Raw genomic sequence first — 228,501 nt, 5'->3', positions numbered from 1 at the left:
CGGACGAGGGCACCATCGCCGTCGACGGCGACCAGGCCGTGTTCGCCAGCCCCGCCGACGCCATCGCCCGCGGCATCGGCATGGTGCACCAGCACTTCATGCTCGCCGACAACCTCACGGTCCTGGAGAACGTGGTCCTCGGCGGCGAGAAGCTGTACGGGATCGGCACCAGGGCCCGTAACAAGATCAGGGAGATCTCGGACGCGTACGGCCTCGGCGTCCGCCCCGACGCCCTCGTGGAGAACCTCGGCGTCGCCGACCGCCAGCGTGTGGAGATCCTCAAGGTCCTCTACCGCGGCGCCCGCACGCTCATTCTCGACGAGCCGACCGCGGTTCTGGTCCCGCAGGAGGTCGACGCGCTCTTCGACAACCTCCGCGAGCTCAAGTCCGAGGGCCTGACGGTCATCTTCATCTCGCACAAGCTCGGTGAGGTGCTCTCCGTCGCCGACGAGATCACCGTCATCCGGCGCGGTACGACCGTGGGCACCGCCGACCCGGCGACCACCACGTCCAAGCAGCTCGCCGAGCTGATGGTGGGCAGCGAGCTGCCCTCGCCCGAGACGCGCGAGTCGACGGTCACCGACGCGCCGATGCTCACCCTCGACGATCTGCGGCTCACCGCGGTCGACGCCGACGGCGACGTACGGGAAGTGCTCTCCGGGATCTCCTTCACCATCCACCGGGGCGAAGTCCTGGGCATCGCGGGCGTGGAGGGCAACGGCCAGGCGGAACTCGTCGAGGCGATCATGGGGATGCGCGACCCCGACGGCGGTGTCATCACGCTGGACACCACCGACATCTCGCATGTGCCCACCCGAAGGCGCCGGGAGAGCGGCGTCGGTTACATCCCCGAGGACCGCCACCGGCACGGCCTGCTCCTGGAGGCTCCGCTCTGGGAGAACCGGATACTCGGCCATGTCACCGAGCGGCCCAACTCCCGTCGCGGGCTGATCGACGCGAAGGCGGCGCGCGCGGACACCGAGCGGATCGTCGCCGACTACGACGTGCGTACGCCCGGTATCGACGTCACCGCGGCCTCACTCTCCGGCGGCAACCAGCAGAAGCTGATCGTCGGGCGCGAGATGAGCCACCGGCCCAAGCTGCTGATCGCCGCGCATCCCACCCGGGGCGTGGACGTCGGCGCGCAGGCGCAGATCTGGGACCAGATCAAGGAGGCCCGTCGTGAAGGGCTGGCGGTCCTGCTGATCTCCGCGGACCTGGACGAGCTGATCGGCCTGTCCGACACCCTGCGGGTGATGTACCGCGGCCGGCTCGTCGCCGACGCGGACCCCGCCACGATCACCCCCGAGGAACTCGGCTCCGCGATGACGGGAGCCGCGACCGGCCACCTGGAACACGACGAGAGCGCTGCGGTGGACGGGGCTGCCGCTTCGGGTGGCGCCGCTGCTGATGGGACCGCCGAGACGGCTGGGACCACCGCTGTGGATGGAACCGCGGACACGGACGGGACCGCGGACACGGACGGGACCACCGCTGTGGCGGGGACCGCTGCTACGGACGGCACCACCGCCGCCCACGACACCACCCTCCCGAAGACCTCGGGCAGCAGCAGGAAGCCGGGGGTCCCGAAGCCCCGCAAGACCCCGGACACCCCGGAGGCCCCGAAGACTTCGGACACCCCGGACACCGCCGGCGGCGAAGCCGGGGGAGAGGACCGATGAAGAAGTACACCGCACGCATCGACCGGGAGCGGCTGCTCCTCGGCATAGCGGCCCCCCTGCTCGCCGTGGTGGCGGCCCTCGTCGTCACCATGCTGGTCATCCTCGCCACCGGCAAGGACCCCTTCTCCGCGTTCAGCGACATGCTGACGTACGGATCGGCCAGCGACAGCCAGATCTACATCCTCAACAAGGCGACGACGTACTACCTCGCGGGTATCGCGGTGGCCGTCGGCTTCCGGATGAACCTGTTCAACATCGGGGTCGACGGCCAGTACCGCATGGCCGCCTTCTTCGCCGCCGTCGTCGGCGGCGCGCTGACGCTGCCGGGCGCCGTCCAGATCCCGCTGATGATCGTCACCGCCATGCTGGTCGGCGCGATGTGGGCCGGGATCGCCGGTGTGCTGAAGGTGACCCGGGGCGTCAGCGAGGTCATCTCGACGATCATGCTGAACTCGATCGCCACCGCTGTCATCGCCTATCTGATGCAGCCGGGCCGGCTCGGCCAGCTCGACGACGCGGGCACGCTGGTCTCCACCAAGCCGCTCCCGCAGTCCTCCTGGTTCTTCTCCATCAACACCGGCCCGGCCGGAGAGCTCTGGGGCTTCATCTTCATCGCGGCGCTGGCCGGTGTGGCGTACTGGTTCGTACTCGGCCGCACCCGCTTCGGGTTCGACCTGCGGGCCGTCGGCCAGTCCGAGTCCGCGGCCTCCGCGAGCGGGGTCAGCGTCAAGAAAATGGTCGCGACCAGCATGATCATCTCGGGTGCGATGGCCGGTCTGATCGGGATGCCGACGCTGCTCAACGACAGCCACATGTACAGCAACGACTTCCCGCTGGGCGTCGGCTTCACCGGTATCGCCATCGCGCTGCTCGGCCGCAACCACCCGGTGGGTATCGCCCTCGGCGCACTCCTCTGGGGCTTCCTGGAGCGCACCACCAACCACCTTGAGTTCAAGGGGTACGACAAGGAGATCCTCGGCGTCATCCAGGGCGTCATCGTCCTGTGCGTGGTCATCGCCTACGAAGTCGTACGCCGTTACGGACTCAAGCGCCAGCAGCGAAAGGTCGGCGCCGAACTCGCCGCGCAGGCCGCCGCCCACTCGAACCAGCAGGAGGTGACGGCATGACCGCGACCATGACCAAGACCCCGCCGCCAGCGGCTCCCAAGGCGGCGAACGCCAGGTCCGGCCGTGCCGGGCTCTCGCTCCCCAAGATCCTGCTGATCGTCGCCGTCGGCCTGGTCCTGCTCTCGCTGGTCCGGATCGTGACCGGCGCCGAGCAGCTGACATCCGAAGGGCAGATCAGCGCCTCGCTCGGTCTTGCCGTGCCGATCGGGCTCGCCGGTCTCGGCGGGCTCTGGTCCGAGCGGGCCGGTGTGGTCAACATCGGCCTCGAAGGCATGATGATCCTCGGCACCTTCGGGGCCGGCTGGATCGGCTGGCAGTCCAGCCCCTGGCTCGGGCTGCTCGCCGGTATCACCTTCGGCATGCTCGGCGGGCTGATCCACGGGATCGTCACCATCGCCTTCGGCGTCGACCACATCGTCTCCGGTGTGGCGGTCAACCTGCTCGCCCTGGGCGCCACCCAGTACCTCGCGAAGATCTTCTTCAACCACGGCGCTGCCGAGACCGCGGGCGGCAACCCGAAGCAGTCGCCGCCCATCGACTCGATGCCCGACTTCACCGTGCCTGGTCTCTCGGACGGGCTGGCGTCCGTCGAGAAGCACCACTGGTTCTTCGTCTCCGACCTGGCCGGGGTACTCGGCGGTCTGGTCACCGATGTGTCGGTGCTGACGATCATCGCCGTGCTGCTCTTCATCGGCACCTGGTGGGTGCTGTGGAAGACCGCGTTCGGTCTGCGGCTGCGCTCCTGCGGCGAGAACCCGATCGCCGCCGAGTCGCTGGGCGTCAACGTCTACACGTACAAGTACGCGGCGGTCGCCGTCTCCGGCGGTCTGGCCGGGCTCGGCGGGGCCTTCCTCGCGATGGTCCCCACACACATCTATCTGGAGAACCAGACCGGCGGGCGCGGCTACATCGGTCTCGCCGCGATGATCTTCGGTAACTGGCGGCCCGGCGGACTCGCCATGGGCGCGGGCCTGTTCGGCTTCTCCGACGCGCTCCAGCTGCGCAACGGCGGCGAGACCGTCCATGCGCTGCTGCTGCTCATCGTGGTGCTGCTCGTGCTGCTCGCGGTCTGGAAGCTCTACCGCAAGGCGGTGCTCCAGGGCACGATCAGCGCGGTCATGGCCGTACTCATCCTGGTCTGGTACCTGTTGACCGACGATGTCCCGTCCGACTTCGTGGGCGCCACCCCGTATGTGGTCACCCTGCTGGTGCTCTCGCTCTCCGCGCAGCGGCTGCGGATGCCCAAGGCGGACGGTATGCGCTACCGGAAGGGCCAGGGCAAGTGACAGAGGTCGACTGGGACGTGCTGCGGGAGGCCGCGCGCGGCGCGATGGCCCATGCGTACGCGCCGTACTCGAAGTACCCGGTCGGCGTCGCGGCCCTGGTGGACGACGGACGCACAGTCGTCGGGTGCAATGTCGAGAACGCCTCGTACGGCATCGGGCTGTGCGCCGAGTGCGGTCTGGTCTCGCAGCTCCAGGCGACCGGCGGCGGCCGGCTGACCCACTTCACCTGTGTCGACGGCGCGGGCGCGGTGCTCGTCCCGTGCGGGCGCTGCCGGCAGCTGCTGTACGAGTTCGGCGGGCCCGAGCTGCTGCTCGAAACCCCGGACGGGGTGCTGCCGCTCTCCGCGATGCTGCCGCAGGCGTTCGGCCCGCAGCATCTGAACTGAGCCGCGCCGGGGCCCACCCGCACCCGCGGGCGGGCCCCGGCCCTTCTCTCCGATTCCTCTATGCGCGTAGAGTCGCGCGTTACGCATCACCTCACCAACCCCTGCCGGAAGGAACGCCAACTCCATGGACGTCATCTCTGTCATCCGCACCAAGCGGGACCGGGGCGAGCTGAGCCCCGAGCAGATCGACTGGGTGATCGACGCCTACACCCGCGGCGCGGTCGCCGATGAGCAGATGTCGGCGCTGGCGATGGCGATCCTGCTCAACGGCATGAACCGCACCGAGATCGCCCGCTGGACCGCCGCGATGATCAACTCCGGTGAGCGGATGGACTTCTCGGCGCTCTCCCGGCCGACCGCCGACAAGCACTCCACGGGCGGCGTCGGCGACAAGATCACGCTGCCGCTCGCTCCGCTGGTCGCCGCCTGCGGGGCCGTCGTACCGCAGCTCTCCGGCCGGGGCCTCGGCCACACCGGGGGCACGCTCGACAAGCTGGAGTCCGTCCCCGGCTGGCGGGCGCTGCTCTCCAACGCCGAGATGATGGACGTCCTGGAGTCGGTCGGCGCGGTCGTCTGCGCGGCGGGCGACGGTCTCGCCCCCGCGGACAAGAAGCTGTACGCGCTGCGCGATGTCACCGGCACCGTCGAGGCCATTCCGCTGATCGCCTCCTCGATCATGTCCAAGAAGATCGCCGAGGGCACGGGCTCACTCGTCCTGGACGTCAAGGTCGGCTCCGGCGCCTTCATGAAGAACCTGGACGACGCCCGCGAACTCGCCTCCACCATGGTCGGCCTCGGCACCGACCACGGGGTCCGTACGGTCGCGCTGCTCACCAATATGGCCACCCCGCTCGGCCTGACCGCGGGCAACGCACTCGAAGTACGCGAGTCCGTCGAGGTGCTCGCGGGCGGCGGCCCCGCGGACGTCGTCGAGCTGACCCTCGCGCTGGCCCGCGAGATGCTGGACGCGGCCGGTCTGAAGGACGCCGACCCGGCGAAGGCGCTCGCGGACGGCTCCGCGATGGACCACTGGCGCCGGATGATCGCGGCGCAGGGCGGCGACCCGGACGCGGCGCTTCCGGTCGCCCGCGAGCAGCATGTCGTCACCGCCCCGTCGAGCGGGGTGCTGACCCGGCTGGACGCGTACGACATCGGGGTGGCCGCCTGGCGCCTCGGCGCGGGCCGCGCCCGCAAGGAGGACCCGGTGCAGGCGGGCGCGGGTGTCGAGCTGCACGCCAAGCCCGGTGACACGGTGACCGAGGGGCAGCCGCTGCTCACCCTGCACACGGACACCCCGGAGAAGTTCGCGTACGCGCTGGAGTCGCTGCCCGCCGCGTACGACATCGCCCCGGCGGGCACCGCGTTCACCCCGGACCCGATCGTCCTGGACCGCATCGCCTGATCTGCCTGAGCTGCCTCCGCTTGTCCTGCCTGACCTGCCTGACCTGCCTGACCTGCCTGACCCGCCTGACCTGTCTGACCCGCCTGATCTGCCTGGCCCGCTCGGCCGGACGGGCCCGGCGGGCCCGACGGTCCGGCCGGGGAGAACCGGGGCGGGCCGGTGGCGGCGATGAGTTCCGGGTGCCGCGCCGGTCTCCCTGGTGTGGATGTCACCGAGCCGCTCGTCCTGGTGGTCACCGGCCCGGTCGGCCGGGCCGACGTCCCGCGCCTGTGCGAGGAGCTACGGCTGCTGCTGCACGGCGCCGGGGCGGCGGGCCGGGCGGCCCGTGCCGGGGTGCCCGTCGTCGACTGCGACGTGGGCGGTGTCGTCCGCCCCGGCCTGGCCGCGGTGGAGGCGCTCGCGGGGCTCCGGCTCACCGCTCTGCGGTACGGCAGCCGGCTACGGCTCCGCAACGTGGGGCCCGAACTCACCGAGCTGCTCGCCCTGACCGGTCTGACCGGCCTCGCGGAGTCCCCCGAGGAGCCATGAGCCCCCGGCTCCCCGGCGGTGATCCGGCCCTGGTGGCTGCCTTCACATTCACATGCGGAGGAAGTCGTTCACACATGTGAAGGACCCCGTCGGGTACACGACATCGGCGATGACCGGGAGAGACCGGTCTGTCACCGAGCGTCCTTCAGGGGAGACAATGAGCGAGGACACAAGCGGGGGTCGGGAGCGGGGTACGGCGCCCAGAGGTTCCGGCGGGGATGATCCGGTCGACTGGCAGGCCGAGCGACGCTGGAACGACCGGCCATGGGTGCAGGTGACGCTCATACTGGCGATCGCGGTCGGAGCGGTCGTCGTCGTGAATCTCTCGTTGTATGCCGTGTGGGGACATGCCAACCCAGGGGGAGTGGCCGGTGGAATCGGCGGGTTGACTGTCGCGCTGTGGAGGTCCCGGCGTGTCCGGCGGCAGGTTGCCGAGGAGTCGGGGCTGAGCCCCTGGCAGGTGATGGTCGTCGGCCGGTGGCTGCGCAAGGGCCGCGTTCCCGCGGACCCGAAGGCCCGGCGGGCGATGACCGCCCTCGTACGGGAACAGCAGCGGGCGTTGCAGCAGAACCGCTGGGCGATGCCCGTCATGATGACCCTTTTCGCCGTAGGGGGCGCCGTCCTCCTGGTGGTGGGGAACTTCGCGCTCGGTGGGCTGCTGGTGGTGGTCGTCGTGCTGCTGGTGCCCGCACTCGTCCGGCAGCGACGCGACATGAAGCAACTGCCCCGCATCGAGAAGCAGCTCGCGGCGTCCCGGGACGCGGCTTCGCTGCGCCCGGCCGCCGACGCCTGACGCCCGCACCCCGGGGTTCACCGGCCCCGGAGCCCCTGCGTACCCGCATATCCCCCGGCGGGCGGCCAACGCCCTCACCCCTCCAAGGACTTGGGCAGTCCGAAGAGCGGGAACCAGCGCTCGGTGTCCAGGAACGAGGTGATCCCGGCGACCCGGCCGTCCCTGGTCTCGATGACCATCAGCGCCCAGGGAGTGAACCCCTCGCCCGACTCGCTCGGGTGGTAATGCCCGAAGGCCGGGGTGCCGTTGGCCACCGTCGGGACCAGCCGGGAGCCACGGCAGACCGAGCCGACGCCCAGCATCCAGCCGACGATGTCGTCGTGGCCGCGCAGCCACAGGTCGTACGGCGGCATCGAGAGTGTGGCGTCCTCGTGGAGGAGGGCGGTCAGCGCCTCCATGTCGTACCCCTCGAAGGCGGCGACATAGCGGGCCAGCAGCTTCTGCTGCTGCTCGTCCAGGGGATCGGCCGCGTCGGTCGGTGCGGGCGCGCACTCGGCGAGGGTCGAACGGGCCCGCTGCAGCGCGCTGTTGACCGAGGCGACCGTGGTCTCCAGAAGCGTGGCGACCTCGCTCGCCTTCCAGGCGAGCACCTCGCGGAGGATCAGCACGGCCCGCTGCTTGGGCGGCAGATGCTGGAGCGCGGCGACGAAGGCCAGCCGGATCGTGTCCCGCTCGACCGCCTTCTCGGCCGGGTCCGCGAGCGACGGCAGTACCCGGCCGTCCGGCACCGGCTCAAGCCAGACGGCCTCGGGCCGGGCGTGCAGCGCGGCGGCGGCCACCGGGGTGGCCTCGGTCAGATCCATCGGGCGGGCCCGTCTGTTGTCCGCTTTCAGCATGTCCAGGCAGACGTTGGTCGCGATCCGGTAGAGCCACGAGCGCAGGGACGAGCGGCCCTCGAACCGGTCGAAACTCCGCCAGGCCCGGACCATGGTGTCCTGTACGGCGTCCTCCGCCTCGAAGGCCGAACCGAGCATCCGGTAGCAGTAACCGGCCAGCTCCGTCCGGTGTGCCTCCAGACGCACGTCGAGGTCTGTTGTCGCCAGGTCGCTCATAGGGTGCCCCCTGCTTGTTTCCCGGGCTTGATCCCCGGGCTCGTCCCGAACCGCACCAGCGATTCCGAAGCTACAGGGGGGCACTGACAACGGCACTCGGATCAGCCTGCCGACCGCCGTTCCGGGCGTGGGCAAGGCACCGGCCAGGCGCGGATCGTGGCAGGTCAGGCAGGGATCGGGGCGCGGATCGGGAATCTGCCGGGCGGGAATGGGGCACCCGGCCGGGCGCGGACGGGGCGTCGGTCAGGCGCCGGTCACCGGTGTCCGCCCCGCCGCCCGCGCGCTGTGCGACCCGTACAGCGTGATCGACAGGACACCGAGCACCGCGAGCAGTCCCAGCCCCACCGTCCCCGCCCAGCCCCCGGCGTGGAAGGCCGCAGCTCCGAGCACGCCGCCCGCGCTGCTGCCCAGGTAGTACGCGGACTGGTACAGCGCCGACGCCTGCGCGCGGCCCTTCTTCGCCGTGTGGCTCACGGACGAGGAGGCGACGGCGTGCCCGGCGAAGAACCCGGCGGTGATCAGGACGAGGCCCAGGAGGACCGCCGCGATCGCGTCGGCCAGCGAGAGCAGCAGCCCCGCCGCGGTCGTCGACACCGCGAGGTAGAGCGCGCCCCTGCGGCCCAGCCGGCCGACGAGGCGGCCGGCCGTGGCGGAGGAGACCGTACCGACGAGATAGACCAGGAAGACCGAGCCGACCAGACCCTGCGGCAGGCTGAACGGCGCCCCCACCAGCCGGTAGCCGATCACCGTGTAGACCGCCCCGAACACCGTCATGAAGAGCGCGCCGATCGCGTACAGCCTGCGCAGCAGTGGGTCGCCGACGTGGGACGCGACGATACGGCCGAGGGCGCGCGGGTCGAGCGGGACCGCGGTGAAGTTCCGGGCCCGGGGGAGCATCAGCCGGAAGACGACCGCGCAGACGACCGACAGCACACCGATCGCGCCGAGCGCCATGCGCCAGCCCGCGGCCTGGGCTACCCAGCCGGCCAGGATGCGGCCGCTCATACCGCCGATGGAGTTCCCCGCGACGAACAGCCCGATCGCGGCGACCAGCGCCCTCGGCCGCACCTCCTCGGCGAGGAAGGCCATCGCCGACGCCGGAAGCCCGGCGAGCGCCGCGCCCTGCAGCGCCCGCAGCGCGATCAGGGAGCCCACATCCGGTACGAACGGCACCAGCAGGCCGATGGCGACCGCGACCGTGAGGGACGCCGTCATCATCGTGCGCCGCCCGAACCGTTCGGACAGCGCGCTCAGCGGCAGCACGAACACGGCGAGTCCGCCGGTGGCCGCCGAGACCGTCCAGCTGGCCTGTCCGGCCGTGGCGCCGAGGCCGGAGCTGATCGCGGGCAGCAGGGCCTGGGTGGAGTAGAGCAGGGCGAAGGTCGCCATGCCCGCGGAGAAGAGCGCGAAGCTCATGCGGCGGTAGCCGGGGCGCCCTGGTGCGAGCTGCTCGGGCTGGGACGGCGCGGCGGAGGCACCCACGGTGGTGAGTGCCCCGGTACTGGCAGGAGGCATGCTCCGAACGTAGGTCCGGGCCTTTGATGCGTCCAATGCACGGACTGGCCATAATCGTTCCCATGGCGCATCAGCACAGCTCACAGCCGCGGCTGTCATCCAGGAGTTACGAAGAAGACATCCGGCTGCTGCTCGCGCCCCGGCTGGCGTACTTCGAGGCGGTCGCGCGCCACGAGCATGTCACCCGGGCCGCACACGAGTTGGCGGTGCCGCAGTCGACCCTCTCGCGCGCGATGGTCAGGCTCGAAGCGGACCTGGGGGTGGCGCTGTTCGCCCGCAGGGGCCGCTCCGTCTCGCTGACGCCCGCGGGCCGGACGCTCCTGCCGACGGTGGAGCGGGCGCTCACCGAGGTCGAGCGGGCCGCGGAATCCGTACGGGCGGACGCCGATCCCGCGTCGGGCCGGATCACCTTCGGCTTTCTGCACACCCTGGGCCCCGAGACGGTGCCCGGACTGATCCGCGCCTTCCGGGCCGACCACCCGCGGGTGCGGTTCCAGCTCGTGCAGAACTACGGCGAGGCGATGATCAAACGGCTGCGCGCCGGGGAACTCGACCTCTGCCTGACCTCCCCGGTGCCGGACGCGCCCGGTCTGGTCGCCCGGCGCCTGGACGAACAGCGGCTGCGGCTGGTGGTGCCGGACGACCACCGGCTCGCGCGCCGCAGGCGGGTCAGGCTTGCCGAGGCCGCCGACGAGAGCTTTGTGACGCTGGAACCGGGGTTCGGGCTGCGCCGTATCACCGACGACCTGTGCGCGGAGGCCGGTTTCACCCCGCGGATCGCCTTCGAGGGCGAGGAGGCGGAGACGCTGCGCGGGCTGGTCGCGGCGGGGCTCGGGGTGGCGCTGCTGCCGCCGCCCGCGGTGGCCAGGCCGGGGGTGGTGGAGCTGGCGGTGACCGCGCCGCGTGCGGTGCGGGAGATCGGGGTGGCCTGGCTCGACGGCCACCCGGACACGGTCCCGGTGGCCGCGTTCAAACAGTTCCTGCTGGCCCGGCGGGGGCGGCTGCTGCCGGATTAGCGGCACGGACGCGCCCGCCCGTGCCGCCGGTGGATGCCGGTGGATGTCGCTGGATGCGGTTGGCCGTCTGACACCGGCTGACCGCGGGACCCCCGTAGCTGTCTGGCACCGGATCGCCGCAGAGCACCGGCCACCGTCCGGCACCGGATCGCCGCAGAGCACCGGCCACCGTCCGACACCGTCCGCGACCGCCCGGTCGGCCTGATCCGGACGGAAGACAGCCCTTAGTCGAACGCGGCCCGGTGATCGGCGGCCCAGGCCGCGTAGGTGCGGGCCCGGCGGCCCAGGACCGCCGTCACCTCGTCGGTCAGCCGGGCGTTGCCGCCCGAGGCGATGAACTGCTGGCCGAGTATCGCGCCTTCGGCGAATTCAGGGTCCCGCCCGGCGGCGATCATCTGCTCCTTCGCCACGTCCAGCGGTACGTCGACGGTCTCGACCGGGCGGCCGAGCGCCGTCCGCAGGATCTCCGCCTGGTCGGGTGTGCTCAGCAGCTCCGGTCCGGTCAGTGTGTAGGTCCTGCCCGAGTGGCCGGACGTGGTCAGCGCGGCGACCGCCACCTCGGCCACGTCCCGGGGGTCGATCACCCCCTGGGCGCCCTTCCCGGTCAGATTGGCGATGGGCTGTCCCGCCCTGATGGTCGCGGCCCAGTGCAGGCTGTTGGTGGCGAAGCTGCTCGGCCTGAGGATGGTCCAGGCCGCGTCGCCCGCCCGGAGCGCGTGTTCGCCGGGGCCGTGCCAGACGCTCGTCCTGAGTGCGGTGTGCTCGCCGGTTCCGATGGCCGACAGCTTGACCACTCGCCCGACGCCATGGGCCCGTACGGCGTCGAGTACCGCCAGGTCGTGCCGCTCGATCCACGGCCCCGGCGCGTCGAGGAGGAAGACGGCGTCGGCCCCGGCCACCGCGCTGTCGAGGGAGTCACGGTCGTCGAAGTCCCCCCGTACGACCTCGGCCGGCAGCTTCGCGCCTTCCGGCTTCCGTGTCATGGCCCGTACCCGCTCGCCGCGCTCGGCCAGCAGCCGGACCACTTCGGTACCTATGGTGCCCGTCGCACCCGTAACAAGGATCATGACGAGCACTCTGCCGCCGTACCGCCGGGCGGATATAGGAAAAACCGGCGGTCGTAGAGTGGCCGGTGTGGACACGATGATCCCGGCACCCGCGCTCCGCCCCTGGATCGCGGACGTGACGCTGCCGCGGCCCGACCGGGCTCTGCCGCTGGTGCATCTGCCCGACGCCGCCACCGCGCTGGTCTACCGCCGTACCGGCCCCGGGACCGGCGAGCTGCGTGTGGTCGGCCCGCGCAGCCGCGCTTCGTACCATCCGGGCAAGGAGCTGCCGATGTGCGTGCGCGCCCGGCTGCGGGCCGGCGCCGCCAGGTCGCTCTTCGGGGTCCCGGTCAGCGAACTGCGGGACAGGGCCGTGCCGCTCACCGATCTGTGGGGCGGCCGAGCCGCCGTACTCGAACGCCGGCTCGGCGAACTGACCGGTGCCGAACCGGTCCTGCGGTGCATCGAGGCCGCGCTGCTCGAAAGCCTGCACGGCGGTACGGACCCACGCGCCCCACTCATCAGGGAAGCCGTCGATGCGCTGTCGGGTACCGGCGAACGGGTCGCCGCGCTGGCCCGGCGGCTGTCGGTCAGCGAACGCCATCTGCGCGAACTGTTCACCGACCGGATCGGCCTGGCGCCCAAGCGGTTCGCCCGTATCCAGCGGGTCCGTACCGTGCTGGCCGGGGCGGGCTCGGCGCAGTGGGCCGGCCTCGCCTCCGACACCGGGTACTACGACCAGTCCCACATGGCGGGCGACTTCCGGACCCTGATGGGAGTGTCACCGGCCGCCTTCCGCTCGGGCCGGCTTCCCGAAGCGACGCCCTGCGCCACCTGACGCGGGGCCCGGCGGCCGGGTCCCCACGTCAGGTGACGCGCACTCAGAAGTGCCTGCGATACGCCTTGTTGGCGATCCGCCAGCCGCTGTCGGCGTGGACCAGCAGGAAGACGTCGGTGAATGTGTCCGGGCCGTGCGAGAGCGTCATGGTCGCGGTCGCGACGGTGCCGTGGACGTCGACGGCATCGATCCGGCGCCGGCGGGCCGCCTCGTCCGGGGCGGGCCGGCCGTGGAAGAGGCCGCAGTACTCGTCCAGGCGCCACGACACGAACGCGCCGTCCCTGAGCCCCTCGATATGGGCGGTGGGAAGGAACGCGGCACGGAAGTGCGCCGGGTCGCCGGTCGCGTGGCCGCGGATGTAGGCGCGCAGCGGTTCGAGTACCGCCTCCTCCACCGCGGGGGCCGTGGCGGCGACGGCGATGTCGGCTTCGGGGGCGGCGGGAGTGCCTTCCAGGCCGGCCGCGCCGCGCAGCGGGGTGTCCGACGCGGCGGCCAGCAGCGCCATGTCCTTGGCCAGCGCGCCGATCGTGAAGTCGGCCGTCCCGGTGGCGGGAGGGGCGGTGAGGAAGGTGCGCTTACGGGCCACGAGCCCGCCGAGCTGGCCGAGTTCGAGTACGTCCAGCACCCGGGTGCGGGGCAGCGCGAGAGCATCGGCCTGCCGCAGTGAGTCGCGCAGCGCGAGGACGGCGCCGGCCAGGCTGTTGTTGGCGACCAGCTTGAGCGCGGCGGCAGTCGGGGCGTCATCGACGTGCAGTACGGTGCCCAGCGCTTCCAGGACCGGCCGGGCCCGGTCGAGTGTGTCCTGGTCGGCGGCGGCGAGTATCCGCAGGGTGCCGGAGGCGACGGCCGGCACCGAGCCGAGCACGGGCGCGTGGACGTAGGGCCGGCCGATCCGCCGGGCCAGCGCCGACGCTTCGGCGGGGGCGATGGTGCTGGTGTTCAGCACGACCGCGTCCGGTCGCAGCGAGTCATGGACGGCGTCGAGGACCTCCAGACAGGCCGGGCCGTCGAACAGCGCCAGGAGTACGAGATCGGCCTTCGCCACGGCTTCGTCCGGATCACGGGTCGTCCTGACCGCGTCGGAGGCACGCCCGGAGCGGGTCCAGCCGACGACGTCCAGGCCCTGGGCCGCCAGTCGTGTCGCGATCGTGTCGCCCATGCGCCCCAGGCCGAGTACAGCAACGGTGTGCGGTGTGGTCATGAGTGCAAGACTCGTGCACCGCCACAGCTGCGACAAGCGCATATTCGGCAGGGAAGCCCTGCGGAGACCGCATACCTCTCCGCCATACTGGAGTGATGGAACTGACCGTCTGGCGGACCTTTGTGACCGTGTGCCGACTCGGGTCGCTCTCGGCGGCGGCCGCCGAGCTCCACCACACCCAGTCGGCCGTCTCCCGGCAGATCGCCGGGCTTGAGCAGCAGCTCGGCGTGGCCCTGCTGGAGCGTCATGCGCGCGGGGTGCGCCCCACACCCGCCGGTGAGGTGTTCCACCGGCACGCCCGGACCGTGCTCGACGAGGCCCGACGCGCCGTCCGCGCCGCACGGGAGACGGGCGACGGCACGTCCGGCCGGCCGCTGGCCGTCGGCGCGACACCCTCGCTCGCCGCGGGGATCGTGCCCGAGGCAGTCCGGGGCCTGCTGGAGCGGGCCGGGTCCGTCCGGTGGAGTCTGCTGCCCGGCCTGAGCGCAGAGCTGCACCACCGGGTGAGCGCCGGCGATCTCGACCTGGCCGTCGTCACCGACGCCCCGCCGGGACTGCCCCAGGACCCGCGGGTCGCCCGCGGGTTCCTCGGGCTGGACGAGATGGTCGTCGTCCTGCCCGCCGGCCATCCGCAGGCCGGGCCGGGCCCGGTGCCCATGCGGGCGCTGGCCGACCAGATCTGGGTCGAGGACAACGACGGCTCGGAGGCCCTGCTGCGCCGGCACGCCGCCCGCGCCGGAGTCAGCCCGCGCATCGACCTCGCCGCGGCCGATCTGCCCGGCAAGCTGGCCCTGGTCGCGACCGGTCACGCCATCGCGCTGATACCCGGGGTGCTGAGGCGCGCGCTGCGGGCCGACGTCACGACGGTGGCCCTGGCCGATCCCCCGACCCGCGGCATCTACACGCTCACCCCGCGCCGGGACCCGCACCCCTGGGCCGCGCCCCTGCTCGACCAGCTCGCGGCGGCCTTCGCACCGGGCGGCCGGGCGGGTCCTCAGAGCACCTGACCCGGGTCGCTACCCCAGCGTCCTGCCGAACCCGGCGGCCAGCGGCATCCGCAGCCCCAGCGGCGGCGGCGCGGCGAACGCGTCCACCACCGGCCGTGCGTACGCGTGCGAGAACAGCGCGCCCCGTACGAAGTCCGATGCCAGCGCCACCACTTCGGACCGGTGCTGGCGCAACGAGTGCCCGTCGGAGTGGACTTCGAAGCGGCAGGTGTCGCGGTTGGTCTTCTTGGCGCGTTCCGCGAGCCGGTAGGAGAGTTCGGGGTCGCAGCGTGCGTCCGTGGTGCCGTGGACGAGGAGGACCTGGCGGCCCACCAGCTGCTTCACCGGTTCGGGTTCGGCGGCCACGGCGTCGTCGGGCAGCCACGGGGCGACCGCCAGGACCGAGGTGACCGCGGAGTGGCCCGCCGCGTGCAGGGCCGCCCGGCCGCCCATCCCGTGGCCCGCCAGACAGACCGGGACGTCGCCGTACCGCCGCAGCGCCTCGTCCACGGCCCAGGACGCGTCCTCGGCGAGGTGCGCGTCCGTGCCGTTCCAGCCGCGGAAGCGGTAGCGGACGACATGGGCCGCGAGCCCGTCGCCGCGGCCCGCGCGGGCCAGTCTGCGGGCGGGCGGGCGCAGGGAGACGTACGGGAGGGGCGAGGAGCGGCGCGTGGAGACCGGGTCGCCGTCGGGGAGCAGCAGGACCACACCGCTGACCGCGGACGGTGTCCCGCCTGCCCCAACTGCCGGTCCCAGCCTGGCCTCCGGCGGGGCGGGTGCTTGCTGTGCCATAACGGAACAGTCTCAGAAGCGGAGGTGTACTCCACCCTTCCGAACGGTCACTGTTACATATCGGCGGGGAGCGTTCTACGCGCGTAGGGGCTAAAGTGCCCAGATGACGAGCCAGACCACACAATCGCCCACCACGGATCAGATCGGCCGAGCCCCGAAGGTGCTCCTCCACGATCACCTCGACGGGGGCCTGCGCCCCGGCACGATCATCGAGCTCGCCCGCGCGACCGGCTACACGGCCCTCCCCGAGACGGACGCCGACAAGCTCGGCATCTGGTTCCGCGAAGCGGCCGACTCCGGTTCCCTGGAGCGCTATCTGGAGACCTTCGCGCACACCTGCGCCGTCATGCAGACCCGCGAGGCGCTGGTGCGGGTCGCCGCCGAGTGCGCCGAGGACCTCGCCAAGGACGGCGTCGTGTACGCCGAGATCAGGTACGCCCCCGAGCAGCACCTGGAAGGCGGTCTCACCCTCGAAGAGGTCGTGGAGGCCGTCAACGAGGGGTTCCGCGAGGGCGAGCGGCTGGCCAGGGAGAACGGCGACCGGATCCGGGTCGGCGCCCTGCTCACCGCGATGCGGCACGCGGCCCGTGCCCTGGAGATCGCCGAACTCGCCAACAGCTACCGGGACCTGGGCGTCGTCGGCTTCGACATCGCGGGCGCGGAGGCGGGCTTCCCGCCCACCCGGCACCTGGACGCCTTCGAGTATCTGAAGCGGGAGAACAACCACTTCACGATCCACGCCGGTGAGGCCTTCGGGCTGCCGTCGATCTGGCAGGCGCTCCAGTGGTGCGGAGCCGACCGGCTCGGGCACGGGGTGCGGATCATCGACGACATCGAGGTCGCCGACGACGGCACCGTGCAGCTGGGGCGGCTGGCCTCCTACGTACGGGACAAGCGGATCCCGCTGGAGATGTGCCCCACGTCGAACCTGCAGACCGGGGCCGCCGACTCGTACGCCGGGCACCCCATCGGGCTGCTGCGGAAGCTGCACTTCCGGGCGACGGTCAACACGGACAACCGGCTGATGTCGGGCACCACCATGAGCCGCGAGTTCGAGCACCTGGTCGACGCGTTCGGCTACACGCTCGACGACATGCAGTGGTTCACAGTCAATGCGATGAAATCCGCATTCATTCCTTTCGATGAACGTCTCGCCATGATCAACGACGTCATCAAGCCGGGATACGCGGAGTTGAAGGCCGAGTGGCTCTTCCGTCAGACCGCTGTGACCAGTGGTTCCGCGGCCGGGGCGCGCTGACCCTCCCCTCGCGGGGCGGCCGGGATGAACCCTTTCCGGCCGCCCCGCCGCGTTTGCGGGCGGCGGTGACGGCTGGCTACCTTGCGTAGCCGCTCAATTCCCCTCCCCCCGCAAGGACGTTTTCCTCATGAAGCAGTCTGCCGCCAAGACCCTCGGTGTCGCCGTTCTCGGTGCCGCCTTCGCCGCGGTCGCCGCAGGTTCCGCCTCCGCCGCCGTCGTCCCGGCCACCCCGGACGTCACGGGCACGCTCGGTACGGTCACCAGCACACTCCCGCTGAACGCCGTCACCTCGAAGATCCCGGCCGGCAAGAACAACTCCGTACAGTCCGGGCGGCACGCGGTCGGCGGTGCGAAGCGCGCGCTCAAGGGCGGCAGCGGGGCCCAGGGCAACAAGGGCCTGCTCGGTGGCCTGCCGACCGGGACCGTGACGGACGCGGTGAGCGGCATCGGCCAGTGATCTCCGGCTGACTTTCCCGGCGCGGCCGGGGACGGTCCGCGCGAAGACGGGGCGCACACCCCTCCCCAGGGTGCGCGCCCCGTCCGTCGTGTGCGGGTGGGCGGTGTGCCGTACTACCAGGCGGCCGACGGCGACTTCTCGCCCGGCACCAGGATCCACAGCGCCAGATAGAGCAGGAACTGCGGCCCCGGCAGCAGACAGGAGACCAGGAAGATCACACGCATCGTGGTCGCAGAGGTACCAAAGCGCCGTGCCAGCGCTGCGCACACTCCGCCGAGGACGCGGCCTTCACGGGGGCGGACAAGTGCGGACATGTGGGGCTCCTTCGCGAAGCGTCGCGGGAGCGGTTCCGTTGCGCTCCCTGTATATCCATCATGACGCGCGGCGGTGGTACAGAGCATCGCTCCACGGGGCGATCCCGACCCTGGGAATCGTCGGGGTAGCCCCCTGGAGGGTGTCATCCCGGAGGACGGCGGTCCGCTCCGCCCGCTCCGCCCCCCTGCGCCGCAGCCGGTACCGCACGGCGGGCACCACGAGCACATGCGCCACCGCGACCCCCACCGTGTTCAGCAGCACCGAGTCCACATCGACCACCTGGCCGGGCACCCCGGTCTGCAACAGCTCGATGGCCAGCGAGATCAGCGCACCCGCCGCGACCGTACGGGCCAGCGAGGCCCAGGGCGAGACCCGCAGCCGCCCGCCGGCCAGCGGCAGCAGCACCCCCAGCGGGGCGAGCAGCAGCAGCGCCTCACCGATCCGGCGGGTGGCCTCCAGGGCGCCCAGGTCCAGATCCGCCCTGATCCCGGCGAACGGGGTGAAGTTCGAAGCGGTCACCCACATCACATCCAGCGGGCGCAGGGTCAGCCAGCCGACAACGAGAAGATGCGCGGCGAGGAGCAGAACCCCCACGACGCGAGAACGGATGACGGAGCGACCGCCCCTACCTTGACCCACGCCCCACAAGACGCGGTGAGCGGTGGCATCGGTTCCGCCGACTTTGTCACCGTGCCGTCACCGAATTTCCACCAGGCCCCCACGACAGCCCGCCCTTCCGGTCATCCGGCTCCAGAGCCGCCGCCCTTCCGGCCATCCGCCCTTCCGGTCGGGGCGGGGCGCACTACCGGCGTACGTCCCCCAGCTCCGGGTCGGCGTCCGGCCGGGTCTTCAGCTGCTGGGTGCAGGAGTACGCGCGCGGCGGGTCGCCCTCCGGGCCGCCGAGCACCACCGAGCCGTCCGTCTCGGCCGCCGCGCTCTCCGCGTACGTACACACGATCTGGGCCAGCGCGTTGGCCGGCAGGTCCGCGGGCTCGCGGCTCAGCCGCAGTGTGCCGGCGGGGTCGCCCTTGCGTCCCGCACCCACCGAGAGGGAGCCCCGCACATCGGTGCTGAACCCGGCCGCCCGCTCGGACGCGCTGGGCTTCGCGCGCAGTTCGTCGAGGAGCTTTCCGGCCACCCGTACCCCGTCCGAGAGCGTGCGTCCCTCGGCTATCTGCACCGTACGGTCGACGGGGACCAGCCGGCTCCCGCAGACCAGGTAGACCCGGACCGGGATGCCCTGGGGCTCCTGGGAGGCGCCGTCGTCCGCGGGGAGGTCGCACGGCACCCGCGACGGCGCGGCCCCTGCGTCCACCGGTACGGAAGTGTTCCGGATGCCGCACCCGGCCGCCAGCGCGCACAGTGCGGCGAGGCCCACCGCTGTCGCCGCGGCTCTCGAAGGCCCGGCCCTCATGAGTCGCCGCCTTCCTGACCGTCCCCGGCCGGGTCCACCGGCTCGCGCGGCAGCCGCAGCGCGAACACCGCGCCGCCGTCCGGTGCGTTCGCCGCGGTGATGTCACCGCCGTGGATGTGCGCGTTCTCCATCGCGATGGAGAGGCCGAGACCGCTGCCCTCGGAGCGGGGCCGGGACGCGCTCGCCTTGTAGAAGCGGTCGAAGACGTGCGGGAGCACCTCTTCGGGGATGCCGGGGCCGTTGTCCCGTACCGCGATGACCAGTTCGCCGCCCTCGATCCGTACCGAGACCCGGACCGGCGAGCCGCCGTGCTTCAGCGCGTTACCGATCAGGTTCGCCAGGATCACGTCGAGGCGGCGCGGGTCGAGCCGCACCATGATGCCGCGGTCCGCGTCCAGCTCCACCGCGTCGAGCCAGGCGCGGGCATCGATGCAGGCGGTGATCTGGTCGGCGATGTCGACATCGTCCAGCACCAGCCGGGCCGTGCCCGCGTCGAAGCGGGTGACCTCCATCAGGTTCTCCACCAGCGTGTTCAGCCTGCGGGTCTCGCTCACCACCAGCTGCACGGCGGGCGCGATCATCGGATCGAGGCTCTCCGCCTCCTCCTCCAGGACCTCCGATACCGCGGTGATCGCGGTCAGCGGGGTCCGCAGCTCGTGCGACATGTCGGCGACGAAGCGGCGGCTCGCCTCCTCCCGCTCGCTCATGTTGCTGACCTTCTTCTCCAGCGCCGCCGCCGTCTTGTTGAAGGTCCTGGACAGCTCGGCCAGCTCATCGGTGCCGGAGACCCTGAGCCGGGTGTCGAGCTTGCCCTCGCCGAGCCGCCGCGCCGCCTCGCCGAGGCGCTGCACGGGCCGCAGCACCGTCGTCGCTGCGGCCTGGGCGAGCAGCGCCGAGCCGATCAGCGCCAGCGCGGTGGCGATCGCCAGCGACCAGGCGAGCGAGCTGAGGTCCTGCCGCTCCTGGTCGAGCGAGGTGAGCATGTAGCCGGTGGGGCCGCCTCCGGTGACCTTCGCGCCACCGACCAGGTACGGCGTCCCGTGCAGCGTGACGCGCTGCCAGAAGAGGTGGTAGGCGGAGTGCTGGTCCGAGCCGACCTTCTGCTGCTTGGCCACCGCCTCCTGGAGCCGGTGCGGTACGTCGGAGAGCGTGAAGGCGTCCAGGTCGGAGTAGCCGATGACGGGTTTGCCCTTGGCCCGCTCGCCGACGAGCAGCACGCTGTAGCCGGGGTTGCTGGACGCGGCCATCCGCGCCGCCGTCGTCTGCAGCTCGTTCTGCGTCGGCTGCACCGGCAGCGAGGCGGCCCGGTTCTGCATCTCCTGCCGGAAGTCCTTGAGCGCCGAGTCCTGCGTACGCGTCAGCACCGCCTCGCGGTTGAGCCAGTACGCGATACCGGAGGCGGAGACGGCGGCCGTGAGGGCCACCAGGGCGAAGACGACGACGAGGCGCAGCCGCAGGCTGGTCAGGCGCAGCCCGTGGAAGGACAGACGGGTCACTGAGGCGTGTCCAGCCGGTAGCCGACACCGCGGACCGTACGGATCAGGGTCGGCGAGGACGGCACGTCCTCCACCTTCGCCCGCAGCCGCTGCACACAGGCGTCGACCAGCCGGGAGTCCCCGAGGTAGTCGTGCTCCCAGACCAGCCGCAGCAGCTGCTGGCGGGAGAGCGCCTGTCCTGGCCTGCGGCTCAGTTCGAGGAGCAGCCGCAGCTCGGTCGGGGTGAGCTGGAGATCCTCGCCGTTCTTCGTCACGGTCATCGCCGAGCGGTCGATGACGAGACTCCCGAACGCGGCGGAGTCGGTGGACTCGCGCTCCCCGCGGCGCAGCACGGCACGGATCCGGGCGTCGAGCACCCGGCCCTGCACCGGTTTGACCACGTAGTCGTCGGCCCCGGACTCAAGCCCGACGACCACGTCGATGTCGTCGTTGCGCGCGGTCAGCAGGATGATCGGCAACTGGTCGGTGCGTCTGATCCGCCGGCACACCTCGAATCCGTCGATTCCGGGCAGCATCACATCCAGCACGATCAGATCGGGCCGCTGGTCACGCAGCAGCTGGAGACCGTCCTCGCCGGTGGCGGCTGTGGCCACCCGGTGCCCCTGGCGTGACAGAGACAGCTCAAGAGCCGTACGGATGGCGTCGTCGTCCTCGATCAGCAACAGGAAAGGCACGGAGGTCATTCTGGCCCATGGGACAGGGGAGTTCGACCTCCGGAGGGGTTGCGGGCGCTCCTGTGACTCTGTGTGGAGGTTCCCGTCACCGGGCGGCAGGCGGTACGGGACCGGCCTTCCGTCGCCTCTGCTGTCACTCGGATCACGTCCTGCCCCACCCCTTGTAACGCGCCTGTGACAGTCGGCAGACACCGCCATGAAACTGCGGAGGCAAGCTCTTCACCAACAGACCGAAGCACGACTCCACGGCGGGGGGCGCGAGATGAACACACTGCACAGCAACAACTCCGGCGCAGTAATCACGCGGCTCCACGACGTGGTGACCGCACGCAACACCGAGAAGTCCGGTGCCGCGGGAGGGCGGGGGTGCTCTCGTGGCACCGGGCGTCAGCATCCGTCGTACATGACGGTCGTTGACGCACCGGCGGCGGTCGCCAAGGCGGCCGTACCGAACCAGGCGGCGGCGCACGGGGAGACAGCGGGGGAGCGGCCCTCCGCGTCGGAGGCGGAGTTCACCGCCTACGTGCAGGAACGCCGCGCCTCCCTGTACGCCACCGCCTATCACCTGACAGGTGACCGCTTCGAGGCCGAGGACCTGCTCCAGAGCGCGCTCTTCTCCACGTACCGCGCCTGGGACCGGATCAGCGACAAGGCGGCGGTCGGCGGGTATCTGCGCCGGACCATGACCAATCTGCACATCAGCGCCTGGCGCCGGCGCAAGCTCAACGAGTACCCGACCGAGCAGCTCCCGGAGACGGTGGGCGACACGGACGCGATGCGCGGCACCGAGCTGCGCGCGGTGCTCTGGCAGGCGCTGGCCGGGCTGCCCGAGACGCAGCGCACGATGCTGGTGCTGCGTTACTACGAGGGCCGTACGGATCCCGAGATCGCGGAGATTCTCGACATCAGTGTCGGCACGGTGAAGTCCAGCATCTGGCGCTCCCTGCGCCGGCTGCGCGAGGACGACGTCCTCAGCTTCGGCCGTGACGAGCAGGAGTCCTTCGGCGAGCTCGTCGCCTGAAGGGCCGGGGGGCCGGGGGAGGGACCGCTGTTCCGGGGGGAGACAGCGGGTACGACGGGGGCGGGGGCCCCGGGGGAGAGCACGGGGGGCAACGGGGGTACGGGGGAAGACACGGGGGAGCACGGGGGAAGCGGAACGGGGCTGGACAGGCCGGGGGGGGCTTGTCCAGCCCCGCTCCCGTGTCCGCGGTGTCCGTGTCCGGTGTCCGTGTCCGCGGAGCTACATCTGATCGAGGAGCTTCTTGATGAATCTGCCGGCGTCCTGCGGCGGGTCCGCCTCGGTGACCAGGCGGTCCATGATGAGCGAGTACTGGTCGATCTCCTCCTGCTTGTCGAGGTAGACCGCGCCCGTCAGCTGTTCCAGATAGACCTTGTCCGGCAGGTCCGGTTCGTTGAACCGCAGGATGGTGATGGGGGTGCCGGCCGCCGCCATCGCGCCCACGCTGAACGGGGCGATCTGCAGCGTGACATTGGGCAGTTCGGCCACCTCCATGAGGTATTCGAGCTGCCCGCGCACCACTTCGGCCCCGCCGAAGGGGCGGCGCAGGACGGCCTCGTCCACGACCGCCCACAGAGTGGGAGCCTCCGGCCGGGTGAGCAGCTTCTGGCGCTCCATGCGCAGTTCGACCAGCCGGTCCACCCTGGATTCCGGCGCGCTCGGGTAGCCGAGGCGGGTGACGACCCGGGCGTACGCGGGTGTCTGGAGCAGGCCGGGCAGGAACTGGACCTCGTAGGTACGGATGAGGGACGCGGCCTCCTCCAGGCCGACGTGCATCTCGAACCAGCTCTCCAGCACGTCGTTGTACCGGTGCCACCAGCCCGGCAGGTTGGCCTGCCGCGTCATCTCCAGGTAGTCGGCCCGCGATTCCTCGTCCAGTACCCGGTAGAGGGTCAGCAGGTCGATGACATCGCGCTGTTTGAAGCCGACCTGACCGCGTTCGAGCCGGGTGATCTTGGCGTCCGACGCCCGGATCGCCCGGCCCGCGTCCACCCGCGAGACATCGCGGTCCTGCCGGAGCCTGCGCAGCCGCGCCCCCAGCAGGATGCGCAGCGCCGTCGGCCCGATGTGCTGGTGGTCCAGGTACCGCCTTATGGAAAGCTGTTCACTGCTCGGCCGCTGTATGGCGGTCATGCCAACTCCCGTGAGGCGACTGGACGGACACGAAGAGTGCCAGTGTTCCATCCGACCCCGGGGTGCGTACAGCAGGACGGTGCCCGGCGCTACCGGGGGCCTCAGGCGGAGAGGCCGTCGAACTCCCCGTCCTTGGCCCCGGCGAGGAACGCGGCGATCTCCGCACGCGTGTAGACCAGCGCCGGACCCTGCGGATGGCGGGAGTTGCGCATCGCGACGCTGCCGTCGGGGAGGGCGGCGACCTCCACGCAGTTGCCTCCGGGGGCGCTGTGCCGACTCTTCCTCCAGTTTGCATTTTTGATCAGGTCGGACCGGGTTCCGTTCTCGATCTGTCGCATTTTGACCACTCCTCGTTACGGTGCGCACGTCTGACCAGGCATCATGCATATGCAATTGCAGCTGCACTTGCCGGAGCAATTGCGTCAGCCGGAACTGTAATTGCAGATGCAGTTGCGGCACCATCCCTCGGGGAGGGATAGTGGGCGGCGATCAACCGCTCGTGACGTCTGGCTGCTCCTCGGAGATCGCGATGACATCCCGCTCGACCGGACCAACAGGTGCCTTACCCGGGCCCACCGTCCACCGACTGCTGGGCCGTGCGTTGCGCGACGCCTTCCGGCACGAGGAGACGGATGCCACATCCGTCCGCTTCACGGCCTGCGCGCTGCCGGCCGGCGGCCAGGCGGTCGGCGAGGGCCGCCGGTTCACCGGATCCCTGCTCCACGACTGGGCGTTGAGCCCGCTCGTCGACAACGCGGCGCTCATCGTCTCCGAACTCCTCAGCAACGCACTGCGGTACGGAATGGGGGCACTCCCGGCCTGGTCCGCACCCGGCCAGGCGGTCTGGCTGGGCATGCTGCGCAGGCGCGGGACGGTGCTGTTCGCGGTCTGCGACCCGAGCACGGCCGTTCCGCGGCTCAAGGAGCCGGACTTCCTGGCCCAGTCGGGCCGTGGTCTGCACATCATCGACTGCCTCAGCGAGACCTGGGGCTGGACCACCCCCGACATCGACGGGAAGGCGGTCTGGGCCGCGGTCTCGTGCCCGGCCGGGTCCAGAGGTCCCGACAGCAGGTCGGCCGACATGTACGCGGCGGCCGACCCGTGGCCGGTACCCGCCGCGGTACCCGTCGCCGTACGGCGAACCGTCTAGGCTCGGGCGGGAGTTGGCTTCGCGGCAGCGGGAGCTTCGCCGTACAAGAGCTTCGCAGTACGAGAGTGGGGAACCCGATGGGTGATGTGCCGGGGTGGATCACGGAGGCGGACGGACGGGCGCCCGTCGACCTGCGGACGGACCGGCCGCACCCCGCGCGCGTCTACGACGTCCTGCTGGGCGGCAAGACCAACTACGCGGCGGACCGTGCCATGGCCGACCAGGTGCTCGTGAACCTGCCGTCCGCGCGGCCGACGGCCCTGGCCAACCGGACCTTCATGCACCGGGCGACGCGGTATCTGGCCGCGGAGGCCGGTGTCCGGCAGTTCCTGGACATCGGCACCGGCATACCCACGTCACCCAATCTGCACGAGGTCGCACAGGGCGTGGCCCCGGACAGCCGGGTGGTGTACGTGGACAACGACCCGATCGTGCTGGCGCATTCACGGGCGCTGCACGTCGGCCACCCCTCTGGGCGCACGGCCTATCTGGACGCCGACGCGGCCGACCCGGAGGCCGTACTCGCCTCCCCCGCGCTGCACGAGACGCTGGACCTCGGCAGGCCGGTGGCGCTGAGCATGTGTCTGCTGCTGCACTGGCTGCCCGCGGACTCCGACCCGTACGCGGTGGTGCGGCGGCTGACCCGGGAGCTGGCGCCGGGCAGTCATGTGGTGATCACCCATCTCGCGCGCGACCTCGACCGGGCCGGATCCGGCGCTCTTGAGGCGGACTTCAGGGCGTCGGGGTCGCATCTGAAGGCCCGTACCAAGGACGAGGTGGCCCGCTTCTTCGACGGCATGACCCTGGTCGAGCCGGGCATTGTCGTGCCGGACCAGTGGCGGCCGGAACCGGAGGAGGAAGGGGAAGGGGGCGGCGGCCCGGGCGCGGAGACCGGCACGGCGGATCGCCTCCTGACCGTGGTCGGCACGTCCGACGGCGGAGGTGCCGGTGGCGGGGCGGCCGGTGGGGTCGACGGTGCCGCGGGCGATTACGGCAAGGTCCCGGTCTGGGTGGGCGTCGCCATCAAGGAGAGCTGACCGCAGGGCTGTTACGGGTCCGGGCGGGCCGGAGGGGGCCGCGCTGGTTCACAGCCGGGCCACGCGGGTCGGCGGGGGAGCGCAGCCCGGACCGCAGCCGGGCCGGACCGGCCGGTGGCAGAACCGGCCGGTGGGGAAACTGGCCGATGTGGGATTCGGCCGGTGGGGGATCCGGTCGGCTGGGAGCGCCGCTCGGACCTGCCGGTCCCCTGCCGCTCAGACCTGCCGGGCGGCAGGGGACGGCCGGGCCGCATCCGCCTGCCGGGCGGCCGGACCCGTGGCCCCGGACGGCGCACCGGCCGCCGCCAGCCGGCCCAACGCCTCCCGCTTGTCGCACGGGTACGCGCCCAGACCCGTCTGCCGTGCCACGATGCCCCGTTCGGCCCGCATCAGCCGCCACCCCCGCCGCAGCAGGAACGGAACGGACTTCCGCCCCTCGCGCAGATCCCGCATCAGCCGCCGCCGGAACGTGGTGGAGGGCCGCCCGCGCAGACAGAGCGCGTCCGCCAGCAGACCCAGCTCCTCGCACCGCCGCACGATGTCGGCGGCGAAGATGCCTTCCGCGATGAAGACGGCCGCCGGGCCGATGTCCAGGGCCTCGTGGCCGGTGCGGGCACTGGCGGCGATGTCGTACACCGGCACGGTCGTACGGCCGGTCCGGCACAGCTCCTGGACCGCGGTGACCGCCGCGTCCGCGTCCCAGGACAGCGGTGAGTCCCAGTCGATGTCGGGGCTGCCGGGGACCTGCGGCAGTGTCGGGTCGCCTGCCTCCTTGTAGAAGTCGTCCAGGCGCAGCACGGGCAGGTCCGCGCGCTCCGCGAGAGACGACTTGCCGGATCCGGAGGGGCCCGCGAGCAGGACGACGCGGGCCGGTATGGGCTGGGAGGAACTCACGGGAGGACATTCTCCCGCATCGGGCGGTCCTGACCACTCCCAGGAGTGAGGTTGTCGCGGTCTTTGGAGCGGACAGCGCTCAGCAACTACTCTTTGTGCGCATCCGCTTACTCTGCGAGTCAGGAATCCCATGGCAACACATGCAGCTCCCTCACCCCGGCGGAACTCCCTGCTCCGTATCGGTCTCACCGTCACCGTGGCCGGGGCGGCGCTCGGTATGGGCGGTGCGGCCGCCCAGGCCGCCACGCCTGCGGCCACCCCTTTGAGCGGCCCCACCGCGGCCCTCGGCAGCCTCGGTCCTTCGCCGGTCCGCGTCCTGACCGGTGCGCTCGGGTACGCCACCGCGCCGGTGACCAGCCTCCAGCTCGACCCGCTGGCCAAGACCGGGGTCGACCCGCTCGACAACGCGGTCGGCACCCAGGTCGCCGACTTCAAGCCGGTCTCCACGGCCCTGCTCACCTCTCCGCTGACCAGCGGCGGTGCGCTCAAGGACCTGCTGCCCGGCCGCTGAAGGGGCGGAGGGGCGGCCCGTGGGCCGCGTACCGGAGGGTTCCGGGTACGGGCAGGGCCCGCGCACCGGAAGGTTCCGCGTACCGGAGAATCCCGCACACCCGGCAGGCCCGCGTACGGGAGAGGCCCCGCCGCCGCAGAACTCGGCGTTCCGCGGCGGCGGGGCCTCCGTACCGCTGCCCCCTACCGGCTCAGTACGACGAGCCCGATACGCCCAGCGCGCCCGTCGGGTGCCAGACCGTCTTCGTCTCCAGGAACGCCGTGAGCCGCTCCGTGCCGGGCGTGGCCGAGAAGTCCACAGCCTGTGGACGCAGCACCCGCTTGAGGTTGTCCGCAGCCGCGATCTCCAGTTCGCGTGCCAGATCGGTGTCCGCACCTGCCAGGTCGATGGCGTTGACGTCCTGGTGCGCGGCGAGCGGTGCGGCGATCTCCGCCGTCCGCCCGGACAGCACATTGACCACCCCGCCCGGCACGTCCGATGTCGCCAGGACCTCGCCGAGCGAGAGCGCGGGCAGCGGGGACTTCTCGGATGCGATGACGACCGCGGTGTTCCCGGTCGCGATGACCGGCGCGACGACCGACACCAGGCCGAGGAACGACGACTCCTGCGGGGCGAGCACCGCCACCACGCCGGTCGGCTCCGGGGTCGACAGATTGAAGAACGGCCCCGCGACCGGGTTCGCCCCGCCCGTGATCTGGCCGATCTTGTCGGTCCACCCCGCGTACCAGACCCAGCGGTCGACCGCCGCGTCCACCACGGCGCCCGCCTTCGACTTCGAGATGCCGTCGGCGTCCGCCACTTCGCGTACGAACTGGTCCCGGCGGCCCTCCAGCATCTCGGCCACCCGGTAGAGGACCTGGCCCCTGTTGTACGCGGTCGCGCCCGACCAGCCGCCGAACGCCTTGCGCGCGGCGACGACCGCGTCCCTGGCGTCCTTGCGGGAGGACTTCGGGGCGTTGGCCAGCCAGTTGCCCTTGGGGTCGGTCACCTCGTACACGCGCCCGCTTTCGGAGCGGGGGAACTTGCCCCCGACGTACAGCTTGTAGGTCTTGAAGACGCTCAGCCGGTTCTGCTGCTCGGTGCTCATCAGCGCTTGCCCTCCGGGCTCGACGGGGCGAGGTACGCCTCCAGGCCGTGCCGGCCGCCCTCGCGGCCGTAGCCCGATTCCTTGTAGCCGCCGAAGGGCGAGGTCGGATCGAACTTGTTGAACGTGTTGGCCCACACCACACCGGCCCGGAGCCTGTTCGCGACCGCGAGGATGCGCGAACCCTTCTCCGTCCAGATACCGGCGGACAGGCCGTACTGCGTGTTGTTGGCCTTGGCGACGGCCTCGTCGGGCGTACGGAACGACAGCACCGACAGGACCGGGCCGAAGATCTCGTCGCGGGCGACGGTGTGCGCCTGCGTGACGCCGGTGAAGAGCGTCGGCGCGAACCAGTAGCCGGACGTGGGGAGTTCGCACGCGGGCGACCAGCGCTCGGCGCCCTCCGCCTCGCCGGTCTCCACGAGCTTCTGGATACGGGCCAGCTGCTCGGCCGAGTTGATCGCACCGATGTCGGTGTTCTTGTCGAGCGGGTCGCCGAGGCGCAGGGTGGCGAGCCGCCGCTTCAGCGCGTCGAGCACCTCCTCCTGCACCGACTCCTGGACCAGCAGCCGCGAGCCCGCGCAGCAGACCTGGCCCTGGTTGAAGAAGATGCCGGTGACGATGCCCTCGACGGCCTGGTCGACGGGCGCGTCGTCGAAGACGATGTTCGCGCCCTTGCCGCCCAGCTCCAGGGTGACCTTCTTGTCGGTCCCCGCGACGGAGCGGGCGATGGCCTTGCCGACGGCGGTGGAGCCGGTGAAGGCCACCTTGTCGACGTCCGGGTGCCCGACGAGTGCGGCGCCCGCGTCCCCGTAACCGGGGAGGATGTTGACGACGCCCTTCGGCAGGCCCGCCTGGCGGCAGATGTCCGCGAAGAACAGCGCGCTCAGCGGGGTCGTCTCGGCCGGCTTGAGCACCACGGTGTTGCCGGTGGCGAGCGCCGGGGCGATCTTCCAGGCGAGCATGAGGAGTGGGAAGTTCCACGGGATGACCTGGCCCGCGACGCCCAGCGGCCGGGGATTCGCACCGAAGCCCGCGTGGTCGAGCTTGTCGGCCCAGCCCGCGTAGTAGAAGAAGTGCGCGGCGACCAGCGGGAGGTCCGCGTCGCGGGTCTCCTTGATCGGCTTGCCGTTGTCCAGGGTCTCCAGGACGGCCAGCTCGCGCGAGCGCTCCTGGATGATCCGGGCGATACGGAAGAGGTACTTGGCGCGCTCGGAGCCGGGCAGCGCCGACCACTTCACGAACGCCTTGCGGGCCGCCTGCACGGCGCGGTCCACATCGGCGGTGCCCGCGCGGGCGACCTCGGAGAGGACCTCCTCGGTGGACGGGCTGACCGTCTTGAAGACCTTGCCGTCCGCCGACTCGGTGAACTCGCCGTCGATGAAGAGCCCGTAGGAGGGGGCGATGTCGACGACGGAACGCGACTCGGGGGCCGGTGCGTACTCGAATGCGGATGACAGAGCCGCGGATGAGAGTGTCATGGTGATTCAGTCCACCGTCACGTAGTCGGGACCGGAGTAGCGGCCGGTGCTGAGCTTCTGACGCTGCATCAGCAGATCGTTCAGCAGGCTGGAGGCGCCGAAGCGGAACCAGTGGCTGTCCAGCCAGTCGGCTCCCGCGGTCTCGTTGACCAGCACCAGGAACTTGATCGCGTCCTTGGTGGAGCGGATCCCGCCCGCGGGCTTCACCCCGACCTGGACGCCGGTCTGCGCGCGGAAGTCGCGGACCGCCTCCAGCATCAGCAGGGTGTTGGCGGGGGTGGCGTTCACCGCGACCTTGCCGGTCGAGGTCTTGATGAAGTCCGCGCCCGCCATCATGCCGATCCAGGAGGCCCGGCGCATGTTGTCGTACGTGGACAGCTCACCGGTCTCGAAGATCACCTTCAGCCGGGCGTCCGTGCCCCCGGGGCGTGCGCACTCGGCCTTGACGGCCTGGATCTCCTCGAACACCGAGAGATAGCGGCCGGAGAGGAACGCGCCCCGGTCGATCACCATATCGATCTCGTCGGCCCCCGACGCGACGGCGTCCCGCACATCGGCGAGCTTGACCGGCAGCGCGGCCCGGCCGGCCGGGAAGGCGGTGGCGACGGACGCGACCTTGACGTCCGCACCGTTCAGCGCGGCCTTCGCGGTGGCGGCCATGTCCGGGTAGACGCAGACGGCGGCCGTCATCGGGGTCGTACGGTCGGTCGGGTCGGGGTGGACGGCCTTGGCGGCGAGCGCCCGGACCTTGCCCGGCGTATCGGCGCCTTCCAGCGTCGTCAAGTCGATCATCGAGATGGCCAGGTCGATGGCGTACGCCTTCGCCGTGGTCTTGATCGAACGGGTGCCGAGGGCTGCGGCGCGCGCTTCGAGGCCGACGGCGTCGACGCCGGGCAGCCCGTGCAGGAAGCGGCGCAGCGCGCTGTCGGATGCGGTCACGTCGGCGAGACCGGCGGCGGATGCGGCGTCTCCCGGGCGGGAGGCAGCTCCTTCGCCGGGGGCGCCGGGGGAGGGGGCGGTGGTGGGCATGGTCACCAGGGGAGCATATCTACGCGCGTAGCGACCTGTACAGGGGGAGGCCGCTGTCGTACTGGACACGGCGTGCGGTGGCGGGGTGGCGGAAGTTCCGGGGTCCGGTTCCGTCGGCCGGGCCCCGGGGTCCCGGAGGCGGTCGGTGTCGGTGCCGGGGCGGCCATGACCGTACGGCGACCGGGCCGCGACCCCAAGGCGACCGGACCGCGACCGTACGGCGTCACGATGCGAGCGAGGCCCGGCCCCGGACGGCCGGGCCGGGCGGACGGTCACACGGTCGGGCTTCCGGGGGTGCGGGCGGTCCGGCGCAGGGTCCGGCGTACGGCCTTGCGGAGCCAGTGGTGGGCCCCGTCGGCTCCGTGCCGGGGATGCCACGCCATGCCCACGGTCAGCGGGGGCAGCGCCAGGGGGATGTCGAGGAGGCGCAGCCCGAGTGCGGTGGCGTGGTCGGTGAGAGGGGAGGGGGCGGCGCCGGGCGGCGCGGCCGGTACGAGACAGACGATGTCGCTGCGGATGGCGAGAGCCATCGCGTCCAGATGGCCGGGGAGGGTGACGCTGACCCGCCGGTGGAGGTTCTGCTCGGCGAGTGCGGTGTCCAGGGGGCCGGTGAACCGGCCACGGCGGCTCACCGCGACATGGTCGGCGGCGGCGAGCCGGGCCGGGGTGAGCGGCCCTTCGGTGAGCGGGTGTCCGGGCCGGACGGCCGCCATCATGCGCAGGCCGGCCAGCTCTTCGACCCGGGTCTCGGGGTCCACATGGTCGATGGATCCGATCTCCAGGTCGACCCGGCCGTCGCGCAGGGCGGTTCCGGCCTCCAGCTCCTCGGCCCGGAACCGGAACGAGACCCCCGGTGCCTCCTCCTTGGCCAGCCGCAGCAGCCCGGGTGCCAGTGCCGCGCCGATCAGGTCGGCGGCCTGGACGGTGAAGGTGGAGCGCAGGCCGGCGGGGTCGACGGCCGCGCCGGGGCTGAGCAGCGCTCTGAGGCTGCCCACCACCGCTGCGGCTTCGTCGCGCAGGGCCTGGGCGCGCGGGGTGGGGACCATGGTCTGCCCGGCCCGGACCAGGAGGGGGTCCTGGAGGATACGGCGCAGCCGGGCGAGGGTGCGGCTCATGGCGGCGGGCGAGGTGTGCAGCCGGGCGGCGGCGCGGGTGACGCTGTGCTCGGCCAGCAGGGCGTCAAGGGCGAGGGCGAGGTTGGCGTCGAGGACCGGATCGGGGCTGCTCACCAGGGTTATTCCATTTCCGTCAATGATTGCGTGCTGAAGTTCCCATTGTGGCAACACCGCTCTCCTTCGCAGGATGGGGGTGTCCCCGCTCCTTCACCGGACGGGGTCCCACTCCCGTACGACCAGCGAGGTTTTCATGATCGTCATTACCGCTCCCACCGGGAACATCGGCCGTTCCCTGCTCTCCCGGCTCCTGGAGTCCGCCCCCGCCGCGGGCGAGGAGCTGCGTGTGATCGTGCGCGACCCCGCCCGGCTGCCGGAGGCGGTGCGCGGACGCGTGGACGTGGTCACCGGCTCCCACGGGGACGCCGCGGTGCTCGACCGGGCCTTCGAGGGTGCGGACGCCGTGTTCTGGCTCGTCCCGCCGGACTCCTCGCTCACCCCGGAGGACGCGTACAGCGGCTTCACCCGCCCTGCCGTGAAGGCGCTCGCCGCCCACGGCGTGGGCCATGTCGTCGGCGTCTCCGCGCTCGGCCGCGGCACCGCGCTCGCCGGCCGCGCCGGGCTGGTCACCGCGTCCCTCGCGATGGACGACCTCATCGCCGGTACGGGCGTCGCCTACCGGGCCCTGGCCAACCCGTCCTTCTTCGAGAACCTCCTGGAGGAGGCCGGATCGATCCGCGACAAGGGCGTCTTCACCGACAACGTCGAGGCCGACCGCAAGGCCCCCCTCGTCGCGGTGGACGATATCGCGGCCGTCGCCGCCGGCCTGCTCCTTGACCGTTCGTGGACCGGCACCGACAGCGTCCCGGTCCTCGGCCCGCAGGACCTGTCGCCCAACGACCTGGCCCGCATCATGACCGCACAGTTCGGCCGCCCCGTCCGCTACGAACGCGAGCCGCTCGACGAGATGCGGAGCACCCTCGTCGGCTACGGCCTCAACGAGGCGTTCGTCCAGGGCATCGTCGACATGAAGCGGGCCAAGGACCAGGGGCTGGACGCCGGTGTCACCCGTACCCCGGAGACCGCGTCGCCCACCGGCTTCGAGCAGTGGTGTGCCCGGACCCTCAAGCCCGCGGTCCTCTCCTGACCGTCACGCACACCCCGCACACCCATCCCGGCCCGACCGTCACGCACACCTTTTCTGGAGACATCCCGATGCCCGCTGCGACAACCGAACCGCCGGTCACGGCGTTCATGCTCGTCAAGACCACACCCGAGTGGCTCGCTCTGACCGTCCAGGAACGTGTGGACGCCTTCACCACCGAGGTCCTGCCCGCGATCGAGGCGCGGACCAGCGGCGTGCGGTCGCGCTTCTACGACACGGAGTTCTACTCCGCGCGCGTCACCGACGTCTGGGTGTGGGAGGCGGAGGACCACCACGCCTACCAGCTCCTCATCGACGCCCTGCGCGAAACCCCGTTCTGGGACCGCTACTTCGAGGTCGTCGACCTCCTCGTCGGCACCGAGAACGGCTACGCGCGCACCTATGGCCTGGAACCCGTCGCCACGGTCACCACCTGACACACCGGCGGCGAGCAGACCGGAAGAGGGGAGGCGCAGTCTCGGCCCGGCCCGGGGCGGGCGTTACGGCGGGGTCCGGTCCAGGCCGAGCGTTACGGCGGGTCCGGTCCAGGCCGAGCGGTACGGCGAGGTTCAGCCCACGGCGAGGAGTACGGCGAGCAGCACCGCGCCCGCCACGCTCGGGGCCATGATCTCGTACGCCCAGCGGACCTCGGGCGAGCCCTGCGCCGTCGGGCGGTCGTTGCCGCGCTCCGAGAGTTCTCGCAGCTCGGCGACCGACTGGTCGGACGGCGCACGGCCCTGGTCCACGTCGGCGCCCTGTGCGAACGGGTTGCGGCTCCGCTGCTGCCCGGCACCGGAGGCCGCCCGCATCTGCTGCACGTTGGCGCGCTTCCGGCGCCGCAGCGAGACCGGCACGGCCCACAGCTGGTACTTGCTGCCGCCGGCGAACGCCTCCGTGGAGTACGTGGCGCGGATGTCGTCGACGCACGCCCAGGGGAGCGTGATCGAACGGAAGGGGTTACGGATCCTGAGCCGGTCGTCGTTGGCGTACACGGCGGGCCGCAGCGTGAAGGCGATCACCAGCGGAAGCACGAGCAGCAGTCCGGCGAGCGCCAGCCAGGGTGCGTTGCCGTGGCCGTTGACGAGGGCGTCGATGCCCAGCCAGAGAGCGAGGGCGATCAGCAGCACACCACCCGCCAGCCCGGCGAGTGACCGGTAGACACGGTCGGCGTAGGCCGCACCGGGGGGCTTCGGCGTGGGGTGCTCAGGGGTCATGCACCGATTCTGCCTGACGGGTCGGGCGGGGGCGGCACGGCGGTCGGTCCCGCGGAGATTCCGCCGAGGTCCCGCTGAGGCCCGGCTGAGGCCCGGCTGAGTCCCGCTGAAGATGACAGCCCGGCCGGGGCTGTCCACGATGGTGGGGGACACCGGTCCGGCCGGCGCCCCGCTCTCCGTACCGGTCACGGTCACGTCTCGGGATGTTTCGGCCTTCGGGAAGGACCCGCCCCATGACCAGCACATCCGGCGCCGACGCCGTCCTCGGCGGACTGGACGGCATCCGTACCGATCTTGAGGACTTCTACCGGGACCTGCACGCCCACCCCGAGCTGGGCCTGGCCGAGCGGCGGACCGCGTCGCGGGTGGCCTCGCGGCTGCGGGAGTGGGGGTACGAGGTCACCGAGGGGATCGGCTCCACCGGGGTGACCGGGGTGCTGGCCAACGGCGACGGCCCCACCGTGCTGCTGCGCGCCGACATGGACGCGCTCCCGGTCAAGGAGGACACCGGGCTGCCGTACGCGTCGACGGAGACCACCACGGACGCCGACGGCGCGGAACAGCCGGTGATGCACGCCTGCGGGCATGACACCCATGTCACCTGCATGCTCGGCTTCGCCCGGCTGATGGCCGCAGCTCCGCACGCGTGGCGGGGCACGCTGACCGTGCTGTTCCAGCCGTCCGAGGAGAAGGGCGACGGCGCTGACGCGATGGTCGACGACGGCCTCACCGACCGGATCCCCCGCCCGGACGTGGCACTCGGCCAGCACGTCCTGCCGTACCCGGCGGGCTATGTGGGGGTGCGCGCGGGCTCGTTCCTGGCGGCGGCGGACAGTCTGCGCATCACGCTGTACGGGCGCGGGGGCCATGGCTCGATGCCGCAGTTCGCGGTCGACCCGGTGGTCCTCGCGGCGCTGTGCGTGGTGCGGCTCCAGACGGTCGTCTCGCGCGAACTGGCCGCCACCACGCCCGCCGTGCTGACGGTCGGCAGCATCCAGGCGGGCGCGAGCCCGAACGTCATCCCGGACAGCGCCGTCATCCTGCTGAACGTGCGGACGTACGACGAGACGACCCGGAGCCAGGTCCTTGACGCGATCGAGCGCTGCGTACGGGCGGAGGCGGTCGCGTCGAACGCGCCGAAGGAGCCGGACATCGAGCACATCACCTCGTTCCCGGCCACCGTGAACGACGCGGACGTCGCGGACCGGCTGGCCAGGGCGTTCGCCACGCACTTCGGGGACGACGCGGGGACGATCGATCTCCAGACGGCCAGCGAGGATTTCAGTCAAATTCCGCGTGCCTTCGGTGTGCCGTTCGCGTACTGGGGCTTCGGGGGCGCGGACCCGGAGAAGTTCGCTGCGGCGGTCCGCAACAACACGGTGGCCCAGGACATCCCGGTCAACCACAGCCCGCACTTCGCCCCGGTGATGCAGCCGACCCTGGATACGGGGGTGGCCGCGCTGACGGTCGCGGCACTGGAGTGGCTGGGAACGGAAACGGGGACGGGAACGGGGACGGGGAGGGGAGCGGGGCCGTCCGGCGAGGGTGGCTGACGCGGTACGGCGGTGCTGATGCCGGGGCCCGGAGGAGCGGCCAGGACGGCACGACGGTCACCAACCGGTGTACAGAACCCGTACACGGAACGAACGCGAGACGAGAAACACCTTCCATGAGGGTCATGGGGCAGTCGATACTGTGGGGAGAGCAAGGCCCCGCCGGATGCCCCGACTTGCCACGCACCCGGTGTCAGCACGAGCACGGAAAGGACACCGGTGGGTAGTAACACTGCTTTCGACGACCGGACGACGCAGCCGGCCGTTCCACGGCCCCGGCCTCTCATACGCGGCGCGGAGAATCTGGCGGGGGCGCCGGACCGCCACAGCATCGGACCGATGATGGGGTCCATACAGGCGCTCGCCGGCAACAAGGCCGCGTCCGCCGTCGTCCAGCGTCTCGCGGGGAACGACGAGACGGCGAAGCCCGCCGATGAGCAGGCCAAGCCGGAGGCGAAGAAGAAGTCCCGTACCGGGCTGCACATCCGGGAGCGGATCGCCAGCGCGCTGGAGAAGGCCAACAAGCACCTCGACGTCCTCGACACCTTCGTCCTGCGCGGCATGGTCCCGGCCAACGCGGAGATGAACTGGAAGTCGTCCGCGAACGCCGACACGCATTTCTCGGAGCAGGCCGGCGCCTCCACCGCCGCGGCCGGTGCCGAGATGGGGCTCACCGACGGGGTCACGGCGGTCAACAACGTCATCGACGCACGCAAGGCGTACAAGGAGTCCAAGGAGAACCCGACGGGTCCCTCCTCCCACGCTCCGCGCAAGAAGTACCCCTCCAAGATGCTCGACGCGATCCAGAACACGGCGACCGACGCCTCCGACTTCATCGGCGTCGCCAAGAACGCTCTGCATGCGGAGGGCCTCGTGACGGCGGCGAGTGTCGCCGAGGCCGGGAGCGGGATGATCGGCGCCGTCGCGGGCGTCAAGAGCGTCCGTGCGGCCCGCCGGTTCGGGCTGACGACGCGCAAGTACCAGAACGTCAAGAAGATCGACGTGCCCGCGCCGGTGCAGGAGCCCGAGATCAACCGGCTCCGTGATGCGGAGGTGGAGAGCCACTGGGCGCTCGCGCAGGCGTATGTCGCGCTGGAGCGTGCCCACGAAGGCGACGACGAGAGCCTCGCGGACCGGCTGGGTGCCGCCCTGGACCAGACCAGTGCGGCCTTCACGAGCATCGAGAAGGCCGCCGACGACGTCAAGAAGGCACAGGACACCAACGCCCTCAACACAGGCCGGGACTACACGCTGGCGAAGCAGCGCAACAAGCTCTGGAAGCAGGGGGTCGGCGCGCTCGGGGACGGCGTACGGTCGGCCGGCGGCGCGGTCGCGATCGCGGCGGCCGCCACGGGAACGCTGGCGAGCAACCCGGTCGGCTGGGGCCTGGCCGCGACAGCGGCGGGTCTGCTGCTCTCGGTCACCGCGTACAAGGCCGGGCGTGCCGGCATGAAGCGCTACGAGGGCGCCCGCCACCCCGAGCGCTGGGCCCCGCCCACGGAGGAGGGCGAGCAGGCGACAGCCGCCGAGCCCGCCTCCCGCGGGGACGCCCTCAAGGAAGCGCTGAAGTTCTGGAAGAAGGCCGAACACAGCAAGCGCGACGCCATGGCGCGCACCATTTACGGCCTCGCCGCGGGCCCCGAGGTCCCGGCAGGCAAGGGCACATCGCCCGAACTGCGCACCTCGGCCCGGGAACTGCTCGTCGCGCTGAAGTCGGGCCCCGGGAACCTGCATATGACGGAGGAGGCGTGGGTTGCGTCCCTGAACGACCCCGCCGACGCCGAGAAATGGCACAAGGAGATCGCCAACCAGCTCGCGTCGAGCTGAGGGTGGCCGGTTGGCCGGTCGCCCGGTGCCCGGTGCCCGGACAGGGACCGCGGGGCGCCCAGCGGGTCCGGTACACGCGGGGGCGCCCTGCGGGACTGGTACACGCAGGGCGTTCAGCGAGGCCGGTACACGCAGGGCGCCCTGCGGAGCTGATACACGCGGGGCGCCCAGCGAGGCCAGTAAACGCGCAACACGCAGGGCGCTCAGCGGGGCTGGTAGCCGACCCTCCCGAGGGGCCAGTCCGATGCCAGCCAGGCCGTGACGGCCGCGTACAGGGGCGCGTCCAGCCCGGCCCGGTCGGCGCGCACCCAGGAGCGGACATCGGTGTCGTGGTCGTCGCCACGGGCGGGATAGATGTAGACGCACCCGATCACCTCACCGCTCGCGGGCTCGATGACGGTGTACGTGAATCCGCGGCGCCGGACGAAGTCGTCCGCGTGCCCCCGCAGATCGGCGAGGTTGGCCTCCAGGGACATCCCGTCCACGGGAGGCCACTCCCGGCCCTGGAAGCCCGGGGTCGCCCGGATGTGCTCGATGCTGCCGGTCCAGGCGGCGTGGTCGGCGGCGTTGTGCTGGGGACCCAGGGGTTCCAGACGGAACTGCGGGGTTGTCAGGTCCGAGGGGACCACGAAGTCATCGGGTACGAACGGGTGTTGGCTCATGGGGCCGAGGCTAGCGCCGCATCGGACAACGTTCGCCCTGCTGATGTCTGCTGATGTCTGCTGGTGTCAGCCCGTGCCGAGTGGTTCGGTTTCCTCGGTTTCGAGCTGGTGGTCGGCCCAGATGTAGCTTTCGGGAAGCAGATCGGTGAGGGAGACGGTCCGGAGCCGCTTGCCTGTCCCGACGATGACCTGCAGGGCCGGGAAGTAGTCGAGAAGGACCTGACGGCACCGTCCGCACGGGGGACGACTCCTCGGTCGCGGTCGCCCACGGAGACGATCGTGTTCAGCTCGTAGGCGCCCTGGGCGGCTGCCGTGCCGAGGAGAACCAGCTCGGCACAGGGGCCGCCGGTGAAGTGGTAGACGTTCACTCCGGTGACGATCCGGCCGTCCGGTACACGGGCCGCGGCTGCCATGGTGTGGTTGTCGCCCCGGCAGCGCGTACGTGCGATGTGGGCCGCGGCCTCGATGAGTTCATGGTCGACGCGATCGGTCTGCGTGGTCATCATCTCCGCCTTCGTGAGGTGTCTGGCCACGTTGACCCGCGTGACGATGGTGCGCAAGCAAATATCGGCTGCCTCCCAGCTCTCCGGGGTTCTCCGGGCTGCGCAACGGCATGGCAGTCACCGCTCGTGGCCTTGCCAGCGATCCTGACCGGCAACATCACGGTCTCCGCTGGAGTACCGGGTCACGCGGGCCACCCGGATTTTTCATCCCGTGGCGGTCAGTCGGCTCCGTGGCCCGTGGGGGACAGGCGGGTGGCGGCGATGTTGAGGTGCATGCCGGACGGGATACGGCCGTCGGCGTCCAGCAGAGCCGGGGCGGCGCTGAGGAATTCGGCGCGCAGGCTCGCGGTCTGCTCCTGGTCGAGCACCACCGTGTTGTAGAAGGTCTCGGTGGCGGAATTCCAGACCTCCTCCGGGGTGCCGCCCATGTCGATGACGACGGTCTCCCAGCTCACCGGCGCGAACCCGGCAGGCCCGAACAGTTCGTCCAGGCCCTCCCGGGTGCGGGCCCTGCGGTCGCCGAGCCGGGGCATGGACCGCTTCGGAGCCGCCGCCTCGAAGTAGGGGCGCGCGAGGTCCAGGAACAGGCTCAGGGCCTGGCCGTCGACGGCCCCGCCGCCGACGGCGACGGCGAGCCGCCCGCCGGGCGCCAGTACCCGGGCCGTCTCGGCGGCGATCCGGTCCACGTCGTGCATCAGCATCAGCGCCATGTGCGACACCACGGCGTCGAAGGAGTCGTCGGCGAAGGGGAGTTCCTGGGCCCGCCCTTGCCGTAGGTCCGCGCGGGCGAGAGCTGGACGTACCCGGGCCAGTGCGAGTTCCTCGTCCGCCAGGTCGATGCCCGTCAGTTCCTCGGCACCGGCCGTGGCCAGCACCTCCAGCAGGGCCCCGTCCGCGCAGCCGAGGTCGAGCACCCGGCTGGCTCCGGCGACCTCGGCGGCCAGCACCTGGTAGCCGGTCCTGCCGTCGGCCAGCGGTGCCCGCTCCGCGTGGACCGACTGGCGCCCGGGGCCGCTGTTGTGGAAGTCGCGCAGGAACGACTCGGCGGCGTCGGCGCCGGAATTCCGGGGTACGGGGGTCGCGGTCATCCTCGGGAGACTACAAGGAGAGCGCCGAAGCCGAACGTGCCTTTCCTGAACGGGCTTTCCCCGCCGGGCGATCGCGGGCGGGCGGCGCTCAGCGTTCTGCACCCCCGGTCAGAGTACGGCCCGCACGATGAGGGTGCCGATGTGTCCGGGCTCGGGAGCGTCGAGCACGTGCGCGGTCGCCTCGCGGAAGCCCGCGCGCAGCAGCAGGTTCTCCCACTTGCGGGGGGTGTAGCTGTAGCGGTAGGTGAACATCGCCTTCCCTGCGAAGCCGCCCTTGTACATGCCCTGCGGTCCGTATGCGCCGGGAATGGCCGGGGGCTGTGAGAAGACCAGGACACCCCCCGGCCTCAGTCGTCGGGCAATCAGCGGAAAGAGCTTCGCCGGATCGGTGAACCAGACAGCGCCGAAGATCGAATAGATGGCGGCGTACGTCTCCGGGCTGTCCCGCAGATGTTCGAGCACTTCGCCGCAGACGATGTCCACGCCGAACGGTCCCCAGCGCTCCATGGTCTTCTCCACCATCACCGGGGACAGATCCAGACCTTTCGCGGTCACCCCACGCTGGGCGAGGTACGCGAGGGCGCGGCCGGTGCCGCAACCGATCTCCAGGACGGTCCCGGCGTCTGCCAACAACTCAGGGCCGGGGCCATGACCTGCGTACTGCGTCCAGTGAAAAACCGGTGGGGCGTCGTCCTTGAACGCCGACTCGGCGAACGTGTTCCACAGCTCGGTCTCCGCTGCGATGTCGTGCTGCGCGGGCAATGAACTCCCTTTTCTACGTGTGGGTTCGTCCCTGCCTCGCCCGGCGGGTGAGGCAGAGGCCTGGCCCGGTACGCCTCAGTGACTGTCCGGGGCCTTGCTGTCACACGGTCAGCATTCTGCACCCGGCCGCAATACCGTGGGGGCCTCCACACCGACCAGGACGGTCACAAGCAGGATGGTGTGAGGCAAGCCACAGGATCCCCCGCGGAACCCCTGATGGCCCGCGGAGAGACAACAGGTGTGAGGGACACAGACGACGGAGACGGCAACGGAGACGGTATGCGTGCGCGCATCCGGGCGGGGGACCGCCAGGCGTTCGCCGAGCTCTACGAGGAACACGCGCGGCCGGTCTACAACCACGCCCTGCGGCTGACCGGCAACTGGTCGACCGCGGAGGAGGTGATGTCCGAGACCTTCCTGGCCGCCTGGTCGCACCGGGAACGGCTGGAGCCCGAGGGCGGTTCGCTCAGGCCCTGGCTGCTGGGGATCGCGACGCACAAGGCGTACAACGCCAACCGCGGACTGCGGCGGCGTCTGGCCTTCCTGGCCAGCCGGCCGGCCCCGCCCCCGGTGCCCGACTTCGCGGAGGAGGCGGCCGGCCGACTCGACGACTCCCGCAGACTGGCCGCGGTCCACGCCGCGCTGAGCGGACTGCGCCGCCAGGAACGCGAGGTGCTCGCCCTCTGTGTGTGGGCGGGGCTGGACTACGCGCAGGCCGCCGAGGCGCTCGGGGTGCCGGTGGGCACCGTACGGTCGCGTCTCTCGCGGGCCCGCGTCCGCCTCGGCAGGCTCAGCGAAGAACATCAGGAACGTCAGGAACGGCGGGAACAGCGGGAACCGCGGAAGGGCCGCGGAGAGGGAAGAAGTGAAGCCGCCTTCGCGGCCCTGCCCCTTCGGGAGGAGAACTCATGAACGCCGCCGAACCGCCCCGTCCCGGCCCCCAGCCGGACGACGTGGAGGAACTGGCCCGACTGCTGCCGCGGTCCGTGGAGTTCGACCTGCCCGCCGGGCGTCACCTCCATCACAAGGACATCCTGATGCAGCACATCGACCACGACCGCGACGCCAACGCCGAGCAGGCCACGGCCCCGCTCGCCCCACCGCTCCGGCGCAGGCTGCTGCGGCCCGCCGTGCTCGTACCGGCCGCCTCGCTGGCCCTGGCCGCGACCCTGACCGTCACCCTGACCGGCGGCGCGGGCGGCGGCGCAGGCAACGCCCCCACCCAGGCGTCGCAGAGCGCCCCGCAGGCCGTCACCGTGCTGCACCGGATCGCCGACGCCTCCCTGAGGACCGACGTCACACCGGTCAAGGACAGCCAGTTCGTCTACGTCCGTACCCTCGTCCAGGAGAACACCGGACTCCTCGGCGACGGCCCCGTGAAGCTGCGCAAGCCTTACAAGAGCGAGCGGTGGATGGCACAGGACCCGGCCCCCGTCACCGTTACCGGCTGGATGCGCAGCACCGGCAAGACCGCCATGATGTCCGGTGAGACCATCCCGATCGAGACATCCGTCCCCGACGGCTCGAAGAGCAGTGGCGCCGAGGCCCCCGGCTTCCAGCGGCCCACCTACCGGTGGCTGGCTTCTCTGCCGACCGACCCCAAGGCGCTTCTGAAGGTGCTGACCTCGCACAGCGGGGCGGGCGAGCACGAGTCCAAGGACCAGGCGGTTTTCGAGCTGATCGGGGACCTGCTGAACGAGAACCTCATGCCTGCCGAGAACGCCGCGGCCTTCTACCGCGCCATGGCCGAGATACCCGGTGTACGGGAGGTCCCCGACGTGACGGACACGGCCGGCCGCCACGGCATCGGCATCACCCGCGACGACGACTCCTCCGCGAGCCGCGACGAGTGGATCTTCGACAAGCACAGCCTGGCCCTCATCGGCTCGCGCTTCTACACCACGGCGGACAAGAAGCCCGGTAAGGCGAACGTCCTGGCCGGCTCCACGGCCATCCTCCAGAGCGGCATCGTCGACCAGCACGGCATGGTGCCGGAGAAGGGCGGCGACGACACCTCGGCCGCAGGCTGACCCACCGGCACGCTCTCGCCCGGCTGTCGCGGCGGGCCGCCCGTGCCCCGACGGGAAATCCCCGCCGGGGCACGGCGCGTCGGCGATCTTCTCAACTGGCATCAGACGGCGCGCTCCCCGTGGGCGGAACCGACCAGATCGCGCAGGTGGTCGACGGCCGTCCGCAGCGCTTCCAACTCCGCCAGACGCTCCGCGTTCCGCTCGGCGACCGCGGCGTTCAGCCCCGCGAAGAAGCGGGTGCGGTACGCGAGGTCCGACTCGATCCGTTGCAGTTCCGCGAACAGGGCGGGCAGGCCGGGTCGTTGCGGGTTCAGTACGCGCATGAGGCGGGGGAGCCGCCGCCGCAGGTGGACCTGTACGACGCCTGCGGCGAACACCAGCCGCACCAGGGAGAGCGTCACGGCTGCCGTCCTCCGTGCCGGGCCTGCCAGTGCCGCCTGCGCAGGACCCGGCAGTCGGTCTCCCTGCTCGGATCGTGCTCGGCCCTGGCGACCGCTTCGGCGAGGTCGAACTCCTCGCATTCCCTGCATGATTCGGCCTCTGGCTCGTCGCCCGGCGGGGTACCCGTGGAGGTCACGATTCCAGCCTCCTGCGGTTCCGGCTGCGCGCGTTGATCCGTGCGTTCTCGGCGGTAAGGCGTTCCGCGCTGGTCGGGGGTCGTACGTGTTCGGGCGCGGCCTCCCACTCCGGCCCGCCGCCGACCGGCCGCAGCGACCAGTACGGCCCGGCCGGCCCGCGGAACTCCCCGGTGCGATTGCCGTGCGCCGTATCCACCATGAGCGCACCGAGATCCGGGACGTGCGGCGGTTCCGCCCCATCCGGGCTGTTCTGTACGGACATTGCCGCTCCTCTCCGTAGTCATTCCACTACCAAGGCGGCTCAGAGTGGCCTAGAGTCGAGGTGTCTTCAACGTTCCGCTGGGGGAGGACACATTGGTAAACCGCAAGGAGTTGAACCCCGAAGCGAGTCCGGCAGAGGCGTTCGGGGCACGGTTACGCAGATTGCGCGAGGCGCGTGGCTGGACCCAGGACGAATTCGCCACGCTGGTCGGCTACTCGGGCAGACACATTTCGGCAGTTGAAACTGGTCGCAAACCGCCAACTCTGCGTTTTACGCGCTGTACCGATGTCGCGTTCGGGACCGTGGACACCGCTGATTCGTTCGAGCGCGAGTGGCGCGAGATGCGGAACGGGTCGCTGCTGGAGGGCTTCCCGCAGTACGTCGGGTACGAGGGGCGCGCGGTGGAAATCCGCATGTTCACCCTGGGAATCGTTCCTGGCCTGCTCCAGACTCCCGAGTACGCGCGGGCAGTGGTGGATGGTGCCACGCAGAGGGGTGCCATTACGCCCGATCAAGCTGACGAGCGGGTCGCATTCCTGGCCGAGCGGCAGGCGGCACTCGCGCGTTCCCGGCCGCCCATGCTGTTTGTGACTCTCGATGAGAGCTGCATTCATCGGCCTGTCGGCGGCACTGCTGTCATGGAGGCCCAGTTGAGGCGTCTGGCCGAGTTCGCGGAGCTGCCGAACACGCTCTTGCAGGTAGCGCCGTACAAGATAGGCGAGCGACGCCCGTTCGACATGCCCGTCATCCTCCTGACGCTGCCGGATCGGTCCGTTGTCAGCTACGCCGAATCCCAGGCCCAGGGATATGTGGACCGAGAGCCCAGCTCGGTGATGCCCCTGTTGACGGCCTACCATCAACTCCAGGCCGTATCGCTGTCTCAGGAGGCGTCCGTGGCCATGATCAACCAGTTGCGAAAGGGCACAACATGACGACCGAATCCCCCCGTTGGTTCACGTCCTCGTACAGCAGCAATGGTGGCGAGTGCATCGAGGTCGCCATCAACCTGGTTGCCTCAAGTGGCATGGTCCCCGTTCGTGACTCGAAGAACCCGGGTGGCCCGGTGGTGGACGTGGCCGCCGGTGCGTTCGCGTCGTTCATCACCGGCGTCAAGGCCGGAGAGTTCAGCGCCATCTGACCGTCAGACTCGGCACAACACGAGAGGGCGCAACATGACGACCGAATCCCCCCGTTGGTTCACGTCCTCCTACAGCAACAACGGCGGCGACTGCATCGAGGTCGCCACCAACCTGGTCGCCTCGCTCGGCGCGGTCCCCGTCCGTGACTCCAAGAACCCGGGCGGCCCGGTCGTGGACCTCACCGCCACCGCGTTCGCGTCCTTCGTGGCCGGTGTCAAAACCGGAGAGTTCAGGGCCGTCTGAGATCCGGCGCCGCCTATCGGTTCGGAGAAGCCCCATCGTGCAGCGGTGCACGGTGGGGCTTCTCGCTGCGGGCTCCGCCCGGTTACGCCCGTCGGCCGCCGTCCACCGACATCGCGGTGCCGGTGACGTACGACGCGGAGTCCGAGCAGAGCCACACCGCGGCAGCGGCGGCCTCCTCCGGGGTGGCCATCCGGCCCAGCGGGATGATCGCCTCCTGCATCGCGATCAGGTCGGTACCGGCCGCCACCCGTTCGAAGCCGGGCGTACGGGTCGGGCCGGGGCAGACCGAGTTGACGCGGATGCCGCGCCGCGCGTAGTCCACCGCTGCGACCTTGGTCAGGCCGACCACGCCGTGCTTGGTGGCGACGTAGGCGGGGGCGGTGGGGATCGCGTACAGGCCGCCGTTGGACGCCACGTTCACGATCGCGCCGCCGCCGCGGCTCTCCAGCGCGGGCAGCTCGTACTTCATGCACAGGAAGGTCCCGCCCATGTTGACGTAGGTGACCCGCTCGAACTCCTCCAGGCTCATCCGGTCCAACTGCCGGTGGTGGGAGTCCAGACCGGCGTTGTTCACGGCGAAGTCGAGTCCGCCGTACGTCCCGGCCGTCCGCTCCACGGCCGTGCGGACCGCGTCCTCGTCCACGATGTCGACGCGCAGCGCCAGCGCCTTCCCGCCGCTCTGCGTGATCGTCCCGGCGGTAGCGGCCGCCGTGTCCCCGTCGATGTCGGTGACGGTGACGGCGGCGCCCCGGCGGGCCAGCTCGATCGCCGCCGCGCGGCCGATTCCGCTGCCCGCACCCGTGACGAGTCCGGCCTTTCCCGCGAAGTCGTGCATGGTGATCCTCCGATGATGGCTGCTTGCTGTGCCGCACCCGGCGGGGCTCCGGCCCGTTCGGGCGCCCTGGCAGGGGGTGTCGTGCCGTGACGGCCGGGGTCATGTGAGGGGCACGACGATGCCGTTTCCGGGCCCGCCCGTCTCCGCCTCGTCCAGCAGCAGCGAGGCCAGCGTGGCCCGGGAGATCCGCGGCGGCAGCAGCGGGCGGCGCAGGTCCGCCAGCGGTACGACGCTGCGGGTGGCGCTGAGCGGGCCGTCCGTCACGTCCGGAGCGTGAAAGACCGTGGCGTCGGCCTTGAGCGCGATCTCGTCGGCCTCGGCCTTCTCGGCCAGCTCCGAGCCGACGAACATCCGCATCGCCCCCGCGTAGATCAGCCCGCCCGACCGGCGGGAGCCGCCCGACCCCAGCGCGCCCAGCCACACCGTGCGGACACCGGCCTCGGCCAGCCGCCGGGCCCCGGCGGTCAGCGCGCCCGGGCCGTCGCCCTTGCTGATGCCGATGGCCGCGACCACCACGTCCACGTCGCCGATGGCGGGAAAACCGCCCGGAACGGTGACATCCGCCTGCCGGACCTCCAGCCGCCGGGGGTCCGGAACGGGCCCGGTCGTCCCGGCCGGTGTGCGGACCAGGGCCACGACCTCATGGCCGCGCTCCAGCGCCTGGCCGACGAGGGTGGAGCCCGTGCGGCCCGATGCTCCGAGTATGGCGATGCGCATGATCTTCCGTTCTCGCTGGACAAGTGTTTACTGAACAAGTGTTGGTAACTTGGGTAAACGACTGTTGGTCAGCGCTGTCAAGGTGCGGATGCCCGGTAAGGTGAACGGGTGTTGTCCAACGGTTCACGCTGGTAGGAGGGGGGGGCGAAGATGCCGTCTGAGGAGCGGCCCGCGCCTCGTCGTCGTAATCCACGAGGGCAGGGGCAGGTGCTCAAGGACCAGCTCGTGGAGGCGGCGGCCGGGCTGCTGGCCACCCTCGACCGGCCCGAGACGCTCACCCTCCGGCAGGTCGCACGCGAGGTCGGCGTGGCACCGGCCAGCATCTACAGCCACTTCACCGACCTGAGCGCGCTGATCCAGCACGTACTGCGGCTGCGCTACCAGGAGTTGGCCCGGCTGATGGACGAAGCCGCGCAGGCCGCCGGGCCCGACCCGCTGGCCGATCTCACCGCACGCTGCGCCGCCTATGTGCGGTGGGGCGTCGGCCAGCCCGGCCACTACCGCACCCTCTTCGGCGGCCGGATGCCCGCCGACCTCGTCCCCGGTTCGGCGCACAGCGAGGGCGCCGAACCGCTCGACGCCGTCGCGGACTCCCTCGCCGCTGCCGCCGCACCCGAGCGCCGAGAGCCCACGGCGGAACGGCAGGCGCAGGCCGGCCTCATGCTCTGGACCGCCCTGCACGGCCTGGTCAGCCTCTACAACGACCACGGCACGATGCCCTGGCCGCCGCTGGACGACCTGATCACCGACGTGGTCGGCCTGCACACCGGCCGCCCGGCGGCCGAGGTCGCGGGCCTCCTGGGCCCGTGGGAGAAGTGATCCGGCCCGCGCACGGGGGGCGACGGGTGGGCGACGCGGCCCGGATGTAACGCTTTCGGGCGCCTCGGACTAGTACCGGGTGTAAGGCATCGCACCCCTGACCTGCCCTGAGGAGCCGTCCATGCCGGCGGAGCGTCCGACAGCACCACCCACGCGGGACCCGGCCGGGTTCGCCGCGTTCTACGAGCAGCATTTCGACGCCGTACTCGGGTTCGTCACCCGGCGCGTCGACAGCGCGCACCTGGCCGCCGACCTGACGGCGGACATCTTCGTGGCCGCCCTGGAGGGTGCGCACACCTACGACGCCCGTCGCGGCGCACCCGTCGCCTGGCTGTACGGGATATCCCGCAACGTCCTCCACGCCCACTTCCACGGCACCGCCCGTGAGCAGCGGGCGGTGGCCAGGATCAGCGGGCGGCGGCTGCTGGACGAGCAGGACGTCGGCGCCATCGAGGCGCGGATCGACGCCGGCCGCGCCGCCCGGCAGCTCGCCTCGGCCCACGCCGGGCTCTCCGAACCACTGCGCCAGGTGCTCGACCTGGTCGTCCTGGACGGGCTCACGGTCCGCGAGGCCGCCCAGGCGCTGGGCATCAGCTCGGCCACCGCCCGCGTACGGCTGCACCGCGCCCGCAAGGTCCTGCGTACCGCCGGCCAGACCCACGCCGCCACCCCCGACGCCCTTCTGGAGGCCGCCCAGTGAACGCCCCCGCGCACTTCAAGCAGCAGCTCGCCGACGAGCTGAACGCCCACGCGACCTCTCTCGCCGCCCCCACCGGGCACCGGACCCTGCTCCGGCCGTCCGCGTCGCGCCGCTGGGTGCCCGCCACTGTGGGCCTCGCCGCCGCGGCAGCCGCCGTGGCTGTGGCCGTCCCGCTGATGTCCGGTTCGCACAGCGCGCAGGTGGCCGAGCCCCTGCGGCACAGCACCGCAAGCACCGGCCCCTCGGCCGCCACGACACCACCGGGCAGCGGCCTGCACATCGTCAACGCCGACTACGCCGTGCGGTCCAAGCCGGGCGGCATGGTCTCCGTACAGCTGTTCAGCGCGAAGGGCGTCCCCGGTCTCCAGGCCGCGCTGGACAAGGCCGGTATCCCCGCGAAGGTGCTGGTCCCGTCCGCCTCCTGCCGGGCCACCGGCCCCACCGACCGGCCGAGCGGCAGCCTGCTGAAGGTGGCGCCGCAGTCGGGCTTCCACAGCAACGGGGTCCGCGACTTCAAGCCCAGTGCCATCGAGCCGGGGGACCATCTGCTGTTCATCGCGGACACGGGGAGCGGCCCGGTCAAGGGGCTGGCCATCAGGCTGGTGGGCCGTGCGCCCGGTTGCGTACCGCTCAACTAGCTTTTCTCATAAGGACCGTTGACGGGTGGCTGGTGGCCGGGCCGCGAAAGGACGCGGCCCGGCCACCGCCCGCCGTCAGGGCAGGGAGCGCTACCAGGGCACGGTCTCGTTCCGGTAGTTGAGGAAGTGCAGGCCCGGTTCGCCCCGGTGGCTCTCGATCGTGTCCACCACACCGGGCACGGACTGATCGATGGTCAGGGGGGCGTCAGGCCCGCCGAGTTCGGTGCGTACATGGCCGGGGCACATGAGCAGCAGCGTGTGGGCGGCGTCGGCGTATCGGACGGCGTAGCTGCGCATCAGCTGGTTCAGCGCGGACTTGCTGGCCCGGTAGACCTCGTGACCGCCCCTGGTGTTCAGGGTGAGGCTGCCCTGGCGCGAGGACATGACACCGATGGTCCCGGCCGGTGCGACCAGTGAGCGCAGGGACTCGACCACGCGCATCGGGCTGAGCGCGTTCGTGACCATGACCTCGGTGAACATCTCCTCCGGGACCTCGCCGACCGGGATGTCGCCCCGGGTGATGGCGGCGTTGACGAACAGCAGGTCGAGCGTGCGTCCGGCCAGGCGCTCGCGCAGCGCGGCCAGTTGTTCGGGCTTCGTCATGTCGAGAGACTCGACCGTGACCCGGCCCCCGGAGGCGTCGGCCAGGTCGTGGAGTCCGGTGCGCTCACTGCCCCGTACGGTGCCGATGACGTCCCAGCCGCGGCGTGCGAACTCGGTGGCGAGGCCGAGACCGAGGGCGCGGGAGGCCCCGATGATGAGTGCGGTCGGGGCGCTCATGCCTGCACCGCCGGCCTGATGAGCTCCTCGCACCGCTGGTGGAAGGTGGTCGGGCCGGCGGCCCCGGGGGTGCGTTCAAAGGTGTCCTCATGCAGGACGCCCAGGAGTTCACTGCCGGTCTTGCCGGCAGGAGTAGTGATCACGATCATGCCCTGAGTCTCGGCGCGGTCACCCGGAACCGTCCAATACCTTTCCGGACCATTGATACCTTCGGGGTATGGATCTGGATCTGCGCAAGCTCCGCTACTTCGTCGCGGTGGCCGAGCACCGGAACTTCGGCCGCGCGGCCGAACAGCTCTACATCGCCCAGCCGGTGCTAAGCCGTCAGATCAGGGCCTTCGAGCAGGAGTTGGAGTGCACGCTGCTTGAGCGGACCACCCGCAGCGTGGAGCTGACAGCTGCCGGGAAGCAGCTTTACGAGGAGGCGCAGGGGATCCTCACGGCCGCCACATCGGCGCTGCGGCGGGTGGTGGACGCCGACCGGGGCATCCAGCGGATCGCCGTCGCCTTCTCTCCGGGGCTCCATGTGTCGGAGGCGATCCGGGCGTTCACCTCGCGCCACCCGGAGGTCGAGACCGATGTCGTACCGACGCGCTGGTGGGAGCAGGACGCGCCGCTGCGGGACGGACGGGCCCAGGCCGGATATCTGCGGCGGCCGTTCGACGACTCGGGGCTGCACACCGTCCCCATCGGCCAGGAGCCCAGGGTCGCCTGCCTGCCCGTGACGCACCCGCTCGCGCACCGTGACCAGCTCACCTCCGCGGAGCTCGATGGCGAGCGAATGCTCGACGCACCGAGGCGGCGTACGTCCTCACTTGAGGAAAAATTCGAGCTCATCGCCTCCGGGCACGGCATCGCGCTCGTCCCGCTGAGCGTCGCGCGCTCCTACCCCCGCCCCGATCTCACCCATCTGCCCGTCACCGACGCCCCCGGGATCGAGACGTGCCTGGTCGCCGTCGCGGACCGGCGGGGGAGGCTGCTGCGCGACTTCCTGGAGATCGCCACCGCGACGCTGCGGCGCGGCTGAGCGGCCGCCGGACCCGCCGGGGCCCGGCCGGTGTCCGCCCCGCCGCGCCGCCGCTCAACGCCTTTTGTGGGGCCGCTACTTGCCCGTACCGACCGCGTAGATGACGATGCCGGGGGAGTCGGAGCCCGCGTCGGGGTTGCCCACGCCGACGTTGATGGAGGTGCTCAGGGTCTTCGAGTGGGTCTCGCCGGGCGGCGTGACCACCATGGTGGTGAACGTGTAGCCGCTGCCGCCGGTCTTGTTCAGCGGGTAGTTCAGGACGAACTGGGTCGACTCGCCGGGGGCCAGCTTGACGAGGGGCCGCTCGTTGGAGCCGCCGCGCTCGGCGCTGATGCCCTTCGAGTCGCCCTTGCCCTTGAGGTCGACGCCCGCGTAGCCGCGCATCGTGCAGGAAATGGAGCCGCTGTTCTTGAAGTCGACGATCTCCTGGCCCTCGCCCGAGATGCCGTGCTGGGTCGAGACCGTGAGGTTGGCCGTCTTGCAGGCGCTGCCGGACGCGGAACCGGAGCCGGAATTCGACGAGCCGGAACCGCCGCTGGTGCTGCTGCCGCCACCTGAACTGCTGGAATTGCTGGAACCGTTGCCGGACGAGCTGTCCTGGCCGGCCGTGGCGCTGGACGAGGACGTCGCGCCGGACGAGCCGGACGCCGAGGCGGAGTCGGAGGCACCGGACGACGATGTCCCGGAGGCGCTGGAGTCGTCGGGTCCACAGGCCGTCAGGGACAGTGCGGCGGCCACGACGACGATGCCGAGAGCCGAGAGCCTCTTGTTGCTGCGCATTGCTTCTCCGTAGGTCGGATGCCGGCCCACTCCTTGCGGACCCTTCTGAGTGAAAGGGAGGCAGGAGAGACCTGCGGCGGTTGCAGACGGCCCGGACCGCAACACTCCCGTGACACACGGGCAACGGGGACACGGGGACACGGGGACACGGGGACACGGGGACACGGGGTCGGGGAACGTGAGGATCAGGGCATACGGGTTTCAGCGGACACGAGGTCCGGTCACCGCCGACGGCCACAGCTCGGCGAGGGCGTGTCTCTTTGGTGGGTTGGTCAGTTGATCGGATAGGTCTGTCCGATTAGTGATCCCTGATGCGATGTGGGACCGGATCGAGCCGCTCATGCCGGCCGATCCGGTCCACGGGCGGCGGTGGGCCGACCATCGCCGTACCCTTGAGGCCATCGCGTGGCAGTACCGCACCAACTCGCCCTGGCGGGACCTGCCCGACGAGCTCGGCCCGTTCCAGACCGCCCACAAACGACTGATCAGATGGGCCGTCGACGGCACCTGGGAGATGATCCTCGCCGCCGTCCTGGCGGCGGCGGACGCTGACGACGACCTCGACTGGACGGTGTCGGTGGACTCCACGGTCGTGCGGGCCCACCAGCACGCTGCCGGGGCACGCAAAACCGGGGCACGCAAAGAGGGGGGAGGCCCGCCCGGGAGAGCCCGCCGATCATGCACTCGGCCGCTCCCGCCGCGACCGTGAACGAGATCCACCGACTGTACGACCGGTTCGTCCCCGCCCCCGCCCGCACCGCCCGGACCTGCCTTGTCATGCACTGGCACCGCTGGCGCACCCGCCGCCAGTCCCGAGCCCGAGTCGGCCACTACCGCACCCGCACCGCACGAGCTCACTCACCGTGAAACCACCGGCTGTATTACTGGATCACGCTTGCTCCGCAGCCGGACCAGAGCGGGGACGCTGCCCGGCATGAGCGACTGATCGCCAAGCCCGGCTGCCCGCACGGACCGGCTTGGCCCGGCCGGGTCCGGCTCAATAGTCGCGGCCGGTGAGACCGCGGTAGACGAAACGCGTCACCACTTCGGTCAGTTCCTCGTCGTCGAGGTCCGGCGAGAGCTGCTGCCCGGTTTGCAGACAGGTGTCGAGGAGCCCGTGCATGAACTGGAGGCTGACCTCGGGTGAGGCGGGCAACCGGAGCCCGGCGTGGGTGATGTGCTCGACGTGATCCATGAGGTCGGCCCTCTCGGTGGCGCCGTACTCGGCCAGCGTCCTCGCGAAGGTTTCGCTGACCAGTGCGGCCTGTTGCATGGCGCGCAAAGTCGCGGCGTTCTCCCGGTAGAAGCCGACGTAGTCCCTGACATGCCAGCGGATCGCGTCGGGGTCGGTGAAGTCCGGCTTGTGGTCGGGAGCGGAGGCTCTCAGGGCGCTGTCCGCCAGCATGTCGGCCAGGAGCGCTTCGAGCAGTTCTTCCTTGCTCGCGAAGTGGTTGTAGAAAGATCCGGCCGCGCGGCCGGCCTCGGCGGTGATGTCGGTGATCTTCGCGTTCAGGTAGCCACGAGCGGCGAACACCCGCTTCGCCGCGGCCTTCAGCGCGGCCTCGGTCTCCGCCGCCATCTCCGTGCGCTTCACGGCACCTCCTTGACACGAACCGTACCAAGGGATCAACCTGAATCCATATTCAGTGAATTGGAGTTCAGTCATGCGGATCCTCATCGCGGGAGCCGGGCCCACCGGTCTGACCCTGGCCATCGACCTCGCCCGGCGCGGAATCGACGTACGCGTCATCGACAAGGCGGCTTGCCACTTCGCCGGCTCGCGCGGCGACACCCTCCAGCCGCGCACGCTGGAAGTGTTCGACGACCTCGGCGTCCTCGACACGGTGCTCGACCAGGGACGATCCGTGCCGACGACGCGTGTGCACCTCGACGGAGAGTTCGTGGGAGAGAGGCGGACAGCCGAACACCTCCAGCCGACGCCCGATGTCCCCTACCCGAACGCCTGGATCCTCGGGCAGTCCCAGACGGAGGCCGTACTCCGCGACCGGCTCGCCGCCTTCGGGGCGAGTGTGGAACTGAACACGGAGCTGATCGGCTTCGAGCAGGACCCGGACGGGGTGACGGCTCACCTGTCCACGGGTGAGACCGTGCGGGTGGCGTACCTGGTGGGCGCCGACGGTGGGCGCAGTACCGTCCGCAAGACACTGGGCATAGCGTTCGAGGGCACAACGGACGAATCGATGCGGGTTCTGCTCGGGGACGTGTCGGCGGACGGACTTGACCACGAGTACGGGTACTGGTTCGCCCGTGCCGCCGATGTGTCCTCCGGGATCCAGCTCAGCCCGCTGCCGAACAGGGGCGGACTGTTCCAGTTCGGCACACCGCTGTCCGAGCAGGACACCGAGCCGTCGCTGGGCACCCTGCAGGAGAAGCTCGACGCGCTTGATGCCGGCGTGCGGTTGGCCGATCTGGCGTGGTCGACAGTGTGGCGGCCGAACATCCGCCTGGCCGAGCGATTTCGTATCGGCCGGGTGTTCATCGCAGGTGACGCCGCGCACGTGCATCCGCCGACCGGAGGCCAGGGGCTGAACACGGGCGTGCAAGACGCCTACAACCTTGGCTGGAAGCTGGCTGACGGTTCGCCGGAACTGCTCGACACCTACGAGAGCGAACGGCGCACGGTCGCGACCAGGACGCTCACCCTCAGCGAGGAACTCCTGGAGCGGCACAAGGACGGCGTCGAGGACGCGTACGAGCGCGGCGAGAACACCCGGCAACTCGATGTCAGCTACCGGACCTCCGAAGGCCGGCTCGTCGCGGGCGACCGTGCCCCTGACGCGCCGTTGAGGGACCCCGATGGCAAGGCGATCCGACTGTTCGACCTCTGCCGAGGTCCACACGCGACCCGCCTTGTGTTCGGGGCACCCGCTCCCGACGAGCCCCACACCTACGCGGTCCTTCGCCCCGGCCAGTCTTCGCCCGGCGCATACGTCATCGACGCTGAAGGACACGCCTTCGCCGCCTACGGCACTGCGGACGGCGACACGGTACACATTCGCCCCGACGGCCACGTCGGCTAAGGGCTGTCCCGCAATCCCTGGCGGGCGCTCGACGACAGTTACGGCGCCTCGCCGCGTTGTCGGAACGCCCGAATACAGCCAGTATGCGGACGCCCCTCCGCCTTGCGATGCACCGCATCTGACGCCGCGCGCTGATCCACCAGGGATTACGGGACAGCCCTTAGCGCCTGCGTACCCAACACCCCGATGAGCGCGAGCTGTTCAGCATCCCGGGTGCCCGGCTCGGTCGTGTAGACCATGATGCGCAGATCGCTGCCGGTGACGCCGAGCAGGTCGCAGTCGAGCGTCACCGCGCCCACCTGCGGGTGGTCGATGGTCTTGTGCGGGGCCTCGTACTCGGCCACCACCCCGGAGTCCCACAGCTCAGCGAACCGCTCACTCCCGGCGCGCAACTCCGCGATCAGGCGCCGCAGCCGCTGGTCCGCGGGGTACCGGGCGGCCGCCGTACGCAAGCCGGTGACCTGTGCCGCCTCCAGCGCGCGCCGGGACTCCGGTGTGTGGCGGGCACGAGTCCCCGAGCCCAGGAAGTTGCGCCACACCGCGTTGCGGTCCTTGCCGTGCCACTCGCCCATCAGGGCGGTGTACAGCGGGTTGGCCAGCAGCAGCGTCCACGCCGCGTCGAAGACCGCGACCGGTGTGCCGGTCAGCCGGTCCAGCATCCGCTGGACGCCGGGCGTGAGGTGGGCGGGCACCGTGCCCCGCCCCGGCGGTACGAGTCCGGCGGCCCGGAACAGATGCTCACGCTCGGCGGCCGAGAGGCGCAGCGCCCGGCCCAGCGCCTCGACGACCTGCACCGACGGGTTGGCGGCCCGGCCCTGTTCGAGGCGGGTGACATAGTCGACCGAGATCCCGGCCAGCAGAGCCAGCTCCTCGCGGCGCAGCCCGGCCGCGCGCCGGTGGCCGCCGACGGGCAGCCCGGCCGCTCCGGGGGAGACCCGGTCGCGCCAGCGCCGTACCGCTTTGCCGAACTCCGTGGCCGTCATGGCACCACTCTGCCCCCGGCGGCGCGGATCTTCCTGGTACTGGCAGTCACAGGAAGACGGGACGCCTGGCTGACCGCACCCGGAAGCCGCATCGTGGAGCCATGACCACCACACTGATCACTGGAGCGAACAAGGGTCTCGGCCACGAGACCGCCCGCCGGCTCATCGCGGCGGGGCACACCGTCTACCTCGGCAGCAGGGACGCCGGACGCGGGCGCCGGGCCGCCGATGAGCTGGGCGCCCGGCTGGTCGTCATCGACACCACCGACGACGCGTCCGTGGCGGCGGCGGCCGAGGCCGTCGCCGCCCGGGGAGGGCTCGACGTCCTGGTCAACAACGCCGGTATCGAGGAGCGCGCCGCGGACAACTCCGTGATCGGGCCGGCCGAGTTGACGGCCGACACGATGCGCGCCACCTTCGAGACGAACGTCTTCGGCACGGTCCGGGTCCTGCACGCCTTCCTCCCCCTGCTGCGCCGCTCGGCCGCCCCCGTCGTGGTCAACGTCAGCAGCGGTCTGGCCTCACTGACCGGGGCCTCCGCCCCTGACTCCCCGGGGTACGCCTACCCGGGCGTCGCCTACCCGGCGTCGAAGACGGCGGTCAACATGGTCACCGTGCAGTACGCGAAGGCGTTCCCGGAGATGCGGATCAACGCGGTGGAGCCCGGCTTCACCAAGACCGATCTGAACGGGAACACCGGCACCCAGAGCGTCGAGCAGGGCGCCGGAATCATCGTGCGCATGGCCCAGGTGTCCCCGGACGGGCCCACCGGGGGCTACTTCGACGCCGAGGGCCCCCTGCCCTGGTGACGACGGTCCCGGCAGGGGGCCCACAGGGCGCTGGGGTGGCGGGTGACGGGCGGCTCTACAGCCCCGCCGCCCGCGACAGGTCCGCCTTGAGCGCCGTCAGGATCCCCTCCGCGCGGCTCCTGGCCGCCGGGACGTCCGCGACGGCCTCCACCGGCAGGACCACCTCCAGGTAGCACTTGAGCTTCGGCTCGGTGCCGCTCGGGCGGACGATCACCCGGGCGCCCTCCAGGTGGTAGCGCAGGCCGTCCGTGGGCGGGAGGTGCTCCGTGCCGGCGGACAGGTCCTCGGCGCTCGTGACCTTGAGACCGGCCAGCTCCGCCGGCGGCTGTTCACGCAGCCGGCGCATCGCGTCCGCGATCACCGACAGGTCCTCGACGCGCACCGACAGCTGGTCCGTCGCGTGCAGCCCGTGCCGTACGGCCAGTTCGTCGAGCAGGTCGAGCAGAGTGCGGCCCTCGGCCTTCAGTACGGAGGCCAGTTCGGCGACGAGCAGGGCCGCCGTGATGCCGTCCTTGTCGCGTACGCCGTCCGGGTCGACGCAGTAGCCGAGCGCCTCCTCGTACCCGTACCGCAGGCCGTCGACGCGGGCGATCCACTTGAAGCCGGTCAGTGTCTCCTCGTACGGCAGCGAGGCCGCGTCCGCGATCCGGCCGAGCAGCGACGACGACACGATCGACTCGGCGAAGGTGCCGGTCACGCCGCGCCGGACCAGATGCGCGGCGAGCAGCGCGCCCAGCTCGTCGCCGCGCAGCATCCGCCAGTCGCCCTCGTACGGGACGGCCACCGCGCAGCGGTCCGCGTCCGGGTCGTTGGCGATGACGAGGTCGGGGGCGGCGCGGCGGGCGGTCGCGAAGGAGAGGTCCATCGCGCCCGGCTCCTCCGGGTTGGGGAAGGCGACCGTCGGGAACGCCGGATCGGGCTCGGCCTGTTCGGCGACGAGCACCGGCTCCGGGAAGCCCGCCCTGGCGAACGCGGCGAGCAGCGTCTCCTTGCCGACCCCGTGCATCGCCGTGTAGACGGTGCGGGCGGTACGGGGGGAGCCGGGGGTCAGTACGGCGTCCGTACGGGCCAGATACGCCGCCAGGACGTCCTCGCCGAGGGTCTCCCAGCCGCTCTCCGGACGCGGTACGTCGTGCAGGCTGCGCACCGCGTCGATCTCGGCCGCGATCCCGGTGTCGGCCGGGGGGACGATCTGCGAGCCTCCCCCAGATTCCATCCGGGGGGACCCCCAGCCCAGATAGACCTTGTAGCCGTTGTCGCGCGGCGGGTTGTGGCTCGCGGTGACCTCGACGCCCGCGACCGCGCCCAGGTGGCGGATGGCGAAGGCCAGGACCGGGGTGGGCAGCGGGCGCGGCAGCACGGCCGCGCGCAGCCCGGCGCCGGTCATCACGGCCGCGGTGTCCCGGGCGAAGTCCGCGGACTTGTAGCGGGCGTCGTAGCCGATGACGACCAGGCCGCCGTCCTGGCCCTGCGCCTTCAGATACGCGGCGAGGCCGGCCGCGGCGCGTATGACGACGGCCCGGTTCATCCGCATCGGCCCCGCGCCCAGCTCGCCGCGGAGCCCTGCGGTGCCGAACTGGAGGGTGCCGCTGAAGCGGTCGGCCAGCTCGGCGACGGCGTCGCCCCCGATGCCGCATCCCCCGGTGTCGGCCGTGGCCGCCTCGATGAGCTGTGCCAGCTCCTCACGGGTGTCGGCGTCGGGGTCCTCCGCCTGCCAGGTCTTGGCGCGGGCGATCAGGTCCTGCTCCACGGTGGTCTGCCTTTCTCGGGCGCGGGGGGTGTGGTGTTGGTCGACGAGGCAGATTCCAGCCCGTCCGGCGATTGAGGACATCGTTCGAGCCCGGCCGGCGTGTGAGACCGTCCTTCAGCCCGTCCGGCGCTTGAGGACGACTCCAACCCCGCCGCCCCCTGCGTGGTCCGGCGCCTCAGATCCGCTCCAGGACCTTCGAGAGCAGCGAACCCATCCGCGCGGCGGAGTCGCGCCCCGCCTGCAGCACCTCTTCATGGTTGAGCGGCTCCCCGGTCAGCCCGGCCGCCAGGTTCGTGACCAGCGAGATGCCGAGCACCTCCGCACCGGCCTCGCGCGCCGCGATGGCCTCCAGCACCGTGGACATGCCGACCAGGTCGCCACCGAGCACCCGGACCATGTTGATCTCGGCGGGCGTCTCGTAGTGCGGGCCGGGGAACTGGACGTACACGCCCTCCTCCAGCGAGCTGTCGACCTCCTTGCAGAGCGCGCGCAGCCGCGGCGAGTACAGGTCGGTGAGGTCCACGAAGTTGGCGCCCATGATCGGCGAGGTGGCCGTCAGGTTGATGTGGTCACTGATGAGGACCGGCTGGCCGGGCCGCATCCCGGGGCGCAGACCGCCGCAGCCGTTGGTCAGCACGACCGTCTTGCAGCCCGCGGCGACCGCGGTACGCACTCCGTGCGAGACGGCGGCGACGCCGCGGCCCTCGTAGTAGTGGGTGCGGCCGAGGAAGACCAGCGCGCGCTTGCCCCCGACGGCGTACGAGCGGATGCGCCCGCCGTGCCCCTCGACGGCGGGCGGCGGGAACCCGGGCAGTTCGGTCACGGCGAGATCGGCCACGGGCGTGCCCAGCGCGTCGACGGCCGGGGCCCAGCCGGAGCCCATGACGAGGGCCACGTCGTGGGTCTCTGCGCCGGTGAGCTCACGCAGGCGGGTGGCGGCGGCGTCGGCGGCGACAGTGGGGTTGTCGGCGGGGCCCTGGATGTCCGGGTTTACAGAAGCGTTCACGCCGAAGAGGGTAACCGGAAACGGCCTACGCGCGTAGATGTTCTGGCCGACGGAGTTGCGATCGTTGTCTTGTCGTTTCCGACGAACGCCGCGGGGGAGCCCCGAGGGGGCCCGGCAGGACGGATCCGCGCGCCTCAGCAGGGGCGCTTGCGCAGCTCCATCACATAGTCGTGCGGGGCGCCCGCGGACTCGGCGGCGTCGGCCAGCTCGCCCAGATACCGCGCGGACGGCAGCCCGCCCTCGTACCCGTTCAGTACGTAGAGCCACGCCGGCTCCTCGCCCTCCAGGGTGTCCACCCGGACCCGCATCCGCCGGTATATGTCGAGGCCGACGCCCTCCCAGCGGTCCATCGAGTCCTGGTCCATGGGGGCGATGTCGTACAGGGCGACGAAGACCTGCGAGCGCGGAGCCTCCACCAGCGTGGCGAGCGCTCCTTCCCAGCCCATCTGCTCCCCGCCGAAGGTCAGCCGCCAGCCGTTGAGCCAGCCGGTGCCGCGCAGGGGGGAGTGGGGGGCGCGGCGACTCATCAGCCGCGCGTCGAGGTTGCCGGCGTACGCGGCGTAGAGCGACATGCTGTCGAGGGTACGACAGTGGCATTTCCGGGCCGGGTCACTGGGCCGACCGAGCCGCCCGGAAGAGGGCCGGGACCGGGCCGTCCGGAAGGGGCCGGGACCGGCCCCGGCGGGCCCGGGGAGCCCCGGGGGTGAAGCATCTTGAAGAGTGCGGGACAATGAAGCACGTACTGCATTCCCCGGGGGCTCCCCCCGGACCCCCGGCCGGGGCGGCAGTGCGGCCGGGGTGACAACGCGAGGCGGATTTTTCGTGACCCGGATCGTGATCATCGGCGGCGGACCTGGCGGATACGAGGCGGCCCTGGTGGGCGCCCAGCTCGGCGCGGAGGTGACCGTCGTCGACTGCGACGGCCTCGGCGGGGCATCGGTGCTCACCGACTGCGTACCGTCCAAGACTCTGATCGCCACGGCCGAGGTGATGACGACCTTCGACTCTTCGTACGAGGAGTTGGGCATCATCGTCGCCGACGACACCCCGCCGCTGGAACAGGCGGCCCGGGTGGTCGGCGTGGACCTCGGCAAGGTGAACCGGCGGGTCAAGCGGCTCGCCCTGGCCCAGTCCCACGACATCACCGCGTCGGTCACCAGGGCCGGGGCCCGGGTGATGCGCGGCCGTGGCCGGCTCGCCGGGCAGCAGGCCATGGACGGCTCCCGCCAGGTGATCGTCACCGCCGCCGACGGCACCGAGGAGACGCTGACGGCCGACGCGGTGCTGCTCGCGACCGGCGGCCACCCCCGGGAGATCCCGGACGCGCAGCCGGACGGCGAGCGCATCCTCAACTGGACCCAGGTGTACGACCTGGACGAGCTGCCCGACGAGCTGATCGTGGTCGGCTCCGGTGTCACGGGCGCCGAGTTCGCGGGCGCCTACCAGGCGCTCGGCTCACGCGTCACGCTCGTTTCCAGCCGGGACCGGGTGCTCCCCGGCGAGGACCCGGACGCCGCCGCCGTCCTGGAGGACGTGTTCCGCCGCCGGGGCATGAACGTGATGGCCCGCTCGCGCGCCGCCTCCGCGAAGAGGGTCGGCGACCGGGTCGAGGTCACCCTGGCCGACGGCCGGGTCATCTCCGGTTCGCACTGTCTGATGGCGGTCGGTGCCATCCCCAACAGCGCCGGTATGGGCCTGGACGAGGCCGGGGTGCGGCTCAAGGAGTCCGGCCACATCTGGACCGACAAGGTCTCCCGTACCAGCGCCCCCGGTGTCTACGCGGCGGGCGACGTCACCGGGGTCTTCGCCCTCGCCTCGGTCGCGGCCATGCAGGGCCGTATCGCGATGTACCACTTCCTCGGTGACGCGGTGCAGCCGCTGAACCTCAAGACGGTCTCCTCCAACGTCTTCACCGACCCGGAGATCGCCACCGTCGGCTACAGCCAGGCCGACGTCGACTCGGGCAGGATCGAGGCGCGCACCGTCAAGCTGCCGCTGCTGCGTAACCCCCGCGCCAAGATGCAGGGCATCAGGGACGGTTTCGTCAAGATCTTCTGCCGCCCCGGAACCGGCATCGTGGTCGGGGGAGTGGTCGTGGCGCCCCGGGCCAGTGAGCTGATCCACCCGATCTCGCTCGCCGTCGACAACAACCTGACGGTGGAACAGATCGCCAATGCCTTCACCGTGTACCCGTCCCTCTCCGGCTCGATCGCCGAGGTGGCACGGCAGTTGCACACCCGGAAGGTGGCGGGCGAGGACTGACGCCGGGGGCTGACGGCGAGGGCCGGCACCGGGGCAGCGGCGGGTCCGCCGGGTCCGGCGGGGGTGCGGCCGGGGGAGCGGTCGATGTGCGGCCGGTCGGTGCTCGTGCCCCGTATACCACCTGCTGATCCCATCTGTGCGCACCTTCTGTTTTTCGGCGCAAAGTGCTGAGAACGATGGGCCGGTGGGGTTACTGTCTGTTCCGTGTTCGCTGCTGAACGTCGCCAATTGATCCTTGAAATGGTGCGCGCCAATGGGGCCGTGTCGCTCCGTGAGCTCGCCCGTGTCGTCCAGACCTCCGAAGTGACCGTACGTCGGGACGTGCGGGCGCTGGAGGCGGAAGGACTCCTCGACCGCCGCCACGGCGGTGCCGTGCTGCCGGGTGGATTCACGCGAGAATCCGGCTTCCCGCAGAAATCCCATCTCGCGACCGCCGAGAAGACGGCCATCGCCGATCTCGCCGCGGGGCTCGTCGAAGAAGGCGAGGCCATCGTGGTGGGGGCGGGGACCACCACGCAGGAGCTGGCCCGCCGGCTCGCGCGGGTCCCCGGGCTGACGGTGGTCACCAACTCCCTGCTGGTGGCCCAGGCGTTGGCCCATGCCAACCGGGTCGAGGTGGTGATGACCGGCGGCACCCTGCGCGGGTCCAACTACGCCCTGGTGGGCAGCGGTGCCGAGCAGTCCCTCCAGGGGCTACGGGTCTCCCGGGCCTTCCTCTCCGGCAGCGGGCTGACCGCCGAGCGCGGCCTCTCCACCTCCAACATGCTCTCGGCCAGCGTGGACCGGGCCCTGGTGCAGGCCGCGGCGGAGGTGGTGGTCCTCGCCGACCACACCAAGCTGGGCACCGACACCATGTTCCAGACGGTGCCGACGGATGTGATCACCCGGCTGGTCACCGATGAGCCGTCCCCCCAGGACGACCGTGCGGTAACGGAGTTGCAGGCGCTCGCCGACCAGGGCGTGCAGATCGCGGTGGCCGGGCCGGGTGGGACTGCGGCCGGCCCCGGGCCGGGCGGTGAGCCCCACCCGGCCGGCCGGCCGCCGCGCCGGGACATGCCGCTCCCCGGTCAGCGGCGCACCCACCCGGGCGGGCCGCAGCCGCTGCGCAGCGCGGTCTCGCTGGCCGAGCAGCAACAGCAGCAACAGCAGGCGCGGGTGGCCGATATGCGGCGCCGCTAGCTCTGCCGCTGTTCGGCTGCGGATGTGAGGCTGCGGCTGTGCGGCTGTGGCCGGTTCCGCCGCATGGAGCAGCTACGGGGTGAGCCCCGGCCCGACCACCAGAATTCACGGTGTCCGGCCGGGGCTCACCCCGTAACTTTCAGCTGTGCCGTCAGTCCTTGATCTCGCAGATCATGGCGCCGGACGAGACGGAGGCGCCGATCTCGGCGGCGAGGCCCTTCACGGTGCCGGAGCGGTGCGCGTTGAGCGGCTGCTCCATCTTCATCGCCTCCAGGACGACCACCAGGTCGCCCTCCTTGACCTCCTGGCCCTCCTCGACCGCGATCTTGACGATCGTGCCCTGCATCGGGGACGCGAGGGTGTCGCCGGAGACGGCGGAACCGGACTTCTTGGCCGCCCGGCGCTTGGGCTTGGCACCCGCCGCGAGACCGGTACGGGCCAGGGACATCCCGAGCGAGGACGGCAGCGAGACCTCAAGACGCTTGCCGCCGACCTCGACGACGATCGTCTCGCGCCCGGACTCGTCCTCGTCCGCTTCGCCGCCGGCCGGGGCGAAGGGCGGGATCTCGTTGACGAACTCGGTCTCGATCCAGCGGGTGTGGATACGGAAGGGGTCCGAGGTGAAGGCTGGGTCGACGACGACCGCGCGGTGGAAGGGGATGGCGGTGGCCATGCCCTCCACGGTGAACTCGCCCAGCGCGCGGGCGGCACGCTGGAGGGCCTGCTCGCGGGTGGCGCCGGTGACGATCAGCTTGGCGAGCAGCGAGTCCCAGGCGGGGCCGATGACCGAACCGGACTCGACACCCGCGTCGAGGCGGACGCCGGGGCCGGTCGGCGGCGCGAAGGTGGTGACGGTGCCGGGCGCGGGCAGGAAGCCGCGGCCCGGGTCCTCGCCGTTGATACGGAACTCGAAGGAGTGACCGCGCAGCTTCGGGTCGTCGTAACCCAGCTCCTCGCCGTCGGCGATGCGGAACATCTCGCGGACCAGGTCGATGCCCGACACCTCTTCGGTGACCGGGTGTTCCACCTGGAGGCGGGTGTTGACCTCCAGGAAGGAGATCGTGCCGTCGAGGCCCACCAGGAACTCGACGGTGCCCGCGCCGACGTAACCGGCCTCCTTGAGGATGGCCTTGGACGCCGCGTACAGCTCGGCGTTCTGCTCCTCGCTCAGGAACGGCGCGGGCGCCTCCTCGACCAGCTTCTGGTGGCGGCGCTGGAGCGAGCAGTCGCGGGTGGAGACCACCACGACATTGCCGAACTTGTCGGCCAGGCACTGGGTCTCGACGTGCCGGGGCTTGTCGAGGTAGCGCTCGACGAAGCACTCGCCGCGGCCGAAGGCGGCCACGGCCTCACGGACCGCCGAGTCGTAGAGCTCGGGGATCTCCTCAAGGGTGCGGGCGACCTTCAGGCCGCGCCCGCCGCCGCCGAAGGCCGCCTTGATCGCGACCGGCAGGCCGTTCTCCTCGGCGAACGCCACGACTTCGTCGGAGCCCTCGACCGGGTCCGCGGTACCGGCGACCAGCGGAGCGCCCGCGCGCTGCGCGATGTGCCGGGCGGCGACCTTGTCGCCGAGGTCGCGGATGGCGTGCGGCGGGGGGCCGATCCAGATGAGTTCGGCGTCCAGGACGGCCTGGGCGAACTCGGAGTTCTCCGAGAGGAAGCCGTAGCCGGGGTGGATGGCGTCGGCGCCCGAGTCCTTCGCGGCCTGGAGGACCTTGCCGATGTCCAGGTAGCTGGTGCCCGGGGTGTCACCGCCCAGGGCGAACGCCTCGTCGGCCGCGCGTACGTGCGGCGCGTCCCGGTCCGGATCCGCGTAGACGGCTACGCTCTTGATCCCGGAGTCCCGGCAGGCCCGTGCGACGCGGACAGCGATTTCGCCACGGTTGGCGATGAGCACCTTGTGCACGATGGCTCCCTCCTTGCGGTGTTTTCCCCGCTCGCACCCGAGCCGGGTTTACTCGGCAGGTCATCGTGCCGAAGAGTTCGCTGAAACAAGCTGAGTTTAGGGACTGCCGACACCGTGTTTCGACCTGTCCCCATGGGTGAGCTTCCCCACACACGGTGTGACACGGGCCTCGGGCGGGCCGTGAATTCCCTTGTCACACCACGGTACGGATGGTTCCCGAAACCCACAGTAGCCCCGTCATGTGGGTTAGGTCTCTGTCGGTCAGGGCCGCTGCCGCTCGCGTTTCTTTGTGGAGTCCCTACGAAGGGGCGGGCGATTCTTTGCCGCCGGTTCCGGGCCCCTGTGCCGATCCCCGCCCGGGTCCCCGGCCAGGCCCCGCCCGGGTCCCTGTCCTGGTCGATGACCCGTCATCGCCCCGGCCCTTGTCCCCGCGACTACCCGTTAGTAGCCTGCGCGTGTCGCACGTACTTGCGGTAACAAGCGTGATCCGACAGCGATCCGACCGGGATCCGACCGGATCTGACTGTCGGGTCCGGCTGCCGGATCCGACTGGGGGTGGGTGGACTCATGGCACGCAGGCCGGTGGCCCTGGTGGCTGCGATCGTCCTCGTCCTTGAGGCGTTCGGGATCGCCTTCGTGAATCTGATACTCGGCAAGGTGGCCCACAACCAGCACATGTCCCTGGCGGGCCTGAAGCCGAGCGCGATAAGCACCGGCTCCTGGGTGGGCGGCGGCGTCTTCGGCGTCTATCTGCTGCTCTGCGCGTACTTCCCGCTGCGCGCATCCCTCACGGACCGTGGGCCCGGCCGCTTCGGCCGGATCCTGCTGATCACCTGCGCGGTCGTGCACGGCGTCCTGGGGGCGCTCACCCTAGGCCTGGTCGGCTGGCCCGCCTTCGTCGCGATGATCGTGGTGCTCGGGCTGATCGTCCTGCTCCTGGTCGCGTACGACAGGGAGCGCCCGGAGCCCACCCCGGCGGACGGGGCGCCCGCGGCGGCCTGACCTCAGGCCCCGGGGCCCGTCGTCAAAGTGTCGCCCGTCGCGCGGCGTCCGGCACGCACGCCCTAAGGTCGGCCGGGTGAAGATCCCCCGCCTGCTCGACGGCCGGCTGAAGTTCCGTCATCTGGTCCTGGTCGACGCCCTCGCCCGCCGGGGCAGCGTGGTCGGCGCCGCCGTCGAACTCCATGTGACACAGCCGGCCGCCACCCGCAGCCTCCACGAGCTGGAGGACATCCTCGGCGTACCGCTCTTCGAGCGCGGCCCCCGGGGCGTCACCGCGACCGTCTTCGGAGAGGCGTTCCTCACCCACGCCAGGACCGTGCTCGCCGAGGTCACCCAGGCGGGCCGCCATGTGGTCGAGCTGGCCGACGCCGACCGCGGCACGGTGATCGTCGGCACCCACCTCGCCGGGTCGAACGTGCTGCTCCCGCGCGCCATCGCGGCGGTCAAGAAGGAACGCCCCCACCTCACCGTGGTGGTCCGGGAGGCATCGCCCGAGGCGCTGCTCCTCGAACTGGAGGCCGGGCGCATCGACTTCACCGTGGGGCGGCTGACCGTACCGTCCGACGAGCGCACCGTGCGCCGCAAGCTGTACGACGAGTCGGTCGAACTGGTCGTCAGGGCCTCGCACGCGCTCGCCGGGCACGGCGCGGTGGATCTCGCGGAGCTGGCGGACTATCCGTGGATCCTGCCGGGTGCCGAGACCGCGCTGCGCCGGGAGATCGAGGAGTTCTTCGCCCGCCACGGGATCGCCCTGCCGAGGAACCGGGTGGAGACCACCTCGTTCCTGACAGTACGTCAACTCCTGCTGGAGACCGATGTGGTGGCGGCGCTGCCCAGCCTGATCGCCCGCGACGACCCCAGGATCGTCCGCCTCGGCGTCCCCCTGGAGCCGATCGGCCACAGCGTCGGACTGACCCTGCCCGCGGCCCGTACCCCCAGCCCGTCCGCGCGGGCGCTGATCCTGGCCCTGGAGGAGGTCGCCGCCGGTATGGCCCGGCAGGGCGGTGGCGGCGGCAGCTCCTCCTGAGCGGGGCCCGCTCCCGGCGCTCAGGAAGCGAAGTCCCTTTTCCCGAGCCGGAGTTCCCGCCCCGGCGGCCGGAGTCCGTACCCTCGGGCGGCCCGGGGCCCGCACCCGGCCCGGAGTCCGCGCCCCGGAGGCCGCTCTCAGCCGCCCGTCCCCAGGAAGCGCTCCGCGTTGCCGTGCGTGATCAGCGCGCGGTCCGCCTCGCTGAGGAAGCCGCTCTTGCGTACGACGTCGCCGACCGGGCGTTCGCCCAGCGGGTACGGGTAGTCGCTGCCCACCATCACGCGGTCGGCGCCGACCGTGTCGACCAGGAGCCGCAGTGCGCGGTCGTCGAAGACCACCGAGTCCACCGAGAACCGGCCGATGTAGTGCGACGGCGGAAACAGCGAGGTGCCGATGACGTCGTTGCGACCGTGCCACGCGTTCTCCATCCGGCCGAGCCAGAAGGCGAACGAACCGCCGCCGTGCGCGAAGCAGATCTTCAGCCGTTCGTCGACCCGGTCGAAGACCCCGCCCAGGATCATCGCGAGGATCGACAGATGGGTCTCCGCCGGCATCGCGGTGAGCCACTGCGCCATCCAGCGGTCGAGCCGGGGCGAACTGGCCATGTCCCAGGGGTGCACGAAGACCGGAACGCCGAGCGAGGCGCAGTGCTGGAGGAAGGTGACGACCCCTTCGCTGTCCAGGTCGAGGTCCCCGACATGGTTGCCGATCTCCACCCCCCGGTGGCCGTTGGCGAGACTGCGCTCCACCTCGCGGCAGGCGGCGTCGGTGTCCTGGAGCGGCACCTGGCAGAAGGGGATCAGCCGGTCCGGCGCCGGGGCGGTGATCTCCAGGGCCAGATCGTTGAAGATCCGGGCGATCCTGGCGGCCTCGGCGCCGGACCTGCCGTACTGGAAGAACGCAGGGGTGGGGGAGACCACCTGGGCCCGTACGCCGTCCGCTTCCATGTCGCGCAGCCGGGTCTCCGCGTCCCAGCAGTCCCGCTGGATCCGGCGGAACTCCCGGCTGCCCATCATGATCATGGCCTCGGACTCGGACTCGATCCGCAGCCAGGGCGCGTCCGGCCCGCCGTCGGCCGTCAGATCGGGCCAGCCGCGCGGCACATAGTGGGTGTGGATGTCGATCGTCGGGTCCACGGTCAGCCCTTCCCGGGGTGGAGGGCGCCGCACTGCGGGCAGCTCCGGGCCTTCTCGTCGCCGTAGAACTCGGCGAAGACCGGCGGCAGATCGGCGACGATGTCCCGGACCTGGAGCTCGGTCTCATGGACGAGGGCCGCGCACTCGGGGCAGTACCACTGGAACCGCTCCAGGGTCCCTTCCTCGCGCACCCGCTCGATGACCAGGCCGATCGAGGCGGGGTCGGGCCGCTGCGGGGAGTGCGGGAGGCTGCCGGGGAGCAGCCAGGCCTCGCCCTCCTTGATGTGCACGGTCCGCGGGCCGTCCTCGGTCATGACGTTCACCTGCATCGCGCCCTTGACCTGGTAGAACCACTCCTCGTACGGGTCGAGGTGGTAGTCGGTCCGCTCGTTGGGGCCGCCGACGATCTGGACGATGAAGTCTTCGCCGAGCGACATGGTCCTGTTGTTCACCGGGGGCTTGAGCAGGTGCTCGTGCTCGGTGATCCAGCCCTGGAAATCGATGACCGGGGGGATGGCGGTCATGGGAGCACCTCCGTGCTGATCGTGCTGTTCTTGCTGCTCTTGCCGTGCGTGCTGGTCGTGCTGGTCGTGCTGTGCGTGTTCTGCGCCGTGTCCGTGTTCTGTGCCGTGTCCGTGGTCTGTGCGGCGGGCGGTTCTGCGGGCGGTCCGGCGGAGCGCGGCAGATGGGCCACCGCCTGGATCTCGATCAGCAGATGCGGATGCGGCAGCTGGTGCACCGCGACCGTGGTCCTGGTCGGGCCCTGCTCGTCGAAGTACTCGCCGTAGACCTCGTTGTAGCCGCCGAAGTCGTTCATGGAGACCAGATACGTGGTGAGCTGGGCGACGTCCGACAGCTCGGCGCCGACCTCGGCGAGGATGCCCCGGATGTTCTCGATGACGGCGCGGGTCTGCGCCCTGATATCGAGGCGGGTGGTGCCGAGTTCGTCGGCCTCGGCGCCCACGAAGGTGTTGTCCGGCCTGCGCGAGCTGGTGCCCGACACATAGACCACATCGCCGACGACCTTCACATGCGGGAACCGGCCGCGTGGGGTGGCCCGCCCTCTGATCACCTGTGCGCCGCTCATCGGATCCCCTTCAGCGAGACCGTGCCGAGCCCGGCCACATCGCACGTGGTCACGCCCTCCGCGAGCGGGAGCGCCGCAGTCGCCGCGCCCGCGAGCACGACCTGGCCGGCCCGCAGCGGGATGGACCGGCGGCGGCACATGTCGAGCAGCGCGTGCAGCGCGTGGACCGGGTCGCCCAGGATGGCGGCGGTCGAACCGGTCGCCTCGGCCTCACCGGAGCGCAGCAGCACCGCGCGGTTGGCCGCTTCGCCGAACGGGCGCCAGGGGCCGATCACGTAACCGGCCGCCGACGTGTTGTCCGCGACGACGTCCTCGTAGGTGAACCGGAAGTCCCGGTACCGGGAGTCGATGATCTCGATCGCCGGCGCCATCGCGTCCACACAGGACTCGATGTCCGTCAGCGGGCCGGCCAGGTCCACATCGCGGCAGAGCCGGTACGCGACCTCGGGCTCGGCCTTCGGATGGATGAAGCGGTCCAGTGCGGCATCGCCGCCGTCCGCGATTCGCATCCCGTCGGTCAGCCGGCCGACGATCACGTCGGACACGCCCATCTGGGCCATCTTCGCCTTGCTGGTGAAGCCCAGTTTCACCCCGGTGATGTGCTCGCCGCGCGCCTGCCTGCGGGCCAGCAGCGCCGCCTGCACCGCGTACGCGTCATCGATGCCGAAGGTGTGGGTGTCGGCGAGGCTCGGGGTGTCGGTCCCGGACGTCTGCGCCGTGTCGAGCCGCGCCGCCAGCTCCGCCACGGTGGCCGCGCCGAGGGGCCCCGGGCCCGTGGTGGTCTCCTGCTCGGTCACTGGCCGCTCCCGTCCGTCAGGGACCCGCGCCGTGCGGCCAGGTCCAGTGCGATGTCCACGATCAGGTCCTCCTGGCCGCCCACCAGCTGCCGGCGTCCCACCTCCAGGAGGATCTCCCGGGTGTCGAGCCCGTACCGCTCGGCCGCTCGTCCGGCGTGCAGCAGGAAGCTGGAGTAGACGCCCGCGTACCCGAGGGTCAGGGTCTCCCGGTCCACCTGCACCGGGCGGTCGCGCATCGGCCGGACGATGTCGTCGGCCGCGTCCTGGAGCGCGAACAGATCGCAGCCGTGCTCCCAGCCCATCAGGTCGGCGACCGCGACGAACGGCTCGGCCGGGCAGTTGCCCGCCCCCGCGCCCTGCCCCGCCAGCGCCACATCCACCCGGCGCGCGCCGTGCTCCACCGCCGTGACGCTGTTGGCGACCGAGAGCGAGAGGTTCTCGTGGGCATGGATGCCGATCTCGGTGGCCGGGTCGAGCACCTCGCGGTACGCGGCGACCCGGTCGGCGACGTCCCGCATGGTCAGCCGCCCGCCGGAGTCCGTCACATACACGCAGTGCGCGCCGTACGACTCCATCAGCGCGGCCTGCCCGGCCAGTCCCTGCGGGGAGTTGAGGTGGCTCATCATCAGGAAGCCCGAGACGTCCATCCCGTTCTCGCGCGCCCAGGCGATGTGCTGCGCCGCGACATCCGCCTCGGTGCAGTGGGTGGCGATGCGTACGCTCCGTACGCCCAGCGCGTGCGCCCGGCGCAGATGCTCGATGGTGCCGATGCCGGGCAGCAGCAGGGTGGTGAGCTTCGCCTGGACCAGGACGTCGGCCGCCGCCTCGATCCACTCCTCGTCGGAGTGCGCGCCGAAGCCGTAGGTGGCGCTCGACCCGCCGAGCCCGTCGCCGTGCGCGACCTCGATGGCGGCGACCCCCGCCCGGTCCAGTGCGCCGACGATCCGGCGCACCTGGTCGACGGTGTACATATGACCCATCGCGTGCATGCCGTCGCGGAGGGTCACATCCTGTATGTAGAGCTTCATGGGGTCACCCATCCTCGGAGTGCGGCGGTCTTCTCGGCGGTGCGGACCGCGGCGGAGGTCATGATGTCGAGGTTCCCGGCGTAGTCCGGGAGGTAGTGGCCCGCGCCGATGACCTCCAGGAAGACGGAGACGCGGAGTCCGGTGACCCGGCGGCCGAGCGCCGGGACCAGGACATCGGTGACCTCCTCGAACTGCATCTCCTGCTTGAGCCGGTAGCCGGGCACATACGTGCGTACCGCCTCGGCCATCTCGCGTACGGAGGCGGCGATCCGCTCCCGTACACCGGCCGGTACGGCCCCTTCGACCAGGCAGTGCACCGTGTCGCGCATGGCGAGCGGGGGCTCGGCGGGGTTGAGCACGATGATCGCCTTGCCCACCGCGGCGCCGCCGACAACCCGGATGGCCTCGCCGGTGGTCTCGGTGAACTCGTCGATGTTGGCGCGGGTGCCGGGCCCCGCCGAGCGGGAGGCGATGGAGGCGACGATCTCGCCGTACGCGACGGGGGCGATCCGGGAGACCGCGGCGACGACCGGGATGGTCGCCTGCCCGCCGCAGGTCACCATGTTGACGTCCGGTGCGTCCAGATGCTCGTCCAGGTTGACGGACGGCACGACGAACGGACCCAGCGCGGCGGGGGTCAGGTCGATCATCAACTTGCCGTGGGCGCGGGCGAGTTCGGCGTTACGGACATGGGCGCCGGCCGATGTGGCGTCGAAGATCACCTTGATGTCGGCGAACTCCGCCATCTCCACCAGCCCTTCGACGCCCCGGTGGGTGGTGGCGACCTTGAGCCGTGCGGCGCGGGCGAGGCCGTCCGACGCCGGGTCGATCCCGGCCATCGCGCCCATGCGCAGGGTCTTCGACAGCCGCAGCACCTTGATCATGAGGTCGGTGCCGATATTGCCGGAGCCGATGACGGCGACCGGGACGGTGCCGGACGCCGATGCTGATGTGCTCACTGGGTCCTCTCTTCGCCGGCGGTCCGTGCCGCCGCCTCGATGACGGCGTCGACCTCGCCGATTCCGTCCAGTTCGAGCCGGAACCGGCCCCCTCCGGTGACCGGCACCATCGGCCCGAGCGCGCCGGACATGACCACGTCACCGGCCCGCAACGGCCGCCCCCGCGCGGCGAGTTCGCGCGCCAGCCAGGCGACCGCGACGACCGGTGAGCCGAGGCAGGCGTGACCGGCGCCGAACGCGACGGGATCGCCGTCGCGCCGGAGCGTCATCCCGACCCGGGCGAGGTCGAGGCCGGTCAGTGAGTACGGGGTGGTGCCGAGGACCACCGCGCCGCTGGAGGCGTTGTCCGCCACGGTGTCGGTGAGGGACAGGTCCCAGCCGGCGATCCGCGAGTCCACGATCTCGATGGCGGGGAGCACGAACTCGGTGGCCCGCAGGACGTCCGCGACGCCCGCGCCCGGCCGGTCGATGTCCCGGCCCAGTACGAACGCGATCTCGCCCTCGGCGCGTGGCTGGAGGAACCGGCCGTACGGCAGCGGCTCGGTGTGGGCGTACACCATGTCGTCGAAGAGCACCCCGAAGTCCGGCTGGTAGACACCGAACTGCTGCTGTACGGCGGGGGCGGTGAGCCCGATCTTGGCGCCCGCGATCCGGGCGCCGGCCGCGCTCCTGGCCTCGGTGAGCCGGCGCTGCACCTCATAGGCGGCGTCCAGATCGGTGCGGCCGATGAACTCCCTGACGGGTGCGCACGGGGTGCGGGTGGCGGCGGCCTCGGCGAGCCGGGCGACAGCGGCGCCGACACCGGCGTCGGCATCGGGGCCTTCGGCGGCCGTCCCGGCGCCGGTCCTGGGGGAGGGGTGATCGTTCACAGCTGTACGCACACATTCGTCGGCTCTGTGTAGAAGTGCATCGAGGACGCGCCGCCCTCCCGGCCGATGCCGGAGAGCCCGGTACCGCCGAAGGGGGAGCGCAGATCGCGCAGGAACCAGGTGTTGACCCAGGCCATCCCGGTGTCCATCGCCTGGGCCACCCGGTGGCCGCGGCGCAGGTCGTTGGTCCAGACGGAGGCCGCGAGGCCGTACTCGGTGTCGTTGGCGAGCGCGACGGCCTCCTCCTCGGTGTCGAAGGGGATCAGTGCGGCCACCGGGCCGAAGATCTCCTCGCGTACCGGCCGGTCCGTCTGGTCCAGCCCGGTCCAGAGCGTCGGCTCGATCCACGAACCGCCCGCCAGCTCCGGGCCCAGCTCCGGCACACCGCCACCGGTGAGCACCTTCGCCCCGGCCTGCTCGGCGAGGTCGAAGTAGCCCAGCACCTTGGCGCGGTGGGCCTGCGAGATGAGCGGCCCCGTGGTGGTCCGCTCGTCGCCGGGGGAGCCGAGGCGCAGGGCGCGGGCGCGTGCGGTCAGGCCGTCCGCGATGTCCGCGAACACCGAGCGCTGTACGTACACCCGCTCGGTGCAGAGGCAGACCTGGCCGGTGTTGGTGAAGACGGACCTGGCCAGTCCGTCGAGCGTCTCCTCGATGTCGGCGTCGTCGAAGACCAGGGCGGCGTTCTTGCCGCCCAGTTCGAAGGAGACCGGCCGCACCCGGGGTGCGACGGTCCGCATGACCTGCGAGCCGGTGGCGGACGAGCCGGTGAAGGTCACCCCGTCGATCCCCGGATGGGACGTCAGATACGCGCCCGCCGAACCACCGCCGAAGCCGTGCACCACGTTGTAGACCCCGGCGGGCAGGCCGACTTCGGCCAGCACCTCGGCCAGCAGGGTCGCGGTGGCGGGCGTCTCCTCGCTCGGCTTGACCACCACCGCGTTGCCGCAGGCGAGCGCGGGGGCGACCTTCCACGTCAGCAGCAGGAGCGGCAGGTTCCACGGCACGATGACCGCGACGACCCCGAGCGGCTTGCGCACCGCGTAGTTGAGAGCCTGCCGGCCGCCGGGGAGGTCGGTCACGAACGACTCCTGGCCGGCGGCCCCGACCACGTCGGCGAAGGCACGGAAGTTGGCGACGGCCCGTGCGACATCGAGCGAACGGGCCTGGGCCACCGGCTTGCCGGTGTCGGCCACCTCGGCGGCCACGAACTCCTCGAAGCGTTCCTCGATCCGGTCGGCGGCCCGCCGCAGCAGCGCGGTCCGCTCCCCGACGGGCGTACCCGCCCAGCCGTCGTGCAGAGCCCGTCTGGCCCCCCGTACGGCCCGGTCCACCAGCGGTCCGTCCGCCTCGTGCACCCGGGCGTACACCCGGCCGGTCGCCGGGTCCACCGCGTCGAAGCCCCGGACCGACCCGTCCGGTTCCACGAACCGTCCCTCTACGAAGTTGCGGATCCACCGCCCTGTATCTGCCGTCATGCGTCCACTGTGGGCCGCCGACCCATACCGTACAAATGCGCTTCCTGCGCCTCGGTATAAGTAAACTGGTATACCTGCTCCTGGTGCGGAGTGGCCGGAGGGAAGGCTTCCGGTATACCGAAACAGCTATGGTGAACTCCGTTTTCAGTATTTGTGTGTGATGGCCCACGGCGCCACGATCCACGGAACAAGCGAGAGGTCACCCCCGTGAACCAGCCCGTGAATCCGTCCCCCGGGTACCAGCCCGTGATCCCGTCCCCGGTGAATCCGACCCCCGGGGACCAGTCCGTGAATCCCCCCGTGAACCCCCCGTCCCCCGCCAGGACCGCTGTCGCGACGCTCGCCGGCACGACCCTGGAGTGGTACGACTTCTTCCTCTACGGCACGGCCGCCGCACTGGTCTTCAACAAGCAGTTCTTCCCGTCGCTCAGCCCCGCGGCCGGCACCCTCGCCAGCTTCAGTACGCTCGCCGTCGGCTTCGTCGCCCGGCCCCTCGGGGGCCTGGTCTTCGGCCACTTCGGCGACCGGATCGGACGCAAGGCGACCCTGGTGGTCTCCCTGGTCCTGATGGGGATCGGCTCCACTCTCATCGGCCTCCTCCCCGGATACGCGTCCATCGGCTTCTGGTCACCGGCGCTGCTCGTGACCCTGCGGATCATCCAGGGCATCGGGCTGGGCGGTGAGGGCGCGGGTGCCACCCTGATGTCGATGGAGCACGCGCCGGGGACCAGACGGAACCTCTACGCGGGCTTCCCGCAGATGGGGACCCCGGCCGGACTGGTCCTGGCGAACGTCGTCTTCCTGGCCGCCAACTCGCTGCTCGGCGACGACACGTTCACCGCGTGGGGCTGGCGCATCCCCTTCCTGCTGAGCTTCGTCCTGGTCGCGGTGGGCCTGGTGATCAGGCTCCGGGTCACCGAGTCGCCGTCCTTCCACCGGGTGCTCGCCGATGGCGAGGTGGTCAGGTTCCCGCTCGCCGAGTCCCTGAAGGTTGGATTCCCCCGGCTGGTGCTGACGCTGCTCGCGGTGGTCGCCAACTCGGCCGTCGCCTATGTGTTCATGGTGTTCACGCTCTCGTACGGCAGCGAACACCTGCACTACGACAAGCAGTTCCTGATCCTGAGCGTGACGGCGGCGGCGGTGCTCTGGTTCGCGGCGATACCGGTGTGGACGACGTACGCGGACCGGCACGGCCGGCGCACCATGTTCATCGCGGGCTCCGCCGCCATCCTGGTCTGGTGCGTGGCCTTCTTCCCGCTGCTGGACACCGGCAGCCCGGTGCTCGCCGTGGTCGCGCTGGTGGGCATGGGGCTCATCATCCCCGTGACCCACTGCGTCCAGGGCTCCCTCATCGCGGACACCTTCCCGGCCCGGGTCCGGTACTCCGGGTCCTCGGTGATCCTGCAGAGCGGCGCCATCCTGGGCGGCGGGCTCGCCCCCATGATCGCCACCGCGCTGCTGAACACCGACGGGACGTCCACCGGGGTGACCTGGTATCTCGCGGTGATCTGCGCGGTCAGCCTGGGCGGTGCGGTCGCGCTGTTCCGGCTGGTGCCGGAGAGCGCCCCGGCGCAGGCGCCGGAACCGGTGGAGACTGGAACCGCGGACGCCGTACCCGGTGGGCCGCTGACCGGCACAGGAGGTACGGCATGACAGGCTCCAGCACTGGGTCGACCGGTACGGGGCCGACCGGTACCGGGACGAGCGGCACCGGCCCGGCCGGTGCGGAGCCTGTCCGTACGGGCCCCATCCGCTATGCGACCGCCGAGCGCTTCGGACGGCCGCGTGCCGTGGCGGCCCGTGACGCCCGCCCCGCCGGCGGCGAGATCTGCCCGCAGCCGCCGTCCAGGCTCGACGCGGTGATGGGCCCGCCCCACGACCGCAGGCCCCAGGGCGAGGACTGCCTGAATCTGACGGTCACCGCCCCGGCCGGGGGCGGCGGGGCCCGGCCGGTGATGGTCTGGTTCCACGGCGGCGGGTTCAGCAGCGGCGCCGGCCTGATGGACTGGTACGACGGCGGGGCGCTCGCCGCACAGGGCGATGTGGTGGTCGTCGGGGTCAACTACCGGGTGGGCGCACTGGGTTATCTCTGTCTCGACGGCGTCAGCGAGGGGAACCTCGGCCTGTACGACCAGCTCGAAGCGCTCCGCTGGGTGCGGGAGCACATCGCGGAGTACGGCGGCGACCCCGGCAGTGTCACCGTCTTCGGCCAGTCGGCGGGCGGTATCTCGATCCGGCTGCTGATGGAGATGGCCGAGGCCCGGGGGCTCTTCCACCGCGCGATTCTGCAGAGCGCCCCCCTGGTGCTCACCGAGCGGTCCCGCGAGGACGCCGAGGCGCTCGGGCGGATCTTCGCGGATCACCTCGCCACGCTGGGCGAGTCCCCGTCGACTGCGGGCCCGGCGGCGCTGCTCGACGCACAGCGGGTGACCGCGGCGGCCCATCTCCGGGAGGCGGCCAGTTCCCTGGAGCCGCCGTTCAGCCCCGTCGAAGGGGTGATCGGCCGGGACGGCGCCGCCTTCGCGGCGAACGTCCGCGGCCTGGACGTCCTGTACGGCTGGAACGCCGACGACATGACCGCCTTCCCGGGCGAGACGGGCGACCCGGCGGAGCTCACCGCCCGGATGTACGCCGCACCCCTCGCGGAGCTGGGCGCCCGGCTCGAACGGGCGGGCGCCCGGGTGCACTCCTACCGGCTCGACTGGCGCCCCGCGGGTTCGCCCCTCGGTGCGACCCACTGCGTCGAACTGCCGCTGCTGCTCGGCGGCCGGGGGGCGTGGGAGGGCGCCCCGATGCTGGGCGACACCCCCTGGGATGAGGTCGAGGCGCTGGGCGCCGCACTGCGGACGACCTGGCTGGGCTTCGTACGGACCGGAGTCCCCGGCGCGGCGCCGGAGCCGCTGCACTGCGCCGAGGGGCCCGCGCCGGTTCCGGTCCCGGGGCGGTCGGACATGGTCTGACGTGGTCGGACCAGGTCTGACCGGTTTCGGATGCGGAGACCGTCAGACCCAGAGGTCCGTCAGACCCAGGGGTCCGTCAGACCCAGAGGTCTGTGAGGGACACGTCCAGTTCGGCCAGCAGCTTGCGCAGCAGCGGCAGCGAGAGTCCGATGACATTGCCGTGGTCGCCCTCGATGGAGTCGACGAACGGTGCCGAGCGGCCGTCGAGGGTGAAGGCCCCCGCGACATGGAGCGGTTCGCCGCTCGCCACGTACGCGGCGACCTCGGCGTCCGTCGGTTCGCCGAAGCGGACCGTGGTGGACGCGGTGGCCGACACGGTGCGGCCGGTCGCGGTGTCGATGACGCAGTGACCGGTCTGCAGGATGCCTGCCCGGCCGCGCATGGCCCTCCAGCGTGCGGTGGCCTCATCGGCGTCGGCCGGCTTGCCGAGCGCCTCGCCGTCCAGCTCCAGTACGGAGTCACAGCCGATGACGAGGGCGCCGGCCGCGGCCTCCCGGGCGGCGACCGACCGGGCCTTGGCCTCGGCCAGTACGAGAGCCAGCTCGGCGGGGGTGGGGGCGCTGAGGGCGTCCTCGTCCACGCCGCTGACGATCACCTCGGGGTCGAGTCCGGCGTTGCGGAGCAGTCCGAGACGGGCGGGCGATGCGGAACCGAGAACGAGTCGGCGCTGTGCAGTCATGCGGGCCATCGTATGACCGCACGAGCGACCCGTTCAGCGCAGGCTGAGCACCGCCATCACGAGAACCATCGCCGCGGCGAGTACGAGACCGGCACGGCGCAGCATCGCCTGTGCGTCCCGCAGCTCCTTGGGCGGTTTGTTCTCCGGATCGGACCACAGCATGCACCCGATGGTGCGGCCGGGGAGGGTCCCGGCGCCTGAGTACGGGTACTCAGGCTGCCCGGACGAGTCGGACACCTCCCCATTGCTGACGCCCCGTCAGTTGGCTGGAAGCCGTCTTCATGCGTCGCGTCAGGGCCGGGATATAAAAATGGAATGAACTTTCCGAAAATGAGCAGACGAAGCGTTCTCGCAGGTCTTGGTGCTGTTCCGCTGGCGGCAGCCACCGGGTTACCGGCCACCGCCCACGAACGGCCGACCGGTCACGGCGAGAAACCGGGCGAGCGGCGGACCACCCTGCTGCGCGGCGCCGGTCTCGTCCTCACCATGGACCCGGGCGTCGGCGAAGGCGAACTCGGCACCATGGAGGGCGGCACCGACGTCCTGCTGCGGGACGGGAGGATCGCCGCCGTCGGCCGGGGACTCGACGTCCCGCACGGCGCGCGGGTGGTGGACGCCACCGGCAAGCTGGTCATGCCGGGCTTCGTCGACATCCACAACCACCTCTGGCAGTCGAGCATCCGCGGCGGCTGCTCCGACCAGAACGTGACCGGCTGGCTCGCGGCCTGCAACCGTACGACGCTGCCGAAGATCGACGCCCAGGACATGTACGGATTCGTCCATCTCGCGGCCCTGGACGCGCTGCAGGCCGGAGTCACCACCGTCGTGGACTGGGTGCACGCCATCCCGTACGAGACGAGTGAGCGCTATGTCCGGGCGCTGCACGACTCAGGGCTGAGGTTCGTCTACGCGATGACGCAGAGCGGCGCCGACCGCCGGCTGATCCCCGAGGTGAAGAAGGACTTCCTGGACCCGCTGCCGCTGGCATCCGCCCAGGTGGCGGTGCATGCGAGCATGCCCGGGATCAAGGATCTGCGGCTGCTGCACGAGGTCTCCCGGGACCTCGGACTGATGATCAACTCCCATGTCCTGGAGAACCGCGACGACCGCAAGGACGAGCAGATCCGCGCCCTGCGCGAGGTCGGCGCCTTCGGTCCCGGACTGCTGATGAACCACGCGATCCACCTCACCGACGACGAGATAGCGCTCACCGGCGACCACGGTGTACGGGTGGCGCACTGCCCGCTCAGCAATATGCGGCTGGCCTCCGGCATCATGCCGCTGCCCGCGATGCACCGGCGCGGCATCCGGGCCGGGCTCGGGCATGACGGCGGCACCAACGACACATCCGACATGTTCAACGTGATGAAGGCGGCCGTCGGCCTCCAGCGGGCGCTTCACCTGGACGCCGGGATCCACCCGACCATCCCGGCGGTGCTGCGGCTGGCGACGATGGGCGGCGCCGAATGCGTCGGGCTGGCCGGTCAGGTCGGCTCACTGACGCCGGGCAAGCGCGCCGACGTTCTGGTCCTGGACCCCGGCACCCTCAACTTCGCCCCGCGCTTCGACTGGGTCAGCCAGATCGTGCTCAACGGCCAGCCGCCGAACGTCAGTGAGGTCTTCATCGACGGCTACCTGCGGAAGTCCGGCGGGGAGCTGGTGAACGTGGACACCGAACAGGTGGTCCGCGCGGCGGAACGGGCGGCGGCACACGTACGCGCGGCCTGACCCGGGCGGCGGCACACGTACGGCGGCGTGACCCCGGCGGTCTGACCCGGACGGCCCGCCCCGGGGCGGGCCGGGACCCGCCCGTAGCTACCCGCCCGTGGTGACCCGGCCGCCACAACGCCCTGGCGGGACCGCACCCGCCCGTACCGCCCTACCCCGGCCAGTAGGTGCGCGCCCACGCCCGCGGCCCCGGCTGCGGTATCCGGTGCCGGGCGATGCGCGCCGGGTCCGACCACTCCTCCGGTGGCAGCGGCGCTCCTGACGGGGCGGCGGCCGCCGCGGCGGCGCGCGCCTGGACCACCGCGACCGCGGCGGCCAGCTCCTCCGGGGTCGGGTTTCCCCGTACGACCTTGATCATCGTCGAGCCCTTCTGCGGATGGGGTGGGTAGCGGTCCGTAAGCAGTGTCCGGAAGTGGTTCCTACAGCGGAATGTTGCCGTGCTTCTTGGGCGGCAGCGACTCCCGCTTCGTGCGCAGCTGACGCAGCCCCCGCACGATGTGCCTGCGGGTCTCGGACGGCATGATCACCGCGTCGACATAGCCGCGTTCGGCCGCGACATACGGGTTGAGCAGCGTGTCCTCGTACTCCGAGATCAGCTCGGCCCGGGTCGCGTCGGCGTCCTGCGCGGCCGCGATGGTGCGCCGGTGCAGGATGTTCACCGCGCCCTGCGCGCCCATCACCGCGATCTGCGCGGTGGGCCAGGCGACATTGAGGTCGGCGCCCAGGTGCTTGGAGCCCATCACGTCGTACGCGCCGCCGAACGCCTTGCGCGTGATCACCGTGATCAGCGGGACCGTGGCCTCCGCGTACGCGTAGATCAGCTTGGCACCGCGCCGGATGATGCCGCCGTACTCCTGGTCCACACCCGGCAGGAAGCCCGGCACGTCGACGAAGGTGATGACGGGGACGTTGAACGCGTCGCAGGTGCGGACGAAGCGCGCCGCCTTCTCGGACGCGTTGATGTCCAGACAGCCGGCGAACTGCATCGGCTGGTTGGCGACGATGCCCACCGGGTGGCCCTCGACCCGTCCGAAACCGGTCACGATGTTCGGCGCGAACAGGCCCTGGGTCTCCAGGAACTCACCGTCGTCCAGCACATGCTCGATGGCCGTGTGCATGTCGTACGGCTGGTTCGCCGAGTCCGGGATGAGCGTGTCCAGCTCCCGGTCCACGTCCGAGGTCTCCAGATCCGCCTCCTCGGGGAAGGCGGGCGCGTCGGAGAGGTTGTTCGAAGGGAGGTAGGAGAGCAGCGACTTGACGTACTCGATCGCGTCCTTCTCGTCACCCGCCATGTGGTGCGCCACACCGGACGTGGTGTTGTGCGTACGGGCGCCGCCCAGCTCCTCGAAGCCGACATCCTCACCGGTGACGGTCTTGATGACGTCGGGCCCGGTGATGAACATGTGCGAGGTCTGGTCGACCATCACCGTGAAGTCGGTGATGGCGGGGGAGTACACGGCGCCGCCCGCGCACGGGCCGACGATCAGGCTGATCTGCGGGATCACCCCCGACGCGTGGACGTTGCGGCGGAAGATCTCGGCGAACAGGCCGAGCGCGGCCACCCCCTCCTGGATCCGGGCGCCGCCGCCGTCGTTGATGCCGATGATCGGGCAGCCGGTCTTCATGGCGAAGTCCATGACCTTGACGATCTTCTCGCCGTACACCTCGCCGAGCGACCCGCCGAAGATGGTGAAGTCCTGCGAGTAGACACAGACCGGGCGGCCGTCGACCGTGCCGTAACCGGTCACCACACCGTCGCCGTACGGGCGGTTCTTCTCGATGCCGAAGTTGGTGGAGCGGTGCCGGGCGAACTCGTCCAGCTCGGTGAACGACCCGTCGTCGAGGAGCAGTTCCACTCGCTCACGGGCTGTCAGCTTGCCCTTGGCATGCTGCTTCTCCACCGCGCGCGCCGAACCGGCGTGGGTCGCCTCCTCGATGCGGTGCTGAAGATCCGCGAGCTTCCCCGCGGTGGTGTGGACGTTGATCTCTTCCGGCTCGGACATCGGGTTGCGGCTCCCTGGGTGCGCAGGCGTCTGACAGGGCGTTTCGGCTACAGACACGTAGCGTATCGGCGCTGATGCGCCTCGGCAGTGCGTCGTTTGCCACACCTACTGTGGGTTGCATGACGTCATCCGATGTACCTGGGAACCGCTGGACGGATCTGGAGCGCCCGCCGCTGAACGCGACGGCCCTGCGCCGCGCGCTGGTGCGGCCGGGGTCCCTGTGGACCTCGCTCGACGTGGTCGCGGCCACCGGGTCCACCAACTCCGACCTCGTGGGGCGCGCCGCCGGACTTGAGGAAGGGGCGGTGCTGGTGGCCGAGGAACAGAGCGCGGCCCGCGGCCGGCTGGACCGCACCTGGTCGGCGCCCGCGCGCTCCGGGCTCTTCTTCTCCGTACTCCTGCGGCCCGGCCCGCGGGTCCCGGCCGAGCGCTGGGGGTGGCTGCCGCTGCTCACCGGGGTCGCGGTGGCCGCCGGTCTCTCCCGGGCAGCGGGCGTCGACACCGCGCTGAAGTGGCCGAACGACCTGCTCGTCACGGTTCCCGGGGACTCCGGCCCGCCCGGCCCCGGGGATGCCCCGTCCGGCGCCGAGCGCAAGGCGGGCGGCATCCTCGTCGAACGCACCGCGGACGGCGCCGTGGTGGTCGGCGTCGGCATCAACGTCTCGCTCCACGCGGCGGAACTGCCCGTCCCCACCGCGGGCTCGCTGGCCCTCGCCGGGGCGGTCTCCACCGACCGCGACCCACTGCTGCGGGCCGTGCTGCGCTCCCTTGAGCAGTGGTACGGGGAGTGGCGAGCCGAGGACGGCGACCCGGCCGCCTCACGGCTCCAGGAGGCGTACACGGCGGGCTGCTCGACCCTGGGCCGTACCGTCCGTGCCGAGCTGCCCGGCGACACCTCGCTGACCGGCGAGGCCGTCGCCGTCGACGGCGACGGGCGGCTGGTGCTGGCAACCGGGGACGGCGTGCGGCCGGTCGGCGCGGGTGACATCGTGCACCTGCGCCCGGTCTGACACCGGTCCGGGGGCGGGGCGGCGTCCGGACCTGCGCCCCGCCCGACACCGGCCGGAACAGCGCCGGGCACGTGAGCTACGGCACACCTGCCGTATGGTTGAGGCGATCCGCGGGCAGATCAGCACGGAGCGTCAGCCAGATCGGCAGGGCAGTGCGCAGGGAATGGGCAGGAGGCGGCAGGTGACCGTCGACAACATCTCGTCCGGCGCGGAGGAGGAGCCCCCGTTCTCTCCGTACCGCACCCCCCACCATGAGGTCGATCACACCGCGGAGCCGAGCAACGACCCGCTCGCGATCCGGCTCGAACACCTGATTCTCGGCGCCGACCGGCGCTACACCCCCTTCCAGGCGGCGCGTACGGCCGGTGTCTCGATGGAGCTGGCCTCCCGTTTCTGGCGGGCGATGGGCTTCCCCGACATAGGCCAGGCCAAGGCGCTCACCGAGGCCGATGTGCTGGCGCTGCGCCGGCTGGCCGGGCTCGTGGAGGCGGGGCTGCTGAGCGAGCCGATGGCGGTGCAGGTCGCCCGGTCCACCGGGCAGACCACCGCCCGGCTCGCCGAGTGGCAGATCGACTCCTTCCTGGCCGGCCTGACCGAGCCGCCCGAGCCGGGGATGACCCGCACCGAGGTCACCTATCCGCTGGTGGAGCTGTTGCTTCCGGAACTGGAGGAGTTCTTGCGCTATGTGTGGCGGCGCCAGCTGGCGGCCGCCACCGGGCGGGTCGTCCAGGCCGCGGACGACGAGGAGATGGTCGACCGCAGGCTCGCGGTGGGCTTCGCCGACCTCGTCGGTTTCACCCGGCTGACCCGGCGCCTGGAGGAGGAGGAGCTCGGCGAGCTGGTCGAGGCCTTCGAGACGACCTGCGCCGACCTGGTCGCGGCACACGGCGGCAGGCTCATCAAGACCCTCGGCGACGAGGTGCTGTACGCGGCGGACGACGCGGGCACGGCCGCCGAGATCGCGCTGCGGCTCATCGAGACCATGAGCAACGACGAGACCATGCCGGAGCTGCGCGTCGGTATCGCCTTCGGCACCGTCACGACCCGGATGGGCGACGTCTTCGGCACCACCGTGAACCTGGCATCGCGGCTCACCTCGATAGCGCCCAAGGACACGGTCCTGGTGGACGGCGCGCTCGCCGAGGAGCTGGGGCGCCACGGTGACGCGCCGGTCTCCGAGTCGGAGGCCGCGGCCGAGACCGAGCGCGCCGAGAAGAACGGCGAGGAGCCGCCCGCCTACCGCTTCGCCCTCCAGCCGATGTGGCAGCGGCCGGTGCGCGGACTCGGCGTGGTCGAGCCCTGGCTGCTCACCCGTCGTACGAGTCGTACGACCTGAGGCGCCGGGGCCGCCGACGCTCCGGCGGGCGCCGGGCCGCGCGCTGCCGACCGGACGCCGGGCCGGGGCCGCCGGGGGCTGACGCGCGCGGTGCCCGCTGGCCTATCGTGCGCGGATGACCTCAGAAATCTCAGATACTGGAACGGGCACGGCTGCCGGGACGGACGCGGGTGAGCGGCGGTTCGGTGAGTACGTCGTCGTGCGCCGCCACGGCCATGTCGCCGAACTGGTCCTGGACCGGCCCAAGGCGATGAACGCCGTGTCGACGGAGATGGCACGGTCCATCGCGGCGGCCTGCGAGGCGCTGGCCGCGGACTCCACGGCGCGGACCGTGGTGCTGACCTCCACCCATGACCGGGCCTTCTGTGTGGGCGCCGACCTCAAGGAGCGCAACTCCCTCACGGACGCCGAGCTGGTGCGCCAGCGCCCCACGGCGCGCGCCGCGTACACCGGCGTACTGGAGCTGCCGGTGCCCACCGTGGCCGCCGTGCACGGCTTCGCGCTGGGCGGCGGGTTCGAGCTGGCGCTCGCCTGCGATCTGATCGTGGCGGACGGTACGGCAGTGGTCGGCCTGCCGGAGGTGTCGGTCGGGGTGATCCCCGGGGGCGGCGGCACCCAGCTGCTGCCGCGCCGCGTCGGCGCGGCCCGCGCGGCCGAGCTGGTCTTCAGCGCCCGGCGGGTCGAGTCGGCCGAGGCCCGCGAGCTGGGCCTGATCGACATCCTGGCCGACGACGCCCGCACCGGGGCGCTGGAGCTCGCGGACCGTATCGCGGCGAACTCGCCGGTCGGGCTGCGGGCGGCGAAGCGTGCGCTGCGGCTGGGCCACGGTCTCGATCTGCGGGCCGGCCTTGAGGTCGAGGACGCGGCCTGGCGGTCGGTGGCCTTCTCGGGGGACCGGGCGGAGGGTGTGGCGGCGTTCAACGAGAAGCGGAAGCCGCAGTGGCCGGGGGAGTGAGGCTCGCGGAGTCCTCCGGAGCGTCCGTCCGTCCGCATCCCACAGCCGCATGTCACAGCGCGTGAGCGCATAACTACTCAAAAGCCGCACATCGTCTTTAAGCTGAAGCAATGGGTGACGATGTGCGGCTGCGTGCAGTGGTGACGCTGGCACAGGCCATGGCGTCGGCGCAGACTCCGCGTGCGTCCTGGCGGGCGGCCACGCTCGGCGCGTGCGAGGCGCTGGGCGGCAGTTTCGCCGCGCTCTCGGTCTGGGAGCGGGAGCTGGGCCGGCTCAAGGTGCTCGCCAATGTGGGGGAGCGGGTCGAGGGCGAGGCCGAGTTCCCCGACGCCGAGACCTATCCGGTCAACCACTTCCCGGAGATCGCCGAATTCCTGCACGAGCGGTGGGCGAGCGGCGGCGAACCCAACGCCTGGGTCGAGACGGCCGACGGACCGGCCGAGTCCACGGCCGGCTACTGCCACCAGCGGGTGGCCGCGCTGCGCCGGCGCGGGCGCGGCAGCTGTGTGGTCGCGCCCATAGTGCTGCGCGGCCGGGCCTGGGGCGAGCTGTATGTGGCCAGGCCGGTGGGGACCCCTGTCTTTGACCGGGCCGACGCGGACTTCGCCACGGTGCTGGCCGCGGTGGTGGCGGCCGGACTGGCGCAGACCGAGCGCCTGGAGGAGGTCAGGAAGCTGGCCTTCACCGACCCGCTGACCGGGCTCGCCAACCGCCGCGCGGTCGACATCGGGCTGGACGCGGCGGTGGAACGGTTCCTGGCGGACGGAACCGTCGTCAGCCTGATGGTCTGCGACCTGAACGGTCTGAAGCGGGTCAACGACACCCATGGCCACGCGGTCGGCGACCGGCTGCTCGAACGCTTCGGGTCGGTCCTCTCGGTCTGCGGCGCGATGCTGCCGGGCGCGCTGGCCGCGCGCCTCGGCGGCGACGAGTTCTGCCTGCTCTCGGTGGGCCCGTCGGCGGACGCGGCGATCGCGGTCGCGGACGAGCTCTGCGTACGGGCGGGCGAGCTGGAGCTGGGGGACGGGGTGGCGTGCGGGGTCGCGTCCACCGGCGATCCGATCGGGCCGCTGAAGTCCGCCCGCCGGCTGTTCCGGCTGGCGGACGCCGCGCAGTACCGCGCCAAGGCCGCCCGGTCGGTGAAGCCGGTGGTGGCGGGGCGGGACGGCGCGGTGATGCGGCTGGCCGACACTCCTTCGCCGACCGGCGACCGCCGCCGGGTCCGGGGCAAGCGGACCGGTCCCGCCACCTGAGGGCCTGACCCTCCGATGGCCTGCGGGCCCGTCAGCCGGTGGGCGTACGGCGCCCCACGTAGACGACCGATGCCGCCCCGAGGCCCAGGAAGAGCGTGCCGCCGACCACGTACCCGGTGGTGTCCGCCCGGCCGGGAGCGGCCGGGAGAGCGGCAGTGTGCCGCTGGCCTGTGTGCACCCGGGCCCCGGAGCGCTGGTCGCCCGAGGTGTGTGCCGAGGGGACGAACCACAGGGCGCAGAGCAGGACCCCCGCCGATGCGGCGGTCAACAGCGGCCGGCGGGCTGACACAGGATCGATCTCCCTTGCTGCAAACCTGAATTGGCGCTGGTGTGCCGATGCTAGTGCCACGGCAGGCAAGGTTTGCCCCGTCGCGACGCCCGGCACGCACTCTCGCCGCACCGGCCGAAAGCCCAAGTACGTCCAGTACGAGGACTTCCGGCCGGCACGCCGAGAGCACGCACCGGACGCCGCTCCTTGACGGGCAAACCTTGCCTGCCGCGGCACTGGTGAAAGCAGCGGGTCGCAGGAAAGCCGCGGAGGCCGGGAGCCTTACGCTCCGTCGCATGACCACTGAAGAAACATCCCGCTATGTACGTCTCAAGGTCGAATTGGTGCTGGAGGTCCACGACGCACCCGCGCTCTGCGAGGCCGCGCTCGAACGGATCGCGGACGACGCGGAAGGGGCGCAGCCCGGCATGCTCGGTGAGGACCGTACGCATGCCGAGGCCACCGTCAGGGAAGACGCTGCAGAAGCGGTCGCCCACCTGGTGGACCCGCTCGACCTGCTCGGCGAGGTGCCGGGGGTCGAACTCGTCCAGGCCGGGTGGTCGAGCGAACAGATCGACTACGACCCCGATTCGCTGGAATGGGACCTGGACGAGGAAGATGAGCCGGACGACGATGGGGGTGTGACTCCGTAACCCCCTCTCCGTAACTCCGTTGTGTGACAAGGCAGTCACGGGGAGCGGGGGGCTTGGAGCGGCACGGGATCCCGGAGTGCGGGCACCGCACTCCGGGGCGGGGGCCTTCCGGGACCGCACGTGTTGTTTCCCACATCTTCACCGGATGGGGAACCGACACATCGCCACAGATGTTCTTAAAGGGCAGTGCGGGCACACAGTCACGGCGCTCAAGGTGACCTGCTCGGGGATTTTCGGGGTATTCGGCAACGATGGAGAAGCGTGTGATGACGGAAAGTAGGCGGCGCAAGAGCCTGATGGCTGCGTCCGCTCTGCTCGGCGGCGTACTGGTGCTGTCGGCCTGCAGTGGAGGCGACAGCAAGGCCGACGGCCCGGACGGTGCGAAGAAGTCCTCGCAGAGCGCGGTCGACGAGGCGGCGGCGAAGGACACCTCCGACGCCCGAATAGCGATCACGCCCAAGAGCGGCGCCGACAACGCGGGCATCAACAAGGACGCCAAGGTCGCCGTCACCTCGGGCAAGCTCACCCAGGTCACGATGACCAGCAGCACGGGCAAGACGGTCAAGGGCACCATCTCGGCCGACGGCGCCAGCTGGAAGCCGGACACCGCGCTCGACCGCTCGACCACGTACAAGATCGCTGTCACGGCCAAGGACGCCAAGGGCCGGCAGGCGCACGAGAACTCCTCGTTCACGACGGTCTCGCCCGCGCACAGCTTCATCGGCAACTTCACGCCCGAGGACGGTTCGACCGTCGGCGTCGGTATGCCGGTCTCGATCAACTTCGACAAGGCGATCACCAACAAGAAGGCCGTCGAGGACGCCGTCAAGGTGACGTCGAGCAGCGGCCAGCAGGTCGTCGGCCACTGGTTCAGCTCCACCCGTCTCGACCTGCGCCCCGACCAGTACTGGAAGGAAGGGTCGACCGTCACCATGAAGCTGGCCCTGGACGGGGTCGAGGGCGCCAGCGGCGTCACCGGTGTCCAGGACAAGACCGTCAGCTTCAAGGTCGGCCGCAACCAGGTCTCCGTCGTGGACGCCGCGTCGCACACGATGAAGGTCACCCAGGACGGCAAGACGATCAGGACCATCCCGATCTCGGCCGGCTCCCCCGAGCACACCACGTACAACGGCCAGATGGTGATCTCGGAGAAGTACAAGCAGACCCGGATGGACGGCTCCACGGTCGGCTTCACCAACGCCGACGGCAAGGGTGAGTACGACATCAAGGACGTCCCGCACGCCATGCGGCTGTCCAGCTCCGGCACCTTCATCCACGGCAACTACTGGGGCGCCAAGTCCGTCTTCGGTTCCGCCAACACCAGCCACGGCTGTGTCGGGCTCTCGGACACCAAGGGCGCCGGCGACCCGAACACCTCGGCCGCGTGGTTCTACAACCACTCGCTCATCGGTGACGTGGTCGTGGTGAAGAACTCCCACGACAAGACGGTCCAGCCGGACAACGGCCTCAACGGCTGGAACATGAACTGGTCGGAGTGGAAGGCCGGTTCGGCTGCCTGACGGCTGCCGACCAGCCGGGCGTGAGCCCGCCCCGCCCCGCACGAACGGCGGCCCGTCCCTGGTGGACGGGCCGCCGTTCGCGGTCTGCGGCCCGTGCGTTCCGCGGGGGACCGTACGGCGTTCGTACGGCGCTCGTATGGCGGCCAGCGACTGACCTAGATGGCCTCTAGCGTGTTCCTCGCCCAGTGCGACAGAACCGACAGAAGGCAGAGACCATGGTTGTCAACGAGCCCGCCCACCGCGACCAGGCCGGAACCACCACCGTCACCGGAGAGCGCGCCGACCTGCTGGAGGCGCTGGCCAAGCAGCGGCACTTCCTGCGCTTCACCACCCGTGAACTCACCGACGAGCAGGCCGGACTGCGGACCACGGCGGGCGAGCTGTGTCTGGGCGGCCTCATCAAGCACGTCACATCGGCCGAGCGGATGTGGGCGGGCTTCATCGTGGAGGGCCCCTCGGTGATGGGGGACTTCGCCACCATGACCGAGGCCGACTTCGCCCGGCGGGCCGACGAGTTCCGGATGCTGCCCGGCGAGACGCTCGCAGGGGTGCTGGCCGACTACGCCGACACGGCCGCCCGTACCGACGAACTGGTCGCCGCCCTGCCCGACCTGGACGCCTCCCACCCGCTGCCGAAGGCTCCCTGGTTCGAGCCCGGCGTGCGGTGGTCGGCGCGCCGGGTGCTGCTGCACATCATCGCCGAGACCGCCCAGCACGCCGGTCACGCCGACATCATCCGTGAGTCGCTCGACGGCGCCAAGAGCATGGGCTGACCGGGAGGCCCCCGCGCCGAGGCCACCGCGCCGAGGCCACCGCGGCGCCGTGAACGCGTCGTCGTGAACTCTCCGCGGCCCGGGGGCCGTTCTCATCCGGCTCTCACGCCGGCCTTATCCCGCCATCACGGGCGGGTCCTAATTTCACCGCATGTTCTTCACCTACCTCCGGCGCGAGCTGCGCCGCCGCAGAAAGGCGGCGCTCGTCGTCGCCTCGGGGCTCGCCCTCGGTATTGCGCTGGTCATCGTCGTCAGTTCGGTCTCCGCCGGGATGGGCCAGGCCCAGGACAAGGTCCTGCAGTCGCTGTACGGCCTCGGTACGGACATGACCGTCACCAAGGCGGAGGCGCCCGCCGGGACCACCGGGGGCAACGCACGGCCCAAGTTCCAGTTCGGCGCCAAGGGCAGCGACGACGACGCCAAGCAGAGCAGCGACCGGGTGATGGTGCAGGGCTTCCAGACCCTCTCGTCGGCGACCGTGAGCAAGGTCGGCGGGCAGAGCGGCGTCTCGGGCGCCGTCGGCGGACTGAGCCTGAACGTGCTCAAGGTCGACGGCCAGTTCAAGCGCGGCGAGTTCAAGCAGCGCTCCGGCGGCGGCACCGGCGGGCGCAGAGGCGGCGGCGGAGCCCCGCAGGGTGAGGTACAGGGCGGCGGCGCCGACTTCGACGTCGACTCGTACACCGTGTACGGCACGGACGTGGCCCACCTCGGCCTCGGCCCGCTGACCTCGTCGAAGATCACCTCCGGACGTACCTTCAAGAGCACGGAGACCGACGCCAAGGTTGCCGTCGTGGACGCCTCGTACGCCAAGAAGAAGAAGCTCAAGGTGGGCTCCACGGTGACCGTCAAGTCGGTCGCTTACAAGATCGTGGGCGTGGCCACCCCCGACAGCGGGGACGCCGCAGCCAACCTCTATCTGCCGCTCAAGCAGGCCCAGACGCTCGCCGGTGCCAAGGACAAGGTCACCACGGTGTACGTCGCGGCGACCGACTCCCAGCGGATCTCCGGGGTCAAGTCGGCCATCCAGAAGAACGTCCCCGGCACCACGGTCACCACATCCGCCGATCTCGCGGACACCGTGTCCGGCTCCCTGTCCACCGCGTCCAACCTCGCCACCAACGTCGGCAAGTGGCTGTCGATCGCGGTCCTGATCGCCGCCTTCCTGGTGGCCGGGCTGCTCACCTCGTCGGCCGTCAGCCGCCGGGTGCGGGAGTTCGGCACCCTCAAGGCGCTCGGCTGGAAGAGCGGCCGGGTCACCCGCCAGGTCGTCGGCGAGGCCCTGGTCAACGGGCTGCTCGGCGGAGTCATCGGGATCGCGCTGGGGCTGGCCGGCGCGTACATCGTGACCGCCATCAGCCCGACCCTCTCCGCATCGGTCGGCTCGTCGGGCGGCGGCCGGGGCGGCTTCGGGGGCGGCGGCTTCGGCGGCGGTATGGGCGGCGGCGGTATGGGAGGGGGCTTCGGCGGTGGCAGGCGGGCGGCGTCGAAGGCGCTCGACATCGCGCTCACCGCGCCCGTATCGGTCGCCACCATCGGTCTGGCGGTCGCCCTCGCCGTGGCCGGCGGGCTCATCGCGGGCGGCTTCGGCGGCTGGCGCGCCGCACGGCTGCGCCCCGCCGACGCCCTGCGCCGTGTCGAGTAACCCGACCGCCCGGCCGCCCACCCACCTTCCGCACAGCAGGAGTTGAGACCGTTCCATGTACGAACTCAGCGGAGTCACCAAGCGCTACCAGCGCGGCAAGAAGACCGTCGACGCGCTCGCCGGAGTCGACCTGACCATCGAGGACGGCGGCCGGCTGGTCATCCAGGGCCCCACCGGCGGCGGCAAGTCCACCCTGCTGCAGATGCTCGGCGGCCTAGACCGGCCGACCGAGGGCAGTGTCGTGCTCGACGGCGTGGACCTCGGGAAGCTCAGCGAGGCCAAGCTCACCAAAGTGCGCGCACAGAACATCGGCTTCGTCTTCCAGTCCTTCAACCTGATACCGACGCTCACCGCGCAGGAGAACGTCGAGACCGCACTCGTCCCGCTCGGCCTCAGGCCGTCCGAGCGGCGCAGCCGGGCCGCCGACGCCCTGGACTCGGTCGGTCTCGCCGAGCGCTTCGGACACCTTCCGTCGGAGATGTCCGGGGGCCAGCAGCAGCGGGTCGCCATCGCCCGCGCGCTGGTCAAGAACCCCAAGGTGCTGCTCGCCGACGAACCGACGGGCAACCTCGACGAGGGCATGCGCGACGAGATCATGGAGGTGCTCGAAATGCTCTGGAAGGAGCACGGGCTGACCTTCGTCATGGTCACCCACGACACGGCGCTCGCCCGCAGGGCACCCCGGCTTGCGACCATCCGCAAGGGCAGGGTCACCATCACCGAGAACGCGGCAGCGTAGGGCGCGCGGCCCCCGTTTCCGGGCCCCGGGTCCCGGCGGCGGGATCCGCGACCCGGTGAGCGGCCGTACGGGGGGTGGCCGCAAGGAGGGGGAGGGGCGGTACGGGGTGCGTCGGCCGCACGGGAGCGCGGCCGGACGCCCCGGCTCACCGGCCCGGCCCACCGCCCCGGCCCACAGGTCCCGCCCGCCCGGCCCGTCGGCCGAGGTGCGCTGTGCCTACCGGCTGAGGTGCGGTGTCTCCTCCATGCCCCAGGCGGCCAGCAGCCGCAGCGCCGCCAACGAGTCCGAGCCCGGTTCGGCGTGGTAGGCGATCAGGCTCTGGTCCTGGTCGCCGGGGAGGTTCAGCGTCTCGTACGTCAGCGTCAGCTCACCCACCAGCGGATGGTGCAGCCGCTTGACGCAGTAGCTCTTGTCCCGCACGGTGTGCGCCGCCCACAGCACCCGGAACTCGTCGCTCTTCACCGACAGCTCACCCACCAGCGCCGAGAGCTGCGGATCGTCCGGGAAGCAGCCCGCGAACAGCCGCAGCGAACTCACCAGCTCCGAGGCCACGCACTCCCAGTCGATGAACAGATCACGGGAGTTCGGGTCGAGGAACACGATCCGCGCCATATTGCGCTCCTCGGGCGGCAGCGCCGTGAAGTCGACGAACAGCGCCCGCGCCAGCCGGTTCGAACCGAGGACGTCCATCCGTCGCCCCAGGACGTACGCGGGCACCCCGTCCATCGCGTCCATCAGATGCTGGAGCTCGGGCCGCATCCGCTGCGGCCTGGCCGCCCCGGCCCGCTTCTTCCGCGGCTTCGGCCCCGCCAGATGCGCCAGGTGCGCCGACTCGGCGTCCGAGAGCCGCAGCGCCCGCGCCACCGAGTCGAGGACCTCGCTGGAGACGTTGTTGCCGTGCCCCTGTTCGAGCCGGGTGTAGTACGCCACGGAGACCCCGGCGAGCTGCGCCAGCTCCTCACGCCGCAGCCCCGGCACCCTGCGGTGCCTGCCCAGCTCGGGCAGGCCCACGTCCTGCGGCTGGAGGCGGGCCCGGCGGGAACGGAGGAATTCGCTGAGTTCGGCACGCTGGTCCATACACCCAGTATCCGCGCCCCGGGCACAGGTCGTAGGCCCAGCATCCTGACCCTGTCAGTAGTACGCACAGCAGGCGTAGGCACAGCAGGGAGACGGCCGGGCATGGGCGAAAGCCGCACCGTCCGGCAGGCTGGACGCACCCCCCCATTCCTGAGGAGAACGTTTCCGGATGACTGTCACCACCGTCGCCGCGTACGCCGCCCCCGCCCCGAAGGCCCCGCTGGAGCGCACCACCGTGCCCCGGCGGCCGGTCGGCGAGCACGACGTACTGATCGACATCAAGTACGCCGGTATCTGCCATTCCGACATCCACCAGGCCCGGAACGGCTGGGGCGAGGGCATCTTCCCGATGGTCCCCGGCCACGAGATCGCCGGAATCGTCGCGGAGGTCGGCCCCGGAGTCACCAAGTTCGCCGTCGGCGACCGGGTCGGTGTCGGCTGCATGGTCGACTCCTGCCGGGAGTGCGACAACTGCAAGGCCGGCCTTGAGCAGTACTGCGCCCGGGGCAACACCGGCACGTACAACGCCCTCGACAAGCAGGGCGAGCCCACCTACGGCGGCTACTCCACACACATAGTCGTCGACGAGAACTACACCCTGCGCATCCCCGAGGGCATCGGGCTCGACGTGGCCGCGCCGCTGCTCTGCGCCGGCATCACCACGTACTCGCCGCTCGCCCACTGGAACGCGGGCCCCGGCAAGAAGGTCGCCATCGTCGGTCTCGGCGGCCTCGGGCACATGGGTGTCAAGATCGCGCACGCGATGGGCGCCGATGTGACCGTACTGAGCCAGTCGCTGCGCAAGCAGGAGGACGGGCTGAAGCTCGGCGCCGACCACTACTACGCGACCAGCGACCCGAAGACCTTCGAGGAGCTCCGCGGCACCCTGGACCTGATCGTCTCCACGGTCTCCGCGCCGCTCCCGCTCGACTCGTATCTGAGCCTGCTCAAGACCGACGGCGCCATGGTCAACGTCGGCGCCCCCGAGGAGCCCGTCTCGCTCAACCTGTTCTCGGTCATCGGCGGCCGGAAGACCCTCGCGGGCTCCGGCATCGGCGGTATCCGCGAGACTCAGGAGATGCTCGACTTCTGCGCTGAACACGGCTTCGGCGCGGAGATCGAGGTGATCGGGGCCGACAAGATCAACGAGGCGTACGAGCGTGTGGTCAGCAGCGATGTGCGCTACCGCTTCGTGATCGACACCGCGACGATCTGAGGCGCTGCCGGACCGGTTCCGCCCGGGGCGCCGCCGGACCGGTGCGACCGGCTGCTCCGTGACCGACGTCACGGGGCGGCCGGGGGCCGCCGGCCGGGGAGAGCCGGGGGGACCCGGTGGTACGGACCGGGCCGCCGAACCGATCAGCACCCGGCATCCCGGCTTCCCGGCATCACGTCATCGCGCTCAACCGAGCAGCCCCCCGTATCCGGAGCCGAGCCGGTAGTCGCCCGCGTGCCGCACCGTCAGCGCGGTCCACTCGCCGCTCCGGTGCACAGAACCGCCGCCGCTCGCCCGCAGCCAGGGCGAGTACGCGATCCGTACCGTCACCGTCCCCGGCCGCGGCACATGCACCACCAGCCGTGCGTCCCCGCCGCTCACCACCCGCGCGGGCGGCTCCACCAGCGGGGTCGCACGGTGCACCCGGTAGATCCGCCAGTGGGCGTCGTGCCAGACCGGCCGGAGCCACGACGGCCCCGACCGTACGAGAGCCGCCTCGTCCTCCGCCGGGCCGTCCGGGCGCCCGTCGTGCAGGACGACGTACCCGACCGCGAACCGGTCCAGCCAGGCCCGGTAGGTGCCCGCGGTCAGCGACCCGTCGTAGAAGAGCCGTCCGCGCTCCACGTCGAGCTGGCGGTTCCAGCCGCGGGCCATGTTCACGTGCGGGGCGAGCACGGTGGCCTCGCGGTGGTCGCGGGCGGGCACCACCTCGACCCGGGTACGGTCGGCCCGCAGCCCGTCCAGTGCGCCGACGACCCCCTTCGTGTCGGCGGCCCAGGCGGGCACCGAGGTGGAGACCCGCAGGTCGTCGACGGTCTTGTCGGCCAGCCAGTAGCAGTTGAGGCAGAGCGCGGCGACCAGCACCACGCGCCGTACCCGGGTGTGCTCGGCGAGGACCGCGACCAGCAGCACGACCGGCCCCGCAAGACCGACGAGCCGCTCCACGTTCGTCCCGACCGGAGAGGCGATCAGATACGTCAGGACGACGCCGACCCCGTACACCAGGGCGCTGTACCGGATGAGCCGGTGCCGCGCGGCGGCCCCCAGCGCGGCGCACGCGGCCAGCGGCATCCAGAGCTTCCCCGCGGCCATCGGCATCTCGCCCTGGAACGGGAAGACCAGCGTCGTCGCACCGACCACCAGGAACGGCGGCAGCGCCAGAGCGAGCCCCGTGCGCCACCGGCGGTCGAGCAGCAGGGCGCCCGCGAGCACCACCAGGAACAGTCCGGCGACCGGGCTCGCCATGGTCGCCAGCGCCGCACAGACCGGCGCGGCCACCCGGCGCTCCAGCCACAGCACGGCGAGCAGCCCGACCGCGACCCCGACCGCGAAGGTGGTACGCCCGGAGGCGACGTTGCACCAGAGCGCGAGGGCGCCGAGCAGGGCGGGCGCGAGCGGCCACCGTACGCCGGAGCGCACGACGAGGCACGAGAGCACCCAGGTCCCGCCGACCCCGGCCAGCACCGAGACGGCTCTGGCCCCGCACCAGGCCATCAGATACGGCACCAGGAGGCTGTAGCTGGCGGTGTGGATCCCGCCGTACCAGAACAGGTTGTACGCCGACGCCGGATGCCGTGCGGCGAAACCGGCCCAGGCGAACTGGGCCGCCAGATCCCCGCCCCCGGTGGCCAGCACCGCCGCCCACACCGCGTACAGCGGAAGGACGCAGCCGGTGGCCACCAACGGCACGAACCACCACCGGCCGGATATCCGCCCGGAACCCGCGCCGGAAGTCAGGGCGGCGCGTATCTTTCCCCCGGCGCGCGGCCGGACCTTCTCTGTGATCCCCACGGGGAAACCCTAGAGGGTGCCGCGGGCGGCACCCTCCAGGGTTTCCGGCTGGGTCACTTCAGCGCGCTCCCGGCCGTCCACTTGTCCCAGGGGAGGTTCCAGCCGTTGATGCCGTTGTCCGGGGCGACCTGGCCGCCGCCCGCGGAGTTCTTCACGATCACCACGTCACCGACGAGCGAGTTGGCGTAGAACCAGCCGGCCGGGGTGGAGGTGTCCGTACCGCCCTGCGCGTCCCGCATACCGACGCAGCCGTGGCTGGTGGCCTGCGCGCCGAACGTGGCAGGTGCGGCCCAGTAGTTGCCGTGGATGAAGGTCCCGGACTGGGTCAGCCGCTGTGCGTGCGGCACGTCAGGGATGTTGTACTCGCTGCCCAGACCGACCGTCGTGCTGTCCATCTTGGTCTGCTGGTACTTCTCCGAGATCACCATCGTGCCGTTGTACGTACCGTGCGCGGGGGAGCCGCTGGAGACCGGGACGGTCTTGAGCGGGCTGCCGTCCCGCACCACGGTCATCGACTGCTTGGCCGCGTCCACGGTGGAGATCTGCGACCGCCCCACGGTGAACGAGAACGTCTTGTCCTGCACGCCGTAGACACCGGGGGAGACCTTGACCCCGGACAGCTTCAGCCGCACCTTCACGACCGACCCCGGTGTCCAGTACTCCTTCGGCCGGAAGTCCAGCCGCTGCGGATTGAACCAGTGGCCCACGGCCTGCTCGCCGCCGCTCGACGTGATGGTGACCGCGGACTCGACGGCCTTCTCGTTCTTCACCGGCTTGTCCAGGTTGAAGGAGACCTCCATGCCGACACCGACCTTGGCGGCGGGCTCGGGGGTGAAGAAGGCGATCACCGAATTGCTCTCGGAGACGGTGGTGAAATGGGAGATCTTCGCCAGCGTCTTGCCGCCCGGGTCCTTGGCCTTCGCGGTCAGCACGTACGGCGTGCCGCGCTCCAGGCCCTTCCCCGGCCGCCAGGAGACCTTGGACGCGGCCATCGCGCCGGGGACGGCCCGGCCGGTGTTCTGGTCCGTGAGGGTGACCGATGTCAGGGTGCCGTTCTGCACGGCGGCCCGGATGTCACCGGTGTTGATGCCGACGTTCTTGGCCCCGTCCCCCGGCGTGGTCGACAGCCGGGCCCGCGGCGTGCTCGTACTGGTGGGCTGCGGGGTCCTGGTACCGCCGCTGCCGCCGCCTCCGGACCCTGAGGAGCAGGCGGCGAGCGCCACCACCCCGACGGTGAACAGGGCCAGCAGGACGGCCCAACGGGTCCGAGGACGGCTGATCGGTATCACGACGCTCGCCTCCACTGCGACGAGGAAGGGCCGGAGCGATTGCCCGGCCGCGGTGAGTCCTGCCGGATTTCGGCTGGCTCTCTTGCGCTCTTCTGACTCTCTGTCGCTGACTTCTTGTCGCTGACTCTCTGTCTGCAGTCTGCGGCAGCCCGTGCGGAGTGCCACTTCTGGTTGCGCCTATCAGGGGGGAGCCGGGGCACCGGCCTGAGCCGGCCCGGGGCACCGGCCGCCTTCGTCCGGCGCGCCGTCGCCGGGGAGGCCCTCCGGTTCCGGGGTGACCGGCCCTGCGCGAGCCCGCTCCGGCCCTACGGTGCCGCCTTCGCCTCCGCCGGCTCCTCCTCACACCGCGCCGTCCCGGGCCGCAGCATGGCAGCGGCCAGCACCGCGGTGACCACGAGGACAACCGCGGCCGCCCCCGCGACCGTGGTGAAGCCGTGGTCGTAGGCGTGGCGGGCCGCTGCGGTGAGCCGGGTCGCGGTCGTCGACGGGAGTTGTTTCAGGAGTTCCTCCGCCGAGGCGAAGGACTCCTGCGCGGTGCTCTGCTGCTGTGCGCTCAGGCCGGGCACGATCGGCAGCCCGGTGCGGTAGGCCGCGGTCAGCGCGGTGCCCAGGACGGCCACACCGAGGCCGGCGCCGAGTTCGAAGGAGGTTTCCTGGATGGCGGCGGCCTCCCCCGAGCGTTCGGGCTGCGCCGCGGCCATGATGGAGTCCGCACCCAGGGTCATGACCACTCCCGCGCCGAGCCCGGCGGCGATGAGTGGCGGGACGAGCCTGCCGTAGTGTCCGGTGTCGCCGGTCAGCGCGAGGGCGGCCGCCGCGGCTGCGAAAAGGGCGAGCGAACCGGTCAGGGCCCAGCGGTTGCCCCAGCGGGCCGATGCCCAGGGCGCGGTCGTGGCGCCCACGGCATTCGCGGCGGCCATGGGCATCAGGGCGAGTCCCGCCCGGACCGGCGAGAACCCGCCGACCTGCTGGAACCATTGAGTGAGGAAGAACAGCAGGGCCACATAGCTGCCGAAGCAGCCGATCACACACACCGTCGCGGTGGAGAAGCGGCGGTTGCTGAAGAGCGAGAAGTCCAGCAGGGGTTCGGCCAGCCGGCGCTGCCGTCGTACGAACAGGAAGAGCAGCAGCCCGCCGACGAGGGCCGCGGCCAGGATGAGCGGATCGACGCCCACGTGCTCTCCCGCCTGCTTGAGGGCGTACACGACCCCCGCGAGCCCGGCGATCGACATGACGACGCTGGCCATGTCCCAGTGGCGCGGGGCGGGATTGCGGGACTCGGGCACCACTCGGGCGCCCACGGCGAGGATGACCAGCACGATGGGCACATTGATCAGGAAGACCGCACCCCAGCCCCAGCGTTCGGTGATCAGGCCGCCGAGCAGCGGGCCGAGGGTGGCGCCGACGCTGTGGGCCGAGGTCCAGATACCGATCGCGATGGCCCGTTCCCTGTCATCGGTGAACACGACGCGGATGATGGCCACGGTCGACGCCATGATCATCGCGGCGCCGATCCCCAACGCGACGCGAGTGGCGATCAGCTGGGACGTCGAGGTGGAGAACGCGGCGGCGGCCGAGGCGAGCCCGAACACGGCGAAACCGCTGAGCACCATGCGTTTGCGTCCGATCCGGTCCCCGAGGGTTCCGCAGGTGACCAGCAGCGAGGCGAGCGTCAGCGAGTAGATGTCGACGATCCAGAGGAGTTGCACCGCGCTGGGATGCAGGTCCAGTGCCATGCTCGGCACCGCCGCGTGCAGGACCGTCAGGTCGATTCCGCACAGGAGGAGGCTGGTGGAGACCACCGCGAGTACCAGCCATTTGCGCCGCTGGGAGATGACATCCGGCCCGGCCGGATTATGTGTGGGGGCATCGCCATTCGTCATGCTCGCACTATCGTGGGATACGAATGCAAGGCACAAGTACGGTCTTCGATGTGACGTAGTATCAAGATGTATACCGTGGTGGGGTGAAGTCGTGCGCGACAGCGCGGAAGAGACGCCGGAATACTGCGCGATCGAATGCGCCATGGAAATTCTCGGCGGCCGATGGAAACTGGCCATTCTGAAGGAACTCCTGGCTGGGACAAGGCGGTTCAGTGATCTGAAGCGTGCGATGCCTCGCATCACCCAGCGCATGCTGACGCGTCAGCTGCGTGAAATGGAGACCGACGGCCTGGTGACGAGGACCGTTTACCGTCAGGTGCCGCCGAAGGTCGAGTATTCACTCACCGAGATCGGACGCAGCCTTGACGGCATCGCGGAGCAGCTCGATTCCTGGGGACGCTGGTACCGGGACAGCCGGGCCGCGGCGACAGGTTCAGGCGGGGAATTCCCGGTGGCCCATTCGCGCGATGAAGACACAGACCTGACCGTCGTCAGCCCTTGAGCGCCGTCCCGTAATCCCTGGCGGGCGCACGAAGCCTGGGATTACGGGACCCGTGGCCTCGATCGCGCAGCCCGCCACCCGGTACCGGAACCTCCGTGCGGAGCGTGCTGACACGGGGCGCTCAGGACGCGGAGCCCCCGGCGGCGGCGAGGGCGCTGAGCACCTGACGCAGCTGTGCGACCGCTTCGGGGTCGTCGGCCGGGTGCGTCCCGGCGAAGCGGCTCGCCGAGCGGGGTATCGAGAGTCCGGGATCCTCCAGGACCGTGGCACCGGCGATACCGGCTGACCTGCGGGCGTCGTCATGGGCCCACGCACCGCCGTACCGGCCGAGGGCCGTGCCGACGACGGCAGTCGGCGAACCCGCCAGGGTGCTGGTTCCGTACGGGCGTGACAGCCAGTCGATGGCGTTCTTCAGCACGGCGGGCACGGTGCCGTTGTACTCGGGGGTGACGAGCAGGAGCGCGTCGGCGCGCGTGACACTCTCCCGCAGTCGGGTGGCGGCCGCGGGACGCCGCTCGTCCGTGTCGATGTCCTCGTTGTAGAAGGGCACATCGGCCAGGCCCTCGTAGACGGTGACCTCGACGCCCTCGGGGGCGTGCTTGACGGCGGCCTCGGCCAGCTGACGGTTGTACGAGCCGGAGCGCAGGCTGCCGACGAGGGCGAGGATGTGGACGGACATGGATTCTCCGTGAGTTGTCGGGTGGCCGGGAAGGGCCGGACGCGGCCCACGGTTCCTGCCGACCCGTGGCCTGCCCGGCGTGCTCGCGCAAGCCAGGGGCCGGCCCGGGGCCGGCGCGCCCGGGTCCCACGGCCGTGCCGCCGTCGTGGCCCGGGGGCCGGATCCCGACGGGCCACGACGACGGCACACGGCCGCGGAACCGGACTCAGAACTCCAGCAGGTTCTGCCGGAGGGTGTTTCCCGGTGTGTACGCGGAGCGGGTGAGCCCCCGGCGCTGGAGCGCCGGCACGAGCCCGTCGGTGACCTCCGCGATGTAGCGGCGGTTCAGCCGCAGCACCGGTGTCGTGATCATGAAGCCGTCGCCGCCGACCTCCTCCATCGCCTCGCCCATCCGCTCGGCCACCTGGTCCGGGGTTCCGATCAGCTCGATCGAGGAGACCAGACCGCCCGCGGCGTCGACGACCAGCTCGCGCAGCGTCTTGCCGCTGCCCCACTGCTGGAGCTGGTCGAGTGAGCCCTGTTCCCCATTGGTCTCCAGCCGGTACGGGAGCGGCTCGTCCAGATCGAACTGCGCGAAGTCGATCTCCGTGAGCGCGGATGTCTCGGCGAGGATGTCGTGGATGAACTGGGGCGAGTTGACCATCCGGTGGTGCTTGTCCCGCGCGTCCTGTTCGGTCTCGCCGAGCACGGGCGTGACACAGAACAGGACCTTGATGTCGTCCGGGTCGCGCCCGTGGCCCTTGGCGTGGGCCCGGACATCGTCGCGGAACTGCTTCATGCCGTCCACGCCGTTGGCGATGGCGATGATCGAGTCCGCGTTGCGGGCCGCGAACGCCCGGCCCCGCGGTGAGGCCCCTGCCTGGACGAAGGCGGGCCGGTGCTGCGGCGAGGGCACGGTGTTGAGCGGGCCGCGCACCTGGAAGTACTTGCCCTTGAAGTGGATGGGACGGACCTTGGTGTGGTCCGCGTACACGCCCTTCTCGCGGTCGAGTACGACAGCGTCGGCGTCCCATGAGGCGAAGAGCTGCCTGACGACATCGACGTACTCGTCCGCCATCTCGTAGCGGACATCGCGCGACGGCAGCTTGTCGAGGCCGAAATTCTGTGCTGCCAGGTCCTCGGCGCTGGTCACGATGTTCCAGCCGAACCGGCCGCCCAGCATGCTGTCCAGGGTCGAGGAGAGCCGCGCCGTCATGAACGGCGGATACGCCAGCGTGGACAGGGTGGACACAATGCCCAGCTGTGAGGTCGACAGCCCCATGGCCACGGCCAGCGGCACGGGGTCGTGCTTGGGCACCACCATCGCCTGTTTGAGGGCCGCCTCGGAAGATCCGCCGTAGGACTCCGGGACCATCAGCTTGTCCTCGACGATGACGTAGTCGAAGCAGGCGCGCTCCAGCGCCTGGGCCACCTCGGTGTGGAACTTGCCGTCCCACGGCGAACCGCCCGTCCCGAACGGGCCCTGCCAGTCGTCCGGGGTGAAGTTGAAGATGAAGGCGAGATGGAACTTCCCCGCCGCCCGGTCGGATTCCCGCTGTGCGTTGCCGTGGGTCATGCGCCTCGTCCCTTCGTTGCGGCTGCGGGCGGTGCGGCCCGGTCCAGGTCCTCTTCGTGGCCGTTGGGGGACGTACGGCCGCGTCGGTCCGGGCGGCTGCGTGCCAGCAGCAGTCCCTCGCCCCGCTGGATCATGGCCAGGGCCTCGTCGGTCACGTGCCGGAAGAGCTTCTCGCCGAGCTCCGCGCTGGAGCCCGAAGTGGAAGAAAGAATCCCGTTGTTGGTGGTCTGCTTCACGTCGATGGGGTGCAGATAGACCCCGCTGCGCGGCGGGCTGTCGTGGTCGGGCCGTGCCTCGGTCACCAGCTCCGGGCGCACGTGCAGCATCAGGCTGGTCTCGGTCAGGCCCGCGTGCTCCGCGTGCCATCCCGGGAATCCGGGTACCTCGGCGGCGATCCAGGATTCCCGCACCAGGCTCCACCAGCTGAACGCGTAGACCTCGGGACCGTCCAGGAGCCCCCGGCCCCGTACCTGGTCGATCGCTTCGAAGAGGAACGGCTCGTTCTCGAAGTGGCCGTTCACGATGACCAGACGTTCGAAGGGAAGCGCGACGAGCGACTCCAGCACCTCCCGTATGTAGCGGATCAGGGTGTCGCCGCCGACGTACAGCGTCCCGGGGAAGGAGAGCCCGCCGCCGCTCTGCGGGAGCGAGCGGGCGGCGATCTGATGCAGGGGCAGGGTGAATGCGTCGAGCCCGGCGGCGATCTCGGCCGCGAACGCCTCGGCGAGATCGGAGTCGACGCTGAGCGGGAGATGAGGGCCGTGCTGTTCGGTGGCGCCGATGGGCCAGACCAGGGTCCGCCCCTGGACGGACCGGTTCACTTCGGAGCTGGTCAGGGCGGAGAACGGCCGCCGGGTCACCGGACCGCCCCCGCCGGGCGTCCCAGAACGGCGTCGGTCTCGGTGACGAGCCGGTCCAGCGTCTCGTACATGTCGGTGTGCAGCGCCGTGTAGACCTGGGCCACATTCGCACCCACGCTCAGGTAGTCGGCGACGTCCCGGCCGGAACTCACACCACCGCACCCCAGCACGGGGAGTTCGAAACCATGTCGGCGAAGCCGCCAGATGGCTGCGAGTACGAGGGGTTTGATGGCGGGGCCCGAGTAGCCGAAGACACCGCCGAGTTCGAGTTCACCGCTTTCGGGCGAGACAGCGGCACCGGAGATCGTGTCGCTGACGGTGACGGCATCCGCGCCGCCCGCGATGGCGGCGCGGACCCGCTCCTCCAGGCCCTCGCCGATGGCGAGTTTGACCGAGAGAGGCAGTGCCGAGTGTGAGCGGGTGGCCGTGGTGTAGGCGTGGACGCGATCGGGGCTGTCGTCCTCGCCGCCCGGCCCCTCGTTGATGCAGGAGATGCCGAGTTCCAGCGCCCGGCAGCCGGTGGCCTCCACCCGCGCGGCCAGCTCACCGAGCTCGGACGGACTGTCGGCGTGCACCGATGCGATGACCGGTAACCGCTCCTCCGCGAAGGACGTCAGTACCGTCAGCCAGTGCTCGACGGACCTCTTGGAGTACGTGGTGCTGTTGAGCATGCCCGAAGGCAGTCGTAAGATCCGCTCGTCGAGATCCTTGGGCGGATTCGGGTGGATCGTTTTGGTGACGACGGCGCCTGCACCGGTCGCCAGCAGCTTGCGGATGTTGCGTTCCTGGTCGGTGAGCAGACCGGACCCGACAACGACGGCGTTCTTGAGGGTGAGTCCCAGAATGCGTACGTCGGACAAGTGATCCTCCGTGGTAGAGCGGCTAGGGGAAGCGCGGCCGGCAGGCCGGGAGCCGGGGTCACCGGGCGCGCAGGAGCGGCTGGCCGCGAGGGCCGTCAGACGCTGATGCCGACGGCCGGCCCGAGCACATCCCGCTGCACCTCGGTGGCGGCGACGACGGCGTCGATCAACAGGCCGGGCTTCTCGTTGAACTCGTCGAAGTCGATGACCTGAACCGAACCCACCCGGTGCAGCCCCTTCAGCAGGTGGCTGGCGGAGTCCACGAACGGCTGCTTGGTGACCAGCACGATGGGGCGGCCCAGCGCGGTGGCCCAGCCGAGTTCGACGTGGGTGCCGTCGGTGCGGCGCAGGGTGAGGTCGGGCAGCACCGGCAGCACGGGGACGAACACGTCGCACTTGCGCATCCAGCGGAAGTCACGGACCGAGACCTGCTCGGGGGTGAACTGTGCGGTGTCCTCACCGAACTTCTCCGCCACATGGGCGGAGAAGATGTTGCCGCCGTTGTCCCGGACGGTCCCGATGGCCCTGGTGATGGCGGTCTGGAGGTCACCCGCGAAGCCCTCCGGGAGGATCGCGTGCTGGATCGGGCCGCCGATGAAGACGTCGAGACCGGTGAGCAGACCGGACCGGCGGGGGGTGGTTGACATGTGAAATTCTCCTGACAGACATGGGGCGTCCATATGGCGCCCATGTGGGCGTGGGGGCGGCATCGCCTGGATTCGGCGCCGGGACTGAATTGCGCCATAATCAGGGGACGCCGGAGGGGGTGGCCAGAAAGGATCAGGCCCTTTCAAGTGGCCGACTTTCGATGATCTGGCGGGAAAGCGATAGGTGTACGTACGGGGGTTGAGCGCGCTTTTCCTGCCTCAATTTTTGCCTTTACGGTTACGTGGTACCGGCTGCATTTTCGGCCAACGATGCATATCGGCCACGGTGATAGAGCAAGGGCTTTCTTTCCTCATCCGTGTTCAGCGCGAGAACCCGGGCGGCGACGACGAAATGGTCGCCCGCGTCGAACTCTGTCTCGGTCGCGCACTCCAGCCAGGAGCACGCGCCGTCGAGTCTCGGGGACTCACCGGGCGGACAGCTCCATCTCAAGCCGGCGTACTTGTTGCCGCCAGAGCGGGCGAAACGCCTGCTCAGGTCGCTCTGATCCGCGGCCAGGACGTTCACGCAGAACCTGCCCACGCCCCTGATGACCGGCCAGGTGGTGGACGTCCGGCCGGGACAGATCAGAATCCGCGGCGGATCGAGGGACAGGGAGGAGAACGCCTGGCAGGTAAATCCGACGGGCCCGTCCGGACCCATGGCGCTGATGACGGTGAGACCTGTACAGAAGCTTCCGACGGCCAGACGGAACGAGCTGTCGGTAACACTGTCCTGAACTGTGGTGGATGCGCTTTCGCCATGCAAGAGCGTTCCTCACGGTAGAACGGTGGACCCCGAGCTGCACGTGGTTCTGTGAGCTTTCTCGGAGGTTTAAAAGTCTGCACTAAATGGCGACTTCAGGCAAGACACCTACCGATCATGAGCAAGGACTTGTAATGATCCAGTTATGGTGAATGATTTAGGAATCCTGGAATGCGCCAACTGGCGCGTAACAGCTGCTTTCCAGGTCGATCCACGAGCCGGCAGCGGTGAAATCGCGCCGATCCCCGGCGCGCACGAGCGCACGCTCGTCCGCCGGGGCCGACGGCGCACCGGCTCCCGGGCCGTCCGCCCCGAGGCGGCGCACGACGTGCGCTGAGCGGCATCCTTGTCGCCCCTCCCAACCAGCCCTGAACCGCCATCAGACGGGAGTTCACTGGTGCCCACGCATCCGTCCACACGGCCGACCAAGCACATCTTCGTCACCGGGGGTGTCGCATCCTCGCTCGGCAAGGGGCTGACCGCCTCCAGTCTCGGTGCGCTCCTCAAGGCCCGCGGCCTGCGCGTCACGATGCAGAAGCTCGACCCGTACCTGAACGTCGACCCGGGCACGATGAACCCGTTCCAGCACGGCGAGGTGTTCGTCACCAACGACGGCGCCGAGACCGACCTGGACATCGGCCACTACGAGCGTTTCCTCGACGTGGATCTCGACGGTTCCGCCAACGTCACCACCGGCCAGGTCTACTCCACGGTCATCGCCAAGGAGCGGCGCGGCGAGTACCTCGGTGACACCGTGCAGGTCATCCCGCACATCACCAACGAGATCAAGCACCGCATCCGCCGGATGGCCACGGAGGACGTCGACGTCGTCATCACCGAGGTCGGGGGCACGGTCGGCGACATCGAGTCGCTGCCGTTCCTGGAGACCGTCCGCCAGGTCCGCCACGAGGTCGGCCGGGACAACGTCTTCGTGGTGCACATCTCGCTGCTGCCCTACATCGGCCCGTCGGGCGAGCTGAAGACCAAGCCCACCCAGCACTCCGTCGCGGCCCTGCGCAACATCGGTATCCAGCCGGACGCCATCGTGCTGCGCGCCGACCGTGAGGTGCCGACCGCGATCAAGCGCAAGATCTCGTTGATGTGCGATGTCGACGAGGACGCCGTGGTCGCCTGTGTCGACGCCAAGTCGATCTACGACATCCCGAAGGTGCTGCACACCGAGGGCCTGGACGCCTATGTCGTGCGCAAGCTCGACCTGCCGTTCCGCGATGTCGACTGGACCGTCTGGGACGACCTGCTGGACCGCGTCCACAACCCCGACCACGAGGTCACCGTGGCCCTGGTCGGCAAGTACATCGACCTGCCCGACGCCTACCTCTCGGTCACCGAGGCCATCCGGGCCGGCGGCTTCGCCAACCGGGCCCGGGTCAAGGTCAAGTGGGTCACGTCCGACGACTGCCGGACCCAGGCCGCCGCGAAGAAGCAGCTCGGCGACGTCGACGCGATCTGTATCCCGGGCGGCTTCGGCGAGCGCGGTGTGGACGGAAAGGTCGGCGCGATCCAGTACGCCCGTGAGAACCGGATCCCGCTGCTCGGCCTCTGCCTGGGCCTGCAGTGCATCGTCATCGAAGCGGCGCGGAACATCGCGGACATCCCCGACGCCAACTCCACCGAGTTCGACGCGGTCACCGGCCACCCGGTGATCTCCACGATGGAGGAGCAGCTGGCCTACGTCGAGGGCGCGGGCGACCTGGGCGGCACCATGCGGCTCGGCCTCTACCCGGCGAAGCTCGCCGAGGGCTCGCTCGTCCGTGAGGCGTACGAGGACCAGCCCTACGTCGAGGAGCGCCACCGCCACCGCTACGAGGTCAACAACACCTACCGCGCCGAGCTGGAGACCAAGGCCGGCCTGGTCTTCTCGGGCACCTCCCCGGACAACAAGCTCGTCGAGTACGTCGAGTACCCGCGCGAGGTGCACCCCTACCTGGTCGCCACCCAGGCCCACCCGGAACTGCGCTCCCGCCCCACCCGGCCGCACCCGCTCTTCGCCGGCCTGGTCAAGGCCGCCGTCGAACGTCGGGGGCGACAGGAGTGAACGAAGGAGCCCCGGCGCCGGGAGCGCCCTGAAGATCTTGCCAGGGCTACCAGGAGGCCAGGGGTCCCGGCACGCGTACGGCCGTACCGGCCCTTGTCCCTATCCCTCCGAGGACGCGGCCCTGCCCACACCCACCGGGCAGGAGACGCCCGTACCGCCGATGCCGCAGTACCCCGCCGGGTTCTTGTCCAAATACTGCTGGTGGTAAGGCTCGGCCGGATAGAACTGCCGCCCGTCCGCCGGCTGGATCTCCGTGGTGATCGTGCCGTACCCGGAGCCCGTCAGGACCTGCTGGTACGCCTCGCGGGACGCGGACGCGGCGGCTGCCTGGGCCGGGGAGTGGGTGTAGATCGCCGAGCGGTACTGGGTGCCCACGTCGTTGCCCTGGCGGAAGCCCTGGGTCGGGTTGTGGGACTCCCAGAAGATCTTGAGCAGCGTCGTGTACGGGACGATCTCCGGGTCGAAGACCACCCGGACCGCCTCCGTGTGGCCGGTGAGGCCCGAGCAGACCTCCTCGTACGCCGGGTTGACCGTGGAGCCGCCCTGGTAGCCGACGAGCGTGGTCCAGACGCCCTCGGTCTGCCAGAAGATGCGTTCGGCGCCCCAGAAGCAGCCGAGGGCGAAGTCGGCGGTCTCCAGCTTGGCGGGGTACGGGCCGGACAGCGGGTTGCCCAGGACCGTGTGGAGGGCGGGCAGCTCGAATTCCGGGGTGCCGCGGCCCTTCAGGGCCTGGTCCGGGGTGGGGAGCTGGGGGGTGCGGTTCAGGAACATCGGCTGCGGCTCCTCGGGGAGTATGGGTGCACCCCGTGCAACGCATGAGCCCCGGTCAGGATTCCTGGTGGTCATCGGGGGACGTCCTGCGCTCCAGCCAGGCCGCCGTCTTCCTCCTGGACCGGAGCCAGAAATAGGCACCGAAGCCGATCAGGACCAGCGGTATGAGGCGTGTCATCGGGGTTGCTCGTTCCTCTTCGGGTTACCCCGTGCAGGATTCCGGGGTTCCCGCGTACGGGGCGTACGGGGTGCTGTCAGCCTACTCAGCGGGGCAGCGTGGCCGGGGTGCCGCCGTTCGCCTCGTAGCCCGCCACCGCCAGCGCCCGGTACACCGCGTACACCGCGGCCGGGTCCTCGTCGAGTGTCCACGGCAGCGCCCCCACATGGCCGTCGACGCGGACCAGCTGGTCCATCGCCTCCCGCCAGCGTTCCGACCTGACCAGGAAGAGCACAAGCAGATGCCGTACGTGCGCCAGCACCGGGTCGTCGGTGCGGGCCGTGTGCACCGCGTGCAGCGCTCCCTCCACCGCCCTGGTGACGACCGCGCTCCGGTAGAAGCCGCGCACCAGCATCACCTCGGGCAGATGCTCGTAGACCGCGAAGAGCGGGAGCGCGGCCAGCAGCGAGCCCCGGGGTGCGCGGGCCGCCGCCGCGTGGGCGAACTCGTCGGCCCGGTCGCGGGAACCGTGCCACTTCTCGCACCAGTAGTGCAGCGCCTCCAGATGCGCCCCCATGTGCTCCGGTGCGCGGTCGATGACCTTGGCCCACACCTCTTCGAACTGCGGCTCCGGGTAGGCGAGTCCACGGCCGACGGCCAGCTCCACGAGGTACGGGACGGGGTCGCCGGGGGCGAGCAGCGCCGCCTCCGCGCAGACCGTGCGCGCCTCCTCCAGGAGGATCCGGAAGTCGTCGGCGGCGGCGCCCCCGGGCGCCGGACCGGAGCGCCACGCCTGCTGTACGAGGAACGCGGCGTGCACCTGGGCCGCGCCCGCGTCCTTCGGTGACTCGGAGCGCCAGTTGCGCAGCCAGGCCCCGCCGGTGCCCGGCCGCTGCGCCAGCTCCAGCGAGGCTGCCCCGGCGAACGCCTGTACCCGCTGCCAGCGCAGCTCGCCGGATCGGGGGGTACCGGCGAGCAACTGGGCGGCCGGGCGCCAGTTCTGGGTGTGCTGCACCACGTCCAGTACGTCGAGCAGATCCTGGTCCGGGCCGGGCAGCCGTACGTCCAGCTCCTCCTGGCGCAGGAACCCGTACGCGTCGGGGTCCGCGGCGTCCGGGGAGCCGGGCAGCACCTGGTGGATACCGCCGCGCCGGCGCAGCAGGTACGGGCCGAGCACTGCCGCGAGCATGCACACCGCGAGCAGGAACCAGAGAATCTCCATGTCCCCAGCGAACCAGACACGGCCGACATCTGACCACTGTGCTCGGTACGCTCGGTGCCCATGAGCGACGATCACAACGTGCATCAGGGTTTCGAGACCCTCGCCATCCACGCAGGCAACACCGCGGACCCCCTGACGGGCGCGGTCGTTCCCCCGATCTACCAGGTCTCCACGTTCAAGCAGGACGGCGTGGGCGGGCTGCGCGGCGGCTACGAGTACAGCCGCAGCGGCAACCCGACGCGTACCGCCCTGGAAGAGAATCTGGCGGCTCTGGAGGGCGGGCGGCGCGGGCTCGCCTTCGCCTCCGGCCTCGCCGCCGAGGACTGCCTGCTCCGTACGCTGCTGACGCCCGGGGACCACGTGGTCATCCCGGACGACGCGTACGGCGGGACCTTCCGGCTCTTCGCGAAGGTCGTGTCCCGGTGGGGCGTCGAGTGGTCGGTCGCCGACACCACGGACCCCGCTTCGGTGCGGGCCGCCATGCGGCCCCGTACCAAGGCGGTCTGGGTGGAGACGCCTTCCAACCCGCTGCTGGGGATCACGGACATCGCGGCGGTCGCCGATGTGGCGCGCACGGCGGGCGCGAAGCTCGTCGTCGACAACACCTTCGCCAGTCCCTACCTCCAGCAGCCGCTGGCGCTCGGCGCGGATGTCGTCGTGCACTCGATGACCAAGTACATGGGCGGCCACTCGGACGTGGTCGGCGGCGCGCTGGTCGTCAACTCCGACGATCTGGCTGAGGAGTTGGCATACCACCAGAACGCGATGGGCGCGGTCTGCGGGCCGTTCGACGCCTGGCTGGTGCTGCGTGGGATCAAGACGCTGGCCGTACGGATGGACCGGCACAGCGAGAACGCCACCCGGATCGCGGAGATGCTGACCCGGCACCCGAAGGTCGAAGGCGTCCTCTACCCGGGGCTGCCCGACCACCCGGGCCATGAGATCGCGGCGAAGCAGATGCGGTCGTTCGGCGGGATGGTGTCCTTCCGGGTGCGGGGCGGCGAGGCGGCGGCGGTCGCGGTCTGCGACCGGGCGAAGCTGTTCACGCTGGGCGAGTCGCTCGGCGGGGTGGAGTCGCTGATCGAGCACCCGGGGCGGATGACGCACGCGTCGGTGGCCGGTTCGGCCCTTGAGGTCCCGGGGGACCTGGTGCGGCTCTCGGTGGGCATCGAGTCGGCGGACGACCTGCTCGCGGATGTGCAGCAGGCGCTGGGCTGACGCCTGCGGGCCGCCCTGCGACGCCCTGCGGGCCGGCCCCGCCCGTCGACGCCGCTGCTCCGGATCCGGAAGGGTCCGGAGCGGCCGCCGTCGCGGGATGCTGCTGTTGGGGGCCGTTGGGGGCCGTTGGGGGCCGTCGCGGGACGGTGCTGTGGAGCGGCCCGCTCAGTACCCCTCCACCGGCGGGGTCGTCCGGGCCGGGGGCGGGGTCCAGGGGTGGGTCAGCGTCGCCCACACCACGAAGGCGGCGAGCGCCGCCGCCAGCAGCAGCCACACCGCTCTGCGGCCCGCTGTGCGGCGGCGCCGGATCCGGGCGCCGCGTTCCGCCGCGCGGAGCGCCAGGTCGGCCGGGACCGGCGGATGCGGCCCGGCCAGCATCCGCCGGGCCATCTCCTCCTTGCGGTCCGGCAGGCTCATGGCGTCGCCACTTCGGGCAGCGGGGGCGCGGGCACCGGCGGGGTGCTGCGCAGGGTCGCCGTCGCGTGGGCGCAGAGCGCGCGGACCCGTTCCGCCGGGAGACCGACCGCCGCAGCGACCTGTTCCTCCGCGATCCCCTCGTACAGCCGCAGCACCAGGACGAGGCGCTCCTGCGGGGTCAGCCGCTCCAGCAAGCCGCCGCCCGCCGGGGCCCGCGCCCCGGCCCCCGAGCCCGGCCGCAGCCGGTCCGGCAGCCGCAGCCGGTCCGGCAGCCGGAGCCGGTCCGCCGGCCGGAGGCGGGGCCAGGGGATGTGCGTGGGAGGGGTCACGCGCGGGGCGCTGTGGGTGAACCGGGGGCGCCGCCAGGCACTGTGTGCGAAGTGGCCCACCAGCTCCTGGCGGGTGTGCTCGTACGGGTCGTCGCCGCGCAGCCGGTCCCACTGCGCGTAGGTACGGGAGAGCGCGCCGATGAGCAGCCGCCGTGCCCGTGGGGTGTCACCGGGGGGCTCGGCGGTGAGCAGTACGGCCACATGGAGAAGCCGTCCGGCCGCGCCCGCGACGAAGGACTCGAACTCCTCGTCGCGGCGGCGTTCCCGTGCTGCTGTCCGCTCCCGCACAGTGCCTCCCTGCTCTCATCTGAGAGCAGGGCGCGGCACCCGGTCAAGAGGTCGGCGCGGCCGGCTCCTGGGGTCCTGTCGTACGGCCGGAGAGCGAGGAGTTGAACCGGGTCAGCAGGGTGCAGAAGGCTTCGCGGTCCTCCTGGGTCCACCCTTCGGTGACCTGGGCCATCAGCTCGCGCCGTGAGGAGCGGACCTCCTCCAGGCGGGCCTGGCCGCGCGGGGAGAGTTCGAGGACGACCGCCCGGCCGTCCTCGGGGTGCGAGGTGCGCTTGACCAGGCCGGTGTCGACGAGCGGGGCGACCTGCCGGGTCACGGTCGAGGAATCGATGCCCATGCCCGCGGCCAGCGCCTTCACCCCCATGGGGCCTTCCCTGTCCAGCCGGTTGAGCAGCAGATAGGCGGCGCGGTCCATCGAGTTGCGCGCCTGGCCGACGCCCCCCATCCGGGTCTGCTCGGCGCGGCGGGCGAAGAGGGCCACCTGGTGCTGGAGGGCATCGAGGAAGCCGGGGTCGATATCAGAAGTCATGTCCTGAGAAAGGGGCATGGCCGGGGGGCTCTCTTCGTACGGAGGGCGGACAGTGGGGGACAGAGTACGCGGACCGGGGCCGCACCGTACCTGCCCTGTTCCAACCGTTGTGAACATGAGGGTCCAGCCGTTGCCGGGCCCCGGACTCGGGCGGCCCGTCCGGTGCCGAGCTGCGAGACTTGACGCCATGAGCTTCGGTACGTCACACCCCCTGCCGCCGCTGATCCTTGATGACGTCCTCGGAGCGCAGAAGATGCTCTCCGGAGTGTCCAGGACGACGCCGATCGAGGGCAGCAGACATCTCTCGCGTCTGGTCGGGGCCCCGGTCCGCTTCAAGTGCGAGAACCTCCAGCGGACCGGTTCGTTCAAGCTGCGCGGCGCCTATGTCCGGATCGCCGGGCTGCGCCCCGAGGAGCGGGCGGCCGGGGTGGTCGCCGCCAGTGCGGGCAACCACGCGCAGGGCGTCGCGCTCGCCTCGTCGCTCCTCGGGGTGCGGTCCACGGTCTTCATGCCGCTGGGTGCGCCGCTGCCGAAGGTCGCGGCGACCCGTGAGTACGGCGCGGAGGTACGGCTGCACGGCCAGGTCGTCGACGAGACGCTCGCCGCCGCGCAGGAGTACGCGCGGGAGACCGGCGCCGTCTTCATCCACCCGTTCGACCACGCCGACATCATCGCGGGGCAGGGCACGGTGGGTCTGGAGATCCTGGAGCAGTGCCCGGAGGTGCGGACGATCGTCGTCGGGATCGGCGGCGGGGGGCTGGCCGCCGGGATCGCGGTCGCGGTGAAGGCGCTGCGGCCGGATGTGAAGGTGGTCGGTGTGCAGGCGGCGAACGCCGCCGCGTACCCGCCCTCGCTGGCGGCGGGGCGGCCGGTGGCGGTCGAGACGCGTCCGACGATGGCCGACGGCATCAAGGTGGGGCGCCCCGGGGATGTGCCGTTCGGGATCGTCCGGGAGCTGGTGGACGAGGTGCGCACGGTCTCCGAGGACGAGCTGTCCAGCGCGCTGCTGCTCTGTCTGGAGCGGGCCAAGATGGTCGTCGAGCCCGCGGGTGCCAGCCCGGTCGCCGCGCTGCTGAGCGACCCCGGGGCGTTCGAGGGCCCGGTGGTCGCGGTGCTGTCGGGCGGCAATGTGGATCCGCTCCTGATGCAGCGCATCCTCACCCACGGGATGGCGGCGGCGGGCCGCTTCCTGTCGCTGCGGCTCCGGCTGACCGACCGTCCGGGGGCGCTGGCGACGCTGCTGGGTGTGCTCTCGGTCGCCGACGCCAATGTGCTCGATGTGAGCCATGTACGGACCGATCCGCGGCTGGGTCTGACCGAGGCGGAGGTGGAGCTGCATCTGGAGACGAAGGGGCCCGAGCACTGCGCCGAGGTCGGTGCGGCGCTGCGGGACGCGGGGTACGCCGTCATCGGATGAGGAGCGGGGCGGAAAACGGGGAACCCCTGCGGATACGCGATACATCGCGTTAGCGTGTGCGGTACGCGCCCCGTGTCGCCGACGCGTCGCGCACCACGCGCCACTCGCCGGAGAGCGGTATGGCCGTGCCAAAATCGCGGGCCAAATTTACGATGCGTCCGTAAAACCGCCCACAAGCGATATAGCGCCCAAAAACGAAATAAGGGGGACCCGTATGCCCGGCGCCATCTACGCCGAAGGTCTGGTGAAGACCTTCGGTGACGTAAGAGCACTGGACGGTGTGGATCTCGAAGTGCCGGAAGGCACCGTCCTCGGCCTGCTCGGGCCCAACGGCGCCGGCAAGACGACGGCCGTCCGGGTCCTGACGACCCTGCTGCAGCCCGACAGCGGACGGGCGGTGGTCGCCGGGCTCGACGTGCTCAGGCAGCCCACCGAGGTACGCAGATCGATCGGGCTCTCCGGCCAGTTCGCCGCGGTCGACGAGTACCTGACCGGCCGGGAGAACCTCCAGATGGTCGGGCAGCTCTACCAGATGTCCGCACGCGACGCGAAGCGCCGGGCGGGCGAACTGCTCGACCGCTTCCACCTCGCCGACGCCGCCGACCGCCCCGCCAAGACGTACTCCGGCGGGATGCGCAGGCGGCTCGACCTCGCCGCGGCCCTCGTCGTGTCGCCCCCCGTGATGTTCATGGACGAGCCGACCACCGGGCTCGACCCGCGCAACAGGCAGCAGCTCTGGGGAGTCATCCAGGAGCTGGTGGCCGGCGGTACGACGCTGCTGCTCACCACCCAGTACCTGGAGGAGGCCGACCACCTGGCCCACGACATCTGCGTCATCGACCACGGCAAGGTCATCGAGCGCGGTACGTCGGACCAGCTCAAGGCCCGTATCGGCGGCGAACGCGTCGAGGTCGTCGTCCACCGGCCCGCCGAGATCGGGCCCGCCCGCGAGGTGCTGACGGCCCTGGGCAAGGGGGAGGTCGCCGTCGTGGAACACACCCGCAAACTGACCGTCCCGGTCGCGGGCGGCGCCAGACTGCTCGCCGAGGTCATCAGGGAGCTGGACGGGCGGGGCGTGGAGATCGACGACATCGGGCTGCGCCGCCCCACGCTCGACGATGTGTTCCTCTCGCTCACCGGCCATGTGGCCGAGGAGGAGGAAGGGGAAGGACCGGGCCCCGGGGACGCCGGTCCGGCGGCCAACGCCACCACGAGTGCCCAGGAGGCAGGCGAATGAGCGCCGTCACGGATTCCGCAGCCACCCCACTCGCCCCGCGCCCGCGCGGCGGCATCATCCAGTCGGCCGGCGACTCGCTGGTCATCGCCAAGCGCAATCTGATCCGGATGACCCGGATCCCGGAGATCGTGGTCTTCGGCCTGGTCCAGCCGATCATGTTCGTGGTGCTCTTCAGCTACGTCTTCGGCGGGTCCCTGGTCGTCAACGGCTCCACCAGCGCCGTGGGTTACCGCAACTTCCTGATGGCGGGGATCTTCGCCCAGACCGTGACGTTCGCCACGGCCGGCGCCGGGGCCGGTATCGCCGACGACATGCACAAGGGCCTGATCGACCGGTTCCGCTCGCTCCCGATGGCCCGGGGCGCGGTGCTCACCGGACGTACGCTCGCCGACCTGGTCCAGACGGCGCTCATCCTGGTCGTGCTGGCGATCGTGGCCCTGCTGGTCGGCTGGCGCACCCACGAGAACATCGGCAAGGTGCTCGGCGGCTTCGGGCTGCTGCTCCTGCTGGGGTACGCCTTCTCCTGGATCGGCGCACTGATCGGCCTCTCGGTCCGCACACCGGAGGCGGCCACGTCCGGCGGGCTGGTCTGGCTCTTCCCGGTGACCTTCGTCTCGAACGCGTTCGTGTCGACGGCGATGATGCCCGGCTGGCTGCAGCCGATCGCCGAGTGGAACCCCTTCAGCGCGACCGTGCAGGCCTGCCGGGTCCTCTTCGGCAACCCGGGCGTGTCCACATCGGACGCCTGGCCCATGCAGCACCCGGTCTGGGCCTCGCTGATCTGGTCACTGCTCATCTTCGCGGTCTTCCGCACCCTGGCGGTCCGCAAGTACCGGTCGGCCGCGGCCTGACCCCGGCGGCCGGCGAGCCGCCGCAGGACAGAGCCCCCGCACGACAGAGCCCCGCACGACAGAGCCCCCGGCCGCGGTGCGCGGCCGGGGGCTCGTCCGGTGCCCTGTATCCGGGTCAGCCCTGGAACGGCTCGGCCTTGAGGATCTTCACCGTCGCCGTCTTGCCGTTCGGCAGTTCGTAGTCGGCGTTCTCGCCGACCTTCTTGCCGATCACACCTGCGCCCAGCGGGGACTGGGGGGAGTACGTCTCGAAGTCCGAGCTCGCGTACTCGCGGGAGGCGAGCAGGAAGGTCATCGTGTCGTCCTCGTCACCGTCGAAGGCGATGGTGACGACCATGCCGGGAGCCGCTTCGCCGGAGGCCGCCGGGGCCTCGCCGACCTTCGCGGTTTCGAGCAGCTGGGTCAGCTGGCGTACGCGCAGCTCCTGCTTGCCCTGCTCCTCCTTGGCCGCGTGGTACCCGCCGTTCTCCCGCAGGTCACCCTCCTCGCGGGCGGCCGCGATCTTGGTGACGATCTCCGAGCGTGCGGGACCCGACAGATACTCCAGCTCAGCCTTCAGCTGGTTGTACGCCTCCTGGGTCAGCCAGGTGACGTTTTCGCTGGTCTGGGTCACTGGTGCTCCTCGTAGGTACCGGAAATACAAAGCATCGCCCTACCCAGAAGGATGTGCCTCCAGGGGCGGGCGAAACCACGAGCCTAACAATTCGAGAGCGGAAGGGGGAGGACCGAAGCGTCACGAGGTGCACCGGCGGCGTCACAGCGGGGCGGCGCGCGGCCCCCGGGCGGCCGGGAAGCCGCCCGCCCGCGGGTCAGGACGCGGTCTGGCAGCCGACGAGCTCGACGCTGGTGGCCCTCGACGTGGTCCGTACGGTCACGACCTGGTCGATCCGCTTCTCGTCCTGGTCGAACCTGGCGTCCTTGCGGCCGACCTCGTCGCCGTCGGTGGCCCGCAGCCGCAGGGTGCAGGTGCCGTGGAGCCCGGCGTCCTTGCGTACCTCCAGATGGACATCGACCGCGTGGTCCGACGCGATGTCCCAGGTGATGACCTCACCGCTGATGGACTTGCCGCCGACGGACTGGTAACCGAACCAGCCGATGACCCCGACCGCCACGGTGCCGAGCACCGCTCCGACGATCTTCAGCTTGCGGTCAGCGCGCTGATCCGCGGAGCGGCCGTACCGGCCCTCGGGGAGCTGTTCGCCAACCGCCGTCATGATCGTTCCTCCTGTGCAAGGGGATCCCGGAATTTTCCGTCCCCTCAGTCGGTCACTATAGAAGCCGCCGATTGCGACGAATCACTGAGGATCCTGTCTTGTCTGAGCAGCTTCGCCTGATGGCCGTCCACGCCCACCCCGACGACGAGTCGAGCAAGGGTGCGGCGACCATGGCCAAGTACGTGTCCGAGGGGGTGGACGTGCTGGTCGTGACCTGCACCGGAGGCGAGCGCGGCTCCATCCTCAACCCCAAGCTCCAGGGTGACGCCTTCATCGAGGAGAACATCCACGAGGTCCGCAAACGCGAGATGGACGAGGCCCGCGAGATCCTCGGCGTCAAGCAGGCGTGGCTGGGCTTTGTCGACTCGGGCCTGCCCGAGGGTGACCCGCTGCCGCCGCTGCCCGAGGGCTGCTTCGCGCTGGAGGACGTCGATGCGGCCGCCGGCCGGCTGGTGCGGCTCATCCGGGAGTTCCGGCCGCAGGTCATCACCACGTACGACGAGAACGGCGGATACCCGCACCCCGACCACATCATGACCCACCAGATCTCGATGGTGGCCTTCGATGCGGCGGCGGACACCGAGAAGTACCCCGAGGCCGACTTCGGCCCGGCCTTCCAGCCGCAGAAGCTTTACTACAACCAGGGCTTCAACAAGCCGCGCACCGTGGCCCTGCACGAGGGGCTGCTGGCGCGCGGCCTGGAGTCGCCGTACGCGGAGTGGCTGGAGCGCTGGAAGCAGTTCGAGCGCGCCGAACGCACTCTGACCACGCACATCCCGTGCGCGGACTTCTTCGAGATCCGCGACAGGGCGCTCATCGCGCACGCCACGCAGATCGACCCGGAGGGCGGCTGGTTCCGCGTCCCGATGGAGATCCAGAAGGAGATCTGGCCGACCGAGGAGTACGAGCTCTCGAAGTCCCTCGTGCCGACATCCCTCCCCGAGGACGACCTCTTTGCGGGCATCCGGGACAATGCCTAGTTATGAGCGCTAGCCAGGCATTGACGCACCTCGTCCCTCTGGCCGAGGTCGACGACAACAAGGTGACTCCCGGGCTTCTCGGCTTCCTCGTCTTCGCGGCCCTGGCCGTGGGGGTGTGGCTGCTGATGAAGTCCATGAGCCGGCACATGGGCCGGGTGTCCTTCAAGGAGGCCCCGGAGCAGCAGACCGACCCGGCCCGGCCGGCCGGGACCGGGGGCAAGCAGGGCTGAGGCCCGCCGGGCCCCGCCCCGCCGCCGGACAGGCCGGGAGAGCCGCCTGTCCGGCGGCGGGGCGTGCGCGGTGACGGCCGGCGTGCGCCTACGCGGTTCGGACCCGGACCGCAGAGGCGCACGCCGGTCCACCGCGACGCCTGCGCCTACGCGGCCGGCACCGGTACGCCCATGATCTCCCGGGCGTTGCGGCCCGGCACCATGCCCAGCGGCCACGCCTGCCAGCCGTCGTCCAGTGAGACCCCGCGCTCCAGGATCAGCGTGTACGCCTCCGCGCACTCGGCCAGACCGGGGTCGCGGGCCGGGTGCGCCGCCCGGATCAGCTGGGACAGCTCCTCGGCGGCCACCGCGGTGCCCACCTCCGAGCCGCCGGGCGACGCGTAGGGCAGCAGCGTGCAGCGCAGGAAGCGCGCCCAGTCGCCGCCCCGCCCGTCGTCGTACGCGGTGAAGAGCGCCGCCGCCTCGTCGCAGAGCTGGAGCGCCTGCGCCGCGCGGTCGTTGCCCGCGTCGATCAGGGCCAGCTCCAGACAGGTCCACGCCTCACCGTGCGCCACCCCGATCCGGTGGAAGTCGGCCCGTGCGTCGGCCAGCAGCTGACGGGCGAAACCGCTGTTGCGGAGGTTGCCGGTCTGCGCCGCGCGCTGGTCGCGGGTGACCCGCCCCGAGTGGTGGCGGGCGCAGGCCAGCCCGTACATGTCCCGCATCCGCGAGAACATCGTCCGGGCCCGCTCCAGCTCCCGTACCGCCTGGTCCCGGTCGCCGCCCTCCTCCAGCGCCTGGCCCAGGTAGTAGAGCGTCCACGCCTCGCCCCTGGCGTCCTCGCTGTCCCGGTGGCGGGAGAGCGCCTGGCGCAGCTGGTCCACCGCGACCGAAGCATCCCCTTCGACCAGCCTGGCCCTGGCCAGCTGGGTCATCGCCCAGGCCTCGCCGCGCCCGTCCCTGGTCTGCCCGTACGCGTCGAGCGCGGTCCGCAGCTCCTCGTCGGCCCGCGCCACGTCGCCCAGGCAGAGACAGAGCTGGCCCTGCTGGAAGTGCGTCCACGCCTCACCGTGCAGCGAGTCGCTCTCCTGGTGCAGGGTGAGCGCCGTGGACAGCAGCGTCCGCGCCTCCGCCAGATTCCCCAGATCGCGCTCCACCGCCGCCAGCGCGTGCAGCGACCAGGCCCGGTCCGCGGCCAGCTCCGGCGCCGCCTGGAGCGCGACCGCCTCCCGCAGCCGCGCCGCCGCCTCCGTCAGATTTCCCTGGTGGTGCAGGGTGATGCCGAGCGAGCAGAGCGCCAGCGCCTCGCCCGCCCCCTGCTGGGCCTCGTGGTAGAGGCCGACGACCGAGGTCAGCGTCGTACGGGCCTTGTCCAGCTCGCCGAGCTGGCGGGCCGCGATCCCGGTACGCCACTGCACGGACCTGGCGAGCAGCCCCTGCCCGACGGCCTGGGTCAGCTCGCTGATCTCACCCAGCCGGTAGAGGTCGCCGCGCAGCAGGCAGTAGTCGCAGAGCGCGCCCAGCAGATGCAGCACCACCTCCTGGTCGACGCCCTCCGCCTGGCGCAGCGCCGATGTGATGAAGCTCGACTCCTCGTCGAGCCAGCGCAGCGCCGCGTCCAGCGAGGTGAAGCCGTGCGGCCCGAACTGGCCCGCCCGGGTGGAGAGTTTGCCGTCCACCAGCCGGATCACCGCGTCGGCCAGCTCCGCGTAACTCTGGATCAGCCGCTCCTGCGCCGCCGTGCGCTCCTGCGGCTGCTCCTCGTCCTCCAGCCTGGCCTGCGCGAACGCACGCACCGTGTCGTGCAGCCGGTAGCGGCTGCCGCGTACGTGGTCGATCAGGCCGGCCCGCGACAGCAGGGTCAGCAGCCGCCGCGCCTCCTGGTCGTCGGCGGCCAGCAGCGCCGCCGCGGCGGCCACCCCCAGACTGGCGCGCCCGGCCAGCGCGAGCCGCCGCAGCAGCCGCCGCCCCTGCTCGGGCTGGTCGCCGTAGCGCAGTGCCAGCGCGCGCTCGACCGGTTCGAGCTGCCGGTACGCGCCGAGGTGCGCGGCGAGTTCACGGGTCGAGCGCTGGCCGAGCGAGGACCCGGCCACCCGCAGCGCCAGTGGCAGCCCGCCGCACAACTCCGTGACGAGATCGCTCGATTCGGCGTCGTACGGGCTCTCCGGCTCCTCCGCGGTCTCCCGCAGCAGTTCCTCGGAGCCCGCCGAGTCCAGCGCCTCCACCGGCAGCTGATGCACCCAGGCGACGAGGTCGCCGGGCAGTTCGAGCGGGGCGCCCGACGTCACGAGCACCAGGCTGTCCGAACGCTCCGGTACGAGGACGCGCACCTGGTCCGGGTCCGACGTGTCGTCCAGTACGACGGTGACGGCGAGCCCGGTCAGATGCTGCTGGTACAGCTCGCTCAGCCGCTTCAACTGCTGCTCGGGCGAAGAGCGTTCGCGGAAGAGCAGCTGATCGCGCGGGGCGCCCAGCCGGTTCAGCAGATGGAGCAGCGCGTCCCTGGTCGACAGGGGCGGTTCGTCGCGGGTCGCGCCGCGCAGATCGACCACGCAGGCGCCGCGGAACTGGTCCCTGAGCTGGTGCGCGGCCCGGACGGCGAGGGTGGTGCGCCCGGAACCCGGGGCGCCGTGCAGCACCACGACCGTCGGCCGGGTCTCGGTGGAGGCGCGCGCCGCGTGCACCCACTGGGCGATCTGCGCCAGCTCCTGCCGCCGCCCCGCGAACGGCCCCTCGGCCTGGGGCAGCTGGCCGAACGACTGGTCGAGCGTGGAGCGCCTGCGCGCCGCCGCGCTCTTGTCGGCACCGCGCAGCTGCGGCGGGACGGCGCTCTTCGGCTTCTTCTGCGGCGCGGCGAGCATCCGCTGCTGGTCCAGGTACGGGCGGATACCGCGTACCTCCAGCGCCGTCAGCCACTGGAGCCGCAGCTGCTCGGTCCCGCCCGGCTGCCCCTGCGCCCCGGCTCTGCGGTGGGCCGCGGGCCAGTGCTCGGCGGTCACCCTGGCGACGGTGGCCGCGGCCCCGGCGACGGCGACGACCACGCCCGTCCCGGCCGCGGTGGAGCCGCCCGTCCCGAGCACGAGGTCCGCCCCGCAGGCGGCGATGGCGGCAACCACCGTGACCAGCGCGGGCGTTGCCAGGGATGCGCGGTTGAAGTGCGCGGAGAGCGGATGCTGCTCGGCCTGCGCCGCGTCGAGTGCGCGGGTGTACGCGGCGTACTCGTCGGCGGCGCTTTCGGCCAGCGAATCGAGCGCACCACGCCCCCGCGCCAGCAACGTCCCCGCATCGGCCCGCCCACCGGCCCGCCGCACCTCCTCCTCGACAGCGCGCACCAACAGCCGCTCCGCTTCAGCCCGATGGCCGTCCCGCATCTGCATTCCCCCTCCGGGATACTCCGTTCGGAATGCAAGTGTCCTGCGTACGACGGCGGAACGCGAGGGAATGGGGGCTTGTACGGGGAACGGGTGACGGGTGGGCGGGTCGATCGACGGCAGCACGGCCTTCGTCCGAGGTCTTGGAAAACGCCTCGCAGGAAAGGGAGTCCAGATGCCGCCTGGTATGGGGTACTCGTCGTGCCGCCGACACCGTGAACGCGCAAAACGCCTGGCCCGCGGCTCTCAGGTCTCTCTGATGATCACGCGGCTGCCGCAGAGCTTCGACCAGTCATCGCGGTCGGAGGTCAGCACGACGACGGGGGCCGGGGCGCGAAGGGCGAGTGCGGCGACTAGCGCGTCGATGGCGTACTTGTGCCCGTGCAGGCCGCCGGCGTCCCGGAGCAGAGCTACCGCGGTCAGGGAGTCCTCCTGGCTGACCGGTTCCACCCGGAGCCGGGAGAGGATCCAGTTCAACCGTGCGAGATCAGTCTTCCCGTGCGCCGCTTCGACGATGGTCAAGGCGGAGACGAGGACATTGACTCCGGCCTGCCGGGAGGCTTCGATGCGAGCCGCCATCTTGCGGTCGTTCCGAAGCAGGAGGGACAGAGCTTCGGAGTCGAGGATCAGGGAGCGCGCGTGTTGCTCATTCACGCAGCGTCGCGCCCGCTGCCCTGGAAACGTCCCTCACCGAACAGCTCGCGACGGGCTTCTTCGACTTCCTGCTCCGTCAGCGCGCCATGATCAGCCTCGTGTGAGGCGACGATCTCGGCGAGGCCGTCCATGGCGAGCTGGTGGCGTACTGCTTCCGCGACATAGCTGGAAACACCGCGGCGTCCGGTTCGCGAGCGCAGCTCACTGATGAGGTCGGCGGGCATGGACACGGAGATGTTCTCAGTGCCTCCGGCGCGAGGTGGCGTCATGGCCACTAGTGTACGACAAGAACTATTACAAAGGGGTGGCGTGTGTGGTGACTACACGCGCGATGTCACGTCCGGCCAGCTCGATCCGGACGGCCCGGGAGCCCCGGAAGAATGCTGGTGCTGCCGTCGTAGGCGAACGTCGGCTGTCAGATGGTCCCGAGGTCCACGGCGACGGAGAAGGGCGCGTCAGCCTTGATCGCGCCGGTGAACATCTCCCCGTCCCGGTAGATCTTGCTGGCCGGGTCGAGCACGTAGGTGTAGACGATGGGGACACCGGTGACGGCCTGCTCGATGCGCCAGTAGAAGGGGATGCCGGCCTTGGCGTACTGGTCCACCTTCACGATCCGGTCGGTGGTCTCCGAGCCCGGCGACACGACCTCCGCGACCAGCAGCACATGCTCCGGGCGGGTGGGCGCGAGGTCGATGGTCTCCGCCCGGTAGACGACGACGTCCGGGCGCCGGTTGGTGAGCGGAACGTCCTGCAGGCGGACGTCGAAGTCCGTGTCGGCGTTCCAGTCCGGGCCTGCGGCGGCGTCCAGGGCATTGGCCAGGATTCGGGCCAGGCGATTGTGCCGCTTGGAGGCGCTCGGGCTCGCGACGACCGTTCCGTCCACGATCTCGATGCCGGCGCACTGCTCCTGGGACCAGGAGTCGTACTGCTCCGCGCTGATCCGGGTGTGCATCTACGCGGGCGCCACCATCTCGGCGGTCATGGTGTGCCTCCTTCGAGGTGCTTCCGCAGGTCCGGCTCTGCTGGGCTCAGCCTACTGTCCTGCGGCCCCGAGGCGCCCGCCTTCGGATGGGGATGATCTTCGGTGTGGTGCATTGCGGTGTGGTGCGGTCCGGCCGGGTGGGGCCGGGGCCGTGTGGTCTCTGCGACGGGGCTGGGCCCTGTGAGAGGCTGGGCCGCATGAACCGGCTGGCTGGTGTGACCTCGCCTTATCTGCTGCAGCACGCTGACAATCCGGTCGACTGGGGGCCCTGGTCGCCGGAGGCGTTCGAGGAAGCCAGAAGGCGGAACGTTCCCGTGCTGCTCAGCGTCGGGTACTGGTCCTGCCACTGGTGCCAGTGAACTCACTGATCCAGTAGTCGACAGTGCTTACACGTCTCTGATGATCAGCGCTTCCCGCAGAGCTTCGACCAGTCGTCACGGTCGGAGGTCAAAACGATCACGGGGGCCGGGACGCGGAGCGCAAGCGCGGCGACGAGGGCGTCGATCGCGTACTTGTGCCCATGTAGCCCGCCTGCGTCCCGAAGCAGCGCCCCGGCGCTCAGAGAGTCTTTCTGGCTGACCGGTTCCACCAGCAGCCGGGAGAGTACCCACTCTAATCGCGCCAGATCGATCTTCTCGTGTGCTGCTTCAACGATCGTCAGCGCCGACACGAGGACGGGTACTCCGGCCTGACGGGATGCCTCGATGCGAGCTGCCATACCGCGGTCGTTGCGCAGGAGCAGAGAGAGCGCCTCTGAGTCGAGCACCAGCGAGCGGTCTGGCTGCTCCGTCACGCGGCGCCTCGTTCGGAGCTCTCGTCTCCGAACAGCTCGCGTCGAGCGGTTTCGATCTCCTGCTCGGTGAGCGCGCCGTGCTCCTCTTCATGGGCCGCGACGATCTCGACGAGTCTGTCCATGGTGAGCTGATGCCTGACAGCCTCTGTGATGTAGCTGGACAGCCCTCGGCGACCGGTTCGAGAGCTCAGCTCGCTGACCAGCTCGACGGGCATGGACACCGAGATGTTCTCGGTGGTCCCGGCTCGGCTCGACTTCGTGTGCGCAGTGTAGGACAAGTTCTATTACACCGAGACGGCGTCGTCGTTCCTTGGCGAGCTGATCGACGGCCGGTGCTGCACTCATCCCGCATCAGCTTCTGTGACTTGGGAAGAGACCCCTTGCAGGAAGACCCCACCGATGCGTTCACTCGTCACTACCCGACAGGACTCAATTAATCCTCCAGCCCTGAAAAATTTACAAATATGCTTTTTCTAGATAAAAGTTAGGAAATTAAGACAAAAGGCATTTTTGGATCTGAGTCATCTTGCCACGTCGAGTTCGACCGTGATGTTCTCTTTTTGATTATGAAAATTCGAAATTGATCAATTTAGATTTTCAGGTGACGTTTGCTTACAAAGTCCGATACGGTTTTGGGATGACCATCGATAGCGGACTTCCTCGGAATGCGCCCGCACCACGTCTCGTTCAAGTCACTCCGGAGATGTCGGAGATCCTTCTATCCCGAGCGGTGGTCAATCGTCGCTTGGACTGGGGGCAAGTGGATTTCTTGGCGGATTCAATTCTCCGAGGGGAGTGGCAGTTAACGCATCAAGGGATTGCACTCGACGGACCTCTTGAGACGGGGTCACTCCTCGATGGCCAGCACCGCTTGAATGCCGTCATCAAGGCCGGTATCCCAGTGTGGATTTATGTTTTCGAAGGGCTTCCGAGAACTGCGTTTCCTGTCCTTGACACAGGCAAGCGTCGAAGTGGCGTGGATGCGCTTTTTTCCACTGGCGAGAAGTATCTTCCCGTTCTTTACTCCACAATTCGTCACGTTCTTCTGTTCAAGAATATGCCGGACTCCTCATGGAGTGGCAATGGGGCCCGAATCGCGAATGGTCGGATTCTTGCGGCATATAACGAAGACAGTGACATGTACCGAGAAGCTGTGGCGATGGGCCGCGAGATCTCTAGGCATGTATTTGCGAGCCCGACTGGGGTGGCAGTGGGGTATTTCGTCACAACCGAGGCGGCTCCTGCAGTGAAGGCAGATAGTTGGACCGAGGGGCTGACCTCAGGTGCAAACCTTGAGGTTGGAGATCCGCGGCTCGCTCTGACCAAGGTCCCTCATGTGAAGAGAAGGGCGGCCAGGCGTCGGTATACCATGCGTGAACAAGTGGCTATTTACATTAAGGCATGGAATGCCTGGGTTCAGGAAGACAAGGTCGAGAAGCTAGGCTTTAAAAAAACAGAGAACATGCCGATTCCAGTAGAGGAGAAGTTTTGACCGGTGATTCGATAGAGTGAATGCTAAGAGAAGTTGGCACCGCTACGAATTAGCGCATCCCCTGACTCGTTCATCACGACCACGGGCCTGTCCAGAGACTTGGCCATGCGCTCAATGAAATCGCGCGACAAGAATACGCTACTGTCTTCCGGATGGCGTGCGGTAATACTTACCTCGGTATTTTCCCATGAGGCGTTGATAACCTGCCATCCAATTTTAGAAAATGATGTCACGATGAATTCGTCTTGGCTGATTCGTCGACTGCGCGATAGTTTTTCTTCGGCCTGATTTACCTTCCCTTCCAGACTTGTCCTGCGATATTCTTGTTTTCGAACCAACAAAAGAATCTCTTCGAGCATCTCCGCCTCTGACCGTTCGATTGGATTTCGTGCACCTTCTGGCAGGGATGCTCTTCGGGCTTCTTGAAGCATCCTTCCCAGTTCGGGCCAACTCCGCACGAATGCTCGTTCCAGGCGATCTTCGACCACCAGTCGTCTTACTGACGCCTTGTTCATATCGCTAATCAGCTTTCGGACGTCGTCCCGATTTTCGCCTACGGTGGCCTGAAACTTGGAGAGTGGGCCGGTTAGGTCTGCAATCTTCATGCCAATGAGGAATGGGGCGACATGGGCAATTTCGAATTTCTTGGCAAGTGATCCTGCCTCGAAATTGATCCACGTCGATGCTTGGTTCTCCGGGGTCACGCAGATAATTCCGAAGTCTGTCGCGGCAAGTTCATGAGTAATTTCATCGATCCCTCTCCCTCCTTTGGCAATGTCTTGACTCGAAACCCATGGATCAAGCTCTTGGATGACATCCGGAAGCCAGCACTTGAGAGCCTCGGCAACTTGCCTGGAGCGCTCTCCGGACCAACTCAGGAATACCTTCATAAAGGGTTCGCCTCCCCGTGTATTCGTTGCCGACTGCCTAAATTCTCGTTAGGGTCGGCTCAACTTCAACAGTTCTTCTTGCTCGGCTTTCAGAGCGATGTACGAATCGCGCACGTACGACAGAAAATCGCTTCCCGGGTGACGGATCAGCGTCGAATCGTTAACAGAGGCGGTGCCCCAGTCTGCCAATAGGGCATCGTAGGTTGCTGCATGGGCGCAGAAGTCAAGCACTACCGTCGGCATCTCCCTTTCGATGATGAGATCTCCGCGCGCGGTGACGATTTCTCTTATCTGTTGGGCCCTTGGGGCAAAGACAGTCTCGACCCACACGTGCCATCGCATCGACACCGAATCCGTCAGCGAAACCTCAGGTGATACTCCACGATCAGTTGGAAAGTATGCTCTCCGATATTCGCTCCATGCCCGTTCGTTGGTCTCCACCAAAACGAGAAGCGGGCCGTAGAGTTCTCTTAGCTGGCTGCTTACCCAGTTGATCCGTTCCTTCCTGAGGGATCTACGAACTTCACCTCGATGATTCAGCCAGTACGCCATGATTGCGACTACGATACCGGTTCCTGCTGTCACGATTGATGCAACCATTTGCTCCTCCATGGTGGTGTGTGAGGATATCCAAATAAGGTCGACGCTAAACCTTCGTAGTAATAATATTATAGTAATTCATCTCCGGGCTTCGGATCGGTAGGGTGGCGGACCAGGGTGGTAGTGAATCGATCCTCGGTGGCTGCCAAACATTGAAACGGCCTCAATTTTCGTTGCCGGAGGCTCGCGCGGCCGTATGGTGATAAATCCACGCCACGAAATTCCCTGATTATCCACCCAACCATATGCAGGAGCTGGACTGCTGCCGAGGGCTGCGTTTTCGTAGACCGGCGGCGGGTGATCAGATATTGGTGGGCAGGGCATCTACTGTCCGCATTGATGACCGCAGTCCTGGTCTCGCTCCGTTGAATCTCGAAACTGCCGACGCCGGGGCGGGCCCGTGTGGGCGAGCCGTTCACCTCTGTGTGATTGCACCCGTCGCGGCAGTGGAGGACACCGCCGCGCAGCTCGTCGTCCGGCTGAATCGACCTGCACCTGAACGTACTGCCCTGTGCAGAGGGCGGACTCGCTGGAGTGGGGGGCCTGGACCGAGAAGGAGCTCCGTGCCCCTTCTGCCGAAGCTGGCTGATGTTGGGGCAGCCGCTCTGGGCTGGCCGACCCAGAGCGTGCGACGATGCCTGTATGAACCGACTGGCTGATTCCCAGTCGCCCTATCTCCTCCAGCACGCCTCCAATCCTGTGGACTGGTGGCCATGGGGAGAGGAGGCGATGCAAGAGGCCAAGCGGCGCGACGTTCCCATCCTTCTCTCGGTGGGTTATTCGTCGTGCCACTTAGCCTGATGATCACTGGTGCCACGTCATGGCCCACGAGTCCTTCGAGGACGAACCGACCGCCGCCTATCTCAATGAGCACTTCGTGCCGGTCAAGGTCGACCGCGAGGAGCGGCCGGACATCGACGCCGTCTATATGGAGGCCGTCCAGGCCGCCACCGGGCAGGGCGGCTGGCCCATGACCGTGTTTCTCAATGCCGATGCCCAGCCCTTCTACTTCGGTACGTACTTCCCGCCCGAGCCCCGGCACGGCATGCCGTCCTTCCGGCAGGTGCTCGAAGGGGTCACCGGGGCCTGGACCGGCCGGCGCGGTGAGGTGGACGAGGTGGCCGCCAAGGTCGTGGAGGATCTGGCGGGGCGTTCCCTCGCCCAGGACGGCGCCGGGCCGCCCGGTGCGGAGGAGCTCGGGCGGGCGCTGCTCGCGCTGACGCGGGAGTACGACGCCAGGAACGCCGGGTTCGGGGGTGCGCCCAAGTTCCCGCCGTCCATGGCCGTCGAGTTCCTGCTGCGCCACCATGCCCGTACCGGCTCCGACGGGGCCCTCCAGATGGCCGCCGACACCTGTGAGGCGATGGCGCGCGGCGGGATGTACGACCAGCTCGGCGGCGGGTTCGCGCGGTACTCGGTGGACCGGGAGTGGCGGGTGCCCCACTTCGAGAAGATGCTGTACGACAACGCCCTGCTCTGCCGGGTCTACACGCACCTGTGGCGGGCCACCGGATCGGAGCTGGCTCGCCGGGTGGCCCTGGAGACCGCCGACTTCATCGCGACCGAACTGCGCACCCCCGAGGGCGGGTTCGCCTCCGCGCTGGACGCCGACAGTGAGGATGCGGACGGCCGGCACGTCGAGGGTGCCTACTACGTCTGGACCCCGGCGCAGCTGCGCGAGGTGCTGGGCGAGCAGGACGGTGAGCGGGCCGCGCTGCTGTACGGGGTGACCGAGGAGGGGACGTTCGAGGAGGGAGCCTCCGTTCTGCAGTTGCCGGGTGACGACGTCCCCGCCGGGCTGCGTGAGCGGCTGCTCGCCGCGCGGAGCCTGCGGCCCCGGCCCGGCCGGGACGACAAGGTCGTCGCGGCGTGGAACGGTCTGGCCGTCGCGGCACTCGCCGAGGCCGGTGCCTGTTTCGAGCGGCCCGATCTGGTCGAGCGCGCCACCGAGGCCGCCGATCTGCTGGTGCGGCTGCACATGGACGACGGCGCCCGGCTCACTCGTACCTCCAGGGACGGCCGGGCCGGTGCCAACTCCGGTGTCCTGGAGGACTATGCGGATGTCGCCGAGGGGTTCCTCGCGCTGGCCGGGGTCACGGGCGAGGGGGTCTGGCTGGAGTTCGCCGGGTTCCTGCTCGATCTCGTACTCGACCGCTTCACCGGTGCGGACGGCACGCTCTACGACACCGCGCACGACGCCGAGCCGCTGATCCGCCGCCCCCAGGACCCGACGGACACCGCGACCCCCTCGGGGTGGACCGCCGCCGCGGGGGCGTTGCTCTCGTACGCGGCGCACACCGGCTCCGAGGCGCACCGCACCGCCGCCGAACGGGCGCTCGGTGTGGTGAAGGCGCTCGGCCCGCGGGCACCCCGCTTCATCGGCTGGGGGCTCGCGGTGGCGGAGGCGGCACTCGACGGGCCGCGTGAGGTGGCGGTGGTCGGGCCCGCGGGTGACGCCGGGACGGCGGCCCTGCACCGCACCGCGCTGCTCGCTACGGCGCCGGGGGCGGTGGTCGCGGTGGGGGAGAGCGGCAGCGAGGAGTTCCCGCTGCTGGTGGACCGGCCGCTGATCGACGGGCGGGCCGCCGCGTATGTCTGCCGGAACTTCACCTGCAGTGCGCCGACGCCCGATCCGGCGGTACTGGCCGGGCAGTTGGGCGGGGTGCGGGACGACGACGCGTAGTCACTGCTGTGGCCGGGGTCCGTACCGCGTAGAGGTACGGGCCCCGGCCACAGCCGTATGTGGTGCGGGCCGTCAGTAGGCGACCAGGGAGATCGCCACGTACTGCGTGATGAAGGCGGCCAGGGTCAGCGAGTGGAACACCTCGTGGAAGCCGAACCAGCGCGGTGACGGGTTGGGGCGCTTGAGCGCGTAGATCACACCGCCCGCGCTGTAGAGCAGCCCGCCGACGATGACACAGACGAGGACGGCCACCCCGCCCGCCCGCATGAAGTCGGGCAGGAAGAAGACCGCGGCCCAGCCCATCGCGATGTAGCAGGGCGTGTAGAGCCAGCGAGGCGCGCCGACCCAGAAGACCCGGAAGGCGATGCCCGCCAGGGCCGCTCCCCAGACCGCCCAGAGCAGCGGCGCCGCCGTCGACCCGGGCAGCAGGAGCAGCGTCAGGGGTGTGTAGGTGCCCGCGATGATCAGGAAGATGTTCGCGTGGTCGAGCCTGCGCAGTACGGCCTCACCCCTGCGGCCCCAGGTGCCGCGGTGGTACACGGCGCTCACCCCGAAGAGCATGCAGGCCGTGAGGATGTAGATCGCGCAGGCGATACGGGCCCGGGTGGAGTCGGCGAGAGCCACGAGCGCGAGTCCCGCGACGATCACGGCCGGGAACATCCCGGCGTGCAGCCAGCCGCGCAGCCGCGGTTTCACCAGGGCCGGGCGGGGCGCGGTCGCTTCTGGGGCGGCGGAAGTCATATGTCGATGCTACCTACGTATCGATGGCTACCTACGTATCCGTAGGTTTCCGGTCTCCGGTCGCATCCGTGGCTTTCCGGTCTCCGGTGCGGCCCGGCCCTTTTCGGCGCCAGGCCGGCGAGTGGTGATGCTCACGTGAGAGGCCCCCTGGACAGATGGGCGGAAGACGCGGATCATCAGATGAGTGCGAGCGGCACCGGATGAGCGGCTACGAAGCATCCGGGCCGTTGCCCCCAAGGGGCAGATCAACCCTCAACCCCTCAAAACGTGCATTGGAGCAATCGTGGCGCGCGACATCGCGGCTCCCGCTGTCCTTCCGACCGCTGTCCTCCCGACCCGGCACCAGGAACTGATCTCGTGGGTCAACGAGATCGCCGAGCTGACCCAACCGGACAGTGTGGTCTGGTGTGACGGTTCCGAGGCTGAGTACGAGCGCCTGTGCGGTGAGCTCGTTGCCAAGGGCACCTTCCGGAAACTCGACCCGATCAAGCGCCCGAACTCCTACTACGCCGCGTCCGACCCGTCGGACGTCGCACGCGTCGAGGACCGTACGTTCATCTGCTCCGCCAAGGAGGAGGACGCCGGCCCGACGAACCACTGGAAGGCCCCGGCGGAGATGCGCGAGATCTTCTCCGGGTCGGGCGGTCAGGGCGGAGTGTTCCGCGGCTCGATGCGCGGCCGCACGATGTACGTCGTCCCGTTCTGCATGGGCCCGGTCGGCTCGCCGCTCTCCGCGATCGGCGTGGAGATCACCGACTCCGCGTATGTCGCGGTCTCGATGCGCACGATGACGCGCATGGGCCAGGAGGTCCTGGACGAGCTGGGATCCGACGGCTTCTTCGTGAAGGCCGTCCACACCCTCGGCGCCCCGCTCGCCGATGGCGAGGCCGACGTCCCGTGGCCGTGCAACTCCACCAAGTACATCTCGCACTTCCCCGAGGACCGGGAGATCTGGTCGTACGGCTCCGGCTACGGCGGCAACGCCCTGCTGGGCAAGAAGTGCTACGCGCTGCGCATCGCATCGGTAATGGCGCGGGACGAGGGCTGGCTGGCCGAGCACATGCTCGTACTGAAGCTGACGCCGCCGCGCGGTGAGTCCAAGTATGTGGCCGCGGCGTTCCCCTCGGCCTGCGGCAAGACCAACCTGGCGATGCTGGAGCCGACCATCTCCGGCTGGACCGTGGAGACCATCGGGGACGACATCGCCTGGATGCGCTTCGGTGAGGACGGCCGGCTCTACGCGATCAACCCGGAGGCCGGATTCTTCGGTGTCGCGCCCGGCACGGGGGAGCGGACCAACGCCAACGCGATGAAGACCCTGTGGGGCAACTCCGTCTTCACCAACGTCGCGCTGACCGACGACGGCGACGTCTGGTGGGAGGGCATGACCGAGGAGACGCCCGCCCACCTCACGGACTGGAAGGGCAACGACTGGACCCCCGAGTCCGGCACCCCCGCCGCCCACCCCAATGCCCGCTTCACCACCCCGGCCGGGCAGTGCCCGATCATCGCCCCGGAGTGGGAGGACCCGAAGGGCGTGCCGATCTCGGCGATCCTCTTCGGTGGCCGCCGCGCCTCCGCCGTACCGCTGGTCACCGAGTCCTTCGACTGGAACCACGGGGTCTTCCTCGGTGCGAACGTCGCGTCCGAGAAGACCGCCGCAGCCGAGGGCAAGGTCGGTGAGCTGCGCCGCGACCCGTTCGCCATGCTGCCGTTCTGCGGGTACAACATGGGCGACTACATGGGGCACTGGGTCAAGGTCGGCCGCGACGCCGCGCGGGAAGGAGACCCGGCGAAGCTGCCGAAGATCTACTACGTCAACTGGTTCCGCAAGAACGACGCGGGCAAGTTCGTCTGGCCCGGATTCGGTGAGAACAGCCGGGTCCTGAAGTGGATCGTCGAGCGCCTGGAGGGCAGGGGCGAGGGCGTCGAGACCCCCATCGGCGTGCTGCCGGCCAAGGGTGCGCTCGACACCAGCGGTCTGGATGTCTCGGAGGCCGACATGGACTTCCTGCTCACGGTCGACAAGGAGGTCTGGCGCGAGGAGGCGGCCCTGATCCCCGAGCACCTCAACACCTTCGGCGACCACGCGCCGCAAGAGCTGTGGGACGAGTACCGGTCGCTGGTGAAGCGCCTGGGCTGAGCCCTTCCCCGGATCTCCCGGATCCCTTCGGCTCCCCGCGGAGCCGTCCGAAAGCCGCGCGGCGGGTCCACCCGACATCCGCCCTGACCTGTGGGGTCATCCCGGCCCGCCGCGTACGGCCCGGCCCCCGGAACCAGTTCTGGTTCCGGGGGCCGGGTTTTTCGTAGGTGCGGTGTGCCGGTGTGCGCTGTGGGCGGTGCGCGGTAGGTGATGCGCGGGGAGGTTGGGTGGCGCCCGGTCCGCGCGCCTCCGCGGCCCGCGAACCGGGGCCGGTCAGTGGGCGCCGGCGAGTGGCCGGGCCGCCAGGTGGGCGTCCATCCGCTCCGCGGAGAGGATCGCCGCCGCGGTGTCCGCGCGTGAGGCCGCCACCAGCAGGGCGCGGCCCGCCAGATGGTGGGCGCGTGCGTGCAGGGCGGCGGGGGAGGCGTTGCTGAGGCCCGCGTGCCGGGTCGGCGGGGTGCCGCGCAACCTGGCCACCTGCTCGGCGATACGGTCCCCCTCGGCCGTCAGGCCCAGCTCGTCCGTCACCGCGAGGAGCGCGGCCAGATGACCGGCGAGCTGGAGGTCCAGCTCCTCGTCACGGCTGCGGTGGGGGTAACCGGTGGCTGCGGACTCCTCGGCCACCGTGTGGACCGACTTGGTGCGGATCGGTTCGTACATGGGATGGCCTCCTCCTCGCGGGCAGGACTCCATCCTAGCGTCCTATATTAGATTCTGTCTAAAGTTGAGCCGAGTCGTGAACCGTGCCGGCTCGCGTCATCGCTGCGCGTAGCCGTCCAGGAAGCTCCCGATCCGGGTCACCGCGTCCTCCAGCTCCTTCGCCGGGGGCAGCGTCACGATCCGGAAGTGGTCGGGCTCCGGCCAGTTGAACCCGGTGCCGTGCACCACCATGATCTTCTCGGCGCGCAGCAGATCGAGGACCATCTGCCGGTCGTCCTTCACCTTGTAGACCTTCGGGTCCAGGCGCGGGAAGAGATACAGCGCGCCCTTGGGCTTCACACAGGTCACCCCGGGGATCTGCGTCAGCAGCTCGTACGCGGTGTCGCGCTGCTCCAGGATGCGGCCGCCCGGCAGCACCAGGTCCTGGATCGACTGCCGCCCGCCGAGCGCCGTGGCCACCGCGTGCTGCGAGGGCATGTTGGCGCAGAGCCGCATGTTCGCCAGGATCGTCAGGCCCTCGATGTACGAGGAGGCGTGCCCCTTCGGTCCGCACACCGCCATCCAGCCGGAGCGGAACCCGGCCACCCGGTAGTTCTTGGAGAGGCCGTTGAAGGTCAGGACCATCAGATCGGGGGCGATGGCCGCCGTGGGGGTGTGGGTGGCGCCGTCGTAGAGGATCCGGTCGTAGATCTCGTCCGAGCAGATGGTCAGGGAGTGGCGGCGGGCGATGTCCGCGATGCCGCGCAGCAGCTCGTCGTCGTAGACCGCGCCCGTCGGGTTGTTCGGGTTGATGATCACGATCGCCTTGGTGCGGTCGGTGACCTTCCGCTCGATGTCGGCGAGGTCCGGCATCCAGTCGGCCTGCTCGTCGCAGCGGTAGTGCACGGCCGTGCCGCCCGCCAGGGAGACCGAGGCCGTCCACAGCGGATAGTCCGGGGCCGGTACGAGCACCTCGTCGCCGTCGTCGAGCAGCGCCTGCATCGACATCTGGATCAGCTCGGACACCCCGTTGCCGAGGTAGATGTCCTCGACGCCCAGCTCGATGCCCTTGGTCTGGTAGTGCTGCATCACGGCCCGGCGCGCGGACAGCAGCCCCTTGGCGTCGCCGTAGCCGTGCGCGCCGCCGAGGTTGCGGAGCATGTCCTCCAGGATTTCCGGCGGGCACTCGAAACCGAAGGCGGCCGGGTTGCCGGTGTTGAGCTTGAGGATGCGGTGACCTGCTGCCTCCAGCCGCATTGCCTCGTCGAGAACCGGGCCCCGGATCTCGTAACAGACGTTGGCGAGCTTCGTTGACTGGATCACCTGCATGTCCGCAACCCTACGGTGACATAACGGCGACGGCCTGGTGTTTTCGCCCACAGGGGGGGAGGGCGGGCCCCGGCGGGTCTGCGCCGGGGCCCGGCCCTCAGGCCCTGGCGGGTGTGCGCCGGACCGAGCGGCCCGCGAGCACGTCGGTGCGCCTGCCGTCCTCGATGACCGGGCGGCCGTCGATCAGCACATGCGGGATACCGGTCGGCAGGGTGCGCGGGGCCTCGAACGTGGAGCCCGCCGCGACCGTCTCCGGATCGAAGAGGACCAGATCGGCGCGGTACCCCTCGCGGACCAGGCCCCGGTCCGCCAGCCGCAGCCGGGCCGCCGGGCGCGAGGTGAGATGCGCCACGCACTCCTCCAGGGACAGCACGCCCAGCTCCCGTACGTACCGGCCGAGGTACTCGGGGAAGGTGCCGTACGCCCGGGGGTGCGGCTTGTCGCCCTGGAGGATTCCGTCGCTGCCGCCGGTGTGCACCCGGTGGCGCATGATCTGCCGGACGTTCTCCTCGTGGCCGACGTGCTGGAGGATCGTCGAGCCGAGCCGGTCCTCGATCAGCAGCCGCCGCGCCGTCACCCACGGCTCCTCGCCGCGCTCGCGCGCACTGGCCGCGACGGACCGCCCGACATGGTCGCGCAGCGCCGGGTCGGACACCCCGGAGATCTCGATGGCGTCCCACTCGATGGGCACTCCGTGACATCCGTCGGCGCCCTCGACCTCCATGACCTGGCGGATCTTCCGGGACGTCTCCTCGTCCCGCAGCCGCCCCAGGATCGCGTCGGGGCCGCCCTCGCTCGCCCAGCTGGGGAGCATGGCGACGAGCGTCGTACAGCCAGGGGTGTACGGGTAGGTGTCGAGGGAGATGTCGGCGCCGCCGTCCAGCGCCTCGTCGAGGAGGGCGAGCAGTTCGGGCGCCTTCCCCTTGTTCACACCGAAGTTCATGGTGGCGTGGGCGAGGTGGAGCGCGCAGCCGGCGGCCCGGGTGAGGCCGACCATCTCCTGGTACGCCCGGAGCGCGCCGGCGCCGTAACTGCGGTGGTGGGGGCAGTAGTAGCCGCCGTAGGAGGCCACCACCCGGCACAGCTCGGTGAGTTCGGCGTCGTCCGCGTACATGCCCGGGGTGTAGGTGAGCCCCGACGACATCCCGACGGCGCCCTGCTCCATGCCCTCGGCCACCAGCTGCTTCATCCGCTCGGTCTCGGCCGGGGTGGTGGGCCGGTCGTCCCAGCCCATCGCGTACATCCGCAGGGTTCCCTGCGGGATCAGATACGCGGCGTTGACCGCGATGCCCCGGTCGAGCCGGTCCAGATAGCCGCCGACGGTGTGCCAGTCGAAGTCGATGTCCGAACCGTCGCCGTTCCACCCGGTGATGGCCCGGCGGACCTCGGCGCGGGTGCGGTCGTCGACCGGTGCGTACGAGAGCCCGTCCTGGCCGAGCACCTCAAGCGTCACCCCCTGCGCGGCCTTCGCCTCGTGGCCGGGGTCGCGCAGCAGCGCCAGGTCCGAGTGGGCGTGCATGTCGATGAAGCCGGGCGACAGGGCGAGCCCGTGCGCCTCGATGACCCTTGCCGCACCCGGCCGCGGGCCGGACCCCTCACGGACGATGGAGGTGATGCGCCCGCTGTCGACGGCGACGTCGGCGCGGTACGGGGCACCGCCGGTTCCGTCCACGACCCGGACGTCGCGGATGACGAGATCCATGGTTCCTGCTCCCTTGCCCTGTGTTGCTGTGCTGTGCCGCCGGTCCCCCTTCCGGTCCGCTCAGAAGTACGTACGGATGTAGTCCGTCACCGTGCCGTCCGCCTCGACGAGCGGGATCAGCTGCCACTTGTCGAAGGAGGTGCAGGGGTGCGAGAGCCCGAGGCCGACCCAGTCGCCGACGTCGAGACGGGCCTCGTCGGCGGTACGCAGCCAGCCGTGCTGGTCGGAGAGGCCGGTGAGCGTGATGCCGGTGGCGGGGCGTACCTCGCCGGTGCGCGCGTCGCGTACGGCCTGCGCCTGCGGCAGGTCGAGGTCGTACGCCGCGTCCCGCTTGCCCGCGTTGACGAACGCCTGCTCACCGGTGGGGCGTGAGACGACCTGCGCCCAGAGCCGGAAGGCCGGCTGGAGCGCGCCCTCGGACGGCACCCGGTTGAAGGGCGTCAGATGCTTGTAGTGGCCGTCGTCGTGGGAGACATAGGCGCCGGAGCGCAGCAGCTTCAGTACGGGGGCGGAGAGCGCGGGCACCTCGGCGAAGACGTCGGCCACCGCGTCGAACCAGGCGCTGCCGCCTGCGCTCAGCACGATCTCGTCCAGGCCCGCGAAGCGGCCGGCCCGGTCGAAGTCGGCGGCCAGCGCGACCAGTCGGCGCAGCCAGGCACGTACCTTTTCGCCGTCGGCCTCGGGCACCTCGCCCTCGTAACCGGCGACGCCGACCAGCCGCAGCGTGTCCGTGGCGGACACCGCGTCGGCGACCGCCGCGCACTGGGCCTCGGTCCGCACGCCGGTGCGCGCGCCGTCGCCCGCGCCCAGTTCGACGACCACGTCGAGCGGGCGGGCGGCGCCGCGGAGCGCCTCGTCCATCAGCTCGACACCGCGTACGGAGTCGACGTAGCAGATGAAGCGGAAGCCGGGGTCGGCGGCGAGTTCGGCGGCGATCCAGCGCAGCGCCGGGGCGTCCACGATCTCGTTGGCGACGAAGATCCGCTGCACCCCGAAGGCGCGGGCGACCCGGACCTGGTGCGGTACGGCGAGGGTGATGCCCCAGGCGCCGTGCTCGGTCTGCCGGTCGAAGAGCTGGGGGGCCATCGACGTCTTGCCGTGCGGGGCGAAGGCGAGACCGTGCTGGGTGGAGTAGGTCTCCATGAGGGCGAGGTTGTGCTCGACCGACTCGGCCGAGAGCGCGAGCACGGGGGTGGTGAACCCGTCGGTGAAGAGGTTCCGGCGCTCGGCCGCCAGGGCGGCGAGGGTCAGCCCCGTGGCGTCGGGCGGCAGCCCCTTGAAGCGGTGGTCGACCACTTCAGCGCCGATGGTCTCGCGTGCGTCCGCCGCGTCCGCCGTACCTGCCGCGCCCGCCATGGAACCTCCCAGAGAGTGTGCGTTGCATCATGTGCAACGCTCATTGCGCATATCGCTCACCGCTGTCTAACATCCGAGCCATCGCCGGGTCAACGGAGCCCCCGGCCGCCCAGCCCCGAGGAGCGAGAGCGATCGTGACCGCGCAGCACCCCCCAGCGCCCGCCGTGGACGTCGTCTGTCTCGGCGAGTCCATGGTCACGTTCCTGCCCTCACGGCCCGGCCGCCTCGCCGACGTGCCCTCCTTCGAACGGGGCATCGGCGGCGCCGAGTCCAATGTGGCGTGCGCGCTGGCTGCCGCCGGGCACTCCGCGCGCTGGATCAGCCGGGTCGGCGCCGACGGCTTCGGCGACCACCTGACCGGGGCCGTCGCCGCGTACGGGGTCGACACCTCGGCCGTCCAGCGCGATCCGGGCCGGCCCACGGGTATCTACTTCCGTACCGCCGACGACCGCGACGGCGACGACCACGAAGTCGTCTACTACCGGGCCGGATCCGCCGCCAGCGCGATGGCGCCCGGCGTGCTGGACGGCGCGGCGCTCCGGTCCGGGCGGGTGCTCCACCTCTCCGGGATCACCGCCGCGCTCTCGCCCGGCTGTCTCGCCCTGATGCGGGAACTCACCGCGCCCGCCCCGGGCCGTCCGCTGGTCTCCTTCGACGTCAACTTCCGGCCGGGGCTGTGGCGTGACGCGGACGGGGCGGGGCCGCGTGTGCTGCTCGACCTGGCGCGCGGAGCGGACCTGGTATTCGTCGGCGAGGACGAGGCGGCGGCCGCCTGGGGTGTGCGCGGCGCGTCCGCGATCCGGGCCGAACTGCCGGAGCCGGGGGTGCTGGTCGTGAAGCGGGGGGCGGCGGGGGCCACCGTCTTCGCGCGGACGCAGGACGCCCCGGCGGGCTCCTCGGCGGACGACACCGTCACCATCGTGCCCGCGCTGCGGGTCGATGTCGTGGCGCCGGTCGGCGCCGGTGACGCCTTCGCGGCCGGGTTCCTCTCCGGCACGCTGCGCGGCCTCCCGGTCCGGGACCGCGTACGGCACGGCCATCTGATGGCCGCGGCCGCCCTCACCGTCCACGGCGATCTGGCCGACCCGCCCTCCCGCGAGCAGGCCGACCGCCTCGCGGCTCTCGACGACACCGCCTGGGGGACACTTCGGATCGGGCCCGGCTGGACCGGGACCGCGTCCGGGGGGACTCCGCCTCGTACGACGGGAGCCGACGCGACCCGCGCCGACGGGGACGCCGACGGGCACACCGACCGGGACGCCGACGAGGAGGTACGTACGCCATGAGCCAGACCGTAGACCGCGCGCTCTCCATCCTGCCGCTGCTCGCCCGGGGCCCCGCCGACCTCGGCCAGGTCTCGGAGAGCCTCGGCGTCCACAAGTCGACCGCGCTGCGGCTGCTCCGTACCCTCCACGAGCACGGCCTCGTATACCGCCAGCAGGACCAGCGCTACCGCCTCGGCACCCGGCTCTTCGCGCTCGCCCAGGAAGCCGTGGAGAACCTCGACGTACGGGAGATCGCCCACCCCCATCTGGCCCGGCTCAACGAGGAGTGCGGGCACACCGTGCACCTCGCGGTGTACGAGGAGAACGAGGTCCTCTACATCGACAAGGTCGAGAGCCGCTACCCGGTCCGGATGTACTCGCGGATCGGCCGGCCCGTCGCGATCACCGTGGCGGCCGTCGCCAAACTGCTGCTCGCCGACCTCCCCGAGCCGGAGCGGCGCGCCGTCGCCGAACGGCTCGACTACCCCACCTACACGGCCCGTTCGACCCCGAACGCCGGCGCCTTCCTCAAGGAGCTGGCCACGGTGGGCGAACAGGGCTGGGCCACCGACCTCGGTGGCCACGAGGAGTCCATCAACTGCGTCGCAGCCCCCATCCGGGGCGTGGACGGCCGGGTCGTCGCCGCTATGTCGATGTCGGCGCCCAATGTGGTCGTGACCGCAGAGGAACTCCTCACTCTGCTCCCGCTGGTGCGCCGCACGGCCGACGCCATCAGCGGCGAGTACGCGGGCACGGCACCGCAGCCGAAGTCCGTCCCCCCGCACCACCCCCCGAAGGAAGCAAGGGCATGACCGAGAAGACCGCTCTCACCCCCGCCACCCACACCACGCCGCCCGCGAAGTTCTCGCACGGCGTCCGCAAGGGCAACATCCTCCAGGTCGCCGGCCAGGTCGGCTTCCTGCCGGCCGTCGAGGGCCAGGCGCCCACCCCGGCGGGCCCGTCCCTGCGCGAGCAGACCCTCCAGACCTTCGCCAACGTCAAGGCGATCCTGGAGGAGGGCGGCGCGACCTGGGACGACGTGATGATGATGCGCGTCTACCTCACGGACGTCGCGCACTTCGCCGAGCTGAACGAGATCTACAACGCGTACTTCGAGGAGCAGGGTCTGACCCAGCCCGCCGCGGCCCGTACGACCGTCTACGTCGGTCTGCCGCCCGGCCTGCTCATCGAGATCGACGCGCTCGCCGTACTCGGCTGACACCGCCCCACCCCGACCCGGCACGGCGCCCCTTCCCCCCTCCGGGGCGCCGTGCCGCGCTCCACCCTGCCCTGCCGCACCCTGTCGTACCCCGGCTCGCTGACACGGGCGCCCCCGCTTCTTGCCCGCACCCCCTCCCTGAAGTCCCCGAGGAAACAACGGAGTTCCCCCATGTACTTCGCCGCTGAGACCCCCGCAGCGCCACCCCACACCGGGGGGCTGCTCGCCATCGTCGGAGGCACCACCGGTCTGCTGACCGTCGCCGTCCTGGGCATCGCGCTCCTGCTCTTCCTGATCATCAAGGTCAGGCTGCAGCCGTTCGTCGCGCTGCTCGGTGTCTCCATAGCCGTCGGCCTCGGTGCCGGACTCTCCGTCACCGAACTCTTCGGCACGGTCCAGAAGTCGTCGTCCGTCTCGATGATCGAGTCGGGCATGGGCGGCATCCTCGGGCATATCGCGATCATCATCGGGCTCGGCACGATGCTCGGCTCGATCCTTGAGGTCTCGGGCGGCGCCGAGGTGCTGAGCTCCCGGCTGCTGAACCTCTTCGGCGAGAAGCGCGCCCCGCTCGCGATGGGGCTCACCGGGCTCATCTTCGGTATCCCGGTCTTCTTCGACGTCGGCATCTTCGTCCTCGCGCCGATCGTCTACGCCGCCGCCAAGCGGTCCGGCAAGTCCATCATCCTGTACGCGATGCCGCTGCTGGCGGGTCTGTCGATGACCCACGCGTTCCTGCCGCCGCACCCGGGACCTGTCGCCGCCGCCGCGCTCTTCCATGTCTCACTGGGCTGGATCATCGTGATCGGCGCCGCCTGTGGCATCCCCGCCGTGCTGGCCGCCTGGGTGTACGCGGCGTGGATCGGCAAGCGGCTCTTCGTCCCCGTACCGCAGGACATGGTCGAGGCCGCCGATGAGGCGAAGGCGGCGGTCGTCGCCGAGCAGCGGGCGCAGGGCGTCGAGGCGCAGGAGAAGCCGGTCCCGCTCGGCACGGTCCTCGCGATCATCGGCACCCCGCTGATCCTGATCCTGCTGGCGACGTTCTCCTCGATCGCGCTCGACCCCTCGACGCTCCGCTCGGTCCTGGAGTTCTTCGGTCACCCCTTCGTCGCCCTGACGATCGCGCTCTTCCTCTCGTACTACCTCCTCGGCATCCGCCGCGGCTGGTCGCGCAAGTCCCTGGAGGCGGTCTCGACCGCCTCGCTGAAGCCGGTGGGCAACATCCTGCTGGTGGTCGGCGCGGGCGGTATCTTCGGCGCGGTCCTCAGCGGCAGCGGCATCGCGGACGCGCTGGCCAAGACCTTCAATGACGTGGGCCTGCCGGTCATCGTGCTGGCCTATCTGATCTCGCTGGTGCTGCGGGTGGCCCAGGGCAGCGCGACGGTGGCGATCGTGACCACGGCGGGCATCGTCCTGCCCCTGGTCGACGGCCAGCACCTCTCGCAGCCCCACCTCGCCCTGGTCATCATGGCCATCTCGGCCGGCTCGATCTTCGCCTCGCACGTCAACGACGGCGGTTTCTGGATGGTCGCCAAGTACTTCGGCATCTCGGAACGCGACACACTGAAGTCCTGGACGGTCCTGGAGTCGGTCCTGTCGCTTGCGGGCTTCGTGGTCGCGGCGCTGCTCAGTCTGGTGATCTAGGCCGGTCCCCGGATGATGCGGGCCCGTCCCCGGACATCCGGGCGCCCCGGAAGCGATGCCGCTTCCGGGGCCCATCGGTGCCGGTGGGCCTGGTGTGGACGCTGCCGCCAGAAGTGACAGCAACTCTCAGCAGGACACCCAGACGTTGGTGGCGACGTTGGTGGGGTCCAGCCCGCGGTCGGTCCAGGCGACAACGCGATCCCACTTGTTGTTCCGGTAGTAGACGACGAAGGTGTTGCCGTGGGCGATCGCGTGCCCGTAGTAGTCATTGACTTCGTGGAAACCGCAGCCGATCACGTTCCAGATCGCGCCGCCAGGCCCCGAGCGTCCGCCCGACAGGGTGATGCACGCCCGTCCGTAGTCGCATTGATTGGACCAGTATCCTCCGCCGTCGGCTGCGGCCGGGCTCCCTGCGAGGACCACGGTGGCCCCCACGGCGGTGGCCAGGGTGGTGAACCAGGCGGTCATTCGGCTGATCGATCGCATGTCGGATCCCCCTTTTCCTGTTGTGGCCTGCGGTGCGAGGCCGGTCGGCGCTCCGCAGTGGATCAACACAGCACGTAGAGCTCGGTGATGACGTTGTTGGGGTCCAACTGGCGTCCGCTCCAGGCGGCAACGGTGTCCGACGTGTTGTCCCTGTAGTAGACGATGAAGGTGTTGCCGCTCGCGATGCCGCCGTCGTAGTAGTCGTTGATGCCGTGTGAGCCGCAGCCGTTCACGTTCCAGTACGAATTCGGAAGATGGCGCATCCCCGAAAGGTGGATGCACGCGTGCCCGTAATCACACCCGGTGTCCCAGTATCCTCCGCCGTCGGCGGCGGCCGGGCTTCCTGCGAGGACCACGGTGGCCCCCACGGCGGTGGCCAGGGTGGTGAACCAGGTGGTGAGTCGGCTGATCGATCGCATCTCGTATCCCCCGTCGTTCCGTCTTTTCCGTCTCCCCGTCTTCCGCACGACTGTGCCGAGCGGATGCCCTCGGGTGGCATGAGGGGCGCTCCCGCTTCTTGCGGCCCGTGGTCAGCGGGCCGGTCTTGCGCAGGGCGGTTCACTGCGGATTCTGCCGGATACCGCTGGGCCTGTGGGCCGGAACCCCGAAATCCCAACGCTCCGTGGAAAGCGGCCTGTTGCCGGGGTGCGGTCAGGAGCGGTAGGCGCGCTTCGACCGGCGGCTCATCTTCGTGTTCTGGAAGGCCACGCACTCCCAGCGCCCCTCGTGGCGGCGGAGCGTGAAGGTCTGGAGCTTGTCGAAGCCGATCCGGCTGCCCTTGCCGACGCCGCCGACGGTGGTCACCACCGCGGTGGACTCGTCCGGCATCCGTACGTCGATCGGCTTGACCGTCATGCGGGTGCCCTTCTGCCACCGGGCGAACACCTCGCGGTGTGTCTGCTCGATGGCGGTGCGCCCGAGCATGACGTCCCCCATGAAGATCACATACGACGCGTCCTGCGCGAACTGTGCTGCGTAGCCGCTCGCGTCCCCCGCGTCCCAGGCGTCCCGGATCCGTGCGAGGAATGCCTCGACCGTGTCCTGGTTCGTGACTGTCATGGTCGTCTCCTGTGGTCGGCTGCCTCGTGGCAGCGCTCGATCAGTTCTCACTGAAATTATTCCAACCGAAACGATTTGCGCAAGCCCGTGCCGGTCACGGGATCGAGCATGCGGGCCGGGAGGGCCGGTCACCAGGCCCGGACGGGCCGCCCTTCGGGCTCCACGGCGACGTTGGCGTAGACGATGCCGAGCAAACGGCGCAGCTCGGCCCGGTCGTCGGCCGTCAGCCCCGCGGTCAGCTGCCTCTCCGATGCGCCCGCGAGCCGGATCAGCTTCTCCAGTTCCACCCGGCCCTCCTCCCGCAGGCGGACCAGCTTCACCCGGGCATCGGCCGGCGACTCGCGCCGCTCCACCAGGCCCCTCTCGATCAGCAGCACGAGCAGCCCGACCAGACGGCTGGCCGGAATGCCCAGCGCGGAGGCGAGTTGCTGCTGTGTGTGCTCCTCGCCGTCACGCAGCCCGCGCAGCACGGCGAAGTGCCGCGGGAGCAGATCCTCCGCGGCCAGGGCGGACTCGAAGGCGAGAGCCGCGGCGTTGCCCGCCGAGGCGATGACGAAGCCGAGGGGCTCGTCCGCCCCTGCGCTTCGCGTGGCAGGTCCTTTTCTCACCCGGAAAACGTAGCAGCCGACCGTTCCCACCGAAACGGTCCTGCCCGGCCCCGCCCCCGGGCCCCTGCTCCCGGACGCGCCCCCGCTCTCGGCCCCGCCCCGGCCCCCGCTCCCGTTCACAGCCAGCCGTTGGTCTCCGCGAGCCGGGCCGCCTCGGCGCGGGTGCGGGCCTGTGTCTTGCCGATCGCCGACGACAGATGGTTGCGCACGGTGCCCTGGGACAGCCGGAGCGCCCTGGCGATGTCGGCCACGGTGCCGCCGTCGGCCGCGGCGCGCAGCACGTCCGCCTCGCGCCCGGTCAGCGGGCTCGCACCGGCGGCCAGCGCTTCGGCGGCGAGGCCCGGATCCACGAAACGCAGACCGGCGTGGACGCGGCGGATCGCGTCGACCAGCTGCTCGGGCGGGGAGTCCTTCACGACGTACCCGGAGGCGCCCGCGGACATCGCCCGCGCGAGGTAGCCGGGCCGGCTGAAGGTCGTGCAGATGATGGTGCGGCAGCCGGGCAGCGCCTGCTGGAGATCGGCGGCGACGCTCAGGCCGTCCCGGCCGGGCATCTGTACGTCGAGCAGCGCGATGTCGGGCGCGGTCCGCTCCGCGGCGGCCAGTACCTCGGTTCCGACGCCGATCTCGGCGACCACGTCGATGTCGGGTTCGAGCCGGAGCACCGATGCGAGGGCGCCCCGTACGAGCGCCTGGTCGTCGGCGAGCAGAATGCGGATCATGTCGGCCCGGCTTCCTGGGACGGTGTAAGGCGGGCCGCCGGGGCCGGTCCGCGGGCGATGACCCGGAACCCGCCGCCGGGCGCAGGCTCGTGTTCGAGGCTGCCCGATACGGCGGCCAGCCGTTCGGTGAGGCCGGTGAGCCCGTTCCCGGGGCTCGCCGTGCCGGTGAAACTGCCGTTGTCGGTGACCTCGACCCAGTCGGGCCCGATGCGGACGGTGCACAGTTCGGCGTCGGAGTGCCGCAGCACATTGGTGACCGCCTCCCGCACGACGTAGCCGAACACCTCGCGCAGTTCGGTGCGTACGGCGTCGGTCGCCGCGGGCAGCTCCGCCCGTACACCGGCGGCGTGCAGAGCCATGCGGGCGCCGGCCAGTTCGCTGTCCAGCGACAGGGTGCGGTAGTCCGAGATGGTGGCCCGTACGTCGGAGAGCGCCGTGCGCGCCATGGTCTCCAACTCGGTGACCTGGGCGACGGCGAGGGCCACGTCTCCGGAGGACTCCAGGATGCGCCGGGTCAGCCCCAGTTTGACGGTCATCGTGGAGAGGCTGTGGCCGAGGACGTCGTGCATGTCCCGGGCGACCCGCTCCCGTTCCTGGTTCACGGCCAGCCTCCTCACCTGCTCACGGGCGGCCCGCAGATGACCGATCGTGAAGTTGAGCGCGAAGACGGTGCCGAGTACCGCGGTCACACCGACGAGGATGGCCACCTGCGCCCAGGCCACCTCTCCCCGGGCGAGACGCATCCAGACGATCTGCCCCACCACCGTCACGAGGCCGAGCAGCAGCGCACGGCGCAGCGGCAGCAGCATGAGGCCGATCGAGAGGGCATAGGTCAGATCGGTCAGGTAGCCCGGCGACGCGAGCAGCACGGCCGGTGCCGCCCCGAGCACGAACAGCGCGGCCACCATGGCGACCCGCCCCCGGCGCAGCGCCACCGGCCCGTACCAGGGCGCCAGGACGCAGCCGATGCCGTAACAGGCGACCAGGGCGATCGCGAGCGAGGTGAGCAGGGGCGGTCCGGTGCCGTGCGCGATGTCCAGGGCCCGTGCGATCAGGGTGAGGGAGGCCAGCGCCGTGGCCGAGGCCACCGCCACGCGGCTACGGCCGTATCCCCTGGGGCTCCCCGGCTGGTCCTTCCAGAAACTCCAGTCCGGCCACTGGCCCGCGGAGAACTCGTCCGGATCGCGTGCACTCACGTCGGTCATGCTACGTCCGGCTGCCGCAGGGGCACGCAGGCGGCGGTCCGGGGAGTGGTGCAGGCACAGGGTCATGTGGACAAGCATCGCCCACCCATGAGGGGCGACCCCGTTGTGGTTGTCACCAGTCATGCATGACAAATGGCATGGGCCCGAGCGGCGGACCGGTGCTGCAGTGGAGTCATGTTGCACGCGAAGAGGATCCATCTGCCGACCCAGGAGTACGAACTCACCGAGGACGGACGGGCGCTGACGACGTTCTCGCTGCACAGAGGCCGCACGGGCGCCCGTTTCACCCTGCACGGGTCCGACTATTCCGTCCGTACCCACCGGTTCAGCGGTGCCTTCGAACTGCTCGACGCCGGCGGGTCCGTCGTCGCGACCACGGACCGGGTGAGCCGGAGCTGGAGCATCACGTGCCGCGAGCGGGTCGTCCCGTTCCGCCGGACCGCGGTGGCCGACCGGGAGCACACCATGATCGGTGACGACGGCGAGCCCGCCGGGACGATCCGCCGCACCGGCCACGTCCACTCCGAGACGACCGCCGACCTGCCGGGTCTGGACCTCGTGCTCCAGGTCTTCGCGGTCGTCGTCGTACTGCTGCGCAGGCGGCGCAAGCGGACGGCGGCGGCCGTCCGGGCCACTTCCGCCGGAGGCTGACGCTCCGGCCCGGCGCGCCCCACCCACTGCCCTCTCGAAGTGAGGAGAACAACCATGCTCAGGATCTGGCTCGCGGCGCTCGCCGTGACGGTGGGCGCGGCGGCGGTGACCTCGTGCACATCGGGGTCTGCCACCACGGACACCTCGTCCCGGACGAAGGCCGCCGCGCCCTCCCCGTCGCCGCTGCGGTGGGGCGCGTGCCCCAGCCCGAAGGAGGCGTCCCTGCGGTGTGCGAAGCTCGCGGTGCCGCTCGACTACCAGCACCCCGACGGGCGGACGATCGACGTCGAGGTGTCCCGTCTGGCGAGCACGAAACCGGCCGAGAAGCGCGGCGTGCTCCTGCTCAACCCCGGCGGCCCCGCCCTGCCGGGGCTCGCCGTCCCCACGGTGATGAAGCTGCCCCAGAAGGTCCGCGACCGGTACGACGTGATCGGTTTCGACCCACGCGGAGTCGGCAAGAGCACCCCGCTGACCTGTGGATTCAACGCCGCTCAGGGCGGTGTGGCGGCCAACCCGCCCAACCCGGCCGGCGCGGCCGACGTGGCGAAGCAGGCCGTGACCGCGAAGAAGCTCGCAGCACAGTGCGCCGCGTCCAAGACCGCTGACCTGCTGCCGTACATCACCACAGCGAACACGGCGCGGGACATGGAGCGGATCCGGGCGGCACTGGGCGTACCGAAGATCTCGTACTACGGCGAGTCCTACGGCACCTACCTCGGAGCCGTGTACACCACCCTGTTCCCCCACCGAAGCGACCGCGTGGTCCTCGACAGCAGCCTGCCGCCCGAGGGCTACGACGTCGACGCACTGCGCAGCCAGGGCGCGGGCTTCGAGACCCGCTTCCCCGACTTCGCCAAGTTCGCCGCTGCCGGGTCCGGGCGCTACCACCTGGGCAGCACGCCCGCCGCGGTACGCGAGAAGTACTTCCGACTGGCCGCGAGCCTCGACCACAAGCCGGTCCAGGGGTACGACGGTACGACCTTCCGTGTCGTCACCGCGGCGATGATCCGTGCGGACAGCGACCTGGCCGGCCTCGCCACCACCTGGCACGACCTGGACACGAACCACCCGCTCCCGGGCGCCGGAGACACCACCAGCGGCGGCGGCGCGTACAGCGACAACTTCCCCGCGGCCTACCTCGGGGTGATCTGCGGCGACTCCCGCTGGCCGACCGCTCTCACGACCTATCAGCACAACGTCGCGGCCGACCGGGCCGACCACCCGATGTACGGGGCGTTCGCGGCCAACATCCGCCCGTGCGCCTTCTGGCGGGCTCCCAAGGAGCCGCAGGTGAAGATCACCGACCGGGGCCCTTCCGACGTCCTCATGGTGCAGAACCTCCGCGACCCGGCCACCCCGCTGTCCGGGGCACTGCGCACACGCCGGGCCCTCGGTGACCGTGCCCGGATGGTCACCGTCGACCAGGGCGGCCACGTGGTCTACCTGACGGGCTCGAACGCCTGCGGGAACGACGCGGTGACCGACTACCTGGCCACCGGGAAGCGGCCCGCGCACGACAAGAAGTGCGCCGCGCAGCTGGCCACCCCGTGACCATCGGGCGTCCACACCTTCCCGGCCTCTCCGTTCCGGTTGAGGTGAGGCCGGTGGGTGGCCGGGAACGGAAAAGGGTTTCAGCACGCCGCGGCGGCCTGACAGGATGCCACGATGAAACTCGACCAGGCCCTGGTGGACGCCGCGATCGCGCAGATGGACCGCCGCTGGCCGGGGCGCGAGGAAGCGGGGGCGGCCGCCGTCTACCTCGATGACGGCCGGATCCTTACCAGTGTCTGCTTCGACAACCTCAACGCGGGTGTGACGCTCTGCCACGAGGTCGGGGCGTACTGCCAGGCGTACACGCTGGACCGCAGAGTCACCGCGTCGGTGTGCGTCAACCGGATCGCCGGCCGGCTCACCGTACTGACCCCGTGCGGGATCTGTCAGGAGCGGCTGGCCCTGTGGGGGCCGGGCGTCGAGGTGGCGGTCCCCGCCCCGGGTGAGCCCGGTGGCTGGCAGGCCCGCACCCTCGCCGAGGTCAACCCCTACTACTGGGGACGCGAGTTCGCCGGGGGAGCCTGGCCGTCGGCCGAGGTGCATACGGAGTGACGCCGGGCGCCCGGATGCGTCATGGCATGGGCAGGCCGCAGGCGGATCACACGGTGACGCGCTTGCCGGACATGAACTCCGCGAGGTCCGAGACGGACAGGACGCGGATGCTCTGCTCCGCCTGGGGCAGGGCATCGCGGTAGGCCACGAGATCGCGTACGTCCGAGGTCACGACCACGCTGCTGACGTGGCGGGCGGCGATGACCATGGCGAGGGCGTCCACCGCGTCGGGGCGTTTCTCGGCGGGGATGGCGGCGTGCGTGAGCAGTTGCCCGGCGCGTTTCGCGTCGCTTTCCAGATGCCCCACGTCGCAGGGGCCGCACCCCGCGACCCGGGCCTCCCGGGTGCCGAAGACCGTGCACTGGGGTACGCACCGGCTCAGCGGGGTCCAGCGTCCCGGCCGCCAGACCTGGGCGAGCACGGGGAGGGGTACCACGGGCGGGTGGTCCAGCCGGGCCAGCGCCTGGTGAAAGGTGTGTGCCGTGCGGTCCTGGTGGTCGAGCGCGATGAGCATGCTGCGGCGTAGACGAACGCCGGGTGGCTCATGCCGCCTCTTCCGGCGAGGGCGCGAGAGCGTGGGCGATGCCCGCGAGCGCTGCTGTGATCTCGGCCTCGTCGACTTCGGTCTCCGCGCCCTCGGGAGCGGGCAGGGCCTCGGTGGCGGCGATCTCCGCGTCGACCGCCGCGAAGCGGCGGGCGATGACGGCGTCCTCCTGCATCTGCTTCTGTACGGCGAGGGTCACATACCGCGTCACATCCAGCTCTGCCGCCTGTGCGTGCTCCTTGAGGGAGGCCTTGAGGTCGGGGTCCATGCTGATGCTGAAGCGTTCCTTGGGCGCCATGGCAGGAGCGTAGCTCTGCGTGTTACGACACGTCCTCCATGACCGTCGCGGCTCCCACGGGGCTACTTCGACGCAGGTACGGGCCCCTACGCAGCTACACCATCTGCCGTCGCACCAGCTCATGCAGATGGCCCTCCGTGTCCATGAGGAGTTCGGACGGGGGGCCCTGCTGGACGATGTGGCCGTCCGCCATGACGACGACCCGGTCCGCGTCCAGGACTGTGGACAGGCGGTGTGCGATGACGACGCGGGTCGCGTTCAGTGCGCGGGTGCTCTCGGTGACGGTGCGCTGGGTCTCGTTGTCCAGGGCGCTCGTGGCCTCGTCGAAGAAGAGGATGCGCGGGCGCCGGATCAGCGCCTGCGCGATCATCAGGCGCTGGCGCTGGCCGCCCGAGACGGCGCCGCCGCCCGCGATCATCGTGTGCAGGCCCATCGGCATCCGCCTGATGTCCTCCGCGAGTCCCGCCATCTCCGCCGCCTCCCACGCCTCCTCCTGCGTGAACACCTCGGCGCCGCAGATGCAGTCCATGATCGAACCGGTCAGCGGCTGCGCGTTCTGCAGTACCACCCCGCACTGCCGGCGCACCGCCGCCTGGTCGAGTGCCGCGAGGTCCTGGCCGTCGTACAGGACACTGCCCGCGGCCGGGCGGTCGAAGCCGATGAGGAGACGCAGCAGTGTCGACTTGCCGCAGCCGCTCGGGCCGACGACCGCCACGAACTCACCCGGCCGGACGGAGAGCGAGACGTCGTCGAGGACGAGCGGGCCGTCGTCCGTGTACCGGAAGGAGACTCCGCGCGCCTCGATCTCCCCGGTCAGGAGGCCGGGCCGGGTGCTGGCCGCGCGTACCTCGGGCACCTCGTCGAGGACCGGCTTGATCTGTTCGAACATGGGCAGGACCGCCGCCGCCGAGAGCGCCGCCCCGGTGAGCTGGGTGACCGAGGTGAGCAGCATCGTCACGGCGGTGCTGAAGGTGAGGAAGTCACCCGCCGACATACTGCCCCGCGCCGGGCCCGCGAGCAGGATGAACATCACCAGGGAACAGAGCGGCAGATAGACGGAGTTGAGGACCGTGGTCAGGTTCTTGACGCGTCCGGCGCGCCGCTGGAGCTCCCGGCTGCGCGCGAACTCCCCGGCCCACGCGGCGTACGCGAAGCTCTCCGCGCCCGCGACGCGCAGCTTCGGCAGGCCCCGCAGGGTCTGGAACGCCTGGTTGTTCAGCTTGTTGGAGAGCACCACGATCCGCCGCTGCCAGCGCAGCTCCCACAGCCCGAGGGCGAGGAAGACCGCCGCGATCACCGCCAGCATGCCGAGGGCGGTCAGGGCGAGGGGCACGCTGTAGCAGAGCAGCAGGACGAGGTTCATCACGCCGACCGTGCCCGCCTGCACCACCAGCGGGCCCACCCCCGACAGGAGCCGGCGGATCGCGCTGATGCCCATCGCCGCACTGGCCAGCTCGCCCGTGGAGCGCGAGGCGAAGAAGCGCGTCGGCAGCCGCAGCAGCCGGTCCCACACGGCCGGTTGCAGGGCGCCCTCGATCCGGCCCTCCATCCGCAGGACGGTCAGATTCTGCAGCAGCATGAACGCGGCCGACACAATGCTCGTCACCATCACCGCCAGCGCCACCTGGACGATCAGGTCCGACTCGGCGTTCGGCACATAGTCGCCGAGCACCCGCCCGGTCGCCACCGGCACCAGGGCGCTGATCGCGACCGTCACCAGGCCGGCCCCGAGCAGACGGCGCACATCGCGGCCCGTGCCGTGCGCGCTGAACCGCAGCAGCCGCAGCGGGCCGAGCGGCCGGTCGGGCAGCGGCCGGTACAGCATCACGGCCCGCGGTTCGAACTCGTCCGCGTTGGCCTCACCGATCCGGATGCGCCGTCCGCCACCGTGGTGCACGGCCTCGTATCCGCCGCGCCGCCACAGCAGCGCGACCGGGGCGCCGGACGCGGCCCGGTACCCGACCAGCGGCCCCGTGTTCTCGCGCCACCAGCGGCCGTCCAGCCGGACGGTGCGGCTGCGGATCCGCGAGGCGAGCGCGAACTGCTCGACCGGATCGGCCCGTTCACCCGGGGCGGCGCCCGGTGCGGGTCCGTTGAGCGGGATACCGGCCGCCTCCGCGACCAGCCTGCACGCGCCGTACGCCGCGTCGTCGGCGCCGGTGGCGGGTGTGCGCCGCCGGCCCTCCCCGGGCGCGCGGCCGATGGAGGCGATCAGGGTCCGGTCGGCGTTCTCGCGTACGGTCTCGCCCGCCCTGATACCGGCCGCCGTACGGGTCTCGTGCGCGCTCTCCACCCGCTCGATCCAGCGGTCGAGGGCCGAGAGCAGCCGGAACTGCTGGTTGACCATGCGCTGCCACATCGCCCCGTCGACCAGCAGGTCACCGGCCGCGTCCGCGCTGTACGACGCCCCGTACTGCACACTGCCCGGCATGACAGGCAGCCACAGGATGTCGTCGTCGCCCACGGTGTCGTCGCCGGCGGTCCTGCCGTCGAGCGGGGCCTCGAACAGCACCCGCTGGCTGCGGCCCACGCCCAGCGCGAAGGCGTGCTCCAGGAGGCTCAGGGCCGAGTCCTGGGTGTCGTAACGGCTGAGGTACTGCTGGTCGTACGCCCATGAGCCGTCACCCGGGCTCCGCAGTTCCCGCAGCGCGATGCGGCGCAGCGCACAGCCGCGCAGCGGCCGCCCCACCAGGGTGTGCTGGGTGCCGTCGACCGGACCGAGCAGCAGTGTCCCGGCGTCGAGCCGGCCCAGGAAGTGCCAGTGCCCCTGCGCGGCCGTGTCCACCGCGAACAGGTCGAGCGCGCCCCCGACGACGAGCCACAGGACCTGCGGGCCTTCGAGCGGCAGGCTGCGCAGCCCGGTGCAGTCCACCGGCCCGCCCAGTGCGCCGAACGCGGCGGTCACCTGGTCGCCCGTGGCGCTCTCCTGGTGTGTGTACGTCACGTCAGTGCTCCCTGACCAGTTCGGCGTACGGCCCTCCGGCGGCCACCAGCTCCTCGTGGCGGCCGCGCTCCACGACCCGGCCGTGGTCGAGCACCACGATCTCGTCGCTGTCGCGGACCGTGCTGAGGCGGTGGGCGATCACCACACAGGCGCAGCCGCGGCGCCGCAGATTGTCGATGATGAGGTGCTCGGTCTCGGCGTCCAGGGCGCTGGTCACCTCGTCGAGCACGAGGATGCTCGGCCGCCTTACCAGGGCCCGCGCGATTTCGAGCCGCTGGCGCTGCCCGCCGGAGAAGTTCCGTCCGTCCTGCTCGACCCGGGCGTGGAGGGCGCCGGGCCTGCGGGCCACGACGTCGTACAGCGCGGCGTCCCTGAGCGCGTCGGCGACCGCCTCGTCGGGGACCGAGGGGTCCCACAGGGCGACGTTGTCACGGACCGTTCCCTCGAAGAGGAAGACGTCCTGGTCGACGAAGGACACGGACGCCGTCAGCGCGCCACGGGGGATCTCGTCGATGCGCTGCCCGTCGATGCGGATCGTGCCCTCCCACGGGCTGTACAGCCCGGAGATCAGCCGCGACACCGTCGACTTGCCGCTGCCCGAACCGCCCACCAGGGCCACCTGCTGCCCGGGGCCCACGGCCAGCGAGAAGCCCGTCAGGAGCGGGGCGTCGAGCGGGCTGTAGCCGAAGGTGATGCCGTCCAGCGTGACGTGCCCCTTGAGACGGCGCGTACTCGTGTCCGTGCCAGGCTGGGCCGTACTGGGGCGGGCCGTACCGGGGCGGGGCGTACCGGCGCCGTCGGAACCCGCGCCGTCAGTACGGCCGGCGCCGGTACGGGTGTACAGGGGGTCAGCGGGAAAGCTCTCGACGTCCTTCAGCCGTGTCACATCGGCCGCGAAGTCCTGGATACGGCCCGCGACACCGTTGAGCCGGGTGATCGGCGCGGTGAAGCGGACCATGAGCGCCTGGAACGCGACCAGGAGCCCCACCGAGAGATGCCCCTCGACCGCGCGCAGACCGCCGATCCACAGGATCAGCGCGCTGTTCAGCGTCGCCAGGGCCGGCGCCACGACGCCCAGCCACGCGCTCGGCACCCCGAGCCGCTGCTGCTCGTCGAGGGTGGTGGCGTGCTGCCCGGCCCAGCGCCGGAAGTAGCCGTCCTCGCCGCCCGTCGCCTTCATCGTCTCGATCAGCTGGAGGCCGGTGTACGCGGTGTTGGTGAGCCGGGCCGTGTCCGCGCGCAGTTTCTGCGTACGGGTGGCGCGCAGCCGGACCACGATGCGCATCGCGACGACGTTGCCGAGTGCGATGCCGACCCCGACGAGCGTCAGCTGGGGGTCGTACGTCCAGAGCAGCGCCGCGTACAGCAGCACCACCACACCGTCGACCCCGGCGGCGGTCAGATCGCGGGCGAGTGTCTCGGCGACGGCGTCGTTCGACTGGAGCCGCTGCACCAGGTCGGCCGGGCTGCGCTGTGCGAAGAACGTCACGGGCAGCCGCAGCAGATGGCCGAGGAAGCGGGCGCTGCTGAGCGTCGACGCGATGACCCGCCCGCGCAGCAGGTTCGCCTGCTGGAGCCAGGTGAGGACGGCGGTGAGCCCCACCATCGTGGCCATCGAAGCGAACAGCGCGCCGAGCAGCGAGGTCTGGCCACCGATCAGGAACATGTCGATGTAGGTGCGGCTGAGCGCGGGCAGCGCCGCACCGGTCGCGACCAGCAGCAGGCTGGCGAGGAGCGCGGCGAGCATCGTGCCCGTGGTGCCGCGCAGCCGTCCGGGCAGCGCGCTCAGGACGCCGGGCCTGCGGCCGCCGCCGCGGAAGCCGTCGCCCGGTTCGAGGACGAGGACCACCCCGGTGAAGCTGGTGTCGAACTCCTCGGCGGGTACGAACCTGCGGCCCTTGTCCGGGTCGTTGATGTGCACACCGCGCCGCCCGAAGCGTCGGCCCATGCCGTCGTAGACGACGTAGTGGTTGAACTCCCAGAAGAGGATCGCGGGCGCTTCGACCTCGGCCAGCGCCGCCGGCTCCATCTGCATGCCCCTGGCCGTCATCCCGTAACGGCGCGCCGCCTTCAGGAGGTTGCTGGCCCGGGAGCCGTCGCGCGAGACACCGCAGGCGATGCGCAGCTCTTCGAGCGGGACATGGCGGCCGTGGTGGGCGAGGACCATCGCCAGGGACGCGGCGCCGCACTCGACGGCCTCCATCTGGAGCACGGTGGGGGTACGGACCGTCCGGCGGCGGCGCCGGGGCCCGGGTGCGGGGCGCGCCCTGCGGCGGCCGTGGCCGGCCGGTGGCAGCCGCTGCTGCGGGGCGGGGGATGAGCTCAAGGAAGCAGCCAATCGATCGGGCGCTGCTCGGCGAGGTGTACGGAGGCGGATGCCGGGGTCATGGAGTCCAGGGCGTACGGCGGACCGCCCGCGGACGACCAGGCGTATCCCGACTTCGTGGCGGCCGATGTGACGAGCCGTACGAGGACCGCGACCGCCGAGCCGCTCTTCGTGAACTGTGCGGCCAGCTCCTTGTCGCCGATGAAGGCGGCTATCCGCTGCGGGGTCTGCGCACCGCGCCCCACCGTCTGGACACGGCCGCGCAGCAGCCCGTACTGCTGGGAGGGGGCCGACTGGACGGTGAGGTCGACGTCCGCGCCGACCGGCACGGTCGCCGCGCGGTCCGCCGGTACGTACACCACGGCGAGCAGGGGGTCCTTGGTGCTCCGGGTCTTCTCCACGGTGGCGACATCGGCGCCGGTGGTGACGACGGCGCCGGTCCCGGCGGTGAGTGCGGTGACCCGTCCGGCGTCGATGGTGCGGACGAGCCGGTCGCCCCGGTCGGTACGGACCTTGAGGACCGGTGCGCCCGCGGCCAGGCGCTGTCCCTCCCTGGCGAGCACGTCCGTGACCTGGCCGGTGACCGGGCTCTGGAGGACATCACTGCCCTGCGCATGCGTCAGGATGCCGGGCGCCCGGAGCGTCGACGACACCGATCCGGCCACCGCCCATACGGATGCGGCGGCCATCACGACCACCGTCACCACCAGGACGAGCAGCCCCTGCGGCCTGGCGAGACGCACGGGGAGGTCGAGCTCCTCGGGCGACTGCAGCTTGGACAGGGCCTGTTGGCGGAACTGCACGGCGTTCTTCCCCGTTCTTCCCCGTTCTTCCCCGTTCTTCCCCGTGTGCTTCCCTGCTTCCCCGACGCGGTCGCGGGCGCTGCGGTGCGCCGCGCCGGAGCGCCGTCGGGCCCCGGAACCCTGGGGAAGGTTCCGGGGCCCGTGCGGAGCCGTGGATCAGGCGCCGGCGATGAGGCCGGTGACGGCGCCGGTGTTGACACCGGTCAGGCCCTCGACCGTGCCGGTGGCACCGGCGATGACGCCGGAGACCGGGGCGACGGAGTCGGCCGTGCCGGTCACGGTGCTGACGAGGCCGCCGACGAGACCGCCGGAGACGTTGTCGAGGTCGGCGTCGGAGATTTCGAGGGTCTCAACCTGGGGAGCGTTGTTCATGATGTGAGCGGCCCTTCTCTTGGTAATGCGAGCGGGCGGGAATCAGTGGTGCAACTCCCGCGGTGCGGAGGATCAAAGCACGATCACGGCGTACGCATCCACTCGGAAGCCCCCCGGTCAGGGGCTGTGTGAACGGGGAATTGGGGCCGGGTGCAGGCCCGGTCACCTGGCCGGGACATCGCCTTCACGTCATCCCCAGGTCCGTCCGCGCGAAAGCGCGGTGAATTTCAGCAAATTGGACACGTCCGAATTCATGTCCAAGGCCGGCTCATACAGGTGTGCCTGTTCTCGGAACACCGTGACCGGCCTGCGTATTCGGTGTGCAGATTCACTGGAGGCACTCCCCGGGCGGGCCGCGCCGTACCGCGGGGGCGGCTCCGTTCCCGCTCCGTACGCGGGTGTGCGGCGGGTGTGCGACAGGGTGTGGCGGCGGTGCGGCCACCGGTGTGTCCGGGCGGGGTGCCCTTCCCCGCCCGCCCCTCTTGCGTTAAGAATGCGCATGTCAAACCGGAAGAACTTCGGTCACAGAGGGGACCCCCCACATGAAGAAGCCTCTCGTCGGCGCACTGCTCGCCCTTTTTCTCACGGGCGCGGCAGCGACACCCGCGGTGGCGGCCACCGGCCACCCCACGGCCAAGGCGGCCGACTTCGCCGGAACGGTGGCGCTGAGCAACTGCTCGGGCTCCGTCGTCCGCGTGCCGGACTCCCAGCCGGGCGATCCCGCGCTGGTGCTCTCCAACGGCCACTGCCTGGAGACCGGCTTCCCGGCTGCCGGTGAGGTCATCACCGACCAGCCGTCCAGCCGTACCTTCTCGCTGCTGAACGCGGCGGGGAGCTCGGTCGCCACGCTCAAGGCGAGCAAGGTGGCGTACGCGACGATGACCGACACGGACGTCTCGCTGTACCAGCTCAGCTCCACGTACGCGCAGATACAGAGCAAGTACGGGATCTCCGCGCTGGAACTCAACGCCGCCCACCCGGCGAAGGGGACCGCGATCAGTGTGGTCTCCGGGTACTGGAAGAAGATCTACAGCTGCAACGTGGACGGTTTCGTCTACCGCCTCAAGGAGGGTGACTGGACCTGGAAGGACTCGCTCCGCTACACCTCGGCCTGCGACACGATCGGCGGTACATCGGGATCGCCGGTGGTCGACACCGCGACCGGCAAGGTCGTCGCCGTCAACAACACGGGCAATGAGGACGGCGAGCGCTGCACGGACAACAACCCGTGCGAGGTGGACGAGAACGGCAACGTCACCATCCACAAGGGCATCAACTACGCCGAGGAGACGTACGGGATCGTGCCGTGCGTCGGAGCCGGCAGCAAGATCGACCTGAGCCGCTCGGGCTGCGCCCTGCCGAAGCCGTAGCGGCCGGCGGCACCGGAACATGCGGCAGCGCCGCCGGGGGAGCGGCGGCGCTGCCGTGCTGGGGGCCTGCTGTGGTTACAGGCTGTGGACGTGCGGTCCGACCGCGCTGGACCAGGCGTTGCCCGCCGTGGCGTCCCAGTTGGTGGACCAGGCCATCGCGCCACGCAGTCCGGGGTAGGTCTTCGAGGGCTTGAAGGAGCCGCAGCTGCTGCCCTTGGTGAGGCAGTCGAGCGCGTCGTTGACGACGCTCGGTGCGACATAGCCGCTGCCCGCCGCGCTCGACGAAGCGGGGACCCCGATGCCGACCTGTGAGGGGTCGAGTCCGCCCTCCAGCTGGATGCAGGCGAGCGCGGTGAGGAAGTCCACCGTGCCCTGCGAGTAGACCTTGCCGTCGCAGCCGAGCATGGAACCGCTGTTGTAGTACTGCATATTGACGACGGTCAGGATGTCCTTGATGGCGAGCGCCGTCTTGAAGTACTCGGCCGACGTCGACTGCATGTCGATGGTCTGCGGTGCCATGGTGATGACCAGGCCCGAACCGGCCTTCGCGGAGAGCGACTTGAGCGCCTGGGACATATAGGTGGAGTTGACGCCGTTCTCCAGGTCGATGTCGACCCCGTTGAAGCCGTACTCCTGCATCAGCGCGTAGACGGAGTTGGCGAAGTTGTCCGCCGACGCCGAGTCGCTCACCGAGACCGTGCCGTTCTGGCCGCCGATGGAGATGACGACGGACTTGCCCGCCGCCTGCTCGGTCTTGATGTCGGCCTTGAACTGGTCGGGCGTGTAGCCGCCGAGCCCGGCGGAGTCCAGGTTGAAGGTGACGGCGCCCGGCGAGCTCCCGGTGTCGGCGAAGGCGACCGCGATGATGTCGTAGTCCTTCGGTACGTCGGTGAGCTTCTGCACGGCAGCGCCGTTGTCGAAGTTCTGCCAGTAGCCGGTGACCGCGTGGGCGGGCGGTGCGGCGGTGGCGGTTCTGGCCGCCGCGGCCGGGTGGGCCGCCGGTGCGGGGTGGTCGGCGGCCTGGGCCGTCGTCCCGGCGAAGGAGAGGGCCGCGGCGGCCAGGGCGGCTACGGCCCCGCCCAGCCAGGAGCGGGTGGAGCGTCGGGATGTCACGTACGGCCTCCAGGAGTGGGGGGTGGGGGCTGGGATACGGAACGGTGGCCACCGCTGAATGCGACCAAGCTGGTCCAGACCAATTGCAATGTCAAGGGATCTGTCCGCACGAGGGCATCTTCTCCACCGTTTCTCCGCCTTCGGGCGCCGTCGGCCCGCCCGCCAAGATCCAATGAATTCCGGTCAGTTGTGGTTCTTCCGGCGGGTCCCCTGGATACAGTGCTGATGCAGGAGCAGCCCGCTGTGAACGGGGGACCACGACGTGCCGACCGCGATAGCTGTCACCAGCGGCGATCTCGTGCTGCCGCCGTCCGACCGGCACACCCCGCTCGCCGCCGTGCTCCAGCCGCCCGCCGCCCAGTCGTTCGAAGCCTCCATCACGGAACTGCACGCCCTCCTCGAACAGCACGGCTACGTCGTCGTCCCGTACGCCGCCGCACTCCCCGCGCCGTACGTCCAGCGGCTGCACGCCGTCCGCTCGGTCCTGGAGAGCGACCGCATCGCGCTGCTCCCCGTCGACCTGCCGCCGCTCGGTGTCGCCGTACTCGCCCGGCAGCTGCGACAGCTCTCCGTCTGCGACTTCAGCCCCGGAGTCCTTGCGTCGGCCGCCCGGCTGCTCGCCCACTACATCTACGCGGGCGCCCTGCTGCCGACCGTCACCCGGCTCGACCACGTACCGGTGTCGCTGACCGCGCACGCCAAGTCCTGGATGCCGGGCTCGCAGTTCGCCGTGCTCGCCTCGCCCGTACCGCAGCTGACCAAGGTGACCGGGGCCGAACCCGGGCTGCTCGACGGGCCGTCGTTCGCGACCCGGCTGCTCGTCGCCAGGGGGCAGCTCCAGTCCGACTGGGTGACCTCGGTGCTCGCCCCGGACTGGCAGGTCCAGGGCCATCTGGAGACCGCCCTGCCCGCCGACTCGTCGGGCTGGTGGGCCACCCCCCGGCTGGTGGAGTTCGCCGCGGCCATCCCCGAGCTGTCCGTCCTCCACCAGCTGGTCTCCTCCGTACGCCGTGAGCTCTGCCACTGGTGCGGGCTCGAACTCATAGGGGACCGCTGCGGGTTCTGCTCCGCACCCTTCGCGGACCCGCACGCCCCGTCCGAGAGGTTGCCCGCCCAGTGAACTCCCGCCAGCGCCGCGGCGTCGTCCTGCTGATCCTGTCGGCCCTCTGCGCCGTCGCCGCGGTCATCGGCGTGCTCGCGGTCATCCGCGACGTGAACGCGAAGGTCGGCCCCGAGGTCACCGCGTACCGCGTCCGCAGCGACATAGCCCCGTACAAGCAGCTCACCGCGGGCGACTTCGAGGAGACCCGGATGCCGCGGAAGTGGCTCTCGGGCAACGCGGTGACCGACCTGGCCCAGGTGCGCGGCAAGATCGCCGTCACCCGGCTGCGCAAGGGCTCGCTGCTGCAGACCGACATGATCGTGGCGCAGCCCGAACTCACCGCGGGCGAGCAGGAGATCGCCATCATGATCGACGCGTCCACCGGGGTTGCGGGCAAGATCACGCCGGGCGCCGGCGTCAACATCTACGCGACGTTCAAGGGCGACGACAAGGGCACCCCGGACACCTCCAAGGTCATCGTCTCGGACGCACGCGTCGTGGACGTCGGCAAGCTCACCCCCCTCGACCCGGACCAGAACGAGAGCGACCGCTCGCGGCAGGCCACCGACGCCGTCCCGATCACCTTCGCCCTCAAGACGCTGGACGCCCAGCGTGTGGCGTACGCCGAGTCGTTCGCGACCCATGTCCGGCTGGCGCTCGTCGCGCCCGGCGGCGGCGCCGACGTCCCGCAGCGCGACCGTACCTACACCCTCGACGGCGACAAGTGAGGGCCCGATGCGACAGGTGAGGGCCCAGATGCGACAGGTGAGGGACAGATGACGACTCGCATCCTCCCCGTGGCCGGTGACGCGGACGCGGCGCGCGCGGTGATCACCCTGCTCAGCCAGCTCCCCGACGCGGAACCCTTCCCGCCGGTCGCCGACTCGACCTCGCTGCTCGACCTGCTCGCCCGGCTGGCCGCCGAATCGCTCGACGAACTGCCCGAGGTCGTCCTGGTCCACGAACGGATCGGCCCGGCCCCGGCCCTGGAGCTGATCAGGGAGGTCGCGCTGCGCTTCCCCGCGGTCGGCGTCGTCCTCATCACCGCCGACATCAGCCCGCTCCTCTACACCTCCGCGATGGACGCGGGCGCCCGCGGTCTCATCGGGCTGCCGCTCGGCTACGAGGAGCTGGCGGCCCGGGTGCAGAACGCGGCCTCCTGGTCCACCGGCGTACGCCGCCACCTCGGCGCAGGCCCCGACCGGGCCGCAGGTCCCGGCGGCACGGTCGTCACGGTCACCGGGGCCAAGGGCGGCGTCGGCGCCACCGTCACCGCGGTCCAACTCGCCCTGGCCGCACAGGCGTCCGGCAGGTCGGTCGCCCTGGTCGACCTCGACCTCCAGTCCGGTGACGTCGCCTCCTTTCTCGACGTGCAGTTCCGCCGGTCCATCGCCGATCTCGCGGGCATCGCCGACATCTCGCCCCGGGTCATCCAGGACGCGGTGTACGCACACCCGACCGGGCTCGGGCTGCTCCTCGCGCCCGGCGACGGCGAGCGGGGTGAGGAGGTCACCGACCGGGTCGCCCGGCAGGCGATCAGCGCGCTGCGCGGCCGGTACGAGGTCGTGGTCGTGGACTGCGGAACCCAGCTGACCGGCGCCAACGCGGCCGCCGTCGAAATGGCCGACCACGCCCTGCTCCTGGTCACCCCGGACGTGGTGGCCGTCCGGGCCGCCAAGCGGATGGTGCGGATGTGGGACCGGCTCCAGGTCCGTAAGGCGGAGGAGACGCTCACCGTCGTCAACCGGGCCACCCGGAGCGCCGAGATCCAGCCGCCGCTGGTCGAGCGCATCACCGGTACGAAGGCGGCCCGCACCGCGGTCCCCGCCCACTTCAAGGAGCTCCAGGCCGCGGTGGACGCGGGCCGGATGCAGGACCTGGACAGCCGCTCCACGGTCAAGCAGGCGATGTGGTCTCTGGCCGGTGAACTCGGCCTGGTGAAGACGCAGACCTCGGCCTCCCACGGCAGGGGCGGCCGCACCGGCCTGCTGCGCGTCCGCGGCACCCGCCTGGACAGCGACCGGGGCTCGGCCCTGGTCGAGTTCGCCGGGATGGCCCCGCTGATCGCCTTCGTCCTGGTGGCGATGTGGCAGTGCGTCCTGTGGGGCTACACGTTCTCGCTCGCGGGCAACGCGGCGGACGAGGCGGCGCGGGCGGCCACGGCCTCGTACGCGGTGGACGGCACGACGGCGGGCTGCCGAGATGCGGGCCTGAAACGGCTGCCGGCCAACTGGCGGGGGGCGGCGAAGGTCGACTGCGGCGCGTCGGGAAACCTGATGAAGGCCACCGTCCATCTGCGTACCCCGGTCCTCTTCCCCGGGGCCGGGAACTTCCCCTGGCCGGTGGACGGGAGCGCGGGGGCGGCGCTGGAGGGGGACGGGAGATGAGGCGGCGCGTCCTTGCGGGGGCTCCGCCGCGGACCCTGGTCCTCGGTCTCCCCCGGACTTCGACCGGGGGGACCCGCAGGACGGGCTCATTCCTGGCGCGGGTGTGCTGGAAACGCCAGGCTGGGGGATCAAGCCGACGTCGGGGAAATCCAGCCCGTCCGGCGTTTGAGGGCCGGGGGCCCGGGGGCGGAGCCCCCGAAACCCGCACCATCCGCCGCACGCGCACCCGTCTCCGTCGGGACGACCGCGGCACCGCCATCCTCGAATTCACCGGCATGCTCCCGATCCTCCTCCTCATCGGCATGGCAGCCATCCAGCTCGGCATCGTCGGCTACACCGCCAACCAGGCAGGCACCGCGGCCCGCGCCGCAGCCCGTACCGAGGCCCTGGAGCCCGGCACCGGCGCCGCCGCCGGACGCGACGCCGTGTCCGGCTGGCTCCAGGGCAACACCCGCATCGCGGTCGGCGGCGGCGACACCATCAGCGCGACCGCCACCGTCACCGTCCCCTCCGTCCTGCCGGGCATCCACCTCTTCGGCCCGGTCCACCGCACCGTCACCATGCCGAACGACACCACGGCCGCGGGCGCCACAGCCCGGGACTCCACAGCCCGGGACTCCACAGCCCGGAACTTCACAGCCCAGAGCGACAGGGAGGCACCATGAGCCTGCGCGCCCGTATCGCCGCCCCCGAGGAGCACGGCGGCGGCCGGGAGGACGGCCACCAGGTCGCCGTCTACCGGGCCAAGCTCCTGGAGGAGATCGACCTCGCCGAGATGTCCTCGCTGGCCGCCGCCGACCGGCGCGCCAGGCTGGAGCGGGTACTCGGCCACATCATCAGCCGCGAGGGCCCGGTGCTCTCCACCGCCGAACGCTCCCAGCTGATCCGCCGGGTCGTGGACGAGGCCCTCGGTCTCGGCGTACTGGAACCGCTCCTGGAAGACGCGTCCATCACCGAGATCATGGTCAACGGCCCCGACGCGATCTTCGTCGAGCGGGCCGGACGCGTCGAGCAGCTGCCGATGCGCTTCGCCTCGACCGAGCAGCTGATGCAGACCATCGAGCGCATCGTGTCGACCGTCAACCGCCGGGTCGACGAGTCCAATCCGATGGTCGACGCCCGGCTGCCCTCGGGCGAGCGTGTCAACGTCATCATCCCGCCGCTCTCCCTGACCGGCCCCACCCTCACCATCCGCCGCTTCCCCCGTGCGTACCGGCTCCAGGAGCTGATCGCGCTCGGCACCCTGGACGAGCAGATGCTGCTGCTCCTCTCCGCGTTCGTCAGGGCCCGCTTCAACGTGATCGTCTCCGGCGGCACCGGCTCCGGGAAGACCACCCTCCTCAACGCGCTCTCCGGCCTCATCCCGGACCACGAACGCATCATCACCGTCGAGGACGCGGCCGAACTCCAGCTCCAGCAGGCCCATGTCGTACGCCTGGAGACCCGGCCGGCCAACGTCGAGGGCAACGGCCGGATCACCATCCGCGACCTGGTCCGCAACTCGCTGCGGATGCGCCCCGACCGGATCATCGTCGGCGAGGTGCGCGGCGGCGAGACGCTCGACATGCTCCAGGCGATGTCCACCGGGCACGACGGCTCGCTCGCCACCGTGCACTCCAACAGCGCCGAGGACGCGCTGATGCGGCTCCAGACCCTGGGGTCGATGTCCGAGGTGGAGATCCCCTTCGAGGCGCTGCGCGACCAGATCAACAGCGCGGTCGACGTCATCGTCCAGCTCACCCGGCACGCCGACGGCTCCCGCCGGATCAGCGAGATGTCCCTGCTGGTCAGCCATGGGCGGGAGAGCTTCCGGATCGCCCCGGTCGCCCGGTTCCGGGCGGAGCCGATGAACGCGGACCGGGTCGTGCACGGCCGGTTCGAGCACCTGCCGCTGCCACGCCGGATCGCGGAGCGGCTGTACCTCGCGAACGAGGCGGTCCCGCCCGCGTTCGGCGTGGTGGAAGACGTCGACCCGCTCCACACGAGAGAGGCGAGGTAGGGCAGCACCATGACCGACACCGCTCTGCTGGCGCTCGGCGGCACGCTGCTCTGCGGTGTGCTCGCCGTCACCGGCATCCATCTGTACGCCAGGGGGAGGGCCCAGCGCGAAGCCCTGGTCGACCGGCTCTCGTACAGCGGGCCGCGCCCCGAGGGGCTGCGCGTCCGCCGCTTCGGCGGGGTCGACCGCAGGCTCCGCGGAACGGCCTTCGGCAAGCGGCTCCAGCTGCGGCTCGCCGCGACCGGACTCGACCTGACGGCGGGCGAGTTCACCGTGTACGTCCTCGGGGGCGTCGCCGCACTCTGGCTGATCGCGTCCGCCGCGCTGGCCCCCTTCTTCGGGCCGGTCGCGGGCCTGGTCGCCCTCTGGGCGGGCCACACCTTCCTCAACTGGCAGCGCCAGAAGCGCATCGAGGCGTTCATCAACCAGCTCCCCGAACTGTCCCGGATCCTGGCCAACGCGACCGCCGCCGGGCTCGCGCTCCGTACCGCGCTGGGCATGGCGGCGGAGGAGCTGGAGGCCCCGGCGGGCGAGGAGCTGGCCACGGTCACCGCCCAGCTGGCCCTCGGCAGGTCCATCGACGAGACCCTGGGCGAGCTGGCCACCCGGCTGCCCTCACGGGAACTGGTCGTGCTCGTCACCACGCTCGTCCTCTCCAACCGCGCGGGCGGCACGGTCGTCGGCAGCCTGCGCAACCTCACCGAGACGCTGGAGGAGCGCAAGGAGACCCGGCGCGAGGTCGTCACGATGCTCTCCGAGGTCAACGCCACCGCGTACACCCTGCCACTGCTCGGCCTGGGCGCCATGATCATGCTCAACTCGATGGACTCCGGCTCGCTGGCCCGGATGACCGGCCACCCGCTCGGCCAGGCGGCCGTGCTCGTCGCACTCGGCCTGTACGCCGTCGGGTTCATCGGCATGCGACGCCTCGGCAAGATCGAAGTCTGAGGGGACGGGAGAACAGCCATGGTGGGACTGGTCCTCGCCCTCGCGCTCGGCGCGGCCGTCGCCGGGATCTTCCAGGGCGTGCGGATGTACCGCTCCGAAGTGAAGATCCCCAGCGATCTCGCCGTCGCACTCGAAGTGGGCGCAACGCGGGTGGGCGGCGCCGAGGGGGCGGTCGACCGGGCGGGGATGCGCTTCGCGCCCGCCGTGCTCAGGGCGATGGGCCCCCGGGCGGTGGAGCGCAAACGCCGCAGGATCGACGCGGCGGGCAACCCCGGCGGCCTGACCGTCGACCGCTATGCGGCCCGCCGCGCGGTGTACGGCATCTTCGGCGGCCTCGCCGGGCTCGCACTGCTCACCAACGGCAGCTGGATCTTCGCCGTCTTCGCCTTCGCCTACGGGGCGTTCGCCGCCGACGCGACGATCTGGCAGGCCATCCGCAGACGCAAGGACATCATCGAGCGGACCCTGCCCGACTTCCTCGACGTCCTCGCGGTGGTCGTCAGCGCGGGTCTGGGGTTCCGGCAGGCACTGGAGCGGGTCGCCGAGAAGTACGAGGGGCCCTGGGCCGACGAACTGCGCATCACCCTGCGCCAGATGGACATGGGCGTCAGCCGCCGCCAGGCCTTCGACGAGCTGCGCAGACGTAACGAGTCCGAGCAGGTCTCACAGTTCGTGAGCGCGCTCCAGCAGGGCGAGGAGCTGGGCGCGCCCATCGCGGAGACGCTGATACAGATCGCCAACGACATGCGCCGCACCGACGCGCAGAACTCCCGCCGCCGGGCGGCGAAGGCGATCCCGCAGGCCACGGTGGTCACACTGATCACGATGGTCCCGGCGACGCTCATCCTGATCGTCACCAATATGTTCCTGGGCTCCACCACCGACTTCGGCTCGCTCTTCGGGAACTGAGCGATGACACCCCTGATGTGTGCCCTGATGCCGGTGGTGACACGGAGGGTGGGTTCCGGCCACTTTCTGTCAGCCGCTTCGGGGCCGCACCCCTTTGTGCCACGCTCTCCCCAGGGATATGACTTCGGGCCGAGTCCGAGGGAGGCGCAGGCCATGCACCGCACCGCCTCCGGCATGAGTGCCGCTCCGACCGAACCAGCACCAACAGCCCTTTCGCGCGAGCGACATGGCTGGTTACGTCCGCGTGGGAGCCCGGCAGGCCTGGCTGAAACCCTGCGCGGTGAGGGGAGGCGGGGCACCGGGCACGGCAGCCCCGCCGCAGAGACGGAGTCGTACGTTCCCGAAGGGGCAGAGCATGGCGAAGGACATCACGCTGAAGGCGTATCTGGCGCTCGGCACCTGGCGCGACACGGTGGTCTCGCGGATGCGCCGGCGCGCGGGCGACAGCGGCGCGAGCATCGTGGAGTACGGCGGGCTGCTGGTGATCGTGGCGCTGATCGTGGTGGCGGTGCGGGGGCTCGGGCTGCAGAACATCATCTCGAAGGCGATCGGTACCGCGGTGAACTCCATCACCGGCGGCTGAGACCGTCCCGTGCCGAGTGCGACCGGGGTCAGACCATCCTCATCTATGTCGTCGTGGTGGGCGGGCTGCTCTTCCTGGCCTTCGCCTATTTCGCCTTCGCCCAGGCCGCCGTGGCCCGCAACGGTGCCCAGTCGGCCGCCGACGCCGCGGCTCTGGCCGCGGCCCAGGACGTACGGGACCAGATGGCCGACGGGCTGACCGGCTCGCTCGGGCAGAAGGACGCCTGGGCGGGCTGGCTGCTCGGCGACCACCCGGTCGCCGGTACGGGGAGCGCGGCGGCGGCCCGGCTCGCGGGCGACAACGACGCCACCCTCGACGCTCTGGTGCCGACCACGGTCAAGGGGTATCCCGCTTTCGAGGCGACGATCACCACCCGGTTCACCGTCGGCAAGTCCGTCATCCCCGGTACGGAGGGCAGGCATGCCAAGGCCCACGCCGTCGCGATGATCGAGCCGCGCTGCTCGGTCGCGTCGTCCGACGACCCGAAGACGGTCGCGTTCGACTGTGACGGCCGGCACTGGGAGATCGACCCCAAGAAGCCCGACCCGACCGAACTGCCCCAGCCGAAGGACCTGTTCGCTGTTCACCTGGCCGAGTGAGGATGAGTAGGAAATGAGCATGCGGCGCACCTTGAAGGCCCGCACGTTGCTGGCCGCTGTGGCAGTCACAGCGGGCCTGGCTCTCACCGTGGCGGGCTGCGGAAGCGACGGCGGAGGCAAGGACAAGGGGAGTACGTCCTCCCCTGCGGCCGGTGCGAAGCCGAGCGGCGACCCGGCACAGCAGTCCCCGGCCGCGTCGGCCGACAAGGTCCTCGCCCAGGTCAAGGGCGGCTCCGACATCACCCTGACCATCACGTCCGCCGTACGCGACACCGGGGGCTTCCTCACCGTCAGCGGAACGGTGAAGAACGGGGGCGGCAAGTACTGGCTCGAACCCAGCTGGGCGGGGGACGAGAAGGAACTGGCCGCCAACTCCACGTCGATGGCCGGGGCCGCGCTGGTCGACCAGGCAGGCAAGAAGAAGTACCTCATTCTGCGGGACACCGACGGGCGCTGCCTCTGCACCAAGTTCAGCGGCGGGATCCAGGCGGACGAGGAGAAGCCGTTCTACGCCCAGTTCCCCGCCCCGCCCGCCAGCACCAAGTCCGTCGAGTTCCAGATCGCCGACATGCCCCCGGCCACCATCGACATCTCCGACGGGCAGTGAGCCATGAGACGACCCCGCCGCCCCGCGGCCACCCTCGCCGCCGCCCTCCTGCTCACCGGGCTGACCGTCACCGGGGCGCGGGCCGCCGGGCCCAGCCCCGGCGCGCCACCGGACAGTACGACGTCCTCACCGCCGCCCGCCATCGAGCCGGCCGCCCCCGGGCTGCGGCTCGGTGACGGGGCGACGCTCGCCGCCTCCCATGTCCTGGACATCAAGTCCGTCGTCGAGGACCTGGGCGGCGAGGAGCGCCGTGAGGACACCAACGCCGATGTGACGTTCGCGCTCCAGGCCGAAGTCCTCTTCGCCAAGGACAGCTCCAAGCTCAACCCCGAGGCCCACGCCCGTATCAAGGCCATCGCCGACGAGGTGCTGGCCCAGCACGCCACCAAGGTCCGGGTCTTCGGGTTCACCGACGACCTCGGGTCCTACCAGCACGGCAAGGTCCTCTCCAAACGGCGGGCCGACGCCGTACAGCAGGAGCTGGCCACGTCGCTCGGCTCCGACGTCACGTTCGATATCCGCGGCTACAGCGAGGACTACCCGATCGCCTCCAACGCCACCGAGGAAGGCCGTACGAAGAACCGCCGCGTCGAGATCTCCTTCCCTCGCGGCGAGAAGCCCGGGTCGGGCGCGACCTCGTAGAGCCCCCCGGGACGGCGGCACCCCGTACGGCAGCACTCCCGGACCCGGAACCGGCAACCGGATTCGCTGGTGGCCGAATTCGATTGCCAGGTAAGCCCGTGGGCGGGCACTGTGGCGCGCACCCTCCGGACGCGGGGGAGGGGGCCGGCGCCTACGGGGGTGGGGCCGGGCCCCGCGCCTCACCCGCGCCGGGACGGTGGCGGCGCGGCCGGAGCGGGCGGGTCCCCGTTTCGTATACCCCGCCCTTCATCATGGACCGGTGATCAGTGTTCTCTTCGCCGTGCTCACCGCGCTCAGCAACGGCGCCGCATCCGTCTTCCAGCGCCGTGCCGCCGCGAAGGTGCCCGACGCCGAGACGATGCATGTCTCGCTCTTCGGCCATCTGATCCGCCAGCGGGTGTGGCTGGCCGGGGTCGGTCTGGTGATCGTCGCGGCCGTCTGCCAGGCCGTCGCCCTGGCCACCGGGCCCATCGCCGTGGTGCAGCCGATCTTCGTCATCGAACTGCCCGCCACACTGCTGCTCGCCGGTCACCTTCTGCGCGTACGGCTGCCCCGCACCGTCTGGTACGGCGTGGCCGCGGTGACCCTCGGCCTCGCACTCGGGATGGCGACGGCGGCTCCGGGCGGCGGTGGCGAGACCGTCGAGGGCCTGGTGTGGATCCCGGCACTGGTCCTGACCGGGATCTTCGAGGTGGTCCTCATCGGTGCGGCCCTCAAGACCCGCGGCAACTCCCGCGGGGCCCTCCTCGGCCTCGCCGCCGCCTGTGGCTACGCCCTCACCGCCGCCCTGATGAAGGACGCCGTGGCGCGGCTCGGCGAGGGTGACGGGCGGATCCAGCTGCTGACGGCCTGGCAGCTCTACGGCACGGCGGCGGCCGGCGTGGGCGCGCTCTTCCTGCTGCAGAACGCCCTCCAGGCGGGCACCCTGGTCGCGGTCCAGCCGATGCTGACGCTCGGGGACGCGCTCATCAGCATCCTGTACGGCGTGACCCTGTTCGGCGAGAGCCTGCGGACCGGCTGGTGGCTGGTGCCGGAGCTGGGCGCGCTCGCCCTGGTCGCCCTCGGCTGTGTGGAGCTGGCCCGCTCCCCGCTGGCCTCGGGCAACACCGGCCGGCCGCCCAGGGTGAAGTGAACGGCCGGCCGGGCCCGGTGGACGTTACGCCGTGCACTCCACCCGGACCGCGGACACCGCGTGGTGGGCGTTGTCCCGGGACGAGCTGCTCCAGTCGTCCCCCCGGTCGTGGAGCTTGACGGTCAGCAGCCCCTTGGAGACCTTGTACGTGGAGGCGCCGACCCACTGCCCCCGGTGGCTCACCTGCGTGATCGTGAAGCTGCCCAGCTGGGTGTCGTTCCCCGTCGTCCCGTCGTGGACGGTGTAGTACGAGGGCTGCCCGCCCACATGGCGGGCCACGCTGTCGTTCGGGATGTAGACGCTCACCTTGCAGCTCCCCGACGTCACCTTCCCGGTGCGGAAGACCCAGATCACGCTGTTGCCGGAGTCCTTGGAGCTGCTCCCGGACATCGGCATCGAACGGTAGCGGCCCGTGCAGCCGCCGGACGCGTACGAGCCGTCGTGGGTCGTCCACCCCTCCTGGTCGTCGCTGTACGCACCGCGCTCCTCGTATGTGACGGAGCTGCTGGAACAGTGCGGGCCGCCGACCGCGGAGAAGAGCATGGCCGAATTGACCTTGGAGCCATGGCTGGCGGTGCCGTTGCCGCTGCTTCCGCTGCTGCCGTCGCCGCTGCTGTCGGATGAGGAGCCGGGGCCGGACTTCTTGTCGCCCTGTCCCTTCTCCGTCCCGGTGTCCTTGCCGTCGCTCTGCTGACCGTCCTTCTTGCCGTCGGCGGGCTTCTCGCCGGGTCCGCTCACACTGTCCGCGGACGCGGCCTCCGTGATCGGGGGCGCGCCCAGACCGCCCGTCGAGCCCGAGCGCTTCGAACCCCCGGGCAGCGCGGGCCTCCTGGTGGCGTCCGCGCCCGGGACGAATCCGTCGGCGCCCTGACCCGGGTCGGTGTAACCAGCGGCGGCGTTCCGGGAGTTGTGCTTGGGGCCGTCGCCGCCCGTGGCGGAGGCGACGACGAAGGGGAGCGACAGCAGTACGACACCGCCGATGGCGGCAGCGGCGACCATCGGCCGGGACACCTTGCCGGGGGCCCCGGGCCCGCCGCCCTCCACGTCGCTGCCCCCGGGGCCGTTGCCCGCGCTGCCGCCGACGGCGGTCGCGGTAGCGGTGCCTGCCGTGCCGGGCGCGGCATCGGTGGCCGATGAGGTGCGGGTACGGGTGAGACTCGCCAGGGCGGCGACCAGCGCGGGGCGCTTGCGCGGTGCGGCGGTGGCGCCCCGGCCCAAGTCGGCCTGGGGAGCTGCGCCTTCCGCCGGTTCCGTGGCCGGCGCCGCCGCGGGCCGCTCCCCGGCGGGCTGCTCCGTCGCGGCGGGCTCCTCCGCGGTGGTCTGTCCTGCGGGCTCCGTCTCGGGTCCGCCCGCGGGGGCGACCCCGGGGCCCGCGCTCTGCGTGGCGGTCGCGGGGCTGCCGGCCTGGGATGCGGCGGGTATCTCGGCGCCTATGACCCCGCTGACGGCCGACGACGTGACACGGCGCGGTGCGCCGGAGCCGGACTCCGTGACCGGGGGCTTCGCCGCGCCCCGCACCGAGCCGTCCGCCGAACCCTTCTCCGCGCCACCGGCCGGCTCCGGCGCGGCCTCCGCGGCCTCCGCGGCCTCCGCGGTCTCCGCGGTCCCCTCCGGTGTCTCCGCAGCAGCGGACACCTCGCTGTCCGAACCGGGTTCCGTGCTCGCCATGGCCGCCTCGCCTCTCCTGCTTCTCGTGCTGCTCGTGTGCGTCCGTCGTGCGCGTCGCTCGTGGGTGTCAGTCGTTGCCGGACAGTGCGGCGAAGACCTGCGCGGACAGTGTCACGGGTGGATCCTCGTTCTGCTGCTCGCCCTGCCTGAGCCGCTGGTACAGCGACCTCATCCGCTGCTCGATGCTCCGCTCGTGCAGCCTCAGCGCCGTTGCCTGTTCGGCGGTCAGCTGCCCCGACTGCTCGGCCACCTCTATGTCATGGAGCAGGGCGGTGTGTTCCTTCCGTGCCGCGAGCGAGTCGTAGCCTACGGGCACCTTTCCGGTTTTGGCCGGTGGGCTCATGAACCATTCCTCCACCAACTGTCCCAGTTGACGATCGGTGAACGCGTGCAGCCCATGGTCCGCGACCGTGGACCAGTGCATGAAGGAATGGAACAGTCCCGGGGGGACGGGTGCGCCGTACATCAGCTCGCCGACGATGGTGTTGAACCGTGTCCGGTCGCGGGCGAAGCCGAGGTCCAGCACCTCACTCCGGTGATCGATCCGGTACTTCAGCGCCAGGCCCTCGGGCGAGAGGGCCTGGCGCGGGATGAACCTGCTCCTGGGCAGCTTCTTGACGTCCTCCGGGTCCAGGCGAAGGGCGTCGGCCAGCCGTGTCAGATAGCGCGGGTGCACGCCGAGGGCGAAGGCTTCGGCCGCTGTCTCGCGCGGGACGGGCGGCAGCCGGCGGGCGACCGAGCCGTCGTACACCGCCTTGGCCTCGGCGAGATCCTTGGTGATCATGTCGGACATGGTGAGCCGCTTGTCGGGTTCCGCGGCGGACACCCAGTCCCGTTGGGTGTGCACAAAGGACGAGAAGTCCCACCACTCGGAGAGCGGCACACCGATTTCCGTCATTCGCTTGACGAGTTCGGCCGTGGAGTGCGGTCCGGCGCCCAGACGGACGGTGAGCTTGTCGAGCGCGGCGAGGGCCGGGCCGAGGAGAGTGGGTCCCCGCAGGGCGACCTCGATGCTCGTCAGGTCGGAGGGGCGCAGTCCGAGGGCCTGGGCTGCCGCCGCCGTGCGGTCGGCGCCCGCGCCCGTCTCCGTGCCTGTGCCCGTCTCCGTGCCCGCGTTCGTGCTTGTGCCGGGGCCGGTGGGGTTCGCGCTTCGGTACTTCGCCAACAACAGACGTACGCCCGGCTCGTCGACCAGTCCGGCCGGGGTGTTGCGGCGCAGGGAAGCCGCCACGTCCGCCGTCCAGACCGGGCCCAGCTCGTGGTGCGGCTGACCCTGCGGACCCTCCCAGCCGGACGGCAGTTCCGGTACCGGCGGCAGCAGAGGTGTGGCCCGGGACAGGAACGTGTCCATTTCCTCCCGGACGTCGGGGTCGAACCCCATCAGGTTCTTCAGCGTGCCCGGGTTCGGGGAGCCCGCCATGATGTCCGTCAGTTCCGTGCTGTCTTCGCTCACCGTCGGGTCGTCCACCGGCGACAGCTCCACGCCAAAGCTGATCAGGCTCAGTTCGCGGTGTCCGGACGGGTCGGGCCGGTTGAAGCCGGCCAGCTGCGTCTGCGTCTTGGGCAGCATGTCGGTCAGATCCTCGCGCAGCTCCGGGGACAACGCCGGATGCCGCAGCTCCCGGGTGATGTGCACCCCCAGCGAGCCGTCCGAGTGGATCACCCGCTGGACGCGGAACGGTGCCGCCGTGCCATCCGGTCCGGGCTCCCCGAAACGTACGGGGGCGGTGGCCGCGAGCACCTGGGGCGAACGCTTCGGGGCCGGCGGCTGGAACGACGAAGGCCGGATCCAGAGCTGCTCGCCGTCGCGGACGTGTCCGTGCATCCGTACGCCGTTGTGCACGCCCTCCCAGAGATAGCCGCCCTCCGGGACCTCCACCAGGGAACCGGTGGAGTGTGCGTTGCGGTGGGCCATGACTATCTCGGCCCAGCGATTGGAGGAGGGGAAGAGCAGGTGGGCGGTGGCCACCTCGCCGTCGGCGCCGACCATGGCCTCGTTCTCCTGGTCGCCGAGCAGCCACCCGGAAGGCGGCAGGGTGCCGTCGGCGGCCGCTTGTGCCGTCCGCCCCCGCAGGTTCGGGTCCTTGAACCAGACGCGGGCCCACCGGGTGCCGTTCGGGAGCGAGGCCCACAACGGGTCCACGAAGACGCCCTGGTCGAGCTGCGCGTCGGCCCCGCGCGCACCGATCATCTTGTAGTGGACGCCGGTCCGGCTGTGGGCGGCGCCGTACATCACGAAGTGCAGGGCCCTCTCACCGATCGCGGGCTCATTGCTGAGCCCCGGCGGTGGTGCGAGTTCGGCGGGTGGCACGAGGGGGGCGGGCGGTCCGAGTGGGGCGGGCGACACGAGTGGGGCGGGCGGGCCGAATTGGCCGGGCGGCAAGGTCTCGGTCTGGTCGGAGTGGGGCGCGAAGTCGGTGATGGTGCCGGTGAGGCCGGCGGTGCCCTTGATCCGTACACCCTGGTAGATGCCGTCGAAGTGATAGCTCCCCGGCGTGATGCCGGGGGTGTCCGTGGTGGGTACCAGACCGCCGGCGCGCTGCTCGTGCAGATACACCTGCCGGACGGCGTACACCACCTCTTCGAGGGTCCAGTGGTCCGGGAACACCGTCCGCACGCTGCCGTCGGCGTGGGTGCCCGCCTGGTAGGTGCCGTTCGGGTTGCGCACGCCGGTGGCCACCGGGCGGGGCCGGTCGACGGCGCCGTGCGGCGCGAGCAGGCCGATGGCTCCGGTGCGGGGGTTCCCGCGCAGGACCCGTTCCCGTACGTCGAGCGGGATGTTGGCGGTGGGCTTCGGTATCCGCAGTGCCGCTCCGATCGAGGTGCCCAGCAGCTGGAGGTCGCGGGGCATGATCCGCAGATGCGGCGACAGTCGCGCCGAGGGCTGGAAACGGCTGTCGACCCTGATGCGGCCGAAGAGCGGGTCGATGTAGCTGCCGCCCATCAGCGCGTGATCGTCGTAGACCGGCCTGTGGTCGGACCCCGGGGCGTCGTGCCGGTAGTAGTCCCACAGGCCCAGCAAGTGACCGATCTCGTGGGCGGGCATGTGCAGTTCGGATCCGATGGTCTCCTCGGAGACGTGCCACTCGGAGGAGCGCGACCGGCCGTTGCCAGTCGGGTCGTGGTGCAGCTCGATGATGTGGTGCGCTTGGTCCGGGTCGTCGGTGAACTCGGCCCGTACCAGCAGCAGATCGCCGTTCGGCAGGCGGTGCCGCGGCTCGTTGAAGTACGTATCGAGGCTGCGGACCGTCGCGGCCTCGACGGCCTCGACGAGTTCGGTGGTGGCTCCGCCCTGGGGGTCCAGGTGGATATGTACGGTGACCTCCGCGCTGGTGACACCGTCCGGCCCTTCGGTGCGCCGGGCGGTGAACCGGCGTTCCCGGACGGGCCCCGTGTAGCCCGAGCTGTCCAGGAACGCGTCCGATGGCTGGGGGATCTCGACGCTGCCCGGAGTGGGACCGTCGGAGGGAGCGGGGGGCTGCGGGGTGACAGGGGTGTCCGGGACGGTGGGTGCCTGCGGTGGGACAGGGCTCCACTGGGGGTTCGCGGGGCTCTGCGGAAGGGCGGTGGACAGGGACTGGTGGGGCTGGAGGGGCGCGTGAGGGGCCGCGGGCCGCGGTTCCACGGACTGCGGTTCCACGGGCTGCGGTTCCACGGGCTGGTGGGGCGGCTGCGGGTCCGCAGGCCGGTGGGGCGCGGACTGGTCCGCGGACAGCGTCACGGGCGGGCCGTCGTCCTGGAGCACACCCCCCTCGTAGTCGAGGTCCAATATGGCCAGCTGGCCCTTGATGTGCTTCTCGCGTCTGGCCAGTTTCTCCGCCAGCTCTGGAGGGAGCGGCCCCGACAGCCTGGCGAGTTCCACCGCAAGGAGCAGATCGGCGTGTTGCTGCCCGTCCTTGCGCAGGTCGAAGCTCGCAGGCACCTGGTCGGTGCCGTCATTCGTCTTCACCCGCCAGTGCCCCACCAGCTCCCGCAGGCGCTGATCCGTGAAGATGCTCAGGGGCAGGTGCGACACACCGGACCAGTTCATGAAGGAGTGGAAGCGCTTCTCGGCGAGGGTGGATTCGCTGCCCAGTAGTTCGTCGGCGACGGTGTTGAACCGTGTCTGCTCGCGGGCGAGGCGGACCTGCTCCCGGCTCTCGCGCTCGCTGACCAGGTAGTCGCGCGCCATGGCCTCGGGCGAAAGGGGCCGCTGCCAGTAGGACTTGTCCCTGCCCAGGTTGGTGACGTCTTCCGGGCGTACGTGGAGGGTGTCGGCCAGTCGTTCCAGATAGTTCGGGTGTACGCCCAGCGCGTACGCCTCGGCTGCCGTCTCGGGCGGGACGAACGGCAGGGCGCGCGAGTCGTTGCGCAGCTTCTTGGCTCCGGCCAGGTCCTTGCCGACCACGTCGGACAACCGGATCTGCTTGGTGTGCAGATACGACGAGAAGGACCACCATGTGGAGAGCGGCGCACCGATTTCCGTCATCCGGCGGATGAACGGGCCGGTGGGCCCGGCCTCCAGCCGGGCGGTCAGCCGGCCGAGTGCGTCGAGGGCCGGGCGCAGGGGGGCGGTGCCCCGCAGGATGGTCTCGATGCTGGTGAGGTCGGAGGGGCGCAGTCCGAGGGCTTCGGCCGCCGCGGCTGTGCGGTCGGTGCCGATGCCGGTGCCCGCGTTCTGGTTCCCGCCTCTGTGGGTGTGCGCGTTCGTGAGCGGGCCGGACGGCTGACGGCTTCGATGCTGCTCCAGCAACCTCTGTACGCCGGGCTCGTCGAGCAGTCCTGCCGGGGTGTTGCGGTGGAGCGAAGTCGTCACGTCCGATGCCCAGACCCGGTCCTGCTCGCGGTGCGGCTGCCCCTGCGGGACCTGCCAGCCGGCCGTTGTCTGCGGCACTGGAGGCAGCAGGTTGGCGACGCTGAGCAGGAGGTGGTCCATTCGCCGTTGGTCGGTGGGGTCGACCGTCATCACTGCTGTCAGGGCGCCCGTGGCCGAGCCGGTCAGGATGCCGGGTACTTCGGGGTGGTCCTTGAGCGTCGTCACCGGGTCGGCCATCAGTGACAGCGCTATGTCGAAGGTGACCCAGCTCAGTTCGCGCCGCCGAAACGGGTCGGCCCGGTCGAACGCGGCGGTCAGTCGCTCACGCATCTCCGGCAGATGCCGGCCGACCAGTCGGCCGTGCTGCTCCGGGAGCAGCGACGGATACTGCAGGACCCGGGTGATACGCATCCCCAGGGTGCCGTCCCGGTGGATCACCCGGTGGACGTGGAACAGCGCCGGCGTCCCATCCGGCTTGGGCAGGGTGAAATGTAGGGGAGCGGTGACCGCGAGCACCTCGGACAGGCCCGGCCGGAGCGGCGGTTGGTATGTCGAGGGCCGGACCCACAGGTGTTCGCCGTCACGGACGTGTCCGTGCATCCTTACGTCGTTGTACACGCCCTCCCAGAGATAGCCGCCCTCCGGGACCTCCACCCACGAACGGCTGATGTGCGCGTCGCGGTGGGCCACGACGATCGCGTTCCAGAGATCGTGCGTCGACCAGCGTTCGGGGAAGAGCAGTTGGCCGATGCTCGTCGTGCCGTCGGTGCCGAGTATGGCCCCGTTCTCCTGGTCGCCGAGCTGCCACGGGGAGGGGGGCCGATCGCCGTTGGCGGCGGCCCGTTCCGTCCGCTCCCGCAGGTTCGGGTCCCGGAACCAGACCGTGGCCCACTTGGTGCCGTTCGGGTGCGCGGTCCACAGCGGGTGGATGTGGACGCCCTGGTTGTACTGCGCGATGGCCCCTTCAGGACCGGGCAGCGCGTAGTGGACACCGGTCCTGTTGTGGGTGGAGCCGTACGTCAGGAAGTGCAGCGCGGCCTCGCCGATCGCGGCGTCGTCGGTGAATCCGGGCATAGGGGCGGGGTATTGGAGATGGCCGGTCAGTTCGGGACGGACCGGTATTTCGAGGTGGAGGGGCGTCTCCAGATCGGTCTGGTCGTGGTGGGGTGCGAAGTCGGTGATGGTGCCTTTGCCGTCGGCGGTGCCCTTGATCCGTACGCCCTGGTAGTCGCCGGTGAAGCGGTAGTTCCCCGACTCGATTCCACGGGCGCCCGTGGTGGGTACGAGACGGCCGGCGGCCTGCTCGCGCAGATACACCTGGCGTACGGCGTACAGCGCCTCCTCCATGGTCCAGTGGTCGGGGAACACCGTCCGGGCGCTGCCGTCGGGGTTGGTGCCCGCCCGGTAGGTGCCGTTCGGGTTGCGCCCGCCGGTGGCCACCGGGCGGGGCCGGTCGGCTGCGCCGTGCGGGGCGAGCAGGCCGACGGCTCCGGTGCGGGGGTCGCCGCGCAGGACCCGTTCCCGTACGTCGAGCGGGATGTCGGCGGGGACCCGTGATGTGTCCTGGTGCGCCGCTCCGATCGAGGTGCCCAGCACCATGAGGTCGCGGGGCATGATCCGCAGATACGGCGACTTGGTCGATGGACGCTGGAAGTTGTTGTCGGACACGATCCGGCCGAAGAGCGGGTCGGCGTAGTTGCCGCCCATCAGCGCGTGCTCGTCGTAGACCGGCCAGGACTTGTACCCCTCCAGCGGATCGCGGTAGTAGTCCCACAGGCCCATGAGGTGACCGATCTCGTGGGGCGGCATGTGCGACTGGGAATCGATGGTGTCCATGGAGAGGCGCCAGTTCCCGCTGTCGCTCCGGCCGGTGCCGTCGCGGTCGAGGTGCAGCGCGATGGTGTGGTGCGCCCGCTTCGGGTCGTCGGTGAACTCGGCCCTCACCCGCAGCAGATCGCCGTTCGGCAGTCGGTGGCCCGGGTCGTCGTAGTACTTCTTGAGGCCGCGGTCCGTCATGTCCTTGGTGGCCTGGATGAGCTCCGGGGTCACACCGTCCTGGGCGTCCAGGCGGATGCGTACGGTGATCTCCGCCTGGGTGACACCGTTCGGCAGGACGGTGCGCCGGGCGCTGAACCGGCGTTGACTCACGGGTCCCGCGTGGCCCGCGCTCTTCAGGAACTCGGGGGAGGGCCGGGAGATCTTGACGCTGTGCGGGGCGGGATCAGCAGCCGGCGGCGGCAGGGGAGCCGACGGGCGCAGGGCTGTGGGCCGCTGCGGGGGGACGGTGACCGGCGCCGGCGCGGAATGCGACCGGCCTCGTGTTGCGGGTGCCCGTGTTGCGGGTGCCCGAGGCGGGAGAGGGCTCTGCGAGGGGTTCGCGGGGCTCTGGGGGAGGAAGGCGGGCGGAGACTGCGGGTGCGGCGCCGCGGGCTGGTGGGGCGCGGGCGGGCCGGCCTCCTGAAGCACGCCCCCCACGTACTGCTCGTCCAACTGCTTCTGCCGGGCCTTGATGCGCTCGTCGTGGTTCTCCAGGGCCTCCTCCCTCGCCGGGTCCAGCAGCGTCGACTTGTCGGCCGAGTGGAGCAGCTCGGCATACCGCTCCCGTTCATCGAACGGGTCGTAGTCATCGGGCACCTGGTCGGTGCCGTCATTCGTTTCCACCCGCCAGTGCTCCACCAGCTCGCGCAGGCGCCGGTCGGTGAAGATGTGCAGCCCCTCGCTCGCGACCTCGGACCAGTGCATGAAGGAGCGGTAGCGCGCGTATGTGAGGTCGGGTTCGCTGCCCAGCAGTTGGTCGGCGACCGTGTTGAACCGTATCTGGCTGCGGGTGAAGCGGAAATCCTCCAGCCTCTGATAGTTGTCGATCCAGTATTTCCGCGCCAGGGCCTCAGGTGCGTGGGGTTGCTGCCGGAAGGTCTCGTATTCACCCAGACCGAGGACATCTTCCGGGGCCAGGTGGAGGGCGTCCGCCAGCCGCTGCAGATAGCTCGGGTGCATGCCCAGGGTGTAGGCGAGGGACCGCGTATCGTCCGGGACGCGCGGGAGCGGTTCGGCGCGCGAGTCTTCGTACAGCTTCTTGGCCCTGGCCGGGTCCATGGCGGCAACCTTGGACATCGTCTGCCCCTTGGTGTGCAGATACGACGAGAAGTGCCACCACTCGGAGAGCGGCACACCAATTTCAGTCATCTGCTTCACGAGCTCGCGCGTGGAGTTCCCCAGGCCCATGCGGCCGGCCAGCTGGCGGAGTGACGTGAGGGCCGTGCGGATGGGGGTGGACCCCCGCAGGGCGTCCTCGATGCTGGTGAGGTCGGAGGGTCGCAGCCGGAGGGCCCCGGCTGCCGCGGCCACACGATGGGCGCTGACGACCGTGTCTGTGCCGGTGCTCGTGAGCGGACCAGGTGTTTCCTGGCCCCGGTGCTGTGCCAACAGCGTCCGTACGCCGGGCTCGTCGAGTATCCCGGCCGGGGTGTTGCGGTGCACCGAAGTCGTCACGTCCGACTCCCAGACCGACTTCAGGACCGGGTTCTGCTCGTGGTGCGGCTGCCCCTGCGGGGCCTGCCAGTCGGCCGGTCGTTCCGACAGCGGCGGCAGCAGGTCCTGAATGCCGCGCAGGAAGGTGTCCATGCCCGCTTCGTCGGCGGGGTCGACCGCCATCAGGTCCGGTATGAGGGGGCTGAGGTCTTCGTCGGACTGCGCGAGCTTGACCAGTTCGGAGTCGGCCCCGAGTTCCATCGCCTCGTCTTCGGTCGGTGACAGTTCTATGTCGAAGGTGACCAGGCTCAGTTCACGGTGTCGGTACGGGGAAAGCTGATTGAATTCGTCGGCCAACTGCTCACGTATGTCCGGCAGCAGATTGTCGAGCAGGTGGTCGCGGAACTCGTCGGACAGCGAAGGATGCGGCAGGACTCGGGTGATGTGGAGCCCCAGGGTGCTGTCCTGGTGGATCACCCGCTGGATGCGGAACGGCGCCGGCGTGCCATCCGGTTTGGTCAGGACGACATCTACGGGAGCCGTGACCGCGAGCACCTCGGCGGACGTGTGGGAGAGCGGCGGTTGGTCTGTCGAGGGCCGGACCCACAGGTGTTCGCCGTCGCGAACGTGTCCGTGCATCCTTACGTGGAGGTGCACGTTCTCCCGCAGATAGTGGTGCACGCCCTCCCACAGATAGCCACCCTCCGGGACCTCCACCCATGAGTCGGTGCTGCGTGCGGTGCGGTGGGCTCCGGCTACCGCGTCGCGGAGATCGGACAGCGACGAGTATTCGGGGAAGAGAAGCTGACCGGTGGCCGTCATGCCGTCGGAGATGAGCACGGTCCCGTTCTCCCGGTCGCCGCGCTGCCATTCGACAGGCGGCGGGGCGCCGTCGGCGGCGGCCTGTGCCGTCCGCCCCCGCACGTTCGGGTCCCTGAACAGGACCGTGGCCCATTGGGTGCCGTTCGGGTATGCGGGCCACAGCGGTTCGATGGAGACGCCGTGTTTGTCCTGCGCGAAGGCCCCGGCGTCACCCGGCAGCGTGTAGTGGACGCCGGTTCGGTCGGAGGCGGAGCCGTATGTCAGGAAGCGCAGTGCGACGTCTCCGAATGCGGGTTCGTCGGTGAGTTCGCGGGGTGGTGGTGGTTCGAGGTGGGTGGGCGGTTGCAGGTCTGACTGGTCGGGGTGGGGCGCGAAGTCGAGGATGGTGCCGGTGGTGTCGGCGGTGCCGTTGATGCGTACGCCTTGGTAGACGCCGTCGAAGGTTCTGCGTCCGGAGCGTACGGGGTGTCCGTGGCGTTCGGACCGGATCGTGTCGGTGGTGAGGCTGCCGGTCCTGACGTGGTCGAGGTAGACCTGGCGGACGGCGTGCAGGACTTCTTCGGGGCTCCAGTGGTCGGGGAACATTGTCCGGTCGGTGCCGTCGGGCTGTTTGCCTGCCGGGTAGGTGCCGTTGGGGTTGCGTGGTCCGGTGGCTTCGGGCTGGGGCCGCCCCGAGGGGCCGCGTGGGGCGAGCAGGCCGGTGGTGCCGGTGCCGGGGTTGCCGCGCAGGACTCGATCCCGTACGTCGAGCGGGATGTGCGCCCTGGTTCCGTCGTGCTCGCCCGGGGCCACGCCGGGGGTCTGCGACCAGGCGTCGTCGATGGACGTGGTGAGCAGCAGCAGGTCACGGGGCATGATCCGCAGCGACGGGTCGAACCGCCCGGTGACAGCCATGTGGTCCATGCTGAACTGCACGAGTCCCGCGTCGTCGGTGTAGTAGCCGGACATCAGCGAGTGGTCGTCGTACACCGGTCGCAGCGGCACGTCCTCCCTGGCTTCGCGGTACTGGTCCTGGAAGCCGAGGAGATGGCCGGTCTCGTGCGCGATGATGTGCGACTTGTCGACTCCGTTCGCGCCGCCGTCCGAGACGTACCAGGTGGCGCTGTTGTCCCGGCCGGTCCCGTCCGGGTCCGGGTGCAGTTTCACCGTGTGGTTCGAATGTGCGGGGTCGTCGACGAACTCCATCTTCACCCGCAGCAGATCTCCGTTCGGGAGACGGTGGTTCGGGGTGTTGAAATACGCCTCGATGCCGCGCTCCGCCATCTCCTGGGCGTACTCGACGTGCCTGTCGGTGGCGCCGGGCTGCAGGTCCAGATAAATGCGCACCGTGACTTCGGTGCGCACACTGCCGTCGCTGAGCTGGGTGCGCTCCACGGCGAACCCGCGCACCCAGACGGGCGCGGCGATCCCGCCCCTGGCCATGGTCCGGTTGCTGGGCCGGAGAACGTCGGCCGTACCCAGCGAACGGATGACGGTGACCGGCTCGGGGCGGCGAGCCGGGGGGAGATCGGCGACGGCGTACTTGGCGGTGGGCGTGAGTGCGGGCGCGGGTGTGGCGGTGAGGGTGGGAGCAGGAGCAGGAGCAGGAGCAGTAGCAGTAGCGGGCGTGGGTATGGATGCCGGGGCCCTGTGCGGGCCGGCGTGTGGCTGGATGGAGGTCGGCTGGGCGGGGTGCGGGTCCGTGGGAGGTGTCGCGGGCGGGCCGTCGTCCTGGGACACGCCGCCCACGTACCGCCTGTCCAGATCCGTCAGCTGGGGCTGGACGGCGAACTCCTGGTAGAGGGCCAGGTCGTCCGTCAGTTTCTGGGGCAGTGGGCCCGACCGCCGGGCGAGTTCCACCGTAAGGAACAGATCGGCCCGGACCCTCCCGTTCTTGCGCGGGTCGAAGTCCGCGGGCACTGGGGTGGTCCCGTCCTTCGTCTCCTTGCGCCAGTGCTCCGCCAACTCCCGCAGGCGCTGATCCGTGAAGACCTCCAGGCCCAGGTACTGCGCCTCCTTGGACCAGTGCATGAAGGAGCGGAACCTCTGCTCCGTGCGGGAGGGTTCGCCGCCGAGCAGTTGGTCGGCGATGGTGTCGAACCGGGTGCGGTCGCCGGCGATGCGAATGTCTTCTTGCTTCTCGCGTTCTCTGTCGCGGTAGTTCTGCCCCAGGGTTTCGGGTGAAAGGGGTTGCTGCCAGTAGGTCTTGTCCTCGCCCAGGTTGGTGACGTACTCCGGGCGTACTTGGAGGGTGTCAGCCAGTCGTTTCAGATAGTTCGGGTGCACACCCAGTTCATGGGCCTGGGCTGCCGTGTCGTGCGGGATGAGTGGCAGGGGGCGGGTGCGCGAGTCGTTGAGCAGCTTCTTGGCTCCGGCCAGGTCCATACCGACCACGTCGGACAGCCGGCCCCGCTTGGTGTGCAGGTACGACGAGAAGTGCCACCACTCGGAGAGCGGCGCACCGATTTCCGTCATCCGGCGGACGAACGGCCCTGTGGGCCCGGCCTCCAGTCGGGCGGTCAGCCGGTCGAGCGCGTCGAGGGCCGGATGCAGGGGGCCGCTGCCCCGCACAGCGACGTCGATGCTGGTGAGGTCGGAGGGGTGCAGTCCGAGGGCCTGGGCTGCCGTGGCCGCGCGCTCGATGTTTGTGCCTGTGCCTGTGCCTGGCTCTGTGCCAGCGCCTGGGTCTGTGCCTGCGCTCGCGTTCGGGACGGGGCCGGGCTGCGGATTCTGGCTTCCGTGCTGCGCCAGCAACTCCCGTACGCCGGGCTCGTCGAGCAGTCCGGCGGGGGTGTTGCGGTGCACCGAGGCCGTCACGTCCGATGCCCAGACCGGGTCCTGCCCGTGGTGCGGCTGCCCCTGCGGACCCTGCCAGCCGGCCGGTGTCCGCGGTACCGGAGGCAGCAGTTCCGCCACGCTGTACACGAAGGAGGACAGGCCCTGCTGGTCGGTGGGGGCGAACAGCGTCAGGTCCTGCAGGGTGCTCGTGTCCACGTTGTCCATCATGATCTGGAACAGTTCGGAGCGGCGGGGGATCGTCGTCGTGACGTTCGTCGGGGACAGCTCTACGGCGAAGGTGATCCTGCTCAGTTCGCGGCGCTGGAGCGGGTCGAGCACCTTGAACTCGGCGGCCAGCTGCCTGCTTACCTCCGGCAGCTGCTGGTCGACCAGTCGGCTGTGTACCTCCCCGCCCAGCGAAGGACGCGGCAGAATCCGGGTGACGCGCATGCCCAGGGTGCTGTCCTGGTGGATCACCCGCTGGACGTGGAACAGCGCCTCCGTGCCATCCGGCTTGGGCACACTGAATTGCAGGGGAGCGGTGACCGCGAGTACCTCGGCGGACGTGGCTGAGAGCAGCGGTTGGTATGTCGAGGGCCTGACCCACAGGTGTTCGCCGTCGCGGATGTGTCCGTGCATCCGTACGCCGTCATGCACGCCCTCCCACAGATAGCCGCCCCCCGGGGCGTCCGCCCGCGAACCGTTGCCGAGCGCGTGGTCGTGGGCTCTGGCTACCGCCTTCCGGAGATCGGACAGCGACCAGCGGTCGGGGAAGAGCAGTTGGCCAGTGGTCACCGTGCCGTCGGCGCCGAGCACGGCTCCGTTCTCCTGGTCGCCGCGCTGCCATTCGAGAGGAGGCGGGGCACCGTTGGCGGCGGCCTGTGCCGTCAGCCCTCGCAGGTTCGGTTCCTTGAACCAGACGTTGGCCCACTGGGTTCCGTTCGGATGCGCGGCCCACGTCGGATTGACCAGGACGCCGTGTTTGCGTTGCGCGAGGGCTCCGCCCGGACCGGGCATCGCGTAGTGGACGCCGGTTCTGCCGGAGGTGGAGCCGTAGGTCAGGAAGCGCAGCGCGACGTCCCCGTACGCGGGTTCGTCGTACGGATCGCGGGGTGGTGGTGGTTCGAGGTGGGTGGGCGGTTGCAGGCCGCTCTGGTCGGGGTGGGGTGCGAAGTCGGTGATGGTGCCGGTGTTGGCGTTGGCGGTGCCCTTGACGCGTACGCCTTGGTAGACGCCGTCGAACGTCCTGCGTCCGGCGTGGTCGGGGTCGGGGTCGGTGGTGAGGCTGCCGGTCCTGACGTGGTCGAGGTAGACCTGGCGGACGGCGTGCAGGACTTCTTCGGGGCTCCAGTGGTCGGGGAACATTGTCCGGTCGGTGCCGTCGGGCTGTTTGCCTGCCGGGTAGGTGCCGTTGGGGTTGCGTGGTCCGGTGGCTTCGGGGCGGTGTCGTCCGGAGGGGCCGCGTGGGGCGAGCAGGCCGGTGGTGCCGGTGCTGGGGTTGCCGCGCAGGACGCGTTCCCGTACGTCGAGCGGGATGTGGGCCTTGGCCTTGTCGTGCTTGCCCGGGGTCACGCCGGGGGTGTGTTTCCAGGCGGCGTCGATGGCTGTGGAGAGCAGCAGCAGGTCACGGGGCACGATCCGCAGCGACGGGTCGAACCGCCCTCCAGCCATGTGGTCCATGCTGAACTGCACGAGACCCGCGTCGTCGGTCCAGTAGCCGGACATCAGCGAGTGGTCGTCGTACACCGGCCGCAGCGGCACGCCCTCCCTGGCTTCGCGGTACTGGTCCTGGAAGCCGAGGAGATGGCCGGTCTCGTGCGCGATGATGTGCGACTTTTCTTTCGCGTTTGCGCCGCCCTCCGAGACATACCAGGTGCCGCTGTCGTCACGGCCGGTCCCGTCCGGGTCCGGGTGCAGTTTCACCGTGTGGTGGGCTTGTGCGGGGTCGTCGACGAACTTCATCTTGACCCGCAGCAGATCGCCGTTCGGGAGACGGTGGTTCGGGGTGTTGTAGTACGCGTCGATGCCGCGATCCGCCATCTCCTCGGCGTACTCGGCATGTCGGTCGGTGGCGCCCCCCTGCAGTTCCAGATGGATGCGCACCGTGACTTCGGCGCGCACACTGCCGTCGCTGAGCTGGGTGCGCTCCACGGCGAACCCGCGCACCCAGACGGAAGCGGCGGCCCCGCCCCGGACCATGGTCCGGTTGCTGGGCGGGAGCACCTCGGCAGTACCCAGCGAAAGGTCGTCGGAGACCGGCTCGGGAGCCGTCGGGAGTTCGGCGACGGAGTGGTCGGCGGTGTGCTGGGAAGCGGGTGTGTGCGTGGGGGTGTGTGCCGGGGCCACTGGCGGGGACGGGTGGGGCACGAGCGGGGGCGAGGACATCACGGTGTCCCCGTCCTCGTCCAGCAAGGCATCCTCGCCCATCACCGTGTCCTCGTCGACGACCGGGGGCGTCGGTGTGCGTTGTCCGGCGGGAGCGGTCGGTCCGGTGACCGTTGCGGGACTCATGGGGTTGTTCGCCCACAGAGCGGCGAGCCGCTGAGCGAGTTCGGTCTGCTGCTCCTCCACGATGGGGCTCAGCTCGTTGAGTCCCAGATAGGCATGGAGGAGCGCCGTGGGGTCGGTGCCCCTCTCGGCCTGACTGACCCCGAAACGGGCGAGGTTCACATGGTGGTCGAACTCGTCCTGCAACGTCCGGAGCACCGCGGGATCGAAATGGGCGGGTGGTGACGCAGCCGGAGTGTCCCTCGCCGCAGACCAGTTGGTGATCAGGTGCGCCAACTGTTCGTCCGAGAAGGGCCGCAGACCGAAATCGGAGGTGGTGGTCCAGTGGAGGAAGCTGCGGTAGTCGCGGTCGGTGTCGCTGGTCCGGATAAAGTCCCCGCCGAGCACGTTCTCGGTGACGGTGGCGAACCGCTCGCGGTCCAGCTCGGCCCTGAGGTTCTCGACTTCCGCGCGCCGGCTGACGAGATACTCGTGCCCCAGGTACTCGGGGGTGGCGGCGCGCTGCCACGCGGAGGGATCGCCGCTGAGCCGGGCGACGGCGAGGGGGCCGGGCAGGTTGAGGGCTTTGACCAGCCTGGTCAGGAAGAGGGGGTGCACGTCCAGCGCGTGAGCGACGGCAAGGGTGTCCGAATCGGGCTTCGGGACCTTGGTCGTCCGCCATTGGGCGGTCTGCTGGCCGACCGGGTCCATGTGGGGGAGGCCGATCAAGCTCTGCAGGCTGTCGCCCTGGTTGTGCAGGAAGGTCGACAGGTCCCACAAGTCGAGCACGGAAACCTGGAGTTCCGTCATCCGCTGGACGAGCGTGGGCACGTGCAGGTGGTTGTCGACGCGGCCCGCCAGAGTGGTGAGCCTCTGGAACGCCTCGCTGGGAGAGGACGAACTGCGCAGTATGGGCGAGATGCTGAGCAGGTCGGCGGGCTGCAGGCCCAGCACATCCGCCAGGGCGGCCTCGTGCACCGGGTTCACCTGGGTGTTGTGCCCGGCAAGTGGGGCAGGTGTCTCGTGGCCGGCCGTCTCGTGGCCGGGTGTCTCCAGCGGGAGTGTTTCAGCACGGGGAGTGCCGGGGCCGGGTGTCAGGGGTGCGCCGGGTGTCTCGGGACCGGGTGTCCGCGGTACGGACATGCCGGCGGCGGGTGACTCGGGGAAGGGCGTCTCGAAGTAGGGAGACCCGGGGAGGAGCGACTCCGGGAACGGCGACTCGGGGGAAAGCGTGCCAGGCGTGGACGGCCCCGCTCCGGGCGTCTGTGGGGTGGGCGTTTCTACGCCGGGCGTCAGCGGCGCGGGGGTACCGGGACCGTCCACCGAAGGGCGCGGGACAGGAACCGCGCGGACCTGGGCCCCGAGGATGAGCAGCGACCCGCGGTCGATCCGGGTGACGAGCTTGACGCCCGGCTCCGGTGTCGTCTCGATGATCAGGGTGCCGGGCCGGGAGGTGTCCTGGCGGCGCGGTGCGTTGCCGCGGGCCGCGTGCAGGGCCGCGAGCCGCAGCCGGTCGGCCGTCCAGCTCTGCCCCAGGGACGCGCCGGACGTCCCGTTGTAGTCCGGATCGAAGGCGGCCTCGGTACGGGCCACCACCTCCGCCTCGGTCGTCCCACGGGTCACATGGGGCGCGTCGTCGGCCGTCCGGCGCGCCGACAGCAGCTCCCGGACGCCCGGCTCGTCCAGCAGGCCGTGCCTGGTGTGACGGCGCAGCGCGGCGGTGATGTCCGCCCGCCAGAGCCTCTCCTGCTGGGCGTTCCCGTCCGTGTGCGCCGTGTGCCCGGGCGGCTTGTGCCAGGAATCGCTGTCCTCCGGCACCGGCTGCCGGTGCTCCAGCACCTGGCGTACGAGCGCGGTCCGGTCCGCCACGGGGTCCCGGTCGAGGCCCAGCAGCCGGTCGGCGGCCACCGAGGCGTCCTGGGTCGACAGGTCGCCGAGGTCCGAGCCGTCGATGTGCCGGCCCGGCCCGTCCGCCGGCCTCAGCTCCACCGCGAACCGGGTCAGCGGCAACTGCCCATCGGCACGGGACGGGTTCGATGCGTTGTGGTGGACGTCGATGTGCTGCTGCACCGCCGCCGCCTGCTGCCGCAGCGACTCGACCTCGGTGGGAGGCATTTCCCTGGGGTAGGTGACGACCCGGGTGAGTGACAGCCCCCGGTCGCCGCCCTCGAACACCACGTGCTCGACCCGGAATTCGGCCAGGCCGCCGGTCGGCCTTGCGATCGTCACCGGCGTCGGGCCGGTGACGGCGATGACGCTGTCCTGGTTCCACTCGGCACGCGGCTGGAAGCGGGAGGGACGGAACCAGCGGTGCTCCCCGTCCTTCACGAAGCCGTGTATGCGGACACCGTTGGCGTCGCCCTCCCACAGGTATCCGCCCTCGGGCAGCACCTCGAAGAGGCCACCGGCCAGGGCGGCCCGGTGGGCGTCGCGTGCGGCGTCGCGCAGGACTCCGGCGCTCCAGGAGGACGGGAACAGCATCCGGGGATGGATCTCGTGCCCGTCCGGGGTGCTCATCTCGGGGACGTCGCCCCTGGCGACCCGGAAGCGCACCTGATCGCCGCCCGGCCGGCCTCCCGATCCACGCGTCGGCTCGCGGAACCAGACCTGGGCCTGTTGCACTCCACCGGGCCCCGGTGTCTCGAACCGGTCGAAGATGATGCCGCGTTCTCTCTGCGGGAGGTCGTTCTCCGCGTGGGCGTAGTGGACACCGGTCCGGGTGGACGGGTCCCCGCGCAGCAAGAACTGGCCGGCCGCCTCGCTGATGGCCGGGTCGTCGCCGACAACGCGCGGGGGAGGGGGCGTGAGGTGGGCGGGGGGTTCCAGACCCGACTGGTCGGGGTGGGGCGCGAAGTCGGTGATGTCGCCGAGGGAGTCGGCGGTGCCCCGGATTCGTACGCCCTGGTACTCACCGTCGAAGACGGACCGCCCGGAGCGCCCCGGGCTGGGCGTCAGCCCGCCGGTCCGGACGCTGTGCAGATAGACCTGCCGGACGGCGTGCAGGACCTCGTCCGGGCTCCAGTGGTCGGGGAACATCGTCCGGACGGTGCCGTCCGGACGGTTGCCCGCCTGGTAGGTGCCGTTGGGGTTGCGTTCCCCGGTCGCGTCGGGGCGGAACCGCCCCGACGGGCCGCGTGGGGCGAGCAGACCGGTGTTCCCGGTGCGGGAATCGCCGCGCAGCACCCGCTCGCGCACGTCCAGGTGGATGCGCACGCGCACCCGGTCGTGGGGCGCGGCGGTCACGTCGGGTGTGTGCGACCAGGCCGCGTCGATGGAGGTTTTCAGCTGGAGCAGGTCGCGGGGCATGATCCGCAGGTACGGCGAGGACGTGAACGGCGCCTGGTGGTCCATGTCGACCTGGACCCGGCCCGCGTTGTCGATGCCGAAGGCGGACATCAGCGAGTTGTCGTCGTAGACCGGCCGGAACGGCGTCCCCGGCCGCGCCTCGCGGTACTGGTCCTGGAAGCCGAGCAGATGTCCGGCCTCGTGGGCGATGACGATCGCTTTGTCGAATCCCTTGCTGCCCGGATCAGGGATGTACCAGGTACCGCTGTCGTCCCGGCCCGATCTGTGGGGGTCGGCGTGCAGTCTGACCGAGCGGTGCGCCTGGGCCGGGCTGTCCACGAACTCTATGGCCACATGGAGCAGATCGCCGTTCGGCAACCGGTGACCCGGACGGTTGTAGTAGGTGTCGATGCCCCGCGCGGCCAGCTCCCTGGCATGGATGACGTGGTTTTCGGTGGCGCCCTGCTGGACGTCCAGGTACACCCGGATGGTGACGTCGGCGCGGACGTCTCCGTCGCCGAGCTGGATGCGCTCCACGGCGAAACCGCGCTCCCGGACCGAGGCGGCGGCCCCTCCCAGCTCCCTGGTCCGCTCGCTGGGCGGACGGACCTCGACCGTACCCAGCGATCGCTCCGCGGGGAGGCCGGCGACGGCGTGCTGGGCAGCGGGTGCGTGCTGCGGCGGGGTGGGTTCCGGGGCCTCGTGCGCACCGGTGTGCTGTATGTGTGGCGCCATGGCCGGCGAGAGGTTCGGGACGCTCGCCGACTCGGTGCGCGGACGCGCGGCGGTCGGCTCCCTCGTCCCGTCGAAGTGCGAGCCGTTCTGCCGGAGGTGTACGGACAGCGGCGCGCCGGCCCCCGGCGGAGGCTGGAACCGGTCCGTCCCGCCGGGGTCCGTGCCGGACGGCGCGGTGTGCACGGTGAGGTCCACCCCGAACGTCCCGGCGAGCAGCGGCAGGAAGCTCTTCGACCAGGGGGATTCCCCGCTGTGCTCCCATGCGGCGACGGCCGCCTTCACCTCCTTGAACAGGAGGTTCTGGGCCCGGTGCGCGGCGCGCGGGTTGCCCGGGGTGAACTCCGGGAGGAGATCGGGGAGCAGCTCGGCGAGCCCGTGGGGGCCCAGGTCCCGTACATGGGCGTGCACGGCCTCCTTCATGCCGAGCACCAGGGTGTGCAGGCCCTGGTGGTGCTCGACGCCGGAAGCGGCGGAGGCGGCGGCCCGCAGCCGGTCGGGGGAGCCGACCAGGTCCCGCAGCCCCCGCCCGATGTGGGGGAGCTTCGGCCCGACCGCCTCGGGGGCGCTGACCAGCAGCGAAGTGAGCTGCGAATAGCCGTCGTCCGGCACCTTGAGCACCGGGCGGGGCGTACCGGGTTCGGGCCCGAGGTCGGACCCCTCCTCGTCGGACCCGTAGTCGGTGTCGGTGTCGGTGTCGTCGTCGGACGGCAGGTCCTGCGGCGGCCTCAGATCCCTGGTCTGGTCCACATGCCGGTAGTGGCCGTCCTTCAGCAGCAGTTCGACCCCGCCGGCGCCCTCTCCGCCCGTGGCCTCGCCCCCGTCGGGCATGAACGTATGGCGCCTGCCGTCCACCAGCACCGTCACCGGCACGCCGAACAGCCGGGCGGCCAGCGGCGGGTAGAGGTCACCCGCGCTGTACTCGGCGGCCGTCTTCTCGTCGGCGGGCCGCTCCGTCTGCGACGCGGCGAGCGCGGTCCGCTGCTCCGGGGGCAGTACGGCACGGTGGTTCGCGGTCGCGGCACCCGCCGAGTGCGGAATCCACCTGCCTTCCTTGTACTCCCGGCTCTGGGCGCTGGTGCCGTCCACCAGGCTCCCCAGCCCGGCCGCGCGGACCTCTTCCTCCTCGAACTTGTCGGTGAGGTCCGGGTGGGTGTAATCCGCCAGCGGGCTGTTCCCGCCCTCGCGGAGGGTCTTCCCGAAGAGGGTGCGCAGCTCGCCCGCGACACCGGAGAGGTCGCGGCCGGAGGGGACCGTGATGTCCTGCCGCGCCAGCAGGTCCGGGTCGATCCGGACCAGGTGTTCCGCCAGGGAGTGGAAGAAGCCGTTGCCGTCGTGCCGGACCGGGCCGACCGGGTGGATCCGCCCGGACGCCATGTCCTCCAGGCCGATGATCTCGCCCTGCTCGTCGTTGGACTCGGTGTACTCGGCCGGGTGTTCCGGCTTCTTCACCCCGTGGTCGTGCTCCACGGACTCGTCGTAGGCCCGCCCATCGGGTTCCGGGGTGCCGGCGCGCTCGCTCTCCGGACGCCGGTACCAGTCGTTGAGGGCGTCGGCGGCCGACCGCAGCGCGTGGTAGTGCTCTCCGGCGGCCTTCAGCTTCGTCGCCAGCGACTCCAGCTCCGGCCGGACCGTCTCCCGTACCTCGGCCAGTTCGGTTCGCGCCGCGCTCAGCGCCTGTTCCGCCACCCGCCGTTCCTCGGGAGCGGTCGCCATGTCCCGCCGGTGCCGCGCGTCCCGCACCGCGAACGCCAGGTCGGTGAGCGGACGGTGGGCGCTCCAGTACGCGTCGTGGTTGGCCTTCCACGTTTTCCACCCCTTGGCCACGTCGTCCCACTGGGTGGAGAGTTTCGCGGGGTGGTTCTGCGGGGTGATGAGCCCCAGGTCGCGGGCCACGTCCTCACGGATCCACGCGAGCGCCCTGGTGTCCGCCACACCGGCCTGGAGGCCCGCCGGGTCGTAGCCGTCCCCGGCCAGGCTGCGGGCCGCCAGCCGGCCGACGGTGCCGTCCTGGATGTGGCGGTGCACCCCGGCCACGGCCAGCCACTTGGTGGGTACGGAGAAGAGGAACGCCCGCCCGGTGTTCGGCTTCATATTGATCTTGGCGGCGGTCGCCTCGTTGAACTTGTACTCCTCCGACGAGCCGACGCCGGGCGCGACGACCGGGGTGATCTGGTAGGTCGTCTTGTGCGAGTCGGCCCCGATCGCGTCGCCGCCAAGCCCGCCCGTCCCGCCGCTGGACCGCCCCTCACCCACGTCGAAGCTCTCACCTGTGCCGGTGGCGTACTCCATCCGTACGTCCGCCGTCGCGAGGAGTTCGGCCCGCGACAGGTCGAAGGCCGGGTGGAGCTGGAGGGTTCCGGTGGCACCGCCGATGACGGTGTCGTCGACCAGACCGAGCGGCTGGTAGCCGTTCTCGTGCAGCGCGGAACCGTCGATGAGCGCACCGGTCAGGGACAGCTCGTTGGTGCCGGCCGTCAGGGTGTCGCCGCCGCCCCGGCCGGGCGACAGCAGTTTGAGTGCCGCGGCCCTGGCACGCGCCTGGGTCAGCTGCTCACCGGTGAGCCGCACGTCGGGCTCTCGCCCCTGGCCCGCGTAATCCCCGTTGAAAGACCCGTTCTCGGCCTTCGCCAGGGTGAGATGGGCCAGGTGCTCGACGTTCGTGGAGCCGAGCACCCGGGTGAAGTGCACCCCGTTGCCGGGCGTCAGCCCGGCGGGGCGGCCGTTGTTGGACAAGTGCCGGGTGATGTGTGCGCCGATGTTCTCCGGCGTCACGGTCTTCGCCCCCCACACCTCCACCGCGGCGGGCTGCGGGAGGCGGACGGCGCCTCCGGCGTCCGCGCCCGGCTTGAGCAGCGCCAGCGGCTCCTGGCTCTTCGCGCTGCCCGCGGACCAGGTGTGCGACTGCACGACGTGGTCCTTGTGGTCCCGGATCTCGACCTCGACGTTGTACGAGGTGGAGACGGTGGCGAGGGGGCCGGGGATGACGGTCGTCTGCGACACCGTGGCCGACTCCGAGCCGGTGTGGCCGCCGCTCTTTCCGCGTGAGTCGCTGGAGTTACCGACCGGGCCGCCCATCGAACCGGTCGGCCCGGTGACGCGTTCTGTGGCGTTCGAGGAGATGCCGCCGGAGCGGGTGACGCCCCGCGACGCACTGTTGCTGGTGGTGACGGAGTGACCGTTCTCCATATCGCCGAAGCCGAAGTCCTCGACCGTCCGGTCGCCGGGGACCTGCCGCACCGTCACCCGGTAGTTCTTGCCCCCGACAGGGAGGCTGTCGGTGAAACCGCGCCAGGGCGCGCGGCCCCGGTACTGCTGTGGAATGCCGGACTCGACCATGGCCTGCCCGTGCCGTTCCGACAGCATCGTCCTGACGGCCTCCAGGCTGTTGCGGGTGAACCGCAGACTGCGCAGGGTGCGCATCAGCCGGGCCTGCTCCGTCTGTCCGGTGTGCTGCTCGCCCGGCGCCGTGACCGTCTGCTCCGTGTGCTGCTCGCGCGGCGCCGACACCGGGAAGACCCCGAGCGGGCTCTCCTTGAACCACGAGGGGTGCGACCAGGCCCCGGCCCCATCGGCGAGGCTTGCCACCCTCTCGATACCCGTGTTGAACAGACCGAGCGCGTGAGCGGACTGTTCCGACACCAGCCCGCGCCAGCCGTTCGCCTTCGCCACCAGCTGCCCGCTCCACGCGGGCAGCTTCGAGCGGAACGGGCTGAGGACGCCGAGCTTGTCGCCGGACATCTCGAAGCGGTACTGCGTGTCCGCGGTGACCGGGACCCAGTAGCCGTTCTCCGGAACGACATTGACGGACCGGCCGGTGGTCCGGCCGCCGCCCTTCGACGTCATGCTGGAACGCTGGTACGGGGTGGCGCCGAAGCCGTAACGCGTCGTGGTGGGCACACCGGTGTCCTGCGCGGGGAAGTGCCCCGCGTTCAGGTCGAACGACAGCACCCAGCCCTTGCCGTCCCCTCCGGAGACCGTCAGGTCCAGGCTCCGGTTCTGCTCCGGCCTGAGGTCGACGGGGCCGCTCACGGCGGTCGGATTCCCCCGCTGCCCGACGAGGCGGATGTCACCCGTCGCGCCGTACAGGAAACCGGGGGCGCGTACGTCGTTGAGCTGCTTGCCCGTCGGGGAGAACACCTGGTCGGCGTCGGCGGTCAGCGACATCGAGCCGAAGGCGTTCTTCATCCGCTCGTGCTGGCTCGTCCCCGCGGTCGTCAGCGACCACTCTCCGCGGGTGGCCCGGTCCGCCACCAGGGGACCCGCCGCCTGCATGTGCGGGTCCGTCGGCACGTGGACGGTGATGACCGGGATGTCCTTCAGCGAGTCCGTGAGCTGCCACTGCGACGGCGCCCACAGGTCCTCGGTCTCGGTCAGCGGGTCCAGCGCCCTGGACGTGGTCTCGCGGCCGGACGTGTACGGGTTGGCCGCGCCCTCCCTGTGCGGGTCGATCTTCGGCGTGTGCTGCTCGGAGAGATGCAGCAGCACACTGAACTTCCCGAGGGTCCTGTCCGGGCCGACCACAGTGGCCGGTTCGTGGATCTTGCGCCCCGCCTGGCCGAACGAGAGCACCCGGTACGGCGTGTGCCACTGGTGAACGCCCACCAGCTCGGCTCTGAACACGCCCCTCGCCAGATAGGAATGAATCCCGGCCGGGGTCGCCGTCGCGTCCTCGCGGCCGGCCGTCGACATGGTGCCGTTGCTGCGGGTGTGCTGGCGGGTCGCGCCGGCCTTGGCCCCCAGTACGCCGATGTGGTCCGGCGTACCGGTACGGAACGTCTCGTTCGAGCGCAGTTCGGCGGTGCCGGTCGCCTGGGCCCCGAAGGTGTGCGTGGTGCTGTGGGCGTTTCCCACGCGTTCACCGGCGTTGTTGGTCTGGCGGGTCAGCTCGTCACGGTCGGTGCCCCGGTAGACCGGCGGGCCAAGCTCGGCCTTCAGTTTCAGTTCGAAGAAGTGCTGCTTGGTCAGGTTGCTGCCGAACAGTTTGACGGACAGCCCGTCGTGGGCGAGTTCGTTGAGAGTCACCGCCAGGTTCCGCTCGTCGAACTTCGCCATGATGATGCGGGTGTTGGCCTCGGCCCGGCTCCGCTCGCCACTGATGGCCTGGGTGAACCTGGTCCAGCGACCGCGCAGATTGGCCCTGTCCGTGCCCGGACGGGGGGTGACCAGCACCGAGTCGCCGTGCCTCCTGTTGATCCAGTCGAGCACCCCGTCGACGAGTGCGTTCGGGGACTCCGGGTCCCCGGGGTGGTGGCCGTCGATGGTGAGGTCGGTGGCCCTGGTGTGGGTCAGGTCGTAGTCGCCCTCGCGCCAGTGCGCGGGCAGCGGTGGCTCGCTGCCCTCGGGACGGGTGTGGATGTCGGGGTCCCAGCCCGCCCGCTCGCGCGCCTCGCGCACCGGCAGCCGTACGAGACTCCAGGTGTCGAAGGTCTCCGTGCGGCCATCGAAGGTGACGGGGACCTTCAGCTCCTGGAGGTAGAGGGCCGTCGGTCCCCCCTTGACCCGCCCGGTGATCTTGCGGCCCACGTTCCCGCCCTGGAGGGTGACCTCGCTGGAGTCGTGGCTGTACTGCAGGGTGAGCCCGAGCTGCATGAAGATGTGCGGCGCCTGTGCGGTCGGGATGGCGAATCGCGAACCGCCGAAGAAGGCCACCACGTAACGCCGGTTGTCCTGGACCAGGATCTCGTTCTTCACGGTGATGGCGTCCGTGATGCGCATCTCCGCGTCGTCCACCACCTCGATCAGATGGTGCTCGCCGGATATCGACCTGCCCACCTGGAAGCTGCCGGCGGACGTGCCGTTGCGCCGCCGCACGTCGAGCGGTGGCAGCGGCCCGCGGGCCATCTCGTCGGACCTGCCGTGGAAGTGGTCCGTGCTGAAGTAGTCGCTGAGCTGCTTGTGCTTGTACCCGCCCGGCCGGGCGCCGATCCGCTGGACCGCCCAGTCGAAGATGCCCCTCACCGGTCCGAAGCCCTCGGTGTTCGGGGAGCCCAGCGGCGAGCCGGGCGGCGGGGTGAAGTTGCGCGGGACGCGCATCTCCGTCTCCTTCGGCACGGCGGAGCCCTTGGAGACCCGGGTCGTCATACCGTTCCTGACGCCCGTACCGAACGGTTCGATGTGCGGGTTCTCGTGGAAATCGACCTGGTAGTAGACGTCCTGCCGGAAGGACTCGCTGCCGCCCGTCGTGCGTGTCTCCCGCTGGTACGAACGCTGGTCGTGGGTGCCGACGACATGCTTCTGGGTGTGGCCGGCGCCCCCGCGGATCTCCACCAGCACACGGGTGGTGGACGGCAGAGCCCCGGTGGTGAGACCCAGTTGCGCCCCGGTGCCCCGGGAGGTGCCGGTGTTCGTACCGGTCTGCTGCTGGAACTGCTGGGACGTGTCCAGCTTGTGCGGGTCGCGGGCCTCCGGGTCCGGATGGTGGGTCCACCTGTCGGCGTACGGGACGGCCTTGACGGTCATCACGGTCCGCTTCGCCCTGGTGAGGCTCACCTTGAGGGAGTTGGGGACGCTGTGCTTGACCACGAAGCGGCGGCCCTCACCGAGGAACGAGCCCGGGTTCCTGGCCAGTGCGTCGTCGATCTCCCTGATCACGGAGGAGTCGGCACGTTCGCGGCCGAGCCTGCGGTTGAGCTGGTTGTGCAGAGTGCGGCCGATGCTCTCGCCCTGGTGGGGCTGGTGCAGCTCGGTGTTGCTGTGGCCGGTTGCGGAGCCGGTGGGGAGCGGCGTCGTCCGGGCGCAGGGATTCTTGACGTACTGGCGCACGTCGTGCTGCCAGAGGGGAGGGCGGGGGCCGTCATCCGGGACCTGCTTGGGGCCCTGCGCGGGCGGCGTCAGGGCGGGGTCGTGCGCGGGGGCGTCGCCCGGATTCTGCTGTTCGGTCTGCTGTTCGGTCTGCTGGTGCTGGGCCGACTGCTGTCGCTCTACGGCTTGTTGTCCGGGCTGCTGTTGCCCGCCGGGCTGGTGCTGCTCGGTGGAGACGAGGGCGTTGTGGGGCAGCGGCTCCACCGGGGAGGACGCTGCATCCGTGACCGCCTCCGTGATCTCGTCCACCGTGGAGTCCGTGTGTGTGACCGGTTCGGTGGTCCGCGTGAGCGACGAGTCGAACTGGGTGGGGCCGGCCTCCGTGGATGTGGGGCGCCGCAGGGGCTTCAGCTCGATGCTGCCGCTTCCGCCGTTGTCCGGCAGCAGCGGAGACCGGTTCGGACGGGGCGTCGCGGGCGACCCATGGGGCGTGCTGACCGTCGAGGTCTGGGCGGGCGACAGGTTCGGCGAAGTGGTCGGTGCCGGGCGGGCCTGGGGTACGGACGTGTTCGGCGCGGTCTGCGAGACCGGAGGGGCGACCGGCGTGACCGGGGCTTCGGACCGGTGCTCCGACTGCGAGGTGTCCGTGGGTGAAGTGTCCGTGTGTGAAGTGTCCGTGTGCCGCGCGTCGTTCGTGTGGTCGACGGTGCGGAGCGCCGTGTCCGACGAGGACGTCGCCACAGGCTTCACCGGTACCACCGGCTCGTGGGACGTGACCGGGTGGCCGGTGGTGGTGTCGCTTCCCGGGCCGTGCGCCGTGTCCGTCGTCGTCCCGCCGTACAGCGACTCCGTGTCGCTGTCGCTCAGATTGAAATAGTCGGGGTCGTCGTCCACGTCGAGATAATCGAGGCCATCGTCCTGGTTCTTGTCCTGTCCCAGGTCGAGGTCCTTGTCCAAGCCCTTGTCGAACGCGCCGTCGAGCCCCGACATGTCGAAGTGGTGGGACATGGAGTGCAGGACGGGGTGGACGAGGTAGACGTGTCCGGCGTGGCTCAGTCCACCGGTCAGCATGCCGGCGACGAACGTGTCCCACGACGTGGAGAAGCCGCCCTGGTAGATCAGGTTGTAGAAGCCCTCGCCGAGGTTCTGGCCGATGGACTCGACGAGCAGCCCACTGCCCACCTCGCCCAGCCGGAAGCGCTTGTTGCCCTGGTATCCCGCGTGCGTCAGGGCCTTGGGCATGTCGTCGGCGAGCGCCTTCAGCGCGGTCTTGTCGACCTTGCCGCTCAGCTCCTTGGTGAGCTCCTTGCTGAGCGCTTCCGCCGAGCCCTTGGCCGGGCCCGACCAGTGCTCGGTGACGGTCTTGGCCCAGGTCTTCCCGACCTCGCGGGCCTCCTCCTTCGTCAGCCCGTTGAAGGGGGTTTTGGCGAACTCCTTGCCCATGTTCTTGATGAAGTTCTCGCTCGCGCCCTTGGAGAACTCCTTGCCCCCGACCTTGGTGAAGCCCTTGGTGAGGTTGAGGTCGTGGTCGGCAAGGATCTTGGCCACGTTCTTGGCCAGGTCACCCGCGCCCTTGCCCCCGACCTTCTCCAGGGTCTTGAAGGCCGTGTTCAGTTCCCTGGTGAGGATCTTCGACAGGCCCGTGCCGATCTTGTTGCCCAGCCACTTGCCGAGCCCCGGGGCGAGCAGGCTGAGCGGACCGGTGGCCAGCCCCTGGATCGCGCCGAACTTGACGGCGTCCCACAGCAGCTTGTTGTCGAATTTGTCCCGGTTGCCCTGGCCGATCTGGACCAGCTGGATGATGCGGTCCATCGCTATGCCCATGCCGACCCCGAGGGCGACGTGCTGGGCGATCCTCTTGATCAGCTCCTTGATCAGGGCCTTGAGGAACAGCCGGGTGAAGAAGGTGCGCCAGCTCAGTTCCGACATCAGGGCTTCGCCGAAGCCGGGTACCCACGAGAACGCCATGGCGTACATGAACTCGGCCAGCAGCTCGATGAGCTGGGCGAGCATCATCCACTTCGTGTACTCGGCCTGGGTCGCGGTGTCCCGGGCGGCCTTCGCCATGGTCTTCGACTGCTCGGCCGCCACGTCGAGGAACGAGTCGTCGCCGCCCGCGATGACCTTGCCCAACTGGAGGAAGGCGTTGGCCGCGTCGCCCTCGAAGTTGTTCTGGATGCCCTGGAGCAACAGCACGAGCTGGTCGTCGAGCTGTTTGTAGTCCTCGCCCACCGAGTCGTAGAGCTCCGCCGCGTGGCGGAGCTCGTCCTCGTTGGCCTGTGGCCACTTCATGCCCGTGAGGGCGTGCATGATCCACTCGACTGCGGGATCGGGGGTCAGCATCCGTGCAGCCTCATTATGTGGTGGAGTCGCTCTGCCAGCTGTTCGCGAGGGCCTTGGCCTCGTCCTCGACCCGGTCGAACAGGCCCATCACGTCGGACCCCGTGTACCCGACCTGGTTGACCAGGGTCTTGAGCATGGTCAGCAGGTCGTGCAGATGGGTCATACCGGGGTCGATGGTCTTGTGGTACTGCTTGGCGATGTCGTCGTCCTTGCCGCCGCCATCGAGATTGATCTTGTCGATCTGATCCAGGTAGTCGCCGATCTGCTTGATCAGCGTCCCGATCTGCGGGTACTGCGCGAACTGCTGCTTGAGCTGGTCGACCGTGGTGATCTGCTCAGCCATCGGCCGTACCGCCCTTGCCCCTGGCCGCGGTGGACCGGCCGGCGCCCTTGCCCGTGCCGTTCCGGCCGGTGTCCGGTGTGTTGTCCGTACCCGCCGGTCCTGCCGGGCTCGGCCACATCTCCCGCAACGGGCCCATCAGATCGTCCAGTTCCGAGCCGCCCGTCATCGACTTGCGCAGGGCGGCGCCCGCCCCCTGGAACGGCGAAGCGGTCTCGCGGACCTTCTGCCCGGCCTGCTCCCTGGCCTGCCCGATGACCTCGACCAGCGCCGCGCCCAGCTCGGCCGGCGCCATGTCGCGGTAGCCGTCCGTATGGAACTTGATCTCCCGTACGTCGCCCTGGGCTCCCGCGACGACCGTCACCATCCGGTCCTTCGACTGCACGGTGACGGTGTACTCCGCCAGCTCACGCTGGGCCGCGATGAGGGAATCGCGGTGCTCCTGGAGCTTGCCCATCATCTCGTTGAGCTGTGACTGAAATCCGGAATCCATCAGCCGATCACTCCTGGTGTCGCTTCCTGGGACGTACCCCAGGTCTCTTCGTCCTCCGCCAGCCAGGTGCGGCGCTCGCGGTCCCGCCCGCCGCCCCCGCCGCCTCCGCCGCCACCCATGGGCGGCATCATCGGCTGGCCGTTGGACGACGTACGGTTCATCGCCGATGACTCCCTGACCGCGGTCTCGGCGGCGAGATCGGGCTCATTGGCCGAGGTGCGGCGGACGCGCTCGGAGAGCGAGGTCTTGGGGTCGCCGAGGCTCCGGCTGTTGGGGAGCCGCTCGTTGACCCGGGGCGGCCCCTCCTCCAGGTTCAGCTTGTTCCTGCCGCCGCCTCCGGCCTTGAACTCGTTGCCGGTCTCGGTACGAGCCTGACCGCGGACGTGGGAGAGAGCCTTCTGGTAGGCATTCTCCTGCGCGACCTCCTGAGCCTCCTGCGCCTTCCGCTGCTTCAACTGCTGCTGCTGGTTGAGCTGCTGCAGCTTCTGCTGCCTTTCCTGCAGCTCCTGCTGGTCCTTCAGCTGCTGCTGCTGGTTGAGTTTCTGCTGCTTGAGCTGCTTCTCCTGCAGTTCTTGCTGTTCTTTCAGCTGCTGCTTGCTGTTGCTGCCGCTGTTGCCGTTCACGTAGCTGTTGCTGCCGATGTGGGAGTTCGGCGGCGCTATGAGGGGCTTCTTGTCGGGACCCAGCAGCAGCTTGCCGTCGGGCCCGGTGATCGTGCGGTCCTTGTTGATGTGGGACCCGGGCGGGATCTGGGTTTCGTTGCCCTTCGAGTCCTTGATCGACTGGTTGTTATTGTCGAGCAGTGTGTTGTTCGCGCCGGTGTTGTTGCCGCCGATGTTCGGGGGGCCGTTCGTCTTCGACTGCGGCGGCGGGGGCGGGACGTTGGAATCGGTCTTCGGCGGCCCGGTGACCTTCGAGGTCGGGGGCGGCGGGGGCTGCTTCTTGTCGTCGTTGCCGCCGGGAGGCGCGTCGCCGTTGCCGGGAGGGGCGTCGGTGTCGTTGCCGCCGCCCGGCGGTGGGACGTCACCCGGCGGCTTGTCGCCGTTGTTCGTGTTGTTCCCGGGGGGCTTCGGCGCGTCGAGGTCGCGGTAGGGCGGCGCGGGGAGGGCGCTCGACGGGAGCATTGCGATGGCTGTCTGGTACTGCGAGTCCAACTTTGCCAGAGAGTCGTTGGCGCTGGTGTCCAGCGGGGACAGCGCGCCCTGCCAGGTCTCCTTCGACAGCTGCTCCAGCGCGGTCCAGAATCCCGGCTGCGTCGGATCTCCGAATCCAGGTACGTTGAGACTGGGGCTTCCCGACGCGTCGAAGTCGAGCTTCACGGTGCTGAGGGCATTGAAGAACAGGCCGCCGACATGGTTGTACGGCTGGGCGAATGGGCCTGTGATGTAGCTGCTGTGCGCGTTGTTCAGCTGGTTCAGCGTGCTCAGCAGCGTGGTACGCGCATCGTCGAGGGCACGCGGGATGTCCCCTTTGTTCGTTACTTCCGTGTGGAGGTAGGCGATCTGATGCTGTACGGCCACGAGGGCCCGCCTGAGGGCCCCGGCCGCCGTGCCCTGCATCTCGGAGTCCGGCACATTGATGTCTTTGACCCAGGACTTGAGTTCGTTCTCCGCATCGGTCAGATGGGTGAGCATCCCTGTCAGCATCGAGCTTGCCGAGTCGAAACTGCCCAGGCTGACTGAGGTGTTGCCGAGCAGGGTGTTCAACGGGGGCCCGATGATGTCGACGGGTTCGTTCAGGAACTTGTACAGCGCGCTGTCCTTGCTCGAGTCCAGGGCGCCGGGCGCCAGTTTGAACCCGATCTGGTACGTGTAGTCCGTGGTGGTCTGCCCGCCGCTCCCCGTGGTGGTGGGCTGAACGTAGTTGGTCCTGCTCCAGCCCTGCGACCAGGCGAAGTCATAGCCGCTGGGAGTACCTGCATTGCGGGAGGCCATGGGATTGACCAGGTGATCGGCCTCGAACCAGGGGGCCGCGGTCACGGCGCTGCGGTTGGTCACCGTGCCCTGGCCGGCGCCCTCTTTGGCGGCGATGACGGCGAGCGCGTCCTCCCACTTCCGGTCAGCCATGGCGGGCTCCTTACGGGTGCTGTGCGGACGGTTGAGCAGTGCGGAGGGAGGCTGAGGAGCCGTACAGGCGCCGGGTGGGCCGGCACCGCCCGGCGCTGGCGTCGAGCGGTGCCGTTGCGGCGCACCGGAGTTACGGGGCGGGGTTGGGCGGAGGGCTGCCGCCGAAGTCCGTGAGGGCTTGCTGCAACTCCATGTTCATCTCCGCCGCCGTCAGGGCGGCGCCGTCCTCGCTGTTCTGGAGAATGGTGTCGACGGTCGCCATGTCCATCGAGAGGTGGTTGAAGCCGTTCCCGAGGGCGTCCACGTGCGTCTTCAGGCTGGAGCAGAGTGTAGCGAACAGCCTTTGCAGAACTGCGTCCGTGCCCAGGGTGCCCGAGCCCGAGAGGATTGCCTTGCCGGAGCCCTTTCCATCCGTGGCCGAGAACCCGCTCAGCACCGTGTAATCGGGCGTAGCCGTGAGCATGGCCGCGATCTTGTCGACCCTCGCTTTGGCCTCGCCCTTGAGCCAGCCCTCGGTCACCTTGAAGGTGCCGCTGTCCCCGCCGTCGTCGCCATCGTCCTTGGCCATGGTCAGAACATCCCTGAGCCGCGCTTGTCACCCTCGACCTGGCCGTCGACCATCTCCTTCAGGGACTGCGCACCCGTGCCGAACTGGGCGTTCATCGTCTCGATGGCGGTGTTGGCCTGGTTCTGGAAGTCCGTGTACACGGTGGCGGTCTGACCGGAGAAGGACGCCTTGAGGGGGCCGAGCTGACTGAGCAGTTCCTGGAGCGCGTTCACCATGTCCGTGTTGGCCTTGACCATGTCGTCGATGGCCGCGTTGGCGCGCTGGACTTCGAGTGTGACGTCCGCCATGTCCGGTCGTCCTTTCGGGAGGTGGGGAAGGGAGGGGGAGGCAGTGCTGGTGAGCGAACCGGCCGAGGATCAGCCGGAGAGGGCCTGGTAGTAGCCGCTGCCGCCGCCGTCCCACGCGCTCGCGTACTGGGAGGCGTCCATCTCACTGGTGTTGTGGATGGAGTCGGCCGCCACCAGTGAGGCGTGCAGCGCGTCGACCTTGCCCTTGACGTCGTTGTAAGCCTGCATCCACTGCTGGAGCTTGCCGCTGAAGATGCTGGACGAGTCGGCGACGTAGGCCATCCGCACGTCGTCGTGGATCGCCGACACCGTCGCGCCCGCACGGGCCATGGTGGCCACGTGGTTCTCCAGAGCGGCGCGGGCCTTGTCGACGTCGACTTGCTGCCGGTTGAACAGTCCAGGCGTGCTGTCACCCATGGTCGGCCTCATTCCCATCAGGATTCGGACATGTGTCGCCACGATACTCATCAGAAGTGCTCAACTGACCCTGCCGGAACAACATTTGATCTTCACTTGAGCTTTGGCGTCAATTGTTGACGCATAGTTCATTGGTTTGTTTCCCGGTGTCTGCGACTCTTTCGCTCCCGGCGCCTTTCGCGGCGGATTGCCCGTCCCGTACGATTCCGCCCCGCGCCAGTGCCTGCGGATCGAGGGCGGGCCCGGCCGGCAGCAGGTCCAACAGCGGCGCGGGCAGCCGTACCGCGTCGCCCGCCGGGTAACCGAGTTGCTTGAGGGCGTCGTCGTCGGGCACCGGGAACGCGGCGCCCGCATCGGTGACCAGGTAGCGGGTGGAGCCGGTCCCGGCCGTGGAGTGGGCCGTCACGAGGGCGCCCGCGCCCGGTCGCACCCAGACCCGGTCCGCCGTCAGGCACCCCGCCCGCACGCCGGGTTCGGTGTCCGGCGCCCCGCCCGGCACCTGCGCCGCGGCGACCAGCGCCACGGTCGTGGTGTGCCCGGAGCCACTGGAAGCCACCCGCGCGCACACGTCCTGACCTGCGGCGGCCGGCACCGCATGCGGCGCGGTGGCGGGCAGGTCGGCGGCGAGCGACGCACCGGCCGAGGCCGGGACCTGGTGGGCGGCCAGGTCGGCCGGCCCCACCGCGCGTTCACGTACCGCTCCGCCGCCGTACGCCTGCGCCTGGGTGCGCGGGTCGCCCAGCAGCAGCCGGTGCAGGGTGTCGGTCAGCGGTACGAGCCCGTCCTGGCGCAGCAGATAGTGCTGGCCGCCGTCGGCGGTGAACAGCTGGCCGGTCCGGCTCGCCGCCCCCGCCAGCCGCGGGCCTGCCCCACCCCGGCCGGGCACCGCGGGAGCCGTCAGGTCGGGCCCGGCGGCGAGCGACGCGAGGAAGGCGTCGCCGACCGGGTACGGGGCGATGCCCGCCCAGCCGAGCGCCGCGGCCCCGCCGTGCTTCGTGTCGACCGCGAACCTCCGTCCCTGCCAGAGGATTTGGACTCCGCCACTGGGTGAGGACACCAGCACGCCGTCGTGCGCGCCCAGTCCGTTGCCGCCAGGCTCCGCGCCGATCACCACGGAGGTGACCGTGCCGGTGGCGCCGGTCCCGGTGTCCTTGCGGCCCGCGCACACCGACCAGGTGCCCCGGTCGAGCGAGCCCTTCGGCAGCCCGTCCGGGGCGCCCACGATGCCGAGCGGCGTCCCGCGCGGGGTGTCCCCGATGGAGGCCGCCGCGACCTGCTGGACGGTCATCTTGTCCCCGGCCAGCAGCCGCGCCGACGCCTCGTTCAGTACGGGGTGCAGCGTGCCGCCGACATAGACGTAACGGGCCCCCGAGTCCTTGACCACCACGAGCGCCCCGTCGGTGCGCCAGGACGTCGCGCCGCCCGGTGAGATCAGCCCGTACAACGTCGTGACCAGCGCGGCCAGAGCGGCGGCCAGCAGCCCCCACATGATGCCGCGCCAGGTACGGGCGGTCGGTGTGTCCGCCGCGTCCGGTTCGGCGCGCTGCATGCCGGAGGAGAGCCGGCCCATGACGAACATATGGGCCTGGACCTGGTCACGCCTGGACTGCATGCACGTTCCTCACTGGGCTCACTACCTCACTGGGCTCACTACGGGTTTCACGGATCTCATTGCCGGTGGGCTGTCAGCCCCAGATGCCGCGCAGCGTGCCGAACACCCCGGCCAGCAGCAGCGCGAGCGGCAGCAGCACGAGTGCGGCCAGGCTGTGCAGGATGTCGGCCGCGCGCCCCCAGTAAGGCACCAGCCTGCGGCCGGGCACGGTCCAGGCGGCGATCATCGCTGCCGCGGCGGCGGCCGTCAGGATGCCGGTGACCTCCAGCCGTCCCGGCAGGCCGGTGCCGACCGCGTCCGTGCAGGCCGCGAGCGCCAGGGCGTACGCCCCCGGCACCGCCAGGAGCAGCCGCTGCCAGGCACCGCCGACGGTCCGGGTGTGCAGGAGCAGCAGGACGCCGAGCGCCACCCCGAGGGCCGGCGCGGGCCAGCCGTCCGATGCGGGGCCGGTGAGCAGCGCTGTGACACAGCCGGCCAGGATCAGCCCCAGCGCCGCTGAACAGCCGGTGGCGTACGCGTCGGCCAGCCGGGCGCGCACCCGGACCCGTTCGGCCTCGAAGGGCTCGATGCCCTCCTGGAGTTCGTCGGCGCTGGACGGCAGCGGCGGCAGCCGCAGCCCCGCGAGCCGGAAGGCCAGACCCGGTACGAAACTCCCGGTGGCGACCGCGCCCACCGCCAGATATCCGGCCGTGTGCGACAGCGGCACACCGGACGCGCAGACCATGCCGCCGACCGCGGTGAACAGGGCGACGGTGAAGGCGCCGAGGAACAGCGGAGCGAACGCGCCGACCGCGGCCAGCGCGAGGACCGCGGCGCCCGCCGCTGCCGCGCCGCCCGCCAGCAGCCGGGGCCCGAACACGTCCTCACCGTGCGCGGCGGTGGGCAACAGCGCGCCCGCCAGCGCCAGATACGGCACAGCCATCAGCCCGAGAGCGGCGCCGGCCCCCGCGTCCCCGACGGCACGCGACGCGGCCGTGGCCCCGGCGAGCAGCAGTACGGCGAGTACGGCGGCCGCGCCGGCCCGCCAGCCGACGGGGCCCGGCAGTACGACCGTGAACAGGGCGGCGGTCAGCCCGGCCACGGCCAGACCGATCAGCAGCCTTCTGGTCAGTTCGGGGCGCCAGGTGTCGGGCCGGGCCCGCAGCGTCTCGCCGATGCCGTCGACCAGATCGTCGAAGTCGACTTCGGGAAGTGACTCGTGACGGGCCCGCAGGTACAGCGTCTCGCCGTCGCGCAGCTCCAGCGACTGCGGTGTCCCCTCCTCGTCCAGGGGCGCGGCGCCCAGCCGCTGGAGGGTCCAGCCGCCGTGGGACGAGCCCTTCTCGTGCAGATCTCCGCCCGCGTACTCGACGAGGACGGGGACGAGATCGGCGAGCGGTACGTCGACCGGGACGCCCAACTCATAGGAATTTTCGGGCGCTCTTACAGTTATTCGGCACAATCCGACGGTGGTGTCGCTCACGGCGTTTCGATTCTCTCCCGTCCGGGGGTGCGGGTCGACCCGGGAACGGGGCGAACACTATCGTGAGTTCGAACCGATCATCGGATCAACCATTCCGCTCACAAAGCCGGATGGCCGATGAAATTGTTCTGCGGCACAACAAACAACTGTTCCTTACCCGCCCATTGACTCCCGGGTAATTCGACTGTTTCCTTGAACGAGGAAGGCCCAGCCCTCTTGAGCACCGTCACGTTCCGGCGCCCGCCGCGCCGGCCGGGCCCGCAGCTGCCGCAGGGCGAGCTGACCCTCCAGGAACCGCCCGCACTGCCCGAGTCCCAGGGCGCCATGGGCGGCGTCGTCACGTATCTGCCCATGGCGCTCAGCTCGCTCGGCATGGTGCTGATCTTCATCAGGCCCGGTGAGAGCAGCGGCGTACTGATGTGGGTCGCCATCGGGATGATGCTGCTGTCCGCCGTCGGCATGCTGGTCAGCCAGTTCATCCGCGCCGCCGGTGACCGCAAACGGCGGCTGCGCGGTGAGCGGCGCGACTACCTGCGCTACCTCGCCACCAGCCGCCGCCGCATCCGCAAGGCCATCGACGAGCAGCGGCGCGCCGACGCCTGGCACCACCCGGAGCCCGGCTCGCTCCTCTCGCTGGCGCGCGGCGGCCGGCTCTGGGAGCGCCGCACCACCCACGAGGACTTCGCGGAGGTCCGGGTCGCCACCGGCACCCGTCAGCTCGCACTGACCCTCAACCCGCTCTCCACCAAGCCCGTCGAGGACCTCGAACCGCTCTGCGCCCACGCGCTGCGGCGCTTCATCCGGGCCTACTCGACGGTGCCGGGACAGCCGATCGCGGTCCGGCTGCGCTCCTTCGCCCGGGTGGTCCTGCTGTCCGGCGGCGCGAACGCGTCCGGCGGCGCGGACCCGGCGAGCGGCACCGGGGAAGCCGCGGCGTCCGAACGGAATCTGGAGACGGCGCGCGGCGCTGCCCGCTCCATCGTCGGCCAGCTCGCCGTCCTGCACGCCCCGGAGGACCTCGCCGTGGTGGTCGTCGCCGACGGCGGCGCGCTCCCCGGCTGGGAGTGGGTGAAGTGGCTGCCGCACGCCCAGCACCAGTCCGACTCCGACGGCGCGGGCACCGCCCGGCTGGTCGCGGAAGCCGTCTCCGAGCTCGAACCGCTCCTCGGTGAGGAGTTCGGCGGGCGTCCGCCCTTCGAGCCGGGCGCCGAGCCGAGCCGCGACGAGCCGTACACCGTGATCGTTCTGGACACCGCCGCGGTCCCCGCCGGGGCCCGTATCGCCGAGCACGGCTACCGCAATGCACTGGTCATCGACGTGCGCGGAGCCCTCGACGGAGCCCCCGCGCGCGGCTCACTGCGCTTCCGGGTCACCCCCGGCGACCTCGCCATGCTCACCACCGACCCCGACGGCAAGGCCACCGAGACCTCCATCGGACGCCCCGAGACCCTCGGCCCGCACGCGGCCCGCGCGCTGGCCTCAGCCGTGGCCCCCTACCGGCTCGGCGCCACCGCCCGCTCCGAGCAGCCGCTCCAGGAGGACCAGGAGCTGACCGGCCTGCTCGGCATCCACGATCTGCACTCCGCCGACCTCACCAGGCTGCACGAGCGGCGCGCGCCCGGCGACCGGCTGCGCGTCCCCATCGGCCTGGCCGCCGACGGCAGCCAGGTCACCCTGGACATCAAGGAGTCGGCGCAGGGCGGCATGGGCCCGCACGGCATGCTCATCGGCGCGACCGGGTCAGGAAAGTCCGAGCTGCTGCGCACCCTGGTGCTCGGCCTCGCGCTCACCCACTCCTCCGAGACGCTCAACTTCGTACTCGTCGACTTCAAGGGCGGCGCGACCTTCCTCGGCCTCGACCGGCTGCCGCACACCTCGGCCGTCATCACCAACCTGGCCGACGAGACCGCGCTCGTGGAGCGCATGCGGGATGCCCTGCACGGCGAACTGATGCGCCGCCAGGAGCTGTTGCGCAAGGCGGGCAACTACGCGTCCCTGCTGGAGTACGAGAAGGCCCGCGAGACCGGCGCCGACCTCGCGCCGCTGCCCACGCTCTTCGTCGTCGTGGACGAGTTCAGTGAACTCCTCGCCGCGCACCGCGACTTCCTCGACCTGTTCGTGATGATCGGACGGCTCGGCCGCAGCCTCGGCGTCCATCTGCTGCTCGCCTCGCAGCGCCTGGACGAGGGCCGCATCCACCAGCTGGAGTCGCACCTCTCCTACCGGGTCGGGCTGCGTACCTTCTCCGCGATGGAGAGCCGGGGCGTGCTCGGCGTTCCCGACGCGTACGAGCTGCCGCCCCAGCCGGGAAGCGGCCTGCTGAAGAACGACGTCGGCACGCTCACCCGGTTCAAGGCCGCCTTCGTCTCCGGGCCCTACCGGGTCGTGCGCCCCGCCGTACGCCAGGCGGTCGTCGCCGGGCAGGTCGTGCCGTTCCACGCGGGCTGGGTCGCCCCACGTCAACTGCCGAGGAACGAACCGGAGTCGGCCGAGCCCGGCGCGGGCCCGGCCGAGGAGGCCGCCGCCAGCCTGCTCACCATCGCCGTCGAACGGCTTGAGGAGTCGGGCCCCCACGCCCACCAGGTGTGGCTGCCCCCGCTCACCGAACCGCCCACGCTCGACCTGCTGCTGCCCCCGCCGGGCTCGGCCGGTCCGCGCCGCCCGCTGACCGTGCCGGTCGGCATCGTGGACCGCCCGTTCGACCAGCGGCGCGACGAGCTGACCGCCGATCTGTCGGGTGCGGGCGGACACGTCGGCATCGCGGGCGGCCCGCAGAGCGGCAAGAGCACCCTGGTCCGTACGCTCATCACCGCCATCGCCCGCACGCACACCCCGCGCGAGGTGCAGTTCTACTGTCTGGACCTGGGCGGCGGCGCGCTCGCCGTGCTCTCCGGCCTCCCGCACGTCGGCGGTGTCACCGGCCGTCTCGACCCGGAGCGGCTGCTCCGTACGGTCGCCGAGATCACCGCGCTGATCGCCCGCCGCGAGCGGCAGTTCGCCGAGCACGGCCTCGGCTCCATGGCCGACTTCCGGCGCAGGCGCGCGGCCGGTGAGTTCGCCGACGACGCGTACGGCGACGTCTTCCTCGTCGTGGACGGCTGGAACACGGTCCGCCAGGACTTCATGGACCTGGTGCCCACCTTCACGCTCATCGCGTCCCGCGGACTCAACTTCGGCGTCCACCTGATCATCGCCGCCACCCGCTGGGGCGAGATCGGCAGCGCCCTGCGCGACCAGCTCGGCACCCGCTTCGAGCTGCGGCTCGGTGACCCCGTCGACTCCGCGATCAACATGCGGGCCGCCGCGACCGTACCGAAGTCCCCCGGCCGCGGACTCACCGACGAACGGCTCCACTTCCTGGCCGCGCTGCCCAGGATCGACGGGGACCCCGCCGTCGACACCCTCTCGGACGGAGTGGACGCACTGGTCCGCGAGACGGCCGCCGGGTGGGACGGCCCCGAGGCCCCGCCCGTACGGATGCTGCCGCTCACCCTGCCCGCGTCCGAACTGCCCGCACCTGACGGCGACCTGCGCGTCCCGATCGGTGTGCGGGACGTCCAGCTGGACGCATTCCGGCACGACTTCGAGGAGCACCCGCACCTGGTCGTGGTCGGGGACGCCGAATCGGGCAAGACCAACCTGCTCGCGATGGTCTGCGACGCCGTCACCCGGCGCTACGGTCCCGCCGAGGCCCGTGTCATGGTCACCGACTACCGCCGCCGCCTCGCGGGCGCCGTACCGGAGGCGCACCGCCTCGGATACGCGGTGGGGCCAGCCCAGTTGCAGGAGATGGTCGCAGGCTCCGCCCGCGCCATGGCCGACCGGGTGCCCGGCCCGGACATCGCACCGGAGCGGCTGGCGAAGCGCGACTGGTGGAAGGGCCCGCGGCTGTTCGTCGTCATCGACGACTACGAGCTGATCGGCAGCGGCGGACCCGACGCGTTCGCCCCGCTGCTGCCGTATCTCGCGCAGGGCACCGAGGTGGGGCTGCACATCGTCGTGGCCCGCAGCGCCAACGGCGCGTCCCGCTCGATGATGACGGACCAGCTGCTGCGCCGGCTCGTCGAGGCCAACACCCCCGTCCTGCAACTGTCCTGCCCGCCCGCCGAGGGGCAGATCGTCGCCGGTACGAAGCCCCGCCTGCTCCCGCCCGGACGCGGTCTGTACATCACGCGCCGCAACACGGTGCAGGTGCAGACGGCGCTGCGCGACGAGCGGGCGGAGCAGGAAGCGGGGAAGCAGAAGTAGGCGGAAGCAAACGGAACGGGGGCCGAGGCGGAGCCGACCGCGAAGTGCGTCGCCGCGATCCGGACGGGCACAGTGCAAGGACCCCGAACCGCGCGGTCTGACGGTCGCGGATCTCCCTTGCCGATGACTACGAGTGGAAGTGAGCGGCGAAGCAGGCCCCCGGTTCGTACCGTCAGCTTCCGGGGAGCTGCCGCGGTTTCAGCCCGTCCAGGATGAGGTCGAGAAGGCGTTCGGCCTGGTCCCGTTGCTCGGGTTTCGCCGAAGTGAGGGCGATTCCGGCGAGGGCGGCGAACATGTCGGCCGGGCGGATGTCGGAGCGCAGGGTGCCGGCGGTGGTACCGGCTTCCATGAGGGCGGTGATGGCGGCCTCGATCATGTCGCGGCTGTGGCCGTACGGGTCGCCCCCCGAGGCGACGACGGCTCGCAGGGCTTCGGCCATGCCGAGTTTCGCGGTGACGTAGTCGATGAAGCGGCGTGTCCAGGCGTGCAGGGCCTCAGGTGGCGGCATCGTCGCCAAGAGTTCGGGGGCGGCGTCGCACAGCCGCTCCACTTCGTTGCGGTAGGCCGCCTCGATCAGGATCTCCCGGGTCGGGAAGTTGCGGTAGAGCGTGCCGGTTCCGACGCCGGCCTCCCTGGCGATGCGTTCGAGGTGGGCGTCCAGCCCCTCTTCGGTGAACACCCGCACGGCTGTGGCCAGGATCTTGTCCCGGTTGCGCTGTGCGTCAGCCCTCAGTGGGCGTCCTGTATCCCGTGCCATCGACGGCTCGCTCCCTCGTGCCTGTTTGCGAAGTGGAGGGGCGCCCACTTACAGTGCGACTAACTGGCGGAGCCTCCAATTCCACTGTAGACGCTGTGGACAGTGCGCTGCGCCCCTGCCCATTTTCGGAGCTTCGGAGGATCTCGTGTCGGGAATCGAAGGCAAGGTCGTGGTGATTACGGGCGCCAGCAGCGGGATCGGTGAGGCGACCGCGCTGCTGCTGGCCGAGCGGGGAGCGAGGGTGGTGCTTGGCGCACGCCGGCCCGAGCGTCTTGAGGCGCTGGTCGCCCGCATCGAGAAGGCCGGCGGCCAGGCCGTCCACGCACGCACGGACGTGAAGCGCCGGGAGGACCTGTCCAGCCTGGTCGCGCTGGCCTGCGACCAATACGGCAGGATCGACGTGCTCGTCAGTAACGCCGGGGTCGGTCTGATCTCCCCGCTGGACGAACTGCGCGTCGAGGACTGGGAGGAGATGATCGATGTCAACCTCAAAGGTGTCCTGTACGGGATCGCCGCGGCGCTGCCTGTCTTCCGGGAGCAGGGCTCCGGGCACTTCGTGAACACCGTCTCCACCGCCGGTCTGCGCATCGTGCCGCTCCAGTCGGTGTACGCCGGCACCAAGAACGCCGTACGCACCATCTCCGAGGGGCTGCGCCAGGAGGCCGGGGGCAGTCTGCGTGTCACCGTCGTCTCGCCCGGGTTCACGCGCACGGAGTTCTCGGATTCCATGGCTCCTGAGATGAGGGCCGAAGCCCTCGACCGCATGGGCGACATCGCCATCCCGCCGGACGCCATCGCACGCGCGATCGCCTTCGCCATCGAGCAGCCGGACAGTGTCGACGTGGGCGACATCGTCGTCCGCCCCACAGCGCAGAACTAGGGCCTGTACGGCCGGAAACGGGGCACGTACGGCCGTTCTGGACTGGACGCTCCGTCACGCCACCGTCGACAGCAGTATCCGCAGGCCCATCACGAAGATCACAGCTCCGAAGACACAGAAGACGACCATGCTGCCGCCGCCGGAGTAGCCGTCGATGGCCATCCGCTGCGGCTTGGCCGGGTCGTAGAGGATGGTGACCGGCGTGCCGGGGCGGAGGCTGGTCCTCCTGCTCTTCCCGAGCGAGGACCTGACCTCCATCGGCCGTCCGTTGCCGGTCCGGTACCGCACCACCGGGTGGTAGCTCGTCCCGCTTTCACCGGAACTCCGGGCCAGCCGGACGACAGTGCCGCAGGCCCGTGCCCCGTGGCGCCGCAGCCAACGCGTCCTGAACAGGATCGTGCCGCCGACGGCCCCGAAGAGCAGGCCGAACGCCATGATGGATATCGCCCCTTGTTCAGGACCCATGAATTCTCATCTCCCTCGGCTGCGTGCCACACGGATCGACCGGACGGGGCCTTCCGTCTCACCGGGGAAGGACGCGGGACCGGAAGGCGCGGTTCTCCGGCACCACGGTGCCGCCGCCGCGGCCGTGCTCCATGACGCCCGGGTCAGACCCCCGCGCGCCAGCCGCGGCGCCGTGCGCGGGGCAGCACCACCGCGAAGAACGCCGTCAGCGCGATGAGCCCCGCCGCGCCACCGGCCACCGCTACCGCGCCCGTGTGGGCGCTGTGCCCGGTGGCGGCCGCGAGCTGCGGCGCGGGCTCGGGCCGCGCGGGTCGGGGCGCGGACGTGGGCAGCACAGCCGTCACCGCGCCCGCCGGATCGACCGTTCCCGCGCCCGTCAGCGCACGGTCGGTCGCCGCCCCCGGGTACGCCGTCGACGTCAGCCGGTCGGTGAGCTGCCGGGTGGTCAGGCCGGGACGGTAACTGTCCACCAGCGCGGCCGTACCGGCCACGAAACCCGTCGCCAGGTCGGCCCCGCTGCCGCTGAAGTGCCCGCTGCCGCCCGGCCCGATGCTCATGAGGCTGGTGCCGGGGGCGGCGATACCGGGGGCCGTCGCGGGCGCGGCCTTCTGGTCGGGGCCGCCCCCGGGAGCGAGCCCGGCGACGGCCAGCACGCCGGGCAGCGCTGCCGGATAGGCGGCCGGGGCCGCGGCCCCCGACTCGTTGCTCATCCCGTACGCCGGGGCCACGACCAGTACGTTGTGCCGCACGGCATCCCGGACGGCGGAGGTGAGCGAGGCGCTGCCGCGGTTCAGCGCGAGCGGCACATCCACCACCCGGGCCCCACCGGCCACCGCCGCCCGGATGCCGGCCGCCACATGGTCGGCGCCGGCGGAGCCGTCCTTACCGGTCACCCGGACCGCCAGGATCTTCGCCGCGGGCGCCACCCCGGCGAAGCCGACGCCGGGCTTCTGCGCGGCCGCGACGATCCCGGCCACGAACGTGCCGTGCCCGACGCAGTCCTTCCCCGCCGTCCCGCCCGACACGACATCGGGCCCCGCCTTCACCCGTCCGGCCAGCGCGGGCACCCCGCTGGCATCCACCCCGGTGTCGACCACGGCGACGGTCACCCCGTCGCCGCGCGCCGATGACCAGGCCCGGGAGGGCGCGATGTACCGCTGGGGCCAGGGCGTCAGGTCGGAGTGCTTCTTCGACGGCCGGACACAGCCGCCCGCAGTGGGCGGGGCGGAGGAGACGGCGGGCAGCGTCGGGGAGTCGTCGGCCGCGGCGGGCGCGGCCGCCCCCGCGACGGTGGCCGCACCCGCGAGGAGTACGACGAGGGCGGCTGCGGCCGGGAGTTGTACGGGGCGGGGCGGCATGCCCATGATCCTATCGACCGGCCCGGGCGCACCGACACCCTTCACCCTTCACCGCCGCCCCGCAGCGGGCAGCCGGCCACCGGGCCCGGCACCACGACGCACCAGCACCACCAAGCGCCGGCACAGCCAAGCCCCTGGCACCGCCAAACCCATGGCACCGCGAAGCCCTCGGCACCGCGAAGCCCTCAGACCGCGAAGCCCTCAGACCACCACGCCTTCGGCACAGCCAAGCCCCTGGCACCGTGAAGGCCCCGGCACCGCGAAGCCCTCGGCACCGCGAAGCCCTCAGACCGCGAAGCCCTCAGACCACCACGCCCTCAGACCACCACGCCCTCAGACCACCACGCCCTCGGCACCGCCAAACCCATGGCACCGCGAAGCCCCCGGCACCGCCAAGCCCTCAGACGCCAACTCCTCGGACCAGCAAGCCTCAGACCACCAAATCCTCCGGCAGCAGCATCCGCAGCGCCGCCGCGCCCGCGTCCGGCTCGCGGCTCAGCCTGCCCGCCTGCCGCGTCATCATCGACTCCAGCACCTTGCGCGCGAACCTCGCGTTGCCGAAGTTCTCGTCACGCGGCACCTCTTCGAAGTACTGGCCGAGCAGCGCCACCGTCTCAGGCGCGCAGTCGTACCCGTCACGTTCGCACTGGCGCCGCACGATCTCCACCAGATCTTCCGCCGAGTACGCGCCGAACGTCACCCGGCGCGAGAAGCGGGAGCCAAGACCGGGGTTGGAGCCGAGGAAGCGGTCCATCTCGCGCTCGTATCCCGCGACCACCACCGCGGTGTCGTCCCGGTGGTCCTCCATCAGCTTCACCAGGGTGTCGACCGCCTCCTGGCCGAAGTCCGAGCCCGAGCCACCCCCCGGGGTCAGCGCGTACGCCTCGTCGACGAAGAGCACACCGCCGCGCGCCCGCGCGAAGACCTCCTGGGTGAGCTGGGCGGTGTGCCCCACATACCGGCCCACCAGGTCCGCCCGCGCCACCTCGATCAGCTGGCCGCGCGGCAGCACCCCCAGCGCGCCGAGGAGTTCCCCGTACAGCCGGGCCACCGACGTCTTCCCGGTCCCGGGCGGGCCGGTGAAGACCAGGTGGTGGCCGACCGATGGGGCGGGGAGCCCCGCGGCCCGCCGTCTGCGGGCCGTCGCCAGCAGATTGACCAGGTCCTGCACCTGCGACTTGGCCTCGTCGAGGCCGACAAGCGAAGCCAGCTCCGCCATGACCGCGTCGATCCTGTCGGTGTCGGCGGGCCCGCTCTCGCCCGCGCCGATCGCCGCCGCCGCCTGTTCGCCCACGTCCGAAGGGAGCAGCGTCGTCAGGTCGTCGTCGGAGACCTCCGGCATCTCCGCGAGCCGCAGCGCCTGCCGGTCGATGAGCTCCTCGAAGACCTTGCGGGCCGCGCGCGCGTTGCCGAACGAGGCGTCCTTGTGCATCCGCTCGAAGTGCACGGACAGCGCCCGCTCGGTCTCGTCACCCAGCGTGTAGCGGTTCTGCTCGCACAGCGTCCGGACGATGGTGATCAGTTCGGGGACCGTGTAGTTCTCGAACTCGACCGTGCGGTTGAAGCGGGACGCGAGCCCCGGGTTGGAGGCCAGGAAGGTGTGCATCTCGGACGAGTAACCGGCCGCGATGACCACCACGTCGTCCCGGTGGTCCTCCATCAGTTTCACCAGGGTGTCTACCGCCTCCCGGCCGAAGTCAGCACCGCCGCCCGAAGAGCCGCCCTGGGTCAGCGCGTACGCCTCGTCGATGAACAGCACACCGCCCAGGGCCTGTTCGAAGACCTCGGTGGTCTTGATGGCGGTGCCGCCGACCACCTTCGCCACCAGATCGGCGCGGGCCACCTCGACCAGATGGCCGGAGCGCAGGACGCCCAGCGCCGCGAGGATGCTCCCGTACAGCCGCGCGACACTGGTCTTGCCGGTGCCGGGCGGACCCGCGAACACCAGATGGCGGGCGGTGGCCGGAACGGGGAGACCCGCCTCGCGGCGCCGCTCGGCCAGCCGGTTGAGGTTGACCAGGGTGGCGACCTGCTCCTTCACGGCGCGCAGACCGACGAGTTCGTCCAGCCGTGCCAGCGGGCCCCGCGGGTCCCCGGGAGCCCCTTCCGGCCCGCCGTTCTCGCCCGTGATGTCGGCCTCGCCGTTCTCCTCGCTGGTCAGCCGGTCGAGCACCAGCTCACCCGCGGTGGATCCGCGGTGTACCCCAGCGCCCTTGTTCCCGGTGACCGTGCACCCGGCCGCGCGCACCCGCATCGTGCTCACCGTCCGCAGCCCGTCCCCGCCGCCCGCCGTGAACGCGCACTCGGTCAGCTCGGCGCTCGCGTCGGCCCCGATGCTCACCCCGTGCCGCCCCGAGCCGCCCACCCGCACCCGGACGGCCGTCAGCTCGGCGCCCGCGCCGTCCACATCGAGGCCGTCGCTGCCGGACGTCTCGACCTCGCAGTCGACCAGCGTGACCGCGCCGCCCGCCCGGACCGAGATCCCGGCCCGGGCGGCCGACCGTACGACCGTGCCCTGGAACGCGGGCCCCGCGCCCCCGGCCCGGATGCCGCAGCCGCCCGCCGACGTCACCGTGCACGCCTCCGCCTTCCCGCGGGCCCCGTCCCGTACGTCGATGCCGTGCCCGCCGGTGTCCGTCACCGCGATCCGGCGCAGCACCGGGTCCGCGCTGTCCGCGACGACGATCCCGTGCCCGTCCGCGCCCGTCACGGTGACCCGGTCCAGCCGGGCGGTGCAGGCACCGGTGAGGACGATGCCGTCAGCGGCGCCCCCGGCCACCTCGGTACGGATCAGCACGGTGGACGAGCCGTCCTGGACGAGCACGCCGGCCGAACGGGCCCCGGTGATACGGGCGTCGGTGAACGTGCCGCGGGAGCGCCCGGTGACCGCGATGCCGTGGCCGCCGGGCCGGTCGACCCGGAGCCCGGTCAGCTCGGGGTCCGTACCGCCCGACAGGGTGACGCCGTGGGTGGTGGCGCCGGTGGCCGCGCAGCCGGTCAGTACGGTCTGCGCGGCCGTCGATATGTGGAAGCCGATCACGCAGCCGTCGGCCCGCACCCCGGTGAACCGTGTCGTGGCGTTCTCCTCCACGGCGACACCGGGCTTCACGGTCCGCACCACGGTGACATCCGTGAACGTGCCGCGCGCCCGGCCGTTGGCCAGGACGCCGTTGCCCCCCGCGTCCCTGATGGTGCAGCCGCGCACCTCGGTGGCCGCGTCCTCGCCGACCACGATCCCCGAACTCCCCAGCCGCTCAAGCACACAGTGCTCGACGACGCTGGTGCGCGACGACAGGTCGACGATCCCCGCGCCCGCCGGATTGCTCACGGTGGTGTCGCGCATGGCGAGCGAGCCCTCGTCCCTGGAGAGCAGCGCGGCCCAGGAGTTGCCGAACACCTCGCACCCCTCCAGGGCCGCCTGGCCGCGCGGTACGTCCACCACCGGCTCGTCCTCGTCGCCGCCCCCGCCCGCGACCAGCCGCAGCCCGGAGAGCTTCACGGCCTCGGCGAGCACCTGTACGGCGCTGCCGCCGCGCGGCGCGATCTCGACGGTGCTGCCCGGCTCATGGGCCACGACGGTGACCAGCTTCGTGACGACCAGGTTCTCGTCGTACCGCCCGGGCCTGACGCTGATCACCGAGCCGCCGCGCGCCGCGTTCAGCGCCTCGCCGATGGTGCGGTGGTCGCCCGCGCCTGCCGGGTCCACGACGATCAGATGGCGCGCCACAGGGGCTCCCTCGTGCTCGGTACTCCGGTCGGCCGACGGCCGTCCGACCGGGACCATCATGCCAAGGGAGCGAACGGCGCGGTCCCCGGCCCGAGCCCGCCGGACAGCCGGGGCCCGCCGGACCCGGAGCCCCGGATCAGCCCGTGTTGCCGTACGGCTGTGTGATCACTTCCATGGCGTGCCCCGACGGGTCCATGAAGTAGACACCCCGGCCGCCGAACAGGTGGTTGATCTCGCCGGGCTGCTTCTTGTGCGGGTCGGCGTAGAAGTCCGTACCGGTGGCCCGCATCCTCGCGAAGATCCCGTCGAAGGCTTCCTCGGGGACGAGGAAGGCGTAGTGCTGGGCGGGGAGCGGGGACCCGGGCGGTACGGACGCGAAGTCCAGGGTCACGCCATTGCTGAGCTCCACAGGGACGAAAGGCCCCCATTCCGCCCCGGCCTGCAGACCGAGCACGCCGGCCAGGAAGTCGGCGGACTCCCGTTTGTCCCGGGAAAGAACGATGGTGTGGTTCAGCTCGACGGGGAAGGGCCCGGATGCCGCGTCGGCCCCGGGCTGTGATGCGGGTCCCGGTACCGCTGCCCCCGCTGACGTGGTTGTCGTTGCTTCCGCTGCTGCTGCTTCTGCTTCCGGCACTGCGTCTGGATCCGACACGGTGGAATGCCTCCAACGGGCACCTCACGGGCACCTCCACGCCTCACCCGGCCGGTGACCGGCGCGCGATGCCGTACGGACCAGCCTAGGCGCTGCCCGGTCCGTACGCACGGGTCCGGTACGCGCGGGGCACTCCGACAACTCTCTCCGGACAGGACGACGTTCACCGGCTGCTTCACCCGGCCAGGTGAATCACGGCAAGCATGCACGTTTCTGCACCGTGCCGCTTCTTAAGGTGTGTCAGGTCGCCCCGGCCCTCGACGACCGGCCCGTTTCCGCCGGCCGACCCGATGTCACAGCGACCGACCCGGGGGTCGGCCATGAATGCTAAGGAAAAGCACACGGAGAAGACAGAGCAGGACAAGCACGCGGAGAGCACGACGCCGGAAGGGCGGCCCGCCCCCGGCCCGGCCGTCCGCAGTTACACCGCGGGCCGCTTCACCGTGGTCGAACTGCGCGGCGAGATCGACCTCCTCGCGGCCGCCCGTATCCGTGAGTGCACCGATGCCGCCACCGCGCCCCAGGGCGCGCGGGTGATCGTCGACCTCCGCCCCGCGACCTTCATCGACTGCGCCGCCCTCGGGGTGCTCTGCCGGGCCAGGAGCCGGGTGCTCGACCGCGGCGGTTCGATCGACCTGGTCTGCACCCGCGCCCTGCATCTGCGGATGCTGCGGGTCACCGGTCTGGCCGGCTACTTCCCGAACAGCCCCACGGTGGCCGAGATCTCGGCCTGACAGGCCCACCGGTGGAGGGCGGCGGCACCCTGCCGGAGGTAAATGCGCTGGCGGGAGGGGTGCCCGGCCTGCCAGACTCGGTCTCCATGTCCAGGACCTTTGAAGAGCTGGTGGCCGAGGCCGACTCCGTATCCGTCGACGGCTGGGACTTCTCCTGGCTGGACGGGCGCGCCACCGAGGAGCGGCCCTCCTGGGGTTACGCCCGCGCGATGGGGGAGCGTATGGCCCGTGCCTCGGCCGCGCTCGACATCCAGACCGGCGGCGGAGAGGTACTGGCCGGAGTGGAGAAGCTGCCACCGCTGACGGTCGCCACCGAGGCATGGCCGCCGAACGTGGCCAGGGCCACCGCCCTGCTGCACCCGCTGGGCGCCGTGGTGGTGGCCGACCCTGACGAGCCGCCGCTGCCCTTCGCCGACGGCGCCTTCGACCTGGTCGTCAGCCGCCACCCGGTGAAGGCGCACTGGCAGGAGATCGCCCGGGTGCTGGCGCCCGGGGGTACGTACTTCTCCCAGGAGGTCGGCCCGGCGAGCGTCTTCGAGCTTGTCGAGTACTTCCTTGGCCCGCAGCCCGAGGCGCGCAAGGGGCGCGACCCGGAGGCGGCCCGCACCGCGGCGCTGGCGGCGGGCCTTGAGGTGGTCGATCTGCGGCTGGAGAGCCTGCGCACCGAGTTCCTCGACATCGGGGCTGTCGTCTACTTCCTGCGCAAGGTGGTCTGGATGGTGCCCGGCTTCACCACCGAGGCGTATCTGCCGCAGCTCCGGGCGCTCCACGAGCAGATCGAGGCCGATGGACCGTTCATCGCGCACACGACACGTTTCCTGATCGAGGCCCGCAAGCCCCGATGAACCCCTGAGCCGCCCGGCCGGGCCGGCCCACGCTTGCCGCCCGCCGGGCACGGGTGAGGCGGGCACCGGGCCGGCCCACACCAGCCGCCCGCCGGGCACGGGCCAGGCCACATCCGCCGCCCGCAGCCCGCCGGGCACGGGTCAGGCCACATCCGCCGCCCGCAGCCCGCCGGGCACGGGTCAGGCCACATCCGCCGCCCGCCGGGCACCGGGCCGGCCCACACCAGCCGCCCGCCGCCCGCCCGGCCCGCGGCCACGCCCGCCCCCGCCCCACCCGGCCGGTCTAAACTCGCCGGGTGTCTGCCGCGCTGATCGTCGTCATCGCCGCCTGTTTCGGCGCCGCCGTGGGGGCCCTGCTGCCGCGCCCCGCCTACCGGCTCGCGGTGGCCCCCGGTGCTCCCTGGCAGGACGCCACCCCGTCCGGGCAGCCGATCGCGGGCTGGCTCGGCCCCGCGCGCGGCGCCGACGGGTGGTACGGCCCCAGCACCCCCGTGACCGCCGTACTCACCGCCCTGTGCTGTGCCGCGCTCGCGGCGGCTGCGGGGGCCACGCCGGAGGCGGCCGTCTGGGTGCTGCTCGTGCCCGCCCTGGTGCTGCTGGCCCTGGTGGACCGCGCGGTGCAGCGGCTGCCCGACATCCTCACGCTGCCCATCGCGGCGGCGACCGCGGCCCTGCTCGGGGCCGCCGCGCTGCTGCCCGGCGCACGGGGCTCCTGGACCGGCGCCCTGCTCGGCGGACTCGCCCTGGGCGGCGGCTACTTCGTACTCTTCCTGATCAACCCGAACGGCATGGGCTTCGGCGACGTCAAACTGGCGGCCGGTCTCGGAGTGGCCCTCGGCTGGTACGGCTGGGGCGTCCTGCTGCTCGGCACCCTCGCGGGGTTCGTCTACGGGGCGGTGTACGGAGTCGGCCTGATCCTGCGGGGGCGCGCGGGCCGCAAGAGCGCGATGCCGTTCGGCCCTTTCATGGTGGCGGGAGCGCTCACCGGTCTGCTGCTGGGCGGATTCGGAGCGTAATCGCCCGGCATTGGCCGGGCACGGCGTGGCGCCAACACGACTTACGAAGGGTTATGGTGGAAACCCCCCCTCGGGCCGGTCCGTATCCCCCCCACGGACCGGCCCGTTTTTTCTGCCCTGATCCGCCCGCGGCGGTCAGCTCCGGCCGGCCCAGATGTTGGTGCCCGCGGTGTCGACGGCGAACGAGTCGATCTCCGTCAGTTCGTCCGCGGAGAGCGGGGCCGCCGTGAGCGCCGCCACATTCTCGTCGAGCTGCTTCACGCTGGAGGCGCCGATGAGCGCGGACGTCATCCGCGGATCGCGCAGCACCCAGTTGAGCGCCAGCTGCGCCAGGGACTGCCCGCGCCGCTTCGCGATCTCGTTGAGCCCGTTGAGCCGGCGCACGACCTCGTCCGAGAGCAGCTGGGGGTCGAGCGACTTGCCCTGCGTGGCGCGCGAACCCTCCGGGATGCCCTTCAGGTACTTGCCGGTGAGCAGGCCCTGCGCGAGCGGCACGAAGGAGATGCAGCCCATACCGGCCGTCTCCAGGGTGTCGAGCAGCCTGTCCTCCTCCGTCCAGCGGTTGATCATGGAGTACGAGGGCTGGTGGATCAGCGCCGGGACGCCCATCTCCTTGAGGATGCGGGCCGCCTCCGCGGTCTGCTCACTGTTGTACGAGGAGACCCCGACGTACAGCGCCTTGCCCTGCTGCACGGCGGAGGCCAGCGCGCCCATCGTCTCCTCCAGGGGAGTCTCCGGGTCGAAGCGGTGGGAGTAGAAGATGTCGACGTAGTCGAGACCCATCCGCGCGAGCGAGGCGTCCAGCGAGGACAGCAGATACTTGCGCGAGCCCCACTCGCCGTACGGGCCGGGGTGCATCAGATAGCCGGCCTTGGTCGAAATGACCAGTTCATGCCGGTACGGTGCGAAGTCCTGGGCGAAGAGCTTGCCGAAGTTGAGCTCGGCGGAGCCGGCCGGCGGGCCGTAGTTGTTCGCCAGGTCGAAATGGGTGACGCCGGTGTCGAAGGCGCGGCGGAGGATCGCGCGCTGTGAGTCGAGCGTGCGGTCGTCGCCGAAGTTGTGCCACAGGCCGAGCGAGACAGCGGGGAGTTTCAGCCCACTGCGGCCGGTGCGCCGGTACTCCATGGAGTCGTATCGGTCATCGGCGGCGAAATAACGAAGAGAATCAGTCACAGGCCCTTCCCTATCACGGACTTGTGACAGACCGGGTTGGGCTGTCATGACCCCTGCGCAGTACTGTGGCGGCTCGGGCCGATTGCCACCGCACAGAGCCATGGACACAGAGCTGTGGACTCCGTGCAGTGCCTTCCCGGGAGGACGCATCCCGGGACCCCCAGCCGGAAAAGCACGTCGGGCAGGGCGTCCGGCACGACATCGCGAGGTGAATCGCAGTGAACTTGCGCGACCTGGTGTACGGGCTCTACGCACGTCGGGTGGAAGGCCGCCTCGACCACGACCAGGTGCCCAAGCACATCGGACTCATCCTGGACGGCAACCGGCGCTGGGCCAAGGCGTCCGGCGGCACCGCCGCACAGGGCCACAAGGCCGGGGCCGACAAGATCACCGAGTTTCTCGGCTGGTGCGCGGAGACCGATGTCGAGGTCGCCACGCTCTGGCTGCTGTCCACGGACAACTTCGACCGCCCCCAGGAGGAGCTGACCGCGCTCTTCGGCATCATCGAGGACACCGTCAGGGGCCTCGCGGCGGACGGCCGCTGGCGGGTCCACCACGTCGGCGCGCTCGATCTGCTCCCCGGCCACACCCAGGCCGTACTCAAGGAGGCCGAAGAGGCCACCACGGGCAACACCGGGATACTGGTCAATGTCGCGGTCGGCTACGGCGGCCGCCAGGAGATCGCCGACGCGGTCCGCTCCCTCCTCCTGGAGCACGCCCAGAAGGGCACGTCCTTCGAGGAGCTGGCCGAAACCGTCGATGTCGAGCGCATCTCGGAACACCTCTACACCCGCGGCCAGCCCGACCCGGATCTGGTGATCCGCACCAGCGGGGAGCAGCGGCTCTCCGGGTTCATGCTCTGGCAGAGCGCCCACTCCGAGTATTACTTCTGCGAAGTCTTCTGGCCCGCCTTCCGCAAGGTCGACTTCCTGCGGGCGCTGCGCGACTACGCGGCCCGCCACCGGCGCTACGGCGCCTGAGCCCCCTCCCGTCCCGCACCCACCGCGCCGCGGCGCGCTCGTCGTGCACCCTTTCGAGTGATGGCCTGAAGTATTCGCTTTTCCGGAGCCGGCACCCGGTGGAGCGCGGATGTCGCGCCGGTCAGCCACGGATGACGTGCGGGTGAAAACCTCCCTGCCCTGACCGCCACTGGCAGGAACCGGTCGTACGCCGTGGCATGGCCGCGGGCGTTCGCGGGAATACCCCATGCAGGTCGACGTCCGGTCCACGGATGTCGTATCTCAGTGAGCGGCCCGGTCCGCTCGCCCGGGAGGCCCTTTGCACCAGGACGACCGTGCGGTGAGCGCGGGAGACGACGTGGAGGGCCGGGTCCGGCCTCCGCGCTGGTGGAGGCCCGCTCCGGTCCCAGCAGCCCGCGACGCCGTCGCTCCCCGACCTCAGGCTTGTGTCCAAAGGGGGTACGTCCTTCCGTGGTGACCAGCACTAAGCGCCGCATGCCCGACAGGCGCACTTACGTTCTTGACACCAGCGTCCTGCTGGCCGATCCCAACGCCATGGCCCGGTTCGACGAGCACGAGGTGGTGCTCCCGATCGTCGTGGTCACGGAACTGGAGGCCAAGAGGCACCATCCGGAGCTCGGCTACTTCGCCCGGCAGGCGCTGCGCCTGCTGGACGATCTCCGGGTGCGGTACGGACGTCTCGACGCCCCTCTTCCCATGGGGGAACTCGGCGGGACCCTCCGTGTCGAACTCAACCACTCGGATCCCAGCGTGCTCCCGGCCGGCTACCGGCTCGGGGACAACGACTCACGCATCCTCGCGGTCGCGCGCAACCTCCAGGCCGAGGGGTTCGACGTCACCGTCGTCTCCAAGGACCTCCCGCTGCGTATCAAGGCCTCGTCCGTGGGGCTCCTCGCCGAGGAGTACCGCGCCGAACTGGCGATCACGGACTCCGGCTACACCGGGATGAGCGAACTGGCCCTCTCGCCCGACCAGGTGGACCTCCTGTTCTCCGAGGACACCCTCTACGTACCGGAGGCCGCCGATCTGCCGGTGCACACCGGTCTGGTGCTCCAGTCCGAGCGCGGCAAGGCGCTGGGCCGGATCACGGCCGAGGGCAATGTGAAGCTCGTACGGGGCGACCGCGAGGCCTTCGGGCTGCACGGCCGCAGCGCCGAGCAGCGCATCGCCCTCGATCTGCTCCTCGACCCGGACATCGGCATCATCTCGATGGGCGGCCGGGCCGGCACCGGCAAGTCCGCTCTGGCGCTCTGCGCGGGCCTGGAGGCCGTCCTGGAGCGCAGACAGCACCAGAAGGTGATGGTCTTCCGTCCGCTGTACGCGGTCGGCGGGCAGGAACTCGGCTATCTGCCGGGCTCCGAGTCCGAGAAGATGGGGCCCTGGGCGCAGGCGGTCTTCGACACGCTCTCCTCGGTGACGAGCCGGGACGTGATCGAGGAAGTGGTCGGCCGGGGCATGCTCGAAGTCCTGCCGCTCACTCATATCCGGGGCCGCTCCCTGCATGACGCGTTCGTCATCGTGGACGAGGCCCAGTCCCTGGAGCGGAACGTCCTGCTGACGGTGCTCTCCAGGATCGGCTCGAACTCGCGGGTGGTGCTGACCCATGACGTCGCCCAGCGGGACAACCTGCGGGTGGGCCGGTACGACGGAGTGGTCGCCGTCGTGGAGAAACTGAAGGGGCATCCGCTCTTCGCCCATGTCACCCTCAACCGGTCCGAGCGCTCGCAGATCGCCGCACTGGTGACCGAAATGCTGGAGGACGGACAGCTCTAGGGGTATTGCCAGAACCCCCACCCTTACGGTAGGGGCCAGTTGGAGCCGCCCGGCAAGGCGCAGGAGCCTAGCCGGGCGGCTCTCTGTTGCGCAGCAATCTCCAGAAAACTCGTGCGCCAAACGGGGTGTGAGCTTTAACACTCGACCGACGTTTGCCTTGAAGCGGCGGCGTCGGGCAGAGTCTTGCTTCCGTCAGGCCCCGCATGCGGCACATGTGCACCCCCAGGGGTGCGGCACCACACAACTCAACACTTGCCGCCGCATGCCGCCCGAGTACCACGCGGCACTTCCGTAAGGGAGTTGTCCACCGGGTCAGTGCCTCCCGTGACCTGTACGCCAGGGAGGCCCGCGCCAAGGGCACGATTGCGTCCGCGAGGTCACGAGCGGTCGCTGCTGGAAGGAAACCGTGTGAGCCGGATTTCGGTCCGGGGATTCGCGGTGGCGTCAGCCACTGCGGTCACCACCGTAGGAGCAGTTGTCGGCGTCGCATCGGGCAGCACCATGCCCGCAGGCGACAACATCGATGCAGCCTCCGCAGCGGACACGACGACCCTCGCAGACGTCCCTGACGGCCAGCAGGCCCAGGTCGCGTCGCTGACCGAGCAGGCCGACACCCAGGCGGTGCAGGCCGACGCGGCGGCGAAGAAGTCCGCGGAGGAGTCGGCCCGTATCCAGGCCGCCAAGGACGCGAAGAGCAAGAAGGCAGCCGCCGACGAGGCGGTCGCCAAGGCCAAGGAAGCCGCGAAGAAGCGCGCGGAGGAGAAGAAGCTGGCGTCCAGCCGCTCTTCCGTCCGCGACGCGAGCAGCTTCTCCTCGCAGGGCTCGTACACGGCCTCTCAGGTCCAGGCCATGGCGCGGCAGATGATGCCGTCCGACCAGTTCCAGTGCTTCAGCAACATCGTGAGCCATGAGTCCGGCTGGAACTACAAGGCGACCAACGCCGGTTCCGGTGCCTACGGTCTCGTCCAGGCTCTCCCCGGTTCGAAGATGGCCTCCGCGGGTGCCGACTGGCAGACCAACCCGGCCACGCAGATAAAGTGGGGCCTGAACTACATGAACAGCCGCTACCACAGCCCCTGTGGCGCATGGTCGTTCTGGCAGGCCAACAGCTGGTACTAGAGCGCCTGTCCGCTCAACTTCAGGGAGCCCCCCGCCGTCTCCACGGCGGGGGGCTCCCTGCATGTACGGTCGGCTCCGGATGAGGAGCGAGGTCGGGGGAAGAGGAACATCATGTCGAAACTGCCGGACTGGCTGGAACGCGTGGGATCCGAACTCACCCATCTGGGTGAGAGGCTGGAGGAGCGCCGCTCCGCGGACGACGCGGACGGCGTCACCGACGGAGCGGGCTCGCACACCGGAGGGGCCGAAGGCCATCCGGCGCCGGGCCAGGTGCCGCCGCCCCCCGACTACGCGCCGGCCGTCGCGGCCCGCCCCGACCCGGTGGCAGCGGTGCCGTGGGGCATGCGGGTGGCCGCGGAGGCGGGCTGGCGGCTCCTTGTCCTCGCGGGGACCCTCTGGGTGCTGATGCGGGTCATCAGCGCCATCCAGCTGGTCGTCCTCGCCTTCGTCGCCGCGCTGCTCGTCACGGCGCTCCTCCAGCCGACGGTCGCCAGGCTCCGCAGGGCCGGCCTGCCACGGGGGCTCGCCACCGCGCTGACCGCGATCCTCGGCTTCGTCATCATGGGTCTCGTCGGCTGGTTCGTGGTCTGGCAGGTGATGGAGAATCTGGACACGGTCTCCAGCCGGGTCCAGGAGGGCATCCAGGAGCTGCGGCGCTGGCTGCTGCACAGTCCGTTCCATGTGACGGACAAGCAGATCAACGAGATCGCCAAGAACCTGAGCGACACCGTCGGCACCAACACCAACGAGATCACCTCGGCCGGCCTCCAGGGCGTCACGGTCATGGTGGAGTTCCTCACCGGGATGCTGCTGGCGATGTTCTCCACGCTCTTCCTGCTGTACGACGGGGCGCGCATCTGGCAGTGGACGCTCAAGCTCGTCCCGGCCCAGGCCCGTCCGGGAGTCGCCGGCGCGGGCCCGCGCGCCTGGCGGACACTGACCGCCTATGTGCGCGGCACGGTGATAGTGGCGATGATCGACGCGATCTTCATCGGCCTCGGGCTCTTCTTCCTCGATGTGCCGCTGGCCGTCCCGCTGGCCGTCTTCATCTTCCTGTTCGCGTTCATCCCGCTGGTGGGCGCCGTGATCTCCGGTGCGCTCGCGGTGGTCGTCGCGCTGGTGACCCAGGGGCCGTTCACGGCGCTGATGGTGCTGATCGTCGTACTCGCCGTCCAGCAGATCGAGGGCCATGTGCTCCAGCCGTTCATCCTCGGCCGGGCGGTCCGGGTCCATCCGCTGGCGGTGGTCCTCTCGGTGGCCGCGGGCGGCATGATCGCCGGCATCGGGGGAGCGGTGGTGGCGGTTCCGCTGGTGGCCGTGACCAATACGGTGGTCGGCTACCTCCGCGCGTACAGCATGAAGCACGCCATGGCCGCCGCTCCCCGACAGCAAGCCGGGCCCCCGCAGGGGACGGCATCGGCGCCGGCGGCCTCCGACGCGACGGTCACGGCACCGCCCGCGCCCGGCCCGGAACCGGAGACGATGCCGCCTGCCGAGACTTCGGCGCTGGGGACCGACGGGACCGGGTGAGGGCGGAGCCCGGGCAGGGAGCGACGGTCAGTCCCGGGACAGCAGCAGGGCGGCGTCCACGGAGAGTTCGCGCTCGTTCCCGTCGGGCGAGACCGGCGCCGGAACGGGGAACATCGCCCCGGGGGCGTACACCGCGTGCTGTGCGTACCCCTGATCCTGCGGACCGGTCAGAACGTGGACACGCTGCTTACGGCGGTCCACGATCACATAGACGGGGATGCCCGCGGCCGCGTAGGTGCCGACCTTGGTCTGGAGATCGGTCCTGTAGTTGGACGAGGTGACCTCCAGGACGAGCCGGAAGACCGCCGGGTCGTAGCAGTTGTGCTCCACCAGGTGGTCACGGTAGTCCGCGTCGACCACCGCGAGGTCGGGGATGGCGAAGTCCTCCGCGCCGGTCGGCAGCCACAGACCGATGGCCTGGATCACCCGGGACTCGGTGCTGTGCAGCCCGGCGGAGGCGAAGGCGAGCACCAGGTCGGTGAGGGATTCCCCGTGAGGGCCGTCCGGCGGTGGGGTCACGGTGATTTCTCCCCCGAGAATCTCGACGCGGAGGCCCGGCAGCCGGTCAGTGATCAGATCGGCTGTTTCGAGCAGGCTCGGCTCGGGCCCGTCGTGGCAGGGATGCTCGACCGCTGCGGCAGACATGGCGCCTCCTGGTGGCTGATGTCGAGACCTTCATCGTAGGCCGCCGGGTGCCGGGCCGTCCGGTACCGGAACCGTTCGCCCAAACGGATGAGTGCAGAAAACCCCGGTGGTGCGTTTCCGCACGTCACCGGGGTTTCCTGTCTCCGTACCGCTACTCGGCCAGCACGGCCTCGGAGTCGAGCGTCACGCCGACCGCCTGCAGGACGGCCGCGATCTTGAAGGCCTCCTGGATGGTCTCGCGGTCCACGCCCGCCTTGCGGAGCACCTGCTCGTGCGAGTCGAGGCACTGGCCGCAGCCGTTGATCGCGGAGACGGCGAGCGACCAGAGCTCGAAGTCGGCCTTCTCCACACCGGGGTTGCCGATCACGTTCATCCGCAGACCGGCGCGGAGCGTCCCGTACTCCGGGTCCGACAGCAGGTGCCGGGTCCGGTAGAAGACGTTGTTCATCGCCATGACCGCCGCGGCGGAGCGGGCCGCCGTGTACGCCTCGCGGGAGAGGTTCGCCTTGGCCTCGGGCTCCAGCTCGCGCAGCACCCGCGGTGAGCGCGAAGCGATGGCGCAGGCGAGGACGGTGCCCCACAGCTGCTGCTTCGGCAGGTCGCTGTTGCCGATCACCGAACCGAGGTTCAGCTTCAGGTCCTTGGCGTAGTCCGGTATGGCGGACTTCAGTTCGTCGAGTGACATCGTGGAATCAGCTCACTCGCCCGAGAGGAGCGCGACCGGGTCCAGGGTGTTCTCGCCCTTGGTCCAGTTGCAGGGGCACAGCTCGTCGGTCTGCAGGGCGTCGAGGACCCGCAGGACCTCCTTGGGGTTACGGCCCACGGAACCGGCGGTCACCATCGTGAACTGGATCTCGTTGTTCTGGTCGACGATGAAGACGGCGCGCTGCGCGAAGCCGTCCTCGCCCTCGATGCCGAGGTCACGCATGAGCTCGTGCTTCGAGTCGGCCATCATCGGGAAGGGCAGGTCGGTGAGGTCCGGGTGGTCCTTGCGCCAGGCGTGGTGCACGAACTCGGAGTCACCGGAGAAGCCGAGGACCTGCGCGTCGCGGTCGGCGAACTCCTCGTTCAGCTTGCCGAAGGCGGCGATCTCGGTCGGGCACACGAAGGTGAAGTCCTTGGGCCACGCGAAGACGATCTTCCACTTGCCCTCGTAGGTCTTGTGGTCGATCTGCGCGAACTCCTTGCCGCTCTCCAGCGACACACAGGCAGTCAGGTCGAACTGGGGGAACTGGTCACCGACAGTGAGCACGTACTCTCCTTGCAGCTTCGGAATTCCCTTTTGGGGCGTTCCTGGGGGTTGGACGGGTTACAGACTGACACAGGATCCATTGATCACAGAAATAGCTAGACTTGGTTGTCGTGATCGGAGGTACCTATCAGTGACCCACATATATACGGGCGGCGCCGTCGTCCGGGGCAAGCAGCCCACCGTGGCGCAGCTGCGGGCCTTCGCTGCCGTGGCGGAGCATCTGCACTTCCGGGACGCGGCCGCCGCGATCGGGATGAGCCAGCCCGCGCTCTCCGGCGCCGTCTCGGCGCTTGAGGACGTCCTCGGCGTACAGCTCCTGGAGCGGACCACCCGCAAGGTGCTTCTCTCGCCCGCAGGGGAGCGGCTGGCGGTGCGGGCCGGAGCGGTGCTCGACGCCGTGGGTGAGCTGATGGACGAGGCCGACGCGGTACGGGCGCCCTTCACCGGGGTGCTCAGGCTCGGTGTGATCCCCACGGTCGCCCCGTATCTGCTGCCGACCGTGCTGCGGCTCGTCCACCGCGAGTACCCGGACCTCGACCTCCAGGTGCACGAGGAGCAGACCTCGTCGCTGATCGAGGGGCTGACCGCCGGGCGGCTCGACCTGCTGCTGCTCGCGGTGCCGCTGGGGGCGCCGGGGGTCGTGGAACTCCCCCTGTACGAAGAGGAGTTCGTACTGGTCACCCCGCGCGACCACTGGCTGGCCGGGCGTACGGACATCCCGCGGGACGCCCTGCGCGAGCTGGATCTGCTGCTGCTCGACGAGGGGCACTGTCTGCGGGACCAGACACTGGACATCTGCCGGGAGGCCGGCCGCGCCGACGGAGTGCCGGTCACGACCACGGCCGCCGGGCTCTCCACACTGGTCCAGCTGGTGGCCGGCGGGCTCGGCGTGACCCTGCTGCCGCGTACGGCGGTACGGGTCGAGACCGGGCGCAACGACCAGCTGGCCACCGCGTACTTCGCGGAGCCCGCGCCGATGCGCCGGATAGCGCTGGCGATGCGGGCCGGGGCGGCGCGCCAGGAGGAGTTCACCGCGTTCGCCGCGGCGCTGCGGGAGGGTGTGCGGCCGCTGCCGGTCTGGCTGGCGTGAGGGTGGCGGGGGCCGCGCCGGGTGCGTCC

At 70.7% G+C, this 228,501-nt stretch carries 196 protein-coding genes and 7 pseudogenes (1 of these 203 only partly in view); 91 read left to right on the top strand and 112 right to left on the bottom strand.

Annotation, left to right across the window (positions count from 1 at the left end; genetic code table 11):
- The 7 genes and pseudogenes from ACWGKJ_RS01015 to ACWGKJ_RS00985 all read left to right on the top strand — a co-directional run.
- A pseudogene (locus ACWGKJ_RS01015) lies at window positions 1-1,385 on the top strand (ABC transporter ATP-binding protein); its annotated part reaches 178 nt to the left of the window's first position; the annotation flags it as partial.
- A 293-nt stretch (window positions 1,386-1,678) separates the two neighbouring features.
- On the top strand, window positions 1,679-2,809 hold the full coding sequence (locus ACWGKJ_RS01010) for an ABC transporter permease (RefSeq protein WP_385025209.1): 1,131 nt from the start codon (window positions 1,679-1,681) through the stop codon (window positions 2,807-2,809).
- A complete protein-coding gene (locus ACWGKJ_RS01005; RefSeq protein ID WP_385025213.1) occupies window positions 2,806-4,095 on the top strand; it encodes an ABC transporter permease in 1,290 nt (429 codons plus the stop codon). The genes ACWGKJ_RS01010 and ACWGKJ_RS01005 overlap by 4 nt, the downstream gene beginning before the upstream one ends.
- Window positions 4,092-4,481, top strand: a complete 390-nt coding sequence (locus ACWGKJ_RS01000) for a cytidine deaminase (protein WP_385025217.1) — start codon at window positions 4,092-4,094, stop codon at window positions 4,479-4,481. Before ACWGKJ_RS01005 ends, ACWGKJ_RS01000 begins: the two co-directional genes overlap by 4 nt.
- A 124-nt stretch (window positions 4,482-4,605) precedes the next feature.
- Window positions 4,606-5,883, top strand: a complete 1,278-nt coding sequence (locus ACWGKJ_RS00995; protein ID WP_385025220.1) for a thymidine phosphorylase — start codon at window positions 4,606-4,608, stop codon at window positions 5,881-5,883.
- 201 nt (window positions 5,884-6,084) lie between these two features.
- On the top strand, window positions 6,085-6,411 hold the full coding sequence (locus ACWGKJ_RS00990; RefSeq protein ID WP_385025223.1) for an STAS domain-containing protein: 327 nt from the start codon (window positions 6,085-6,087) through the stop codon (window positions 6,409-6,411).
- A 157-nt stretch (window positions 6,412-6,568) separates the two neighbouring features.
- Window positions 6,569-7,204, top strand: coding sequence for a hypothetical protein (locus tag ACWGKJ_RS00985; protein ID WP_385025226.1), 636 nt, complete (start codon window positions 6,569-6,571; stop codon window positions 7,202-7,204).
- Window positions 7,205-7,278: 74 nt separating this feature from the next.
- Here ACWGKJ_RS00985 and ACWGKJ_RS00980 read toward each other — a convergent pair whose 3' ends face one another.
- Together ACWGKJ_RS00980 and ACWGKJ_RS00975 are read right to left on the bottom strand one after the other, a co-directional pair.
- Window positions 7,279-8,319, bottom strand: a complete 1,041-nt coding sequence (locus ACWGKJ_RS00980; RefSeq protein ID WP_385025292.1) for a sigma-70 family RNA polymerase sigma factor — start codon at window positions 8,317-8,319, stop codon at window positions 7,279-7,281.
- Between the two features lie 180 nt (window positions 8,320-8,499).
- Window positions 8,500-9,771: an MFS transporter gene (locus ACWGKJ_RS00975; protein WP_385025229.1), complete on the bottom strand. Its 1,272-nt coding sequence runs from the start codon at window positions 9,769-9,771 to the stop codon at window positions 8,500-8,502.
- Between the two features lie 62 nt (window positions 9,772-9,833).
- Between ACWGKJ_RS00975 and ACWGKJ_RS00970 the strand changes: the two genes are divergently transcribed.
- Complete coding sequence (locus ACWGKJ_RS00970) at window positions 9,834-10,787, top strand: LysR family transcriptional regulator (protein ID WP_385025232.1); 954 nt, start codon at window positions 9,834-9,836, stop codon at window positions 10,785-10,787.
- 224 nt (window positions 10,788-11,011) lie between these two features.
- Here ACWGKJ_RS00970 and ACWGKJ_RS00965 read toward each other — a convergent pair whose 3' ends face one another.
- Complete coding sequence (locus tag ACWGKJ_RS00965; protein ID WP_385025235.1) at window positions 11,012-11,854, bottom strand: NAD(P)H-binding protein; 843 nt, start codon at window positions 11,852-11,854, stop codon at window positions 11,012-11,014.
- A gap of 76 nt (window positions 11,855-11,930) precedes the next feature.
- On the opposite strand from ACWGKJ_RS00965, the gene ACWGKJ_RS00960 reads away from it, so the two are divergent.
- Window positions 11,931-12,671 (top strand): AraC family transcriptional regulator, encoded by a 741-nt coding sequence (locus ACWGKJ_RS00960; RefSeq protein ID WP_385025295.1) that lies wholly within the window; start codon window positions 11,931-11,933, stop codon window positions 12,669-12,671.
- A gap of 43 nt (window positions 12,672-12,714) precedes the next feature.
- Here ACWGKJ_RS00960 and ACWGKJ_RS00955 read toward each other — a convergent pair whose 3' ends face one another.
- Window positions 12,715-13,872 carry a nuclear transport factor 2 family protein gene (locus ACWGKJ_RS00955; RefSeq protein WP_385025238.1) on the bottom strand — a complete coding sequence of 386 codons (1,158 nt, stop codon included), beginning with the start codon at window positions 13,870-13,872 and terminating at the stop codon, window positions 12,715-12,717.
- A 95-nt stretch (window positions 13,873-13,967) separates the two neighbouring features.
- Here ACWGKJ_RS00955 and ACWGKJ_RS00950 point away from each other — a divergent pair, with 95 nt between their 5' ends.
- Complete coding sequence (locus ACWGKJ_RS00950; RefSeq protein ID WP_385025241.1) at window positions 13,968-14,879, top strand: LysR family transcriptional regulator; 912 nt, start codon at window positions 13,968-13,970, stop codon at window positions 14,877-14,879.
- A gap of 9 nt (window positions 14,880-14,888) precedes the next feature.
- Here ACWGKJ_RS00950 and ACWGKJ_RS00945 read toward each other — a convergent pair whose 3' ends face one another.
- Complete coding sequence (locus tag ACWGKJ_RS00945; RefSeq protein ID WP_385025244.1) at window positions 14,889-15,650, bottom strand: alpha/beta hydrolase; 762 nt, start codon at window positions 15,648-15,650, stop codon at window positions 14,889-14,891.
- A 103-nt stretch (window positions 15,651-15,753) separates the two neighbouring features.
- On the opposite strand from ACWGKJ_RS00945, the gene ACWGKJ_RS00940 reads away from it, so the two are divergent.
- Together ACWGKJ_RS00940 and ACWGKJ_RS00935 are read left to right on the top strand one after the other, a co-directional pair.
- On the top strand, window positions 15,754-16,908 hold the full coding sequence (locus tag ACWGKJ_RS00940; protein WP_385025247.1) for an adenosine deaminase: 1,155 nt from the start codon (window positions 15,754-15,756) through the stop codon (window positions 16,906-16,908).
- Between the two features lie 127 nt (window positions 16,909-17,035).
- Window positions 17,036-17,365, top strand: a complete 330-nt coding sequence (locus ACWGKJ_RS00935; RefSeq protein WP_385025250.1) for an ATP-binding protein — start codon at window positions 17,036-17,038, stop codon at window positions 17,363-17,365.
- A gap of 113 nt (window positions 17,366-17,478) precedes the next feature.
- Here ACWGKJ_RS00935 and ACWGKJ_RS00930 read toward each other — a convergent pair whose 3' ends face one another.
- The 5 genes from ACWGKJ_RS00930 to afsQ1 all read right to left on the bottom strand — a co-directional run bounded on the left by ACWGKJ_RS00930 (window position 17,479) and on the right by afsQ1 (window position 21,264).
- Window positions 17,479-17,679 carry a PspC domain-containing protein gene (locus tag ACWGKJ_RS00930; protein ID WP_385025253.1) on the bottom strand — a complete coding sequence of 67 codons (201 nt, stop codon included), beginning with the start codon at window positions 17,677-17,679 and terminating at the stop codon, window positions 17,479-17,481.
- Window positions 17,680-17,737: 58 nt separating this feature from the next.
- Window positions 17,738-18,319: a VanZ family protein gene (locus ACWGKJ_RS00925; RefSeq protein ID WP_385025256.1), complete on the bottom strand. Its 582-nt coding sequence runs from the start codon at window positions 18,317-18,319 to the stop codon at window positions 17,738-17,740.
- Between the two features lie 163 nt (window positions 18,320-18,482).
- Entirely contained in the window at window positions 18,483-19,094 is a 612-nt protein-coding gene (locus tag ACWGKJ_RS00920) for a hypothetical protein (protein ID WP_385025258.1), read from the bottom strand.
- Window positions 19,091-20,590, bottom strand: coding sequence for an ATP-binding protein (locus ACWGKJ_RS00915; protein WP_385025261.1), 1,500 nt, complete (start codon window positions 20,588-20,590; stop codon window positions 19,091-19,093). The genes ACWGKJ_RS00920 and ACWGKJ_RS00915 overlap by 4 nt, the downstream gene beginning before the upstream one ends.
- Entirely contained in the window at window positions 20,587-21,264 is a 678-nt protein-coding gene (afsQ1, locus tag ACWGKJ_RS00910; protein ID WP_385025264.1) for a two-component system response regulator AfsQ1, read from the bottom strand. The genes ACWGKJ_RS00915 and afsQ1 overlap by 4 nt, the downstream gene beginning before the upstream one ends.
- 262 nt (window positions 21,265-21,526) lie before the next feature.
- Here afsQ1 and ACWGKJ_RS00905 point away from each other — a divergent pair, with 262 nt between their 5' ends.
- Entirely contained in the window at window positions 21,527-22,285 is a 759-nt protein-coding gene (locus tag ACWGKJ_RS00905) for a SigE family RNA polymerase sigma factor (protein ID WP_385025267.1), read from the top strand.
- Between the two features lie 219 nt (window positions 22,286-22,504).
- Here the strand turns inward: ACWGKJ_RS00905 and ACWGKJ_RS00900 are convergent, their stop codons facing one another.
- Both ACWGKJ_RS00900 and ACWGKJ_RS00895 read right to left on the bottom strand, forming a co-directional pair.
- Window positions 22,505-23,416 carry a DUF5753 domain-containing protein gene (locus tag ACWGKJ_RS00900; RefSeq protein ID WP_385025270.1) on the bottom strand — a complete coding sequence of 304 codons (912 nt, stop codon included), beginning with the start codon at window positions 23,414-23,416 and terminating at the stop codon, window positions 22,505-22,507.
- Between the two features lie 101 nt (window positions 23,417-23,517).
- Entirely contained in the window at window positions 23,518-23,754 is a 237-nt protein-coding gene (locus ACWGKJ_RS00895; protein WP_385025273.1) for a DUF397 domain-containing protein, read from the bottom strand.
- A gap of 191 nt (window positions 23,755-23,945) precedes the next feature.
- Here ACWGKJ_RS00895 and ACWGKJ_RS00890 point away from each other — a divergent pair, with 191 nt between their 5' ends.
- Together ACWGKJ_RS00890 and ACWGKJ_RS00885 are read left to right on the top strand one after the other, a co-directional pair.
- Window positions 23,946-24,566, top strand: coding sequence for an ATP-binding protein (locus ACWGKJ_RS00890; RefSeq protein ID WP_385025276.1), 621 nt, complete (start codon window positions 23,946-23,948; stop codon window positions 24,564-24,566).
- Between the two features lie 77 nt (window positions 24,567-24,643).
- Entirely contained in the window at window positions 24,644-25,603 is a 960-nt protein-coding gene (locus tag ACWGKJ_RS00885) for an SAM-dependent methyltransferase (RefSeq protein ID WP_385025279.1), read from the top strand.
- A 216-nt stretch (window positions 25,604-25,819) separates the two neighbouring features.
- On the opposite strand, the gene ACWGKJ_RS00880 is transcribed toward ACWGKJ_RS00885, so the two are convergent.
- Complete coding sequence (locus ACWGKJ_RS00880) at window positions 25,820-26,497, bottom strand: uridine kinase family protein (RefSeq protein ID WP_453315650.1); 678 nt, start codon at window positions 26,495-26,497, stop codon at window positions 25,820-25,822.
- Between the two features lie 130 nt (window positions 26,498-26,627).
- Here ACWGKJ_RS00880 and ACWGKJ_RS00875 point away from each other — a divergent pair, with 130 nt between their 5' ends.
- Window positions 26,628-27,008: a hypothetical protein gene (locus ACWGKJ_RS00875; protein WP_385034196.1), complete on the top strand. Its 381-nt coding sequence runs from the start codon at window positions 26,628-26,630 to the stop codon at window positions 27,006-27,008.
- Window positions 27,009-27,198: 190 nt separating this feature from the next.
- Here the strand turns inward: ACWGKJ_RS00875 and ACWGKJ_RS00870 are convergent, their stop codons facing one another.
- The 4 genes from ACWGKJ_RS00870 to ACWGKJ_RS00855 form a co-directional block, all read right to left on the bottom strand.
- Window positions 27,199-28,095 carry an aldehyde dehydrogenase family protein gene (locus ACWGKJ_RS00870; protein ID WP_385020827.1) on the bottom strand — a complete coding sequence of 299 codons (897 nt, stop codon included), beginning with the start codon at window positions 28,093-28,095 and terminating at the stop codon, window positions 27,199-27,201.
- A complete protein-coding gene (locus ACWGKJ_RS00865; RefSeq protein ID WP_385021098.1) occupies window positions 28,095-29,552 on the bottom strand; it encodes an aldehyde dehydrogenase family protein in 1,458 nt (485 codons plus the stop codon). Before ACWGKJ_RS00865 ends, ACWGKJ_RS00870 begins: the two co-directional genes overlap by 1 nt.
- A 27-nt stretch (window positions 29,553-29,579) precedes the next feature.
- Window positions 29,580-30,602: a deoxyribose-phosphate aldolase gene (gene deoC / locus ACWGKJ_RS00860; RefSeq protein WP_385021101.1), complete on the bottom strand. Its 1,023-nt coding sequence runs from the start codon at window positions 30,600-30,602 to the stop codon at window positions 29,580-29,582.
- 272 nt (window positions 30,603-30,874) lie between these two features.
- Window positions 30,875-31,840, bottom strand: a complete 966-nt coding sequence (locus ACWGKJ_RS00855) for a LysR family transcriptional regulator (RefSeq protein WP_385021104.1) — start codon at window positions 31,838-31,840, stop codon at window positions 30,875-30,877.
- Between the two features lie 127 nt (window positions 31,841-31,967).
- Between ACWGKJ_RS00855 and ACWGKJ_RS00850 the strand changes: the two genes are divergently transcribed.
- Together ACWGKJ_RS00850 and ACWGKJ_RS00845 are read left to right on the top strand one after the other, a co-directional pair.
- Entirely contained in the window at window positions 31,968-32,861 is an 894-nt protein-coding gene (locus tag ACWGKJ_RS00850) for an NAD(P)H-binding protein (protein ID WP_385020830.1), read from the top strand.
- A gap of 68 nt (window positions 32,862-32,929) precedes the next feature.
- Window positions 32,930-33,295 (top strand): darcynin family protein, encoded by a 366-nt coding sequence (locus ACWGKJ_RS00845; protein WP_385020833.1) that lies wholly within the window; start codon window positions 32,930-32,932, stop codon window positions 33,293-33,295.
- Between the two features lie 132 nt (window positions 33,296-33,427).
- Here ACWGKJ_RS00845 and ACWGKJ_RS00840 read toward each other — a convergent pair whose 3' ends face one another.
- A complete protein-coding gene (locus ACWGKJ_RS00840; protein WP_385020836.1) occupies window positions 33,428-34,072 on the bottom strand; it encodes a PH domain-containing protein in 645 nt (214 codons plus the stop codon).
- A gap of 233 nt (window positions 34,073-34,305) precedes the next feature.
- On the opposite strand from ACWGKJ_RS00840, the gene ACWGKJ_RS00835 reads away from it, so the two are divergent.
- Complete coding sequence (locus ACWGKJ_RS00835) at window positions 34,306-35,625, top strand: M20 family metallopeptidase (RefSeq protein ID WP_385020839.1); 1,320 nt, start codon at window positions 34,306-34,308, stop codon at window positions 35,623-35,625.
- A gap of 339 nt (window positions 35,626-35,964) precedes the next feature.
- The gene (locus ACWGKJ_RS00830) at window positions 35,965-37,452 is read left to right on the top strand and encodes a hypothetical protein (protein WP_385020842.1); all 1,488 of its coding nucleotides are present in this window, start codon (window positions 35,965-35,967) and stop codon (window positions 37,450-37,452) included.
- A gap of 203 nt (window positions 37,453-37,655) precedes the next feature.
- On the opposite strand, the gene ACWGKJ_RS00825 is transcribed toward ACWGKJ_RS00830, so the two are convergent.
- The 4 genes and pseudogenes from ACWGKJ_RS00825 to ACWGKJ_RS00810 all read right to left on the bottom strand — a co-directional run bounded on the left by ACWGKJ_RS00825 (window position 37,656) and on the right by ACWGKJ_RS00810 (window position 40,467).
- Window positions 37,656-38,114: a GNAT family N-acetyltransferase gene (locus ACWGKJ_RS00825; RefSeq protein WP_385020845.1), complete on the bottom strand. Its 459-nt coding sequence runs from the start codon at window positions 38,112-38,114 to the stop codon at window positions 37,656-37,658.
- 66 nt (window positions 38,115-38,180) lie between these two features.
- Window positions 38,181-38,617, bottom strand: a pseudogene (locus ACWGKJ_RS00820) (cytidine deaminase family protein).
- A gap of 218 nt (window positions 38,618-38,835) precedes the next feature.
- Window positions 38,836-39,705, bottom strand: coding sequence for a class I SAM-dependent methyltransferase (locus ACWGKJ_RS00815; RefSeq protein ID WP_385020849.1), 870 nt, complete (start codon window positions 39,703-39,705; stop codon window positions 38,836-38,838).
- 108 nt (window positions 39,706-39,813) lie between these two features.
- Complete coding sequence (locus tag ACWGKJ_RS00810; protein ID WP_385020853.1) at window positions 39,814-40,467, bottom strand: class I SAM-dependent methyltransferase; 654 nt, start codon at window positions 40,465-40,467, stop codon at window positions 39,814-39,816.
- A gap of 279 nt (window positions 40,468-40,746) precedes the next feature.
- On the opposite strand from ACWGKJ_RS00810, the gene ACWGKJ_RS00805 reads away from it, so the two are divergent.
- Window positions 40,747-41,379, top strand: coding sequence for an RNA polymerase sigma factor (locus ACWGKJ_RS00805; protein ID WP_385020856.1), 633 nt, complete (start codon window positions 40,747-40,749; stop codon window positions 41,377-41,379).
- Window positions 41,376-42,497, top strand: coding sequence for a CU044_5270 family protein (locus ACWGKJ_RS00800; RefSeq protein WP_385020859.1), 1,122 nt, complete (start codon window positions 41,376-41,378; stop codon window positions 42,495-42,497). The genes ACWGKJ_RS00805 and ACWGKJ_RS00800 overlap by 4 nt, the downstream gene beginning before the upstream one ends.
- A 101-nt stretch (window positions 42,498-42,598) precedes the next feature.
- Here the strand turns inward: ACWGKJ_RS00800 and ACWGKJ_RS00795 are convergent, their stop codons facing one another.
- The 3 genes from ACWGKJ_RS00795 to ACWGKJ_RS00785 are packed head-to-tail and all read right to left on the bottom strand — an operon-like array spanning window position 42,599 to window position 43,337.
- The gene (locus ACWGKJ_RS00795) at window positions 42,599-42,898 is read right to left on the bottom strand and encodes a hypothetical protein (protein WP_385020862.1); all 300 of its coding nucleotides are present in this window, start codon (window positions 42,896-42,898) and stop codon (window positions 42,599-42,601) included.
- The gene (locus ACWGKJ_RS00790) at window positions 42,895-43,074 is read right to left on the bottom strand and encodes a hypothetical protein (RefSeq protein ID WP_385020865.1); all 180 of its coding nucleotides are present in this window, start codon (window positions 43,072-43,074) and stop codon (window positions 42,895-42,897) included. Before ACWGKJ_RS00790 ends, ACWGKJ_RS00795 begins: the two co-directional genes overlap by 4 nt.
- Window positions 43,071-43,337, bottom strand: coding sequence for a hypothetical protein (locus ACWGKJ_RS00785; protein WP_385020868.1), 267 nt, complete (start codon window positions 43,335-43,337; stop codon window positions 43,071-43,073). The genes ACWGKJ_RS00790 and ACWGKJ_RS00785 overlap by 4 nt, the downstream gene beginning before the upstream one ends.
- A 92-nt stretch (window positions 43,338-43,429) precedes the next feature.
- On the opposite strand from ACWGKJ_RS00785, the gene ACWGKJ_RS00780 reads away from it, so the two are divergent.
- The 3 genes from ACWGKJ_RS00780 to ACWGKJ_RS00770 are packed head-to-tail and all read left to right on the top strand — an operon-like array spanning window position 43,430 to window position 44,719.
- Window positions 43,430-44,269, top strand: coding sequence for a Scr1 family TA system antitoxin-like transcriptional regulator (locus tag ACWGKJ_RS00780; protein WP_385020871.1), 840 nt, complete (start codon window positions 43,430-43,432; stop codon window positions 44,267-44,269).
- The gene (locus tag ACWGKJ_RS00775; RefSeq protein ID WP_385020874.1) at window positions 44,266-44,475 is read left to right on the top strand and encodes a DUF397 domain-containing protein; all 210 of its coding nucleotides are present in this window, start codon (window positions 44,266-44,268) and stop codon (window positions 44,473-44,475) included. The genes ACWGKJ_RS00780 and ACWGKJ_RS00775 overlap by 4 nt, the downstream gene beginning before the upstream one ends.
- A gap of 34 nt (window positions 44,476-44,509) precedes the next feature.
- On the top strand, window positions 44,510-44,719 hold the full coding sequence (locus tag ACWGKJ_RS00770) for a DUF397 domain-containing protein (protein ID WP_385020877.1): 210 nt from the start codon (window positions 44,510-44,512) through the stop codon (window positions 44,717-44,719).
- Window positions 44,720-44,801: 82 nt separating this feature from the next.
- Here the strand turns inward: ACWGKJ_RS00770 and ACWGKJ_RS00765 are convergent, their stop codons facing one another.
- Together ACWGKJ_RS00765 and ACWGKJ_RS00760 are read right to left on the bottom strand one after the other, a co-directional pair.
- Window positions 44,802-45,554 carry an SDR family NAD(P)-dependent oxidoreductase gene (locus tag ACWGKJ_RS00765; protein WP_385020880.1) on the bottom strand — a complete coding sequence of 251 codons (753 nt, stop codon included), beginning with the start codon at window positions 45,552-45,554 and terminating at the stop codon, window positions 44,802-44,804.
- A gap of 99 nt (window positions 45,555-45,653) precedes the next feature.
- On the bottom strand, window positions 45,654-46,271 hold the full coding sequence (locus tag ACWGKJ_RS00760; RefSeq protein ID WP_385020883.1) for an NAD(P)-dependent oxidoreductase: 618 nt from the start codon (window positions 46,269-46,271) through the stop codon (window positions 45,654-45,656).
- A 150-nt stretch (window positions 46,272-46,421) separates the two neighbouring features.
- Between ACWGKJ_RS00760 and ACWGKJ_RS00755 the strand changes: the two genes are divergently transcribed.
- The 3 genes from ACWGKJ_RS00755 to ACWGKJ_RS00745 all read left to right on the top strand — a co-directional run bounded on the left by ACWGKJ_RS00755 (window position 46,422) and on the right by ACWGKJ_RS00745 (window position 48,428).
- Window positions 46,422-47,090, top strand: a complete 669-nt coding sequence (locus ACWGKJ_RS00755; protein ID WP_385020886.1) for a TetR/AcrR family transcriptional regulator — start codon at window positions 46,422-46,424, stop codon at window positions 47,088-47,090.
- 121 nt (window positions 47,091-47,211) lie between these two features.
- Complete coding sequence (locus tag ACWGKJ_RS00750) at window positions 47,212-47,790, top strand: RNA polymerase sigma factor (RefSeq protein ID WP_385020889.1); 579 nt, start codon at window positions 47,212-47,214, stop codon at window positions 47,788-47,790.
- On the top strand, window positions 47,787-48,428 hold the full coding sequence (locus ACWGKJ_RS00745; protein ID WP_385020892.1) for a hypothetical protein: 642 nt from the start codon (window positions 47,787-47,789) through the stop codon (window positions 48,426-48,428). Before ACWGKJ_RS00750 ends, ACWGKJ_RS00745 begins: the two co-directional genes overlap by 4 nt.
- 90 nt (window positions 48,429-48,518) lie before the next feature.
- Here the strand turns inward: ACWGKJ_RS00745 and ACWGKJ_RS00740 are convergent, their stop codons facing one another.
- Complete coding sequence (locus tag ACWGKJ_RS00740) at window positions 48,519-49,208, bottom strand: SDR family NAD(P)-dependent oxidoreductase (protein ID WP_385020895.1); 690 nt, start codon at window positions 49,206-49,208, stop codon at window positions 48,519-48,521.
- Window positions 49,205-49,357 (bottom strand): hypothetical protein, encoded by a 153-nt coding sequence (locus tag ACWGKJ_RS00735; RefSeq protein ID WP_385020898.1) that lies wholly within the window; start codon window positions 49,355-49,357, stop codon window positions 49,205-49,207. The genes ACWGKJ_RS00740 and ACWGKJ_RS00735 overlap by 4 nt, the downstream gene beginning before the upstream one ends.
- 68 nt (window positions 49,358-49,425) lie before the next feature.
- On the opposite strand from ACWGKJ_RS00735, the gene ACWGKJ_RS00730 reads away from it, so the two are divergent.
- Window positions 49,426-50,235 (top strand): LysR family transcriptional regulator, encoded by an 810-nt coding sequence (locus ACWGKJ_RS00730; protein ID WP_385020901.1) that lies wholly within the window; start codon window positions 49,426-49,428, stop codon window positions 50,233-50,235.
- Window positions 50,236-50,310: 75 nt separating this feature from the next.
- On the opposite strand, the gene ACWGKJ_RS00725 is transcribed toward ACWGKJ_RS00730, so the two are convergent.
- A complete protein-coding gene (locus tag ACWGKJ_RS00725) occupies window positions 50,311-51,015 on the bottom strand; it encodes a DUF4232 domain-containing protein (RefSeq protein ID WP_385020904.1) in 705 nt (234 codons plus the stop codon).
- Between the two features lie 316 nt (window positions 51,016-51,331).
- On the opposite strand from ACWGKJ_RS00725, the pseudogene ACWGKJ_RS00720 reads away from it, so the two are divergent.
- Window positions 51,332-51,713 (top strand): annotated as a pseudogene (locus tag ACWGKJ_RS00720) (IS5 family transposase); the annotation flags it as partial.
- A 299-nt stretch (window positions 51,714-52,012) separates the two neighbouring features.
- Here ACWGKJ_RS00720 and ACWGKJ_RS00715 read toward each other — a convergent pair.
- A complete protein-coding gene (locus ACWGKJ_RS00715) occupies window positions 52,013-52,609 on the bottom strand; it encodes a TetR/AcrR family transcriptional regulator (protein ID WP_385020907.1) in 597 nt (198 codons plus the stop codon).
- 70 nt (window positions 52,610-52,679) lie between these two features.
- On the opposite strand from ACWGKJ_RS00715, the gene ACWGKJ_RS00710 reads away from it, so the two are divergent.
- A complete protein-coding gene (locus tag ACWGKJ_RS00710; RefSeq protein ID WP_385020910.1) occupies window positions 52,680-54,056 on the top strand; it encodes an FAD-dependent monooxygenase in 1,377 nt (458 codons plus the stop codon).
- Between the two features lie 146 nt (window positions 54,057-54,202).
- Here the strand turns inward: ACWGKJ_RS00710 and ACWGKJ_RS00705 are convergent, their stop codons facing one another.
- On the bottom strand, window positions 54,203-55,039 hold the full coding sequence (locus ACWGKJ_RS00705; protein WP_385020912.1) for a helix-turn-helix transcriptional regulator: 837 nt from the start codon (window positions 55,037-55,039) through the stop codon (window positions 54,203-54,205).
- A 101-nt stretch (window positions 55,040-55,140) separates the two neighbouring features.
- Here ACWGKJ_RS00705 and ACWGKJ_RS00700 point away from each other — a divergent pair, with 101 nt between their 5' ends.
- On the top strand, window positions 55,141-55,848 hold the full coding sequence (locus ACWGKJ_RS00700; protein WP_385020915.1) for an SDR family NAD(P)-dependent oxidoreductase: 708 nt from the start codon (window positions 55,141-55,143) through the stop codon (window positions 55,846-55,848).
- A gap of 55 nt (window positions 55,849-55,903) precedes the next feature.
- Here the strand turns inward: ACWGKJ_RS00700 and ACWGKJ_RS00695 are convergent, their stop codons facing one another.
- From ACWGKJ_RS00695 to ACWGKJ_RS00685, 3 genes are all read right to left on the bottom strand, one after another.
- Window positions 55,904-57,598, bottom strand: a complete 1,695-nt coding sequence (locus tag ACWGKJ_RS00695; RefSeq protein WP_385020918.1) for a phospho-sugar mutase — start codon at window positions 57,596-57,598, stop codon at window positions 55,904-55,906.
- A gap of 175 nt (window positions 57,599-57,773) precedes the next feature.
- A complete protein-coding gene (locus ACWGKJ_RS00690; RefSeq protein ID WP_385020921.1) occupies window positions 57,774-58,604 on the bottom strand; it encodes a purine-nucleoside phosphorylase in 831 nt (276 codons plus the stop codon).
- Between the two features lie 134 nt (window positions 58,605-58,738).
- Window positions 58,739-59,176, bottom strand: coding sequence for a gamma-glutamylcyclotransferase (locus ACWGKJ_RS00685; RefSeq protein WP_385020924.1), 438 nt, complete (start codon window positions 59,174-59,176; stop codon window positions 58,739-58,741).
- 250 nt (window positions 59,177-59,426) lie between these two features.
- Between ACWGKJ_RS00685 and ACWGKJ_RS00680 the strand changes: the two genes are divergently transcribed.
- A complete protein-coding gene (locus ACWGKJ_RS00680; RefSeq protein ID WP_385020927.1) occupies window positions 59,427-60,866 on the top strand; it encodes an NAD(P)H-quinone dehydrogenase in 1,440 nt (479 codons plus the stop codon).
- Between the two features lie 204 nt (window positions 60,867-61,070).
- Window positions 61,071-62,045, top strand: coding sequence for a DeoR/GlpR family DNA-binding transcription regulator (locus ACWGKJ_RS00675; RefSeq protein ID WP_385020930.1), 975 nt, complete (start codon window positions 61,071-61,073; stop codon window positions 62,043-62,045).
- Window positions 62,046-62,196: 151 nt separating this feature from the next.
- Here the strand turns inward: ACWGKJ_RS00675 and ACWGKJ_RS00670 are convergent, their stop codons facing one another.
- Window positions 62,197-63,951, bottom strand: a complete 1,755-nt coding sequence (locus ACWGKJ_RS00670; protein ID WP_385020933.1) for an acetyl/propionyl/methylcrotonyl-CoA carboxylase subunit alpha — start codon at window positions 63,949-63,951, stop codon at window positions 62,197-62,199.
- Window positions 63,952-64,518: 567 nt separating this feature from the next.
- Here ACWGKJ_RS00670 and ACWGKJ_RS00665 point away from each other — a divergent pair.
- Window positions 64,519-64,953: a hypothetical protein gene (locus ACWGKJ_RS00665; protein WP_385020936.1), complete on the top strand. Its 435-nt coding sequence runs from the start codon at window positions 64,519-64,521 to the stop codon at window positions 64,951-64,953.
- A 76-nt stretch (window positions 64,954-65,029) separates the two neighbouring features.
- Complete coding sequence (locus ACWGKJ_RS00660; RefSeq protein WP_385020939.1) at window positions 65,030-65,980, top strand: LysR substrate-binding domain-containing protein; 951 nt, start codon at window positions 65,030-65,032, stop codon at window positions 65,978-65,980.
- Between the two features lie 137 nt (window positions 65,981-66,117).
- Here ACWGKJ_RS00660 and ACWGKJ_RS00655 read toward each other — a convergent pair whose 3' ends face one another.
- From ACWGKJ_RS00655 to ACWGKJ_RS00620, 8 genes and pseudogenes are all read right to left on the bottom strand, one after another.
- Window positions 66,118-67,116 carry an amidohydrolase family protein gene (locus tag ACWGKJ_RS00655; protein WP_385020942.1) on the bottom strand — a complete coding sequence of 333 codons (999 nt, stop codon included), beginning with the start codon at window positions 67,114-67,116 and terminating at the stop codon, window positions 66,118-66,120.
- 2 nt (window positions 67,117-67,118) lie between these two features.
- A complete protein-coding gene (locus tag ACWGKJ_RS00650) occupies window positions 67,119-67,640 on the bottom strand; it encodes a 3-hydroxyanthranilate 3,4-dioxygenase (protein WP_385020945.1) in 522 nt (173 codons plus the stop codon).
- Between the two features lie 149 nt (window positions 67,641-67,789).
- Window positions 67,790-68,203: pseudogene (locus ACWGKJ_RS00645) on the bottom strand (RidA family protein); the annotation flags it as partial.
- Window positions 68,200-69,000: a 2-keto-4-pentenoate hydratase gene (locus ACWGKJ_RS00640; protein ID WP_385020948.1), complete on the bottom strand. Its 801-nt coding sequence runs from the start codon at window positions 68,998-69,000 to the stop codon at window positions 68,200-68,202. The gene ACWGKJ_RS00640 and the pseudogene ACWGKJ_RS00645, both read right to left, overlap by 4 nt.
- A complete protein-coding gene (gene dmpG / locus ACWGKJ_RS00635) occupies window positions 68,997-70,028 on the bottom strand; it encodes a 4-hydroxy-2-oxovalerate aldolase (protein WP_385020951.1) in 1,032 nt (343 codons plus the stop codon). The genes ACWGKJ_RS00640 and dmpG overlap by 4 nt, the downstream gene beginning before the upstream one ends.
- Entirely contained in the window at window positions 70,025-70,987 is a 963-nt protein-coding gene (locus tag ACWGKJ_RS00630) for an acetaldehyde dehydrogenase (acetylating) (protein ID WP_385020954.1), read from the bottom strand. Before ACWGKJ_RS00630 ends, dmpG begins: the two co-directional genes overlap by 4 nt.
- A complete protein-coding gene (locus ACWGKJ_RS00625) occupies window positions 70,984-71,856 on the bottom strand; it encodes a 2-keto-4-pentenoate hydratase (protein ID WP_385020957.1) in 873 nt (290 codons plus the stop codon). The genes ACWGKJ_RS00630 and ACWGKJ_RS00625 overlap by 4 nt, the downstream gene beginning before the upstream one ends.
- Window positions 71,853-73,331: a 2-hydroxymuconic semialdehyde dehydrogenase gene (locus tag ACWGKJ_RS00620; RefSeq protein WP_385020960.1), complete on the bottom strand. Its 1,479-nt coding sequence runs from the start codon at window positions 73,329-73,331 to the stop codon at window positions 71,853-71,855. Before ACWGKJ_RS00620 ends, ACWGKJ_RS00625 begins: the two co-directional genes overlap by 4 nt.
- Window positions 73,332-73,631: 300 nt before the next feature.
- Here ACWGKJ_RS00620 and ACWGKJ_RS00615 point away from each other — a divergent pair, with 300 nt between their 5' ends.
- Both ACWGKJ_RS00615 and ACWGKJ_RS00610 read left to right on the top strand, forming a co-directional pair.
- Window positions 73,632-74,984 carry an MFS transporter gene (locus ACWGKJ_RS00615; protein WP_385020963.1) on the top strand — a complete coding sequence of 451 codons (1,353 nt, stop codon included), beginning with the start codon at window positions 73,632-73,634 and terminating at the stop codon, window positions 74,982-74,984.
- Window positions 74,981-76,291 carry a carboxylesterase family protein gene (locus ACWGKJ_RS00610; RefSeq protein ID WP_385020966.1) on the top strand — a complete coding sequence of 437 codons (1,311 nt, stop codon included), beginning with the start codon at window positions 74,981-74,983 and terminating at the stop codon, window positions 76,289-76,291. The genes ACWGKJ_RS00615 and ACWGKJ_RS00610 overlap by 4 nt, the downstream gene beginning before the upstream one ends.
- A gap of 76 nt (window positions 76,292-76,367) precedes the next feature.
- Here ACWGKJ_RS00610 and ACWGKJ_RS00605 read toward each other — a convergent pair whose 3' ends face one another.
- Window positions 76,368-76,979, bottom strand: coding sequence for a nucleoside triphosphate pyrophosphatase (locus ACWGKJ_RS00605; RefSeq protein WP_385020969.1), 612 nt, complete (start codon window positions 76,977-76,979; stop codon window positions 76,368-76,370).
- Window positions 76,980-77,003: 24 nt separating this feature from the next.
- On the bottom strand, window positions 77,004-77,132 hold the full coding sequence (gene mmpB / locus ACWGKJ_RS00600; RefSeq protein ID WP_356828410.1) for a morphogenic membrane protein MmpB: 129 nt from the start codon (window positions 77,130-77,132) through the stop codon (window positions 77,004-77,006).
- 168 nt (window positions 77,133-77,300) lie between these two features.
- Between mmpB and ACWGKJ_RS00595 the strand changes: the two genes are divergently transcribed.
- Window positions 77,301-78,698, top strand: coding sequence for an amidohydrolase family protein (locus tag ACWGKJ_RS00595; RefSeq protein ID WP_385020973.1), 1,398 nt, complete (start codon window positions 77,301-77,303; stop codon window positions 78,696-78,698).
- 151 nt (window positions 78,699-78,849) lie between these two features.
- On the opposite strand, the gene ACWGKJ_RS00590 is transcribed toward ACWGKJ_RS00595, so the two are convergent.
- Window positions 78,850-79,056, bottom strand: coding sequence for an acyl-CoA carboxylase epsilon subunit (locus ACWGKJ_RS00590; protein WP_385020976.1), 207 nt, complete (start codon window positions 79,054-79,056; stop codon window positions 78,850-78,852).
- Window positions 79,057-79,117: 61 nt separating this feature from the next.
- Window positions 79,118-80,701: an acyl-CoA carboxylase subunit beta gene (locus ACWGKJ_RS00585; RefSeq protein ID WP_385020980.1), complete on the bottom strand. Its 1,584-nt coding sequence runs from the start codon at window positions 80,699-80,701 to the stop codon at window positions 79,118-79,120.
- Window positions 80,702-80,820: 119 nt separating this feature from the next.
- Here ACWGKJ_RS00585 and ACWGKJ_RS00580 point away from each other — a divergent pair, with 119 nt between their 5' ends.
- The 4 genes from ACWGKJ_RS00580 (at window position 80,821) to ACWGKJ_RS00565 (ending at window position 85,255) form a co-directional block, all read left to right on the top strand.
- The gene (locus ACWGKJ_RS00580) at window positions 80,821-81,711 is read left to right on the top strand and encodes a biotin--[acetyl-CoA-carboxylase] ligase (protein ID WP_385020983.1); all 891 of its coding nucleotides are present in this window, start codon (window positions 80,821-80,823) and stop codon (window positions 81,709-81,711) included.
- 181 nt (window positions 81,712-81,892) lie between these two features.
- A complete protein-coding gene (locus ACWGKJ_RS00575) occupies window positions 81,893-83,047 on the top strand; it encodes an adenylate/guanylate cyclase domain-containing protein (RefSeq protein WP_385020986.1) in 1,155 nt (384 codons plus the stop codon).
- Between the two features lie 115 nt (window positions 83,048-83,162).
- Window positions 83,163-84,002, top strand: coding sequence for an enoyl-CoA hydratase/isomerase family protein (locus ACWGKJ_RS00570; protein WP_385020989.1), 840 nt, complete (start codon window positions 83,163-83,165; stop codon window positions 84,000-84,002).
- 110 nt (window positions 84,003-84,112) lie between these two features.
- Window positions 84,113-85,255: a diguanylate cyclase domain-containing protein gene (locus tag ACWGKJ_RS00565; protein ID WP_453315649.1), complete on the top strand. Its 1,143-nt coding sequence runs from the start codon at window positions 84,113-84,115 to the stop codon at window positions 85,253-85,255.
- A gap of 31 nt (window positions 85,256-85,286) precedes the next feature.
- On the opposite strand, the gene ACWGKJ_RS00560 is transcribed toward ACWGKJ_RS00565, so the two are convergent.
- Complete coding sequence (locus ACWGKJ_RS00560; RefSeq protein ID WP_385020995.1) at window positions 85,287-85,544, bottom strand: hypothetical protein; 258 nt, start codon at window positions 85,542-85,544, stop codon at window positions 85,287-85,289.
- A 275-nt stretch (window positions 85,545-85,819) separates the two neighbouring features.
- Between ACWGKJ_RS00560 and ACWGKJ_RS00555 the strand changes: the two genes are divergently transcribed.
- From ACWGKJ_RS00555 to ACWGKJ_RS00535, 5 genes are all read left to right on the top strand, one after another.
- A complete protein-coding gene (locus ACWGKJ_RS00555) occupies window positions 85,820-86,176 on the top strand; it encodes a hypothetical protein (protein ID WP_385020998.1) in 357 nt (118 codons plus the stop codon).
- A 251-nt stretch (window positions 86,177-86,427) separates the two neighbouring features.
- Complete coding sequence (locus ACWGKJ_RS00550; protein WP_385021001.1) at window positions 86,428-87,696, top strand: L,D-transpeptidase; 1,269 nt, start codon at window positions 86,428-86,430, stop codon at window positions 87,694-87,696.
- A 215-nt stretch (window positions 87,697-87,911) separates the two neighbouring features.
- On the top strand, window positions 87,912-88,469 hold the full coding sequence (locus tag ACWGKJ_RS00545; RefSeq protein ID WP_385021004.1) for a DinB family protein: 558 nt from the start codon (window positions 87,912-87,914) through the stop codon (window positions 88,467-88,469).
- Between the two features lie 151 nt (window positions 88,470-88,620).
- Window positions 88,621-90,111: an ABC transporter permease gene (locus tag ACWGKJ_RS00540; RefSeq protein ID WP_385021008.1), complete on the top strand. Its 1,491-nt coding sequence runs from the start codon at window positions 88,621-88,623 to the stop codon at window positions 90,109-90,111.
- Between the two features lie 55 nt (window positions 90,112-90,166).
- Window positions 90,167-90,850, top strand: a complete 684-nt coding sequence (locus tag ACWGKJ_RS00535) for an ABC transporter ATP-binding protein (protein WP_385021011.1) — start codon at window positions 90,167-90,169, stop codon at window positions 90,848-90,850.
- A gap of 216 nt (window positions 90,851-91,066) precedes the next feature.
- Here the strand turns inward: ACWGKJ_RS00535 and ACWGKJ_RS00530 are convergent, their stop codons facing one another.
- Window positions 91,067-91,927, bottom strand: a complete 861-nt coding sequence (locus ACWGKJ_RS00530; RefSeq protein ID WP_385021014.1) for a helix-turn-helix domain-containing protein — start codon at window positions 91,925-91,927, stop codon at window positions 91,067-91,069.
- A gap of 169 nt (window positions 91,928-92,096) precedes the next feature.
- Here ACWGKJ_RS00530 and ACWGKJ_RS00525 point away from each other — a divergent pair, with 169 nt between their 5' ends.
- Window positions 92,097-93,143 carry an NAD(P)-dependent alcohol dehydrogenase gene (locus tag ACWGKJ_RS00525; protein ID WP_385021017.1) on the top strand — a complete coding sequence of 349 codons (1,047 nt, stop codon included), beginning with the start codon at window positions 92,097-92,099 and terminating at the stop codon, window positions 93,141-93,143.
- 186 nt (window positions 93,144-93,329) lie between these two features.
- Here ACWGKJ_RS00525 and ACWGKJ_RS00520 read toward each other — a convergent pair whose 3' ends face one another.
- The 3 genes from ACWGKJ_RS00520 to ACWGKJ_RS00510 all read right to left on the bottom strand — a co-directional run bounded on the left by ACWGKJ_RS00520 (window position 93,330) and on the right by ACWGKJ_RS00510 (window position 98,106).
- Entirely contained in the window at window positions 93,330-94,832 is a 1,503-nt protein-coding gene (locus ACWGKJ_RS00520; protein ID WP_385021107.1) for a hypothetical protein, read from the bottom strand.
- Window positions 94,833-94,987: 155 nt separating this feature from the next.
- Window positions 94,988-96,223 carry a L,D-transpeptidase gene (locus ACWGKJ_RS00515; protein ID WP_385021020.1) on the bottom strand — a complete coding sequence of 412 codons (1,236 nt, stop codon included), beginning with the start codon at window positions 96,221-96,223 and terminating at the stop codon, window positions 94,988-94,990.
- Between the two features lie 305 nt (window positions 96,224-96,528).
- The gene (locus ACWGKJ_RS00510) at window positions 96,529-98,106 is read right to left on the bottom strand and encodes an MFS transporter (protein ID WP_385021023.1); all 1,578 of its coding nucleotides are present in this window, start codon (window positions 98,104-98,106) and stop codon (window positions 96,529-96,531) included.
- A gap of 91 nt (window positions 98,107-98,197) precedes the next feature.
- Between ACWGKJ_RS00510 and ACWGKJ_RS00505 the strand changes: the two genes are divergently transcribed.
- Entirely contained in the window at window positions 98,198-98,608 is a 411-nt protein-coding gene (locus ACWGKJ_RS00505) for a winged helix-turn-helix transcriptional regulator (RefSeq protein ID WP_385021026.1), read from the top strand.
- A gap of 121 nt (window positions 98,609-98,729) precedes the next feature.
- Here the strand turns inward: ACWGKJ_RS00505 and ACWGKJ_RS00500 are convergent, their stop codons facing one another.
- The 6 genes from ACWGKJ_RS00500 to ACWGKJ_RS00475 form a co-directional block, all read right to left on the bottom strand.
- A complete protein-coding gene (locus tag ACWGKJ_RS00500) occupies window positions 98,730-99,287 on the bottom strand; it encodes an NADPH-dependent FMN reductase (protein ID WP_385021029.1) in 558 nt (185 codons plus the stop codon).
- Between the two features lie 205 nt (window positions 99,288-99,492).
- Complete coding sequence (locus ACWGKJ_RS00495) at window positions 99,493-100,842, bottom strand: NtaA/DmoA family FMN-dependent monooxygenase (protein ID WP_385021033.1); 1,350 nt, start codon at window positions 100,840-100,842, stop codon at window positions 99,493-99,495.
- Window positions 100,839-101,702, bottom strand: a complete 864-nt coding sequence (locus ACWGKJ_RS00490) for a creatininase family protein (RefSeq protein WP_385021036.1) — start codon at window positions 101,700-101,702, stop codon at window positions 100,839-100,841. Before ACWGKJ_RS00490 ends, ACWGKJ_RS00495 begins: the two co-directional genes overlap by 4 nt.
- Window positions 101,699-102,562, bottom strand: a complete 864-nt coding sequence (locus ACWGKJ_RS00485; protein WP_385021041.1) for a beta/alpha barrel domain-containing protein — start codon at window positions 102,560-102,562, stop codon at window positions 101,699-101,701. The genes ACWGKJ_RS00490 and ACWGKJ_RS00485 overlap by 4 nt, the downstream gene beginning before the upstream one ends.
- A gap of 95 nt (window positions 102,563-102,657) precedes the next feature.
- Window positions 102,658-103,209, bottom strand: a complete 552-nt coding sequence (locus tag ACWGKJ_RS00480; protein WP_385021044.1) for a nucleoside 2-deoxyribosyltransferase — start codon at window positions 103,207-103,209, stop codon at window positions 102,658-102,660.
- A gap of 238 nt (window positions 103,210-103,447) precedes the next feature.
- Window positions 103,448-103,975 (bottom strand): flavin reductase family protein, encoded by a 528-nt coding sequence (locus ACWGKJ_RS00475; protein WP_385021048.1) that lies wholly within the window; start codon window positions 103,973-103,975, stop codon window positions 103,448-103,450.
- 394 nt (window positions 103,976-104,369) lie between these two features.
- On the opposite strand from ACWGKJ_RS00475, the gene ACWGKJ_RS00470 reads away from it, so the two are divergent.
- Window positions 104,370-106,028, top strand: a complete 1,659-nt coding sequence (locus ACWGKJ_RS00470; RefSeq protein WP_385021051.1) for a CTP synthase — start codon at window positions 104,370-104,372, stop codon at window positions 106,026-106,028.
- A gap of 99 nt (window positions 106,029-106,127) precedes the next feature.
- Here the strand turns inward: ACWGKJ_RS00470 and msrA are convergent, their stop codons facing one another.
- The 3 genes from msrA to ACWGKJ_RS00455 form a co-directional block, all read right to left on the bottom strand.
- Window positions 106,128-106,799: a peptide-methionine (S)-S-oxide reductase MsrA gene (msrA, locus tag ACWGKJ_RS00465; protein ID WP_385021054.1), complete on the bottom strand. Its 672-nt coding sequence runs from the start codon at window positions 106,797-106,799 to the stop codon at window positions 106,128-106,130.
- Window positions 106,800-106,854: 55 nt separating this feature from the next.
- Entirely contained in the window at window positions 106,855-106,977 is a 123-nt protein-coding gene (locus ACWGKJ_RS00460) for a hypothetical protein (protein WP_385021057.1), read from the bottom strand.
- An 85-nt stretch (window positions 106,978-107,062) separates the two neighbouring features.
- Window positions 107,063-108,178, bottom strand: a complete 1,116-nt coding sequence (locus tag ACWGKJ_RS00455) for a hypothetical protein (protein WP_385021060.1) — start codon at window positions 108,176-108,178, stop codon at window positions 107,063-107,065.
- 60 nt (window positions 108,179-108,238) lie between these two features.
- Here ACWGKJ_RS00455 and ACWGKJ_RS00450 point away from each other — a divergent pair, with 60 nt between their 5' ends.
- On the top strand, window positions 108,239-109,396 hold the full coding sequence (locus ACWGKJ_RS00450; protein WP_385021063.1) for a cystathionine gamma-synthase: 1,158 nt from the start codon (window positions 108,239-108,241) through the stop codon (window positions 109,394-109,396).
- A 165-nt stretch (window positions 109,397-109,561) separates the two neighbouring features.
- Here the strand turns inward: ACWGKJ_RS00450 and ACWGKJ_RS00445 are convergent, their stop codons facing one another.
- The 3 genes from ACWGKJ_RS00445 to ACWGKJ_RS00435 are packed head-to-tail and all read right to left on the bottom strand — an operon-like array spanning window position 109,562 to window position 110,977.
- The gene (locus ACWGKJ_RS00445; RefSeq protein WP_385021066.1) at window positions 109,562-109,813 is read right to left on the bottom strand and encodes a hypothetical protein; all 252 of its coding nucleotides are present in this window, start codon (window positions 109,811-109,813) and stop codon (window positions 109,562-109,564) included.
- Window positions 109,810-110,430 carry a sigma factor-like helix-turn-helix DNA-binding protein gene (locus ACWGKJ_RS00440; protein WP_385021070.1) on the bottom strand — a complete coding sequence of 207 codons (621 nt, stop codon included), beginning with the start codon at window positions 110,428-110,430 and terminating at the stop codon, window positions 109,810-109,812. The genes ACWGKJ_RS00445 and ACWGKJ_RS00440 overlap by 4 nt, the downstream gene beginning before the upstream one ends.
- 43 nt (window positions 110,431-110,473) lie before the next feature.
- Entirely contained in the window at window positions 110,474-110,977 is a 504-nt protein-coding gene (locus ACWGKJ_RS00435) for a MarR family winged helix-turn-helix transcriptional regulator (RefSeq protein WP_385021073.1), read from the bottom strand.
- A gap of 169 nt (window positions 110,978-111,146) precedes the next feature.
- Here ACWGKJ_RS00435 and ilvA point away from each other — a divergent pair, with 169 nt between their 5' ends.
- The 3 genes from ilvA (at window position 111,147) to ACWGKJ_RS00420 (ending at window position 114,464) form a co-directional block, all read left to right on the top strand.
- Window positions 111,147-112,376 (top strand): threonine ammonia-lyase, encoded by a 1,230-nt coding sequence (gene ilvA / locus ACWGKJ_RS00430; RefSeq protein WP_385021077.1) that lies wholly within the window; start codon window positions 111,147-111,149, stop codon window positions 112,374-112,376.
- 214 nt (window positions 112,377-112,590) lie between these two features.
- The gene (locus ACWGKJ_RS00425; RefSeq protein ID WP_385021079.1) at window positions 112,591-113,613 is read left to right on the top strand and encodes an ATP-binding cassette domain-containing protein; all 1,023 of its coding nucleotides are present in this window, start codon (window positions 112,591-112,593) and stop codon (window positions 113,611-113,613) included.
- Entirely contained in the window at window positions 113,610-114,464 is an 855-nt protein-coding gene (locus ACWGKJ_RS00420; RefSeq protein ID WP_385021082.1) for an ABC transporter permease, read from the top strand. Before ACWGKJ_RS00425 ends, ACWGKJ_RS00420 begins: the two co-directional genes overlap by 4 nt.
- A gap of 115 nt (window positions 114,465-114,579) precedes the next feature.
- On the opposite strand, the gene greA is transcribed toward ACWGKJ_RS00420, so the two are convergent.
- Entirely contained in the window at window positions 114,580-115,077 is a 498-nt protein-coding gene (gene greA, locus ACWGKJ_RS00415; protein ID WP_385021086.1) for a transcription elongation factor GreA, read from the bottom strand.
- Window positions 115,078-115,273: 196 nt separating this feature from the next.
- Window positions 115,274-115,678, bottom strand: coding sequence for a DUF4307 domain-containing protein (locus ACWGKJ_RS00410; RefSeq protein ID WP_385021089.1), 405 nt, complete (start codon window positions 115,676-115,678; stop codon window positions 115,274-115,276).
- A gap of 98 nt (window positions 115,679-115,776) precedes the next feature.
- Here ACWGKJ_RS00410 and mca point away from each other — a divergent pair, with 98 nt between their 5' ends.
- Both mca and ACWGKJ_RS00400 read left to right on the top strand, forming a co-directional pair.
- Entirely contained in the window at window positions 115,777-116,658 is an 882-nt protein-coding gene (gene mca, locus ACWGKJ_RS00405) for a mycothiol conjugate amidase Mca (RefSeq protein WP_385021092.1), read from the top strand.
- Window positions 116,659-116,660: 2 nt separating this feature from the next.
- A complete protein-coding gene (locus tag ACWGKJ_RS00400; protein WP_385021095.1) occupies window positions 116,661-116,888 on the top strand; it encodes a hypothetical protein in 228 nt (75 codons plus the stop codon).
- 146 nt (window positions 116,889-117,034) lie between these two features.
- Here ACWGKJ_RS00400 and ACWGKJ_RS00395 read toward each other — a convergent pair whose 3' ends face one another.
- From ACWGKJ_RS00395 to ACWGKJ_RS00380, 4 genes are all read right to left on the bottom strand, one after another.
- Window positions 117,035-120,238, bottom strand: a complete 3,204-nt coding sequence (locus ACWGKJ_RS00395) for a tetratricopeptide repeat protein (protein ID WP_385018778.1) — start codon at window positions 120,236-120,238, stop codon at window positions 117,035-117,037.
- Between the two features lie 246 nt (window positions 120,239-120,484).
- Window positions 120,485-120,892, bottom strand: coding sequence for a PIN domain-containing protein (locus ACWGKJ_RS00390; protein WP_385018780.1), 408 nt, complete (start codon window positions 120,890-120,892; stop codon window positions 120,485-120,487).
- Window positions 120,889-121,161, bottom strand: coding sequence for a hypothetical protein (locus tag ACWGKJ_RS00385; protein ID WP_385018782.1), 273 nt, complete (start codon window positions 121,159-121,161; stop codon window positions 120,889-120,891). Before ACWGKJ_RS00385 ends, ACWGKJ_RS00390 begins: the two co-directional genes overlap by 4 nt.
- 146 nt (window positions 121,162-121,307) lie before the next feature.
- The gene (locus ACWGKJ_RS00380) at window positions 121,308-121,844 is read right to left on the bottom strand and encodes a Uma2 family endonuclease (RefSeq protein WP_385018784.1); all 537 of its coding nucleotides are present in this window, start codon (window positions 121,842-121,844) and stop codon (window positions 121,308-121,310) included.
- A gap of 227 nt (window positions 121,845-122,071) precedes the next feature.
- Between ACWGKJ_RS00380 and ACWGKJ_RS00375 the strand changes: the two are divergent.
- Window positions 122,072-122,227: pseudogene (locus ACWGKJ_RS00375) on the top strand (DUF255 domain-containing protein); the annotation flags it as partial.
- 50 nt (window positions 122,228-122,277) lie between these two features.
- Here ACWGKJ_RS00375 and ACWGKJ_RS00370 read toward each other — a convergent pair.
- Window positions 122,278-122,667 carry a type II toxin-antitoxin system VapC family toxin gene (locus tag ACWGKJ_RS00370; protein WP_385018786.1) on the bottom strand — a complete coding sequence of 130 codons (390 nt, stop codon included), beginning with the start codon at window positions 122,665-122,667 and terminating at the stop codon, window positions 122,278-122,280.
- A complete protein-coding gene (locus tag ACWGKJ_RS00365; RefSeq protein WP_385018920.1) occupies window positions 122,664-122,882 on the bottom strand; it encodes a hypothetical protein in 219 nt (72 codons plus the stop codon). Before ACWGKJ_RS00365 ends, ACWGKJ_RS00370 begins: the two co-directional genes overlap by 4 nt.
- Window positions 122,883-123,304: 422 nt before the next feature.
- On the opposite strand from ACWGKJ_RS00365, the gene ACWGKJ_RS00360 reads away from it, so the two are divergent.
- On the top strand, window positions 123,305-124,159 hold the full coding sequence (locus tag ACWGKJ_RS00360) for a hypothetical protein (protein ID WP_385018788.1): 855 nt from the start codon (window positions 123,305-123,307) through the stop codon (window positions 124,157-124,159).
- A 23-nt stretch (window positions 124,160-124,182) separates the two neighbouring features.
- Here the strand turns inward: ACWGKJ_RS00360 and ACWGKJ_RS00355 are convergent, their stop codons facing one another.
- Together ACWGKJ_RS00355 and ACWGKJ_RS00350 are read right to left on the bottom strand one after the other, a co-directional pair.
- Window positions 124,183-125,049 carry a hypothetical protein gene (locus tag ACWGKJ_RS00355; protein WP_385018790.1) on the bottom strand — a complete coding sequence of 289 codons (867 nt, stop codon included), beginning with the start codon at window positions 125,047-125,049 and terminating at the stop codon, window positions 124,183-124,185.
- A 48-nt stretch (window positions 125,050-125,097) separates the two neighbouring features.
- Complete coding sequence (locus ACWGKJ_RS00350) at window positions 125,098-125,649, bottom strand: hypothetical protein (RefSeq protein ID WP_385018792.1); 552 nt, start codon at window positions 125,647-125,649, stop codon at window positions 125,098-125,100.
- Window positions 125,650-126,291: 642 nt separating this feature from the next.
- Between ACWGKJ_RS00350 and ACWGKJ_RS00345 the strand changes: the two are divergent.
- A pseudogene (locus ACWGKJ_RS00345) lies at window positions 126,292-128,332 on the top strand (thioredoxin domain-containing protein).
- 72 nt (window positions 128,333-128,404) lie between these two features.
- On the opposite strand, the gene trhA reads toward ACWGKJ_RS00345, so the two are convergent.
- Window positions 128,405-129,073: a PAQR family membrane homeostasis protein TrhA gene (gene trhA / locus ACWGKJ_RS00340; RefSeq protein WP_385018794.1), complete on the bottom strand. Its 669-nt coding sequence runs from the start codon at window positions 129,071-129,073 to the stop codon at window positions 128,405-128,407.
- Window positions 129,074-129,356: 283 nt separating this feature from the next.
- On the opposite strand from trhA, the gene ACWGKJ_RS00335 reads away from it, so the two are divergent.
- Entirely contained in the window at window positions 129,357-131,216 is a 1,860-nt protein-coding gene (locus tag ACWGKJ_RS00335; RefSeq protein WP_385018796.1) for a phosphoenolpyruvate carboxykinase (GTP), read from the top strand.
- 273 nt (window positions 131,217-131,489) lie between these two features.
- On the opposite strand, the gene ACWGKJ_RS00330 is transcribed toward ACWGKJ_RS00335, so the two are convergent.
- From ACWGKJ_RS00330 to ACWGKJ_RS00315, 4 genes are all read right to left on the bottom strand, one after another.
- The gene (locus tag ACWGKJ_RS00330; protein WP_385018798.1) at window positions 131,490-131,876 is read right to left on the bottom strand and encodes an SCO4983 family protein; all 387 of its coding nucleotides are present in this window, start codon (window positions 131,874-131,876) and stop codon (window positions 131,490-131,492) included.
- A 96-nt stretch (window positions 131,877-131,972) separates the two neighbouring features.
- Window positions 131,973-133,184 (bottom strand): pyridoxal phosphate-dependent aminotransferase, encoded by a 1,212-nt coding sequence (locus tag ACWGKJ_RS00325; protein ID WP_385018800.1) that lies wholly within the window; start codon window positions 133,182-133,184, stop codon window positions 131,973-131,975.
- 97 nt (window positions 133,185-133,281) lie between these two features.
- Window positions 133,282-134,886, bottom strand: a complete 1,605-nt coding sequence (locus tag ACWGKJ_RS00320; protein WP_385018802.1) for an N-acyl-D-amino-acid deacylase family protein — start codon at window positions 134,884-134,886, stop codon at window positions 133,282-133,284.
- Window positions 134,887-134,946: 60 nt separating this feature from the next.
- The gene (locus ACWGKJ_RS00315; protein ID WP_385018804.1) at window positions 134,947-136,242 is read right to left on the bottom strand and encodes an amino acid deaminase; all 1,296 of its coding nucleotides are present in this window, start codon (window positions 136,240-136,242) and stop codon (window positions 134,947-134,949) included.
- A gap of 134 nt (window positions 136,243-136,376) precedes the next feature.
- On the opposite strand from ACWGKJ_RS00315, the gene ACWGKJ_RS00310 reads away from it, so the two are divergent.
- The 4 genes from ACWGKJ_RS00310 to ACWGKJ_RS00295 all read left to right on the top strand — a co-directional run bounded on the left by ACWGKJ_RS00310 (window position 136,377) and on the right by ACWGKJ_RS00295 (window position 140,367).
- The gene (locus ACWGKJ_RS00310) at window positions 136,377-137,528 is read left to right on the top strand and encodes a sugar kinase (protein WP_385018806.1); all 1,152 of its coding nucleotides are present in this window, start codon (window positions 136,377-136,379) and stop codon (window positions 137,526-137,528) included.
- On the top strand, window positions 137,525-138,319 hold the full coding sequence (locus ACWGKJ_RS00305; RefSeq protein ID WP_385018808.1) for an IclR family transcriptional regulator: 795 nt from the start codon (window positions 137,525-137,527) through the stop codon (window positions 138,317-138,319). Before ACWGKJ_RS00310 ends, ACWGKJ_RS00305 begins: the two co-directional genes overlap by 4 nt.
- Entirely contained in the window at window positions 138,316-138,726 is a 411-nt protein-coding gene (locus ACWGKJ_RS00300; RefSeq protein ID WP_385018810.1) for a RidA family protein, read from the top strand. Before ACWGKJ_RS00305 ends, ACWGKJ_RS00300 begins: the two co-directional genes overlap by 4 nt.
- A 171-nt stretch (window positions 138,727-138,897) precedes the next feature.
- Window positions 138,898-140,367, top strand: coding sequence for a GntP family permease (locus tag ACWGKJ_RS00295; RefSeq protein WP_385018812.1), 1,470 nt, complete (start codon window positions 138,898-138,900; stop codon window positions 140,365-140,367).
- Window positions 140,368-140,493: 126 nt separating this feature from the next.
- Here the strand turns inward: ACWGKJ_RS00295 and ACWGKJ_RS00290 are convergent, their stop codons facing one another.
- From ACWGKJ_RS00290 to ACWGKJ_RS00265, 6 genes are all read right to left on the bottom strand, one after another.
- A complete protein-coding gene (locus tag ACWGKJ_RS00290; protein WP_385018814.1) occupies window positions 140,494-140,853 on the bottom strand; it encodes a hypothetical protein in 360 nt (119 codons plus the stop codon).
- A gap of 62 nt (window positions 140,854-140,915) precedes the next feature.
- The gene (locus ACWGKJ_RS00285; RefSeq protein ID WP_385018816.1) at window positions 140,916-141,272 is read right to left on the bottom strand and encodes a hypothetical protein; all 357 of its coding nucleotides are present in this window, start codon (window positions 141,270-141,272) and stop codon (window positions 140,916-140,918) included.
- Between the two features lie 232 nt (window positions 141,273-141,504).
- Complete coding sequence (locus tag ACWGKJ_RS00280; RefSeq protein WP_385018818.1) at window positions 141,505-141,912, bottom strand: SgcJ/EcaC family oxidoreductase; 408 nt, start codon at window positions 141,910-141,912, stop codon at window positions 141,505-141,507.
- A 128-nt stretch (window positions 141,913-142,040) separates the two neighbouring features.
- Window positions 142,041-142,520, bottom strand: coding sequence for a MarR family winged helix-turn-helix transcriptional regulator (locus ACWGKJ_RS00275; protein ID WP_385018820.1), 480 nt, complete (start codon window positions 142,518-142,520; stop codon window positions 142,041-142,043).
- A 116-nt stretch (window positions 142,521-142,636) separates the two neighbouring features.
- Window positions 142,637-143,242 carry a response regulator transcription factor gene (locus ACWGKJ_RS00270; protein ID WP_385018822.1) on the bottom strand — a complete coding sequence of 202 codons (606 nt, stop codon included), beginning with the start codon at window positions 143,240-143,242 and terminating at the stop codon, window positions 142,637-142,639.
- Window positions 143,239-144,447, bottom strand: coding sequence for a sensor histidine kinase (locus ACWGKJ_RS00265; RefSeq protein ID WP_385018824.1), 1,209 nt, complete (start codon window positions 144,445-144,447; stop codon window positions 143,239-143,241). Before ACWGKJ_RS00265 ends, ACWGKJ_RS00270 begins: the two co-directional genes overlap by 4 nt.
- A 174-nt stretch (window positions 144,448-144,621) precedes the next feature.
- Here ACWGKJ_RS00265 and ACWGKJ_RS00260 point away from each other — a divergent pair, with 174 nt between their 5' ends.
- From ACWGKJ_RS00260 to ACWGKJ_RS00250, 3 genes are all read left to right on the top strand, one after another.
- Entirely contained in the window at window positions 144,622-145,098 is a 477-nt protein-coding gene (locus ACWGKJ_RS00260; protein ID WP_385018826.1) for a hypothetical protein, read from the top strand.
- 54 nt (window positions 145,099-145,152) lie between these two features.
- Window positions 145,153-146,649, top strand: coding sequence for an alpha/beta hydrolase (locus ACWGKJ_RS00255; protein WP_385018828.1), 1,497 nt, complete (start codon window positions 145,153-145,155; stop codon window positions 146,647-146,649).
- 114 nt (window positions 146,650-146,763) lie between these two features.
- A complete protein-coding gene (locus tag ACWGKJ_RS00250; protein WP_385018830.1) occupies window positions 146,764-147,201 on the top strand; it encodes a cytidine deaminase in 438 nt (145 codons plus the stop codon).
- Between the two features lie 46 nt (window positions 147,202-147,247).
- Here ACWGKJ_RS00250 and ACWGKJ_RS00245 read toward each other — a convergent pair whose 3' ends face one another.
- The 6 genes from ACWGKJ_RS00245 to ACWGKJ_RS00220 all read right to left on the bottom strand — a co-directional run bounded on the left by ACWGKJ_RS00245 (window position 147,248) and on the right by ACWGKJ_RS00220 (window position 154,488).
- Complete coding sequence (locus tag ACWGKJ_RS00245) at window positions 147,248-147,715, bottom strand: hypothetical protein (RefSeq protein ID WP_385018832.1); 468 nt, start codon at window positions 147,713-147,715, stop codon at window positions 147,248-147,250.
- Window positions 147,716-147,743: 28 nt separating this feature from the next.
- Complete coding sequence (locus ACWGKJ_RS00240; RefSeq protein WP_385018834.1) at window positions 147,744-148,043, bottom strand: hypothetical protein; 300 nt, start codon at window positions 148,041-148,043, stop codon at window positions 147,744-147,746.
- A 94-nt stretch (window positions 148,044-148,137) separates the two neighbouring features.
- On the bottom strand, window positions 148,138-150,987 hold the full coding sequence (locus ACWGKJ_RS00235; RefSeq protein ID WP_385018836.1) for an NHLP bacteriocin export ABC transporter permease/ATPase subunit: 2,850 nt from the start codon (window positions 150,985-150,987) through the stop codon (window positions 148,138-148,140).
- Between the two features lies 1 nt (window position 150,988).
- A complete protein-coding gene (locus tag ACWGKJ_RS00230) occupies window positions 150,989-153,313 on the bottom strand; it encodes an NHLP family bacteriocin export ABC transporter peptidase/permease/ATPase subunit (protein ID WP_385018838.1) in 2,325 nt (774 codons plus the stop codon).
- Entirely contained in the window at window positions 153,310-154,116 is an 807-nt protein-coding gene (locus tag ACWGKJ_RS00225; RefSeq protein ID WP_385018840.1) for an HlyD family efflux transporter periplasmic adaptor subunit, read from the bottom strand. Before ACWGKJ_RS00225 ends, ACWGKJ_RS00230 begins: the two co-directional genes overlap by 4 nt.
- Window positions 154,117-154,272: 156 nt before the next feature.
- Window positions 154,273-154,488 carry a type A2 lantipeptide gene (locus tag ACWGKJ_RS00220; RefSeq protein WP_385018842.1) on the bottom strand — a complete coding sequence of 72 codons (216 nt, stop codon included), beginning with the start codon at window positions 154,486-154,488 and terminating at the stop codon, window positions 154,273-154,275.
- Window positions 154,489-155,030: 542 nt separating this feature from the next.
- Here ACWGKJ_RS00220 and ACWGKJ_RS00215 point away from each other — a divergent pair.
- Window positions 155,031-155,858 (top strand): S1 family peptidase, encoded by an 828-nt coding sequence (locus tag ACWGKJ_RS00215; protein ID WP_385018844.1) that lies wholly within the window; start codon window positions 155,031-155,033, stop codon window positions 155,856-155,858.
- A 75-nt stretch (window positions 155,859-155,933) separates the two neighbouring features.
- Here ACWGKJ_RS00215 and ACWGKJ_RS00210 read toward each other — a convergent pair.
- Window positions 155,934-156,812 (bottom strand): annotated as a pseudogene (locus ACWGKJ_RS00210) (chitinase); the annotation flags it as partial.
- A gap of 421 nt (window positions 156,813-157,233) precedes the next feature.
- Between ACWGKJ_RS00210 and ACWGKJ_RS00205 the strand changes: the two are divergent.
- From ACWGKJ_RS00205 to ACWGKJ_RS00150, 12 genes are all read left to right on the top strand, one after another.
- Window positions 157,234-158,091: a hypothetical protein gene (locus ACWGKJ_RS00205; protein WP_385018846.1), complete on the top strand. Its 858-nt coding sequence runs from the start codon at window positions 157,234-157,236 to the stop codon at window positions 158,089-158,091.
- A complete protein-coding gene (cpaB, locus tag ACWGKJ_RS00200; protein ID WP_385018848.1) occupies window positions 158,088-158,801 on the top strand; it encodes a Flp pilus assembly protein CpaB in 714 nt (237 codons plus the stop codon). Before ACWGKJ_RS00205 ends, cpaB begins: the two co-directional genes overlap by 4 nt.
- A 48-nt stretch (window positions 158,802-158,849) precedes the next feature.
- Window positions 158,850-160,460: an AAA family ATPase gene (locus ACWGKJ_RS00195; RefSeq protein ID WP_385018850.1), complete on the top strand. Its 1,611-nt coding sequence runs from the start codon at window positions 158,850-158,852 to the stop codon at window positions 160,458-160,460.
- Window positions 160,461-160,735: 275 nt separating this feature from the next.
- Window positions 160,736-161,125, top strand: a complete 390-nt coding sequence (locus ACWGKJ_RS00190) for a TadE/TadG family type IV pilus assembly protein (protein ID WP_385018852.1) — start codon at window positions 160,736-160,738, stop codon at window positions 161,123-161,125.
- On the top strand, window positions 161,122-162,459 hold the full coding sequence (locus tag ACWGKJ_RS00185) for a CpaF family protein (RefSeq protein WP_385018854.1): 1,338 nt from the start codon (window positions 161,122-161,124) through the stop codon (window positions 162,457-162,459). The genes ACWGKJ_RS00190 and ACWGKJ_RS00185 overlap by 4 nt, the downstream gene beginning before the upstream one ends.
- 9 nt (window positions 162,460-162,468) lie before the next feature.
- Entirely contained in the window at window positions 162,469-163,407 is a 939-nt protein-coding gene (locus ACWGKJ_RS00180) for a type II secretion system F family protein (protein ID WP_385018856.1), read from the top strand.
- Window positions 163,408-163,425: 18 nt separating this feature from the next.
- Window positions 163,426-164,316, top strand: coding sequence for a DUF5936 domain-containing protein (locus ACWGKJ_RS00175; RefSeq protein ID WP_385018858.1), 891 nt, complete (start codon window positions 163,426-163,428; stop codon window positions 164,314-164,316).
- Window positions 164,317-164,671: 355 nt separating this feature from the next.
- Window positions 164,672-164,899 (top strand): hypothetical protein, encoded by a 228-nt coding sequence (locus ACWGKJ_RS00170; RefSeq protein WP_164262970.1) that lies wholly within the window; start codon window positions 164,672-164,674, stop codon window positions 164,897-164,899.
- Window positions 164,896-165,498: a pilus assembly protein TadG-related protein gene (locus ACWGKJ_RS00165; RefSeq protein ID WP_453315655.1), complete on the top strand. Its 603-nt coding sequence runs from the start codon at window positions 164,896-164,898 to the stop codon at window positions 165,496-165,498. The genes ACWGKJ_RS00170 and ACWGKJ_RS00165 overlap by 4 nt, the downstream gene beginning before the upstream one ends.
- Before the next feature lie 19 nt (window positions 165,499-165,517).
- Window positions 165,518-166,105, top strand: coding sequence for a hypothetical protein (locus ACWGKJ_RS00160; protein ID WP_385018860.1), 588 nt, complete (start codon window positions 165,518-165,520; stop codon window positions 166,103-166,105).
- 3 nt (window positions 166,106-166,108) lie between these two features.
- Window positions 166,109-166,747: an OmpA family protein gene (locus ACWGKJ_RS00155; RefSeq protein WP_385018862.1), complete on the top strand. Its 639-nt coding sequence runs from the start codon at window positions 166,109-166,111 to the stop codon at window positions 166,745-166,747.
- 259 nt (window positions 166,748-167,006) lie between these two features.
- The gene (locus ACWGKJ_RS00150) at window positions 167,007-167,879 is read left to right on the top strand and encodes a DMT family transporter (protein ID WP_385018864.1); all 873 of its coding nucleotides are present in this window, start codon (window positions 167,007-167,009) and stop codon (window positions 167,877-167,879) included.
- Window positions 167,880-167,903: 24 nt separating this feature from the next.
- Here the strand turns inward: ACWGKJ_RS00150 and ACWGKJ_RS00145 are convergent, their stop codons facing one another.
- From ACWGKJ_RS00145 to eccD, 10 genes are all read right to left on the bottom strand, one after another.
- Entirely contained in the window at window positions 167,904-169,547 is a 1,644-nt protein-coding gene (locus tag ACWGKJ_RS00145; protein WP_385018866.1) for a hypothetical protein, read from the bottom strand.
- Window positions 169,548-169,614: 67 nt separating this feature from the next.
- Window positions 169,615-196,983 carry an EndoU domain-containing protein gene (locus ACWGKJ_RS00140; RefSeq protein WP_453315648.1) on the bottom strand — a complete coding sequence of 9,123 codons (27,369 nt, stop codon included), beginning with the start codon at window positions 196,981-196,983 and terminating at the stop codon, window positions 169,615-169,617.
- 13 nt (window positions 196,984-196,996) lie between these two features.
- Window positions 196,997-197,326, bottom strand: coding sequence for a hypothetical protein (locus tag ACWGKJ_RS00135; RefSeq protein ID WP_385018868.1), 330 nt, complete (start codon window positions 197,324-197,326; stop codon window positions 196,997-196,999).
- Window positions 197,319-197,816, bottom strand: a complete 498-nt coding sequence (locus tag ACWGKJ_RS00130; protein ID WP_385018870.1) for a YbaB/EbfC family nucleoid-associated protein — start codon at window positions 197,814-197,816, stop codon at window positions 197,319-197,321. Before ACWGKJ_RS00130 ends, ACWGKJ_RS00135 begins: the two co-directional genes overlap by 8 nt.
- Window positions 197,816-199,882, bottom strand: coding sequence for a hypothetical protein (locus ACWGKJ_RS00125; RefSeq protein WP_385018872.1), 2,067 nt, complete (start codon window positions 199,880-199,882; stop codon window positions 197,816-197,818). Before ACWGKJ_RS00125 ends, ACWGKJ_RS00130 begins: the two co-directional genes overlap by 1 nt.
- 130 nt (window positions 199,883-200,012) lie before the next feature.
- Window positions 200,013-200,450: a hypothetical protein gene (locus ACWGKJ_RS00120; RefSeq protein WP_385018874.1), complete on the bottom strand. Its 438-nt coding sequence runs from the start codon at window positions 200,448-200,450 to the stop codon at window positions 200,013-200,015.
- A gap of 2 nt (window positions 200,451-200,452) precedes the next feature.
- Entirely contained in the window at window positions 200,453-200,737 is a 285-nt protein-coding gene (locus ACWGKJ_RS00115; protein ID WP_385018876.1) for a WXG100 family type VII secretion target, read from the bottom strand.
- Window positions 200,738-200,806: 69 nt separating this feature from the next.
- On the bottom strand, window positions 200,807-201,154 hold the full coding sequence (locus ACWGKJ_RS00110) for a hypothetical protein (protein ID WP_385018878.1): 348 nt from the start codon (window positions 201,152-201,154) through the stop codon (window positions 200,807-200,809).
- 109 nt (window positions 201,155-201,263) lie between these two features.
- Window positions 201,264-202,766 (bottom strand): type VII secretion protein EccB, encoded by a 1,503-nt coding sequence (eccB, locus tag ACWGKJ_RS00105; RefSeq protein WP_385018880.1) that lies wholly within the window; start codon window positions 202,764-202,766, stop codon window positions 201,264-201,266.
- A 73-nt stretch (window positions 202,767-202,839) separates the two neighbouring features.
- The gene (eccD, locus tag ACWGKJ_RS00100; RefSeq protein WP_385018882.1) at window positions 202,840-204,228 is read right to left on the bottom strand and encodes a type VII secretion integral membrane protein EccD; all 1,389 of its coding nucleotides are present in this window, start codon (window positions 204,226-204,228) and stop codon (window positions 202,840-202,842) included.
- A gap of 216 nt (window positions 204,229-204,444) precedes the next feature.
- Here eccD and eccCa point away from each other — a divergent pair, with 216 nt between their 5' ends.
- Window positions 204,445-208,476, top strand: coding sequence for a type VII secretion protein EccCa (gene eccCa / locus ACWGKJ_RS00095; RefSeq protein ID WP_385018884.1), 4,032 nt, complete (start codon window positions 204,445-204,447; stop codon window positions 208,474-208,476).
- A gap of 172 nt (window positions 208,477-208,648) precedes the next feature.
- Here eccCa and ACWGKJ_RS00090 read toward each other — a convergent pair whose 3' ends face one another.
- A complete protein-coding gene (locus tag ACWGKJ_RS00090) occupies window positions 208,649-209,233 on the bottom strand; it encodes a TetR/AcrR family transcriptional regulator (protein ID WP_385018886.1) in 585 nt (194 codons plus the stop codon).
- Window positions 209,234-209,378: 145 nt separating this feature from the next.
- Here ACWGKJ_RS00090 and ACWGKJ_RS00085 point away from each other — a divergent pair, with 145 nt between their 5' ends.
- A complete protein-coding gene (locus ACWGKJ_RS00085) occupies window positions 209,379-210,113 on the top strand; it encodes an SDR family oxidoreductase (RefSeq protein ID WP_385018888.1) in 735 nt (244 codons plus the stop codon).
- 54 nt (window positions 210,114-210,167) lie between these two features.
- On the opposite strand, the gene ACWGKJ_RS00080 is transcribed toward ACWGKJ_RS00085, so the two are convergent.
- The 4 genes from ACWGKJ_RS00080 to ACWGKJ_RS00065 form a co-directional block, all read right to left on the bottom strand.
- Window positions 210,168-210,578, bottom strand: coding sequence for a DUF3592 domain-containing protein (locus ACWGKJ_RS00080; RefSeq protein WP_385018890.1), 411 nt, complete (start codon window positions 210,576-210,578; stop codon window positions 210,168-210,170).
- 143 nt (window positions 210,579-210,721) lie between these two features.
- A complete protein-coding gene (locus tag ACWGKJ_RS00075; protein ID WP_385018892.1) occupies window positions 210,722-211,936 on the bottom strand; it encodes a S8 family serine peptidase in 1,215 nt (404 codons plus the stop codon).
- A gap of 430 nt (window positions 211,937-212,366) precedes the next feature.
- A complete protein-coding gene (locus ACWGKJ_RS00070) occupies window positions 212,367-215,663 on the bottom strand; it encodes a right-handed parallel beta-helix repeat-containing protein (RefSeq protein ID WP_385018894.1) in 3,297 nt (1,098 codons plus the stop codon).
- A gap of 136 nt (window positions 215,664-215,799) precedes the next feature.
- Entirely contained in the window at window positions 215,800-216,177 is a 378-nt protein-coding gene (locus tag ACWGKJ_RS00065) for a VOC family protein (protein ID WP_385018926.1), read from the bottom strand.
- A gap of 458 nt (window positions 216,178-216,635) precedes the next feature.
- On the opposite strand from ACWGKJ_RS00065, the gene ACWGKJ_RS00060 reads away from it, so the two are divergent.
- The 3 genes from ACWGKJ_RS00060 to ACWGKJ_RS00050 all read left to right on the top strand — a co-directional run bounded on the left by ACWGKJ_RS00060 (window position 216,636) and on the right by ACWGKJ_RS00050 (window position 218,910).
- Window positions 216,636-217,049 carry an anti-sigma factor antagonist gene (locus ACWGKJ_RS00060; RefSeq protein ID WP_385018896.1) on the top strand — a complete coding sequence of 138 codons (414 nt, stop codon included), beginning with the start codon at window positions 216,636-216,638 and terminating at the stop codon, window positions 217,047-217,049.
- A gap of 86 nt (window positions 217,050-217,135) precedes the next feature.
- Window positions 217,136-217,894: a class I SAM-dependent methyltransferase gene (locus ACWGKJ_RS00055; protein ID WP_385018899.1), complete on the top strand. Its 759-nt coding sequence runs from the start codon at window positions 217,136-217,138 to the stop codon at window positions 217,892-217,894.
- Window positions 217,895-218,190: 296 nt separating this feature from the next.
- Window positions 218,191-218,910, top strand: a complete 720-nt coding sequence (locus ACWGKJ_RS00050; protein WP_385018901.1) for a prepilin peptidase — start codon at window positions 218,191-218,193, stop codon at window positions 218,908-218,910.
- 135 nt (window positions 218,911-219,045) lie between these two features.
- Here the strand turns inward: ACWGKJ_RS00050 and mgrA are convergent, their stop codons facing one another.
- A complete protein-coding gene (gene mgrA, locus ACWGKJ_RS00045; RefSeq protein ID WP_385018903.1) occupies window positions 219,046-220,083 on the bottom strand; it encodes an L-glyceraldehyde 3-phosphate reductase in 1,038 nt (345 codons plus the stop codon).
- 218 nt (window positions 220,084-220,301) lie between these two features.
- Here mgrA and ACWGKJ_RS00040 point away from each other — a divergent pair, with 218 nt between their 5' ends.
- The 4 genes from ACWGKJ_RS00040 (at window position 220,302) to ACWGKJ_RS00025 (ending at window position 225,485) form a co-directional block, all read left to right on the top strand.
- Window positions 220,302-221,063, top strand: a complete 762-nt coding sequence (locus ACWGKJ_RS00040; RefSeq protein ID WP_385018905.1) for an isoprenyl transferase — start codon at window positions 220,302-220,304, stop codon at window positions 221,061-221,063.
- A gap of 450 nt (window positions 221,064-221,513) precedes the next feature.
- Window positions 221,514-222,836 carry a PhoH family protein gene (locus ACWGKJ_RS00035; protein ID WP_385018907.1) on the top strand — a complete coding sequence of 441 codons (1,323 nt, stop codon included), beginning with the start codon at window positions 221,514-221,516 and terminating at the stop codon, window positions 222,834-222,836.
- Window positions 222,837-223,244: 408 nt separating this feature from the next.
- Complete coding sequence (locus ACWGKJ_RS00030; protein WP_385018909.1) at window positions 223,245-223,955, top strand: aggregation-promoting factor C-terminal-like domain-containing protein; 711 nt, start codon at window positions 223,245-223,247, stop codon at window positions 223,953-223,955.
- 111 nt (window positions 223,956-224,066) lie between these two features.
- On the top strand, window positions 224,067-225,485 hold the full coding sequence (locus tag ACWGKJ_RS00025) for an AI-2E family transporter (RefSeq protein WP_385018911.1): 1,419 nt from the start codon (window positions 224,067-224,069) through the stop codon (window positions 225,483-225,485).
- Window positions 225,486-225,512: 27 nt separating this feature from the next.
- On the opposite strand, the gene ACWGKJ_RS00020 is transcribed toward ACWGKJ_RS00025, so the two are convergent.
- The 3 genes from ACWGKJ_RS00020 to ACWGKJ_RS00010 form a co-directional block, all read right to left on the bottom strand.
- Window positions 225,513-226,130: a Uma2 family endonuclease gene (locus ACWGKJ_RS00020; RefSeq protein ID WP_385018913.1), complete on the bottom strand. Its 618-nt coding sequence runs from the start codon at window positions 226,128-226,130 to the stop codon at window positions 225,513-225,515.
- Between the two features lie 151 nt (window positions 226,131-226,281).
- On the bottom strand, window positions 226,282-226,815 hold the full coding sequence (locus tag ACWGKJ_RS00015; RefSeq protein ID WP_385018915.1) for an alkyl hydroperoxide reductase: 534 nt from the start codon (window positions 226,813-226,815) through the stop codon (window positions 226,282-226,284).
- Between the two features lie 12 nt (window positions 226,816-226,827).
- Complete coding sequence (locus ACWGKJ_RS00010; protein WP_164264525.1) at window positions 226,828-227,382, bottom strand: redoxin domain-containing protein; 555 nt, start codon at window positions 227,380-227,382, stop codon at window positions 226,828-226,830.
- Between the two features lie 130 nt (window positions 227,383-227,512).
- Here ACWGKJ_RS00010 and ACWGKJ_RS00005 point away from each other — a divergent pair, with 130 nt between their 5' ends.
- Window positions 227,513-228,472, top strand: coding sequence for a hydrogen peroxide-inducible genes activator (locus ACWGKJ_RS00005; protein ID WP_385018918.1), 960 nt, complete (start codon window positions 227,513-227,515; stop codon window positions 228,470-228,472).
- The last annotated feature ends 29 nt before the right edge of the window (window positions 228,473-228,501 follow it).

This window comes from Streptomyces sp. NPDC054757, assembly GCF_053612185.1.
Note: the sequence above shows the minus strand (reverse complement) of the source record. Positions and strands in the feature narration are given on the sequence as shown.

Coding starts and splice junctions, on each gene's coding strand:
- ACWGKJ_RS00700 (WP_385020915.1), top strand. CDS start 55,141: ATGACCACCACACTGATCACTGGAGCGAACAAGGGTCTCGGCCACGAG.
- ACWGKJ_RS00380 (WP_385018784.1), bottom strand. CDS start 121,844: ATGCACACCCGGATCAGCGCGGAGCAGTACGACTCCTGGTCCCAGGAG.
- trhA (WP_385018794.1), bottom strand. CDS start 129,073: ATGACTTCCGCCGCCCCAGAAGCGACCGCGCCCCGCCCGGCCCTGGTG.
- ACWGKJ_RS00180 (WP_385018856.1), top strand. CDS start 162,469: ATGACCGACACCGCTCTGCTGGCGCTCGGCGGCACGCTGCTCTGCGGT.
- ACWGKJ_RS00445 (WP_385021066.1), bottom strand. CDS start 109,813: ATGAGCCTGCCGGACCGCAAGGAGGAGATGGCCCGGCGGATGCTGGCC.
- ACWGKJ_RS00935 (WP_385025250.1), top strand. CDS start 17,036: ATGAAGCAGTCTGCCGCCAAGACCCTCGGTGTCGCCGTTCTCGGTGCC.
- ACWGKJ_RS00570 (WP_385020989.1), top strand. CDS start 83,163: ATGACCTCAGAAATCTCAGATACTGGAACGGGCACGGCTGCCGGGACG.
- ACWGKJ_RS00160 (WP_385018860.1), top strand. CDS start 165,518: ATGCGGCGCACCTTGAAGGCCCGCACGTTGCTGGCCGCTGTGGCAGTC.
- ACWGKJ_RS00220 (WP_385018842.1), bottom strand. CDS start 154,488: ATGAACAACGCTCCCCAGGTTGAGACCCTCGAAATCTCCGACGCCGAC.
- ACWGKJ_RS01005 (WP_385025213.1), top strand. CDS start 2,806: ATGACCGCGACCATGACCAAGACCCCGCCGCCAGCGGCTCCCAAGGCG.
- ACWGKJ_RS00710 (WP_385020910.1), top strand. CDS start 52,680: ATGCGGATCCTCATCGCGGGAGCCGGGCCCACCGGTCTGACCCTGGCC.
- ACWGKJ_RS00190 (WP_385018852.1), top strand. CDS start 160,736: ATGCTCCCGATCCTCCTCCTCATCGGCATGGCAGCCATCCAGCTCGGC.
- ACWGKJ_RS00755 (WP_385020886.1), top strand. CDS start 46,422: ATGCCGTCTGAGGAGCGGCCCGCGCCTCGTCGTCGTAATCCACGAGGG.
- ACWGKJ_RS00020 (WP_385018913.1), bottom strand. CDS start 226,130: ATGTCTGCCGCAGCGGTCGAGCATCCCTGCCACGACGGGCCCGAGCCG.
- ACWGKJ_RS00750 (WP_385020889.1), top strand. CDS start 47,212: ATGCCGGCGGAGCGTCCGACAGCACCACCCACGCGGGACCCGGCCGGG.
- ACWGKJ_RS00590 (WP_385020976.1), bottom strand. CDS start 79,056: ATGATCAAGGTCGTACGGGGAAACCCGACCCCGGAGGAGCTGGCCGCC.
- ACWGKJ_RS00665 (WP_385020936.1), top strand. CDS start 64,519: ATGGCACGCAGGCCGGTGGCCCTGGTGGCTGCGATCGTCCTCGTCCTT.
- ACWGKJ_RS00845 (WP_385020833.1), top strand. CDS start 32,930: ATGCCCGCTGCGACAACCGAACCGCCGGTCACGGCGTTCATGCTCGTC.
- ACWGKJ_RS00410 (WP_385021089.1), bottom strand. CDS start 115,678: ATGACGGCGGTTGGCGAACAGCTCCCCGAGGGCCGGTACGGCCGCTCC.
- ACWGKJ_RS00365 (WP_385018920.1), bottom strand. CDS start 122,882: ATGCCCGTCGAGCTGGTCAGCGAGCTGAGCTCTCGAACCGGTCGCCGA.
- ACWGKJ_RS00805 (WP_385020856.1), top strand. CDS start 40,747: ATGCGTGCGCGCATCCGGGCGGGGGACCGCCAGGCGTTCGCCGAGCTC.
- ACWGKJ_RS00385 (WP_385018782.1), bottom strand. CDS start 121,161: ATGACGCCACCTCGCGCCGGAGGCACTGAGAACATCTCCGTGTCCATG.
- ACWGKJ_RS00775 (WP_385020874.1), top strand. CDS start 44,266: ATGACGACCGAATCCCCCCGTTGGTTCACGTCCTCGTACAGCAGCAAT.
- ACWGKJ_RS00995 (WP_385025220.1), top strand. CDS start 4,606: ATGGACGTCATCTCTGTCATCCGCACCAAGCGGGACCGGGGCGAGCTG.
- ACWGKJ_RS00875 (WP_385034196.1), top strand. CDS start 26,628: ATGGCAACACATGCAGCTCCCTCACCCCGGCGGAACTCCCTGCTCCGT.
- ACWGKJ_RS00840 (WP_385020836.1), bottom strand. CDS start 34,072: ATGACCCCTGAGCACCCCACGCCGAAGCCCCCCGGTGCGGCCTACGCC.
- ACWGKJ_RS00785 (WP_385020868.1), bottom strand. CDS start 43,337: ATGTCCGTACAGAACAGCCCGGATGGGGCGGAACCGCCGCACGTCCCG.
- ACWGKJ_RS00425 (WP_385021079.1), top strand. CDS start 112,591: ATGCCCGGCGCCATCTACGCCGAAGGTCTGGTGAAGACCTTCGGTGAC.
- ACWGKJ_RS00110 (WP_385018878.1), bottom strand. CDS start 201,154: ATGGGTGACAGCACGCCTGGACTGTTCAACCGGCAGCAAGTCGACGTC.
- ACWGKJ_RS00135 (WP_385018868.1), bottom strand. CDS start 197,326: ATGGCTGAGCAGATCACCACGGTCGACCAGCTCAAGCAGCAGTTCGCG.
- ACWGKJ_RS00115 (WP_385018876.1), bottom strand. CDS start 200,737: ATGGCGGACGTCACACTCGAAGTCCAGCGCGCCAACGCGGCCATCGAC.
- ACWGKJ_RS00400 (WP_385021095.1), top strand. CDS start 116,661: ATGAGCGCTAGCCAGGCATTGACGCACCTCGTCCCTCTGGCCGAGGTC.
- ACWGKJ_RS00315 (WP_385018804.1), bottom strand. CDS start 136,242: ATGGCGGGCGCGGCAGGTACGGCGGACGCGGCGGACGCACGCGAGACC.
- ACWGKJ_RS00605 (WP_385020969.1), bottom strand. CDS start 76,979: ATGGCCCGCATGACTGCACAGCGCCGACTCGTTCTCGGTTCCGCATCG.
- ACWGKJ_RS00760 (WP_385020883.1), bottom strand. CDS start 46,271: ATGCGCATCGCCATACTCGGAGCATCGGGCCGCACGGGCTCCACCCTC.
- ACWGKJ_RS00740 (WP_385020895.1), bottom strand. CDS start 49,208: ATGAGCGCCCCGACCGCACTCATCATCGGGGCCTCCCGCGCCCTCGGT.
- ACWGKJ_RS00140 (WP_453315648.1), bottom strand. CDS start 196,983: ATGCTGACCCCCGATCCCGCAGTCGAGTGGATCATGCACGCCCTCACG.
- ACWGKJ_RS00455 (WP_385021060.1), bottom strand. CDS start 108,178: ATGGAGATTCTCTGGTTCCTGCTCGCGGTGTGCATGCTCGCGGCAGTG.
- ACWGKJ_RS00175 (WP_385018858.1), top strand. CDS start 163,426: ATGGTGGGACTGGTCCTCGCCCTCGCGCTCGGCGCGGCCGTCGCCGGG.
- ACWGKJ_RS00985 (WP_385025226.1), top strand. CDS start 6,569: ATGAGCGAGGACACAAGCGGGGGTCGGGAGCGGGGTACGGCGCCCAGA.
- ACWGKJ_RS00585 (WP_385020980.1), bottom strand. CDS start 80,701: ATGTCCGAGCCGGAAGAGATCAACGTCCACACCACCGCGGGGAAGCTC.
- ACWGKJ_RS00955 (WP_385025238.1), bottom strand. CDS start 13,872: ATGACCACACCGCACACCGTTGCTGTACTCGGCCTGGGGCGCATGGGC.
- ACWGKJ_RS00685 (WP_385020924.1), bottom strand. CDS start 59,176: ATGTCGCTCTACGCCGCGTACGCCGGCAACCTCGACGCGCGGCTGATG.
- ACWGKJ_RS00255 (WP_385018828.1), top strand. CDS start 145,153: ATGCTCAGGATCTGGCTCGCGGCGCTCGCCGTGACGGTGGGCGCGGCG.
- ACWGKJ_RS00360 (WP_385018788.1), top strand. CDS start 123,305: ATGACCATCGATAGCGGACTTCCTCGGAATGCGCCCGCACCACGTCTC.
- ACWGKJ_RS00145 (WP_385018866.1), bottom strand. CDS start 169,547: ATGGCGAGCACGGAACCCGGTTCGGACAGCGAGGTGTCCGCTGCTGCG.
- ACWGKJ_RS00125 (WP_385018872.1), bottom strand. CDS start 199,882: ATGGCTGACCGGAAGTGGGAGGACGCGCTCGCCGTCATCGCCGCCAAA.
- ACWGKJ_RS00395 (WP_385018778.1), bottom strand. CDS start 120,238: ATGCGGGACGGCCATCGGGCTGAAGCGGAGCGGCTGTTGGTGCGCGCT.
- ACWGKJ_RS00480 (WP_385021044.1), bottom strand. CDS start 103,209: ATGTCAACCACCCCCCGCCGGTCCGGTCTGCTCACCGGTCTCGACGTC.
- mmpB (WP_356828410.1), bottom strand. CDS start 77,132: ATGCTGTGGTCCGATCCGGAGAACAAACCGCCCAAGGAGCTGCGGGAC.
- ACWGKJ_RS00495 (WP_385021033.1), bottom strand. CDS start 100,842: ATGACCCACGGCAACGCACAGCGGGAATCCGACCGGGCGGCGGGGAAG.
- dmpG (WP_385020951.1), bottom strand. CDS start 70,028: ATGAAGCTCTACATACAGGATGTGACCCTCCGCGACGGCATGCACGCG.
- ACWGKJ_RS00940 (WP_385025247.1), top strand. CDS start 15,754: ATGACGAGCCAGACCACACAATCGCCCACCACGGATCAGATCGGCCGA.
- ACWGKJ_RS00610 (WP_385020966.1), top strand. CDS start 74,981: ATGACAGGCTCCAGCACTGGGTCGACCGGTACGGGGCCGACCGGTACC.
- ACWGKJ_RS00245 (WP_385018832.1), bottom strand. CDS start 147,715: ATGCTCATCGCGCTCGACCACCAGGACCGCACGGCACACACCTTTCAC.
- ACWGKJ_RS00260 (WP_385018826.1), top strand. CDS start 144,622: ATGTTGCACGCGAAGAGGATCCATCTGCCGACCCAGGAGTACGAACTC.
- ACWGKJ_RS00620 (WP_385020960.1), bottom strand. CDS start 73,331: ATGACGGCAGATACAGGGCGGTGGATCCGCAACTTCGTAGAGGGACGG.
- ACWGKJ_RS00705 (WP_385020912.1), bottom strand. CDS start 55,039: ATGACGGCCACGGAGTTCGGCAAAGCGGTACGGCGCTGGCGCGACCGG.
- ACWGKJ_RS00555 (WP_385020998.1), top strand. CDS start 85,820: ATGACCACTGAAGAAACATCCCGCTATGTACGTCTCAAGGTCGAATTG.
- ACWGKJ_RS00355 (WP_385018790.1), bottom strand. CDS start 125,049: ATGAAGGTATTCCTGAGTTGGTCCGGAGAGCGCTCCAGGCAAGTTGCC.
- ACWGKJ_RS00765 (WP_385020880.1), bottom strand. CDS start 45,554: ATGCACGACTTCGCGGGAAAGGCCGGACTCGTCACGGGTGCGGGCAGC.
- ACWGKJ_RS00435 (WP_385021073.1), bottom strand. CDS start 110,977: ATGCCCCTTTCTCAGGACATGACTTCTGATATCGACCCCGGCTTCCTC.
- ACWGKJ_RS00015 (WP_385018915.1), bottom strand. CDS start 226,815: ATGTCACTCGACGAACTGAAGTCCGCCATACCGGACTACGCCAAGGAC.
- ACWGKJ_RS00055 (WP_385018899.1), top strand. CDS start 217,136: ATGTCCAGGACCTTTGAAGAGCTGGTGGCCGAGGCCGACTCCGTATCC.
- ACWGKJ_RS00580 (WP_385020983.1), top strand. CDS start 80,821: ATGACGTCATCCGATGTACCTGGGAACCGCTGGACGGATCTGGAGCGC.
- ACWGKJ_RS00830 (WP_385020842.1), top strand. CDS start 35,965: ATGATGGGGTCCATACAGGCGCTCGCCGGCAACAAGGCCGCGTCCGCC.
- ACWGKJ_RS00170 (WP_164262970.1), top strand. CDS start 164,672: ATGGCGAAGGACATCACGCTGAAGGCGTATCTGGCGCTCGGCACCTGG.
- ACWGKJ_RS01010 (WP_385025209.1), top strand. CDS start 1,679: ATGAAGAAGTACACCGCACGCATCGACCGGGAGCGGCTGCTCCTCGGC.
- ACWGKJ_RS00270 (WP_385018822.1), bottom strand. CDS start 143,242: ATGATCCGCATTCTGCTCGCCGACGACCAGGCGCTCGTACGGGGCGCC.
- ACWGKJ_RS00285 (WP_385018816.1), bottom strand. CDS start 141,272: ATGCGATCGATCAGCCGACTCACCACCTGGTTCACCACCCTGGCCACC.
- ACWGKJ_RS00060 (WP_385018896.1), top strand. CDS start 216,636: ATGAATGCTAAGGAAAAGCACACGGAGAAGACAGAGCAGGACAAGCAC.
- msrA (WP_385021054.1), bottom strand. CDS start 106,799: ATGTTCCTGAACCGCACCCCCCAGCTCCCCACCCCGGACCAGGCCCTG.
- ACWGKJ_RS00850 (WP_385020830.1), top strand. CDS start 31,968: ATGATCGTCATTACCGCTCCCACCGGGAACATCGGCCGTTCCCTGCTC.
- ACWGKJ_RS00730 (WP_385020901.1), top strand. CDS start 49,426: ATGGATCTGGATCTGCGCAAGCTCCGCTACTTCGTCGCGGTGGCCGAG.
- ACWGKJ_RS00540 (WP_385021008.1), top strand. CDS start 88,621: ATGTTCTTCACCTACCTCCGGCGCGAGCTGCGCCGCCGCAGAAAGGCG.
- ACWGKJ_RS00305 (WP_385018808.1), top strand. CDS start 137,525: ATGAGCCAGACCGTAGACCGCGCGCTCTCCATCCTGCCGCTGCTCGCC.
- ACWGKJ_RS00885 (WP_385025279.1), top strand. CDS start 24,644: ATGGGTGATGTGCCGGGGTGGATCACGGAGGCGGACGGACGGGCGCCC.
- ACWGKJ_RS00595 (WP_385020973.1), top strand. CDS start 77,301: ATGAGCAGACGAAGCGTTCTCGCAGGTCTTGGTGCTGTTCCGCTGGCG.
- ACWGKJ_RS00960 (WP_385025295.1), top strand. CDS start 11,931: ATGATCCCGGCACCCGCGCTCCGCCCCTGGATCGCGGACGTGACGCTG.
- ACWGKJ_RS00905 (WP_385025267.1), top strand. CDS start 21,527: ATGAACACACTGCACAGCAACAACTCCGGCGCAGTAATCACGCGGCTC.
- ACWGKJ_RS00550 (WP_385021001.1), top strand. CDS start 86,428: ATGGAGAAGCGTGTGATGACGGAAAGTAGGCGGCGCAAGAGCCTGATG.
- ACWGKJ_RS00525 (WP_385021017.1), top strand. CDS start 92,097: ATGACTGTCACCACCGTCGCCGCGTACGCCGCCCCCGCCCCGAAGGCC.
- ACWGKJ_RS00500 (WP_385021029.1), bottom strand. CDS start 99,287: ATGTCCGTCCACATCCTCGCCCTCGTCGGCAGCCTGCGCTCCGGCTCG.
- ACWGKJ_RS00510 (WP_385021023.1), bottom strand. CDS start 98,106: ATGACGAATGGCGATGCCCCCACACATAATCCGGCCGGGCCGGATGTC.
- ACWGKJ_RS00565 (WP_453315649.1), top strand. CDS start 84,113: ATGGGTGACGATGTGCGGCTGCGTGCAGTGGTGACGCTGGCACAGGCC.
- ACWGKJ_RS00130 (WP_385018870.1), bottom strand. CDS start 197,816: ATGGATTCCGGATTTCAGTCACAGCTCAACGAGATGATGGGCAAGCTC.
- ACWGKJ_RS00870 (WP_385020827.1), bottom strand. CDS start 28,095: ATGAGCACCGAGCAGCAGAACCGGCTGAGCGTCTTCAAGACCTACAAG.
- ACWGKJ_RS00320 (WP_385018802.1), bottom strand. CDS start 134,886: ATGGATCTCGTCATCCGCGACGTCCGGGTCGTGGACGGAACCGGCGGT.
- ACWGKJ_RS00280 (WP_385018818.1), bottom strand. CDS start 141,912: ATGACAGTCACGAACCAGGACACGGTCGAGGCATTCCTCGCACGGATC.
- ACWGKJ_RS00120 (WP_385018874.1), bottom strand. CDS start 200,450: ATGGCCAAGGACGATGGCGACGACGGCGGGGACAGCGGCACCTTCAAG.
- ACWGKJ_RS00300 (WP_385018810.1), top strand. CDS start 138,316: ATGACCGAGAAGACCGCTCTCACCCCCGCCACCCACACCACGCCGCCC.
- ACWGKJ_RS00965 (WP_385025235.1), bottom strand. CDS start 11,854: ATGATCCTTGTTACGGGTGCGACGGGCACCATAGGTACCGAAGTGGTC.
- ACWGKJ_RS00770 (WP_385020877.1), top strand. CDS start 44,510: ATGACGACCGAATCCCCCCGTTGGTTCACGTCCTCCTACAGCAACAAC.
- ACWGKJ_RS00350 (WP_385018792.1), bottom strand. CDS start 125,649: ATGGTTGCATCAATCGTGACAGCAGGAACCGGTATCGTAGTCGCAATC.
- ACWGKJ_RS00800 (WP_385020859.1), top strand. CDS start 41,376: ATGAACGCCGCCGAACCGCCCCGTCCCGGCCCCCAGCCGGACGACGTG.
- ACWGKJ_RS00420 (WP_385021082.1), top strand. CDS start 113,610: ATGAGCGCCGTCACGGATTCCGCAGCCACCCCACTCGCCCCGCGCCCG.
- ilvA (WP_385021077.1), top strand. CDS start 111,147: ATGAGCTTCGGTACGTCACACCCCCTGCCGCCGCTGATCCTTGATGAC.
- ACWGKJ_RS00240 (WP_385018834.1), bottom strand. CDS start 148,043: ATGGCGCCCAAGGAACGCTTCAGCATCAGCATGGACCCCGACCTCAAG.
- ACWGKJ_RS00970 (WP_385025232.1), top strand. CDS start 9,834: ATGGCGCATCAGCACAGCTCACAGCCGCGGCTGTCATCCAGGAGTTAC.
- ACWGKJ_RS00900 (WP_385025270.1), bottom strand. CDS start 23,416: ATGACCGCCATACAGCGGCCGAGCAGTGAACAGCTTTCCATAAGGCGG.
- ACWGKJ_RS00450 (WP_385021063.1), top strand. CDS start 108,239: ATGAGCGACGATCACAACGTGCATCAGGGTTTCGAGACCCTCGCCATC.
- ACWGKJ_RS00735 (WP_385020898.1), bottom strand. CDS start 49,357: ATGATCGTGATCACTACTCCTGCCGGCAAGACCGGCAGTGAACTCCTG.
- ACWGKJ_RS00250 (WP_385018830.1), top strand. CDS start 146,764: ATGAAACTCGACCAGGCCCTGGTGGACGCCGCGATCGCGCAGATGGAC.
- ACWGKJ_RS00265 (WP_385018824.1), bottom strand. CDS start 144,447: ATGACCGACGTGAGTGCACGCGATCCGGACGAGTTCTCCGCGGGCCAG.
- ACWGKJ_RS00215 (WP_385018844.1), top strand. CDS start 155,031: ATGAAGAAGCCTCTCGTCGGCGCACTGCTCGCCCTTTTTCTCACGGGC.
- ACWGKJ_RS00975 (WP_385025229.1), bottom strand. CDS start 9,771: ATGCCTCCTGCCAGTACCGGGGCACTCACCACCGTGGGTGCCTCCGCC.
- ACWGKJ_RS00075 (WP_385018892.1), bottom strand. CDS start 211,936: ATGCCGCCCCGCCCCGTACAACTCCCGGCCGCAGCCGCCCTCGTCGTA.
- ACWGKJ_RS00945 (WP_385025244.1), bottom strand. CDS start 15,650: ATGGCACAGCAAGCACCCGCCCCGCCGGAGGCCAGGCTGGGACCGGCA.
- ACWGKJ_RS00195 (WP_385018850.1), top strand. CDS start 158,850: ATGACGACTCGCATCCTCCCCGTGGCCGGTGACGCGGACGCGGCGCGC.
- ACWGKJ_RS00155 (WP_385018862.1), top strand. CDS start 166,109: ATGAGACGACCCCGCCGCCCCGCGGCCACCCTCGCCGCCGCCCTCCTG.
- ACWGKJ_RS00330 (WP_385018798.1), bottom strand. CDS start 131,876: ATGTACGAACCGATCCGCACCAAGTCGGTCCACACGGTGGCCGAGGAG.
- ACWGKJ_RS00025 (WP_385018911.1), top strand. CDS start 224,067: ATGTCGAAACTGCCGGACTGGCTGGAACGCGTGGGATCCGAACTCACC.
- ACWGKJ_RS00895 (WP_385025273.1), bottom strand. CDS start 23,754: ATGCGACAGATCGAGAACGGAACCCGGTCCGACCTGATCAAAAATGCA.
- deoC (WP_385021101.1), bottom strand. CDS start 30,602: ATGCCCACCACCGCCCCCTCCCCCGGCGCCCCCGGCGAAGGAGCTGCC.
- ACWGKJ_RS00535 (WP_385021011.1), top strand. CDS start 90,167: ATGTACGAACTCAGCGGAGTCACCAAGCGCTACCAGCGCGGCAAGAAG.
- ACWGKJ_RS00530 (WP_385021014.1), bottom strand. CDS start 91,927: ATGGACCAGCGTGCCGAACTCAGCGAATTCCTCCGTTCCCGCCGGGCC.
- ACWGKJ_RS00930 (WP_385025253.1), bottom strand. CDS start 17,679: ATGTCCGCACTTGTCCGCCCCCGTGAAGGCCGCGTCCTCGGCGGAGTG.
- ACWGKJ_RS00890 (WP_385025276.1), top strand. CDS start 23,946: ATGACATCCCGCTCGACCGGACCAACAGGTGCCTTACCCGGGCCCACC.
- ACWGKJ_RS00545 (WP_385021004.1), top strand. CDS start 87,912: ATGGTTGTCAACGAGCCCGCCCACCGCGACCAGGCCGGAACCACCACC.
- ACWGKJ_RS00185 (WP_385018854.1), top strand. CDS start 161,122: ATGAGCCTGCGCGCCCGTATCGCCGCCCCCGAGGAGCACGGCGGCGGC.
- ACWGKJ_RS00325 (WP_385018800.1), bottom strand. CDS start 133,184: ATGCAGGTGATCCAGTCAACGAAGCTCGCCAACGTCTGTTACGAGATC.
- ACWGKJ_RS00080 (WP_385018890.1), bottom strand. CDS start 210,578: ATGGGTCCTGAACAAGGGGCGATATCCATCATGGCGTTCGGCCTGCTC.
- ACWGKJ_RS00950 (WP_385025241.1), top strand. CDS start 13,968: ATGGAACTGACCGTCTGGCGGACCTTTGTGACCGTGTGCCGACTCGGG.
- ACWGKJ_RS00650 (WP_385020945.1), bottom strand. CDS start 67,640: ATGACCGCCATCCCCCCGGTCATCGATTTCCAGGGCTGGATCACCGAG.
- ACWGKJ_RS00090 (WP_385018886.1), bottom strand. CDS start 209,233: ATGGCACGGGATACAGGACGCCCACTGAGGGCTGACGCACAGCGCAAC.
- ACWGKJ_RS00295 (WP_385018812.1), top strand. CDS start 138,898: ATGTACTTCGCCGCTGAGACCCCCGCAGCGCCACCCCACACCGGGGGG.
- ACWGKJ_RS00725 (WP_385020904.1), bottom strand. CDS start 51,015: ATGCGCAGCAACAAGAGGCTCTCGGCTCTCGGCATCGTCGTCGTGGCC.
- ACWGKJ_RS00920 (WP_385025258.1), bottom strand. CDS start 19,094: ATGAGGGCCGGGCCTTCGAGAGCCGCGGCGACAGCGGTGGGCCTCGCC.
- eccB (WP_385018880.1), bottom strand. CDS start 202,766: ATGCAGTCCAGGCGTGACCAGGTCCAGGCCCATATGTTCGTCATGGGC.
- ACWGKJ_RS00290 (WP_385018814.1), bottom strand. CDS start 140,853: ATGCGATCGATCAGCCGAATGACCGCCTGGTTCACCACCCTGGCCACC.
- ACWGKJ_RS00835 (WP_385020839.1), top strand. CDS start 34,306: ATGACCAGCACATCCGGCGCCGACGCCGTCCTCGGCGGACTGGACGGC.
- ACWGKJ_RS00815 (WP_385020849.1), bottom strand. CDS start 39,705: ATGACCGCGACCCCCGTACCCCGGAATTCCGGCGCCGACGCCGCCGAG.
- ACWGKJ_RS00460 (WP_385021057.1), bottom strand. CDS start 106,977: ATGACACGCCTCATACCGCTGGTCCTGATCGGCTTCGGTGCCTATTTC.
- ACWGKJ_RS00825 (WP_385020845.1), bottom strand. CDS start 38,114: ATGAGCCAACACCCGTTCGTACCCGATGACTTCGTGGTCCCCTCGGAC.